This is a genomic window from Pseudomonas sp. 20-5, assembly GCF_056782835.1.
In genome coordinates this window covers 1-224,834 of the sequence record NZ_CM165584.1, presented here as the reverse complement: position 1 = coordinate 224,834, position 224,834 = coordinate 1, and the positions used below count along the sequence as shown (strand labels likewise).

At 67.3% G+C, this 224,834-nt stretch carries 202 protein-coding genes and 2 pseudogenes (1 of these 204 running past the window's edge); 80 read left to right on the top strand and 124 right to left on the bottom strand.

What is annotated here, in order from left to right; translation table 11 throughout:
- The 6 genes from AC1RB9_RS01020 to AC1RB9_RS00995 all read right to left on the bottom strand — a co-directional run.
- A protein-coding gene (locus AC1RB9_RS01020; RefSeq protein WP_003083975.1) for an NAD(P)(+) transhydrogenase (Re/Si-specific) subunit beta crosses the window boundary here: on the bottom strand, positions 1–30 show its beginning. The gene continues 1,407 nt to the left of window position 1, outside the view; only the first 30 of its 1,437 coding nucleotides appear in the window; its start codon is at positions 28–30; its stop codon lies beyond the left edge, outside the window.
- Positions 30–338 (bottom strand): NAD(P) transhydrogenase subunit alpha part 2, encoded by a 309-nt coding sequence (locus tag AC1RB9_RS01015; protein WP_003083974.1) that lies wholly within the window; start codon positions 336–338, stop codon positions 30–32. Before AC1RB9_RS01015 ends, AC1RB9_RS01020 begins: the two co-directional genes overlap by 1 nt.
- A 75-nt stretch (positions 339–413) precedes the next feature.
- A complete protein-coding gene (locus tag AC1RB9_RS01010) occupies positions 414–1,532 on the bottom strand; it encodes a Re/Si-specific NAD(P)(+) transhydrogenase subunit alpha (RefSeq protein WP_003083972.1) in 1,119 nt (372 codons plus the stop codon).
- A gap of 646 nt (positions 1,533–2,178) precedes the next feature.
- Positions 2,179–3,078 (bottom strand): TauD/TfdA dioxygenase family protein, encoded by a 900-nt coding sequence (locus AC1RB9_RS01005; RefSeq protein WP_003112661.1) that lies wholly within the window; start codon positions 3,076–3,078, stop codon positions 2,179–2,181.
- 67 nt (positions 3,079–3,145) lie between these two features.
- A complete protein-coding gene (locus tag AC1RB9_RS01000) occupies positions 3,146–4,048 on the bottom strand; it encodes a TauD/TfdA dioxygenase family protein (RefSeq protein WP_003118597.1) in 903 nt (300 codons plus the stop codon).
- A 40-nt stretch (positions 4,049–4,088) separates the two neighbouring features.
- Positions 4,089–6,461, bottom strand: a complete 2,373-nt coding sequence (locus tag AC1RB9_RS00995; RefSeq protein ID WP_003162949.1) for a TonB-dependent receptor — start codon at positions 6,459–6,461, stop codon at positions 4,089–4,091.
- A gap of 350 nt (positions 6,462–6,811) precedes the next feature.
- Between AC1RB9_RS00995 and AC1RB9_RS00990 the strand changes: the two genes are divergently transcribed.
- Positions 6,812–7,729, top strand: a complete 918-nt coding sequence (locus AC1RB9_RS00990) for a LysR family transcriptional regulator (RefSeq protein WP_003117232.1) — start codon at positions 6,812–6,814, stop codon at positions 7,727–7,729.
- 23 nt (positions 7,730–7,752) lie between these two features.
- Here the strand turns inward: AC1RB9_RS00990 and AC1RB9_RS00985 are convergent, their stop codons facing one another.
- A complete protein-coding gene (locus tag AC1RB9_RS00985) occupies positions 7,753–8,478 on the bottom strand; it encodes an acid phosphatase (RefSeq protein ID WP_003083962.1) in 726 nt (241 codons plus the stop codon).
- A 247-nt stretch (positions 8,479–8,725) separates the two neighbouring features.
- Between AC1RB9_RS00985 and AC1RB9_RS00980 the strand changes: the two genes are divergently transcribed.
- Positions 8,726–10,084: an OprD family porin gene (locus AC1RB9_RS00980; protein ID WP_003083961.1), complete on the top strand. Its 1,359-nt coding sequence runs from the start codon at positions 8,726–8,728 to the stop codon at positions 10,082–10,084.
- Between the two features lie 37 nt (positions 10,085–10,121).
- Here AC1RB9_RS00980 and AC1RB9_RS00975 read toward each other — a convergent pair whose 3' ends face one another.
- From AC1RB9_RS00975 to AC1RB9_RS00965, 3 genes are all read right to left on the bottom strand, one after another.
- Complete coding sequence (locus AC1RB9_RS00975; RefSeq protein WP_003107192.1) at positions 10,122–11,003, bottom strand: AEC family transporter; 882 nt, start codon at positions 11,001–11,003, stop codon at positions 10,122–10,124.
- Positions 11,000–11,815: a TauD/TfdA family dioxygenase gene (locus AC1RB9_RS00970; protein ID WP_003107194.1), complete on the bottom strand. Its 816-nt coding sequence runs from the start codon at positions 11,813–11,815 to the stop codon at positions 11,000–11,002. The genes AC1RB9_RS00975 and AC1RB9_RS00970 overlap by 4 nt, the downstream gene beginning before the upstream one ends.
- A gap of 417 nt (positions 11,816–12,232) precedes the next feature.
- Entirely contained in the window at positions 12,233–13,294 is a 1,062-nt protein-coding gene (locus tag AC1RB9_RS00965; RefSeq protein WP_003162951.1) for an ABC transporter substrate-binding protein, read from the bottom strand.
- 266 nt (positions 13,295–13,560) lie between these two features.
- Here AC1RB9_RS00965 and AC1RB9_RS00960 point away from each other — a divergent pair, with 266 nt between their 5' ends.
- The 3 genes from AC1RB9_RS00960 (at position 13,561) to atsA (ending at position 17,711) form a co-directional block, all read left to right on the top strand.
- Complete coding sequence (locus AC1RB9_RS00960; RefSeq protein WP_003162952.1) at positions 13,561–15,177, top strand: ABC transporter permease; 1,617 nt, start codon at positions 13,561–13,563, stop codon at positions 15,175–15,177.
- Positions 15,174–16,013, top strand: coding sequence for an ABC transporter ATP-binding protein (locus AC1RB9_RS00955; protein ID WP_003117229.1), 840 nt, complete (start codon positions 15,174–15,176; stop codon positions 16,011–16,013). Before AC1RB9_RS00960 ends, AC1RB9_RS00955 begins: the two co-directional genes overlap by 4 nt.
- 87 nt (positions 16,014–16,100) lie before the next feature.
- The gene (atsA, locus tag AC1RB9_RS00950) at positions 16,101–17,711 is read left to right on the top strand and encodes an arylsulfatase AtsA (protein WP_003162953.1); all 1,611 of its coding nucleotides are present in this window, start codon (positions 16,101–16,103) and stop codon (positions 17,709–17,711) included.
- Positions 17,712–17,810: 99 nt separating this feature from the next.
- Here the strand turns inward: atsA and AC1RB9_RS00945 are convergent, their stop codons facing one another.
- On the bottom strand, positions 17,811–18,563 hold the full coding sequence (locus AC1RB9_RS00945; protein ID WP_003106691.1) for a 3-oxoacyl-ACP reductase family protein: 753 nt from the start codon (positions 18,561–18,563) through the stop codon (positions 17,811–17,813).
- 116 nt (positions 18,564–18,679) lie between these two features.
- Between AC1RB9_RS00945 and AC1RB9_RS00940 the strand changes: the two genes are divergently transcribed.
- The 13 genes from AC1RB9_RS00940 (at position 18,680) to siaD (ending at position 32,667) form a co-directional block, all read left to right on the top strand.
- A complete protein-coding gene (locus AC1RB9_RS00940; RefSeq protein WP_003083951.1) occupies positions 18,680–19,612 on the top strand; it encodes a LysR family transcriptional regulator in 933 nt (310 codons plus the stop codon).
- 178 nt (positions 19,613–19,790) lie between these two features.
- The gene (cttP, locus tag AC1RB9_RS00935) at positions 19,791–20,975 is read left to right on the top strand and encodes a trichloroethylene chemotactic transducer CttP (protein WP_404936268.1); all 1,185 of its coding nucleotides are present in this window, start codon (positions 19,791–19,793) and stop codon (positions 20,973–20,975) included.
- A 197-nt stretch (positions 20,976–21,172) separates the two neighbouring features.
- Complete coding sequence (locus tag AC1RB9_RS00930; protein ID WP_003083943.1) at positions 21,173–21,538, top strand: response regulator; 366 nt, start codon at positions 21,173–21,175, stop codon at positions 21,536–21,538.
- A 27-nt stretch (positions 21,539–21,565) separates the two neighbouring features.
- Entirely contained in the window at positions 21,566–23,485 is a 1,920-nt protein-coding gene (locus AC1RB9_RS00925) for a chemotaxis protein CheA (RefSeq protein WP_003162954.1), read from the top strand.
- Positions 23,472–23,957 (top strand): chemotaxis protein CheW, encoded by a 486-nt coding sequence (locus AC1RB9_RS00920; protein ID WP_003083938.1) that lies wholly within the window; start codon positions 23,472–23,474, stop codon positions 23,955–23,957. Before AC1RB9_RS00925 ends, AC1RB9_RS00920 begins: the two co-directional genes overlap by 14 nt.
- Positions 23,958–23,992: 35 nt before the next feature.
- Positions 23,993–26,032 carry an aerotaxis transducer Aer2 gene (gene aer2, locus AC1RB9_RS00915; protein ID WP_003112650.1) on the top strand — a complete coding sequence of 680 codons (2,040 nt, stop codon included), beginning with the start codon at positions 23,993–23,995 and terminating at the stop codon, positions 26,030–26,032.
- Between the two features lie 69 nt (positions 26,033–26,101).
- Entirely contained in the window at positions 26,102–26,944 is an 843-nt protein-coding gene (locus AC1RB9_RS00910; RefSeq protein WP_003102222.1) for a CheR family methyltransferase, read from the top strand.
- Between the two features lie 5 nt (positions 26,945–26,949).
- On the top strand, positions 26,950–27,552 hold the full coding sequence (cheD, locus tag AC1RB9_RS00905; RefSeq protein ID WP_003102220.1) for a chemoreceptor glutamine deamidase CheD: 603 nt from the start codon (positions 26,950–26,952) through the stop codon (positions 27,550–27,552).
- A 19-nt stretch (positions 27,553–27,571) separates the two neighbouring features.
- Positions 27,572–28,621 carry a protein-glutamate methylesterase/protein-glutamine glutaminase gene (locus tag AC1RB9_RS00900; RefSeq protein ID WP_003083922.1) on the top strand — a complete coding sequence of 350 codons (1,050 nt, stop codon included), beginning with the start codon at positions 27,572–27,574 and terminating at the stop codon, positions 28,619–28,621.
- Between the two features lie 262 nt (positions 28,622–28,883).
- Positions 28,884–30,875, top strand: a complete 1,992-nt coding sequence (gene siaA / locus AC1RB9_RS00895; RefSeq protein WP_003083920.1) for a biofilm regulation protein phosphatase SiaA — start codon at positions 28,884–28,886, stop codon at positions 30,873–30,875.
- A gap of 8 nt (positions 30,876–30,883) precedes the next feature.
- Positions 30,884–31,426, top strand: a complete 543-nt coding sequence (gene siaB / locus AC1RB9_RS00890; RefSeq protein ID WP_003083916.1) for a biofilm formation regulator kinase SiaB — start codon at positions 30,884–30,886, stop codon at positions 31,424–31,426.
- Between the two features lie 26 nt (positions 31,427–31,452).
- Positions 31,453–31,833: a biofilm formation regulator SiaD modulator protein SiaC gene (gene siaC, locus AC1RB9_RS00885; protein ID WP_003083913.1), complete on the top strand. Its 381-nt coding sequence runs from the start codon at positions 31,453–31,455 to the stop codon at positions 31,831–31,833.
- Between the two features lie 6 nt (positions 31,834–31,839).
- Positions 31,840–32,667 (top strand): biofilm formation regulator diguanylate cyclase SiaD, encoded by an 828-nt coding sequence (gene siaD / locus AC1RB9_RS00880; protein WP_003162955.1) that lies wholly within the window; start codon positions 31,840–31,842, stop codon positions 32,665–32,667.
- Between the two features lie 6 nt (positions 32,668–32,673).
- Here siaD and AC1RB9_RS00875 read toward each other — a convergent pair whose 3' ends face one another.
- The 4 genes from AC1RB9_RS00875 to AC1RB9_RS00860 all read right to left on the bottom strand — a co-directional run bounded on the left by AC1RB9_RS00875 (position 32,674) and on the right by AC1RB9_RS00860 (position 36,512).
- Positions 32,674–33,264 carry an IMPACT family protein gene (locus AC1RB9_RS00875; protein ID WP_003117224.1) on the bottom strand — a complete coding sequence of 197 codons (591 nt, stop codon included), beginning with the start codon at positions 33,262–33,264 and terminating at the stop codon, positions 32,674–32,676.
- 5 nt (positions 33,265–33,269) lie between these two features.
- Positions 33,270–33,935 (bottom strand): TetR/AcrR family transcriptional regulator, encoded by a 666-nt coding sequence (locus AC1RB9_RS00870; RefSeq protein ID WP_003117223.1) that lies wholly within the window; start codon positions 33,933–33,935, stop codon positions 33,270–33,272.
- Positions 33,936–34,027: 92 nt separating this feature from the next.
- Positions 34,028–35,434, bottom strand: coding sequence for a uracil-xanthine permease family protein (locus AC1RB9_RS00865; protein ID WP_003162957.1), 1,407 nt, complete (start codon positions 35,432–35,434; stop codon positions 34,028–34,030).
- A gap of 241 nt (positions 35,435–35,675) precedes the next feature.
- A complete protein-coding gene (locus AC1RB9_RS00860; protein ID WP_003083898.1) occupies positions 35,676–36,512 on the bottom strand; it encodes an outer membrane protein OmpK in 837 nt (278 codons plus the stop codon).
- A gap of 68 nt (positions 36,513–36,580) precedes the next feature.
- Between AC1RB9_RS00860 and AC1RB9_RS00855 the strand changes: the two genes are divergently transcribed.
- Positions 36,581–36,838, top strand: a complete 258-nt coding sequence (locus AC1RB9_RS00855; protein WP_109233049.1) for a hypothetical protein — start codon at positions 36,581–36,583, stop codon at positions 36,836–36,838.
- Between the two features lie 345 nt (positions 36,839–37,183).
- On the opposite strand, the gene AC1RB9_RS00850 is transcribed toward AC1RB9_RS00855, so the two are convergent.
- Positions 37,184–38,800 carry a gamma-glutamyltransferase family protein gene (locus AC1RB9_RS00850; RefSeq protein ID WP_003162958.1) on the bottom strand — a complete coding sequence of 539 codons (1,617 nt, stop codon included), beginning with the start codon at positions 38,798–38,800 and terminating at the stop codon, positions 37,184–37,186.
- Between the two features lie 77 nt (positions 38,801–38,877).
- On the opposite strand from AC1RB9_RS00850, the gene AC1RB9_RS00845 reads away from it, so the two are divergent.
- Positions 38,878–39,675 (top strand): AraC family transcriptional regulator, encoded by a 798-nt coding sequence (locus tag AC1RB9_RS00845; RefSeq protein ID WP_003083886.1) that lies wholly within the window; start codon positions 38,878–38,880, stop codon positions 39,673–39,675.
- Positions 39,676–39,703: 28 nt separating this feature from the next.
- On the opposite strand, the gene AC1RB9_RS00840 is transcribed toward AC1RB9_RS00845, so the two are convergent.
- The 16 genes from AC1RB9_RS00840 to AC1RB9_RS00765 all read right to left on the bottom strand — a co-directional run bounded on the left by AC1RB9_RS00840 (position 39,704) and on the right by AC1RB9_RS00765 (position 59,650).
- Positions 39,704–41,038, bottom strand: a complete 1,335-nt coding sequence (locus tag AC1RB9_RS00840) for an OprD family porin (protein ID WP_003102204.1) — start codon at positions 41,036–41,038, stop codon at positions 39,704–39,706.
- A 587-nt stretch (positions 41,039–41,625) separates the two neighbouring features.
- Entirely contained in the window at positions 41,626–41,811 is a 186-nt protein-coding gene (locus AC1RB9_RS00835; RefSeq protein WP_003083879.1) for a hypothetical protein, read from the bottom strand.
- Between the two features lie 115 nt (positions 41,812–41,926).
- Positions 41,927–42,865, bottom strand: coding sequence for a LysR family transcriptional regulator (locus AC1RB9_RS00830; RefSeq protein ID WP_003121631.1), 939 nt, complete (start codon positions 42,863–42,865; stop codon positions 41,927–41,929).
- Positions 42,866–43,063: 198 nt separating this feature from the next.
- Positions 43,064–46,111, bottom strand: a complete 3,048-nt coding sequence (gene triC, locus AC1RB9_RS00825) for a triclosan efflux RND transporter permease subunit TriC (RefSeq protein ID WP_316122882.1) — start codon at positions 46,109–46,111, stop codon at positions 43,064–43,066.
- Positions 46,108–47,178, bottom strand: coding sequence for a triclosan efflux RND transporter adaptor protein TriB (gene triB, locus AC1RB9_RS00820; protein ID WP_003083872.1), 1,071 nt, complete (start codon positions 47,176–47,178; stop codon positions 46,108–46,110). Before triB ends, triC begins: the two co-directional genes overlap by 4 nt.
- A complete protein-coding gene (gene triA / locus AC1RB9_RS00815; protein ID WP_003118583.1) occupies positions 47,175–48,326 on the bottom strand; it encodes a triclosan efflux RND transporter adaptor protein TriA in 1,152 nt (383 codons plus the stop codon). Before triA ends, triB begins: the two co-directional genes overlap by 4 nt.
- Before the next feature lie 152 nt (positions 48,327–48,478).
- Complete coding sequence (locus AC1RB9_RS00810; RefSeq protein ID WP_003083866.1) at positions 48,479–49,318, bottom strand: IclR family transcriptional regulator domain-containing protein; 840 nt, start codon at positions 49,316–49,318, stop codon at positions 48,479–48,481.
- 215 nt (positions 49,319–49,533) lie between these two features.
- A complete protein-coding gene (gene pcaG / locus AC1RB9_RS00805; protein ID WP_003162960.1) occupies positions 49,534–50,139 on the bottom strand; it encodes a protocatechuate 3,4-dioxygenase subunit alpha in 606 nt (201 codons plus the stop codon).
- Between the two features lie 10 nt (positions 50,140–50,149).
- Complete coding sequence (gene pcaH, locus AC1RB9_RS00800) at positions 50,150–50,869, bottom strand: protocatechuate 3,4-dioxygenase subunit beta (protein WP_003102187.1); 720 nt, start codon at positions 50,867–50,869, stop codon at positions 50,150–50,152.
- 134 nt (positions 50,870–51,003) lie between these two features.
- On the bottom strand, positions 51,004–51,921 hold the full coding sequence (gene pcaQ, locus AC1RB9_RS00795; protein ID WP_003162961.1) for a pca operon transcription factor PcaQ: 918 nt from the start codon (positions 51,919–51,921) through the stop codon (positions 51,004–51,006).
- Between the two features lie 272 nt (positions 51,922–52,193).
- Positions 52,194–54,581, bottom strand: a complete 2,388-nt coding sequence (locus AC1RB9_RS00790; protein WP_003162962.1) for a TonB-dependent siderophore receptor — start codon at positions 54,579–54,581, stop codon at positions 52,194–52,196.
- 147 nt (positions 54,582–54,728) lie between these two features.
- Positions 54,729–55,724: a FecR family protein gene (locus AC1RB9_RS00785; protein WP_023085740.1), complete on the bottom strand. Its 996-nt coding sequence runs from the start codon at positions 55,722–55,724 to the stop codon at positions 54,729–54,731.
- Positions 55,721–56,266, bottom strand: a complete 546-nt coding sequence (locus AC1RB9_RS00780) for an RNA polymerase sigma factor (RefSeq protein ID WP_003112642.1) — start codon at positions 56,264–56,266, stop codon at positions 55,721–55,723. The genes AC1RB9_RS00785 and AC1RB9_RS00780 overlap by 4 nt, the downstream gene beginning before the upstream one ends.
- A 196-nt stretch (positions 56,267–56,462) precedes the next feature.
- Positions 56,463–57,413, bottom strand: coding sequence for an adenosine deaminase (locus tag AC1RB9_RS00775; RefSeq protein ID WP_003112641.1), 951 nt, complete (start codon positions 57,411–57,413; stop codon positions 56,463–56,465).
- 104 nt (positions 57,414–57,517) lie between these two features.
- Positions 57,518–58,480, bottom strand: coding sequence for an isopenicillin N synthase family dioxygenase (locus AC1RB9_RS00770; protein WP_003112640.1), 963 nt, complete (start codon positions 58,478–58,480; stop codon positions 57,518–57,520).
- Positions 58,481–58,552: 72 nt separating this feature from the next.
- Positions 58,553–59,650 (bottom strand): BMP family ABC transporter substrate-binding protein, encoded by a 1,098-nt coding sequence (locus tag AC1RB9_RS00765; protein WP_003118576.1) that lies wholly within the window; start codon positions 59,648–59,650, stop codon positions 58,553–58,555.
- A 238-nt stretch (positions 59,651–59,888) separates the two neighbouring features.
- Between AC1RB9_RS00765 and AC1RB9_RS00760 the strand changes: the two genes are divergently transcribed.
- Both AC1RB9_RS00760 and AC1RB9_RS00755 read left to right on the top strand, forming a co-directional pair.
- Complete coding sequence (locus AC1RB9_RS00760; RefSeq protein ID WP_003162250.1) at positions 59,889–60,404, top strand: nucleoside 2-deoxyribosyltransferase; 516 nt, start codon at positions 59,889–59,891, stop codon at positions 60,402–60,404.
- A gap of 121 nt (positions 60,405–60,525) precedes the next feature.
- Positions 60,526–61,152: a nucleoside 2-deoxyribosyltransferase gene (locus AC1RB9_RS00755; protein ID WP_003162251.1), complete on the top strand. Its 627-nt coding sequence runs from the start codon at positions 60,526–60,528 to the stop codon at positions 61,150–61,152.
- A gap of 27 nt (positions 61,153–61,179) precedes the next feature.
- On the opposite strand, the gene AC1RB9_RS00750 is transcribed toward AC1RB9_RS00755, so the two are convergent.
- Positions 61,180–62,232, bottom strand: a complete 1,053-nt coding sequence (locus AC1RB9_RS00750) for a nucleoside hydrolase (RefSeq protein ID WP_003106723.1) — start codon at positions 62,230–62,232, stop codon at positions 61,180–61,182.
- A gap of 107 nt (positions 62,233–62,339) precedes the next feature.
- A complete protein-coding gene (locus AC1RB9_RS00745; RefSeq protein WP_003106724.1) occupies positions 62,340–63,689 on the bottom strand; it encodes an 8-oxoguanine deaminase in 1,350 nt (449 codons plus the stop codon).
- Between the two features lie 457 nt (positions 63,690–64,146).
- On the opposite strand from AC1RB9_RS00745, the gene ppk2 reads away from it, so the two are divergent.
- The gene (gene ppk2 / locus AC1RB9_RS00740) at positions 64,147–65,043 is read left to right on the top strand and encodes a polyphosphate kinase 2 (RefSeq protein WP_003121626.1); all 897 of its coding nucleotides are present in this window, start codon (positions 64,147–64,149) and stop codon (positions 65,041–65,043) included.
- A gap of 79 nt (positions 65,044–65,122) precedes the next feature.
- On the opposite strand, the gene ahpF is transcribed toward ppk2, so the two are convergent.
- From ahpF to AC1RB9_RS00715, 5 genes are all read right to left on the bottom strand, one after another.
- Positions 65,123–66,688: an alkyl hydroperoxide reductase subunit F gene (gene ahpF / locus AC1RB9_RS00735; RefSeq protein ID WP_003107146.1), complete on the bottom strand. Its 1,566-nt coding sequence runs from the start codon at positions 66,686–66,688 to the stop codon at positions 65,123–65,125.
- 144 nt (positions 66,689–66,832) lie between these two features.
- Positions 66,833–67,396 carry an alkyl hydroperoxide reductase subunit C gene (ahpC, locus tag AC1RB9_RS00730; protein ID WP_003083828.1) on the bottom strand — a complete coding sequence of 188 codons (564 nt, stop codon included), beginning with the start codon at positions 67,394–67,396 and terminating at the stop codon, positions 66,833–66,835.
- A gap of 164 nt (positions 67,397–67,560) precedes the next feature.
- A complete protein-coding gene (locus AC1RB9_RS00725) occupies positions 67,561–68,487 on the bottom strand; it encodes an ABC transporter permease (protein WP_003083821.1) in 927 nt (308 codons plus the stop codon).
- Positions 68,488–68,509: 22 nt separating this feature from the next.
- Entirely contained in the window at positions 68,510–69,607 is a 1,098-nt protein-coding gene (locus AC1RB9_RS00720; RefSeq protein WP_003112631.1) for an ABC transporter permease, read from the bottom strand.
- A complete protein-coding gene (locus AC1RB9_RS00715) occupies positions 69,607–71,178 on the bottom strand; it encodes an ABC transporter ATP-binding protein (RefSeq protein ID WP_023085742.1) in 1,572 nt (523 codons plus the stop codon). The genes AC1RB9_RS00720 and AC1RB9_RS00715 overlap by 1 nt, the downstream gene beginning before the upstream one ends.
- A gap of 1,110 nt (positions 71,179–72,288) precedes the next feature.
- Here AC1RB9_RS00715 and guaD point away from each other — a divergent pair.
- Positions 72,289–73,659 carry a guanine deaminase gene (gene guaD / locus AC1RB9_RS00710; RefSeq protein ID WP_003142418.1) on the top strand — a complete coding sequence of 457 codons (1,371 nt, stop codon included), beginning with the start codon at positions 72,289–72,291 and terminating at the stop codon, positions 73,657–73,659.
- 112 nt (positions 73,660–73,771) lie between these two features.
- Here the strand turns inward: guaD and bauR are convergent, their stop codons facing one another.
- Positions 73,772–74,689 (bottom strand): HTH-type transcriptional activator BauR, encoded by a 918-nt coding sequence (gene bauR, locus AC1RB9_RS00705; RefSeq protein ID WP_003083805.1) that lies wholly within the window; start codon positions 74,687–74,689, stop codon positions 73,772–73,774.
- A gap of 134 nt (positions 74,690–74,823) precedes the next feature.
- Between bauR and bauA the strand changes: the two genes are divergently transcribed.
- From bauA to gabP, 4 genes are all read left to right on the top strand, one after another.
- Positions 74,824–76,170 carry a beta-alanine--pyruvate aminotransferase gene (gene bauA, locus AC1RB9_RS00700; RefSeq protein ID WP_003162762.1) on the top strand — a complete coding sequence of 449 codons (1,347 nt, stop codon included), beginning with the start codon at positions 74,824–74,826 and terminating at the stop codon, positions 76,168–76,170.
- Complete coding sequence (gene bauB, locus AC1RB9_RS00695; RefSeq protein ID WP_003083790.1) at positions 76,170–76,457, top strand: beta-alanine degradation protein BauB; 288 nt, start codon at positions 76,170–76,172, stop codon at positions 76,455–76,457. Before bauA ends, bauB begins: the two co-directional genes overlap by 1 nt.
- 83 nt (positions 76,458–76,540) lie before the next feature.
- Entirely contained in the window at positions 76,541–78,034 is a 1,494-nt protein-coding gene (locus tag AC1RB9_RS00690) for a CoA-acylating methylmalonate-semialdehyde dehydrogenase (RefSeq protein WP_003101230.1), read from the top strand.
- A 168-nt stretch (positions 78,035–78,202) separates the two neighbouring features.
- The gene (gabP, locus tag AC1RB9_RS00685; RefSeq protein ID WP_003083784.1) at positions 78,203–79,630 is read left to right on the top strand and encodes a GABA permease; all 1,428 of its coding nucleotides are present in this window, start codon (positions 78,203–78,205) and stop codon (positions 79,628–79,630) included.
- Between the two features lie 81 nt (positions 79,631–79,711).
- Here the strand turns inward: gabP and AC1RB9_RS00680 are convergent, their stop codons facing one another.
- A complete protein-coding gene (locus AC1RB9_RS00680; protein WP_003101229.1) occupies positions 79,712–80,053 on the bottom strand; it encodes a zinc ribbon domain-containing protein YjdM in 342 nt (113 codons plus the stop codon).
- A gap of 72 nt (positions 80,054–80,125) precedes the next feature.
- Positions 80,126–80,626, bottom strand: coding sequence for an LEA/WHy family protein (locus tag AC1RB9_RS00675; RefSeq protein WP_003162763.1), 501 nt, complete (start codon positions 80,624–80,626; stop codon positions 80,126–80,128).
- A gap of 100 nt (positions 80,627–80,726) precedes the next feature.
- Here AC1RB9_RS00675 and AC1RB9_RS00670 point away from each other — a divergent pair, with 100 nt between their 5' ends.
- The 4 genes from AC1RB9_RS00670 (at position 80,727) to AC1RB9_RS00655 (ending at position 83,235) form a co-directional block, all read left to right on the top strand.
- Positions 80,727–81,347: a hypothetical protein gene (locus tag AC1RB9_RS00670; protein ID WP_003101226.1), complete on the top strand. Its 621-nt coding sequence runs from the start codon at positions 80,727–80,729 to the stop codon at positions 81,345–81,347.
- Between the two features lie 174 nt (positions 81,348–81,521).
- Positions 81,522–81,749, top strand: coding sequence for a CopG family ribbon-helix-helix protein (locus AC1RB9_RS00665; RefSeq protein ID WP_003083775.1), 228 nt, complete (start codon positions 81,522–81,524; stop codon positions 81,747–81,749).
- On the top strand, positions 81,746–82,027 hold the full coding sequence (gene parE, locus AC1RB9_RS00660) for a type II toxin-antitoxin system toxin ParE (RefSeq protein WP_003083773.1): 282 nt from the start codon (positions 81,746–81,748) through the stop codon (positions 82,025–82,027). Before AC1RB9_RS00665 ends, parE begins: the two co-directional genes overlap by 4 nt.
- A 299-nt stretch (positions 82,028–82,326) precedes the next feature.
- Complete coding sequence (locus AC1RB9_RS00655) at positions 82,327–83,235, top strand: LysR family transcriptional regulator (protein ID WP_003083769.1); 909 nt, start codon at positions 82,327–82,329, stop codon at positions 83,233–83,235.
- A 31-nt stretch (positions 83,236–83,266) separates the two neighbouring features.
- Here the strand turns inward: AC1RB9_RS00655 and AC1RB9_RS00650 are convergent, their stop codons facing one another.
- The 7 genes from AC1RB9_RS00650 to AC1RB9_RS00620 all read right to left on the bottom strand — a co-directional run bounded on the left by AC1RB9_RS00650 (position 83,267) and on the right by AC1RB9_RS00620 (position 89,076).
- Complete coding sequence (locus tag AC1RB9_RS00650) at positions 83,267–83,677, bottom strand: aegerolysin family protein (protein WP_003110659.1); 411 nt, start codon at positions 83,675–83,677, stop codon at positions 83,267–83,269.
- Between the two features lie 179 nt (positions 83,678–83,856).
- On the bottom strand, positions 83,857–84,591 hold the full coding sequence (locus tag AC1RB9_RS00645) for a GntR family transcriptional regulator (RefSeq protein ID WP_003117208.1): 735 nt from the start codon (positions 84,589–84,591) through the stop codon (positions 83,857–83,859).
- Between the two features lie 100 nt (positions 84,592–84,691).
- Entirely contained in the window at positions 84,692–85,378 is a 687-nt protein-coding gene (locus AC1RB9_RS00640) for a FadR/GntR family transcriptional regulator (RefSeq protein WP_003083762.1), read from the bottom strand.
- A 48-nt stretch (positions 85,379–85,426) separates the two neighbouring features.
- Entirely contained in the window at positions 85,427–86,776 is a 1,350-nt protein-coding gene (locus AC1RB9_RS00635; protein ID WP_003142411.1) for a C4-dicarboxylate transporter DctA, read from the bottom strand.
- A 229-nt stretch (positions 86,777–87,005) separates the two neighbouring features.
- A complete protein-coding gene (locus AC1RB9_RS00630) occupies positions 87,006–87,593 on the bottom strand; it encodes a 2-hydroxychromene-2-carboxylate isomerase (protein WP_003119512.1) in 588 nt (195 codons plus the stop codon).
- Positions 87,594–87,617: 24 nt separating this feature from the next.
- On the bottom strand, positions 87,618–88,346 hold the full coding sequence (locus AC1RB9_RS00625) for an SDR family oxidoreductase (RefSeq protein WP_003083755.1): 729 nt from the start codon (positions 88,344–88,346) through the stop codon (positions 87,618–87,620).
- A gap of 256 nt (positions 88,347–88,602) precedes the next feature.
- Positions 88,603–89,076 (bottom strand): winged helix-turn-helix transcriptional regulator, encoded by a 474-nt coding sequence (locus AC1RB9_RS00620; protein ID WP_003083753.1) that lies wholly within the window; start codon positions 89,074–89,076, stop codon positions 88,603–88,605.
- Positions 89,077–89,207: 131 nt separating this feature from the next.
- On the opposite strand from AC1RB9_RS00620, the gene AC1RB9_RS00615 reads away from it, so the two are divergent.
- Entirely contained in the window at positions 89,208–89,660 is a 453-nt protein-coding gene (locus AC1RB9_RS00615; RefSeq protein ID WP_003083750.1) for a GNAT family N-acetyltransferase, read from the top strand.
- A 34-nt stretch (positions 89,661–89,694) separates the two neighbouring features.
- On the opposite strand, the gene senC is transcribed toward AC1RB9_RS00615, so the two are convergent.
- From senC to AC1RB9_RS00590, 5 genes are all read right to left on the bottom strand, one after another.
- On the bottom strand, positions 89,695–90,330 hold the full coding sequence (senC, locus tag AC1RB9_RS00610; protein WP_003083748.1) for a cytochrome c oxidase copper chaperone SenC: 636 nt from the start codon (positions 90,328–90,330) through the stop codon (positions 89,695–89,697).
- Positions 90,331–90,355: 25 nt separating this feature from the next.
- Positions 90,356–91,270 (bottom strand): heme o synthase, encoded by a 915-nt coding sequence (cyoE, locus tag AC1RB9_RS00605; protein WP_003083746.1) that lies wholly within the window; start codon positions 91,268–91,270, stop codon positions 90,356–90,358.
- A 25-nt stretch (positions 91,271–91,295) separates the two neighbouring features.
- Positions 91,296–92,369 (bottom strand): COX15/CtaA family protein, encoded by a 1,074-nt coding sequence (locus tag AC1RB9_RS00600; protein WP_003121617.1) that lies wholly within the window; start codon positions 92,367–92,369, stop codon positions 91,296–91,298.
- A 64-nt stretch (positions 92,370–92,433) separates the two neighbouring features.
- Positions 92,434–93,012, bottom strand: coding sequence for a hypothetical protein (locus tag AC1RB9_RS00595; RefSeq protein ID WP_003142395.1), 579 nt, complete (start codon positions 93,010–93,012; stop codon positions 92,434–92,436).
- Positions 92,987–93,781, bottom strand: coding sequence for an SURF1 family protein (locus tag AC1RB9_RS00590; RefSeq protein WP_003142392.1), 795 nt, complete (start codon positions 93,779–93,781; stop codon positions 92,987–92,989). The genes AC1RB9_RS00595 and AC1RB9_RS00590 overlap by 26 nt, the downstream gene beginning before the upstream one ends.
- A 15-nt stretch (positions 93,782–93,796) precedes the next feature.
- Here AC1RB9_RS00590 and AC1RB9_RS00585 point away from each other — a divergent pair, with 15 nt between their 5' ends.
- Positions 93,797–94,006, top strand: a complete 210-nt coding sequence (locus AC1RB9_RS00585) for a twin transmembrane helix small protein (RefSeq protein WP_003101213.1) — start codon at positions 93,797–93,799, stop codon at positions 94,004–94,006.
- Between the two features lie 15 nt (positions 94,007–94,021).
- Here AC1RB9_RS00585 and AC1RB9_RS00580 read toward each other — a convergent pair whose 3' ends face one another.
- From AC1RB9_RS00580 to coxB, 4 genes are read right to left on the bottom strand one after another with little or no spacing between them, the layout of a single operon-like run.
- Positions 94,022–94,909, bottom strand: a complete 888-nt coding sequence (locus AC1RB9_RS00580) for a cytochrome c oxidase subunit 3 (RefSeq protein ID WP_003115030.1) — start codon at positions 94,907–94,909, stop codon at positions 94,022–94,024.
- Between the two features lie 10 nt (positions 94,910–94,919).
- Entirely contained in the window at positions 94,920–95,474 is a 555-nt protein-coding gene (locus tag AC1RB9_RS00575) for a cytochrome c oxidase assembly protein (RefSeq protein WP_003083725.1), read from the bottom strand.
- A gap of 10 nt (positions 95,475–95,484) precedes the next feature.
- Positions 95,485–97,077 (bottom strand): cytochrome c oxidase subunit I, encoded by a 1,593-nt coding sequence (ctaD, locus tag AC1RB9_RS00570; protein WP_003083723.1) that lies wholly within the window; start codon positions 97,075–97,077, stop codon positions 95,485–95,487.
- A gap of 9 nt (positions 97,078–97,086) precedes the next feature.
- Complete coding sequence (gene coxB, locus AC1RB9_RS00565; protein WP_003101203.1) at positions 97,087–98,211, bottom strand: cytochrome c oxidase subunit II; 1,125 nt, start codon at positions 98,209–98,211, stop codon at positions 97,087–97,089.
- Positions 98,212–98,582: 371 nt separating this feature from the next.
- Here coxB and AC1RB9_RS00560 point away from each other — a divergent pair, with 371 nt between their 5' ends.
- Positions 98,583–99,221 carry a hypothetical protein gene (locus tag AC1RB9_RS00560; protein ID WP_003083705.1) on the top strand — a complete coding sequence of 213 codons (639 nt, stop codon included), beginning with the start codon at positions 98,583–98,585 and terminating at the stop codon, positions 99,219–99,221.
- Here AC1RB9_RS00560 and AC1RB9_RS00555 read toward each other — a convergent pair.
- From AC1RB9_RS00555 to vgrG1b, 9 genes are all read right to left on the bottom strand, one after another.
- A complete protein-coding gene (locus tag AC1RB9_RS00555) occupies positions 99,208–100,779 on the bottom strand; it encodes a SulP family inorganic anion transporter (RefSeq protein ID WP_003142385.1) in 1,572 nt (523 codons plus the stop codon). The two genes, AC1RB9_RS00560 and AC1RB9_RS00555, sit on opposite strands and share 14 nt — an antisense overlap.
- A gap of 210 nt (positions 100,780–100,989) precedes the next feature.
- Positions 100,990–101,718, bottom strand: a complete 729-nt coding sequence (locus AC1RB9_RS00550) for a carbonic anhydrase (protein WP_003083701.1) — start codon at positions 101,716–101,718, stop codon at positions 100,990–100,992.
- Positions 101,719–102,093: 375 nt separating this feature from the next.
- On the bottom strand, positions 102,094–103,326 hold the full coding sequence (locus tag AC1RB9_RS00545) for a TIGR02270 family protein (RefSeq protein ID WP_003142384.1): 1,233 nt from the start codon (positions 103,324–103,326) through the stop codon (positions 102,094–102,096).
- 6 nt (positions 103,327–103,332) lie between these two features.
- Positions 103,333–104,247 carry a WD40/YVTN/BNR-like repeat-containing protein gene (locus tag AC1RB9_RS00540; protein WP_003110650.1) on the bottom strand — a complete coding sequence of 305 codons (915 nt, stop codon included), beginning with the start codon at positions 104,245–104,247 and terminating at the stop codon, positions 103,333–103,335.
- Between the two features lie 10 nt (positions 104,248–104,257).
- The gene (locus AC1RB9_RS00535) at positions 104,258–105,205 is read right to left on the bottom strand and encodes a DUF4150 domain-containing protein (RefSeq protein WP_003123791.1); all 948 of its coding nucleotides are present in this window, start codon (positions 105,203–105,205) and stop codon (positions 104,258–104,260) included.
- The gene (locus tag AC1RB9_RS00530; protein ID WP_003110648.1) at positions 105,206–106,243 is read right to left on the bottom strand and encodes a 3-oxoacyl-ACP synthase; all 1,038 of its coding nucleotides are present in this window, start codon (positions 106,241–106,243) and stop codon (positions 105,206–105,208) included.
- Positions 106,240–107,352 (bottom strand): DUF2169 family type VI secretion system accessory protein, encoded by a 1,113-nt coding sequence (locus tag AC1RB9_RS00525; RefSeq protein WP_003162766.1) that lies wholly within the window; start codon positions 107,350–107,352, stop codon positions 106,240–106,242. Before AC1RB9_RS00525 ends, AC1RB9_RS00530 begins: the two co-directional genes overlap by 4 nt.
- A gap of 16 nt (positions 107,353–107,368) precedes the next feature.
- Positions 107,369–107,818, bottom strand: a complete 450-nt coding sequence (locus tag AC1RB9_RS00520) for a DUF6484 domain-containing protein (RefSeq protein WP_003101196.1) — start codon at positions 107,816–107,818, stop codon at positions 107,369–107,371.
- Positions 107,819–107,845: 27 nt separating this feature from the next.
- On the bottom strand, positions 107,846–110,071 hold the full coding sequence (vgrG1b, locus tag AC1RB9_RS00515) for a type VI secretion system spike protein VgrG1b (protein ID WP_003162767.1): 2,226 nt from the start codon (positions 110,069–110,071) through the stop codon (positions 107,846–107,848).
- A 253-nt stretch (positions 110,072–110,324) separates the two neighbouring features.
- Here vgrG1b and eagT6 point away from each other — a divergent pair, with 253 nt between their 5' ends.
- The 3 genes from eagT6 to AC1RB9_RS00500 are packed head-to-tail and all read left to right on the top strand — an operon-like array spanning position 110,325 to position 112,348.
- Positions 110,325–110,759, top strand: coding sequence for a type VI secretion system effector EagT6 (gene eagT6, locus AC1RB9_RS00510; RefSeq protein WP_003083692.1), 435 nt, complete (start codon positions 110,325–110,327; stop codon positions 110,757–110,759).
- 15 nt (positions 110,760–110,774) lie between these two features.
- On the top strand, positions 110,775–112,067 hold the full coding sequence (gene tse6 / locus AC1RB9_RS00505; protein ID WP_003104959.1) for an NAD(P)+ glycohydrolase Tse6: 1,293 nt from the start codon (positions 110,775–110,777) through the stop codon (positions 112,065–112,067).
- Positions 112,064–112,348, top strand: a complete 285-nt coding sequence (locus AC1RB9_RS00500; protein WP_003104961.1) for an immunity protein Tsi6 family protein — start codon at positions 112,064–112,066, stop codon at positions 112,346–112,348. The genes tse6 and AC1RB9_RS00500 overlap by 4 nt, the downstream gene beginning before the upstream one ends.
- A gap of 114 nt (positions 112,349–112,462) precedes the next feature.
- On the opposite strand, the gene vgrG1a is transcribed toward AC1RB9_RS00500, so the two are convergent.
- The 10 genes from vgrG1a to tssA all read right to left on the bottom strand — a co-directional run bounded on the left by vgrG1a (position 112,463) and on the right by tssA (position 125,246).
- Positions 112,463–114,394, bottom strand: a complete 1,932-nt coding sequence (gene vgrG1a, locus AC1RB9_RS00495; protein ID WP_003142374.1) for a type VI secretion system spike protein VgrG1a — start codon at positions 114,392–114,394, stop codon at positions 112,463–112,465.
- A gap of 46 nt (positions 114,395–114,440) precedes the next feature.
- Complete coding sequence (gene tssH, locus AC1RB9_RS00490; protein WP_003162768.1) at positions 114,441–117,149, bottom strand: type VI secretion system ATPase TssH; 2,709 nt, start codon at positions 117,147–117,149, stop codon at positions 114,441–114,443.
- On the bottom strand, positions 117,142–118,188 hold the full coding sequence (tssG, locus tag AC1RB9_RS00485; protein WP_003104969.1) for a type VI secretion system baseplate subunit TssG: 1,047 nt from the start codon (positions 118,186–118,188) through the stop codon (positions 117,142–117,144). The genes tssH and tssG overlap by 8 nt, the downstream gene beginning before the upstream one ends.
- On the bottom strand, positions 118,152–120,011 hold the full coding sequence (gene tssF, locus AC1RB9_RS00480) for a type VI secretion system baseplate subunit TssF (protein WP_003162769.1): 1,860 nt from the start codon (positions 120,009–120,011) through the stop codon (positions 118,152–118,154). The genes tssG and tssF overlap by 37 nt, the downstream gene beginning before the upstream one ends.
- Complete coding sequence (gene tssE, locus AC1RB9_RS00475) at positions 120,008–120,517, bottom strand: type VI secretion system baseplate subunit TssE (protein ID WP_003104971.1); 510 nt, start codon at positions 120,515–120,517, stop codon at positions 120,008–120,010. The genes tssF and tssE overlap by 4 nt, the downstream gene beginning before the upstream one ends.
- A gap of 1 nt (position 120,518) precedes the next feature.
- The gene (gene tagJ, locus AC1RB9_RS00470; RefSeq protein ID WP_003119488.1) at positions 120,519–121,364 is read right to left on the bottom strand and encodes a type VI secretion system accessory protein TagJ; all 846 of its coding nucleotides are present in this window, start codon (positions 121,362–121,364) and stop codon (positions 120,519–120,521) included.
- Positions 121,365–121,531: 167 nt separating this feature from the next.
- On the bottom strand, positions 121,532–122,020 hold the full coding sequence (hcp, locus tag AC1RB9_RS00465) for a type VI secretion system receptor/chaperone Hcp (RefSeq protein WP_003083670.1): 489 nt from the start codon (positions 122,018–122,020) through the stop codon (positions 121,532–121,534).
- Between the two features lie 75 nt (positions 122,021–122,095).
- Positions 122,096–123,592, bottom strand: a complete 1,497-nt coding sequence (gene tssC, locus AC1RB9_RS00460; protein WP_003104973.1) for a type VI secretion system contractile sheath large subunit — start codon at positions 123,590–123,592, stop codon at positions 122,096–122,098.
- Between the two features lie 12 nt (positions 123,593–123,604).
- Positions 123,605–124,123, bottom strand: coding sequence for a type VI secretion system contractile sheath small subunit (tssB, locus tag AC1RB9_RS00455; protein ID WP_003083666.1), 519 nt, complete (start codon positions 124,121–124,123; stop codon positions 123,605–123,607).
- An 88-nt stretch (positions 124,124–124,211) separates the two neighbouring features.
- Positions 124,212–125,246, bottom strand: a complete 1,035-nt coding sequence (gene tssA / locus AC1RB9_RS00450; protein ID WP_003104975.1) for a type VI secretion system protein TssA — start codon at positions 125,244–125,246, stop codon at positions 124,212–124,214.
- Positions 125,247–125,613: 367 nt separating this feature from the next.
- Here tssA and tagH point away from each other — a divergent pair, with 367 nt between their 5' ends.
- The 12 genes from tagH (at position 125,614) to tagQ (ending at position 142,993) form a co-directional block, all read left to right on the top strand.
- A complete protein-coding gene (gene tagH, locus AC1RB9_RS00445; RefSeq protein WP_181852662.1) occupies positions 125,614–127,125 on the top strand; it encodes a type VI secretion system-associated FHA domain protein TagH in 1,512 nt (503 codons plus the stop codon).
- Positions 127,126–127,169: 44 nt separating this feature from the next.
- Positions 127,170–127,634, top strand: a complete 465-nt coding sequence (tssJ, locus tag AC1RB9_RS00440) for a type VI secretion system lipoprotein TssJ (protein ID WP_003083660.1) — start codon at positions 127,170–127,172, stop codon at positions 127,632–127,634.
- Between the two features lie 15 nt (positions 127,635–127,649).
- Positions 127,650–128,984 carry a type VI secretion system baseplate subunit TssK gene (gene tssK, locus AC1RB9_RS00435; RefSeq protein WP_003115052.1) on the top strand — a complete coding sequence of 445 codons (1,335 nt, stop codon included), beginning with the start codon at positions 127,650–127,652 and terminating at the stop codon, positions 128,982–128,984.
- 6 nt (positions 128,985–128,990) lie between these two features.
- On the top strand, positions 128,991–130,340 hold the full coding sequence (locus tag AC1RB9_RS00430; protein WP_003115051.1) for a DotU family type VI secretion system protein: 1,350 nt from the start codon (positions 128,991–128,993) through the stop codon (positions 130,338–130,340).
- The gene (gene tssM, locus AC1RB9_RS00425) at positions 130,337–133,870 is read left to right on the top strand and encodes a type VI secretion system membrane subunit TssM (protein ID WP_003161853.1); all 3,534 of its coding nucleotides are present in this window, start codon (positions 130,337–130,339) and stop codon (positions 133,868–133,870) included. Before AC1RB9_RS00430 ends, tssM begins: the two co-directional genes overlap by 4 nt.
- Positions 133,867–134,547 (top strand): type VI secretion system-associated protein TagF, encoded by a 681-nt coding sequence (tagF, locus tag AC1RB9_RS00420; RefSeq protein ID WP_003083642.1) that lies wholly within the window; start codon positions 133,867–133,869, stop codon positions 134,545–134,547. The genes tssM and tagF overlap by 4 nt, the downstream gene beginning before the upstream one ends.
- Before the next feature lie 9 nt (positions 134,548–134,556).
- Complete coding sequence (pppA, locus tag AC1RB9_RS00415; RefSeq protein WP_003106965.1) at positions 134,557–135,285, top strand: serine/threonine phosphatase PppA; 729 nt, start codon at positions 134,557–134,559, stop codon at positions 135,283–135,285.
- Positions 135,286–135,292: 7 nt separating this feature from the next.
- Complete coding sequence (gene ppkA, locus AC1RB9_RS00410) at positions 135,293–138,397, top strand: serine/threonine protein kinase PpkA (RefSeq protein WP_033943335.1); 3,105 nt, start codon at positions 135,293–135,295, stop codon at positions 138,395–138,397.
- Entirely contained in the window at positions 138,394–139,113 is a 720-nt protein-coding gene (gene tagT, locus AC1RB9_RS00405; protein WP_003114657.1) for a type IV secretion associated ABC transporter ATP-binding protein TagT, read from the top strand. Before ppkA ends, tagT begins: the two co-directional genes overlap by 4 nt.
- Entirely contained in the window at positions 139,113–140,312 is a 1,200-nt protein-coding gene (tagS, locus tag AC1RB9_RS00400) for a type IV secretion associated ABC transporter permease TagS (RefSeq protein ID WP_003083634.1), read from the top strand. Before tagT ends, tagS begins: the two co-directional genes overlap by 1 nt.
- Positions 140,305–142,017, top strand: a complete 1,713-nt coding sequence (tagR, locus tag AC1RB9_RS00395; RefSeq protein WP_003106615.1) for a type VI secretion system-associated regulator TagR — start codon at positions 140,305–140,307, stop codon at positions 142,015–142,017. Before tagS ends, tagR begins: the two co-directional genes overlap by 8 nt.
- Before the next feature lie 61 nt (positions 142,018–142,078).
- Entirely contained in the window at positions 142,079–142,993 is a 915-nt protein-coding gene (tagQ, locus tag AC1RB9_RS00390) for a type VI secretion system-associated lipoprotein TagQ (RefSeq protein WP_003106614.1), read from the top strand.
- A 229-nt stretch (positions 142,994–143,222) separates the two neighbouring features.
- Here tagQ and AC1RB9_RS00385 read toward each other — a convergent pair whose 3' ends face one another.
- From AC1RB9_RS00385 to prlC, 3 genes are all read right to left on the bottom strand, one after another.
- Positions 143,223–144,281, bottom strand: coding sequence for a PA0069 family radical SAM protein (locus AC1RB9_RS00385; protein WP_003118567.1), 1,059 nt, complete (start codon positions 144,279–144,281; stop codon positions 143,223–143,225).
- An 88-nt stretch (positions 144,282–144,369) separates the two neighbouring features.
- A complete protein-coding gene (locus tag AC1RB9_RS00380; RefSeq protein ID WP_003162872.1) occupies positions 144,370–144,645 on the bottom strand; it encodes a YheV family putative zinc ribbon protein in 276 nt (91 codons plus the stop codon).
- Complete coding sequence (prlC, locus tag AC1RB9_RS00375; protein ID WP_003083621.1) at positions 144,642–146,687, bottom strand: oligopeptidase A; 2,046 nt, start codon at positions 146,685–146,687, stop codon at positions 144,642–144,644. The genes AC1RB9_RS00380 and prlC overlap by 4 nt, the downstream gene beginning before the upstream one ends.
- Positions 146,688–146,764: 77 nt before the next feature.
- On the opposite strand from prlC, the gene AC1RB9_RS00370 reads away from it, so the two are divergent.
- From AC1RB9_RS00370 to AC1RB9_RS00360, 3 genes are read left to right on the top strand one after another with little or no spacing between them, the layout of a single operon-like run.
- Entirely contained in the window at positions 146,765–147,307 is a 543-nt protein-coding gene (locus AC1RB9_RS00370; protein WP_003106612.1) for a gamma carbonic anhydrase family protein, read from the top strand.
- Positions 147,300–147,965 (top strand): HAD family hydrolase, encoded by a 666-nt coding sequence (locus AC1RB9_RS00365; protein WP_003106611.1) that lies wholly within the window; start codon positions 147,300–147,302, stop codon positions 147,963–147,965. The genes AC1RB9_RS00370 and AC1RB9_RS00365 overlap by 8 nt, the downstream gene beginning before the upstream one ends.
- A gap of 32 nt (positions 147,966–147,997) precedes the next feature.
- On the top strand, positions 147,998–148,981 hold the full coding sequence (locus tag AC1RB9_RS00360; RefSeq protein WP_003114660.1) for a hypothetical protein: 984 nt from the start codon (positions 147,998–148,000) through the stop codon (positions 148,979–148,981).
- 7 nt (positions 148,982–148,988) lie between these two features.
- Here AC1RB9_RS00360 and AC1RB9_RS00355 read toward each other — a convergent pair whose 3' ends face one another.
- Positions 148,989–150,116, bottom strand: a complete 1,128-nt coding sequence (locus AC1RB9_RS00355) for an aminopeptidase (RefSeq protein WP_003118564.1) — start codon at positions 150,114–150,116, stop codon at positions 148,989–148,991.
- Between the two features lie 91 nt (positions 150,117–150,207).
- Here AC1RB9_RS00355 and AC1RB9_RS00350 point away from each other — a divergent pair, with 91 nt between their 5' ends.
- Entirely contained in the window at positions 150,208–150,624 is a 417-nt protein-coding gene (locus AC1RB9_RS00350; RefSeq protein WP_003083614.1) for a PA0061/PA0062 family lipoprotein, read from the top strand.
- A gap of 56 nt (positions 150,625–150,680) precedes the next feature.
- A complete protein-coding gene (locus AC1RB9_RS00345; protein ID WP_003083612.1) occupies positions 150,681–151,118 on the top strand; it encodes a PA0061/PA0062 family lipoprotein in 438 nt (145 codons plus the stop codon).
- Positions 151,119–151,129: 11 nt separating this feature from the next.
- On the opposite strand, the gene AC1RB9_RS00340 is transcribed toward AC1RB9_RS00345, so the two are convergent.
- From AC1RB9_RS00340 to AC1RB9_RS00325, 4 genes are all read right to left on the bottom strand, one after another.
- A complete protein-coding gene (locus AC1RB9_RS00340) occupies positions 151,130–151,363 on the bottom strand; it encodes a DUF1161 domain-containing protein (protein ID WP_003083610.1) in 234 nt (77 codons plus the stop codon).
- 110 nt (positions 151,364–151,473) lie between these two features.
- Complete coding sequence (locus AC1RB9_RS00335) at positions 151,474–151,929, bottom strand: OsmC family protein (protein WP_003118563.1); 456 nt, start codon at positions 151,927–151,929, stop codon at positions 151,474–151,476.
- A gap of 83 nt (positions 151,930–152,012) precedes the next feature.
- Entirely contained in the window at positions 152,013–152,717 is a 705-nt protein-coding gene (gene dsbM, locus AC1RB9_RS00330; protein WP_003162080.1) for a disulfide reductase DsbM, read from the bottom strand.
- Between the two features lie 62 nt (positions 152,718–152,779).
- Positions 152,780–153,667, bottom strand: a complete 888-nt coding sequence (locus tag AC1RB9_RS00325; RefSeq protein ID WP_003083599.1) for an MBL fold metallo-hydrolase — start codon at positions 153,665–153,667, stop codon at positions 152,780–152,782.
- 107 nt (positions 153,668–153,774) lie between these two features.
- Here AC1RB9_RS00325 and osaR point away from each other — a divergent pair, with 107 nt between their 5' ends.
- The 3 genes from osaR (at position 153,775) to AC1RB9_RS00310 (ending at position 155,854) form a co-directional block, all read left to right on the top strand.
- A complete protein-coding gene (gene osaR, locus AC1RB9_RS00320; RefSeq protein WP_003128174.1) occupies positions 153,775–154,695 on the top strand; it encodes an oxidative stress response transcriptional regulator OsaR in 921 nt (306 codons plus the stop codon).
- Positions 154,696–154,760: 65 nt separating this feature from the next.
- Positions 154,761–155,267, top strand: a complete 507-nt coding sequence (locus tag AC1RB9_RS00315) for a DUF1993 domain-containing protein (protein WP_003162079.1) — start codon at positions 154,761–154,763, stop codon at positions 155,265–155,267.
- A gap of 38 nt (positions 155,268–155,305) precedes the next feature.
- Positions 155,306–155,854, top strand: a complete 549-nt coding sequence (locus AC1RB9_RS00310) for an RNA 2'-phosphotransferase (protein WP_003162078.1) — start codon at positions 155,306–155,308, stop codon at positions 155,852–155,854.
- A gap of 16 nt (positions 155,855–155,870) precedes the next feature.
- On the opposite strand, the gene AC1RB9_RS00305 is transcribed toward AC1RB9_RS00310, so the two are convergent.
- Entirely contained in the window at positions 155,871–156,341 is a 471-nt protein-coding gene (locus AC1RB9_RS00305; RefSeq protein WP_003458494.1) for a type II toxin-antitoxin system death-on-curing family toxin, read from the bottom strand.
- Positions 156,342–156,343: 2 nt separating this feature from the next.
- Positions 156,344–156,514 (bottom strand): hypothetical protein, encoded by a 171-nt coding sequence (locus tag AC1RB9_RS00300; protein ID WP_003111525.1) that lies wholly within the window; start codon positions 156,512–156,514, stop codon positions 156,344–156,346.
- A 266-nt stretch (positions 156,515–156,780) separates the two neighbouring features.
- Between AC1RB9_RS00300 and AC1RB9_RS00295 the strand changes: the two genes are divergently transcribed.
- Positions 156,781–157,209: a cupin domain-containing protein gene (locus AC1RB9_RS00295; RefSeq protein WP_003083588.1), complete on the top strand. Its 429-nt coding sequence runs from the start codon at positions 156,781–156,783 to the stop codon at positions 157,207–157,209.
- A 52-nt stretch (positions 157,210–157,261) separates the two neighbouring features.
- On the opposite strand, the gene asnB is transcribed toward AC1RB9_RS00295, so the two are convergent.
- From asnB to AC1RB9_RS00280, 3 genes are all read right to left on the bottom strand, one after another.
- Entirely contained in the window at positions 157,262–159,094 is a 1,833-nt protein-coding gene (asnB, locus tag AC1RB9_RS00290) for an asparagine synthase (glutamine-hydrolyzing) (RefSeq protein WP_003111526.1), read from the bottom strand.
- A 625-nt stretch (positions 159,095–159,719) separates the two neighbouring features.
- Positions 159,720–159,857, bottom strand: coding sequence for a PA0050 family protein (locus AC1RB9_RS00285; RefSeq protein WP_003083584.1), 138 nt, complete (start codon positions 159,855–159,857; stop codon positions 159,720–159,722).
- A gap of 61 nt (positions 159,858–159,918) precedes the next feature.
- Positions 159,919–160,059, bottom strand: coding sequence for a PA0050 family protein (locus tag AC1RB9_RS00280; protein ID WP_003083582.1), 141 nt, complete (start codon positions 160,057–160,059; stop codon positions 159,919–159,921).
- Between the two features lie 609 nt (positions 160,060–160,668).
- On the opposite strand from AC1RB9_RS00280, the gene AC1RB9_RS00275 reads away from it, so the two are divergent.
- Both AC1RB9_RS00275 and AC1RB9_RS00270 read left to right on the top strand, forming a co-directional pair.
- Positions 160,669–162,330 (top strand): hypothetical protein, encoded by a 1,662-nt coding sequence (locus tag AC1RB9_RS00275; RefSeq protein ID WP_003458490.1) that lies wholly within the window; start codon positions 160,669–160,671, stop codon positions 162,328–162,330.
- A 281-nt stretch (positions 162,331–162,611) separates the two neighbouring features.
- Positions 162,612–162,995 carry a helix-turn-helix domain-containing protein gene (locus tag AC1RB9_RS00270; RefSeq protein WP_003118492.1) on the top strand — a complete coding sequence of 128 codons (384 nt, stop codon included), beginning with the start codon at positions 162,612–162,614 and terminating at the stop codon, positions 162,993–162,995.
- Positions 162,996–163,009: 14 nt separating this feature from the next.
- On the opposite strand, the gene AC1RB9_RS00265 is transcribed toward AC1RB9_RS00270, so the two are convergent.
- The 4 genes from AC1RB9_RS00265 to exoT form a co-directional block, all read right to left on the bottom strand.
- Positions 163,010–163,675 carry a DUF799 domain-containing protein gene (locus AC1RB9_RS00265; RefSeq protein WP_003083573.1) on the bottom strand — a complete coding sequence of 222 codons (666 nt, stop codon included), beginning with the start codon at positions 163,673–163,675 and terminating at the stop codon, positions 163,010–163,012.
- Entirely contained in the window at positions 163,672–164,025 is a 354-nt protein-coding gene (locus AC1RB9_RS00260) for a DUF4810 domain-containing protein (RefSeq protein ID WP_003083569.1), read from the bottom strand. Before AC1RB9_RS00260 ends, AC1RB9_RS00265 begins: the two co-directional genes overlap by 4 nt.
- 30 nt (positions 164,026–164,055) lie before the next feature.
- The gene (locus tag AC1RB9_RS00255) at positions 164,056–164,742 is read right to left on the bottom strand and encodes a CsgG/HfaB family protein (protein WP_003111706.1); all 687 of its coding nucleotides are present in this window, start codon (positions 164,740–164,742) and stop codon (positions 164,056–164,058) included.
- 495 nt (positions 164,743–165,237) lie between these two features.
- The gene (exoT, locus tag AC1RB9_RS00250) at positions 165,238–166,611 is read right to left on the bottom strand and encodes a T3SS effector bifunctional cytotoxin exoenzyme T (protein WP_003162612.1); all 1,374 of its coding nucleotides are present in this window, start codon (positions 166,609–166,611) and stop codon (positions 165,238–165,240) included.
- A gap of 191 nt (positions 166,612–166,802) precedes the next feature.
- Here exoT and AC1RB9_RS00245 point away from each other — a divergent pair, with 191 nt between their 5' ends.
- Positions 166,803–168,185: an MgtC/SapB family protein gene (locus AC1RB9_RS00245; RefSeq protein ID WP_079274759.1), complete on the top strand. Its 1,383-nt coding sequence runs from the start codon at positions 166,803–166,805 to the stop codon at positions 168,183–168,185.
- Positions 168,186–168,455: 270 nt separating this feature from the next.
- On the opposite strand, the gene AC1RB9_RS00240 is transcribed toward AC1RB9_RS00245, so the two are convergent.
- The 11 genes and pseudogenes from AC1RB9_RS00240 to trpI all read right to left on the bottom strand — a co-directional run bounded on the left by AC1RB9_RS00240 (position 168,456) and on the right by trpI (position 186,080).
- Positions 168,456–168,851 carry a hypothetical protein gene (locus AC1RB9_RS00240; RefSeq protein WP_003114584.1) on the bottom strand — a complete coding sequence of 132 codons (396 nt, stop codon included), beginning with the start codon at positions 168,849–168,851 and terminating at the stop codon, positions 168,456–168,458.
- 179 nt (positions 168,852–169,030) lie between these two features.
- Positions 169,031–169,228, bottom strand: a pseudogene (locus AC1RB9_RS00235) (transposase); the annotation flags it as partial.
- Between the two features lie 77 nt (positions 169,229–169,305).
- The gene (locus tag AC1RB9_RS00230) at positions 169,306–169,695 is read right to left on the bottom strand and encodes a hypothetical protein (RefSeq protein WP_003458482.1); all 390 of its coding nucleotides are present in this window, start codon (positions 169,693–169,695) and stop codon (positions 169,306–169,308) included.
- Positions 169,696–169,952: 257 nt separating this feature from the next.
- Positions 169,953–170,654 carry a transposase gene (locus AC1RB9_RS00225; protein WP_003115819.1) on the bottom strand — a complete coding sequence of 234 codons (702 nt, stop codon included), beginning with the start codon at positions 170,652–170,654 and terminating at the stop codon, positions 169,953–169,955.
- Positions 170,655–170,698: 44 nt separating this feature from the next.
- Positions 170,699–171,400 (bottom strand): transposase, encoded by a 702-nt coding sequence (locus AC1RB9_RS00220; RefSeq protein WP_003458478.1) that lies wholly within the window; start codon positions 171,398–171,400, stop codon positions 170,699–170,701.
- 208 nt (positions 171,401–171,608) lie between these two features.
- A complete protein-coding gene (locus AC1RB9_RS00215) occupies positions 171,609–171,854 on the bottom strand; it encodes a hypothetical protein (RefSeq protein ID WP_124033869.1) in 246 nt (81 codons plus the stop codon).
- The gene (tpsA2, locus tag AC1RB9_RS00210) at positions 171,851–182,368 is read right to left on the bottom strand and encodes a two-partner secretion system putative hemagglutinin TpsA2 (protein WP_464714092.1); all 10,518 of its coding nucleotides are present in this window, start codon (positions 182,366–182,368) and stop codon (positions 171,851–171,853) included. The genes AC1RB9_RS00215 and tpsA2 overlap by 4 nt, the downstream gene beginning before the upstream one ends.
- 112 nt (positions 182,369–182,480) lie before the next feature.
- Entirely contained in the window at positions 182,481–184,169 is a 1,689-nt protein-coding gene (tpsB2, locus tag AC1RB9_RS00205) for a two-partner secretion system transporter TpsB2 (protein ID WP_023104719.1), read from the bottom strand.
- Positions 184,170–184,465: 296 nt separating this feature from the next.
- Positions 184,466–184,693, bottom strand: coding sequence for a DUF1161 domain-containing protein (locus AC1RB9_RS00200; RefSeq protein ID WP_003097347.1), 228 nt, complete (start codon positions 184,691–184,693; stop codon positions 184,466–184,468).
- A gap of 183 nt (positions 184,694–184,876) precedes the next feature.
- On the bottom strand, positions 184,877–185,092 hold the full coding sequence (locus tag AC1RB9_RS00195) for a dodecin (RefSeq protein WP_003097345.1): 216 nt from the start codon (positions 185,090–185,092) through the stop codon (positions 184,877–184,879).
- Between the two features lie 100 nt (positions 185,093–185,192).
- Positions 185,193–186,080, bottom strand: coding sequence for a trpBA operon transcriptional activator TrpI (gene trpI / locus AC1RB9_RS00190; protein ID WP_003114633.1), 888 nt, complete (start codon positions 186,078–186,080; stop codon positions 185,193–185,195).
- 104 nt (positions 186,081–186,184) lie between these two features.
- On the opposite strand from trpI, the gene trpB reads away from it, so the two are divergent.
- From trpB to AC1RB9_RS00170, 4 genes are all read left to right on the top strand, one after another.
- The gene (gene trpB / locus AC1RB9_RS00185) at positions 186,185–187,393 is read left to right on the top strand and encodes a tryptophan synthase subunit beta (RefSeq protein WP_003097340.1); all 1,209 of its coding nucleotides are present in this window, start codon (positions 186,185–186,187) and stop codon (positions 187,391–187,393) included.
- Positions 187,390–188,196 carry a tryptophan synthase subunit alpha gene (gene trpA / locus AC1RB9_RS00180; RefSeq protein WP_003097337.1) on the top strand — a complete coding sequence of 269 codons (807 nt, stop codon included), beginning with the start codon at positions 187,390–187,392 and terminating at the stop codon, positions 188,194–188,196. Before trpB ends, trpA begins: the two co-directional genes overlap by 4 nt.
- Before the next feature lie 185 nt (positions 188,197–188,381).
- Complete coding sequence (locus AC1RB9_RS00175; protein WP_003111192.1) at positions 188,382–189,005, top strand: response regulator transcription factor; 624 nt, start codon at positions 188,382–188,384, stop codon at positions 189,003–189,005.
- Positions 189,006–189,012: 7 nt separating this feature from the next.
- Positions 189,013–189,378: an Hpt domain-containing protein gene (locus tag AC1RB9_RS00170; RefSeq protein ID WP_003097330.1), complete on the top strand. Its 366-nt coding sequence runs from the start codon at positions 189,013–189,015 to the stop codon at positions 189,376–189,378.
- Here the strand turns inward: AC1RB9_RS00170 and AC1RB9_RS00165 are convergent.
- Positions 189,357–189,734, bottom strand: a complete 378-nt coding sequence (locus tag AC1RB9_RS00165) for a DOPA 4,5-dioxygenase family protein (RefSeq protein ID WP_003114635.1) — start codon at positions 189,732–189,734, stop codon at positions 189,357–189,359. The genes AC1RB9_RS00170 and AC1RB9_RS00165 overlap by 22 nt on opposite strands.
- Positions 189,735–189,744: 10 nt before the next feature.
- Entirely contained in the window at positions 189,745–190,659 is a 915-nt protein-coding gene (locus tag AC1RB9_RS00160; RefSeq protein ID WP_004351933.1) for a choline sulfate utilization transcriptional regulator, read from the bottom strand.
- A gap of 112 nt (positions 190,660–190,771) precedes the next feature.
- Between AC1RB9_RS00160 and betC the strand changes: the two genes are divergently transcribed.
- The 3 genes from betC to AC1RB9_RS00145 are packed head-to-tail and all read left to right on the top strand — an operon-like array spanning position 190,772 to position 194,781.
- The gene (gene betC / locus AC1RB9_RS00155) at positions 190,772–192,283 is read left to right on the top strand and encodes a choline-sulfatase (RefSeq protein ID WP_003161593.1); all 1,512 of its coding nucleotides are present in this window, start codon (positions 190,772–190,774) and stop codon (positions 192,281–192,283) included.
- 16 nt (positions 192,284–192,299) lie between these two features.
- Positions 192,300–193,223 carry a choline ABC transporter substrate-binding protein gene (locus tag AC1RB9_RS00150; protein ID WP_003097322.1) on the top strand — a complete coding sequence of 308 codons (924 nt, stop codon included), beginning with the start codon at positions 192,300–192,302 and terminating at the stop codon, positions 193,221–193,223.
- 4 nt (positions 193,224–193,227) lie between these two features.
- Positions 193,228–194,781 carry a SulP family inorganic anion transporter gene (locus tag AC1RB9_RS00145; RefSeq protein ID WP_003458427.1) on the top strand — a complete coding sequence of 518 codons (1,554 nt, stop codon included), beginning with the start codon at positions 193,228–193,230 and terminating at the stop codon, positions 194,779–194,781.
- Positions 194,782–194,784: 3 nt separating this feature from the next.
- Here the strand turns inward: AC1RB9_RS00145 and AC1RB9_RS00140 are convergent, their stop codons facing one another.
- From AC1RB9_RS00140 to hemF, 5 genes are all read right to left on the bottom strand, one after another.
- Positions 194,785–195,387, bottom strand: coding sequence for a hypothetical protein (locus AC1RB9_RS00140; RefSeq protein ID WP_003458422.1), 603 nt, complete (start codon positions 195,385–195,387; stop codon positions 194,785–194,787).
- A complete protein-coding gene (locus AC1RB9_RS00135; protein WP_003458420.1) occupies positions 195,384–196,670 on the bottom strand; it encodes a peptidylprolyl isomerase in 1,287 nt (428 codons plus the stop codon). The genes AC1RB9_RS00140 and AC1RB9_RS00135 overlap by 4 nt, the downstream gene beginning before the upstream one ends.
- Positions 196,651–197,637, bottom strand: coding sequence for a phospholipase C/P1 nuclease family protein (locus AC1RB9_RS00130; protein WP_003458417.1), 987 nt, complete (start codon positions 197,635–197,637; stop codon positions 196,651–196,653). Before AC1RB9_RS00130 ends, AC1RB9_RS00135 begins: the two co-directional genes overlap by 20 nt.
- A 110-nt stretch (positions 197,638–197,747) precedes the next feature.
- Entirely contained in the window at positions 197,748–198,572 is an 825-nt protein-coding gene (gene aroE / locus AC1RB9_RS00125; protein ID WP_003111201.1) for a shikimate dehydrogenase, read from the bottom strand.
- A gap of 57 nt (positions 198,573–198,629) precedes the next feature.
- Positions 198,630–199,547: an oxygen-dependent coproporphyrinogen oxidase gene (hemF, locus tag AC1RB9_RS00120; protein ID WP_003097311.1), complete on the bottom strand. Its 918-nt coding sequence runs from the start codon at positions 199,545–199,547 to the stop codon at positions 198,630–198,632.
- 190 nt (positions 199,548–199,737) lie between these two features.
- Here hemF and AC1RB9_RS00115 point away from each other — a divergent pair, with 190 nt between their 5' ends.
- Positions 199,738–200,715, top strand: a complete 978-nt coding sequence (locus AC1RB9_RS00115; RefSeq protein WP_003111202.1) for an NADPH:quinone reductase — start codon at positions 199,738–199,740, stop codon at positions 200,713–200,715.
- 9 nt (positions 200,716–200,724) lie between these two features.
- On the opposite strand, the gene tsaC is transcribed toward AC1RB9_RS00115, so the two are convergent.
- The 3 genes from tsaC to AC1RB9_RS00100 all read right to left on the bottom strand — a co-directional run bounded on the left by tsaC (position 200,725) and on the right by AC1RB9_RS00100 (position 203,571).
- Positions 200,725–201,282: an L-threonylcarbamoyladenylate synthase type 1 TsaC gene (gene tsaC, locus AC1RB9_RS00110; RefSeq protein WP_003097300.1), complete on the bottom strand. Its 558-nt coding sequence runs from the start codon at positions 201,280–201,282 to the stop codon at positions 200,725–200,727.
- 40 nt (positions 201,283–201,322) lie between these two features.
- Positions 201,323–202,411 carry a DNA-processing protein DprA gene (gene dprA, locus AC1RB9_RS00105; RefSeq protein WP_003458411.1) on the bottom strand — a complete coding sequence of 363 codons (1,089 nt, stop codon included), beginning with the start codon at positions 202,409–202,411 and terminating at the stop codon, positions 201,323–201,325.
- 134 nt (positions 202,412–202,545) lie between these two features.
- Complete coding sequence (locus AC1RB9_RS00100) at positions 202,546–203,571, bottom strand: LysM peptidoglycan-binding domain-containing protein (protein ID WP_003097294.1); 1,026 nt, start codon at positions 203,569–203,571, stop codon at positions 202,546–202,548.
- A gap of 138 nt (positions 203,572–203,709) precedes the next feature.
- Here AC1RB9_RS00100 and def point away from each other — a divergent pair, with 138 nt between their 5' ends.
- The 6 genes from def (at position 203,710) to AC1RB9_RS00070 (ending at position 208,948) form a co-directional block, all read left to right on the top strand.
- On the top strand, positions 203,710–204,216 hold the full coding sequence (gene def, locus AC1RB9_RS00095; RefSeq protein ID WP_003107059.1) for a peptide deformylase: 507 nt from the start codon (positions 203,710–203,712) through the stop codon (positions 204,214–204,216).
- 54 nt (positions 204,217–204,270) lie between these two features.
- Positions 204,271–205,215: a methionyl-tRNA formyltransferase gene (fmt, locus tag AC1RB9_RS00090; protein ID WP_003123763.1), complete on the top strand. Its 945-nt coding sequence runs from the start codon at positions 204,271–204,273 to the stop codon at positions 205,213–205,215.
- Positions 205,212–206,516, top strand: a complete 1,305-nt coding sequence (rsmB, locus tag AC1RB9_RS00085) for a 16S rRNA (cytosine(967)-C(5))-methyltransferase RsmB (RefSeq protein WP_003458403.1) — start codon at positions 205,212–205,214, stop codon at positions 206,514–206,516. Before fmt ends, rsmB begins: the two co-directional genes overlap by 4 nt.
- 27 nt (positions 206,517–206,543) lie before the next feature.
- Positions 206,544–207,917 (top strand): Trk system potassium transporter TrkA, encoded by a 1,374-nt coding sequence (gene trkA, locus AC1RB9_RS00080; RefSeq protein WP_003107053.1) that lies wholly within the window; start codon positions 206,544–206,546, stop codon positions 207,915–207,917.
- 148 nt (positions 207,918–208,065) lie between these two features.
- Positions 208,066–208,383, top strand: a complete 318-nt coding sequence (locus tag AC1RB9_RS00075) for a tetratricopeptide repeat protein (RefSeq protein WP_003120685.1) — start codon at positions 208,066–208,068, stop codon at positions 208,381–208,383.
- 292 nt (positions 208,384–208,675) lie between these two features.
- Positions 208,676–208,948, top strand: a complete 273-nt coding sequence (locus AC1RB9_RS00070; protein WP_003114644.1) for a hypothetical protein — start codon at positions 208,676–208,678, stop codon at positions 208,946–208,948.
- Between the two features lie 61 nt (positions 208,949–209,009).
- Here AC1RB9_RS00070 and AC1RB9_RS00065 read toward each other — a convergent pair whose 3' ends face one another.
- The 4 genes from AC1RB9_RS00065 to AC1RB9_RS00050 all read right to left on the bottom strand — a co-directional run bounded on the left by AC1RB9_RS00065 (position 209,010) and on the right by AC1RB9_RS00050 (position 211,743).
- Complete coding sequence (locus AC1RB9_RS00065) at positions 209,010–209,663, bottom strand: 7-cyano-7-deazaguanine/7-aminomethyl-7-deazaguanine transporter (protein ID WP_003097286.1); 654 nt, start codon at positions 209,661–209,663, stop codon at positions 209,010–209,012.
- A 146-nt stretch (positions 209,664–209,809) separates the two neighbouring features.
- Complete coding sequence (locus AC1RB9_RS00060) at positions 209,810–210,076, bottom strand: PilZ domain-containing protein (protein ID WP_003100272.1); 267 nt, start codon at positions 210,074–210,076, stop codon at positions 209,810–209,812.
- Positions 210,077–210,160: 84 nt separating this feature from the next.
- Complete coding sequence (locus tag AC1RB9_RS00055; RefSeq protein WP_003097282.1) at positions 210,161–211,048, bottom strand: lysophospholipid acyltransferase; 888 nt, start codon at positions 211,046–211,048, stop codon at positions 210,161–210,163.
- A 143-nt stretch (positions 211,049–211,191) separates the two neighbouring features.
- Entirely contained in the window at positions 211,192–211,743 is a 552-nt protein-coding gene (locus tag AC1RB9_RS00050) for a DNA-3-methyladenine glycosylase I (protein ID WP_003097280.1), read from the bottom strand.
- Between the two features lie 104 nt (positions 211,744–211,847).
- Between AC1RB9_RS00050 and glyQ the strand changes: the two genes are divergently transcribed.
- Both glyQ and glyS read left to right on the top strand, forming a co-directional pair.
- Entirely contained in the window at positions 211,848–212,795 is a 948-nt protein-coding gene (gene glyQ / locus AC1RB9_RS00045; protein ID WP_003097276.1) for a glycine--tRNA ligase subunit alpha, read from the top strand.
- On the top strand, positions 212,795–214,849 hold the full coding sequence (gene glyS, locus AC1RB9_RS00040) for a glycine--tRNA ligase subunit beta (protein WP_003458401.1): 2,055 nt from the start codon (positions 212,795–212,797) through the stop codon (positions 214,847–214,849). Before glyQ ends, glyS begins: the two co-directional genes overlap by 1 nt.
- 56 nt (positions 214,850–214,905) lie before the next feature.
- Here glyS and AC1RB9_RS00035 read toward each other — a convergent pair whose 3' ends face one another.
- Positions 214,906–216,612, bottom strand: a complete 1,707-nt coding sequence (locus tag AC1RB9_RS00035; protein WP_003111371.1) for a di-heme-cytochrome C peroxidase — start codon at positions 216,610–216,612, stop codon at positions 214,906–214,908.
- Between the two features lie 331 nt (positions 216,613–216,943).
- Here AC1RB9_RS00035 and gmhB point away from each other — a divergent pair, with 331 nt between their 5' ends.
- A complete protein-coding gene (gmhB, locus tag AC1RB9_RS00030) occupies positions 216,944–217,480 on the top strand; it encodes a D-glycero-beta-D-manno-heptose 1,7-bisphosphate 7-phosphatase (RefSeq protein WP_003120688.1) in 537 nt (178 codons plus the stop codon).
- 11 nt (positions 217,481–217,491) lie between these two features.
- Positions 217,492–218,265, top strand: a complete 774-nt coding sequence (locus tag AC1RB9_RS00025; protein WP_003100265.1) for a lysophospholipid acyltransferase family protein — start codon at positions 217,492–217,494, stop codon at positions 218,263–218,265.
- A gap of 323 nt (positions 218,266–218,588) precedes the next feature.
- Here AC1RB9_RS00025 and gyrB read toward each other — a convergent pair whose 3' ends face one another.
- From gyrB to dnaA, 4 genes and pseudogenes are all read right to left on the bottom strand, one after another.
- Complete coding sequence (gene gyrB / locus AC1RB9_RS00020) at positions 218,589–221,009, bottom strand: DNA topoisomerase (ATP-hydrolyzing) subunit B (RefSeq protein ID WP_003097268.1); 2,421 nt, start codon at positions 221,007–221,009, stop codon at positions 218,589–218,591.
- 3 nt (positions 221,010–221,012) lie between these two features.
- Positions 221,013–222,115 (bottom strand): annotated as a pseudogene (gene recF / locus AC1RB9_RS00015) (DNA replication/repair protein RecF).
- A gap of 9 nt (positions 222,116–222,124) precedes the next feature.
- Positions 222,125–223,228 (bottom strand): DNA polymerase III subunit beta, encoded by a 1,104-nt coding sequence (dnaN, locus tag AC1RB9_RS00010; RefSeq protein WP_003097262.1) that lies wholly within the window; start codon positions 223,226–223,228, stop codon positions 222,125–222,127.
- A 28-nt stretch (positions 223,229–223,256) separates the two neighbouring features.
- Complete coding sequence (gene dnaA / locus AC1RB9_RS00005) at positions 223,257–224,801, bottom strand: chromosomal replication initiator protein DnaA (RefSeq protein ID WP_003109151.1); 1,545 nt, start codon at positions 224,799–224,801, stop codon at positions 223,257–223,259.
- Positions 224,802–224,834 lie beyond the last annotated feature (33 nt).

Here is a 224,834-nt window from a genome sequence, read left to right as displayed (position 1 = left end):
GTACAGGAGGGTGACCAGGTTCATGCTCATCAGTGGCCCCCCGCCTTCGGCGCTTTCTTCTTGAACATTTCCAGCATGCGCCGGGTGACCAGGAAGCCACCGAACACATTGACCGCGGCCAGGGCCACGGCGAGGGTGCCCATGGCCTTGCCCAGCGGGGTCACGGTCAGGGCGGCGGCGAGCATGGCGCCGACGATGACGATCGCGGAAATCGCGTTGGTCACCGCCATCAGCGGGGTGTGCAAGGCAGGGGTGACGTTCCATACCACGTGGTAGCCGACGTACACGGCCAGCACGAAGATGATCAGGTTGTAGATCCCGTCAGAAATGATATCCATCGTTTTCACCGGTCTTCAGGGCGCAGGCGCGAGGCGTGCGCATTTATCGTTATCGAAGCTTCCCGACGCAGCGGCTCAGCCGTTCTTGCGCACCGCCTGGCCGTCGCGGCACATCAGGCAGGCGGCGACGATGTCGTCCTCGAGGTTCACGCTGAAGCCTTCGGCGTTCAGGGTGAGCTTGAGGAAATCGAGGATGTTGCGCGCGTACAGCGCCGAGGCGTCCGCCGGTACCAGCGCGGCCAGGTTGCTGTGGCCGACGATGGTCACGCCGTGCCGGACCACGACCTGGTCGGCCTCGGTCAGCGGGCAGTTGCCGCCCTGGGCGGCGGCCAGGTCGATGACCACCGAGCCCGGCTTCATCTCCGCCACGGTCGCCTCGTGCAGCAGCGTCGGCGCCTTGCGGCCGGGGATCAGCGCGGTGGTGATGACGATGTCCGACTGCTTGGCGCGCTCGTGCACGGCCTTGGCCTGGCGCTCCATCCACGAGGCCGGCATCGGCCGCGCGTAGCCGCCGACGCCTTCGGCGCACTCGCGCTCTTCGTCGGTCTCGTAGGGCACGTCGACGAACTTGGCGCCGAGCGACTCGATCTGCTCCTTCACCGCCGGACGCACGTCGGAAGCCTCGATCACCGCGCCCAGGCGCTTGGCCGTGGCGATCGCCTGCAGGCCGGCGACGCCGGCGCCGAGGATCAGCACGCGGGCGGCCTTCACGGTGCCGGCGGCGGTCATCAGCATCGGCATGAAGCGCGGGTAGTGGTTGGCGGCGAGCATCACCGCCTTGTAGCCGGCGATGTTGGCCTGCGAGGAGAGCACGTCCAGGCTCTGCGCCCGCGAGGTACGCGGCGCGGCCTCGAGGGCGAAGGCGGTGATGCCGCGCTCGGCCATGCGGGCGATGTTCTCGTTGTCGAAGGGGTTGAGCATGCCGACCAGCACGGCACCGCTTTTCATCTGGGCCAGCTCGGCGGCGCTGGGCGCGACCACCTTCAGCACCAGGTCGGCGCCGAAGGCCTCGGCGGCGCTGCCGATCGTCGCGCCGGCGGCTTCATAGGCACTGTCCGGCTGGCTGGCGTTGACGCCGGCGCCGCTCTGGACGATCACCTGGTGGCCTTGGCCGATCAGCTTCTTGACGGTTTCCGGGGTGGCGGAAACCCGCGTCTCACCGGCATGGGTCTCGAGGGGGACACCGATCTGCACTCACGAATCTCCTGCGTGATTGTCGAGTAGTCCGGGGCACTGCGGATGGCGCACCGGCTGCGGAGGTCTAGCTCACATACCGCGATTCGCGAACGAACCTTGGCGCGGCATTGTGCAATCGAGCCGAAAAGCCTTCAACAAGTTCTGAAGGCATACGACAGAGAAACTACAAGTCATAAACCGACCAACAATTCCCGCCCATCACCGCCGGGCGCGTCCTGACTGGCGTGCAGCCTATCCGGGGAAGCCCGCGCGAGAATATGACATCCCTGCCGTGAATGACCGGCTATCAGGTCAAGCCGCTACGGCTTCGACGGGAAAATATCCTGCCAGCGCCGCGGAATGGCGGGGTAATTAATGTTTTTAATACGCTGTATCAGCAATCCCTGATGCCTGGCCAAAGTAGCAAAGCAAAACTTTGACTACAAAGTCAGGATCGCCTTTCCATGGGCGCTGCAGGCCAGCTCGTTAGACCAAAGGCGAATTGCCCTATGGGCAGGATAGACGCGAAGAAATGGCAGAACTGCGACAGCATGTCGCAGTTCTGCTAGCTATTCGCCGGAACGGAAGGGGCTCGCCAGAGCGGCGCGCAGCGACCTACGCCGGTCGGCAACGGAGGAGCCGGCGCACGCTGGGGGATGCCGGCTCAGAACGGACGGCTGCCCGCCAGGCTGATGCGCTTCAGGCGCCGCCGCTCGCTGGCCGGGAAGGCGTTGCGCGCATGCAGCACGGCCTGGTTGTCCCACCAGACGATGTCGCCCACCGACCAGGCGTGGCTGTAGCTCAGTTCCGGGCGCGCCAGATGTTCGCGCAGGCGACCGATCAGCGCCTGGCCCCGCGCGGGGTCGTAGCCGGGAATCTCCACCTCGGTGTGGGCGCTGAGGAACAGTACGCGCCGGCCGCTTTCCGGGTGGGTGCGTACCAGCGGGTGCTCGCTGCCCTGGATCGGTTCGATGTCCGGCGTGCGGTAGGTGGCGAAACCGCCGCCGTAGCCGCCCTCGCGCAGGCGGATGAAGGGGTTGTAGTTGATCAGGCGCAGGCCATCGATCTCGCGCCGGGTCGCCTCGTCGAGGCTCTCGTAGGCGCGCGCCAGGTTGGTGAAGCGCGTCTCGCCGCCACTGGACGGCACCTCCAGTGCGTAGAGGAACGAGCCGGAGGACGGCACCGGCGTCCATTGGTGGTCGATGTGTGCCGGCAGGGCGAAGTTGCCCAGTTCGCCGTCGCCGGTGTTGGCCACCTTGACGATGTCCGGCACCTTGCCGTCGCCACCCGAGGACAGCACCGGGATGTCCGCCGGCGGCTGGAACACCGAGCCGAACAGGGTGGCGAAGCGCAAGTACTGCTCATCGTCGAGGTGCTGCTGGCGGAACACCAGGATGTGGTGCTCGCGCAGCGCCTGCTTGAGCGCCAGGACCTGCTCCGGCGCCAGCGGCCGGCGCGCGTCGAGGCCACGGACTTCGGCGCCCAGCGGCGCCTCCAGGGGGGTGATGCGGAATGCCTCGGCGACCTCGGGTTCGGGTTGCCGGGCGGTGGCGGATTGGCTCATGTAAGGGGGCCTCGCGGGTTCGTTCTGCCTGTGGTCGCCCTCCCCGGCGAGGAGAGGGCCGGGTCCGTCATGCCTTCCGGATCGTCCGGCTGCGTTGCCCGTCGATGCCTACCGGCACGTCGCCGCCGAGGGTCACCCGGCGCACCACGCGCGGCTGGTCGCCGTAGTCGTCGATCGCGTAGTGCTGGGTCGCGCGGTTGTCCCAGATCGCCACGTCGCCGGCCTGCCAGCGCCAGCGCACGGTGTTCTCCAGGCGCGTGACGTGCCCCTGCAGCACCGCGAAGAGATGCGCCGAGTCATGCTGCGAAAGACCCTTCAGGCGTTTCACGAAGTGGCCGAGGAGCAGCGTCCGCTCGCCGCTTTGCGGATGCACGCGGACCACCGGGTGCTCGGTCTCGTAGACGGTCGAGGTGAACACCTTGCGGTAGTTCTCCAACTGCTCCACCGAGGCGCTGGGCTTGACCCCGGCGTAGTCGTACTCGTTGCTGTGCACCGCCCAGAGCCGGTCGGCCAGCTCGCGCAGCTCCGCCGGCAGGTCGGCGTAGGCGCTCGCCGTGTTGGCCCAGACGGTGTCGCCGCCGGACTCCGGGGCCACCACGCTGCGCAGGATCGAGGCCTTCGGGTAGGCCTCGACGAAGGTCACGTCGGTATGCCAGGAGTTGGCCCGGCGGCCTTCGGCGCCATCCAGCTCGAGGAGGAAGCGGGTGCCTTCGCGGGACGGCACGGTGGGGTGGGCGACCGGTTCGCCGAGCAAGTGGGCGAAGGCCTCCTGGGTCTGGTCGTCGAGATGGCTCTGGTCCCGGAAGAAGATCACCTTGTGGCGTACCAGGGCGGCCTGGATCGCCTCGACGGTGGCGGCGTCCAGTTCGCCGGACAGGGTCACGCCGCGAATCTCCGCGCCGATCCGTCCGGCGACCGGCCGGACGTCGAGCCGTACCGGCGTGGCGAGGGCTTGTGCTGCATTGCTCATGTCATGTTCCTCATGCGTGGGGTACTGCGTGGGTGAAGGCTCAGAAGTCGTAGCGCAGCGATACGCCGAGCGTGCGCGGCTGCCCCACCGATGCGGTGTAGGAGCCGTTGATGCTGGCGAAGGCGCTCAGGTAGTAGTCCTTGTCGAAGGCGTTCTTCAGCCATACCGAGGTGTCCAGTTGGCCGTCGCCGAGATCGCTGCGCAGACCGGCGGCGAGGTTCACCAGGGCGTAGCCGTCGATCTTCGAAAGGTCGGAGTTGTCCAGCGTGCCCTCGGCGGCGGAGCGGTAGGCGTAGCTGGCGCTGACGTAGGGTTGGAAGCGGTCGTCGAGGCGCCACTGGTATTCGCCATTGAGATTGGCGATCCATTTCGAGGCGCCGACCACGCGCTGCCCGGTGAGGTCGCAACTGCTCGGCGCGCCGGGCCGGGTGCTGACTTCCGCAGGGCACGGGGCATCCTTGAACGACAGGTAGGTGACGTCGTTATAGGAGCCGTTGAAGTTCAGGGTCAGGCCGCGCAACGGCAGCGCGGTGGCCTCGAACTCCAGACCACGCGAGCGCACGCTGCCGGCGTTGGCCAGCACCTGCACCAACTGGGTCGAGCCCGGCGCCTGGTACAGGGTGGTGGCCTGGTAGCCGTGGATGCCGGTCCAGAACAGGTTGGCGTTGAGCAGCAGGCGCCGGTCGAAGAGCGTGCTCTTCAGGCCCAGCTCGGCGTCGTTGGCGCGCTCCGGTCCGACCAGCAGCGAATCGGCGCCGGCGCTCGGTGCGCTGCCCACCGCCAGGTTGACCCCGCCGGACTTCTCGCCGTGGGACAGGCTGGCGTAGCCGAGCAGGTCGTCGCTGAACTGGTAGCTGAGGCTGAGCAACGCCGAAGGGGCGAAGTTGTACTGGCTGAGATCGCCGGAATCGTAGGCGCCGAGCTGGCCGTTGCGCACCGCCGCGCCGACCCCGCCGACCGCCGCGCCGCCCAGCGGAGCGAAGCGCTCGACCTTGGCGTTCTTCTCCTCGTAGGTACCGCGCAGGCCGGCGGTGAAGTCCAGGCGTTCGGTGAGGTGCCAGGTGCCCTGGGCGAACAGCGCGAAGCTGTCGGTCTCGATCTTGCCGTTGGCCTTCGAGTAGGTGTCGTTCAGCGCGCCGAGATTGGCGCCGAGCAGGTACAGGTCGGCCAACGGTCCGTAGGAGGTGAAGGTCTTGTTGCCGAGGTTCTGCCTGAACGCGTAGGCGCCCACCACGTAGTCGAAGGCACCGCCGGTGGGCGAGGCCAGGCGGATCTCCTGGGAGAACTGCCGGTCGTGCACTTCCACCCCGGTGTCGTTGATCGCCGAGACGTTCAGTTGCTCGTCGTTGGCCGGGGTGAAGTGCCAGTAGCGGTAGGCGCTGATGGAGGTCAGGCGGTAGCCGCCGGCGAGGTTCCAGTTGGCCTCCAGCGAGCTGCCGCCCTGGTGCACGCTGACGTGCTGGCGGCCGTTGATGTTGACCTTCCTGCGCTGCGGATCGCGCAACGGCGAAGCGCCGACCAGCGCGGCGCGCTGCCAGAAACGCTCGGCGCCGCCGTAGACCACCATGCTGCCGTTGCTCGAATCCTCCTCGTTGTAGTCGGCGATCCAGCGCAGGCTGAAGTCCTCGTTCGGCTCGAACAGCAATTGCCCGCGCGCGCCCTGGCGCTCGCCGCCGTTGAGATAGTTGTCGTCGTGGATGTTCTTGATGTAGCCGTCGTCGCGGGTGCGATAGGCCGAGAGGCGTCCGGCGAGGGTTTCGCCGAGCGGCCCGGAAACCGTGCCGCGGCCCTGGAAGTAGCCATCCTGCCCGCCGGAGACCTCGACGGTGCGCTCGGTAGTGAAGGTCGGCGCGCGGGTGCTGATGTTCAGCACCCCGGCGGTGGTGTTCTTGCCGAACAGAGTGCCCTGCGGACCGCGCAGCAGCTCCAGTTGCTCGATGTCCAGCAGGTCGAACACGGCCATTCCCGGGCGCCCCAGGTAGACGTTGTCGAGGTAGATCCCGGCGCTGCCTTCCAGGCCGTCGCTGGCGGGGTTGTTGCCGATGCCGCGCACGGCGACGCTCGACTGCCGCGCATGGATGTAGGCGACATTGACGCTGGGCAGCACCTGCTGCAGGTCCTGCACCCGGGAGATGCGCTGGGCCTCGAGAGTCTCGCCGCCGAGCACGGTGATCGGCGTCGGTACCTTCTGCGAATCCTCCTCGCGGCGACGCGCGGTGACGGTAACCTTGCCCAGGGCCGTATCGGCCTTGGCCGGTGCGCTGCCGGCCAGCGGCGGCGCCTCCTCGGCGGGCGCGGGAGCATCGGCGGCACTGGCCGGCAACGCACCGCCGAGGGCGAGCAGCAGGGCCAGGGCGTAGTCGGAGCCGCCGGGCGGCGTTCGGCGGAGCGGCAAGCGGTAGTGATACTTCATCGTGAATGTCCTCAGTTCCGGCACAGCCGGACGCAGGCAGCAGGCGGCCATGCCGCGCAAGGCAGCGATCTGGCGAAAGGTTCGAAGGGGGGGCGGCGGACGGCTCAGCCCCGGGCGACTGTCAGGGACGACAGCCGCCGGCGACGCGGAAGGGCATTCGGAACGGCGGAGGTGGCGCGGCAAAGGCACGGTGGACCATGTTCAGCTCCTGGGGTCTATCTATGCTTATTACTAAATCGCATATTTTTCTAATTTGTTCTTTGTTGACGGAATAAGAGCTTGCATTTAAAACCAGCACATCCCGAACGGCAAATGCCTTTGTCCAATATTTCCAATGCCGGTAAAGCATCATGGATCTGCGCCAACTGCGTTACTTCATTGCCCTCGCCGAACACCGCAGTTTCGTCCGCGCGGCGGACGCCATGGGCATCACCCAGCCGGCCTTCAGCCGCAGCATCCAGGGCCTGGAGCAGGAGCTTGGCTGCCAGTTGGTGGACCGTGGCAGCAAGGACCTGCGCCCGACGCCGGAAGGCCAGGTGGTGCTGCAACACGCGCTGAGCCTGGTGCAGGGGTCGGCCAACCTGATCCACGAGATCGCCCAGTTGAACAAGCTGGATGCCGGCGAGCTGCGCTTCGGCAGCGGGCCGGCGCCGGCCCAGCAACTGGTGCCGGACGCGGTGGCCGACTTCATCAACCGCCACCCGCGGGTGCAGATCAGCCTGGACGTGGACAACTGGGAAAAGCTCAGCCGCTCCCTGCTCCGCGAAGAGATCGAATTCTTCGTCGCCGACATCCGCGACTTCGAGGCCGACCCGAACTTCCAGACGCGCCCGCTGACCCCGCGCCGCGGCCAGTTCTTCTGCCGTCCGCAACATCCGCTGCTGGGCAAGGACAGCCTGTCCACCAACGACCTGTTCAACTACCCGCTGGCCTCGACCCTGATTCCCCCGGGCATCCGCAAGCTGCTGGCGAACCTCAGCGGCAAGATCGACTTCGCCGCCAACATCCGCTGCGAGAACATGCACGCGCTGATCCGCATCGTCCGCCAGACCGACGCCATCGGCATCGCCAGCGACGAGACCCTGCGCCCCTACCTGCAGCGCGGCGAACTGCAACCGCTACAGTGGCGCAACCTGCCGCAGAACCTGGATAGCCTCAGCGCCCGCTGCGGCATCATCAGCCGCAGCGGCTACCGGCTTTCGGCAGCGGCCAAGGCGATGATCGAGACGCTGGTGGAACTGGACCAGGCGCAACACGCGGCGGCCTGAGCCGCCGCGCGGTTTCCCTTCCTCTACTGGAGTTTCGGCAACCCCAGCGCGCCGCGCAGCTCCTCGCGCACCGCGGCAAAGTCGGCGGCCACCGCCGGATCGGCCAGCAGGCTCGCCACCAGCGCCGCGGCGGCGGTCTGCCCGCCTTCCAGGTCGCTGGGGAAGTGCACGCCGGCCAGCACCCGGCTCTGCGCATGCTCCTCGGCGCGAGCGAAGAACGCATCGTGATGCTCCGGCACCAGCATGCTCAGCAGCGAGGCCTTGAAGTAGCTGTCCATGGTGTGGCCGCTGGGATAGGACTCCCCCTCCGGCGGCGGCAGCACCGGCTTCACCTTCGGTGTCACTTCGTAGGGACGCGGGCGGGCGAAGTGCTTCTTCGCCGGCATCAGCACCTCGACCAGGTTTTCCTGGGCGCGGTTGAAGAAGCTCCGGGTCAGCGGCAGGCGTTCCTTGTCGAACGAGGCGCCCAGCAGGTCGCCGGCGAAGGGGAAGACGTTGTCCTCCCACTGGTCGTGGGCGCGTACCCGGCGTACCTGTTCGGGCGTGCGCAGGCGTTGCGCCTCCAGCACCGCGCCGAGATCGGCGACGGCCGCAGCCGAGTCCGCCGCCGGCGGCGGCGGAAGGTAGTCGGCCAGGCGCGGTGGGTGGGCCAGCGGATAGGGCGCGGCGGCGGTCTCCCCGAGACAAGACAGCGGTGCGAGCAGCGAAAGGCAGAGCAAGAGCGAAGGGCATAGGGTCTTGTTGTTCATGAAGCGTATTCCCTGAGGCGAGGTTGCATCGGGAGCCTAGGCTCCCGCCCACGGCCGTTGCGGATGACGGCCGACGCCACACTCTCCGTCGGTGACTTCCGAAATGCTTGACCCGGCCTGCCGTTGCACATGCCTGCCCCTGCCAATGGCAGGCCCCGGCAAAAGCCGAGGCAGGGAAACACAAGCGGCCTGCGGAGCGACTTCCGAGACTGCGCCCACCTGGCACTCAGGTGGGAGAAAACAATAAATGCAAAATCTCAGACGTGCTGTATTCGCCGGCCTGGTCGCCGGCACGCTTTCCGAAGGGGCGGCCGCGACGGCCGGGGATGGGGGCTTCGTCGAGGACAGCGAACTGCAGTTCCTCGCCCGCACCTACTACTTCAACCGCGACTACCGCGACAGCCCGAACAACGCCGGGCGCAACCGCTTCAAGCCCAGGAGCGAGCGCAACGGCTACCGCGAGGAAACCACCCAGGGCCTGCGCCTCCAGTTCGCCTCCGGCTACACGCCGGGCAGCCTCGGCTTCGGCCTCGACGCCCATGCCATGCTCGGCCTGCAACTGGACAGCGGCGGCGGCCGCACCGGCACCGGCAACCTGCCGGTCGGCGCCGACGGCCATCCCGACCATCGCTACGGCAAGGTCGGCGGCGCCCTCAGGCTACGCCACGGCGAAACCCGCCTGAAGTACGGCCAGACCACCACCAGCGCGCCGGTGTTCGCCGCCAGCAGCAACCGCACGCTGGCCGGCATGGCCTACGGCCTGCTGCTGGAGGATCGCTCGTTCGACGGGCTGCTGCTCGAGGGCGGGCGCTTCACCGCCGCCTCCGGCCCCGGCGAATCCAAGGTCCGTGGCGACATCAGCACCGTCTACGGACGCCTCGGCGCCTATCCGGTGCGCCTCGACGCGGTCGGCTTCCTCGGCGGTCAATGGCAGGCCACGGAGCGGCTGCAACTGTCGCTCTACGCCTCGCGCTTCGACGACATCTGGCAGCAGGCCTATTTCGGCGCCAGCCATCGCCAGCCGCTGGGCGGGGAGCGCGCGCTGCGGGTCGACCTCGACGCCTACCGCACCCGCGACAGCGGCCAGAGCCGCTTCGGCCGCATCGACACCCTGGCCAGCTCCCTGGCCCTGGGCTACGAACAGGGACCGCAGCGCATCACCCTGGCCTACCAGCGTGTCCATGGCGAGCAGCCGTTCGACTACATGGCCTTCGGCGACGGGCGCTCCAGCGCGTCCATGGTACTGGCCAACTCGGTGGGCTACTCCGACTTCAACGGACCGGGCGAGCGTTCCTGGCAATTACGCTATGACCTGGACCTCGGCGCGCTCGGCCTGCCTGGGCTCAGCCTGCACGCGCTGCATGCCCGCGGCCGTGCCGGGGCCAGCGCCAGCAGTGCCGCCGAGAGCATCTACGCCGGACTCTACGGGCGTGACGGGCGGCACCGGGAAAGCGACCTCGGCTTCGCCTATCGGGTCAAGGCGGGCCCCCTCGCCGGCCTCGCGCTGCGCGCCTCGCAGGCCTGGCACCGGGGCAACGCGAGCTATCTCGACGGCGACATCGACGAAACCCGGCTGGTCGTCGATTACTCCCGCTCGATCTGGTGACGCCCCGGGCCGCCCCGCGGGGCGGCCCGGATCGTCTTCACGCGCGCGGCAGCAACTGGATGAACAAAGGCGTGGAGAGCAGCACCAGCAGCGTGGTGATCAGCACCATGCCTGCCACTTCGTTCACCGGTCCGTCGTAACGCTTGGCCAACAGGTAGGTGAGCACCGCGGTCGGCATCCCGCACTGGATGGCGAAGGTGCCCGCCGCCACCGCCTCCATGCCCAGGCCGGCAGCGATCCCATAGCCGACCGCGAAACCGCCCCAGACCCGCACCAGAGACAGCAGCAACGGCCGCCAGGTCTCGTGCAGGCGCAGACCGGCCAGCGACAGGCCGAGCATCACCAGCATCAGCGGCACGGTAATCCCACCCAGCAGGCGGGTCACATCGCGCAACGGCGGCGGCAGGCTCCAGCCCAGGGCGATCAGGCCCAGCGCCACGGCCAGGGCATAGATCATCGGGTTGCGCAGGATGCTCGCCGGGGTGATATCGCCCGAGGCGAACCAGACGCCGAGCGTCGCGTGGCCCACCTGGATCAGGGTGGAGAACGCCACCGCATACACCAGCGCCTCCTCGCCGAAGGCCAGGTAGGCGATGGGGATGCCCATGTTCCCGGAGTTCGGCAGCATGATCGACGGCAGGTAGCGCCGCACCGGCATCCGCAGCAGGCGCAGGGCGACCAGGCCCAGCAGGGCGAACGCCAGCACCGCCAGCGCGGTGGCGAGGAACACCCCGGCCACCATGCCAATGGACAGGCCGGGGCGGTCCAGCGACGACAGCAGCAGGCAGGGAAAGCCGACGTTGGCCACCAGGAACACCAGCGCGCGGGTATCCACCGGCCCGGCGGAACGGCTCCAGGCGAAACCGATCCCGGTGCAGATCAGGATCGGCAGCACCACCGCGACGAACTGTGCGATCACAACCCCACCTTGAAGCCCAGTTCCAGCTCCGCCCGCAGGCGGCCGTGGCCGTCGAAGTTGAGCCGGCGCATCTCGCGCAGTTCGTTGGCGCAGAAGGCAGTGCGCCCGTGCAACACCGCGGTGTTGTCGAGCACCAGGATTTCCCCCGGCTCGAGCTTGATCCGCAGTTGGCAGGCCGGATCCTCGAGCGCCGCCACCAGTTCGGCGAAGGCCTCCACCGCCACAGGGTGCTCGACCACCTCGGCCGCCCCGTCGTTCTGCCGGAACTTGATGCCCAGCGCCTCGCCGTTCAGGCGGAACACCGGCTGGGTGCTGCTCTGGTGCTTGCGCACGATGGTCAGGGCGTCGCCGCGCAGCAGGCCGAGATGCTTGGTCGGCATGCGCCGGCGCAGGCGCTCGAAGGCCAGTCCGGCGCTGGCCAGCAGGGTCTCCCCGCCCTCCCGGGCGTTGCGCACGCATTGCAGGCTGCACAATTGCTCCGGGGTGTCGAGAAAAGCGCCGTCGGTGTGCAGCTTGTGCTCCAGCGGCGTGGAGCCGAGGTAGCCGCTGACATACCGCGCATTGCTGATTGGCACGATGCCGTCGGCGTCGGCGCGCGGGTGGGGGGCGGCGCGGCCGAACAACTCCTTGAGCGCGAGAAGTTCCTGCCTGTCTTCGCCCTGTTCGCTGCGCAACAGCAGGAAACCAAACTCGTTGAGGGTCCGGATGATCGCCGATTGTTCCTGGCGGGATAACTTCACCAGCGTTCTCACCGAAACTTTCACGCGTTCGAGATCGAGTGTCGCATCGAACAATTTGCTATCGAGATTCATATGACCGCTCTCCTCCGGAAGAAAATCAGGAATGCCGCCGACGCGCAGGGCGAGGCCCGGCGCTGGCGCCGCGCTGTCGTAGTGATGGGCAGGCTAGATGCGGGACGCGGCGGTTCGCCGCGAGATACTTGGAGTTGTTTCCGGGGAGGGTCGGGAGAATTGTCGGAAGGGAAAACTGGAAGAATTGGCAGTGCCGATTTTGTATCTGAATATATGGGGCGATTAACGAACGAAATGATCGCGGAATAACCTGCGGATTACCCGCGTGAAACTTTCATGACGCGATATACGCAGAATCCCCGACCAACGGCTGGATACTTCGCTCGATCCAGTCATTGGTTGGGTCGGTGCAAGAATCTCGAAACATATTACAAATTGCTACGAAACGGCGCCGCCTCGGCCGTCCCCGGCTCGGCGTCACTCCGCCGCCTGCGCCACGGCCTTGGCCTTTGCCAGCTTGCCGGCCGCCTCCAGCAGTTCCGGCGCGGCCCACTGCTCGGCGCTGAATTCGCGACGGATCAGGCCGAAACGCTTGGCCGCCTGGATCGAAGCATCCAGCCGGCCAAGGAAATCGGCGTCCAGGCGCGGCGACAGGGCGTCGCCCAGCTTGCGGCCACGGTACTCGCTCTGCAGGATCACCACCGGGTAGCTGGCCTGCTTCGACACCAGTTCGATGTAGGCGTCGCGGTTCTCCTCGCGGGCCAGCCAGTCCTGGGCCTGCAACTGCACCTTGAGCAGCCGCTCGGTGATGTCCGGATGGGCATCGACGAAGGCTCCGGAGCCGACCAGCAGCGCCTGCAGGGTGCCGGCGCCGTTCAGGTCGCGGGTGCTCAGCGGAATTTCCGCGAGCCCGCGGTCGCGCAGGGCGAACAGTCCGGCCAGGCCCCAGGTGGCATCGATCTGCCTGGCTGCGAGGGCGGACAGGGCGGCGCTGAAATCGAGGTTGATCACCTTCAGGTCCTTCTCGCTGAGACCGACGCTGGCCAGGGCATTGTCGAACGACAACTGGCTGGCGGTGCCACGGAAGATGCCAACGCGCTTGCCCTTGAGATCCTCCAGGGTCTTGATCCCGGAGCCCGGCTGCACGCCGAGATAGTGGTTGACCCCTCGCGCGGTAGCGGCCAGCAGGCGGCTGTCCAGGCCTCCGGACTTGCCGATGATCGCCGCCAGGTCGCCGAGGTAGGCGAAGTCCACCTGGCCGTTGGCGAACGCTTCGTTGACCACCGGGCCGGCGCCCTTGAAGAAGCTCCATTTCACCGCGATGCCGTCGTTGGCGAACTCCTTCTCCAGCAACTGGCGGGTGTAGAGCACGTCGACCACGCCGCCGCCCGAGTGCGAACTGCCGGCGCTGACGTCCGGCACCGCGATGCGGATTTCCTTCGGCGGAGCGGCGCTCGCCAGCGGCACGTAGGCACCGAGCAGGCCGGCGAGCACAGGCGCGGCGAACAGACCGAGCAGGGAAGACCTAAGCGCTTTCATGGGGCGGCTCCTTGGAACGGGAAGAGAGGGATTCCCGCCGGGAGCGGGTGTGCGGCTAGCTATGCACAGCGGCGCCTCGAAAATAAATAATAAAAATTCATTTTTTTATAACCAAAAGCAGTATGACAGGCCGCACGGGCCTCTCCGCGTCATATGCAGCCAGAGCATGGAAAATATTCTCCAAATGCATTTGCCGCTGCCTGGTGCCTTTCTTTAAATGGCCCTTCTTAGCGAAAAAATGCATTGATTTGGCGATTTATATTCCCATGAAGAATATCGATAAAACCCTTTCGCCCGCCTGGAGCCGGCCCCTGCCGCGCCTGGCGCCGCCGCCCTCCGCGGCTTTCGCCCGGCGCCTGGGGGACGGCCTGCTGCCCTGGTTGCTGCCGCTCGGGCTGGCGCTGCTGTGGTGGGTCGCCAGCCATCGCCACTGGATGTCGGCCCAGGTGCTGCCAACTCCCGAGCTGGTCTGGCAGAGCGCCCGCGAGTTGCTCGCCGGCGAACTCTGGAGCGAATTGGCGATCAGCCTGCGGCGCCTGGCCTGGGGCCTGCTCGCCGGGGTCGCCAGCGGCGCCGCGCTAGGCGCCTGGCTAGGCTTCAGTCCGCGTGCCGAGCGCCTGGTCTTCCCCACCTTCAGCGCCCTCGCGCAAATCCCCACGCTGGCCTGGATCCCGCTGTTCATGCTGTTCTTCGGCATCGGCGAACTGCTCAAGCTGGTGGTGCTGGTGAAAGCGGTCGTGGTGCCGGTGACCATCCATACCCTGGTCGGCGTGCGCGACGCCCAGCCCAAGCTGCGCGAAGCCGCCGCAGTACTGCGCCTGCCGCCACGCCTGCTGGTCTGGCGGCTGATCCTGCCGGCGGCGCTGCCGGCCTTCCTCACCGGGCTGCGCCTGGCCCTGGCGCAGGGCTGGACCTCGCTGCTGGCGGTCGAGTTGCTGGCTTCCAGCGAGGGTATCGGCTACCTGATGGTGCAGGGCCGGCAACTGTTCATGCTCGACATCGTGTTCGTCTGCATCCTCATCATCGGCCTGGTCGGGGTGGGCATGGACCGCGCCATCCAGTGGCTCGACCACCGCCTGCTGCACTGGCCGCAAGCCGCCACCGGCGAATTCCGCCGGCGCCCGCCGGGACGCGGCTGGCAGCGCCTGCAGGTCTGGCTGCCGCCGCTGGCGCTGCTGCTCCTGTGGCAGTCGGCGAGCAGCGCCGAATGGGTCGATCCGGCGATCCTCGCCAGCCCTCTGGAAGTGGCGCGGGCGACCTGGAGCGGAGCGCTCGACGGCAGCCTGCCGGGCGCCCTGTTCGACAGCCTGAAGCGCACGCTCGGCGGCCTCCTGCTGGGCGGCGGCCTGGGTTTCCTCGGCGGCCTGCTGCTCGGCCTGTGGCGCCCGGCGGAACGCTTCTTCGGCCCCACTTTCGCGGCACTGCGGCAGGTGGCGATCTTCGCCTGGGTGCCGCTGCTCACCGCCTGGTTCGGCCTGGGCGAACCGGCCAAGCTGACGTTCGTCGCAATCGCCGCCTTCTTCCCGCTGCTGCTGGCCACCCAGCGCGGCATTGCCAGCCTGCCGCCGAGCCTCGGCGAGGCGGCCCGGGTGCTGCGCCTGGGTCCCTGGCGAAGGCTGCTCCGGCTGGTCCTGCCGGGTGCCGCCCCGTCGGTGTTCGCCGGCCTGCGCCTGGCGCTGATCTACGCCTGGCTGGGAACCATCGGCGCCGAGTACTTCATGCCCTCCGACGGCGGCATCGGCAGCCTGATGATCGGCGCCCAGCAACTGTTCCGCATGGACCTGATCGGCGCCGGCATGCTCCTGGTCGGCCTCACCGGCGCCCTGCTCAATGCCCTCGGCCAACGCATCGAAGCGCGCGCCACGCGCTGGAGACACGCATGAACGCATTCACCGCGCCCGCCACGGGCACCCCGCTGGTCAGCTTCCGCCAGGTGCGCAAGCACTTCGCCGTGGACGGCCGGCGACTGGAAGCGATCCAGCAGTTCGACCTGGAGATCGGCGAGGGCGAGTTCATCGCCATCGTCGGCGCCAGTGGCTGCGGCAAGTCGACCCTGCTGCGCCTGCTGATCGGCCTGGACCGCGACTACGACGGCGAGATCCGCGTCGACGGCCGGCCAATCGCCGGCATCGGCGGCGAACGCGGCATCGTGTTCCAGGAGCACCGCCTGTTCCCCTGGCTGACGGTGCAGCAGAACGTCGCCCTCGGCCTGGTCAACGAAGCCCTTGGCGAAACCGACAAGGCGGCGCGGATCGACGAATACATCCGCCTGGTCGGCCTGCACGGCTTCGAGCGTGCCTACCCGCACCAGTTGTCCGGCGGCATGGCCCAGCGCGTGGCGATCGCCCGTGGCCTGGTGGCCAGCCCGCGCCTGCTGCTGCTCGACGAGCCGTTCAGCGCCCTCGACGCACTGACCCGCCAGCAGTTGCAGGAAGAGTTGCTGGCGATCCGCCGGCGCACCCGTATCACCACCCTGCTGGTCACCCACGACGTCGAGGAGGCGCTCTACCTGGCCGACCGGGTGGTGGTGATGGAGCCGCGTCCGGGGCGGATCAGGCGGGTGGTCGAGGTGGGCCTGGCGCATCCGCGCGAGCGCGGTGGCTTCGACTTCCTGCGCCAGCGCGAAGCGCTGCTGCACGAACTGACCGCCGACGGCGAGTACGTCGCGCCGCCGCCGCGACGGGTGGAAAACCTGCCCTTCGAATTCCTCGCTTGCTGAAAAGCCCCTTGCCCTGGCCCTTTCCCCCTGCGGGAAGGGCGGGGGCGAGGGCCCCACCTTCTCCTCCCATCCAGACGAGACCCGCGCATGAGCAAACGCCCCAACTTCCTGGTGATCGTCGCCGACGACCTGGGCTTCTCCGATATCGGCGCCTTCGGCGGCGAGATCGCCACGCCGAACCTCGACGCCCTGGCCATCGCCGGCCTGCGCCTGACCGACTTCCACACCGCCTCGACCTGCTCGCCGACCCGCTCGATGCTGCTCACCGGCACCGACCACCACATCGCCGGGATCGGCACCATGGCCGAGGCGCTGACCCCGGAACTGGAAGGCAAGCCGGGTTACGAAGGGCATCTCAACGAGCGCGTGGTGGCGCTGCCGGAGCTGCTCCGCGAGGCCGGCTACCAGACCCTCATGGCCGGCAAGTGGCACCTCGGTCTGAAGCCGGAACAGACGCCCCATGCGCGTGGTTTCGAGCGTTCCTTCTCGCTGCTGCCGGGCGCCGCCAACCACTACGGCTTCGAGCCTCCCTACGACGAAAGCACTCCGCGCATTCTCAAGGGCACGCCGGCGCTCTACGTGGAAGACGAGCGCTACCTCGACACGCTGCCGGAGGGTTTCTATTCCTCCGATGCCTTCGGCGACAAGCTGCTGCACTACCTCAAGGAGCGCGACCAGAGCCGGCCGTTCTTCGCCTACCTGCCGTTCTCCGCGCCGCACTGGCCACTGCAGGCGCCGCAGGAGATCGTCGAGAAGTACCGCGGCCGCTATGACGCCGGCCCAGAGGCGCTGCGCCAGGAACGCCTGGCCCGGCTCAAGGAGCTGGGCCTGGTGGAGGCAGACGTCGAAGCCCATCCGGTGCTCGCCCTGAGCCGCGAGTGGGAGGCCCTGGAGGATGAGGAACGGGCGAAGTCGGCGCGGGCGATGGAGGTCTACGCGGCGATGGTCGAGCGCATGGACTGGAACATCGGCAGGGTCGTGGACTACCTGCGTCGGCAGGGCGAGCTGGACAACACCTTCGTCCTGTTCATGTCCGACAACGGCGCCGAAGGCGCCCTGCTGGAGGCCTTTCCGAAATTCGGCCCGGATTTGCTGGGCTTTCTCGACCGGCACTACGACAACAGCCTGGAGAACATCGGCCGCGCCAATTCCTACGTCTGGTATGGCCCGCGCTGGGCCCAGGCGGCCACCGCGCCGTCGCGCCTGTACAAGGCGTTCACCACCCAGGGCGGCATTCGCGTGCCAGCGCTGGTGCGCTACCCGCGGCTAAGCCGGCAGGGTGCGATCAGCCATGCCTTCGCCACGGTGATGGACGTCACCCCGACCCTCCTCGACCTCGCCGGTGTCCGCCACCCAGGCAAGCGCTGGCGCGGCCGCGAGATCGCCGAGCCGCGCGGCAGGTCTTGGCTGGGTTGGCTTTCCGGCGAGACCGAGGCGGCCCACGACGAGAACACCGTGACCGGCTGGGAGCTGTTCGGCATGCGTGCGATCCGCCAGGGCGACTGGAAGGCGGTGTACCTGCCGGCCCCGGTGGGCCCGGCCACCTGGCAGCTCTACGACCTGGCCCGCGACCCGGGCGAGATCCACGACCTCGCTGACAGCCAGCCGGGCAAGCTGGCGGAGCTGATCGAGCATTGGAAGCGATACGTCAGCGAGACCGGTGTCGTAGAGGGGGCTTCGCCTTTCCTGGTGCGATAAGCGGAACCTCTCCCCTCGCCCTCTCCCTTCAGGAGGGAACGTCTGGCCAGAAGGTCGGGGAGAGGGGCTACTTCGCCGGGTGGAACGAGGCGACCCGGGTCAGGCCGAGAAACCGCCATCGATGGTCAGGCTGGCCCCGGTGATGTAGGCCGCTTCCGGCCCGGCCAGGTAGGCGACGAAGCTGGCGATTTCCTCGCTGCGGGCGTAGCGCGGCAGCGCCATCAGGCCCTTGAGGGCCTCGGCGAAGTCGCCGTCGTCCGGGTTCATGTCGGTATCCACCGGACCCGGCTGCACGTTGTTCACCGTGATCCCGCGCGGGCCGAGGTCGCGGGCCAGGCCCTTGGTCAGGCCGACCAGCGCCGACTTGCTCATCGCGTAGGTGGCGCCGCCGGCGAACGGCATGCGTTCGGCATTGGTGCTGCCGATGCTGATCACCCGCCCGCCGTCGCCCATGTGCTTGACCGCCGCCTGGGTGGCGACGAAGACGCTGCGCACGTTGATCGCCAGGGTCCGCTCGAAGTCGGCCAGCGGCAGCTCTTCCACCGAACCGAGGGCGAGGACGGCGGCGTTGTTGACCAGGATGTCGATGCGTCCGAAGCGAGCCGCCGCTTCGTCGACGGCGGCGACGAGCGCGGCCGCGTCGGCGCTATCGGCATGCAGGGCCAGGATGCTGGCTCCGGCGCCTTCGAGTTCGGCCGCCAGGGCCCGGGACTTGTCCGCCGAGCTGACGTAGGTGAAGGCGACGCTGGCGCCTTCGGCGGCCAGCCGGCGAACGATGGCGGCGCCGATGCCGCGGGAACCGCCCTGGACGAAGGCGACTTTGCCGGCGAGGGATGCAGAGGATACGGACATGGAAATCTCCATCGGAGTGGATAGACAGGCCCCGAGTTTCCGTCGTCCATTGCAGACCTGGTAGCGGGTAATCGCTATATTCAGCCGATACCAATGGTTTATGCGGGCCCTTTCCCATGGAAACCCTCAGCAACATCCAGTGCTTCGTCCGCAGCGCCGAGGCCGGTAGCTTCGCCGAGGCCGCCAGGCGCCTGGGCCTGACGCCGGCCGGGGTGGGCAAGAACGTCGCCCGCCTGGAAAGCAACCTCGGCGTGCGCCTGTTCCAGCGCAGCACCCGGCGCCTGACCCTGACCGAAGCCGGGGAGCGTTTCCTGCAAGAGGTCGGCGGCAGCCTGGAGGGCATCCAGACCGCTCTCGCCAACGTCTCCAGCGTCGGCAACCAACCCAGCGGCACGTTGAAGGTCAGCATGGGGCTGGCCTTCGGCCGCGACTACATCCTGCCGCTGCTCGGCGAGTTCCTCGAACGCTATCCCGACATCGTGCCCGACTGGCATTTCGACAATCGCCAGGTCGACCTCATCGGCGAAGGCTTCGACGCCGCCATCGGCGGCGGTTTCGAACTGCCTCCCGGGGTGGTGGCGCGCAACCTGACGCCGGGCCACCTGATCCTCCTCGCCTCGCCCGCCTACCTCCGCGACAAGCCGCCAATCCGCCATCCAGGCGACCTGGGCGGCTTCGACGGGATCCGCATCCGCTCGCCGCAGACCGGCCGCGTGCGCTCCTGGCCGCTGCGCCGGCGCAACGGCGAGGAGGCGCCGATCGAGCTGCGCGAACGCATGACCATGAGCGACCCGGAAGCCACCTGCGAGGTCGCCGCCATGGGCCTGGGCATCACCCTGGTATGCATGCAGCACGCCTATGCCTACCTGGAGTCCGGCGCCCTGGTGCGGGTCCTGCCGGACTGGTACGTCGACGCCGGCAACACCAGCCTCTACTACGCGGCGAACAAGCTGCTACCGGCCAAGACCCGGGTCTTCGTCGACTTCGTCGTCGACTACTTCCGCCGCCAGGACCTGGCCCGGCGCTTCTCCGCCTTCCCAACCGGCTAGCGCCAGCCATCCGTCGCCTCGGCAAACGGGAAAAGGCCCTGGCACCGGCCTCGCCGGAAAAACGGCAGTTTGACATTACCGATTGGGACTCTAGTTTTAGAAAACGCCGCCGACGAGCTTGGAAGGTGTCTTCCGCACGGTCCCGGGACCACCTGGAAGCCCTGCTCCGATCCGGCACATGGAGTGCAGCATGCGCGAGTCCCTCGGTGTTTCGTTACCATCCCGGCCCCTGCTACTGAAGCTGGGCCTGCTTTCCCTACCCTGGGCGTTGTGCGCCGGGCTGCATGCCGTCGGCCTCGGCGTCTGGCTGGCCCTGGCGCTCGGTTGGTTCGCCAGCCTGGCCATGCTCTTCCTCCTCCTGCGCGACCCTCGGCAAGCGGTAGCGAATGCCAGCCCGCAGGCGGATGCCGCTTCGCCGGCCTGGAGCGCGGCGCAACGGGCGCTCGCCGACGAAACCGCGCAACTGGACGGCCACGCCCGGCAGATCGATGAACTGCTGCATTCGGCGATCCGCCAGCTCAGCGACAGCTTCCACGGCCTCGCCGAACGCATCGATACCCAGCGCGGCCTGTCCCATTCACTGATCGAGCGCTACGACGGGCGCGGCCAGGTCGACGAAGGCATCAACTTCCAGGACTTCGTCAGGACCACCCAGCAGACCCTCAGCCTGTTCGTCGAGGCTACCCTGGAAACCAGCCGGACCTCGCAGCAACTGGTGGAACGCATGGACCAGGTGCGCCTGAAGATCACCGAGATCCTGCAGTCGACCCAGGACATGGACGCCATCGCCAAGCAGACCAACCTGCTCGCCCTCAACGCCGCCATCGAGGCCGCCCGAGCCGGCGAGAGCGGCCGCGGCTTCGCCGTGGTCGCCGATGAAGTGCGCGCGCTGTCGACCCGCTCCACGGAGTTTTCCGCCGCCATCCGCAAGCACGTCGACGTGGTCCACCACGAGATCCAGGACGCCGAGAGCGCGATCTCGCAACTGGCCGACAAGGACATGTCCTTCGCCCTCGATTCCAAGCAGAAGATCCAGGGCATGCTCGATGACCTGGAGGCGATGAACCGGCACACCCTGAAGGTCATCCACGAACTGGACCGGCTCTCGCTGGAAGTCGGCCAGGGCGTCGACGCGGCGGTCACCGCCCTGCAATTCCAGGACATGGGCAGCCAGTTGCTCGGCCAGATGCGCAAGCACCATGCGCGTCTTGGCGCCTTCGCCCTCGGCCTCGGCGCGCTGGAGGCGCGGCCGCGCCAGGAATGGCCCGAACGGGTCGCACGGGAGGTCGAGGAACTGCGCCGGCCCTTGCCCAGCCCGGTGAGCCAGAACAGCGTCAACGTGGGCGAAGTGGAATTGTTCTGAGGGGTATCGATAGCCAATCCGTCTAACCGGATAACTATCCGACGAGAAACCGGCGCCAATAATTGAAATCCACCGGACATTGTCTTTACTGGAACTAGCAAAGGGCCATCAGAGCCCTCCGTCACAGCCACCTGGCACACACCACCTTCGCCGCCGAGCTTGGCGCTGCGGTAGGGACACCGTGAGGACGCAAGACCATGGGCAAACCGATTCTGATCGTCGACGACTCGGCGTCTATCCGCCAGATGCTGAGCTTCACCCTGAAGTCCGCCGGCTACGAGGTGGACGAGGCCGCGGACGGCAAGGAAGGCCTCGGCAAGGCCCAGAGCAAGAGCTACAGCCTGGTGTTCACCGACCAGAACATGCCGAACATGGACGGCCTGTCGCTGATCCGCAGCCTGCGTAACCTGGCCGGCTACCGCAGCGTGCCGATCCTCATGCTGACCACCGAATCGAGCGACGCGATGAAGCAGCAGGGACGCAGCGCCGGCGCCACCGGCTGGCTGGTGAAGCCGTTCGACCCGCCGAAACTGCTCGAAGTGACGCGCAAGGTCCTGCCCTGATTCCCGTTCCCCCGCGGGGGAGGTCCCATGCCCCAGGATATGAGCCAGTTTCTCCAGGTGTTCTTCGAGGAAACCGAGGAACACCTGGCCACCCTCGAACTCCTCCTGATCGGTCTCGACCTGGACCGGCCGGACAGCGAGACGCTGCACGGCATCTTCCGCGCCGCGCATTCGATCAAGGGTTCCAGCGGAATGTTCGGTTTCGACGACATCACCGCCGTCACCCACGAACTGGAGACCCTGCTCGACCGCATCCGCTGCGGCCAGATGCACCTGCGGCCGGACATGATCAGTTCCTTCCTCGAAGCCCGCGACGTGTTGCAGCGCCTGCTCGACGCCCATCGCAGCGGCAGTCCCGACCCCGGGGTGCCGTTACTGGAGACGGTCGAGCGGCTGCGCGGCTGGCTGCGGGTGCCGGAGCAGGAAGCGGCGGAGGAAGGCTTCGGCCTGTTCGACGACGCGCCCGCCAGGGAAACCGCGGACGACGATGCCTTCGGCTTCTTCGACGAAGGCCCGGGCGCTCCGGAACGAGCGGCCGCGCCGGAAGCGTTCGGGCTCTTCGACGAGGCGCCCGGCGCACCGGCCGCGAGCGAAGCGTTCGGCCTCTTCGATGAGGCACCGGGTTCCCCACCGGCGGAGGAACGCGCCTTCGGCCTGTTCGACGGCGCCCCCGGCAGCCCCGCCGCGCCCAGTGCGCCCGCGCAAGCCGTCGCCGCGCCGGCCAGGGGCGCAGTCGCGCCCGTGCGTGGCGACGGCGAGTCCGGCTCGATCCGGGTCAGCGTGGAAAAGATCGACAGCCTGATCAACCTGGTCGGCGAACTGGTGATCACCCAGGCCATGCTCGGCCAGCTCGGCGAGCAGCTCGACCCGAGCCGCCACGAGCGCCTGCAGCACGCCCTGGCCCAGCTCGAACACAACACCCGCGACCTGCAGGAGTCGGTGATGTCGATCCGCATGCTGCCGATCAACTTCATCTTCAGCCGCTTCCCCAGGCTGGTGCGCGACACCGCCACGCGCCTGGGCAAGCAGGTCGAGCTGCACCTGCACGGCGAGCACACCGAACTGGACAAGAGCGTGATCGAGAAACTCAGCGATCCGCTCACCCACATCGTCCGCAACAGCATCGACCACGGCATCGAAACGCCCGCCGAACGCCTCGCCGCCGGCAAGCCGGCGAGCGGCACGGTGAAGCTCGCCGCCAGCCACCAGGGCGGCAGCGTGGTGGTGGAGGTTTCCGACGACGGTCGCGGCCTGTCGCGTCCGCGTATCCTCGCCAAGGCCCGCGAGCGCAACCTGCCGGTGCATGACGGGATGAGCGACGCCGAGGTCTGGCAACTGGTGTTCATGCCCGGCTTCTCCACCGCCGAGGCGGTCACCGAGCTGTCCGGACGCGGCGTCGGCATGGACGTGGTGAAGCGCAACATCGGTGCCATGGGCGGGCGCATCGACATCGACTCGGCGCCCGGCATGGGCACTCGCATCGGCATCCGCCTGCCGCTGACCCTGGCGATCCTCGACGGCCTGATCGTCGCCGTCGAAGCGGTCAACTACGTGATTCCGCTGACCTACATCGTCGAGTCGCTGCAGGCGCGCAGCGACGACGTGCGCGGCCTCGGCGGCGAAGACAACGCGATGATCCGCGTACGCGGCGAGTACCTGCCGCTGTTCAGCCTGCACGAGCTGTTGCGCATCGGCGGCGAAGCGCCGGCGCCGGAGCAGGGCATCGTGGTGATCCTCGAGTCCGAGGGGCGCAGCTTCGCCCTGCAGGTGGACGAACTGGTCGGCCAGCAGCAGGTGGTGATCAAGAGCCTGGAACAGAATTTCCGCCGCGTGGAGGGTATCGCCGGCGCCACCATCATGGGCGACGGCAGCGTCGCCCTGATTCTCGACGTCGATGCGCTGCCACGCCTGGCGGCGCGGGAGGACACCGCCGATGAACGGCACTGAGGCAAGCCAGGCGAACGGCCCGGCGCAGGAATACCTGACCTTCACCCTGGGCCGCGAGGAGTACGCCATCGACATCCTCCGCGTGCAGGAGATCCGCGGCTACGACCAGGTCACCGCGATCGCCAACGCGCCGCCCTTCATCAAGGGCGTGATCAACCTGCGCGGGGCGATCGTGCCGATCGTCGACCTGCGCATCAAGTTCCACCTCGCCGAGGTCACCTACGACCCGTTCACCGTGGTGATCATCCTCAACATCGGCCGGCGCATCGTCGGCGTGGTGGTGGACTCGGTATCCGACGTGATCGCACTGGGCGGCGACGCGATCAGGCCGCCGCCGGAGTTCGGCGCCAGCTTCGACACCGAATACCTGCTCGGCCTGGCCACCGCGGGCGAGCGCATGTTGATCCTGGTGGACATCGAGAGACTGATGACCAGCCGCGAAATGGCGCTGGTCGACGAAGCCGCGGCCTGAGCGGCGCCAACGAGGGATAGGCAGGGGATATCGAAATGGGTCTGTTCAATGCACATGCGGTGGCGCAGCAACGCGCCGACCGGATCGCCACGCTCCTCCAGTCGTTCGCCGACGGCCAGCTCGACACCGCCGTCGGCGAGGCCCCGGCGCCCGGCTACGAGCGTCTCTACGACAGCCTGCGGGCGCTGCAGCGGCAACTGCGCGAACAACGCGCCGAACTCCAGCAGGTGGAAAGCCTGGAGGCGGGGCTGGCGGAGATGAGCCGCCAGCACGAAGCCGGCTGGATCGACCAGACGATTCCCGCCGAACGCCTGGAAGGTCGCGCGGCGCGCATCGCCAAGGGCGTCAACGAACTGGTGGCCGCGCACATCGCGGTGAAGATGAAGGTGGTCAGCGTGGTCACCGCCTACGGCCAGGGCAACTTCGAGCCGCTGATGGACCGCCTGCCGGGCAAGAAGGCGCAGATCACCGAAGCCATCGACGGCGTTCGCGAACGCCTGCGCGGGGCCGCCGAGGCGACCTCGGCGCAACTGGCCACGGCGGCCTACAACGCGCGGATCAAGAGCGCGCTGGACAACGTCTCGGCCAACGTGATGATCGCCGACAACGATCTCAACATCATCTACATGAACCGCACCGTCAGCGAGATGCTCGGTCGCGCCGAAGCGGATATCCGCAAGCAACTGCCGAACTTCGACGCCGGCCGCCTGATGGGCGCCAACATCGACGTGTTCCACAAGAATCCGGCGCACCAGCGGCACCTGCTGGCCAACCTCACCGGCGTGCACAAGGCCGAGCTCAACCTCGGCGGCCGGCGCTTCTCCCTCGACGTGGTGCCAGTGTTCAACGACGCCAACGAACGCCTCGGCTCCGCCGTGCAATGGACCGACCGCACCGAGGAACACCGCGCCGAGCAGGAAGTCTCGCAACTGGTGCAGGCGGCGGCCGCCGGCGACTTCAGCAAGCGCGTCGAGGAGGCCGGCAAGGAAGGCTTCTTCCTCAGGCTGGCGAAGGACCTGAACAGCCTGGTGGATACCGCCGACCGCGGCTTGCGCGACGTCTCGCGGATGCTCGGGGCGCTGGCCCAGGGCGACCTCACCCAGCGCATCGAGGCCGACTACCAGGGCACCTTCGGCCAGCTCAAGGATTTCTCCAACGACACCGCACAAAGCCTGTCGCGGATGCTCGGGCAGATTCGCGAGGCCGCCGACACCATCAACACCGCCGCCAGCGAGATCGCCAGCGGCAACGCCGAACTGTCGGCGCGCACCGAGCAGCAGGCGTCGAGCCTGGAGGAAACCGCCTCGAGCATGGAAGAACTGACCAGCACGGTGAAGCTCAACGCCGAGAATGCCCGCCAGGCCAACTCGCTGGCGGCCAATGCCTCGGAAGTGGCGACCCAGGGCGGCACCGTGGTGCAGAAGGTGGTCAGCACCATGTCCTCGATCAACGAGTCGGCGCGCAAGATCGCCGACATCATCGGGGTGATCGACGGCATCGCCTTCCAGACCAACATCCTCGCCCTCAACGCCGCGGTCGAGGCAGCCCGCGCCGGCGAGCAGGGCCGCGGCTTCGCGGTGGTCGCCGGGGAAGTGCGCACCCTCGCCCAGCGCTCCGCCGCCGCGGCCAAGGAGATCAAGACGCTGATCTCCGACTCGGTGGACAAGGTGGAGAACGGCAACACCCTGGTGGCCCAGGCCGGACAGACCATGAGCGACATCGTGGTGGCGATCCGCCGGGTCACCGACATCATGTCGGAGATCGCCGCCGCCTCCGCCGAGCAGAGCACCGGCATCGAAGAGGTGAACAGCGCGGTCTCGCAGATGGACGACATGACCCAGCAGAACGCCGCGCTGGTGGAGGAAGCCGCGGCCGCGGCCGAGGCCATGCAGGAGCAGGCGGGCCTGCTCAACCAGTCGGTGGCGGTGTTCAGGCTGGACACTCCGCCGAGCGTGGTCCAGCTCGCCAGCGCGCGGCCGTCCGCGCCACGCCCCAGCGCGCCGGCGCCGCTGGCCCGCAGCGGCATGGCGCGGGCCAGCAAGGCGCGCAAGGAAGACGGCTGGGAAGAGTTCTGAGACCACGCCGCGCCTCCGCCAGGCGGAGGGCGGCAAGCCCTTAGGGTCGACCAGGGAAACCCGACGCCAATGCCCACCTCCACGCCTTCGCCGGTGTTCGGCAACCAGGAGTTCCACTACACCCGCGAGGACTTCCAGCAAGTACGCGAGCGGCTCTACCGGCTGACCGGCATCAGCCTGGCCGAGAGCAAGGCGCAACTGGTCTATAGCCGCCTCTCGCGGCGCCTGCGCCTGTTGCGGCTCGGCAGCTTCGCCGAATATTTCACCCACCTCGACCGCGAGCCGGGCGAGCAGCAGTTGTTCGTCAACGCGCTGACCACCAACCTCACCGCATTCTTTCGCGAACGCCACCACTTCCCCCTGCTCGCCGACCTCGCCCGCCGCCAGTTGCAGCGGCATCGCCCGCTGCGCATCTGGTCGGCGGCGGCGAGTACCGGCGAGGAACCCTATTCGATCGCCATCACCCTGGTGGAGGCGCTGGGCAGCTTCGATCCGCCGGTGAAGATCGTCGCCTCGGACATCGATACCGGGGTGCTCGACTGCGCCCGCCAGGGCGTCTATCCGCTGGAGCGCCTGGAGCAGATGCCGGCGCCGCTGAAGAAACGCTTCTTCCTCCGCGGCACCGGGCCCAACGCCGGCAAGGCGCGGGTGGTGGAGGAACTGCGGCAACTGGTGGAGTTCCGCCAGATCAACCTGCTGGAGGCAGACTGGTCGATCGCCGGGGAACTCGACGCGATCTTCTGCCGCAACGTGATGATCTACTTCGACAAGCCGACCCAGACCCGCCTGCTGGAACGCATGGTGGCCCTGCTGCGGCCGGAGGGCCTGTTCTTCGCCGGGCATTCGGAGAACTTCGTCCACGCCAGCCACCTGGTGCGCTCCGTCGGCCAGACCGTCTACAGCCCGGCCTGATCGCGATGAATCTCCAGGCCCGGGAAGGCGCGCCGCTGAACCGCTACTACGATCCGTACTTCGCCTGCGATGCGGTGAAGCTGTTGCCCGGCGAATACTTCGCCAGCGGCGAAGACCTGGTGATCGTCACCGTGCTCGGCTCCTGCGTCTCGGTGTGCCTGCGCGACCCGCTCAACGGCATCGCCGGGATGAACCACTTCATGCTCCCCGAGCGCGGCCTCGGCGGCGACCCGGCCTCGCCGTCGGCGCGCTACGGCAGCCACGCCATGGAACTGCTGATCAACCGCATGCTGGCCCTCGGCGCCAGCCGCGAGCGCCTGCAGGCCAAGGTCTTCGGCGGCGGCTCGGTACTGCGCCAGATCAGCGCCGCCATCGGCCAGCGCAACGTCGAGTTCACCCTCGACTACCTGGCCACCGAGCGTATCCCGCTGCTCGCCAGCGACGTGCTGGAGGCCTTCCCGCGCAAGATCTACTTCTTCCCGCGCAATGGCCGGGTCCTGGTGAAGTCCCTGGTGGAGCTGAAGAACGACACCGTGCTGCAGCGTGAACGCGACTACCGCCGCCGTATCGACCGCAACGCGGACGGCGGCCCCATCGACCTGTTCTGACTCTCCGGGAGAGCCCGCCATGCCCATCAGTGTCCTGGTCGTCGACGATTCCGCCCTGATCCGCAGCCTGCTCAAGGAGATCATCCAGGCCGACCCGGAGCTGCGCCTGGTCGGCTGCGCGCCGGACGCCTTCGTCGCCCGCGACCTGATCAAGCAGCACGCGCCGGACGTGATCAGCCTCGACGTGGAAATGCCGCGAATGGACGGCCTGACCTTCCTCGACAAGCTGATGAAGGCGCGGCCGACCCCGGTGCTGATGATCTCCTCGCTCACCGAGCGCGGTTCCGAAGCCACCCTGCGCGCGCTGGAACTGGGCGCGGTGGACTTCATCGCCAAGCCCCGGCTGGGCATCGCCGAAGGCATGCAGGCCTATGCCGAGGAAATCCGCGCCAAGCTCAAGACCGTCGCCCGCGCCCGCCTGCGCCGCCGTGCGGCGGACGCGCCGGCGCCGCCGGAAAGCGCGGCGCCGCTGCTCAGCACCGAGAAGATCATCGCCCTCGGCGCCTCCACCGGCGGCACCGAGGCGCTCAAGGAAGTGCTGCTCGGCCTGCCGGCGCACAGTCCCGGGGTGGTCATCACCCAGCACATGCCTCCCGGCTTCACCCGCAGCTTCGCCGAGCGCCTGGATCGCCTGACCCGGCTCAGCGTCAGCGAAGCGCGCGACGGCGACCGCATACTGCCCGGCCACGCCCTGGTCGCGCCGGGCGACCACCACATGGAGGTGCAGCGCTCCGGCGCCAACTACGTGGTGCGTTTGAACCGCCAGGCGCAGGTCAACGGCCACCGCCCGGCAGTGGACGTGATGTTCGAGTCGCTGGCTCGCTGCGCCGGGCGCAACCTGCTCGCCGGCCTGCTCACCGGCATGGGCAAGGACGGCGCGCGCGGGCTCCTGGCGATCCGCCAGGCCGGCGGCTACACCCTGGCCCAGGACGAGGCTACCTGCGTGGTCTACGGCATGCCCCGCGAAGCGGTGGAACTGGGCGCCGCGGAAGACGTGCTGCCGCTCGAACGGATCGCCGCCGCGCTGCTCCAGCAAGCCGCCCGGCGCGGCAGCGGCAACCGCCTCTGAGCGGGATCCTGGCCGGCCCGCTGCGCTTTTTCGCCGCCCCCCGCAACCTCCCCCGCCGAGACCCCGCCGACGACAGGCCCGAACCACGGGCCTTTGCCTGCTCGCCATCATTGTGACGTCAAATTAATGGCGAAATAAAACCAAATTACGTTGCCTGAAATAATGCACATCTGCACAATTGGCCCTTTCGCCAAAAGTTCGACACACGCTTTCGATCCATGATTTCGGCCGCGGGCCGGGCGAGAAACTGATAGGGATAGCCATGGCGGCGAACTGGGGGTTGCGCGGCAAATCGGTGGTGGCGCTGTTGCTGGCCTGTGCCCTGGCACTGGTCCCGGCGGTGCTGCTGGGCTGGCGCGCGATGGACGACATCCGTACGCACTTCGGCCTGGCCTACGCGAAGAACTTCACCCTGCTGCACCGGCAGAAGATCCTCGCCCCGGTCTCCCGCGAACTGGCGTTGTCGCGCCGTTTCGCCGAATCGGTGGTGACCCGCGACTGGCTGCTGAAGGAAGACGACCCGGCGCGCCGCGCGCTGTTCTTCCGCGAGGCCGAGGGCTACCGCGGCGACTTCCGCGACCACGCCTACTTCATCATCGCCAGCGGCTCCCAGCACTACTACTTCAACGACGGCAGCCAACCCTACAGCGAACGGCCGCGCTACACCCTGGAGGCCGGCGACCCGGAAGACGCCTGGTACTTCAATACCCTGCGCAACAGCGCCGCCTACAACATCAACGTCAATGTCGACAGCAAGCTGAACCTGACCAAGGTCTGGTTCAACCTGGTGATCCGCGACCAGGGCCGGCCCATCGGCCTGGCCGGCAGCGGCCTGGACCTGAGCGGCTTCCTCGACGACTTCATCATCGCCCGCGAGCCGGGCGTGACGCCGATGATCGTCGGCGACGACGGCGCCATCCAGGCCCACCCGGACCGCCGCCTGATCGCCTACAGCTCCGCCGCCGGCGGCGCCAGTGAACGCCACCGGGTGTTCGACCTGCTCGACCAGCCGGAACAGCGCGATGCCCTGCGCGAGGCCATGCGCCTGGCCCGCGCCAAGGCCGGCTCGGTGCACTGCCTGTGGGCCGGCCTCGACGGCCGCCAGCAACTCTTCGCCGTGGCCTACATTCCCCAGCTGCGCTGGTACGTGCTCACCGCCGTCGACCTGCACGCTGCCCAGGTCCTCGACAACCGCTGGCTATGGCCGCTGGCGGGCACGTTCCTGCTGTTGCTGGTGGCCCTGCTGCTGGGCTTCGCCTATGCCGTCGAGCGCCTGCTGTTGCGCCCCCTGCGCAGCCTCAAGCGCTCGGCCAAGGCGATCGCCGCCGGACGCTACGACACGCCGCTGCCGCTGGCGCGCCAGGACGAGATCGGCTCGCTGTCGAAGGCCTTCGCCAGCATGGCCGACCAGGTCCGCCGGCACACCGCCGAGCTGGAAGACAAGGTCCAGGAGCGCACCCAGGCGCTGGAGGAAGCCAACCGCGAGATGGCCGCCGCGCAGAAGAAGATCGGCGACAGCCTCGACTACGCCAGCCTGATCCAGCGCGCGATCCTCCCCGACCGCCAGCTCAGCGCCACCCTCGGCGAGCATCACTTCATCCTGTGGAAACCGCGCGACGTGGTCGGCGGCGACTTCTACGTGTACCGCGAGCAGGCCGACGGCTACCTGATCGGCGTGGTCGACTGCGCCGGTCACGGCGTGCCCGGCGCGCTGATGACCATGCTCGCCCGCGCCGCCATCGACCACGCCATCGAGGCGGTGGGCAGCCGCGACCCGGCGGCGATCCTCGGCGAGACCGACCAGGCGATGCGCAGCATGCTCAGCCAGGAGCAGATCCCCCAGGCGCTGGCCACCAACATGGATGCCGGGCTGGTCTGGGTCGACCGCCGGCGCCGCCAGCTGGCCTTCGCCGGGGCGAAGATCTCGCTGTACGCCAGCGACGGCGAGGAGGTCCAGGAACTCAAGGGCGCGCGCCGGGCGATCGGCGACAAGCGCCGTGGCGACTACCGCAACATCGAGGTACCGCTGGCGCCGGGCTGGACCTTCTACCTGAGCACCGACGGTTTCCTCGACCAGGCCGGCGGCGAACACGGCTTCGGCTTCGGCAGCCGGCGCTTCGCCGACATGCTCCGCGACCACGCGCGGCAGCCGCTCCCCGAGCAGGCCGAGGCCTTCGTGGCGACGCTCGCCGAGTACCAGGGCGAGCACCCGCAACGCGACGACATCACCATCCTGTCCTTCCGATTCGACTAGGGGCACCCATGGAAACGCTAGACCTGCTGGCCATGCGTGAAAGCTACACCCGCCAACGCATCCTGCTCTGCTTCAACGGACCGATCTCGCGCAGCCTGATCGAGGAGATAGGCCACGCGCTGCGCAACTACCTGCACGCCGAACAGGCCAAGCCGAGCGAAGCGATGGACGTCTTCGCGGTGTACATCGAGATGACCCAGAACATCCGCCACTACGCCAATCTCAAGGGCTACGGCGAACACGAGGCGGCGGCCACGGTAGCCATCGCCCGCAACGAGGACGGCCACTACGTGGTGTCCGCCGGCAACCTGGTGGAGCGCGACGACGGCCAGAGCCTGGTGCGCAGCATCCAGGCCATCGCCAACCTCGACAAGGCCGCCCTCAAGGCCGCCTACAAGGAGCAGCTACGCCGCCCGCGCGACAGCGGCTGCGCCAGCGGAGCCGGTCTCGGCCTGCTGGACATCGCCCGCAAGTCCAGCGAACCACTGGCCGCATCGCTGAAGGAACAGCCCGACGGGCGCGCCTTCTTCAGCCTGCGCGCCGTGATCTGACCCCGTGTTTTAGGAAGAACACCATCATGAGTGACCTGCACATACCCGGCACCCAGTCCACGCCCGCCATCCAGGGCGACTGGCAGGCCGGACGCCTGTCCATGCAAGGCGATTCCTACCCGGAAAACTCCTATGAACTGTTCGGCCAGGTGATCGACTGGGTCGAGCGCTTCCTCGCCGACGGGCAGCGGCCGCTGGAACTGGACCTGCGCCTGCTGTACCTGAACACCAGTTCGATCAAGGCCATGATGGACATCCTCGACCTGCTCGAAGAGGCCCACCAGGGCGGTCGCCCGGTCAGCCTGCGCTGGCACTACGACCGGCGCAACGAACGGGTCGCCGAGCTGGCCGAGGAGTTCCGCGAGGATTGCAGCTTCCCCTTCGCAATCCAGGCCCACGACGAGTAGCCGACGATGAGCCGCGAACGCGAACTGGACGCCTGGATCGACGGCCTGCTGGCCGATCCGCAGTTCCACGGGCATCCGCTGCACCAGGCGCTGGCCCGCCTGCGCCAGCAATCGCTGGAGCAACTGGTGCGGCTGGAGCGCATCGCCCGGATCTCCGACGGTTTCCAGTCGATGGCGCGGGAGCAGAACCTGTCGCTGTCCGAGCGCTACCACAAGCAGCTGCGGCGCCTGGAAAAGGTGGCGCGGATCTCCGACCGCTACCAGCAGATGATGCGCGACCTCAACCTGGCGCTGAAGGAAGCCTCGATCCGCGACCCGCTGACCGGCCTGCCCAACCGACGCATGCTGCTGGAGCGCCTCAGGGAGGAGAACGAACGCTCCCAGCGCCACGGCCAGAGCTACGTGCTGGCAATGCTCGATGTGGACTTCTTCAAGCAGGTCAACGATACCTGGGGCCACGACAGCGGTGACCGGGTGCTGGTGGAAATCGCCCGGGCCATGGAGTCCGAGCTACGCGAATACGACCTCTGCGGCCGCTGGGGCGGCGAGGAATTCCTCCTGCTGCTGCCGCAGACCCGCCTGCAGGACGCCGGCCCGGTACTCGAGCGGGTGCGCGACAGCGTACGGACCCTGGCGGTACGCGTCGGCACCGAGGCGCTGAGCGTCACCGCCAGCGTCGGCGTTACCGAACACCGCATCGGCGAAACCTATTCGCAGACCGTCAATCGCGCCGACGCCGCACTGCTCGACGCCAAGCGCAGCGGCCGCGACAAATGCGTGTTCGCCCCGCTCCCGCCGCTTCCTGCCCCTTCCCGCCCGGCTCCAGCGCGCTGAGCCTCCTCAGGCGTCCAGCCGCTGCAGCCGCACCTGGCCTCGGCTGAGGTCCACCAGCAGCGCCTGAAGCGCCTCGAAGCGCGCCACCGGCAACTCCAGGGTCAGGACGACGCCGTCGGCGCCGTAGTCTTCGGCCGCCACGCTGGCGCCCAGCGCCAGGCTGCGCGCCTTGAGCAGCGCGTGGTCGGCGAAGGCACAGGCGAAGCGCACCCGACAGCGCTCGACCAGCTCGCTGCGCGGCGCCTGCTGCAGGCACTTGGCCGCGCCGCCGCCATAGGCGCGGGCGAGGCCGCCGGTGCCGAGCTTGATGCCACCGAACCAGCGGCTGACCAGCACCGCCACGCAGTCCATGTCCTGTCCCTCGATGGCCGCCAGGATCGGCCGCCCGGCGCTGCCGCCGGGTTCGCCGTCGTCGCTGAAGCGGTACTGCGCGCCGCACTTCCAGGCCCAGCAGTTGTGTCCGGCGGAAGCGTCGCGGTGGGCGGCGATGAACGCCTGCGCCTCGTCCTCGTCGGCCACCGGCGCGGCGATGGTGTGGAAGCGGCTCTTGCGGATTTCCTCGCGGTATTCGGCGAGGCCTTGCAGGGTGCTCGGCATCGCGTTCAGGCCGCCGGCGGGATCAGTCCGCAGCCCTTGAGGATGATCCGCACCAGGTTGTCGGCGGCGGCGGCGAAGTCCTGCCTGGACATGCGCTTGCGGCCGGTGACCAGGCCGATCTGGCTGGCGAAGTCGGCGTAGTGCTGGGTGCTGCCCCAGAGCAGGAAGATCAGGTGCACGGGATCCACCGGGTCCATCCGGCCGGCGGCGATCCAGGCCTCGAATACCGCGGCGCGGCCGCGGAACCAGCTGCGGTAGTCCTGGTTGAAATGCGCGGTGAGGCACTCGCCGCCGCTGATGATCTCCATGGCGAAGATCCGCGAGGCCAGCGGGTAGCGGCGGGAGAACTCCATCTTGGCGCGGATGTAGCGGGCCAGCGCCTCGGCCGGATCGTCGTCGACGCCGAGGGTGTTGAAGGTACTGTCCCAGAGTTCGAGGATGTTGCTCAGCACCGCCGTGTAGAGGCCCAGCTTGTTGCCGAAGTAGTAGTGCAGGTTGGCCTTGGGCAGGCCGACGTTCTGCGCGATGGTGTTCATGCTGGTGCCCTTGAAGCCGTGGCGGGCGAACTCCTCCTCGGCCGCGGCGAGGATCGCCTCCTCGTTCTTCTGGCGGATGCGCCCGGCCGGCTTGTCGCGGGCGGCCGGGTCGTGGGCGGGCACTGTCAGGGTCATGCGCAGGTTTCCATCGGCGTGATCCCCGCGTTGATACCCCAGCCCGGCCGCGGGACACAAGCCAGGCGCGGAAAAATTTGCAAACGCCCGTATCAACCCAGCGGCTTGCGCCAGCGCGCCAGGGCGCCGCCCTTCGCGCTGGCCTGCGCCGCTTCGGCAACGCGCTCCTCGGGCAGCAGCAGGTTGAGCAGGATGGCGGTGATGCCGCCGCTGGTGATCGCCGAGTCGAACAGGGTCTTCACCACCGCCGGCATCTGGTCGAGCAGGGTCGGCTGCGCGGCCACGCCGAGGCCGACGCCGAACGAGGCGGCGATGATCAGCACGCTGCGGCGGTCCATCGGGGTCTGGCCGAGAATGCGGATGCCGGCGGCGGCGACGCTGCCGAACATCACCAGGGTGGCGCCACCGAGCACCGGCTTGGGGATCTGCTGGAGGATCGCGCCGACCCAGGGGAACAGGCCGAGCGCCAGCAACACGCCGCCGATATAGATCCCGACGTGCCGGCTGGCCACCCCGGTGAGCTGGATCACCCCGTTGTTCTGCGCGAAGGTGGTGTTCGGGAAGGCGCTGAAGGTGGCTGCCAGCAGGCAACTGACGCCGTCGCCGAGCACCCCGCCGCGCAACCGCTGCAGGTACGCCGGTCCCTCCAGGGGCTGCCGCGAGAGCATGCAGTTGGCGGTCAGATCGCCGACCGTCTCGATGCTGCTGATCAGGTAGATCAGCGCCACCGGCAGGAAGGCCATCCAGTCGAAGGCGAAGCCGAAGCGGAACGGCTGCGGCAGGCTGACCAGCGGCAGCTCGGGCAACGCCCGCGGAACGAACAGGCCGGTCGCCCAGGCCGCCAGGGTACCCAGCGCCAGGCCGATGACGATGGCGGCCAGGCGCAGCCAGGGCAGGCGCGAGCGGTTCAGCAGGACGATGCTCAGCAGCACCAGCGCGCCCAGCGCGAGATTGGCCGGTGCGCCGAAGTCCGTGGCCCCGGCTCCGCCGCCGAGGTCGGTGATGCCGACCTTGATCAGGCTGACGCCGATCAGGGTGATGACGATGCCGGTGACCAGCGGCGTGATCACCCGGCGAAGATGGCCGAGGAAACGACTGAGGACGATCTGCACGAAGGCGCCGAAGAAGCACACGCCGAAGATCATCGCGAGGATCTCCTCGGGACCGCCGCCGCGCTGCTTCACCAGCATCCCGGCGGCCAGCACGGCGCCGAGGAAGGCGAAGCTGGTGCCTTGCAGGCAGATCATCCCGGCGCCGATGCCGAACGGCCGGCGCGCCTGGATCAGGGTGCCGGCGCCGGAAACCATCAGCGCCATGCTGATCAGGTACGGCAGGTGCTCGCCGAGGCCGAGCAGCGAGCCGATCACCAGCGGCGGAGTGACGATACCGACGAAGCTGGCCAGCACGTGCTGTAGCGCGGCAAGGAAGGCGGGAAGCGGGCGCGGCCGGTCGTCGAGGCCGTAGATGAGGTCGTTGGGGCGCTGGTCTTCGCTATGCATCGGGCCGTCTCAAGTGGCGCTCCTCGGACAGGAGGAGGATGCACGGCTTCTGCAAAAAGCTGTCCAGGTGATCAGCTTATTCCTGCCGCTCAGGCTGCAAGGCGCGCCCGGCGTGGGTCGAGCGGACAACGGGAGGCAAACGCAAGGATCACGGAGCCGACCGTCGCGCACCGTGCCGATGCACGGCGCGCAATGACGGGGCGCGCTGGCGGGGCCCGGCCGGCAGCCCCGCGCGACGGACTCAGAAGTGGTACTTGACCAGGAAGCTGGCGGTGTTCTGGTCGGTGGTGAAGTACTGCGAGTCCTTCACGCCGTACTTGTCGGACCAGTAGTCGTACTCCAGGCCCACGTACAGGTGCTTCGCCTCGTAGCCGAGGGCCTTGCCCAGGTCGTACTTGACCTGTGGGTTGAAGTGCAGGTTGGCGTGGTAGTCGCTCTGGTTGCGGCGGCTGGTGCTGGCGCTCTTGTTGTTGATCACCCAGTCCATGTAGCCGTCGATGAGGATGTCGGAGTTACCCACCGGAATGGTGTAGGACCACACCGGGGTGATCTGCCAGGCGCCGGCGCGCACGCGGTTGCCGTCGGGCTTGCGGTAGTAGAAGTTGAGCTGGAAGTAGTCGAAGCCGGGGATCGCCAGGTCGAAGCCCGGGCCGAGCAGGTAGGCCTCGGTGTCGCCTTCGCCGAACTCGTAAGTGCCGGCCAGCAGCACGTCCTTCACCGGGCCGAAGGAGAGGTCCGCTCCGGTGAGCTTGCCGAAGCTCAGGCGCGGAGTGATCTCGCCGTAGTAGGTGTTCTTGCCGTTGCTGGCGTCTTCCTTGCCGTTGTAGTTGATCTGGTCGAAGAAGATGAACAGGTCGCCCCAGGTCCAGCCGCTGGCATGTTCCAGGGTGAAGGTCTGCTGGATCGGCGGGTTGATCTTGAAGTTCTTGCCGTAGAGGTAGGTCAGGCTCTCGTTGTGCCAGAGCAGCGGCCCCGAGTCGGTCTCGTGGGTCGGCGTCATGTCATGGTCTTCGGCGACAGCCTGGCCTGCGGCCAGCAGCCCCCCGGCTAGCATCACGGTGGCGAGTGTGCGGCTCATTGAAACGCTCCTGGAGTGAATAGCTTTTTTTCTAGTGGGCGAACCTGTCCGAGCGGTCAGGCCTCGCCATGGATAGCAAGAACGAAGCCAAGACGGCGCGGGCGCTTCGCCGGGTTTCCAACGGCGAAGGTAACGCCTGTTTTTTCAGTGTTCTGGACAAAGGCGGCGAAATGCCTCCAACCTCTCTACGACGGCAAAAACCTGACCCCAAGGACAGTTTCTGCCTTGCGCTGGTGCGTGGTCGGGAGGGGCGTGCTCGACTTTGGGATGGCAGCGCGAAGAAAACTGGATACACAAAAGCGTTTTGTGACAAAAAGAATCAGTAGGATTTTGTACACAAAACACTGCGTGGTATTTCTACACATCACCGCCCCGGCGTTCGGGCGAGAAGCGGCGCGGATGATGCCAGAGACGGCGGGCGGAATTCATCCCCGAATGGGGTTTTTCGTCGGGTTTCAGGACGCCCGGACGTAAATTCGCCAGGGCCTGGGAGACTCCGGTGGCATGACATCCAGAAGGCGCTCTCGATGTTGCGTAGCGGAGCGCGCTCGAGTACGGGTCGCCTGGCAGCCTATGCCTGCCGGGTCTTCTTGCTTCGTCATCCGCAGGGCGGATACGCCTTGGGCATTATCCGCCGGACAGGTCTCCCCGCCTCACCCACATGGGTCCCCTCACCACACCGCGATCTGCGAATCGGTGCGCGGCTCGGTGCCGCCACAGAGCACGCCGCTGGCCGGGTCGCGCAGGACGATCTGGCCGCGCCCGTAGCTGGTCGAGTCGTAGGCGATCTCCACCTGGTGCCCACGCTGCGCCAGCTCCGCCGCCAGCGCGCGCGGCGCGGCATGTTCGATGCCGACGCGCAGCCCGCCCAGCCACTGCCAGCGCGGCGCGTCGAGGGCAGCCTGGGGGTTGAGGCCGAAGTCCACCAGGTTCATCACCATCTGCACGTGGCCCTGCGGCTGCATATAGGCGCCCATCACGCCGAACGGGCCGAGCGGCACGCCGTCCTTGCTGAGGAAACCGGGAATGATGGTGTGGAAGGTCTGCTTGCCCGGCTCCAGGCAATTCACGTGGTCCGGATCGAGGCTGAACTCGGCGCCGCGGTTCTGCAAGGCGATGCCGGTGCCGGGCACCACCACGCCGGAGCCGAAGCCGTGGTAGTTGCTCTGGATGAACGAGACCAGGTTGCCCTCCTCGTCGCCACAGGCCAGGTACACCGTGCCGCCCGGCCTCGGCTGGCCGGGGCTGGGATCGAGCGCGCGCTCGCCGATCAGCGCACGGCGGCTGGCGGCGTAGTCCTCGTGCAGCAGTTCCTCGACCGAGACCCGCATCGACTGCGGCTGGCTGATGTAGTGCAGCCCGTCGACGTACGCCAGCTTCATCGCCTCCAGTTGGCGATGCCAGGTCCGCGCGCAGTCGCGCTCGCTGAATTCGAAGCCCTTGAGGATGTTCAGGGTCATCAGGGCGATCAGGCCCTGGCCGCTCGGCGGAATCTCCCAGACGTCATAGCCACGGTAGTTCAGCGAGATCGGTTCGACCCACTTCGCCTGGTAGCCGGCCAGGTCCTCCGCGCGCAGGTAGCCGCCGCTGCGCTCGGCGTGGCCGACGATGGCCCTGGCCAGCTCGCCGCGATAGAAGCTTTCGCACTGGCTGCGCGCCAGCTCGTCCAGGGTGTCGGCCTGGCCCGGCTGGCGGAACACCTCGCCGGCGCGCGGCGCCCGGCCGTCGATGAGGAACTCGTCGAACCAGGCCCGCAGCTCGGGCCGCTGCGGCAACGCCGCGCGGAACTTGTCCAGGCCGCTCTGCCACAGGCGGGCGATCACCGGCGAGACCGGAAAGCCATCGCGAGCCAGCTCGATCGCCGGCCGCAGCAGTTGTTCGAACGGCAATTTGCCGAAGCGCCGCGACAGTTCGCCCCAGGCCGCCGGACAGCCCGGCACGGTGACCGGCGTCCAGCCGTACAGCGGCATCCGCTCGTGGCCGGCGGCGCGCACCCGCTCGCGATCGAGCAGGCCCGGCGCGCGCCCGCTGGCGTCCAGGCCGTGCAGGCGTCCGCGGGTCCAGACCAGGGCGAAGGCATCGCCGCCAATCCCGCAGCCGGTCGGCTCGACCACCGTCAGCGCGGCGGCGGTGGCGATCGCCGCGTCGATGGCATTGCCGCCACGGCGCAATATCTCCAGCCCGACCTGCGCCGCCTGCGGCTGCGAGGTGGCGACCATGCCGCGGCGGGCATGGACCGGCGAACGTTGCGAGGCGTAGGGAAGCGCGTGGGCGGAGAAGTCGAGCATCGGCGTGGGCTCCGGGAAACTTGAGGCGGCAGGTTAGCCCTGCCAGACTCTGCCGACTAGCGACACGACGCCAAGTCATGACGATGAACGGACAGCCTGCGGAACTGCACCGCCCGATTCCCACCCTCGCCCGCCTGCCACGGCCGGTCTACGCGCGCGCCGAAAGCCTGCGCGCCGGCTCCTGGACCTCGCGCCACCGGCACGCCTGGGTACAGCTTTCCTACGCCATCAGCGGCGTGCTCGGCGTACATACCGCCGAGGGCAGCTTCTTCGCCCCGCCGCAGCGGGCGATCTGGATTCCGGCGCAGCTGGAACACGAGGTGGTCACCTCCACCCGCGCCGAGATGCGCAGCCTGTACATCCGTGGCGACGCCTGCGCCTGGGCGCCGACGCGTTGCCGGGTGCTGGAGGTGACGCCGCTGGCGCGCGAGCTGATCAAGAGTTTCTGCGAGTTGCCGGTGGACTACCCGGAGGGCGACAGCGCCGAATCGCGGCTGGTGCAGGTGCTGCTGGACCAGTTGCGGCTGCTGCCGGAGGTCGCCTTCTCCCTGCCGATGCCGCGCGAGCCGCGCCTGCTGCGGCTGTGCCAGGCACTGATCGACGAACCGACCCAGAGCCTGACCATGGGCGACTGGGCGCAGCGCCTGGGCACCTCGGAAAAGACCCTGTCGCGCCTGTTCCAGCGCGAGACCGGGATGAACTACCGGCTCTGGCGCCAACGCCAGCGCCTGCTCGCCTCGCTCAACGCGCTGGAGGCCGGCGACAGCGTCACCGGCGCCGCCCTGGACAGCGGCTACGACTCGACCTCGGCCTATATCGCCGCCTTCAAGGGACTCTTCGGCTTCACTCCCGGCGAACTGTTCCGCCAGCGCTGAGCCCGGCGAAGGGCCCAGCGCGCGGGGCTCAGAAGACGTCGATGGGATAGTCGACGATCACCCGGTATTCGTCGATGTCGTTGTCCACCGCGCTGTAGCCGCCGGTGCCGCGGTGGGTGGCCCAGCGCAGGCGTAGCGAGAGGTCCTTGGCCGGACCGCCCTGGACCACGTACTGCAGGTCGAGGTCGCGTTCCCAGTGCTTGGCGTTCTTGCCGTCGGCGCTGTACCAGCCGCCGTAGCCGGGGCTGTCCGGATCGACCCGGGTCAGGTCCAGCTTGCCGCGCGAGTACGAGGCCGAGGCGCTCAGGCCGGGTAGGCCGAGGGCGACGAAGTCGTAGTCGTATTGCAGCTTCCAGGACTTCTCGTTGGGACCGTTGAAGTCGGAATACTGCTGCGAGTTGTCGAGGAAGATGCTGTCGCCCTGGTTGATGTAGTCGAACGGCGTATTGCCGTTGACCTTCTGCAGCACCGCGGTGACGGTGTGCTGCCTGTAGCCGACCGCGAAATGCAGGCTGTAGGTGTTGTTGTCGATCCGGCCGAGCAACGAGTCGCCGCTGTCGACGGTCTTGTAGTAGTGCGCGCCGGGGTTCAGCGACCAGTTGTCGTCGATCTCGTAGGTGTAGTCGACGTCGGCGTAGTACTGCTTCCAGACGTTCTGCAGTTCGGCGGCGTACAGGCTGCTGGTGAAGCCCTCGATGCCGCCCCAGGTGCCGCCCAGCCAGCTGAGATGATGGCTGTCGCGGTCGCCCGGCAGTTCGCCGTAGTACGAGCCGAGGCGACGGTGGCCACTCTGGTTGTAGTACTTGGTGAAACTGACCTGGCCAGCCGTGAGGGTCAGGTCCTCGAAACTGTTGTTGGTCAGGCTCACACCGCGGAAGGTCTGCGGCAGCATGCGCGACTCGCCGCCGGCGACCACCGGGTTGCTGAGGAACTGGTCGCCCAGCTTCAGCTCGGTGTCGAAGGCGCGGATCTTCAGCGCCGCCCCGCCACTGGAGAACTCATCGGGCGCCTTGCCGGATTCGTAGCCTTCCTTGCTCGGCGCGGTGATCGGCAGGATGCTGGTGCCGCCGGTACCGCCGCCGCCGTCGAGCTTCAGCCCGAGCATGCCGTAGGCGTCGACGCCGAAGCCGACCACGCCGGGCGTGTAGCCGGACTGAAAGGTGGCGATGAAGCCTTGCGCCCATTCCTTGCTGTCGTGCCCGGAAGCGTGCCGGCGGTCATGGTTGAAGTAGTAGTTGCGGGTCAGCAATTGGAGGCTGGAGCCTTCGATGAAGCCTTCTTTGGCTTCCCCCTCATCGGCCCAGGCGGCGGACGCGGTGCACAGCGCCAGCGCCATCGGCGTCAAGGCGAACAGATTCCTCATTGCGGTTGCTCCTTCTTACAGCGTGGTGAAATCCGGCAAGGCCGGAAAGCGTGTTGTGGTGTCGTTCCCGGCGACGCTTCTGCTGGCGTCGCGCGGGCGATCGCTCCCATGGGGCGCCCAGCCGGGCGCAACCCGAAAAAAAAGGCCGCTGGTATCAGCGGCCTTGAGAAGACGTCGAATAGGAGCAATCAAAGTTCGGCGTCGGGAAGTCTTGCCAGTGTATTTCCGGACACTGGAAACCGGCTGGAACGCAGTCGGACTCTTCTATTGAAAGTCTCTTCGACTCATCGGGCTTTAGGCTTTCCACGTCCCGCTCTTGCATGGCGAGATCGATGAAGACAGAACGAATATCGTCGACAGCCAGCGACAATTATCCATTGAGCTGGCGCGATTATATTTTTTTGCCACTATCGGAAAAACCCGATATCCAACGAAAGTCTTTTACATATTCTGCAAGAATTGTCCGAACGGTCAGGAAGGCAAAAAAAAACGCCGCATATCATATGCGGCGCAAGGACAGGGTACCCAGGCTCACGCTTCCCGAGTACCCGGGGGAAGCCATGGCGCGGCTGGCGCCATGCGCTAGATCAGGAGTCGCTGCGGGCCCCGGCCTGCGCGGCGGAGGCGGAAAGTTCCTGCTGGTGCTCGATGGCCTGCTGGTTGGCGTCGACCATGCGGTTGGTCATCAGCGAAGACTCTTCGGCGAAACCGGCCTGGGAAAATGCGAGGGAAAACAAACTGAGTATGGCGGCAGCAAGGATCTGACGATTCATGGCGGGTCTCCGATGACACCCTGTTCACTTGGGACAGGCGCCATATTAGTTAACCGCCATGCTCGGAAAAATAGCCAAACAGACGAGAGAGTATTACCTCAATAACAACAATCCTTCACTGTGCCCAGTAACTTGAACTTTGCATGGTAGTTTCGTCGCGGGCGAATGCCTGGGGAAGTTCCTGTTGCAACAGATCGACCCAGGTGCGGATCTTCGCGTCCAGGTAACGCCGCGAGGGATACAGCGCATAGATGGTCCGCTGGTGCATGGCATGGCCGGGCAACACCCGTAGCAGCTCGCCGTTGCGCAGCGCCGCGGCCGCCACGTAGCTGGGCAGCAGGGCGATGCCGAGGTCGGCCTTGGCCGCCTGGGCCATGACCTCGGCGACATTGACCATGAAGGTGTTCTGCGGGCTGACGGTGCGCTCGCCCTGCTCGTCGGCGAAAATCCAGCCCTCCGGGTAGGCCGGGTCCTGCAGGCGCAGGCAGACGTGGCGCTCCAGGTCGTCCACCGAGCGTGGCACGCCGTGCTGCTGCAGGTAGCCGGGACTGGCGCAGAGCACGCTGTGGATGCTGCCCAGGCGCTGGGCGACGAACTCCGAGTCGGGCAACTGGCGCTCGCCGGTGATCAGCACATCCTGGCCTTCCTCGAGCATGTCCGGGTTGCGCTGGGACAGGGTCAGCTCGATCACCACGTCGGGGAACAGTGCGCCGTAGCGGGCGATCATCGGCACCAGGTGATGCTGGCCCATGCCCATCAGCGACTGCACGCGCAAGCGGCCGCAGGGGCGGATGTGCGCGCCGGCGGCTTCGGCCTCGGCGACCTCGATGTCCTCGAGGATCCCGCGGCACCGCTCCAGGTAGCGCTCGCCGGCCTCGGTCAGGGCCAGGCGCCGGGTGGTGCGGTGCAGCAGGCGCGTCTGCAGGTGCGCCTCCAGGTCGGAGATCAGCCGCGATACCTGCGCGGTGGACAGGTCCAGGGCCTGGGCGGCGGAAGTGAAGCTGCCGCTGTCCACCACCCTGGCGAACACGCGCATGCCTTGCAATGTGTCCACTATTACCTCGGTTGCAAAACAGATTCGTAAATTGGTCGGATTTTCCCTGACGCCGGGCTGCCTATACTGGCCGCCGTCGCCGTAGCAACGCCGGGCATACCCTGCCCGGCGTCGGGGCGGATGGCCCACCCGCCGTCCGCTCTCCTTCCCCCCGCACAGACTCTGCTACGGCGGCGCCCCCTTCCCCTTACGCCGCGCTCAGCGTCCCGGTTCCGGAATCCGGTACCAGGCGACGTACAGCGCCGGCAGGAAGATCAGCGTGAGCAACGTGGCGGCGACGATGCCGCCGATCATCGCATAGGCCATCGGCCCCCAGAACACTTCGCGGGCGATGGGGATCATCCCCAGGCTGGCCGCCGCCGCCGTCAGCAGGATCGGCCGGGTGCGGTGGTGGGTGGCTTCCAGCACGGCTTCCCAGGGCGTCTTGCCGTCTTTCTCGAAGGCATCGATCTGGGTCACCAGGATCACCGAGTTGCGGATGATGATGCCGATCAGCGCGAGAATCCCGAGGATCGCCACGAAGCCCATCGGCGTGCCGGTCGGCAGCAACGCCGCGACCACCCCGATCAGCCCCAGCGGCGCGACGCTGGCCACCAGGAACAGCGTCTGCACGCTCTGCAACTGGATCATCAGGAAGGTCGCCATGAGGAACAGCATCAGCGGCACCACCTTGGCGATCGGGCCCTCGGCCTTGCCGCTCTCCTCCACCGTGCCGCCCACTTCGATCCGGTAGTTCGCCGGCAGGCCGTCGGCGAAGCGCTTGACCTCCGGCGCCAGCCGGGCGACCAGGTCGGTGGGCTGGATCTCGCCGCGCAGCGACGCCTTCACCGTGATCGTCGGCTTGCGGTCGCGGCGCCACACCAGCGGCTGCTCCAGCTCGTAGCTGACCTTGGCGAACGCCTTGAGCGGGATCGAGGTGCCGCTGGGCGTGACGATCTGCAGGCTCTCCAGGGTCTCCAGCGAGCCGCGCTCGCTATCCTCGGCGCGGCCGATGACGTTCACCAGGTAGATGTCGTCGCGCACCTGGGTCACCGCGCTGCCGGTCACCACGCTGTTCATGATCTGCGCCACGTCCTCGGAGGAAAGCCCGAGCTGGCGCGCCTTGTCCTGGGCGATGTCGATCTTGAGCATCTTCCCGGGCTCGTTCCAGTCGTAGACGATATCGCCGATGTTCGGGTTGCCGTCGAGCACGCCGGCCAGGCCCATGGCGTACTCGCGGACCTTGTCGATCTGCGGTCCGCTGACCCGGTACTGGATCGGCCGTCCCACCGGCGGCCCCATCTCCAGCGGCTGCACGTAGGTGCTGATGCCGACGTAGTCCTTGCGCAAGCGATCGCGCAGGCGTGCGGCGACGCGCTCGCGGGCCTCCAGGTCCTTGGTGACGATCACCAGCTGGCCATAGAAGTTGTTCTGCAACTGCTGGTCCAGCGGCAGGTAGAAGCGGATCGCGCCTTCGCCGACGTAGGCGCTCCAGTGGTCGATGTCCTCGTCGTCCTTCAGCGTCGCTTCCAGGCGGTCCATCACCGCCCTGGTCTCGTGGATGCTGCTGTTCTGCGGCAGGTTGAGGTCGACCAGCAGTTCCGGACGGTCGGAAGACGGGAAGAACTGGTGCTGGACGAACTTCATCAGGAACAGCGACACGCCGAACAGCAGCGCGGTGAGGAAGATGGTCGTCCAGCGCCGGCGCATCGCCAGGTGCAGCAGGCTGTCGAAACGCTCGGCGATGCGGCCCTTCTTCTGCTCCGACTTGTGCTTGAGAGTCTTCGGCAGGATGTGCACGGCGATCACCGGGGCGAACAGCACCGCGACGATCCACGACAGCAGCAGGGCCACGGCGATCACTGCGAACAGGGTGAAGGTGTACTCGCCGGCGGAGCTGGCGTTGAGCCCGATGGGTACGAAGCCGGCCACCGTCACCAGGGTCCCGGTGAGCATCGGGAAGGCCGTCGAGGTGTAGGCGTAGGTCGCCGAGTCGTGTAGCGAGTCGCCCAGTTCGAGGCGCGTGATCATCATCTCCACGGTGATCATGGCATCGTCCACCAGCAGGCCGAGGGCGATGATCAGCGCGCCGAGGGAAACCCGCTGCATGGTGATGTCGGTGTATTCCATGAACACGAAGACCATCGCCAGCACCAGCGGGATCGAGCAGGCCACCACCAGCCCGGCGCGCAGGCCGAGGCTGACGAAGCTGACGATGAGGACGATCACCACCGCCTCGAACAGCGCCCGGGTGAAACCGCCGACCGCCTTCTTCACCACCTGGGCCTGGTTCGACACCTGGTGCACGCCGACGCCAACCGGCAGTTCGCCGGTGATCTCCTGCATGCGCGCATTGAGCGCCTCGCCGAACTCGAGGATATTGCCGCCCTCCTTCATCGCCACCGCCAGGCCGATGGCCGGCTCGCCCTTGTAGCGGAACAGCGAGGTCGGCGGGTCGACGAAATCGCGGCTGATGCTGGCCAGGTCGGACAGCCGGTAGAAACGATCGTTGACCCGCAGGTTGACCGCCTGCAGGTCCTTTTCCGAACGGAAGTTGCCGGAGGTGCGCACCGAGATGCGCTCGGGGCCGGCCTCGACCACGCCGGACGGGGTCACCGCGTTCTGCGCCTGCAGGCTCTGCACGACCTGGCGCTGGTCGAGACCGAGGGCGGCCAGCTTGCGGGTAGAGAAGTTGAGGTAGATGACCTCGTTCTGCGCACCGATCATCTGCACCTTGCCCAGGTCTTTCACCGAGCGGATGTCCAGGCGCACCTTCTCCACGTAGTCGCGCAGCTGGCGGAAGTCCAGGCCATCGGCGGTGAAGGCGTAGACGCTGCCGAACACGTCGCCGAACTCGTCGTTGAAACCCGGTCCCTGGATGCCCTGGGGGAATTCGCCCTGGATGTCGGATATCTTCTTGCGCACCTGGTACCAGATATCCGGGATGTCGCCGGCCTTGGTGGTGTCCTTGAGGTAGACGAAGACCGTCGATTCGCCGGGTCGCGTGTAGCTCTTCACGTAATCCAGCGAGTCCAGCTCCTCGAGCTTCTTCTCGATGCGGTCGGTGACCTGCTCCAGGGTGTCGTCCACCGTGGCGCCCGGCCAGCGGGTCTGGATGACCATGGTCTTGATGGCGAACGAGGGATCCTCCTCGCGCCCCAGGTTGAGGTAGGAGAACACGCCCATCACCAGCGATACCGCCATCAGGTACCAGACCAGGGACTGGTGGCGCAGGGCCCAGTCCGACAGGTTGAAACCGCCCTTCATCGCGCATCCTCGTCGAGTTTGATCTTCTGGCCGGGCTTGAGGCTGTTGACTCCGGCGCGGACCACCCGGTCGCCGTCGGCCAGGCCCTGTCCGATCACCACCTGGCGTTCGTCGCGGCTGAGCACCTGTACCTCGCGCAGGGCCACGCTGGACTGTTTCCCATCGACGACCCAGACCTGGGTCTTGCCGTCGCGCTCCAGCAGCACGCTGGCCGGCAGCACGCTGCGCACGCTACCGGCGCTGCTCAGCTGGACCTGGATGGTCGAACCGAGGCGAAACGCCTCCGGCGTCTGCGCCAGGCTCAGGCGCACGCGACGGGTGCGGGTCGAGGCGTCGGCCTGCGGACCCAGCTCGCGGATGCTGCCGGTGGTCCTGGCCTGCGGGTCGAGCTGGGCGCTGACCAGGAAGCGCGCGTCGGCCGGCAGGCTCTCGGCGACCTCGGTGGGCAGGTCGAAGACTGCCTCGCGCACTTCGGGCCGGGCCAGGGTGACCACCGCCTGGCCGGCGCTGACCACTTGCCCGGCCTCGGCGTGCCAGGTGGTGATGACGCCGTCGAAATCGGTCACCAGGCGCGTGTAGGAAAGCTGGTCCCTGGCCTGCTGCACCGCCGCTTTGGCCTGGTCGAAGCTGGCCTGGCTGGTCTTCAGGCGGGTCCGCGCATCGTCCAGGCGCGCCTGGGCGGTGACGCTGCGGGCGAACAGTTCTTCCTGGCGCCGGGCATTGGCCTGGGCGTCGATCAACTGTGCCTCGGCGCTGGCCAGGTCGCCCTGGCTGGCGCGCAACTGGTTCTGCTGGTCGGTGGGGTCGAGGGTCGCCAGCAGCGCGCCCTTGCCGACGAAGTCACCGACGTCGAACAGGCGCGAGGCGATCCGTCCGTTGGTGCGGAAGCCGAGCACGCTCTCGTAGCGCGCCTGGATGCTCCCGGCGAAGCGACCGAGGTCGTCGTTCTTCAGGGTCTTCACGGTCACCGTCAGCACCGGCCGCGGCGGTGCCGGCGGCGGCTCGTCGCCGCAGCCGGAGAGGAGCAGGGCGAAGCCGAACAGGCCGGCGAGGGAAAACGGCTTCATGGCTGGCCTCCGCCCACGGCGTCGCGGCTGGCGGTGCTCTGGGTCGGCTGCGGCGGCTGGGCCACCTCGACCACCTGGCCCGGATGGAGCAGTTGACCGCCCACCGTGACCACCGTCTGGCCCGCCTCCAGGCCACCGTCGATGACCACCTTCTCGCTGGCGTAGCGTGCCACCCGCACCGGTTGCAGACGCGCCTTGCCTTGCTGGTCGAGCAACCAGACCGCCGGCTGCTCGCCGACCTTGGACAGCGCCGACCAGGGCAGCACCACGCTGTGCTCGGCCGGCGCGGCGACGCTGGCGTTGACCACGCTGCCGAGGCTCATTTCCGCCGGCACCGAGTCTAGGCCGACCTTGACCTTCAGCGTACCGCTGCGCTCGTCCACCGTCGGGGTGATCTCGCGGACCTTGCCGCTGGCGGTGACTTCCGGCTTGCCGAGCAGGCTGACGGTGATCCGCTGGCCGTCGACATCGTGGCTGAACAACGACTCGTAGACGTTGAACACCGCGTCGCGCTCGCCGTCGCGGGCCAGAGTGAAGATCGGCACGGTGGCCTGCACCACCTGGCCGACCTCGGCCTGGCGGGCAGTGATGACCCCGGCGTCGGAGGCACGCAGCTCGGTATAGGAAAGCAGGTCGCGGGCGTTGGCCAACTGCGCCTGGGCGGCCTTCAGCGAACTCTGCGCGCTGCGCACCGAGGCCAGCGCCTGGTCGTACTCGCTCTGGCTGGTGTAGCCCTTGGGCAGCAGCGCCTTCTGCCGCTGGTAGTTGAGGTCGGCGAGCTTCGACTGCGCCTGCTGCGCGGCGACCGCCGCCTGGGCGTTCTCCACGTTGCTGCGCTGGTCCTGCGGGTCGAGCCGCGCCAGCACCTGGCCAGCCGCGACGTGGTCGCCGACATCGACCAGGCGCTCGACGATCTTGCCGCCGACACGGAACGACTGGTCGGCCTGTACCCGTGCCTGGATGTCGCCGGTGATCGAGGTGGCCGAGGCGAACTCGGCCATCTTCACCGTCTGCGCCAGCACACGGACGTGTTCCTCGGCGGGCGGCTCGGCGCCGCAACCGACAAGCAGGCCGGCGCACAGGATGGCGGGCAGCGCCATCCGCGACCAGCGACCTTTGGAATGAAAAGCGCCTCTGGCGTCTGACATGCCTTCCCCTTCGCGATCCATACAGATACCGGCCGATCCGGCCGGAAACTCCCAGAATTGGCAGGGATTCTAGCCGCGTCCCCAAGGATTGCGACTATCAGATGGAAGCGGGGGTTCCTTTTCCAAACTTGTGGAGGGGATCGCCTCCGGCGTCAGGTGAACAGGCGCGCGCTCAGCTCGCGGCTGGCCTCCAGCAGCAACGGCAGGAAACGGCTTTCCAGTTCGGCGCGGGAGACCCGCCCGGCATGGGTGCCGACGTTCAGCGCGGCGAGCACATGGCCGGCGGAGTCGCGTACCGGCACCGCCAGCGAGCGCAGGCCGACTTCCAGCTCCTGGTCGACGATGCACCAGCCCTGGCGACGAATCTCCACCAGGCACGGCAGCAGGGTCTCGGGGGTATACAGGGTACGGCTGGTCTTGGCCTGCATCTCCACTCCGCCGAAGTAGGCGTGCAGCGCGTCGTCGTCCAGCGCGGCGAGGAGGATGCGGCCCATCGAGGTGCAATAGGCGGGCAGCCGGCTGCCGACGTTGAGGTCCACCGAAATCAGCCGCTGGGGAGTGGCCGAACGGGCGATGTAGAGCACGTCGTCGCCCTCCAGGGTGGCCATCGAACAGGCTTCGTGGAGCTGTTCGCTGAGGCGGTCGAGGATCGGCTGCGCAGTGATCGCCAGCGGCGTCGACGACAGGTAGGCGTGGCCGAGGGTGAGCACCTTCGGCAACAGCGAGTAGGTGCGCCCGTCGGTGGTGGCGTAGCCAAGCTGCATCAGCGTGTGCAGGCAGCGACGCACGGCGGCGCGGGGTATCTCGGTGCGGTGGCTGATCTGGGCGATGGTCAGGTGCCGCTTGCGCTCCTGGAACGCATGGATCACCGCCAGGCCACGGGCCAGCGAGGTCATGAAGTTGGGATCGCCGGTGAAGGCCTCGATGCGCTTGGCTGGCGAAAGGACGGTCGGCGGCGCCAGGGTGGCGGGGTGTTCCGGGAGTTCGCTCATGGACGTTCGGGCTCGGGTCACGGAAAGGCTCGCCGATTATCGGACACTCGTTCGATCATCGCAATTGACCGGAGCGCCTCCGACTGTAGTACTGTCGGGGCTACCCATCGCCCTCCGGGAGTAATGTCAGGTACCCATCGGCGGGTTCTGGGTACGCCCTTGCCGCTCCGGCAAGGGCGCCCTTCCTTCCCGCGCGTCCCGCGCGATCGATGCGCCTAGAAGTCGAAGAACACCGTCTCGTTGTCGCCCTGGATGCGGATGTCGAAACGGTAGGCGAGCTGTCCGTCCACTTCGCAGCGCCGCGCGAGCAGGGTGTCGCGACGCGGCGCCTGCTCGATCAGGTTGAGCACCGGACAGGCGGCGTTGGCCTCGGCCTCGTCATCGAAGTACAGCCGGGTCTGCAAGTGGATGTTGATGCCGCGGGCGAACAGCAAGACGTTGATGTGCGGCGCCATCGGCACGCCCTGGGCGTTACGCACCACCCCCGGCTTGACCGTGTGCAGGGTCCACTCGCCGGCATCGAAGGTGGTGGCGGTGCGGCCGAAGCTGTTGAACGGTCGCTCCGGATCGTAGCGCTCCTGGTAGCGGCCTTCGCTGTCGGCCTGCCAGAACTCCAGGAACGAGTCGCGCACCAGGTGGCCGTTGCCGTCGTAGACGTGGCCGAGCAGGAGGATGTGCTGGCCCGGCGCGTCTTCGCGGGCCATGCGGTTCCAGATCTCCAGGTCACGGGTCGGGTTGCCGGCGGCGGCCAGCGCCAGGCCGATGTGGACATAGGGACCGGCGGTCTGGGAAGGGGTTTCCCGCAGCAGTTCGTGGCTCATGGTCGGCTCCTCAGGCGTTCTCGAAGAAGGTCTTGCGCTGCCCGCGCAGGACGATGTCGAAGCGGTAGGCCAGGCAATCCATCGGGTTGGCCATGCTCATGTCGAGCCGGCCGATCAGGCTCTGCGCCGCCTCCGGGTCGGCAAGAGTGCGGATGATCGGGCACTTGGGGATCAGTGGGTCGCCCTCGAAGTACATCTGGGTGACCAGCCGCGCGGCGATCGCCGGGCCGCTGACGGACACGTGGATGTGCGCCGGACGCCAGTCGTTGGGGCCGTTGCGCCAGGGATAGGGCCCGGGCTTGATGGTGCGGAAGTAATAGTGGCCCTCGCTGTCGGTGAGGGTCCGGCCGACGCCGCCGAAGTTCGGGTCGAGCGGCGCCAGGTAGCGGTCGTTCTTGTGCCGGTAGCGCCCGCCGGCGTTGGCCTGCCACATCTCCACCAGGGTGTGCGGGACCGGCTTGCCGTACTGGTCGAAGACCCGGCCGAACATGATGATGCGCTCGCCCTGGGGCAGGCCGCCGTGGTCGAAGTTGAGCAGCAGGTCGTTGTCGTGGCGGCCGAGCCTGAGGTGGGAGAAGTCCGGCCCGCTGGTTTCCGAGAGCGATTGCGGGATGCTCACCAGTGCCTGGCTCGGCGAGCGCGGCACGGAGGTCTTGTAGTCGGGGGTCAGGGCTTTGGGGTGCCAGTTTCGGTCACGGATGACGAAACGACGGCTTTCGGCGTCGTGCATGTCGGGCTCCTGTTATTCGCGTTATCGGTCGCCAGGCTTGTGGATTCAGGCATGGAAAACGAAGTCTTGCGCAGGAGGCGGGACGGGGACAGTGAATTATCCGGCCCTATACATAACCATTTGGTTATGCTTTATCAGTGCAACTCGGCGGCCACCTCGCGCAACACCGCGCTGAACCATTGCGCCCCCAGCGGCAACGGCAAGGCCGCGTTGTGGCACAGCCCGACCGAACCGCCCGGTTCGCGGATACCCAGGTCCAGCTCGGCCAGCTCGCCGTTGCCGACGTCCAGGCGCACGGCATCGCGCGGCGCCACCCAGATCGCCTCGCTGCGCAACACATAGCTGCGGCTGAGGGTCGGCGAGAGGGTTTCCAGGCGCTGTCCGGCGAGCGGGATGCCCCATTGCACGAACAGGCTGTCGGCGTGGCGGCGGATGGTGGTGCCGGCCAGCGGCAGCACCAGTGGGAATTCGGCCAGCCGCTGCAGGTCGCCGAGGGGCGCGGCGAGCAAGGGGTGGCCGGGACGCACCACCAGCATCATCGACTCGCTGTACAGGTGCTCGAAGGTCAGGCCCTGGATGTCCGGGCTATCGGTCATCCGCCCGACCACCAGGTCCAGCTCGCCGACCTTCAGTTGCGCCAGCAGGTAGGCGCTGGGGCCGGTGGCGACGCTGACCACCAGCGTACCGTGGCGCCGGTGCAGGCGCCGGATCACCTCGGGCACCACCAGGCTCTCCACCGTCGACAGCACGCCGACCCGCACCGTCTCGACCTGCGCCTCGTGACCGCGCAGGGTGTTCACTCCGTCGCGCAGGGCCTGCACGCAGGGGCCGGCATAGCGCAGGAAGGTCACGCCCGCCTCGGTCAGCTCGGCGCCGGCCTTGCTCCGTTCGAACAGGCGCGCGCCGAGGATTTCCTCCAGTTCCTTGAGGGTCTTGGAGATCGCCGGCTGCGACACCGCCACGGCGTCCGCCGCCTTGGCGAAGCTGCGCTGGCGGGCGACTTCGAGGAAGCAGGCGAGGTGGCGGAACTTGATGCGGTTGTCGAGGTTCATGGGGTGGCCGTGGCGGCGAGTGGTGCGGGCATGGTACCCAACGGGCAGGTTGGGGACGAGGTGGAGTGCGATGAGATCGCGCCCTGGCGCTGCTCCGCGTCCCTCTCCCTGAAGGGAGAAGGCACTGGATGGAGCATCGTCGAACGGAACGATTCACCGATCCTGCGCCGGGCAGCACCGCGGCAGCCCTTCTCCCTGCTTGGCCAGAGGGCGGGAGAGGCCTCCCATCGTCCAGGAGGACGCCAGGAACCCCGCCAGGAACGAGCGCCGACTCAGAACTCCACCGTCGTCGACAGCTGGAACTGCCGAGGCTCGCCCATCGCCACGTACAGGCGATTGGCACTGGACGGGTAGTAGGTGCGGTCAAACAGGTTCTTCACGTTGAGCTGGAACTTCACACCGTGTCCGCCGAAGCGGGTGTCGTAGCTGGCAAAGGCATCGGCCACGGTGTAAGACGGCAGGTCGAAGGAATTGGCCGGGTCGCCCGGGCGCTTGCCGACGTAGCGCGCGCCGCCGCCCAGGCGCAGGCGGTCGCCGCCGAAGAGCTGGCCGAGTTCGTAGACCGCCGACAGCGACGCGGTGTTGCGCGCCACGTTCTGCAGGCGCTTGCCCTCCAGGGTCGGGTCCTCGGTGACTTCCGCGGCGAGCCAGGCGTAGCTGCCGATCAGGCTCCAGCGTTCGCTGAGCTGGCCGGTGAGGTCCAGCTCCAGGCCGCGCGAGCGGACCCGGCCGGCGGCGCGCACGCTGCTGTTGCCGGCACCGTCGAGTTCGTTGACCAGCACGTTCTTCTTGCGGATGTCGAACAGCGCCAGGGTGCCGCTGAGACGCCCCGGCACATCCAGCTTGGCGCCCAGCTCCCAGGAGGTCGCCTCCTCCGGCAGGATCGCCGAATCGATGGTCTCGCCGGTGCTCAGCGGGGCGATGGTCGAGTTCGGCTTGAACGAGCGCGTGTAGCTGCCGTACAGCGAAACCTCGTCGCTCAGGCGGTAGACCAGGCCGCCGCGCGGCACCCATTTCTGCCCGTTGATATCGGTGTTGGCGTTGAACGGCCGGCCGCGCCCGGCGAGCTGGTCGTAGATCTGGTAGCGCGCGCCGCCGACCAGGATCCAGCGTTCGTCCAGGTGGATCGAGTCCTGGAAGTACAGCGAGTCGCTGCGCAGCTTGTCGGTCTGGTCGCTGTCGCCGGCGACCACCCGGGTCGACGGCACCACCTGGCCATAGACCGGGTCGAGGTAGTCGAAGCGGCTGGTCTTGCTGTCGCGCAGCAGGTCGGCGCGGAAGATCTTGCGCTTCTCGTGGTCCATGCCGAATTGCAGGTCATGTTGCATCCCGGCCAGTTGCAGCGTTCCGCTCAGGCCGAGGGTGGCGAAGCTGTCGCTGCTGACCGCGCCGTGGGTGCCGTCCATGCGCCGGGTCAGGGTGCCGTCGGCATTCACGGCCATCACCCGGGCCTGGTTGTCGTCGTAGGTCTCGCGACTGTAGCCGTAGCCGAAGTGGGCCTTCCAGGTGTCGTCGAGCTGCCGTTCGAGATCCAGGCGGGTCAGCTCGGAACGGCCCTCGGTGATGTTGAAGGGCTCGTCCAGGCGCCGGCTGCGCGGGATGTCCAGCGGGCGGTTGGTACGCGGATCGATGGCCGTGCCACGGTCGAACGGCGTGGTGAACTCGCGGTGCTCGTAGCTCAGGTTGACCGTCGTGTCCTCGCCGTACCAGGCCAGCGAGGGCGCCACCAGCGTCTCGCGACTCTTGCCGAAGTCGCGCCAGTAATCCTCGTCCTCATGATCGAGGATCATCCGGTAGGCCAGTCCGCTGTCGCCCAGCGGGCCGGTGGAGTCGAGCTGGCCGCCGCTGCCGTTGCGCCCGTGGGCGTAGGCCGAGCCACGCAGGGTCAGGGCGTTGGCTTGTTGCAGTTGTGGCTTCTTGCTCACCACGTTGACCACCCCGCCCGGGTCCTGGATGCCATAGAGCAGGGATGCTGGCCCCTTCAGCACCTCGACGTGGTCGGCGGTGGCGGTGAAATTGCGGCCCTGCACCGAGGGCATGCCGTCGCGCATGATCGAGCCGTCGCGGTTGTCGCCGAAGCCGCGCTTCATCACCGCGTCCTGGGTACCGCCGAGGGTGTTGGCCTGGGTGATGCCGCTGATGTTGCCCAGCGCGTCGTCAAGGTTGCGCGGGCGCTGGTCCTGCAGCGCCTGTGCCGGGACCACGCTGATCGCCTGGGGGATTTCCAGTAGCGGCGCATCGCCGCGGCTGATCGAGGCGTTGGCCGCCGGCCGGTAGCCCTGCGCCGGGGCGGCGGCGGAGACCGTCGTGGCATCGAGGACGAGCGCGCCGCTGGCGGGGATCGGTTCCAGGGTCAGGGTGCGCTCGTCGATCCGCCGCGCGCGCAGGCCGCTGCCCTGCAGCAGGCGTTGCAGCGCCTCCTCCGCGTCCAGCGAACCGTGCAATGCCGGAGCGGTCGCCTGCGGCGGCAGCTCGGCGGTGTAGAGCAGCGTCTGCCCGCTGGCCCGGCTGAACGCGTTGAGCGCCTGGGCCAGCGGCGCGGCAGCCTGGCTGAAGCGGTAGCGAACCGCCTCGGCGGCCTGCACGGTGGCGGCGAGACAGCCGAGGCTGAGGAACAGGGCGGGGAGAGTACGCAGGGCGAAGCGCGGGAACGGGGTCATGGGTTGCTCGTGTCGGTCGCTTTTCTAATGCGAATCAATCGCGGTCATGAGCACTACACGAAGCGGCGCCGGATTTACCTCACCCCGCAGGGCAAAAAAATTCTTCGCCGGGAAAGATTCCTGCGGCCAAACGGACCGGGGCCACCGTCAGCGAATCACCACCAGGCGTCCGAACAGGATCTGCTGGCGATAGCCGAGCACCGCCTGCAGCGACTTCAGCGCGGCTTCGGGATCATCGCTGCGGAAGCTGCCGCTGACCGGCTGGCGACCGAGCGCGTCGTCGAGCAGGAGAATGCGTCCGGGGTAGTAGCGAGCGAGTTCGTCGAGCACTTCCGCCAGCGGCCGCCGGTAGAAGCTCAGCCAACCCTGGCGCCAGGCCAGCGCGGCGGCGGCGTCGATGGCCACGGGCCGGCCCAGCTTGCCGTCGGCGAAGCCGACCTGCTGGCCGGCGCCCAGCACTTCCTCGGCGGCGCCCGCACCGGTGCCGGCGCTCACCGCGACCCGCCCTTGCAACACGGTGACGCGGGTCGCCCCGGCGCCGCGACGGACCTCGAACTCGGTGCCCAGCACCCGCGCCCGGCCTTCGCCGGCCTCGACCACGAATGGCAGCGTGTCGCGCTTCACCCGCAACGCCGCGGCGCCGCGCAGCAGTTCGACCCGCCGCTGGCCGCCGTCGATACGCACGCGCACCGCGCTGCCGGCGTCCAGGCTCAGGTAGGAGCCATCGGCCAGCTTCCATTCGGCGACCTGTCCCGGCGCGGCGACATAGTCGGCACGCCAGTCCTGCAGCCAGTCGCCGGGCTGCCACCAGCCGCCCAGCCAGAGCATCGCCAGCAGGCAGGCGACGCTGGCCAGCGGGTAGGCCCAGCGCCGCGGGTTGCGCGACGCTCGGCGCGGCCGCAGGTAGGCTTCCAGGGCATCGGCCTCTTCGATGGCCAGGCGGCTCGCCGGTATTTCCGTCAGGCGCCAGAGCGCCTCGGCGCGGGCATAGGCCTCGGCATGCGCCGGCCGCTGCGCCAGCCAGTCCTCGAAGGCCCGCCGGGTCGCCGCATCCGGCGTACCGCGCAGGCGCACCAGCCAGGCCTGTGCGGTCTGCTCGAGGACGGGCTCGTAGGGCGCGGCGTCGCTATCGGGTCGGGTCATGGCTGGGCGCTCCTTGCCTGCTCGCCGGCCGGGCCGGCCAGGCTCGCCTTGCAGGCGTCGAGGGCGCGCATCATATGTTTTTCCACGGCGCTTTGGGAAAGCTGCATGGCCTGGGCGATCTCCGCGTAGGTGCGGCCGTGGATGCGATTGAGCAGGAAAATCCGCCGGGTGCGCTCGGGCAGGCCGCGCAAGGCGGCCTCGACCCGGCGCCACTGGTCGCCGGCCTCGAGCGCCTGCTCGGGACCGACCGGCTCGCCCTGGCGCTGCTCCGGCAGCCAGTCGTCCAGTTGCCGTTGCCGCGATCCTTCGCCACGCAAGTGGTCGATGGCCAGGTTGCGCGCGCTGCGCAGGAGGTAGCTGCCAAGCTCCTCCACCGGGGCGGCCGGGCGCCGCCAGAAGCGCAGGAACAGCTCCTGGACCAGGTCGGCGGCGGTCGCTCGGCAGCCGACCCAGCGGCTGACCAGGCTTTCCATGCGCTGGCGCTGGGCCAGGAAGGCCTTGAGCAGATCCGCGCGGCGCGCCGCCTCGCCGTCTGCCGGCAAGGCATCCGGGCGCGGGCCGGGAGGTAGGTCGCGGTCGGGCATCGGTGAGGACGGCTGCACGAAAGCCGGCGCCGGGGCGGCGCCATGGGAATGCTGAGCAGGCCCGCAAATGATAATGCTTATCATCAATACCGAGAAGCCGGCGACGACGAAACGCCTTGCGGGTCGCGCGCCGGGCTACCCGGCACGCCGCCCCTCACTTCACCAGGCGCGCATCCAGGCTGTTCTGCGCCAGGCGCCTGGCCTGCTCCTCGGTCATTCCCAGGCTCTGCTGCAAGGCATGGAAGTTCTCGGTGACATAGCCGCCGAAGTAGGCCGGGTCATCGGAGTTCACCGTCACCTTCACGCCGCGTTCGAGCATGTCGAGGATGGTGTGCTGGCTCATGTCGTCGAACACGCAGAGCTTGGTGTTGGACAGCGGGCAGACGGTCAGCGGGATCTGTTCGTCGATCAGCCGCCGCATCAGCCGCTCGTCCTCGAAGGCGCGTACGCCGTGGTCGATGCGCTCGACCTTGAGCAGGTCGAGGGCTTCCCATATGTACTCGGGCGGCCCCTCCTCGCCGGCATGGGCGACGGTGAGGAAGCCTTCGCTGCGGGCCCGGTCGAAGACCCGCTGGAACTTGCTCGGCGGATGCCCTACTTCCGAGCTGTCGAGGCCGACGGCGATGAAGGCGTCGCGGAACGGCAGCGCCTGGTCGAGGGTTTTCTGCGCCTGTTCCTCGCTGAGGTGGCGGAGGAAGCTGAGGATCAGCCCATGGCGGATGCCCAGCAGCTTCTCGCCGTCCCGTAGCGCGGCGCGGATGCCGGCGAGCACCACCTCGAAGGGAATGCCGCGATCGGTGTGGGTCTGCGGGTCGAAGAACGGCTCGACGTGGACGACGTTCTGCGCCTTGCACTTCTGCAGGTAGGCCCAGGTCAGGTCGTAGAAGTCCTGCTCGGTGCGCAGCACGTCGGCACCGGCGTAGTAGAGGTCGAGGAATTCCTGCAGGTTGTTGAAGGCGTAGGCCTTGCGCAGGGTCTCGACGTCGTTCCAGGGCAGGGCGATGCGGTTGCGCTCGGCGAGGGCGAACAGCAGCTCCGGCTCCAGGGTACCTTCCAGGTGCAGGTGCAGTTCGGCCTTGGGCAAGGCGTTGAGCCATTCGTACATGGGGTGGGTTCTCGATCAGGCTGGTCTTGGCCGGCAAGTTTAACCTGTCCCGGGAGTCAGGCCCGCGGCAAACCCACGAGCCGCTCCCGCGCGCGACGGGCGGCTCAGGCCGTTTCGCCGCGCCGATAGGCATAGGTCTGCGCGAAGCGCGAGGTCAGCCAATCGCCACAGGTGGTCGGCGGATACTTCGGCGGGTTGTCCGCGTCGAAGCAGCCCGGCAGGCAGCGGATCTCGGTGTCCATGTGCGGTTCGGCGAAGAACGGCATGGAGTAGCGGTGCACCCCGCGCGGGCTGATCACCCGGTGCGGGGTCGAGCGGTAACGGTCGTTGCTCCAGCGCGCCATCATGTCGCCGATGTTGACCACGAAGGTGCCGTCGATGGGCGGCGCGTCGATCCATTCGCCCTGGCGGTTCTGCACTTGCAGGCCACCGGCGGCGTCCTGGTAGAGCAGGGTCACGCAGCCGTAGTCGGTGTGCGCGCCGGCGCCGGGCTGGTCGGCGCTCTGCCGGGCCGAGGCCGGCGGATAGTGGATCAGGCGGAACACGCTGACCGGCTGCTCGAAGCGGCGATCGAAGAAGTCCTCCTCGATCCCCAGGGCGATGGCCAGGGCGCGCAGCACGGTACGGGCCAGCGCCAGCATGTCGGCATAGTGTCCTTCCAGCAGGGCCTCCCAGCCGGGCAGGTCGGGGTGTCGGTTGGGCCCGTAGAAGGATTTGCCGGCGCGCACGTCGGGATGCTCCGCCGGCAGGTGCAGGGCCATGTCGAAGGTCTCCTTGAAGTCGCTGGGCAACGCCGGGTCGAGCTGCTCGGTGGCGATCGCGCCATAGCCGCGATGATTGCGGCTACGGGTGATATCGATCTTCAGCTTCTCTTCGACGGGCAGCGCGAAGAACTCCCGCGCCGCCGCCAGCAGGGCTTCGAAGCGCGCGGCCGGCAACGGGTGTCCGGCGATGTAGAAGAAGCCCCACTCGCGGCAGGCCTGGTCGATCCGCCGCGCCACGTCGTTCCAGGCGCCACGGTCGGCGCCGTAGAGCGGGGCGATGTCGATGATGGGTAGACGGTCCAATCGCGCTCTCCTCGATGGGTCCTGTACGGAAAGTGCCTGCGCTCGGCGACTTTTTCCATACAAGGCCAGGGCTCACTTCGGCAGGTCGGCCTTGATGCCTTCCACGTAATAGTTCATCGACGCCAGGTCGGCATTGGTCGCGCTGACGCCGGCGGCGAAACGCTCCTTGCCGGACTGGTCGCGGATCGGCCCGGTGAAGGGGTGGAAGGCTCCGCTGCGGATCGACTCGATCAGCCTGCCCGCCTCTTCCCGCACCGGCGCCGGCAGCACCTCCTGGTTCAGCGGCAGGACCACCGTACTCTCGGCCAGGCCACCCCAGAAGTCCTCGGATTTCCAGGTGCCGTCCATCACCGCCTGGGCCGAGCGGATATAGTGCGGGCCCCAGTCGTTGACGATCGAGGTGAGCACGGTCTTCGGACCGAAGTGCTGCATGTCCGAGGCGTAGCCCACGGCGTACACCCCGCGACGCTCGGCGGCCTGGATCGGCGCCGGGCTATCGGTGTGCTGGAACACCACGTCGACGCCCTGGTCGATCAGCGCGTTGGCCGCGTCGGCCTCCTTGCCCGGATCGAACCAGGTGCTCACCCACATCACCTTGAGTTCGGCCTGCGGGTCGTATTTGTCCAGCGCCAGCTGGATCGCGTTGATGTCGCGGATCACCTCGGGAATCGGAAACGAGGCGATGTAGCCGATCTTGTGGCTGCGGGTCATCTTCGCCGCGAGGAAGCCGCCGACGTAGCGTCCCTCGTAGGAGCGCGACAGGTAGGTGCCGAGGTTCCTGTCGCGCTTGTAGCCGGTGGCGTGCTCGAAGGTCACCTTGGGAAACTGCCGGGCCACCTTGGCGGTAGGGTTCATGTAGCCGAAGGAGGTGGTGAAGACCAGGCCGTAGCCGTCTTTCGCCAGGTTGCGGATGACCCGCTCGGCGTCGGCGCCCTCGGCGACGTTCTCGACGAAGCTGGTCTTCACCTTGTCGCCGAAGTGCTCCACCAGTTCGCGGCGGCCCAGTTCGTGCTGGTAGGTCCAGCCGTGGTCGCCGACCGGGCCGACATAGACGAAGCCGATCTTCAGTGGTTCGGCGGCCTCGGCGGCGAGAGCGCAGGCGCCGAGGCCGAGGACGGCGGCAAGGCGGCGCAGGACGGACATGCGGGATTGCGTGCGACGGTGTTTCATGGATGGGCGTGCTCCGGTGAGTGCAGGGTTGGCCATCGGGCGTGGCTTCGCGTTCAGCCCGCCCGCCGATGCAATTACCTGACCACCCGGACAACTCCGCTCAAGCTCGCGCTTCTGCGCGCCGCGTCATGCCGGCGCGGCTGCAGGACGGTGCAGCGCGCCATCGCTTGGTGCATGCCGGCGCCGCCACGATGGCGCTACCATGGGCGCTGGCTTTCCGTAACAAGGCACGCACGCGATGACCGCGATCTACCTGGCCGGGCCGGACGTCTTCCGCCCCGACGCCGAAGCCCATGGCGAAACCCTCAAGGCGCTCTGCGCCGAGTTCGGCTTCGTCGGCCTCTACCCGCTCGACCACGCCCTGCCCGCCGACATCCGCGAGCCAGCCGCACAGGCCGCCTGGATCTACCGCGCCAATGTCGGCCTGATCGAGCGCGCCGACTGCGTGCTGGCCAACCTCGAACCGTTCCGCGGCAGCGAGCCGGACAGCGGCACCGCCTTCGAAGTGGGTTACGCCCTGGCCCTGGGCAAGCCGGTATATGCCTACCTCAGCGATGCCGGCGCCTACACCGAGCGCCTCGCCCGGCTGGCCCCGGAATGGCTCGGCGAGCACCCCGGCGAGGACCGCGACGGTTGGCAACTGGAGGGTTTCGGCCTGCCATTGAACCTGATGCTGGCGGTGCCTTCGCGGCTGGTCGCCGGCGGCCCGCGCGAGGCTCTGCGACGCCTCGCCGAGGAACTCGAGCGCGCCTGACATCGCGGGAAGGCCGTCGCCTAGCTGCTGGCAGATAGCCGCCGCCCGGCCCGTCGCTTGCCGGCCATAATCCTGGACAACAACGGCCCCATCCGGGAGGCCGGCCTGCAAGAGGCATCCGATGAACCGATCCAAGGGTTCCAGCAGCCGTCGTACCTTCCTGCGCCTGGCAGCCCTGCTGCTGCCCGCCGGCGCCCTGCTCGGCAGCCTGCCGGGTGTACGCGCCGCGGCCAGGCCGCGGAAACTCTATCTGGCCGGTCCCGATGTGTTCCGCGCCGACGCCGTCGCCCACGGCGAAGCACTCAAGGCACTGTGCGCACGCTACGGTTTCGAGGGCCTCTACCCGCTGGACAACGCGCTGCCGAAACAGCTCGCCGAGCCGCGCGAACAGGCGGCCTGGATCTACCGCGCCAACATCGGCCTGATCGAACGCGCCGACGCGGTGCTGGCCAACCTGAACTTCTTCCGCGGCGCCGAGCCGGACAGCGGCACCGCCTTCGAGGTCGGCTACGCCACCGCTCTCGGCAAGCCGGTCTATGGCTACGTCGACGACGCCGGCAGCTACGCCGAGCGGATCCGCCGGCACGCCCCGGAGCTGGTCGGCGAGGATCCGACCCGCGACCGCGACGGCATGGCCCTGGAAGAGTTCGGCCTGCCGCTCAACCTGATGCTGGCGGTGCCCGGCAGGATCGTCGTCGGCGACGCCGAGCAGGCCCTGCGCCAACTCGCCAGCCGGCGCCACGGCTGACCCGGCGCCGGCCGTACGACGAGAGACTCAGGGCAGGCGGGCGATACGCTCGGTGAGCAGGTCGAAGAACCCCTGGGCGTCGCCCTCGTTGATCCACTCGACGTTGGCCGGCTGCTTGAGGCCGCCGTACCAGTCGGCCACGGTCTGGCCGAAGGTGATGCCCTCGCGGCTGTCGACCTGCACGTTGATCCGCTTGCCCTTGAACAGCGAGGGCTTGAGCAGGTAGGCGACCACCGTGGCGTCGTGCACCGGGCCGCCCTTCAGGCCGTAGTACTTGATGTCGTACTGGACGTAGGCGTCGAGGATGTCGGCGACGGTCTTGCCGGCCTGGTTGCCGAGGTTGCGCAGCTTGGCGATGCGCTCGGGGCTGGTGAGGATCTTGTGGGTCACGTCGAGCGGCAGCATGGTGATCGGCGCCCCGCTCTTGAGCACGATTTCCGCCGCGTGGGGGTCGGCGAAGATATTGAATTCGGCGGCCGGGGTGATGTTGCCGCCGTTGAAGTGGGCGCCGCCCATGATCACGATCTCGCGGATGCCCTTGACGATGTCCGGGGCCTGGGTCAGGGCCAGCGCGAGGTTGGTCTCCGGGCCGAGCATGGCCAGGGTCACGCTCTTCTCCGGCGCCGCACGCAAGGTGCGGATCAGGTAGTCCACGGCGTTACCTTCGGCCAGCGGCTGCTTCGGCTCATGCACCTCGACGCCGCTGATGCCTTCGCTGCCGTGCACGTCGGCGGCGTAGATCGGCGTGCGCAGCAGCGGTCGCGGAGCGCCGGCGTAGACCGGGATATCCGGGCGCTTGCCCCACTCGCGGGCCAGCCGGGCGTTACGCGCGGTCTTTTCCAGCGGCACGTTGCCGGCGACGGTGGTCAGCGCCTGGATCTTCAGCTCCTTCGGCGAGGCCATGGCGAACAGCAGGGCGATCACATCGTCGGCGCCCGGATCGGTGTCGATGATCAGCGTCCGCGGCGATGGCGGCGCCACCGTTTCGGCAGCGGACAGAGGAAGGCTGGCGGGCATCAGCAGGGCGAGTCCTAGCAGAAGGCTGCAAAAGCGATTGCATGGGCGGGCGGCGCGTGACATGGGGCGGCTCCTGGTGGGGAATGCCACAGTCTAGCCAGTTGCGGGCCACGCGCCGACCTATGCGAACCGACAGAGGAAGCCTGGCGCCTCCTCTGTCGGCGCCCGCCTCACCCGGCGATCAGGGCGCTCGCCGCCTCGCGGTGGCGGGCGATCAGGGCGGCCAGGTCGAGCCCTTCCACGGCACCGTCGACCACTCGCCAGGCGCCGCCGACCATTACCCGGTCGGCACGGTCGGCAGCGCACAGCAGCAGCGCCGAGAGCGGGTCGTGGCTACCCGAGAAGCGCAGCTCGTCGAGCTTGAACAAGGCCAGGTCGGCCTGCTTGCCGGGGGCCAGCTCGCCGATGTCGCTGCGCCCGAGCAGGCGTGCCGAGCCACGGGTTGCCCAGCCCAGGGCGAGTTCCGGGGTGATCCGCTCGGCGCCGTAGCGCAGGCGTTGCAGGTACAGGGCCTGGCGCGCCTCGAGGATCATATTCGAGGCGTCGTTGGAAGCCGAGCCATCGACTCCCAGGCCGATCGGCGCGCCGGCCGCCTCCAGCTCCACGGTCGGGCAGATGCCCGAGGCCAGGCGCATGTTCGAACTCGGGCAATGGCAGATACCGGTGCCCGCCTCGCCGAGCCGGCGGATCTCCTCGGCGTTGAAGTGGATGCCGTGGGCCAGCCAGGTGCGCGGGCCGAGCCAGCCGACGCTATCCAGGTAGTCCACGGTGCGCAGGCCGAAGCGCTGCAGGCAGAAGTCTTCCTCGTCGAGGGTCTCCGCCAAGTGGGTGTGCAGGCGTACGTCGTGGCGCGCCGCCACTTCGGCGCTGGCGCGCATGATCTCCGGAGTCACCGAGAACGGCGAGCAGGGCGCCAGGGCGATCTGCACCCGGGCACCGTCTCCGCGCTGGTGGTAGCGGGCGATCAGTCGCTCACTGTCGGCGAGGATGGTCTCGGCTTCCTGCACCGTCTGCTGCGGCGGCAAGCCGCCGTCCTTCTCGCCGAGGCTCATCGAGCCGCGGGTGAGCATGGCGCGCATGCCCAGTTCCTCGACCACCCCGGCCTGCACGTCGATGGCCTGTTCGAGGCCGCCGGGAAACAGGTAGTGGTGGTCGGCGGCAGTGGTACAGCCGGACAACAGCAGCTCGGCCAGCGCCACCTTGGTGGCCAGTGCGAGTTTCTCCGGGGTCAGCCGCGCCCAGACCGGGTAGAGGGTCTTCAGCCAGGGGAACAGCGGCTGGTTGACCACCGGCGCCCAGGCGCGGGTGAGGGTCTGGTAGAAGTGGTGATGGGTGTTGACCAACCCCGGCAACACCACGTGCCGGCTGGCGTCGAACTGGCTGGCGCAGGGCTGCGCGGGCTGTTGGCCGGCGCCGAGCAGCTCGACGATGCGGCCGTCTTCGACGACCAGGCCGCCGGCGGCGTCGAGACCGTTGGCGGTGAAGATGGCGAGGGGATTGCGAATCCAGGTGCGGGACATGTGCGGACCTTCGTCGGATCGGCGGGCCGGCGCGAACGCTGCCGGCCCTCGGTTGATGAGAGCCAGCTCAGTGTTCACCCTGTCTGCTGATCCAGGTCCGCGGGGCGACGACGGGACGCCACGCGCGTGGCGATATCCTACAAGGGATTTCTGGAGAGGTGTAAGGCTTTCCTCCCGGTGGCGGCCGGGCGCGGTTTGATGGGGGTCAACGGACGCCTCCCGGCAGGGGCATAGAGTGGGGGACTGCATAGCTGAAAACGTAGAACGGAAGGAGTCCCGCATGAGCGAAGAACCCACTGTCAGTCCCCCCTCCCCCGAGCAACCCGCCGCGCAGCCGGCCAAGCCGGCCCGGCCAGCCGCCCGCCGCGCCCCGCGCAAGCCGGCGACCCGCCGCCCGCGAGTGGCCAGCCCGGCGCAGAAGGCCCGCGAGGAGATCCAGGCAATCAGCCAGAAGCCGGTGGCCCTGCAGGTCGCCAGTGCGCCCCACGGCAGCAGCGAGGACAGCACCTCGGCGAGCCTGCCGGCGAACTATCCCTATCACACGCGGATGCGCCGCAACGAGTACGAGAAGGCCAAGCACGACCTGCAGATCGAACTGCTCAAGGTGCAGAGCTGGGTGAAGGAGACCGGCCAGCGCGTGGTGGTCCTGTTCGAAGGCCGCGACGCCGCCGGCAAGGGCGGCACCATCAAGCGCTTCATGGAACACCTGAACCCGCGCGGCGCGCGGATCGTAGCCTTGGAGAAACCGTCCTCCCAGGAGCAGGGCCAGTGGTATTTCCAGCGCTACATCCAACATCTGCCCACCGCCGGCGAGATGGTCTTCTTCGACCGCTCCTGGTACAACCGCGCCGGCGTCGAGCGGGTCATGGGCTTCTGTTCGCCGCTGCAATACCTGGAGTTCATGCGCCAGGCGCCGGAGCTGGAGCGCATGCTCACCAACAGCGGCATCCTGCTGTTCAAGTACTGGTTCTCGGTGAGCCGCGAGGAACAACTGCGGCGCTTCATCTCGCGCCGCGACGATCCGCTCAAGCACTGGAAGCTGTCGCCCATCGACATCAAGTCTCTGGACAAGTGGGACGACTACACCGCCGCCAAGCAGGCGATGTTCTTCCATACCGACACCGCCGACGCGCCGTGGACGGTCATCAAGTCCGACGACAAGAAGCGCGCACGACTCAACTGCATCCGCCACTTCCTGCACTCGCTGGACTACCCGGACAAGGACCGGCGCATCGCCCATGAGCCGGACCCGTTGCTGGTGGGGCCGGCCTCGCGGGTGATCGAGGAGGACGAGAAGGTCTACGCCGAGGCGGCCGCCGCGCCGGGCCACGCGAACCTGGATATCCCGGCCTGAGGCGGGCGGTCGCGCCAACGAAAACGCCCGGGGCGCTTTCGCGCTCCGGGCGTCCCTGGTTCGACGGTCGCTGGCCGGGTCACTCCGGCGCGGAGGTCCGGATCAGGTGGTCGAAGGCGCTCAGCGAAGCCTTGGCGCCCTCGCCCACGGCGATCACGATCTGCTTGTACGGCACCGTGGTCACGTCGCCGGCGGCGAAGATGCCGGGCAGCGAGGTCTCGCCACGGGCGTCGACGATGATCTCGCCACGCGGCGACAGCTCGACGCTGCCCTTGAGCCACTCGGTGTTGGGCAGCAGGCCGATCTGCACGAAGATGCCTTCCAGCTCGATCGACTTGAACTCCTCGGAGTTGCGGTCCTTGTACACCAGGCCGGTGACCTTCTGGCCGTCGCCCTTCACTTCGCTGGTCAGGGCGCTGGTGATCACCTCGACGTTCGGCAGGCTGTAGAGCTTGCGTTGCAGCACGGCATCGGCGCGCAACTTGCTGTCGAATTCCAGCAGGGTCACATGGGCGACGATGCCGGCCAGGTCGATGGCCGCCTCGACGCCAGAGTTGCCGCCGCCGATCACCGCCACGCGCTTGCCCTTGAACAGCGGGCCGTCGCAGTGCGGGCAGAAGCACACGCCCTTGGCCTTGTATTCCTGCTCGCCGGGCACGCCCATTTCGCGCCAGCGAGCGCCGGTGGCGAGGATCAGGGTCTTGGCCTTGAGGCTGCCGCCGCTCTCGAACTGCACCTCGTGCAACTCGCCGGCGTTCTTCGCCGGAACCAGCTTGCTGGCGCGCTGCAGGTTCATGATGTCGACCTCGTAGTGACGCACGTGCTCTTCAAGCGCCCGCGCCAGCTTCGGCCCTTCGGTCTCCTGCACCGAGATGAAGTTCTCGATGGCCATGGTGTCCAGCACCTGGCCGCCGAAGCGCTCGGCGGCGACGCCGGTGCGAATGCCCTTGCGCGCGGCGTAGATCGCCGCCGCGGCGCCGGCCGGGCCACCGCCGACCACCAGCACGTCGAAGGCGTCGCGGGCGGTCAGCTTCTCGGCGTCGCGGGCGGCGGCGCCGGTGTCGATCTTGGCGAGGATCTCTTCCACGCCCATGCGGCCCTGGCCGAAGACTTCGCCGTTGAGGTAGATGCTCGGCACCGACATGATCTGGCGCGCCTCGACCTCATCCTGGAACAGCGCGCCGTCGATGGCGACGTGACGGATGTTCGGGTTGAGCACGGCCATCAGGTTCAGCGCCTGGACCACGTCCGGGCAGTTCTGGCAGGACAGCGAGAAGTAGGTTTCGAACTCGAAGGTGCCCTCGATGCCCTTGACCTGCTCGATCACGTCCGCGTCGAGCTTGGAGGGGTGGCCGCCTACCTGCAGCAGGGCCAGCACCAGCGAGGTGAATTCGTGGCCCATGGGGATACCGGCGAAGCGCAGGCCGATGTCCGCACCGGGGCGGTTCAGCGAGAACGACGGTTTGCGCGCATCGCTGCCGTCGGTCTTCAGGGTGATCTTGTCGGTCAGGCCGACGATGTCTTGCAGCAGGCCCAGCAGCTCGCGGGATTTGTCGCTGTCATCGAGGGACGCGACGATCTCGAACGGCTGGCTGACCTTTTCCAGGTAGGCCTTCAACTGGGTTTTAAGATTGGCGTCCAACATGGTTCAGCTCCTCGAAATTCGGGCAAACGTATCCCCGGCGGATGGGACATCCGCCCTGCACGGCGCGTTGGCTGGGTGAAGGGCGGACGATCCGCGAGGGATCGTCCGCCGGAGAGGCTGGCGGCGAATGCCGCCGGCGCGGTCTTAGATCTTGCCGACCAGGTCCAGGGACGGAGCGAGGGTCTTCTCGCCTTCCTTCCACTTGGCCGGGCAGACTTCGCCCGGGTGGGCGGCGGTGTACTGGGCGGCCTTCAGCTTGCGCACGGTCTCGCCGACGTCACGGGCGATCTCGTTGGAGTGGATCTCGACGGTCTTGATCACGCCTTCCGGGTTGATCACGAAGGTACCGCGCAGGGCCAGGCCTTCTTCCGGGATGTGCACGCCGAAGGCGTTGGTCAACTGGTGGGTCGGGTCGCCGATCAGCGGGAACTGGGCCTTGCCGACTGCCGGGGAGGTTTCGTGCCAGACCTTGTGCGAGAAGTGGGTGTCGGTGGTCACGATGTAGACCTCGGCACCGGCTTTCTGGAACTCGCCGTAGTTGTTGGCGGCGTCTTCGATCTCGGTCGGGCAGTTGAAGGTGAAGGCAGCCGGCATGAAGATCAGGACCGACCACTTGCCCTTCAGGGATTCCTCGGTCACCTCGATGAACTTGCCGTTGTGGAAAGCGTTGACCTTGAACGGTTGGACTTGAGTGTTGATCAGGGACATCAGTCGTTCCTCTCTCAGTTGAATGGGGTGTTTCAAATCGACTGGGAGAATCTTAACGGGGTTCGGCAAAAATGCCCCATTGATTTAGGCCATCAGTGAAATTATCTAAATCTATCGAAGAATATATAAATAGTTAAAACAACTAATCGAAGAACCTGCCCTCGTCAGTGCCCGGCCTTCCACGGCTGGCCCAGGGAAACCGGGGCATACAGCCGGGTGCGCAGGGCATCGCGGGAGAGCAGGACCAGCACCAGGATGGTCGCCGCATAGGGCAGCATCGCCAGCAGGTTGGCCGGAATCGACAGCCCGATCCCCTGGGCCACCAGGTGCAGGATGCTGGCCAGGCCGAACAACCAGGCACCGAGCAGCACGCGGAACACCCGCCAACTGGCGAAGACCACCAGCGCCAGGGCGATCCAGCCGCGTCCGGCGGTCATGTTCTCCGCCCACATCGGCGTGTAGGCCAGCGACAGGTAGGCACCGGCCAGGCCGGCCATGGCGCCGCCGAAGAGCACCGCCAGGGTGCGCACGCGCAGCACCGGCAGGCCCATCGCGCTGGCCGCGTCGGGGTTCTCGCCGACCGCCTGGAGAACCAGCCCGGCGCGGCTGCGCAGGAGCATCCAGGCGACCGCGGCGAACAGCGCCAGGCTCAGGTAGACCAGCGCGTCCTGGGCGAACAGCATGCGCCCGAGCAGCGGCAACTCGCCCAGCACCGGCAGCGCCAGCGGGGCGAACCCTTGCAGCGGCTTGCCGACCCAGGCGGCGCCGACGAACGACGACAGGCCGACGCCGAAGATGGTCAGCGCCAGGCCGCAGGCCACCTGGTTGGCGTTCAGGTACAGGGCGACCCCGGCGAACAGCGCCGCCAGCAGCATGCCGGCGAGCACCGCGAGGAGCACGCCGAGCCACAGGCTGCCGCTGGAGAAGGCGACCATGAAGCCGATCACCGCGCCGAACAGCATCATCCCCTCCTGGCCCAGGTTGAGCACCCCGCTTCTCTCGCAGACCAGTTCGCCCAGGGCCACCAGCAGCAGCGGAGTACCGGTGCGGACCATGGCGAACAGCAGGTTGTCGAGCAGATCGATATCCATCGTGGTTCCTCGGCGGTTCGGCTCAGGCCAGGGCGTCGCGCAGCGCCGGGCGCTTGCGCCAGCGTCCGTGCAAACGTGGGCGGTAGAGGATCAGCACGTCGCAGGCGAGGAGGAAGAACAGCATCATCCCCTGGAACAGCCCGGACAGCGCCAATGGCAGGTTGAGGCTCATCTGCGCGGCCTCGCCGCCGAGGTAGAGCAACGCCATCAGCAGGCTGGCGCAGAGGATGCCGAACGGATTGAGACGGCCAAGGAAGGCCACGGTGATCGCCGCATAGCCGTAGCCCGGCGAGACCTGCGGCACCAGTTGGCCGATCGGCCCGGCGACCTCGCAGACGCCGGCCAGGCCTGCCAGCGCGCCGGAGAACAGCAGCACGAACCAGACCAGGCGCTTCTCGCGGAAACCGACGAAACCGGCGGCGCGGCGGTCGAGGCCGAGCACGCGGACCTGGAAACCGAGGAAGCTGCGCTGCGCCAGCACCCAGACCGCCGCCAGCGCCAGCAGGCCGAACAATGCGCCAAGGTGCACCCGGCTGTCCTCGAACAGCGCCGGCAGGCGGCTGGCCTCGCCGAACAGCGCCGACTGCGGGAAGTTGAAGCCATCCGGGTCTTTCAACGGCCCGTGCACGCCGTACAGCAGCAGGTTCAGCGCGATGTAGTTGAGCATGATGGTGGTCAGGATCTCGTTGGCGTTGAAGCGCGTTCGCAGCCAGGCGGCGAACCCGGCCCAGAGCGCCCCGGCAGCGGTGCCGGCGAGCAGCACCCAGGCCAGCGCCCAGCGGCTCTGCCAGTCGAGCAACTGGATCGCCACCGCGCTGCCGGCCAGGGCGCCGACCAGCAACTGGCCCTCCGCGCCGATGTTCCACACGCGCGCCTGGTAGGCCAGTGCCAGGCCGAGGGCACAGAGCAGGATCGGCATGGCCTTGACCAGCAGCTCGCCGAGCCCATAGAGGTCGCTGAGCGGCTGTACCAGCACGGTATGCAGGGTCTGCCAGGGATCGTGGCCGAGACAGGCGAACAGCAGCGCGCCGCAGACCAGGGTCAGCAACCCCGCCAGCAGCGGAGAGGCCAGCAGCATCCAGCGCGACTGCCGGCCGCGCGGTTCCAGGGACAACAGCATCACAGGCTCCCTTGGGCAACGGCGCCGGCGACCGCCGCCGGCGCCTCGAATTGACCGGCCATCCAGCCGCCGACCTGCTGCGGCGAAGCGCTCGCGGTGGCGACCGCCGGGCACAGCCGACCCGAACACAGCGCGGCGATGCGGTCGCTGAGCAGGAACAGCTCGTCGAGGTCCTCGGAGACCACCAGGATCGCCGTACCGGCATCGCGCAAGGCGATCAGCGCGCGGTGGATCAGCGCCGCCGCGCCGACGTCCACGCCCCAGGTGGGATGCGCCGCCACCAGCAGGCGCGGGGCCTGGAGGATCTCGCGGCCGAGAATGAACTTCTGCAGGTTGCCGCCGGAAAGGCTGCGTGCCGGCGCCCCGGCACCCGGGGCCTTCACGGCGAAACGGCGGATGATCTCCTCGGCCAGCGCCAGCACCTTGCGCCGCCGGACCAACCCGCGCTTCACCAGTCCCTGCTGGAAGGCGGTGAGCAGCGCATTGTCCGCCAGGCTCATCTCCGGCACCGCGCCGTGCCCCAGCCGCTCGGCGGGCACGAAGGCCTGGCCGGCGCGGCGCCGCGCATCCGGCGCCAGGTGCGCGCCGGCGCAGCCGCCGAGGCGGATGCGCTCGGCCTGGGCGCGCGGCAGGCGCACTTCGCCGCTGAGCAGGGCAAGCAACTCGTCCTGGCCGTTGCCGGCGACCCCGGCGATACCGAGGATCTCGCCGCTGCGCACCTCCAGGTCGAGGCCAGCGAAGGACACGCCGAAGGGGTCCGGGTTGCGCCAGTGCAGGTCGCGCACCTGGAGGAAAGGCGCGCCGCCGGTGACCTTCGGATACTCCGCCGCCAGGCCCTCGGCGTCGCCCACCATCAGCCGCGCCAGCTCGAGATCGGAACATTGCGCCGGCACGCACTGTCCGGCCACCCGTCCGCCGCGCAGCACCGTGGCGCGCTGGCAGAGCGCACGGACCTCGGCCAGCTTGTGGCTGATGAAGAGGACACTGCAGCCCTCCTCCGCAAGACGGCGCAGGGTGACGAAGAGATCCTCGGCCTCGCGCGGGGTCAGCACCGAGGTCGGCTCGTCGAGGATCAGCAGGCGGATGTCCTGCATCAGGCAGCGCACGATCTCCACCCGCTGGCGCTCGCCGATGGACAGCCCATGGACCAGCCGGCGAGGCTCCAGCGGCATGCCGTAGCGCTGCGACACCTCGCGAATACGCGCCTCCAACCGGCGCGGGCTGCCCGCCTCGGCGCCGAGGGCGAGCGCGATGTTCTCCGCCACGCTGAGCGTCTCGAACAGGGAGAAATGCTGGAACACCATGCCGATCCCCAGCGCCCGGGCGCGAGCCGGGTCGCGTACCTGCACCGGCTCGCCCTGCCAGCGGATCTCGCCGGCATCGGGACGGGTCACGCCGTAGATGATCTTCATCAGCGTGCTCTTGCCGGCGCCGTTCTCACCGAGCAGGGCGTGGATCTCGCCGGCGTCGATGCACAGGTCGATGCGGTCGTTGGCCAGGCAACCCGGATAACGCTTGCTGATCCCGCGCAGTTCGAGGCGCGGCGGCGCGAAGGAGGAAGGTGCGGACATGGCGGACCCGATCGGTTGCTCGACGATGCGGCGGCCGGTGCAAATACCTGGCCAGGAGGTCAGGAAAGCCCTGGAACGCGGCTTGCACCGGGAGCCACGGGCCAGGCTGCCGCGCCGAGCGGCACCAAGCCGGGGCACGCCTGAGACGCCGCGGCACATTTGCGGGCAACCCTGCGGCGCACCCGCGTGAGCATTTGTCGCAAAACAGTCATCACCACCTTGCTCACAGAGTTATCCACAGCGTGTCGGGAGCCCATCCGGGACCTTGGGAAGCCTCCCGCGCCGATCGTCCCGGCGATTTTCGCAACATTGGCGATGGACAGAAAACAGCCAACCCGGCAGGCCATGGGCGCGACCTGGCAAGGCATTTTTTCCAACACTTTGCCAACAGCTTTATCCACAAGATATCGACAGCCGTTCGGAGGAGCACGGCAGGACGATCTCTCCCGGCCAAGCCACGGGTCGGCCGAATCCCTGGGGCAGCCCCGGCGGCCCGCTTCCGGCACAGTTTGCCAACAGCTTTTCCACAGGAAACCCGCGGAACGGGAATGCCCGTGAAAATGTCTCCAGGACGTCCCCTTTAGACGCCATGATGCCCATGAATACTGGGTTTTCCGGCTTTCCAGGAAAGTCCGCGGCGATCGACGGAAGCATGCTCGGCGGCGCCATGGGTGGATCCGCTGTCCACAGTTTCGCGATGCACCGTCGTGGCGCATTCCACAGCACCTTTTCCCTGGCTCTTTCGCCAACCGGGAGAAATCCTGCGGCTCCGTCCAATGCCTTTCCCCCGACCGCCGAAGGCATTTTTTCAACGGGGAATGCGAACAGCTTTTCCACAGACAAACCCACAGAAGCGCCAGTTGCCGACCGGGCATTTCGCAAGGCGGATTCAAGGTGCCGGAACGCTTTCCGCGGATCGCCTGCCGGAAGCCAGATGGGCACATCCCGCAATGGCTCGTGCAATCTTTCCGCACACGCGCTACACACAGACTTATCCACAGCATGCGCACAGTGCATAATGGCGGAAGCGAGATCACGCGCCAAAGACGGGATATTTCCGTCGATTTCCCGGACTAAAGAGGCGAAAGCGCCATTCCGGCAGCAGAGGAGATGAACGATGCAGTACCTGCTGGCAACTTCGTCCCCCCACTTATCCTGCACTCCGACCACGGCGGGAGCGCGATGAGCAGTTCGGCCCATCGCGGGCGGATCCTGCATTTCCTCGGCGACCCGGCGAAACTCGGCGACAAGGCCTGGGAGTATTTCGAGGACGGCCTGCTGTGGATCGAACACGGCCACGTGCGCGCGCTCGATCACGCAACCTACCTGCTGCCGCAACTGCCCGCCGACCTGCCGCTGGAGGAGCATCCGCAGCGCCTGCTGCTGCCCGGCTTCGTCGATTGCCATGTGCATTACCCGCAACTCGGAGTGATCGCCTCCTACGGCACCCAACTGCTGGACTGGCTGGAAACCCACACCTTTCCCGCCGAGCAGCGCTTTGCCGATGCCGGCTACGCCGCCGCCCAGGCCGAGCTGTTCCTCGACGAACTGCTGCGCCACGGCACCACTACCGCGCTGGTGTTCGGCACGGTCCATGCGGTATCCGCCGAGGCATTCTTCCAGGCCGCGCAGAAGCGCCGCCTGCGGATGATCGCCGGCAAGGTGCTGATGGACCGCAACGCGCCGCCGGCGCTGTGCGATACCGCGGCCAGTGGCTACGCCGAGAGCCGCGCGCTGATCGAGCGCTGGCACGGCAACGGGCGCCTGCAATACGCGGTCACCCCGCGCTTCGCGCCGACCTCCTCGCCCGAGCAACTGGCCGCGGCGGCGCGCCTGCTGGACGAGTATCCCGGCGTCTACCTGCACACCCATCTTTCGGAGAACCTCAAGGAAGTCGCCTGGGTCGGCGAGCTGTTTCCCCAGGCGCAGGACTACCTGGACGTCTATCATCGCGCCGGCCTGGTCGGCGAACGCAGCGTGTTCGCCCATGGCATCCATCTCTCCGAACGCGAATGCCGCTGCCTGGCGCACAAGAACGCGGCGCTGGCGCACTGTCCCAGTTCCAACCTGTTCATCGGCTCCGGCCTGTTCGACCTTGGCCGCGCCCAGCAATACGGCATCCGCGTCGGCATCGGTAGCGACGTCGGCGGCGGCACCAGCCTGTCGCTGCTGGCCAACCTCGCCGACGCCTACAAGATCCAGCAATTGCGCGGCACCAGCCTCGATCCGTTCCAGGCGCTCTACCTGGCCACCCTCGGCGGCGCCAGGGCGCTCGACCTGGACGGCCTGGTCGGTAACTTCCTGCCCGGCCGCGAAGCCGACTTCGTCGCCCTCGACCTGGCCGCCACGCCGATGATCGCCCAGCGCATGGAGCATGCGCGCGGCCTGGCCGATACCCTGTTCGTGCTGAACACCCTGGGCGACGACCGCGCGGTGGCGGAGACCTGGGTGATGGGGGAGCGGCGCCATGTGAAGGGGTGAGAGTCTCTTTCCCGCGTTGGCTCGGCCCGTCGCTGCATGCCACCTCCTCGCGCCGTAGAGAAAAGACGCCGTTCGGCGGGCGGCCGAAGCTCGCGTTACTCCATCCGCGCCCTCACGACACCGCCACCGCCTCCAGGAAGCGCTCCAGCACCAGGTTCGGCCGGCGTCCCTTGCGGGTCACGATGGTCAGCGCGATGGCATAGTGGAAACGCTCCGGCAGCAGGGGCCGCAGCATCCCGGCGGCGACCCAGTCGGCAGCGTAGTGCGACGGCAGGTAGCCGATGAAGTTGCCGGTCAGGATCAGGAATGCCATGCCCTCGCGGTCCGAGGCGCTGGCGCTGTTGTTCAGCTCCTGGTGGCGCGCCTGGGCTTCGGCGGGCAGGCGGTAGCTGGGCGCCACGGCGTCCGCGGCGAGCACCTCGTCCACCGCGATATCGCCGTCGGCGCGCTCGAACAGTGCGTGGCCGCGGCTGCAATAGAGCTGCGCGTGCTCGTCATACAGCGGCAGGTACTCGAGCCCCGACAGCGGACTGATCAACGGCACCACGCCGACATGCAGGTGGCCGTCGAGCACGCCCAGTTCGATCTCGTTGGGGGTGGTCATGCCGATGTTGATCCGCACCTGCGGTCCCTGCCCCTTGAGCGCGCTGAGAGCGTGGGTGATGCGCATCTGCGGCAGGGTCACCAGGTTGTTGATGATGCCGATGTTGAGTTCGCCGCGCAGGTGCTGGTGCAGGTCGTTGACCTCGGCGCGGAACCCCTCCAGCGCCGCCAGCAGGGTCTGGGTCGCGCGATAGACCTCGCGGCCCTCGTCGGTCAGGGCGAAGCCGGCGCGGCCGCGCTGGCACAGGCGCATGCCCAGGCGCTTCTCCAGGTCGCCCATGTGCAGGCTGATCGCCGAGCGGCTGAGGCCGAGGGTGCTCTCGGCGGCGGAGAAACTGCCGCACTCGACGATGGTCTTGAAGATGCGCAGCAGGCGGATATCGAAATCGCTGACCTGGCCGAGCGACGGGTTGCGGGATTTGGCCATTATTGTTTTACCCAGTCGAAACTAAACGTGAGAAGAATAAGCTTTATCTAACCTTTCGTCAGGGCCAAGCTTGATCCAACGCTCCGCCGCCGCGTGCGCGGAACCTTCCAACAAGAAAGCCCGAGGATCGAACGATGAACCAGCCGCTCAACGTGGCCCCGCCGGTTTCCAGCGAACTCAACCTGCGCGCCCACTGGATGCCCTTCTCCGCCAACCGCAACTTCCAGAAGGACCCGCGGATCATCGTCGCCGCCGAAGGCAGCTGGCTGACCGACGACAAGGGCCGCAAGGTCTACGACAGCCTGTCCGGCCTGTGGACCTGCGGCGCCGGCCACTCGCGCAAGGAAATCCAGGAGGCGGTGGCTCGCCAGCTCGGTACCCTCGACTACTCGCCGGGCTTCCAGTACGGCCATCCGCTGTCCTTCCAGTTGGCCGAGAAGATCGCCGGGTTGCTGCCAGGCGAACTGAACCACGTGTTCTTCACCGGTTCCGGCTCCGAGTGCGCCGACACCTCGATCAAGATGGCCCGCGCCTACTGGCGCCTGAAAGGCCAGCCGCAGAAGACCAAGCTGATCGGCCGCGCCCGCGGCTACCACGGGGTCAACGTCGCCGGCACCAGCCTCGGCGGGATCGGCGGCAACCGCAAGATGTTCGGCCAGCTGATGGACGTCGACCACCTGCCGCACACCCTGCAACCGGGCATGGCGTTCACCCGCGGGATGGCCCAGACCGGCGGCGTCGAGCTGGCCAACGAGCTGCTCAAGCTGATCGAGCTGCACGACGCCTCGAACATCGCCGCGGTGATCGTCGAGCCGATGTCCGGCTCCGCCGGCGTACTGGTACCGCCGGTCGGCTACCTGCAGCGCCTGCGCGAGATCTGCGACCAGCACAACATCCTGCTGATCTTCGACGAGGTGATCACCGCCTTCGGCCGCCTGGGCACCTACAGCGGCGCCGAGTACTTCGGCGTCACCCCGGACCTGATGAACGTCGCCAAGCAGGTCACCAACGGCGCCGTGCCGATGGGCGCGGTGATCGCCAGCAGCGAGATCTACGACACCTTCATGAACCAGGCGCTGCCCGAGCACGCAGTGGAGTTCAGCCACGGCTACACCTACTCCGCGCACCCGGTCGCCTGCGCCGCCGGCCTCGCCGCGCTGGACATCCTGGCCAGGGACAACCTGGTGCAGCAGTCCGCCGAACTGGCGCCGCACTTCGAGAAGAGCCTGCACGGCCTGCAAGGCGCGAAGAACGTCATCGACATCCGCAACTGCGGCCTGGCCGGCGCGATCCAGATCGCCCCGCGCGACGGCGATCCGACCGTGCGTCCGTTCGAGGCCGGCATGAAGCTCTGGCAACAGGGTTTCTACGTGCGCTTCGGCGGCGATACCCTGCAATTCGGCCCGACCTTCAACGCCAGGCCGGAAGAGCTGGACCGCCTATTCGACGCGGTCGGCGAAGCGCTCAACGGCATCGCCTGATGAGCGGCCGCCCGCAAGCCGTACCCACCGTGCAGGTGGACAACGCCGAGGTGATCGTGACCGAATGGCGCTTCGCCCCCGGCGCGGAAACCGGGCGCCACCGCCACGGCCACGACTATGTGGTGGTACCGCTGACCGACGGCACGCTGCTGCTGGAAACCCCCGAGGGCGACCGCCACGCGCCGCTGGTCGCCGGACAGGCCTACTTCCGCAAGGCCGGCGTCGAGCACAACGTGATCAACGCCAGCGCACACGAAGTGGTCTTCGTCGAGACCGAGATCAAGTAATCCGCACCCGCTCCCCAGGGAGCGGGTAAAGGGAAAGGGCCACGGCCCTTTCGTCACCCCTAGCGAAGAGAGAACAAGACAAGATGGGCACCCTCCACCACCTGATCAACGGCGAAATGGTCGCCGACAACGGCCGCAGCGCCGACGTCTTCAACCCCTCCACCGGCGAAGCCATCCACAAGGTCCCGCTGGCCGACGGCAAGACCCTGCAGAAAGCCATCGATGCCGCCAGGGCCGCTTTCCCGGCCTGGCGCAACACCCCGCCGGCCAAGCGTGCACAGGTGCTGTACCGCTTCAAGCAACTGCTGGAGCAGAACGAGGCGCGGATTTCCAAGCTGATCAGCGAAGAGCACGGCAAGACCCTGGAAGACGCCGCCGGCGAACTCAAGCGCGGCATCGAGAACGTCGAGTACGCCTGCGCCGCCCCGGAAATCCTCAAGGGCGAGTACAGCCGCAACGTCGGCCCGAACATCGACGCCTGGAGCGACTTCCAGCCGATCGGCGTGGTCGCCGGGATCACCCCGTTCAACTTCCCGGCGATGGTGCCGCTGTGGATGTACCCGCTGGCCATCGCCTGCGGCAACACCTTCATCCTCAAGCCCTCCGAGCGCGACCCCAGCTCCACCCTGCTGATCGCCGAGCTGTTCCACGAAGCCGGCCTGCCGAAGGGCGTGCTGAACGTGGTGCACGGCGACAAGGAAGCCGTGGACGGCCTGCTCCAGGCGCCGGAAGTGAAGGCCATCAGCTTCGTCGGCTCGACCCCCATCGCCGAATACATCTATGCCGAGGGCACCAAGCGCGGCAAGCGCGTGCAGGCCCTGGGCGGCGCGAAGAACCATGCGGTGCTGATGCCCGACGCCGACCTCGACAACGCCGTCAGCGCGCTGATGGGTGCCGCCTACGGCTCCTGCGGCGAGCGCTGCATGGCGATCTCGGTGGCGGTATGCGTCGGCGACCAGGTGGCCGACGCGCTGATCGCCAAGCTGGTTCCGCAGATCAAGGCGCTGAAGATCGGCGCCGGCACTTCCTGCGGCCTCGACATGGGCCCGCTGGTCACTGCCGCCGCGCAGGCCAAGGTCACCGGCTACATCGACAGCGGCGTGGCCCAGGGCGCGGAGCTGGTGGTGGACGGCCGTGGCTACCAGGTCGCCGGCCACGAGAACGGCTTCTTCCTCGGCGGCAGCCTGTTCGACCGGGTGACCCCGGAAATGACCATCTACAAGGAAGAGATCTTCGGCCCGGTGCTGTGCGTGGTTCGCGTCAACAGCCTGGAAGAGGCCATGCAGTTGATCAACGACCACGAATACGGCAACGGCACCTGCATCTTCACCCGCGACGGCGAGGCCGCACGCCTGTTCTGCGACGAGATCGAGGTCGGCATGGTCGGCGTCAACGTCCCGCTGCCGGTGCCGGTGGCCTACCACAGCTTCGGCGGCTGGAAGCGCTCGCTGTTCGGCGACCTCCACGCCTACGGCCCGGACGGCGTGCGCTTCTACACCCGGCGCAAGGCCATCACCCAGCGCTGGCCGCAGCGGGCCAGCCACGAGGCCTCGCAATTCGCCTTCCCCAGCCTCTGAAGGCTGACGACGACAGGCATGGTCGGTAACGACCATGCCTTTTTTCTTTTTCCGCAATCAGGAGTCCGCAACGTTCCACCGCCGTGAAACCTCACCCACGGCCGCACCCATGGCGTCGCCCACAAGGCGGCCCAGACCTTGCCCAAGAACAATTAAAGGGTCTCAACGATGTCCAAAGTCGTACTGGCTTCACAACTGCCGAACAAGCGCAACGCCTCGCTCGCGCCCGGCCTGAAACAACGCCACGTCACCATGCTGTCGATCGCCGGGGTGATCGGCGCCGGCCTGTTCGTCGGCTCCGGCCATGCCATCGCCGCCGCCGGCCCGGCCGCCCTGCTCGCCTACCTGATCGCCGGCACCCTGGTGGTGCTGGTCATGCGCATGCTCGGCGAAATGGCGGTCGCCTCCCCCGATACCGGTTCCTTCTCCACCTACGCCGACCGCTCCATCGGCCGCTGGGCCGGTTTCACCATCGGCTGGCTCTACTGGTGGTTCTGGGTGCTGGTGATCCCCCTCGAAGCGATCGCCGCCGCGGCCATCCTCAACGCCTGGTTCCCGGCCATCGACACCTGGATCTTCGCCCTCGCGGTGACCTTCCTGCTCACCGTCACCAACCTCTTCAGCGTGGCCCGCTACGGCGAGTTCGAGTTCTGGTTCGCGCTGCTCAAGGTGATCGCCATCATCGCCTTCATCGTGCTCGGCGCGGTGGCCATCGTCGGCGGCCTGCCGGAACGCGAGGTCAGCGGCCTGTCCAGCCTGATGGCGAGCCACGGCGGCTTCGTGCCGAACGGCTACGGCGCGGTGCTCGGCGCCCTGCTGACGACCATGTTCAGCTTCATGGGCACCGAGATCGTCACCATCGCCGCCGCCGAGTCCAAGGACCCGGCGAAGCAGATCACCCGCGCCACCAACTCGGTGATCTGGCGGATCGGCCTGTTCTACCTGGTGTCGATCTTCATCGTGATCTCCATCGTGCCGTGGAACGACCCGCTGCTGATCCAGGTCGGCTCCTACCAGCGCGCCCTGGAGCTGCTGGACATCCCGCACGCCAAGCTGATCGTCGACCTGGTGGTACTGGTCGCCGTGGCCAGTTGCCTGAACTCGGCGATCTACACCTCGTCGCGGATGGTCTTCTCCCTGGCCAAGCGCGGCGACGCCCCGAGCGTGCTCAAGCTGACCAACACCGCCCACGTACCACGCCCGGCGGTGCTGGCCAGCACCGCGGTGGGCTTCCTCACCACCATCGTCAACTACTTCGCACCGGAGAAGGTCTTCACCTTCCTCCTCGCCAGCTCCGGCGCCGTGGCGCTACTGGTGTACCTGGTGATCGCCGTGGCCCAGTTGCGCATGCGCAAGCAATTGCAGGCCAGCGGCCAGCCCATCGAGTTCCGCATGTGGCTATATCCCTGGCTGACCTGGGCGGTGATCCTGTTCATCGTCGCCGCACTGAGCATCATGCTGATCATGCCGGAGCACCGTCACGAGGTGTTCGCCACCGCTCTGCTGACGATCTTCACCGTCTGCCTCGGGCTGCTCAACGCGCGACGCAAGCCGCGCCTCGGCGAGGACTACGCCGGGAAGACGGCGCGGGTCTGAGCCCACCACCGGGGGAAGAACCCAGACAGCCCTCCAAAGAAAAGCCCGGCCAATGGCCGGGCTTCTTCAGGCAAGGTCGTCTCAGACCTTCCTGACGAATTCCGATTTCAGCTTCATCGCGCCAATGCCGTCGATCTTGCAATCGATGTCGTGGTCGCCGTCCACCAGGCGGATGTTCTTCACCTTGGTGCCGACCTTCACCACCAGCGAGGAGCCTTTCACTTTCAGGTCCTTGATCACGGTGATGGTATCGCCGTCCTGGAGAACGTTGCCCACCGAATCCTTGATCACCTTGCCATCATCGGACGCCGTAGCGGCCTCGTTCGGCGACCATTCATGGGCGCACTCCGGGCAGACCAGCAGCGCACCATCCTCGTAGGTGTATTCGGAGTTGCATTGGGGACAGGGCGGCAGCGTGCTCACGGCATTCTCTCTTCAGCAGGGGGACGAAAACCGCAGATTATATAGGGTTTCTCGCTCCCCTGCCGAACCGCCTCAGAGCCCCTTGGTCTTCGGCGCGCCGAGGGCCGGCCCGGAGAAGTCGAGGGTGCCCTTTTCGCTGAAGCGCACGGTGCCGAACAGGCCTCCGGCGAGCTTGCCCTTCACCACGTAGGGCATGCCCCGGGTCGGCGCGTTGTTGCTCAGGCCCCAGGCCTGGCGGAAGGCGGAAAAGGCGGAGACGGTCAGCGGCACGCTCACCACCCGCTCGCCGAAGCGCGGCACCTCGCCGGTCTGGTCGCTGACGCCGCTGGCCAGGGGCTGGCCGTTGACGTCGAGGTCGAGGGCGATGCCGTTGTATTCGATCGGCTCGTCGTTGGGGTTCTGTACCCGCAGCTTGACCATGAAGCGCATCTCCATGCCTTGCCCCGGCAGGGGTTCCAGGCCGACCAGGTCGATACGCAACGGATCGCGCTGGCCGAAGGTGCTGCAGGCGCTCAACAGGACGCCCAGGCACAGGGCCGGCAGCAGGCGGCCGAGGTTCGCAGGCAGGCGCATGGGTTCTCCTCCTTGGGTCGAATGTGCGCCCATGGTGCCACAGCCGCTAGAATTCGCCGCGCAGCCGATCCGGCTGCGCCAATGGACAAAGGACATGCCCATGCCTACACGCGTTCTGCGCGGCCTCGTCGCCGCCCTCCCACTGTTCCTCGCCGCCTGCTCGGACTCCGCTCCGTCCAGCGAGGAGATCGCCCGCCTGCTCGCCGAGCGCGGCTTCGACAAACCCGCCTGCGCCAGCTCCACCCTGTTCAAGACCTTCCCGGTGACGCTCTCCGACAGCTTCTCCGGCCCCGGCCCGGCGAAAGGCAACGCCGCGGTCTACGACGCGCTGGTCGGCGTCGGCCTGCTGCGCCGCGACGGCGATTCCTACGACCTCACGCCCGCCGGCCGCGAGGACTACAAGCCCGAGTCGAAGGCCTTCTGCTACAGCAGCGGCTTCGACGTCAGCGTCCGTTCGGTGGACCCCGCCAAGCCCGACGACTACGGCCCGGCCGTGGAAAAGGGCTGGTTGGTCACCGTCGAGGTCAAGCCACGCGAAGTGAAGGACTGGGCGAAGAACCCCGAGGTGCTCAAGCAGGCCAGCCTGACCACCCTGCAACAGATCACCCAACCGCAGGTCGGCCAGGTCTCGCTGGTCAAGCCACGCGGCGAGGAAGGCTACAAGCTCGTCAACACCCGCTTCTCGCCCAGGCAGGGCTTCCACTTCAACCAGGCCTGGTAATCCCGCGCCCCCTTCCGCCCGCCCCGCTCGGGGCGGGCTCCTCATTCAACCCACTGATCGATAAAGGTTTTTTCGTCGGACGAAACAGCCTGGCGATTGCTCGCCCGAGGGCTTTCGTATACATTTGTTTTCACTGTAAACACCGTATACAACGAAAACGAAGCTGATCAGAAAATGAGCACCGTAGTCTCGTTCCGCGCCGATGACGCCCTGGTCGCGGCCCTCGACGAACTGGCCCGCGCCACCCACCGCGACCGCCCGTATCACCTGCGGCAGGCGCTCGCGCAGTACCTGGAAAGGCAGCAGTGGCAGGTCGCTGCCATCGATGAAGGCTTGGCCGATGCCAATGCCGGTCGCCTGCTGGAACACACCGAGATCGAGAAGCGCTGGGGGCTGCAATGAGCCTGAAGTGGACCCGCAAGGCGGCCGCCGACCTGGACGCCATCTACGACCATTACGTCGTGCTGATCGGCCCGGAAAAAGCCCTGAAAGCCGTCCAGGACATCGTCGAGCAGGTGAAACCGCTGCAGCAGGTAGCCAACCAGGGGGCAGGGCGGCCCAGCGAGGTGCCAGGCGTACGCACCCTGACCCTGGAGCGCTGGCCGTTCAGCGCCCCTTTTCGGGTAAAAGGCAAGGAAATCCAGATTTTGCGCATCGACAGGGTCGAAATTACCCCCTAAAAGTGGTCACACGGTTACAAGATGTTTCAAAACGAATATTTACCTTGACTTGTACGTAGTTATTTATTTCGGACAAAACATCCATAACTCACAAGAAATGGACATTTTTCGACCAGACAAATGAGAGCGACCAACTTGCGACCACTGCAACCTGATTAGTTCTTTAACTGACTTATGCTTCGCTCCCATATGCATCCGTATTTTTCCGAAACCCGACGACCTCGCCCGCTGGGCATGCTTTCTCGCGCTTTTTCCGGTGATTTTTCCCCAGGAGCAGTCTCCCGCAAGGAGGAACCGGCATGGATTCGCTGAAAGGCATGGCGATCTTCGCCACTGTGGTGGACAAGGGCTCGATGGCAGCCGCGGCCCAGAGCCTGGGCATGACCCCTTCGGCAGTCAGCCAGCAGATCCGCAAGCTGGAGAGCCGCGCCCAGGTCACTTTGCTGCATCGCACCACCCGCCGGCTGACCCTGACCGAGGCCGGCGAGGCGTTCTATCGCAGTTGCGCGCAGATGCTGGCGATCGCCGAGGAAGCCGAGCGGCGGCTTGGCGAATGGCGCGATGCGCCGGTGGGTGAGTTGCGCCTGGCGGCGCCGGTGGGGTTCTCCGGCACGCTGATCACCCAGGCGCTGAAACCGTTGCTGGAGAACCACCGCCAGTTGCGCCTGCAGCTGTTCTTCCAGGACGAGCGCATCGATCTGGTCGCCGAGCGCATCGACCTGGCGATACGCGTCGGCAATCTCGCCGACTCCAGCCTGGTGGCGCGCCACCTCGGCGATTGGAGCAGCGTGCTCTGCGCGGCGCCGGCCTATTTGCGCCAACGGGCGCCGATCAACCGTCCGGAGCAGTTGACCGAGGTCGACTGGATTTCCCTGAACACCTCGAACCACCTCAACCACCTGACGCTCAGCGGGCCGGGCGGGGAAGTCTGCAAACTGCGCCTGGAGCCACGGGTGGCCGCCAACGGGATGCTCGCGGTGCGTCAGTTCACCCTCGACGGACTCGGCGTGTCCTACCAGCCGCTGCCGGAGGTGCGCGACGCGCTGAACGACGGGCGCCTGCAACAGCTATTGCCGGAGTGGAGGATTCCCGGGCTCGGCATCTATGCGGTGACGCCACGGCGCGAGGCCCAGCCGGCCAAGGTGAAGGTCGCCATCGAGGCGCTGCGGCGAGCGTTCGCCACGGACGGGGATGAGCGCTGGAGCTGACCGACGGACTGCCGGCCAGCTCCAGGTACCGTCAGGAGAAGCGGCCGAGGGTCAGGGTGACCTCGCCGATGTCCGTGCCCGTAGCGTTGCCGCCGCTGGTGATGCCAGCATAGTCCGCCGATGCCGGTGTGAAGCCCCAGGTGTTGGTGGCGCCGGATTTCCACGGGTCATCCCAGCTGAAGGTGCCCATCTTGGTGTTGCCGTCGTAGCAGTCGAAGCTGCCCTGGGTGCCGGACGAAGCGTTCTCCCGTCCGCAGGAGGCGATCCATTGCGGGCTGCCGGCCTGCACGTTCATGCTGCTGACTTCCTCGGTGGAAATCTCGTCGTCCTTGTTGGTGTAGCGGTAGAACTTGCCCCATTGCAAGGTGGCGTTGCGGATGCCCACCGTGCCGATGGATTTGGATACCACGACCTTCACTGCGATCCATTCTGCGTATGCCATGTCGATCTCCGTTAACCATGCGTTCACAGCTTCCTGTAGGACGTCACGGACAGGACCGGGCGCTCACAACGGACCCTTGGCTACTTCGACCAGCACGGCGCCATCCCTGACCCGCTTCACTATAGGCTGGCCACCAGCCACCACCGCCTGCCAGATCTGGTAGGCGGCGGCCGGGGAGGTCAGGCCCTCCGGCGCTTTTCCCCGCGAGGGGCCTTCATGCCGAATGCCTCGCGCAGGTCGGTGGTGGGTGGAGGCAGGAAGCGCATGCGGGCGAACAGGCCTCGCAGGTAAGCGTCCATCAGCGCAGCCGCCGCCGCGCTGTCGCCGTCCTCCAGGGCATCGAGCAGGGCGCGCTGCGCGGCGCAGGCCTCGGCGGTATAGACCGCCCCCTTGTTCAGCGCGATGTCCAGCGAGGCGCGTGCCACCAGGCCACGGACGAAACCCTGCAGCAAGGGATTCTCGGTCAGTTCGGCCAGGCGCAGGTGGAAGCGCCCGGCGAGACGGATCAGCCCGGCGCTGTCGCGGGCCGCGAGGCAAGCCTGCTCCTCGTCGACCAGCGCCCGTAGCTCGGCAAGGGCGGCGGGATCCAGCCCCGCGGGCAGTTGCCGCACCACTTCGCTTTCCACCAGCAGGCGCGCGTCCAGCACCTGCCGCGCCTGGCGCTCGTCCGGGCGGGCGACGCTGGCGACCTCCTTCGGCGGCATCACCACCGCGCCGTCCTCGGCGAGACGGGTGAGGGCACGCTGGATGGTACCGTTGCTGACCCGGAAGATCTGCCCGAGGGTTTCCTTGCTCAGCTTGGCGGCCGGCGCCAGGCGCTTTTCCAGGATTGCCGTGTAGATGCTTTCGTAGACGAAATGGCTGGTGGGGCGCAGCGCGGCGCCCTGCTGGGTACGTGCTTCGAATCCGACCATGTTCACACCTGTCGAGTCGTGCTTGTGGGCCTTCGCAGGCGGCGGACGAAAGCCGTCCGGGCGCCGCGACGGTCCCGGGTTGGAACCCTGGCGCGGGCGATCAGACCTGCGGCAAGCGCAGGTCGATGTTCAGGCGCGCGCCTTCGTTGAGGATGTGCTGGCGCATCGCCTGGCTCGCCCGCTCGCTGTCGTGCTGGCGGATCGCACGGAGGATGGCGTCGTGTTCCTGGAGGATCTCCTCGGCGTATTCCGGCTGGCGGCGCACCAGGTTGTCGCTGCGTTCCAGGGCGCTGCCGATCTGTTCGGAAACGCTGAGGAAGATCGGGTTCGAGGTGAGCTTCACCAGGCGCCGGTGGAAGGCCGTGTAGGCCTCAACCAGAGCCTGCGGGTCGCCATCCTCGACCGCTTCGCGCAGGTCCAGCAGCAACAGCCGCAGTTCGCTGATCTCCGCCGCCCCGGCGCTCTGCGCGACGATGCCGACGATGAACGGCTCCAGCGCATAGCGCAGTTGCAGGACGTCTTCCATGGTCGCCTCGCCGGGCGCCGCGACCTCGCGCAGCGGTTCGCTGCGTTCGAGGACCATCACGCCCTTGCCCGGCAGCGAACGGACCACGCCCAGGGTCTCCAGGACCATGATCGCCTCGCGCAGGCTCGGCCGGCTGATTTCCATCTGCTCAGCCAGCTCGCGCTGGCCGGGCAACATCTGGCCGGCGACCCAGCGACCCTGCTCGATGGTGTCGAGCAGGCGCTGGGCAACCGCGTTGACCAGCTTGGACGAAGAAAACATGTCGCCTCCCTTTACTTGCCAATCGGACGTGCAACGCGCCTCGGCGCGTCAGCCATGCAGCTTGCCTTCCCCGGCCACCGCACTGCGCTTGAGCGGCTCGCCGTCGGCCTTGGCTGGCGCCTCCAGGCGCCCGTCGAGTATGGCCTGCGCGCGCGGCATATCGATGTCGTTTTCCCAGCGGGCGATGGTCACGGTGGCCACGCAGTTGCCGATCAGGTTGGTCAGCGCGCGGCCGATGCCCATGAACCAGTCCACCGAAAGCACCAGCACCAGGCCGGCCACCGGGATCGCCGGCACCGCGGTGAGGGTGGCGGCGAGGATCACCAGGGCCGAGCCGGGAATGCCGTGGGCGCCCTTGGAGGTGACCAGCGAAACCAGCAGGATGGTGATCAGGTCGGTCATCGCCAGCGGCGTGCCGGTGACGTGGGCGATGAACACCACCGCCAGGGTCAGGTAGATCGAGAATCCGTCGAGGTTGAACGAGTAGCCGGTGGGAATCACCAGTCCTACCGTGGAGCTACGGATGCCCATGTGCTCGAGCTTGCGCATCACCTGCGGCAGCACCGCGTCGGAGGAGGCGGTGCCCATCACGATCAGCAGCTCTTCGCGGAAGTAGCGCAGGAACGGCAGCATGCGCACCCCGGAGAGACGCAGGACGCTGCCGAGCACCGCCATGACGAAGACCAGGCAGGTGGCGTAGAACACCAGCACCAGCGCGCCCAGGTGGCTGAGCGAGTCGACGCCGTAGCGGGCGGTGGTGAAGGCCACCGCGCCGAACACGCCGAGCGGTGCCAGGCGCACGATCATGCCCATGATGCGGAACACGATGTGGCTGAATTCGTTGATCAGGCGGGCCACGCCGCTGGCCTGCTCGCCGACCAGGTTCAGGGCGCTGCCGAACAGCACGGAGAACAGCAGGACCTGGAGGATGTCGTTCTCGGCGAAGGCGCTGAACACAGAGGTCGGGATCAGGCCCATGAGGAATGCCACGGGGCCATGGATTTCCTGGGTGCGCCCGGTATACAGGGCGACGTCGCCGGCGGGCAGTTCGTTGAGATGGATGTTGGCGCCGCTGCCCAGGCCCAGGCTGTAGGCGACCACCAGGCCGAGGACCAGGGCGATGGTGGTGAGGATTTCGAAGTAGATCACCGACTTCAGGCCGATGCGGCCGACCTTCTTCAGGTCGCCGGCGCCGGAGATGCCGTTGACCACCACGCAGAAGACGATCAGTGCGATGAGCATCTTGATCAGCTTGATGAAGCCATCGCCCAGCGGCTTCATCTGCACGGCCAGGTCGGGAATGCCGACCCCGCAGATCACGCCTATCACCAGGCCAATCACGACTTGCAGGAATATCGAGCGGGAACAGCGCTTGATGAACATCGCAGGAGTCTCCATTCGGCGCTTCCATCGGGCCTCGCGGAGGCGGGCGATGAACGCATTTTTATTGTGGTATTACCGGTCTGACCAGTTCAGCCTATACGCAAAGAAGTCAGCCTGACAAGCCGCTATCGGCGGGCGCGACGAATGGCCAGGAACCACGGCACGCGCGGGCCGCAGCCGGGAGGAGGGCGCTCGGATGGCGCAAGGCGGCGGGCCAGAGCGGCTCGCCGCGGGGAAGGGGAGGTCAGCCGGCGAGGGCCTCGGCGACGAAATCGAGGCGATCCTGGCCGAAGAACAACTGGTCGCCGACGAAGAAGCTGGGCGCGCCGAAGACGCCGCGCCGCACCGCCTCTTCGGTGGTCGCCTTGAGCCCCTCCTTGACCTGCTCGTCGCCAACCAGGCGGAGGAACTCATCCGGATCGAACCCAGCCTCCGCCAGCACCTGGGCGACCACCTCGGGCTTGCCGAGGTTCTGCTGTCGTACCCACAACGCTTCGAACACCGCTTTCAGGTAGGGCTGGAACCCTTCGCCGCCGAGATAGCCCTGGGCGCCGCGCATCAGCGTCAGGGTGTTGATCGGGAAGGCCGGGTTGAAGGCCAGCGGCACGCCGTAGCGTTTCGCATAGCGCGCCAGGTCGTGGAGGGTGTAGCGCCCCTTGGCCGGCACCTCGATCGGCGAATGGTTGCCGGTGGCCTTGAACACGCCGCCCAGCAGCATCGGCCGCCAGGCGATGCTCGCGCCATGGGCGGCGGCGATGCGCGGCAGTTGGGTCCAGGCGAGGTAGGTGGTGGGACTGCCGAAGTCGAAGAAGAACTCGATTTGCTTGCTCATGCGTGGCTCTTTCCGTGGCGGGGATCAGAAGGTTTCCATCCAGGGGCGCAGGTCCAGTTCGTGCACCCAGCAGTCGCGCGGCTGGCAGTGGATCTGCCAGTAGGTCTCGGCGATGTGCTCGGGATCGAGGATGCCGTCCTGCTCCTTGCGCTTGTACAGCTCGGGCAGGGTTTCGCGGATGAAGTCGGTGTCGATGGCGCCGTCGATGATCGGGTGGGCGACGTGGATGCCCTTCGGCCCCAGCTCGCGCGCCATGCTCTGGGCCAGGGCACGCAGGGCGAACTTGGCGCCGGAGAACGCGGCGAAATGCGCGCGGCCGCGCAACGAGGCGGTGGCGCCAGTGAAGATGATCGTTCCGCGCTGCCGCGGCAGCATCACCCGCGCCGCCTCGCGGCCGGTGAGGAAGCCGCCGAAGGCGGCCATCTCCCAGACCTTGCGATAGACCCGTTCGGTGGTTTCGGTGATCGGGAACCAGACGTTGGCGCCGACGTTGAAGATCACCGCCTCCAGCGCACCGACCTCACCCTCGATGCGGGCGAAGAGGTCGATCACCTGCTGCTCCTGGCGTGCGTCGCAGCCGCAGGCCAGGGCCTCGCCGCCTTGGTCGCGGATGGCCTGCACCAGCGGCTCCAGCTTCTCCGCGTTGCGCCGGGCGACGCACGCCACGTAGCCCTCGCGGGCGAACCGCCGGGCGATGGCGCCACCGGTGGCGTCGCCGGCGCCCATTACCAGAACCGCTTTGCGCTGGGTCATTGCAGAGGCCTCTCTTGTTAGTTCTTTTTTAGAACCCAATAGAGACGATAGTTAGTTCTTAAAAGGAACTTGTCAACTGGCAAGGGCTCGAGTGATATCCGCGCACCAATTACTCTGCCTGTCCCGGCCTGCCCGGCACGTCCTCTCCCTGAAGAGAGGGGACCGGTCGGCGGAGCCTGGTACGACAGCGTCCTTCCTGCCGTAACGCCATCGGCGTTTATCCGCCGATTCGCGTCGGCGGCCAGGCCTGGAACGCTCAGCCGCGCCGCAGCAGGCGCCCCTTCCAGAACAGCCCCTCGCGTACCGTCACGTCCCGCGCGTGCAGCGGCTCACCGCATTCGGAACAGACCAGCACGCCATGCATGTGCTGGCCGCAATGCTTGTGCACATGCTCCAGCGGCGGCCCCTCGACGCCGGCGAGGTGGCGGTCGCCCCAGTTCACCAGGGAAAGGATGGCCGGGTACAGTTCCATCCCTTTCTCGGTAAGCCGGTATTCCTCGCGCAGCGGCCTTTCCTGGTAGGGCACCTTGGCCAGTATCTCCGCTTCGACAAGGCGCTTGAGGCGGTCGGCGAGGACGTGACGGGTCACGCCGAGGCTGCGCTCGAAGTCGTCGAAACGGCGCACGCCGAGAAAGCAGTCGCGCAATACCAGCAGGGTCCAGCGATCGCCGAGGATCGCCAGCACCCGCGCCAGCGAACAGGGTTGTTCGCTCAGTTCTTCCCAACGCATGAGACACCTCCAGCCGTTCGGCAAAGGATAGTCGCGTGGGTTCTGAAACGAAACCGACCGGCCACGCCTTTCCAGCGGCCCGCCGCCCATGGCATAACCGCGTTCCTGTCTCCTGTCCCGGAATCCCGACCATGTCGCTCGACTGGACCTGCAAGCACCACGCCGACCTCACCCTGAAGGAACTCTACGCGCTGCTGCAATTGCGCACCGAGGTCTTCGTGGTGGAACAGAAATGCCCCTACCAGGAAGTCGACGGCCTCGACCTGGTCGGCGATACCCATCACCTGATGGCCTGGCGCGACGGCCAGTTGCTCGCCTACCTGCGCCTGCTGGACCCGGTTCGCCACGAGGGCCAGGTGGTGATCGGCCGAGTGGTCAGTTCCTCGGCCGCGCGCGGCCAGGGGCTCGGTCACCAGTTGATGGAACGCGCGCTGCAGGCGGCGGAGCGCCTCTGGCTGGACACCCCGGTGTACCTCTCGGCCCAGGCCCACCTGCAGGCCTACTACGGCCGCTATGGCTTCGTCGCGGTCACCGAGGTCTACCTGGAAGACGACATCCCGCACATCGGCATGCGCCGGGCCTGAGGCCCGGAGCGGACGGTGGGGGGAGGGAAGGGAATCAGGCCTGCGGCTTGAGCACGCCGGGCAGTTGGGCTTCCAGCTTGGCGTTGTTCAGCGGCGCGCGGATGAAGCCGTGCTGCTCGCCGTCCGGACCGATGATCACCAGGTTGCCGCTGTGGTCGACGGTGTAGTTGGGCTTGCTGGTGTCGGCGGGGATGTAGGGGATGCTCATGGCGTTGGCCAGCTTCTGGATGTTCTCCGGAGTGCCGGTGAGCCCCTGGAAGCCGGCGTTGAAGTAGCCCAGGTATTGCTTGATCTGCTGCGGCGTGTCGCGGTTCGGATCGACGCTGACGAATACCACCTGCAGGTCGTCGCGCACCTCCTGCGGCAGCTTGCCCTGCAATTCGCGGAGCTGGGCGAGGGTGGTCGGGCAGACATCGGGGCAGAAGGTGTAGCCGAAGAACAGCAGGTGCCAGCGACCCTTGAGACTGGCAGTGCTGACCGCCTGGCCGTCCTGGTTGGTGAACTCCAGCGCCGGCACCTTGCGCGTCTGCGGCAGGATCACGATGCCGGCGTCGAGCAGCACGGTGGGATCGGCCTGGCGCTGGGCGGTGAGCACCTTGTGCACGGTGAGGCCGAGGACCAGGGCGACCAGGGCGACGAGGACGAGGACGGTCTTGTTGACTCGAGTCATGGGTGGGCAAGGCTCTAGAGTGGGATCAGAGAAGCAGCTTCAGCGGCAGATAGTGGTCCACCAGCAGCGCCATGAACAGCAGGAACAGGTAGACGATAGAGTACTTGAAGGTCTTTATCGCCGCATGTGGCCGGCTGTCACAGTAGAGCGCCCAGGCCCAGTCGAGGAAGCGCGCGCCCAGGGCCAGGGCGCAGAGCAGGTAGACCAGCCCACTCATGTGGATGACGAACGGCATCAGGCTCACCGCGAACAGCACCAGGGTATAGAGCAGGATGTGCAGCTTGGTGTAGCGCTCGCCGTGGGTCACCGGCAGCATCGGGATGTCGGCCTTGGCGTATTCGTCCTTGCGGTGGATGCATAGCGCCCAGAAGTGCGGTGGGGTCCAGGCGAAGATGATCAGTACCAGCAACAGCGGCTCGGCGCTCAGGTGGCCGGTGATGGCGACCCAGCCGAGCAGCGGCGGCGCCGCCCCGGCGAGCCCGCCGATGACGATGTTCTGCGGCGTGGCGCGCTTCAGGAAGCCGGTGTAGAGCGCCGCGTAGCCGAGCAGCGAGGCGAGGGTCAGCCAGGCCGTCAGCGGGTTGGTGAAGGCCAGCAGCACGGCCATCCCGGCCAGCGCCAGGAGCAGCGCGAAGCCCAGCGCCATGCTCGGCGACACTCGACCCTCGGCCAGCGGCCGCTTGTGGGTCCGCGCCATGATCGAGTCGATGCGCCGGTCCACCACATGGTTGACCGCCGCCGCCGCGCCGGCACAAAGGCCGATGCCGAGGTTGCCGAAGATCAGCACCTGCCAGGGCACGAAGCCATCCAGCGGCGCCTTGGTGGCGAGCAGCATGCCGATCAGCGAGGTGATCAGCATCAGCACCACGACCTTGGGCTTGGTCAGTTCGAGGAAGTCGCGCCAGGTCGGCTGGCTGTGGCGATCGATGACGGTGGCCATATCCTTACCTCCATCCTTCTGTCTGTCAGGCGGCCTTCAGCCGAGAACCTTGCGCCGGCGGCAGCGTGCGGCGCACGCGCTGCGGCGACGGTGCCGGCGCGCGGACGCTGGCCGGCGCGCGCAGGCGATAGTTGACCAACACCAGGCTGAGCAGCAGCAGGGCGCCACCGCCGTTGTGCGCCACCGCCACCGGCAGCGGCAGGTGCAGCAGCACGTTGCTGATGCCCAGGCCGATCTGCAGCGACAGGCCGAGCAGCATCAGCGCAGTCGGCCAGACCAGGCCGCTGCGCTGCAGGCGCCAGGCGAGCAGCAGGAGGACCAGGGTCACGCACAGCGCGCCGATCCGGTGGGTCATGTGGATCGCCGTGCGCGCGTCGCTGTCGAGCTGGCCGCCGAGGTAGTTGGGGCCGATGTGCTGGGTCAGGTGGAAGCCGTTGGCGAAGTCCATCCGCGGCCACCACTCGCCATGGCAGGTGGGCAGGTCGATGCAGGCCACCGCCGCATAGTTGCTGCTGACCCAGCCGCCGAGGGTGATCTGGCCGATCACCAGGAGCAGGGCCAGCCCCGCCAGTCCGCGGGTCGCCGCCGGGTAGCGCCGCGCCGCGAAGCGTCCGGAGAGGCGCAGGGCGAGGAGAAAGAGCAGCGCCAGGGTGGTGAAGCCGCCGAGCAGATGGGCGGTGACCACCTGCGGCCAGAGCTTGAGGGTCACCGTCCACATGCCGAAGGCGGCCTGCGCGATCACCACCGCGAGCAGCAGCAGCGGCAGCTTCAGCGGTTGGCCGTCGCGCCCGCGGCGGACCAGCGCATGCAACGCCAGGCCAAGGATGAGCAGGCCGAGGGCGCCGGCGAAATAGCGGTGGATCATCTCGTTCCAGCCCTTCTGTGCCTCCACCGGGGCGTCGGGGAAGTGCAGTTCGGCGTGGGCCAGTTGCGCCTCGCTCAGCGGCACGTGGACGAAGCCGTAGCAGCCTGGCCAGTCCGGACAGCCGAGGCCGGCGTGGGTCAGCCGGGTATAGGCGCCGAGCAGGACCACCACGGCGGCCAGCAGGGTCGCCAGCACGGCGACGGTGAAACCGGGTTTGCGGGTTGCGCCTGTCATTCGCGGGCCCCTTTTTCTTGTCGTTCTGTCCTCATCGGGCCGGGAACCGCGCCGGCCACGCCGATCAACCGATATGCGAGAGCTTGAGCAGCAGTTGCACGTCCTTCAGCAGCTTCTTGCCGTTGGCCTTGGCGTCGTAGCGCAGCACCAGGTTGCCGTGCGGGTCGACCACCCACAGCAGCGGCCGCTCGCCGCCGCCGGCCTTGTCGTACAGGACAGGGTCCAGGCCGTAGCGCTGCAGGCGCGGGTAGTCCTGCCTCACCAGGTTGGCGAAGTCCGCCGGCAGCTCGCCACTGGCGGCCAGGGCGTGGCCGGCGCGCGAGGCTTCGCGGCCGAGGGCGATGTTGACCTGGCGGGCCAGGTAGACCAGTTGCTGGCAGTCCTCGCCGCAAGTGCCCGGCGCGGTCACCAGCAGTTGCCACTGCTCGCCCTGGCTGCGTCCCTGCACGCCGAGGTCGGCGGGAGTCTGGCCGTTGCCGATCAGCGCGCCGCTGTAGCTGCGCCCCTGCGGTACCCAGAAATTCCATTTGTACATGGCGCTGGCGAGCAGCATCGGCCCCACCACCAGGCCGATGATCGCCAGCAGTTGCAGGCGGCCACGGGCGCGGCGCGGACGTTCAGGCATCTGAATCGCGAGACTCATGGTTTTTCTCCCGTGCGCGGCGCACACCGAGGTAGAGGTAGAGGGCGAGCAGGGCCGTCGCCAGGGCGAACCACTGCACGGCGTAGCCGGTGTGCCGCTCCGGCGGCATCGAGACCAGGGGCCAATCGGTGTCGAAGCTGGCGTCGCCCGCTTCCAGGCGGATTTCCCAGGGCAGCCCGGCGCGACCGAAGGCCTGCCACAGCGCCGGGATGTCGAGCTGGGTCACCAGGCGCGGCCAGCCGCCGGCCGGCGCGTCGGCCAGGTGCAGGCCGCCGGGTGGCGGCAGGTAGGTCCAGGCGTCGAGCAGGAGGACGCGGTCGGGGGTTTCCAGCGTCGGCGGCGAGCGTCGGTCAGTCCATGCGACCCAGCCGCGGTTGACCAGCAGCCAAAGGCCGCTGGCCTGGTCGTAGAAGGGTTGCAGCACCTCGACCCCGGCCTGTCCGTTGCGCAGCCGGTTATCCAGCAGCAGCGTATGCCGCTGGTCGAAGCGGCCGTGCAGGCGCACGCGGACGTACGCCGGGTCGCGCAGTCCCTCTAGCTGCCCGGGCGACACCGGCTCGGCGCCGCGCCGGGCCTCGTAGCTGGCCAGCAGGGCGCGCTTCTCGTCGGCCCGCTGCAACTGCCAGGTGCCCAGCCAGAGCAGCACCGGCAGCAGGCCGAGGACCACCAGGGTCGGCAGCAGGCCGGGGCGGAACGCGCCACGCATGCTGCGTCTGTCATTGCGTCCGGCCTCCCCGAGGCGCTGGCTATACTGCATGAATCCCCCCATCGCCGGAGTCCCACCATGTTGAAAGTGGCGATCGTCCTGCTACTGCTGGCTACCCTGGTGAGCCTGTTCAGCGGCCTGTTCTTCCTGGTCAAGGACCAGGGCCATGGTTCCCGCGTGGTCAATTCGCTGACCGTCCGCGTGGTGCTCGCCGCGGCGACCCTGGTGCTGGTCGCCTGGGGCTTCTACAGCGGCGAGCTGAACAGCCACGCGCCCTGGCATTTCTGATTCCCCCGGTGGCGGTCAGATCACGTAGACGAAGATGAACAGGCCGATCCAGACCACGTCGACGAAGTGCCAGTACCAACTGGCGGCCTCGAAGCCGAAGTGGTGCTCGGCATCGAAGTGACCGCGCAGGATGCGGATCAGCATGATGCCGAGGATCAGCGCGCCGAGGGTCACGTGGGCGCCGTGGAAGCCGGTGAGCATGAAGAAGGTCGAGCCGTAGATGCCGGCGCCGAGGGTCAGGCCCAGCTCGTTGTAGGCGTGCACGTACTCCTCGGCCTGCAGGATCAGGAAGGCGATCCCCAGCAGCACGGTCAGCGCCAGCCAGGCCTTGAGCGGGCCGCGCTTGTTCTTCTTCAGGGCGTGGTGGGCGAAGGTCACGGTGAAGCTGGAGGTGACCAGCAGGATGGTGTTGATCAGCGGCAGCTTCCACGGCTCGATCACCGCGCTCGGCGGCGGGAACAGCTTCGGGTCCGGGGTCTGCAGCAGCGGCCAGCTGTACTGGAAGTTCGGCCAGAGCATGTGCGCCACGCCCTTGGCACCCTCGCCGCCGAGCCAGGGACCGGCGAAGTGGCGGACGTAGAACAGCGCGCCGAAGAAGGCGGCGAAGAACATCACCTCGGAGAAGATGAACCAGCTCATGCCCCAGCGGAACGAGCGGTCCATCTGTGCGCTGTAGAGTCCGGCGCGGCTCTCGCGGATGACGTTGCCGAACCAGCCGAACAGCATGTAGGCGATGATCAGCCCGCCGACGAAGAAGATCCACGGGCCATGGGACTCCTTGTGGCCGGCGGTGAGGTCGTTGAACCAGGTACCCAGGCCGAACACCGTCACCAGCAGGCCGATGCTGGCGATGATCGGCCACTTGCTCTGGGCGGGGACGTAATAGTGTTCGTGGCTTGCCATGTTGTTCTCCTTATCGTCCCGCAACCGGTACGGGCGGCTTCCGCGCAGTGATATCGAAGAGGGTGTAGGCCAGCGTCACGTGCCGCACATCCTTGGGCAGATCGCGGTCGACGATGAAGCGCACCGGCATCTCGATGCTCTCGCCGGGTTGCAGCACCTGCTGGGTGAAACAGAAGCATTCGGTCTTGTGGAAGTAGGCGGCGGCCTCGGCCGGGGCGATGCTCGGGATGGCCTGCGCAGTCATCGGCTTGTCGCTCGGGTTGCGCGCGTAGAACACCATCTGGTTCACCGCGCCGGGATGCACCACCAACTGGTCGCCGGCGGAGCGGAACTCCCAGACCATGTCGATATTGTTCGAGGTCATGAACTGCACCTTCACCTCGCGCCCGACATCCACCTGCTGTTCGCCGCTGTAGGCGCTGCCGGCGGTCTTGCCGTTGATCCCCAGGGCGCGGCACATCACGTCGTAGAGCGGCACCAGGGCGAAGCCGAAGGCGAACATCAGCACGGTCACCAGCAGCAGGCGGCCGACCAGGCGGCGGGTATCGACCTTGGCATCGCTCATGGCGCGCTCCTCACTTGACCTCGGGCGGGGTGCTGAAGGTGTGGTAGGGCGCCGGCGAAGGGATGCTCCACTCCAGGCCCTCGGCGCCGTCCCAGGGCTTGGCAGGGGCCGGCTTGCCGCCGCGGATGCACTTGATGACGATGAACAGGAACAGCAGCTGGGTGGTGCCGAACATGAAGGCGCCGATCGACGAAACCATGTTGAAGTCGGCGAACTGCAGGTTGTAGTCGGGGATCCGTCGCGGCATGCCGGCGAGGCCGACGAAGTGCATCGGGAAGAACGCCAGGTTCATGCCGATGAAGCTCATCCAGAAGTGCAGCTTGCCGAGGGTCTCGTCGTACATGTGGCCGGTCCACTTCGGCAGCCAGTAGTAGGCCGAGGCGAAGATGCCGAAGATCGCGCCGGGCACCAGCACGTAGTGGAAGTGGGCGACCACGAAGTAGGTGTCGTGGTACTGGAAGTCCGCCGGGGCGATCGCCAGCATCAGTCCGGAGAAGCCGCCGATGGTGAACAGGATGACGAAGGCCACGGCGAACAGCATCGGCGTCTCGAAGGTCAGCGAACCCTCCCACATGGTGGTCACCCAGTTGAACACCTTCACCCCGGTGGGCACCGCGATCAGCATGGTGGCGTACATGAAGAACAGCTCGCCGGTGACCGGGATGCCGACCACGAACATGTGGTGCGCCCAGACCACGAAGGAGAGGAAGGCGATGCTGGCGGTGGCGTAGACCATCGAGGTGTAGCCGAACAGCGGCTTGCGCGCGAAGGTCGGGATGATCGCACTGACCGCACCGAAGGCAGGCAGGATCATGATGTACACCTCGGGGTGGCCGAAGAACCAGAACACGTGCTGGAACAGCACCGGGTCGCCGCCGCCGGCGGCGCTGAAGAAGCTGGTGCCGAAGTGGATGTCCATCAGCATCATGGTCACCACGCCGGCCAGCACCGGCATCACCGCGATCAACAGGAACGCGGTGATCAGCCAGGTCCAGACGAACAGCGGCATCTTCATCAGGGTCATGCCCGGGGCGCGCAGGTTGAGGATGGTGGCGATCACGTTGATCGCGCCCATGATCGAGCTGATCCCGGCCAGGTGGATGGCGAAGATGAAGAAGGTCACGCTGTGCGGGGCGAAGGTGGTCGACAGCGGCGCATAGAAGGTCCAGCCGAAGTTGGGGCCGCCGCCGGGCATGAACAGGGTGCTGACCAGCAGGCCGAAGGCCGCCGGCAGCAGCCAGAAGCTGAAGTTGTTCATCCGCGGCAGGGCCATGTCCGGCGCGCCGATCATCAGCGGGATCATCCAGTTGGCCAGGCCGACGAAGGCCGGCATCACCGCGCCGAAGACCATGATCAGGCCGTGCATGGTGGTCATCTGGTTGAAGAACGCCGGCTCGACGATCTGCAGGCCGGGCTGGAACAGCTCAGCGCGGATCACCATGGCCATCGAGCCGCCGAGCAGGAACATCATGAAGCTGAACCACAGGTAGAGGGTGCCGATGTCCTTGTGGTTGGTCGTCAGCACCCAGCGCATCAGGCCCTTGGCCGGTCCGTGGTGGTGGTCGCCGGCATGGTGGTCGGGCGTATCGATCACAGCACTCATGGCGGTCTCCTATTGTTGTTTCTGCTTGTAGGCGACGACGTCTTTCGGGGTGACCATGTCGCCATCGTCGTTGCCCCAGGCGTTGCGCTCGTAGGTGATCACCGCGGCCAGGTCGACCTCGTTGAGCTGCTTGCCGAAGGCCGCCATGGCGGTGCCGGGCACGCCGTTGAAGACCACTTCCAGGTGGTGCTCCTTGGGCCCGGTGACGATCTTCGAGCCCTTCAGCGCCGGGAACATCGGCGGCATGCCCTGGCCTTCGGCCTGGTGGCAGGCGGCGCAGATGGTGTGGTAGACCTTGTCGCCGCGCGCAACCAACTCTTCCTTGGTCCACTCCTTGCTGGTCAGTTCCTTGACCTTCGCCGCCTCTTCCTTGCGCTTGGCCAGCCACTGGTCGAACTCGGCCTTGGGCTTGACGTCGACCACGATCGGCATGAAGCCGTGGTCCTTGCCGCACAGCTCGGCGCACTGGCCGCGGTAGATGCCGGGCTCGTCGACCTTGGTCCAGGCCTCGTTGACGAAGCCGGGGATGGCGTCGCGCTTGACCGCGAAGGCCGGCACCCACCAGGAATGGATCACGTCGCTGGAGGTGATCAGGAAGCGCACCTTGGTGCCCACCGGCAGCACCAGCGGCTCGTCCACCTCCAGCAGGTAATGCTCGTCCTTCGCCTGCCGGTTGTGGATCTGGTCCTGCGGGGTGGCCAGGTTGCTGAAGTACTCGACGTCCTGGCCCAGGTACTTGTACTGCCACTTCCACTGGTAGCCGGTGACCTGCACGTCCAGCTCCGGCTCGGAAGTGTCGTAGATGTGGATCAGGGTGCGGGTGGCGGGCACCGCCATCACCACCAGGATCACGAACGGCACCACCGTCCAGAGGATTTCCACCGTGGTGCTCTCGTGGAAATGCGCCGGCTGCTGGCCGGTGGAGCGGCGGTGGACGATCATCGACCAGAACATCGCGCCGAAGACCAGCACGCCGATCACCACGCAGATCCAGAAGATGGTCATGTGCAGGTCGAAGACGGACCGGCTCACCTCGGTAGCGCCCGGGGCCATGTTGACCGTCCAGGCGGCATTCGCCTGGCTGATCGCCGAGAGCAAAAGGAAGCCCATCCAGACTCGTGGATGTCGCAGCATTCGGGTTCCCCTTATCGTTGTTTTTATCCCGCCGGCAGACGCCAACGGCCAAGGGGTGGACCGCCAAGACAACGAACTTTGACCGTCGCACCTCGGCACACAGCAAGGCAGGCCGGGTTCATCAGGTTCAGCATTCGAGTGGGAGTATAGACAGCGGCTGCGACATAACAACGCAGCGTAAAAATGTCGCTGGAAAGTGCCGATTCTTCTCTAAAAGCCGCGAGCGGCGTGGCTTTGCAGGCGAATGGTGGCCGCCTGATATATCATCCTCGCATAACCACGAAGCGATTATGACAATCGCGTCTTAGCCGGCGCGCGCCGCCGGCTATGTTTCTCCTCTTCTTCACCATCCCCGTTGTATGGGAGACCCCATGAACACCGCTGCCCTCCGTGAACTCATCCAGCAGGCGCACCTCAGCGAAGCCCGCCACGGTCACCTGGCTGATCTGATAGCCAGCCGCCTGCCCCGCCTGCATCGCACCATCCAGCCGCAAGGCGAGAACACGGAAGACATACTCACCCGCTTCGTCCACGCCTACGTCGAACAGGTACCGGACCTGCTCGACGCCGCCAACAGCGTGGCCCGCGAAGCCGGCATCGAGGAACGGATCAAGCCGGTGCTGAAGGTCGCCGAGCAGTTCTTCCTCACCCCGCCGGCGTTGCTCGCCGGCCACGACGGCCTCGACGCCCTGCTCGATGAGGCCTACCTGGCGCACCGCCTGGTGGAAGAAGTGAACGACCGCTACATCGCCCACTTCGGCCAGGCGCTGATCCCGCTGGACACCACCGTGGCCAACCTGGTGGCCCACCAGTTGATCGGCGAGCCGTTCGCCAACCGGCTGGACGAAGCCGTCCACCATGCGGTGGAGAACATGCTCGACGCCACCACCTTCGACGCCGACTCGGCCCGCGCCTACCGCGAGAACCTGAAGAACCCGCGGGTGGTCGCCGCCTGGCAGCAGTGGCCGTGCCTGTCGAAGCAGCTCGGGGTGGAACTCAGCCTGGGCTGACCGCCCCGCCATTGCGCGCGCCGCCCAACCCGACGCTGCCGCGCAGGCGCCCTTCCAGGCGACGCTTCAAGGCGCGCGGTTCGATCACCAGGCGCGAGCCCTGCACCGGTGCCATCCGCCCCCAGTCCTCGAGCAGCTCCATGCAGGCATGGTCGACATAGCTGAGGTTATCCATCGGTACGTGCAGGGTGGTCCCCGGCTTGACCTCGTCGAGCACCCGCGACAGCGCCGGCACCTTGAGGAAAGTCGCGGCGCCGCTCAGGCGCAGCTCGGCTTCATGCTCGCCGGTGTAGCGCAGGGCGATCTTCAGCCGCGCCGCCTTCAGCACCAGCTTCAGCAGGGTCAGGGCGAAGCCCACCAGCACGCCGGTCAGCAGGTCGGTGAAGACGATGGCCAGGGCGGTGGCCGTGTACACCAGCATCGGCATCCGGCCGTAGCGAGAGAGGTTGCCGAGGGCCTTGAAATCGACCAGCTTGACCCCGGTATAGACCAGCACCCCCGCCAGGCTCGCCACCGGAATCTGCCGCAGCAGGCTGCCGAGCAGGAGGACGAAGGCGAGCAACCAGAGGCCGTGGAAGATCGCCGAGGCGCGGGTTCGCGCACCGGCATTGACGTTGGCCGAGCTGCGTACGATCACCCCGGTCATCGGCAGCGCGCCGAGCAGGCCGCAGAGCATGTTGCCGACCCCCTGGGCGGACAACTCGCGATCCATGTCCGAGCGCGGGCCGTCGTGCAGGCGATCCACCGCCGCCGCCGAGAGCAGGGTCTCCGCACTGGCGATGAAGGCCACCACCACCGCCGCCAGCAGCAGGGAGGGATCGGCCAGGGCCAGCAGGTCGGCCGGGCGTAGCCAGTCGATGGCCTCGCCGAGGTTGGCCGGTACCTCGACCCGCCGCACGTCCAGCGCCAGCCAAAGGCTGGCCAGGGTCGCCAGGCTCACGCCGAGCAGCGCGCCGGGTAGGAAGCGCAGGCGTTGCGGACGCAGCTTGTCCCAGCCCCACATCACCGCGATGGTGCCCAGCCCGAGCAGCGCCGCGTCGAGGCCGCTGTCCATGCCCAGCGAGCCGAGCGCGGCGAACGCCGCCTGGGGGAATGCCAGCAGGTTGTCGAGGCCGGACGCCTTGGGCGCCAGGTCGAGCATCACGTGCAATTGCGAAAGGACGATGAGGATGCCGATGCCGGCGAGCATCCCGTATACCACCGCCGGCGAGGTGACCCGGAACCAGCAGCCCAGGCGCAGCCGCCCGGCGAGCAGCTGGATGGCGCCGGCGAGCAGCAGGATCGGCCCGAGCATGGCCACCCCGTAGGTACGCACCAGTTCGAAGACCAGCACCGCGAGGCCGGCCGCCGGGCCGCTAACCTGTAGCGGCGAGCCGGCCAGGAAGCCGACCACCAGGCCACCGACGATGCCGGTGAGCAGGCCCTTGGCCGGCGGCATCCCGGAGGCGATGGCGATGCCCATGCACAGCGGCAGGGCGACGAGGAACACCACCACGGAGGCCATCAGGTCCCGCGGCAACGTGTCCCGGAGGGACGGAAACACCTTTGAAACATGCATGGCACAGTTCTCCTGCGAATTTTTTCCACGACGAGGGAGCGACGCCAGGACCAGGCCCGGCGCCGGTTGTGTGTGCGCAGTGTGTTTTTTCTTGTAATAGCGACCCGTTCAGCCCCGGAACGGGGCTTCCCAGAGGTCGTCCATGGCAGGAACGGCGAAAGGTGACGCGAAAACGCTGTTGTTATCCGGCGGCCCGCACGGCCGCCGCTATCACGAGTTCAGGTAGCGCGGCGCGGGCGTGGCCATCGGCACCGGATGCTCGCCGTCGAGGGGCAGGAAGCGACCCTGCTTGGCGTCGTAGGCGCGGATCTGCGCACTCTCGATGTCGTACACCCAGCCGTGGATGAACAGTTGCCCGCTGGCCAGGCGCGAGGCCACCGAGGGGTGGGTGCGCAGGTGATCGAGCTGGGCCACCACGTTCTCTTCGGTGAGCACTCCGAGGGTGTCGTGGCTGGCGCCGCAGTCGCAGTTGTCCGCCACCACCGTGCGTGCCACCTCGGCGTGCCGCAGCCAGGCCTTGACCGTCGGCATGCGTTCCAGGGTCTGCGGATCGAGCACGGCGCGCATCGCCCCGCAGTCGGAGTGGCCGCAGACGATGATGTGGTGCACGCCCAGCGCCAGCACGGCGTATTCGATGGCGGTGGAGACGCCACCGTTCATCTGCCCGTAGGGCGGCACCACGTTGCCGACGTTGCGGGTGACGAACAGGTCGCCGGGGGAACTCTGGGTGATCAGCTCGGGAACGATGCGCGAATCCGCGCAGGTGATGAACATCGCCCGCGGCCGCTGGCTATTGGCGAGCTTCTTGAACAGCGCCTGCTGCTCGGGAAAGACCTCCCGGCGGAAATGCTGGAATCCATCGACAATCCTTTTCAATGCGTCGTCAGCGCTTTCCTGCTCTGGAGAATCGGACTTAACGCCCCGCATACGGTCTGGCATGGTTCGGAACCTCGATGAATGGATCGATTGAATTTTCCCACGTCTGCCGACGCTTTCCCCATAGGAAAAAGGCACAACAAACGCAGAGCGACCTATGTGACCGACCGGTCACTTCTGGTGCTCAACGCTAATGCCCGAAGCTTAACCATAAATTAAAAAATCCCTCTATCTCGCACGTTGTCAGCTTTTTTCACGATATTTCCAGAGGATGTCGACAGGCTATCATGGCAAACGAGTGGCATTTCCATTCGTCCCGCATAAGTGGTGAAAGGTTTCAGTCAACCGGTTGGCTACGTGCAGGGAAATTCGTCGAATGGGAAAATCCGGCGCACCGCGCCAGCGGCCATGACCTGGCCGCCCGGCGCCAGCCAGCTATCAGAACAGGTCCAGTTGGCGGCGCACCGGCGCACCGGTGGGGAACAGCGGCAGGTTCGGCACGAAGCGCGCCAGCAGGCACGCCGCAGCCATTCGCTGGCGTTGCTGGCCGTCACGCAGGACCTGGCGGCAGCGCGCCTCGCCCAGCGGTTCGCCGAGCAGGTAGGCGCGCCCGGCGACGAAACGCGCGCCGTGGTCACGCCACCAGGCGGAGACTCGCTCCGCCTCCGGCCAGCTATGGTTCTCGTCGTCGTCGAGGGCGACGTTGTCGTCGTCGGGATCGTCGTTGGGGCCAGGGTCGTAGTCGGGCAAGGCCTCCAGCTCCAGGTCGAGCAGCGCCAGGTCGGCGCCGGTGATCAGGCTGAAGGCCTCGCCGGCGACCCGCGCCAGACTCTCGTCGCGCATCTGCTGGATCAGCCAGGGCACCGCCACCGGATCGCCGAACAGGCCGGTGGCCTGGATGCCGATCCGCCGCGTGTCCGCCGCCTGCATCAGTTGGCGAATCCAGGCCATGCTGGTGTCGCGCGGCTGCCAGGCGAGCAGCACCATGGTCGCCGGCAGCTGGAACGGGCCGGGCTGCCCGGCGAACGCACGCAATGGCCCCAACGCCTCCTCGTCGCCCATCTGCGCGGTGGCCCAGTTGGCCCAGAAGCGCAGGCTCGGGTCATCGTGGGCGCGATAGGCGCGAATATTCGCCATCAGGTCGCGCCGACGCAGCTCGCCGGCGGTGCGCGCGGCGCGCGCCAGCACCGCCGGGTCGGCGTGGCCAAGGGCGGACAGCAGCGCCGGCCCCGGGTCATGCCGGTGCATGCCGCAGGCGGCCAGGCCAATGGCGCGGAACAGCGGCTCGGGCGAGGCCAGCAGGCGCTCCACCCAGGGCCGCGCCTGGTCCCAGTCGAGCCAGCCGAGGGCTGCGGCGAAGAATCGCGCGCCCTCGGGAAAACGCCGTAGGTGCTCGCACAACTGGGCCAGGGCTGTACCGTTCGTGCCACGAAACACCAGTATCGCAGCGACGAAAACCTCTCCCTCGGCGTTTGTGTCCAGCGCCTTCAGCACCAGGTCCAGGCTCCTCAGTCCACCTATCTGCAACGCATCCAGATGCGCCTCAATCCGATTGTCGAGATCCAGCAGGTGCGCCAGGTCGTAGTGGGGAGCACGCACGGCATGGTCGCGCAGCCCCGCCAGAAAGCCGGCCTCCTCGACGTGCTGGTCGATGACAGCGGCGACATTCATCGTCGATCAGTTCTCCGGGCAGACATGACGCTGCCAGGTGCCGCCGTCGTAGCTGAGCACGCATTCATCGCCCACCACCCACATCACCTCGGGTTTGGCATCGATGGCGTAGTAAGCCTTCTTACCCTGCACTGGCACCTTGGTCTCACTCAGGCGCGTACCGTCGTACTCGAGCAACTGGTCGGTCGCGGTCACATAGAGCTTGCCGGCGAACTCCACCATATTCTCCAGTACCTCCGAGCACAGGTCGCGGTCGCCGATATCGGTCCAGCCGACCTGTGCACTGCCGCGTAGCAGGATGCCGCCGGAACCGCCTATGTAGACAGTGCCATCGGCGGCGCAGTGCACGCAGTAGAGCGGCAGGTTGGTGGGCGCCGCCGATGCCTGCCAGCCCTTGCCGTCCCAATGCCAGATGGCGCCGGCATCGCCGACGGCATACACATCGTCGCGCGAAAACCCGTCTATACCGTTCAGGCAAGCGGTAACCTCGTCCCCCAGGGGGACATAAAGCCCCTGGTCGATACGCTGCCAAACGCCCTTGTTCTGCCGCAGCACCTGGTTCTGGGTGCCGCAGGCATAGAGCTCACCGTCCACCTCGCAGAGATCCATCAGGTAGACGTTGTCGATGTCCAGCGTGGCATCCGTGCTGGACTGCCCGGACGGGTGTTCACGCAACAGGCCGGCGCGTCCCAGGAAGCAGTAGTCACCTTTCTGCTGCCCGCGCCGCGGACTCCTCTGCAGGGCGCTGTAGACGACTTCGGGGATATCGTAGACGTGGAACCAGTCGTCCTGGTCGATCATCATCACCCGGGTCACGCTGGGTTCCGCGCCCTCCAGGTAGAGGTGCCCGGCGAGCAGCGCCTCTTGAGGCCCGATCGCAATGACGTTGGTGAAATAGAGGGCGGTCTCGCTCTTTGCCATGGTTCAGTTCCTATGGACGTCCCGCAGGTGCCGGCGCGGAACGCGCGGGTGGTATGACTTTTCCCGCCGCGCCCGAGGCGCGGAGGTTCGTGGCGGTGGTGCAGCCCGGCCCCTTCTTGGGCTTGGCCTTGTAGTACTGGTCGAGCTGGAAGGCGACGCACTCCTTTTCTTTTTTCGTCAGCTCGCGCGGCGGGCTCAACGCTCCCCCTGCCGAAGCAGCCGCGGTGTTGCGCGCGGTTTCGTACTTGAACGGCTTGCCTTTGTCGAAGTGGTCCAGTTCGACCGGATCGAACTTCGCGTGACAACGCTTGTGCGAGCCCTGGTGCTGGTTGCCGCGCGACACACAGATCACCGGGGCCTTGGAGTGGCTGTAGCCGGCCTTGCCGCGCATACAGCGACCAGGAATCAGGTGGTGGCCGGTCTGTGCGCCCCCGCCCGCGGTGCTAGGGCACGCCTTGCTGTAGGGCTGCAGGCGCAGGTGCTCCATGCCGGCACACTTGCCGCCCGGCTTGAAGGCCGCCTTCATCTTCGAGGTGTGCGGCCAGGTCGCGGTATTGCCGGGAGAGGGGTTGTGGTTGTGGGTGGTCAGGTCGAGATGGCGGACGACGTTCAGGCCTTCGATCTTCACGTCCATCGACCATGAAGTGAAATAGACCTTGCCGGTATTGGTACTGGTGATGATGCCTTTCTTCGGCGCACGCCCAGCCTCGTCGCCGTAGCTCTTCTTGAAGTGGCTCTTGTTCTTGAGCATCACTTCCTTGCGGGTGATCCTTACGGTCCGGCTACCTCGGGTGGTGTCCTTCGACATGCCGGTATTAGGGTAGGGGACCGGCACGCCCAACGGCGTCGGTGGTGCCTGAGGCGGCGTGAAGCAGACGTCGGGGAACGACGCTATCGATTTCCCCGAGGCCGACTTGCAGGAGAGCTCGCGGCCGTTGGCATAGACCTCGTTGGCCATCTAGTTCGCCCTCACTCGCTGGTAGCCAAGCACCACCGCGGCCCGTTCGCCAGCATCGTTGCCCGAATGACAGAGTACCTGCGGGCCGTGTGCATACCCCTTGCGTGAGGCGGCAAGGGCGATGCACAGCAGCGCGGGGCCTGTCATCGCTCCGCACTCGCCGATGCAATCCGCAGGGCTCCAGAGTTCGACGCGCTCCTTGCGCACCCGCAGGGTTCGACTCAAGGCCAGCGCGGCCTCCTTGAAGTAATACTGCTCGCCGGGGAGGTCTGCCAGGCGATAGTCGACAAGTTCGTAACCGAACCCGCAGTCCGCGAACGCCGCTTTCACCGCCTGGGTGAGGCCATCCGCCCGCAGCGGCAGGCCCTCGCTTTCGACGGTAGCCTTCTCCACCCCGAACCCCAGCCCCAGGCACAGCAATTGCGGTTCCTCGCTGGCGCACGCGGCCGTCACCAGTACCGCCGCCGCGCCTTCGCCGGGGATGAAGCCATCCTGGCAGTGGCTGCCCAGCAGCCGGTCGCGTTCCTGGTAGGCCGCCAGCGTCGCCGCGGTCAGGTAGGAATCGACTCCGGCGATCAGCACCTTCGAACACCCCTGTTCGATGAGCTTGCGCGCGTTGAGGAGCGCCACCGCGGCGCTCACCCGACCGCGCGGGATGACACAGGAACGTTCATGGAAGCGGTAACCCAGGCGCTCTTCGATGGCCTGTAGCAAAGGCTGCTCCAACCCCGCCAGTCGTCCGGGCCGGTCGACTTCGGCAACGCCAAGCAGCAACGGCATTTCGCGAATGTCCTCGGCGGGCAACCCGGCCACACATTCGGCGATGGCCATGGCAGCCATCCCCACCAATTGCGCGTAGCCGGAGGACGGCTCGGGCAGCATCACCGGAGCGCCGACCAACCATTCGCCGCCCTGGTCGATGAAACGCGTCTCCTGGAAGTTGTCCAGGGCGCAGCGGATCGCCGCGCAGCTGGCCGGCGCGCTGAGGCCGACCGCGCTGACCATGCCGGAGGCGACGATGCTCAGGGCCTGGCTCATGCCTCGTCCTCCTCGGCCTGGCGGCTGCGTGCCAACGCGGCAAGCGAGGGGTAGTAGTCCTTGCCCAGCTCGCGGGCGCGCCACCAGGCGGCGGACTTGCTGCCGACCAGCACCTGGGCGATCTCGAACAGGTTGCGCTTCAACGGCCGGCGAATGCGCCAGGTGACTTCCACGCGACGGGCGTCGCAGTCCACCAGCAGGGTATCGATCCGTGCTTGCGCGGTTTCGTGGCCACCCTTTTTCAGGAAGAAGGTCACCGGGACCTCCCTGCGCGGCACGCGGAAGGCCGCGCGCTCCTCGCCGGTGAGGTTGAGCAGCAGGACCTCCTCGCCGCCGCGCAGATGGTCGGTCCACTGGTCGGCCGGCGCGGACTGGAAGTAGCGCTCGTCGAAGTCGGCGGGCAGGAACGGGAAGCGCTCGGCCAGCCAGGCGTCGTCGTAGCGGCCGGCGAAGCCGACCCGGGCCTGCCAGTGGCGGCCGAGCGGGCCGAGCGCCATCGGCGTGAAGCGGCCGTGGGGGCTGTCCACCGGCTCGCCGAGCTTTTCCGTGGCCGGCATCGGCGTGCCGACGATCTCGGCGGTGTCGGCGCTGCGCGGAAACCAGCCACATCCGGCCGGATTGGCCATGTAGCAATCCATGAAACCGGGGTTGTCCGGCGAGGCATGGCTGCCGCCGAAGGCACTGGCGTAGGAAATGTCCTGGCGCTGGAACGGCTGCGCGACGCCCGCGCCGGCACCGAGCAATCCCGGTTCCCACTGGCGCGGCCCATGCACCGTCAGCGCCTTGCTCACCCGGCCGACGCGGATGCCCGCGGTCAACTGCTGTACCGGCCGCCCGCCGGGCGCCTGGGCGCTGCCCAGCACCAGCACATCGCAGAACGGCTTGAAGGGAACGAACTCGCACTCCCGGCGCGGCGCGGAAAACCCCGGCTCGCCATAGAATTCATCGACCATCAGCAGCGTCTGCTGCTCGTCCAGCAGGCGCGCCTCGCGACCGTCCAGCGGCAGGTCGAAACTGCCCTTGGCGATCACCACCAGCGACTCCCGGCCTTCGGCGTCGAGCCCCTGGTTGTAGGCGGCGGCCAGCGGGGTGGCGTTCAACAGTTCCATGTCGGGCCCGCCGCGCTCAGTTGATCTGCACCGAACCGCCCTTGATCCGGTTGACCCCGGTGGAGCGGCTGGAAAGATAGGCGCCACGGATGATCACCTTGCCGGCGCGGGTCAGGGTGATGCTGGCCTTGCCACAACGCAGGACGATCTCGCGTTCGGCACTGAACTCCAGGCGCTCGCCGTCCAGTTGCGCCAGCGCTTCCTGCGGCAGGCGCTGGATGCGGCCGATCAGCAGCGGCTGGCGCGGATCGCCGGCGACGAACATCAGCGCTACCTGGGCGCCGATGTCGGCGCGACTGAGCTGGGTGGTGGTGGCCGCCGCCAGGCCGTGCTCGCTCGGGCAACCGGGATAGGCGACCACCGGAGCGGCGGCGTCCGGCACGTCGAGGAGGACGCCGATGACCACGCCGTCCAGGCGCGCGGGAAGGGCCGTCGTGGCCCCAGGTAGATGGATCTCGACACTCATGCGCTGACTCCCTGGCTCTGCGCCGCTTCAGTTCTGGAGGATCTTGCGTCCCTTCACCACCACGTTCCTGTCGGCCTTGACGTTGATCGCCCCGGATCCGTCGATGGTGATGTTCTTGCCGCTGATGACGATGCTGCCGTCCTTCTTCATGCGGATGCTGGCGGCACCGGTGACCAGGGTGATCGAGTCGCCGGCGTTGAGCGTGAAGCTCTTGCCCACGTCCAGGCTATCGTCCTTGCCCACCGAGGTATCGCGGCCCTGGCCGACGCTGCGCGACTCGTTCTTGCCGATGCTGGTGCTCTGGTTGCCGCCTATGTCGATGGTCTCGTTGGCGCCCACCGACTCGCTGCGGTCGGCGCCGATGCTGATCGTCTCGTTGTTGCCCACCGACTCGCTACGGTTCGCGCCGATGCTGATGGTCTCGTCGTTGCCGACGTCCTCGGTGCGATTGGCACCGATGCTGATCCTCTCGTTGCTGCCGACCTTCTCGGTGCGGTCAACGCCGATGCTGATGGTCTCGTTGCTGCCGACGTCCTCGGTGCGGTTCGCGCCGATACTGATCTTCTCGTTGTTGCCGACCTTCTCGGTGCGGTCGACGCCGATGGTTATGGTCTCGTTGTTGTCCACGGTCTCGGTGCGATCGTGCTTCACGTGCACGGTCTCGTCGTGGTCGATGGTCTTGGTCCGGTCGTGGCCGACCCAGTGGGTCTCGTCGTTCTCGACCTCGATGTCCTGGTTCTTCTCGGCATGGATGAACAACTGCTCGGCGCCCTTCTTGTCCTCCATGCGGATCTCGTTGAAGTTGGCCGGCGTGCCGCCCTTGCTCGAACGGCTCTTGGTGCCGCTCTGGGTAGCGTTCGCCGGCAGCTCGTAGGGCACCGTCTGCTCGGCGTTGTAGACCCGCCCGGTGATGATCGGCCGGTCCGGGTCGCCTTCGAGGAAGCTGACGATCACTTCCTGGCCGATCCGCGGGATCTGGATCGAGCCCCAGTTCTTCCCCGCCCAGGCCTGGGAGACGCGCATCCAGCAGGAGCTGTTCTCGTTGGACTGGTCGTGGCGGTCCCAGTGGAAATGCACCTTGACCCGGCCGTACTGGTCGGTCCAGATCTCCTCGCCCTTGGGCCCGACCACCACCGCAGTCTGCGGGCCACGGACGATCGGCAGCGGAGTGGTCGGCAAGGGGCGGTAGGCCTGGCCGGCATCGATGCAGTCCAGCTCGCTCTCGAACTGCGCGCCGACCCCGCCGCCGCCGGTCTCGTAGAGTTCCTGGACCACCCGGTACTCGGCGCCGACCACCAGGTACTCGCGGTTCTGGTCCTCGCGCGGGTAGCCGCTGAGCTTGAACAGGTGGCCCGAACCCAGGCCGCGGGCGCGGCCGCGCAGGCGCACCCGTTCGTAGCGCGCCTGCAAGGCTTCGATACGGGTCCGCGCGTACTGCTCGCCGTCCTGGCTCTGCACGTATTCGCCGGGGTAGTCGTACAGCGGGTAGTCGGCCGCCGCGTGCGAGCGGGCGATGTTCGAACGCACCTCCAGGCGCGCGCCGGGACGCTGGAAGTCGTAGTCGTTGAGGCTCAGTGAGCCGGACTGCACCTCGCGCGCCATGTGCCAGTCGTAGAAATGGTCGCGCTCGCGCTGTTCCAGGGTCGGCGGGTAGTAGGGCACGCTGGCGTAGTTCGGCGGGCTCTGGTGCGCGCCGTAGGCGTCGGAGAGCACCAGGATGTGGCGGCTCTGCTCGTGGCGGAACCAGTAGTAGATGCCTTCCTGCTCCATCAGCCGGCTGACGAAGTCGAAACTGGTCTCGCGGTACTGCACGCAGTATTCCCACTCGCGGTAGGAGCGGCTCAGGGCGTCCTCGAAGTCGGAGAAGCCGAGGTCGCGGAACACCTGCTTGATGATGTCCGGGACCTTCTGGTTCTGGAAGATGCGGCAGTCGGAGGTGCGCGTCAGCAGCCACAGCCAGGGGCGCAGGGTGACCTGGTAGCTGGCGAACTGGCCGTTGCCGGATCCCTGGCTGCAAGCGGCGACGATGCCGTGGAAATGCCGCCGGCTGCCGTCGTGCAGTTCCAGCGCCAGGCTGGCCGGCTTGCCCAGCAGCCCGTCGAGTGGCAGGTCGGGGTTTTCCGAGATCAGTTCCAGCTCGTAGGCGAACGGCCGGCCGAGCTCTTCGCGACCCTCCATTCGCTGCAATTGCAGGACCTCCGCGCCGAGCGGACTGTCGACCCGGACCAGGCGGGTCTGTTGCGCAAGTGCCATGAAATCATCCTTGATCCACGTCCATCACTGGCGCCGTTGGAGCGGCGCCACCCAAGCAGCATAGGCGCGGATGCGGTGGAAAGGGGAGATGCGTGACACAGATTCCGACGAGCGCCCCGACCGACGGCGAACAGGCAGAAGGCCATCACGAAAGGCCGCTTCGGGCCAGGAAAGCCTTGATTCGCGAGCAACATTCCGTAAAGCTTTTGTCCAGCAATGACTCACTCAGAATCCTAGGGAAGGGGTTAACACAGTGACGCTCTATCGCCTCCACGAAGCCGATCTCGAGATTCCCGATGCCTGGCAGGACCAGAGCATCAACATCTTCAAGCTCCCCGCCAGCGGCCCCGCCCGCGAAGCCAGTTTCGTCATCAGCCGCGACGCCAGCCAGGGCGACGCGCCGTTCGCCGACTATGTCGCCCGCCAACTGGAGAATGCCGAGAAGCAATTGCCCGGCTTCAAGCTGCACAAGCGCTGGGACATCAACATTCACGGCCACGCCGCCGTGCTCCTCGACTACCAGTGGCAGCGCGAGGGCCGCGACCTGATGCTGCGCCAGGTATTCATCGAGCGCCGCCCGGCGGTGCTGATCACCACCCTGACCACCACCCCGGCTGACCTGCCGCACCACGAGCCGGCCTGGAAGCAGGCGATGCAGACCCTGGTCCCGCGCCCGACCCCTAGCTGACCCGAGTACCGACGCATGGATGCGCAAGCCGCCGCCCGACTGGGCGATGAGATAGCCCACGGTTTCGGTGTCGCCGCGATGGTCGCCGGAGCCGTGGCCGGAGCCCTGATCGGCGCCGCCGTGGTCGCCGCCACCGCCGCCACCGGCGGCCTGGCCGCGGTGATCCTGGCCGGCTCGATCGCCGCCGGCGGGCTGTCGATGTTCCAGATCGTCAAGGGCCTGACCACCATCTTCGAGCTACCCGAGCCGACCACCGGGGTGCTCATACGCGGCAGCTTCAACGTCTACGTGAACAGTCGCAACGCGATGCGCGCCGGCGACGACGTCTCCGCCACCTGCAGCGGCCTGCCGCTGAACCATCCGCTGTGGCCGTTCCCGGTGCTGATCGCCGAAGGCAGCGCCACCGTGTACATCAACGGCAAGCCGGCGGCACGCCTGCAGAGCAAGATGGTCTGCGGCGCGCACATCAAGACCGGCAGCCAGGACACCTTCATCGGCGGCCCCACCGAGCGGGTGGCCTTCGTCCTCGACCTGGAGGAATGGCTGCACACCGGCCTCGAGGCGCTGGGCCTGGCGGCCCTTGCCGGCGGCCTGCTGCTGGCGGCGATGGCCGGGGTCGCGGCGCTGGCCGGCTTCGTCGCCATCGGCGGGCTGATGATGGGCGGCATGGCCCTGCTCGGCGACCTCGGCGACCGCCTCGGTCCCGGCTACCGCGACCTGTTCCAGGGCGTGGCGGGGATGGCATTGCTGGGCTTCGGGCCGAAACTCGCCGGTCGTCGTCCGGCAGCGGTGACCTCCGAAACCGCGCAACGACGCGCCTACCTGAACAATAAGTTCGGTCGTTCCGGCAACCTCGACCACGACATCAACTACCGCGGGAATCGTGAAACCGCCGCCAAGTTCTTCAAGTCGAAGGACATCGATCCTGCCGATGCCGAGTCGTACATGAACGGCCTGGACTTCAACCATCCGGTCCGTGTGGAAACCCTCGCGCCCGGCAAGAACCTGTGGCAGTACCAGTCCCCCGGAGCGCCGCAGGGCAACTGGTATACACTCAGCCCGCGCGTGCAGCCCACGGAGCTGGGAATCAACCCCATGGGCACCAACCGGGCGGCGAACACCATCGAACCCAAGGTCCTCAACTCCTACAGGACGACCCAGAAGGTCGAGGTCCTGCGCAGCACCGCTGCGCCGACCGATGACTTCTGGTCGGTAAAGGGACAGTCATATCCCGCCAAAGGCGGCGCGCAACAACTGTTCTCCAACGAGAAAGGCTCCTTCGGTCTGCTTCCCCGGGAGGGATCATGACACCCATCGAATACATCGACCGCGCTCTGGCGCTGGTCGTCGACCGGCTGGCCCGCTATCCGGGATACGAGGTCCTGCTGTCCGCGGAAAAGCAATTGCAGTACATCAGGTCCGTCCTGCTCGACCGCAGCCTGGATCGTTCCGCACTGCACCGGTTGACCCTCGGCAGCATCGCCGTGAAGGAATTCGACGAAACCGACCCGGAACTCTCCAGGGCCCTCAAGGACGCCTATTACGTCGGTATACGCACTGGCCGCGGCCTGAAGGTCGATCTGCCCTGAGCGCAACACCATCGGTCTTGAGCGACCGCCGCTTCTGCCTGGCGAGGACATGCGCGAATCGTCAAGGCTCCCGCGGCGTCCCGCCCAAGGGCGGGCAGCCAGGATGCCGCCGCCTCAGCCCTTCGCCGGCGGCGGAAACATCGCCTGTACCTGGCCGTCGATGGTGCCCTGCACGCCCTTGCCCTTGGCGTCGACCTCGCTGGCGCCGCCGGAATTGAGGTCGAGGCGGCCGCCGGTGTCGATGTTGCCGTTGCCGCTGGCGTAGAGGTTGAAGGCGCTGCCGGAGATATTGATGGTGCCGTCGGCGTTGAACTCCACCACGCTCTTGCCGCAGACCAGGCGGATCTGCGCGCCGGCCTCGATCAGGTAGGTGCCGGTGACGCTGTCGCTCTTCGCCCCGCCCACCAACAGGGTGTCGTTGAGCTTCACCGCGCGGGTGCGGTTGTTGCCGATGCGCGCCAGCTCGTCGTGGCCGATGCTCTTGTTGCGGTCGTGGCCGACCGACAGCGAGGCATCGTTCTCGACCAGGTTGTCCTGGTTGCGCTCGGCGTGGATGTATAACTGCTCGGCGCCCTTCTTGTCCTCCATGCGGATCTCGTTGAAGTTGGCCGGCGTGCCGCCCTTGCTCGAACGGCTCTTCATCCCGCTCTGGGTGGCGTTCGCCGGCAGCTCGTAGGGCACCGTCTGCTCGGCGTTGTAGACCCGCCCGGTGATGATCGGCCGGTCCGGATCGCCTTCGAGGAAGCTGACGATCACTTCCTGGCCGATCCGCGGGATCTGCATCGAACCCCAGTTCTTCCCGGCCCAGGCCTGGGACACGCGAATCCAGCAGGAGCTGTTCTCGTTCGACTGGTCGTGGCGATCCCAGTGGAAGTGCACCTTGACCCGGCCGTACTGGTCGGTCCAGATCTCCTCGCCCTTGGGTCCGACCACCACCGCGGTCTGCGGACCCCGCACCACCGGTACCGGAGTCTGCGGCAGGAGACGGAACGACTGGCTGGCGTCGATGCAGTCCAGCTCGCTCTCGAACTGCGAGCCGGCGCCGCCGCTGCCGGTTTCGTAGAGTTCCTGGACCACCCGGTATTCGGCGCCGACCACCAGGTACTCGCGGTTCTGGTCATCGCGCGGATAGCCGCTCAGGCGGAACAGGTGCCCGGCGCCGATCCCGCGCACCACGCCGCGCAGGCGCACGCGCTCGTGCTGCGCCTGGATCGCCTCGATGCGGTTGCGCGCGTACTGCTCGCCGTCCTGGCTCTGCACGTATTCGCCGGGATAGTCGTACAGCGGGTAGTCGGCCGCCGCGTGCGGCCGGGCGATGTTCGAACGCACCTCCAGGCGCGCGCCGGGGCGCTGGAAGTCGTAGTCGTTGAGGGTCAGCGAACCGGGCTGGACCTCGCGTGCCATCTGCCAGTCGAAGAAGTGGTCGCGCTCGCGATGGCCGAGGGTCGGCGGGTAGTACGGCACGCTGGCGTAGCCACCCGGGCTGCGATGCGCGCCGTAGGCGTCGGAGAGCACCAGGATGTGGCGCTTCTGCTCATGGCGGAACCAGTAGTAGATGCCTTCCTGTTCCATCAGCCGGCTGATGAAGTCGAAGCTGGTCTCGCGGTACTGCACGCAGTATTCCCACTCGCGGTAGGGGCGCGTGAGGGCATCCTCGAAATCGGAAAAGCCGAGGTCGCGGAACACCTGCTTGATGATCTCCGGCACGCTCTGGTTCTGGAAGATGCGGCAGTCCGAGGTGCGCGTCAGCAGCCACGGCCAGGGCCGCAGGGTGGCCTGGTAGCCGGCGAACTGGCCGTGCCCGGCCACCTGGCTACAGCGCGCGACGATGCCGTGAAAGAAGCGCCGGCTGCCGCCGGGCAGCTCCAGCGACAGGCTCATCGGCTTGCCGAGCAACTGCTCCAGCGGCAGGTTGGGATTTTCCGATACCAGGTGCAGCTCGTAGGCGAACAGCCGTCCCAGTTCCTCGCGTCCCTCCATGCGCTGCAACAGCAGCACGTCCGGCCCCAGCGGGCAATCCACCTGGACCAGGCGGGTCAGTTGCATCAATCCCATCGACGGTTCCTTCTACTGCTCTGCGTGTCGCCGGTTGTCACTCGGCCTCGGCGAAGTCGTAGTGGAACTGGTTGTCGCGGCTACTGATACGTACCCCGGCCAACGGCTTGCCTTCGAGCATGCGGGTGAGGAACTCGCGGCTCATGTCCGGCAACAGCGTGTTGGTGAGGATCGCGTCGATCATCCGGCCGCCGCTCTCGGTCTCGGTGCAGCGCGAGACGATCAGGTCGACGACGCCCTCGTCGAACTCGAACGGCACCTTGTGGGTCGCCTCCACGCGCTTCTTGATCCGCCCCAGTTGCAGGCGCGAAATGGCCTTGAGCATGTCGTCGCTGAGCGGGTAGTAGGGGATGGTCACCAGGCGGCCGAGCAGCGCCGGCGGGAAGATCTTCAGCAGCGGTTCGCGCAGCGACTTGGCGATGGCTTCCGGCTCGGGCATCAGTTCCGGATCGGCGCAGAGGCTGGCGATCATCTCGGTGCCGGCGTTGGTGGTGAGCAGGATCAGGGTGTTCTTGAAGTCGATCACCCGGCCTTCGCCGTCCTCCATCACGCCCTTGTCGAAGACCTGGAAGAAGATCTCGTGGACATCCGGGTGGGCCTTCTCCACTTCATCCAGCAGCACCACGCTGTAGGGCTTGCGACGCACCGCCTCGGTCAGCACGCCACCCTCGCCGTAGCCGATGTAGCCGGGCGGGGCGCCCTTGAGGGTGGAGACGGTGTGGGCTTCCTGGAACTCGCTCATGTTGATGGTGATGACATTCTGCTCGCCGCCGTACATGGCCTCGGCCAAGGCCAGCGCGGTCTCGGTCTTGCCCACCCCGGAGGTGCCGGCGAGCATGAACACGCCGATCGGCTTGCTCGGGTTGTCGAGGCCGGCGCGGGAAGTCTGGATGCGCTTGGCGATCATCTCCAGCGCGTGGTCCTGGCCGATGATGCGCTTCTTCAGGTGCTGGTCGAGGTTGAGCACGGTGTCGATCTCGTTGCGCGCCATGCGGCCGACCGGGATGCCGGTCCAGTCGGCGACCACCGAGGCCACCGCCTGGTAGTCCACGGTCGGCAGGATCAGCGGCTCTTCGCCCTGCAACGCGCTCAGTTGCGCCTGCAGCTCCGCCAGCCGCGCATGCAGCGCCTGGCGCTGTTCCTCGTCGAGACGCGCCTCGCCTTCGCCCAGCGGCACGCCGCCGGCGTCCACCGCTTCGGCGGCGGCACGCAGACGGGCGCGGGTCTCCAGCAGTTCGTCGACCAGGCGTTTTTCCTCGGCCCAGCGCTGCTCCAGGGCGGACAGGCGCTCGCGCTCCTCGGCCAGCAGGGTCTCGGCGTTGCGCTGGCGTTCGGCGGTGGCGACGCCGATGGCGCTCTCGCGGCGGATGATCGCCAGCTCGGTCTCCAGCGCCTCGATGCGCCGGCGGCTATCGTCGACCTCGGCCGGCACCGCGTGCAGGCTGATGGCGGTGCGCGCGCAGGCGGTATCCAGCAGGCTCACCGACTTGTCCGGCAGCTGGCGCGCCGGGATGTAGCGGTGCGACAGCCGGACCGCCGCCTCCAGCGCCTCGTCGAGGATCTGCACCTGGTGGTGCTTCTCCATGGTCGACGCGACGCCGCGCATCATCAGGATGGCCTTGTGCTCGGACGGCTCGTCCACCTGCACCACCTGGAAACGCCGGGTCAGCGCCGGGTCCTTCTCGATGTGCTTCTTGTACTCGGCCCAGGTGGTCGCCGCCACGGTGCGCAGGGTGCCGCGCGCCAGGGCCGGCTTGAGCAGGTTGGCGGCGTCGCCGGTGCCGGCCGCGCCACCGGCGCCGACCAGGGTGTGGGCTTCGTCGATGAACAGGATGATCGGCTTCTCGGAACTCTGCACGTCTTCGATCACCTGGCGCAGGCGCTGCTCGAACTCGCCCTTCATGCTCGCCCCGGCCTGCAGCAGGCCGACGTCGAGGGCGCGCAGTTCGACGTCCTTCAGCGCCGGCGGGACGTCGCCGGCGACGATGCGCAGGGCGAAGCCTTCCACCACCGCGGTCTTGCCGACGCCGGCCTCGCCGGTGAGGATCGGGTTGTTCTGCCGGCGGCGCATGAGGATGTCCACCAACTGGCGGATCTCCTCGTCACGCCCGACGATGGGGTCGAGCTTGCCGCTACGGGCCTGCTCGGTGAGGTCCACGGTAAAGCGCTTGAGCGCCTCCTGCTTGCCCATCGCGCTCGGCGCCAGGGCGCCGCTGGCCTCGCCCGGGGCGGCGCCGGCGTTGAAGCCGTCGCTGGCCGACAGGCCGTTCTCCGGCGAGGCGCCGACGTACTCGTCGAAGCGCTCGGTGAGCGCCTCGACCTTGAGCTTGGCGAATTCCGCCGACAGCCCGGTGAGGGCATGGCGCAGGCTCGGCGTCTTGAGGATGCCGATCACCAGGTAGCCGGTGCGCACCTGGCTCTCGCCGAACATCAGGCTGCCGTAGACCCAGCCGCGCTCCACCGCTTCCTCGACATGGGAGGACAGGTCGGTGATCGAGGTCGAGCCGCGCGGCAGGCGGTCGAGGGCCTCGGTCAGGTCCTTGGCCAGGCGCGCCGGGTCGATCCCGGACTGGCGGACGATCTGGTGCAGGTCCGAGTCCGGCAACTGGAGGATCTGGTGGAACCAGTGCACCAGCTCGACATAGGGATTGCCGCGCAGCTTGCAGAATACCGTGGCGGCCTCGATGGCCTTGTAGGCCAGGCTGTTCAGCTTGCCGAACAGCGCAACGCGACTGATCTCACTCATGTTCCTTCTCCTTGTGCTCGTGCGGCCGCGCAGTGGCGTACTGGCGGGCCAGCAGTAGATCCCTGGCGTCCTGGCCGGGATCGCCCAGCCAGGTGTTGAAACCGAGCCGCCCGCCGCCCTGCAGGCCCAGCGGGGGTACTTCGTGGCGTTGCAGGACCAGGTTGACGTCCCAGTCCAGCTCCTCGCCCAGGTATTCGGCGACCCAGGCGGCCAGCTCGACGAAGTGGTCGCCGTCGGGCAGGAAGCGCTGGTATTGATCGAGGTCCAGCGGCCCCAGGCGCAGGCGGAACTTGTGCTGGCGGTCCCAGACGTGGGTGCCCAGGCAGACGTCCATGCCCAGGCTCGTCGAGTCGACGCCGAGGCGGCTGCGCTCGGGCAGCTCCAGCCATTGGCCGACGTATTCCTCGACCGCCACCGGGACCTCGAAATACTCCGCGAGGATCACCCGCAGGCCGTCCGGGTAGCGGGTCTGCGCGGCGAGGTGGCCGGTGTAGTAGTAGCGTGCGGTATCCGCCAGCGGCTCGCGCCCCCGCAGGCTCGGCATGCCGCGCCCGGAGAGCGCGGCGAGGCGCGCCGACCAGTAGTCGTCGTCGATCCGGTCGTGGCTGATCTCCGGCCGCGCCTCCGCCCAGGCCCGGTAGAACAGGGTCAGCAGGCGGTGGTGGAAGACGTCCATGAAGCGCTTGAAGGTCGCGTCGTTGACGTTGCGCTGGCGTTCCCGGGCGTATTCGGTGAGGTGCAGCGGCAGCGGCCCGTTGGGGCCGGTGAGGCCGAAGAAGAACTGGTCCAGGCGCGGCACCGCAGCGGTGCCGGCCTGGCTCACCGAGGCCAGGGTCGAGGGCGCGAAGGTGCAGTCGGGCTTCTGCCCGAGACGCAGCGGGTCGTCCGCCAGCCGCACCGAATGACCGAGGCGCGGCAGTTGCGGCGACTCGCACTCGATGCGCCGCAGCGCCTGGAAGAAGTCATAGTCCCAGGGCGCCGCCGCCATCCCGGCGAGCAGGTTCAGAGGTTCGGACGGCTGCCCGGCTTCGCCTGCCATCTCATCACCTCGCCCCGTTCGCCGGTGCGCAGCACCGTCTCGGTAAAGCTGTTGATCGACACGTAGCGTGCCAGGAAGCGCTCGAACACAGCGCCGAGAAGGAACACCCCGGTGCCGCGGAACGCGTTCTCGTCGAAGTCCAGGGTGATCTCCAGGCCACGGCCGAAGACGATCGGCCCGGGCATCGGCAGGCGCCGCGTGCAAGGCTTGCTGCTGACCTCGCGCAGGCCCTCGATCTGCAGTTGCAGCGCCGGATCGCCGCTGTCGCCGTAGAGCCGCAGCAGCTCGCGCAGGGCGGCGGCGCCCTGGCCGCGCTCGGCCAGCGACAGGTAGTTCAGCGACAGCTGGCTGATCAGCCGCCAGGCGCTGGCATCGTGGGCACGGCTGGCGCGCGGCCGGCTCGGTCCGGCGAGGCAGCGCACCTGCATGACCGGCGCGCTGTCCTCCAGGGTGAAGTCGCTCTTGTGCGCGCCGATCGGCATGAACAGCGGCAGGTCGCGGTTGGTGCACAGCGCGGCGATGCCGAGCTGGCGCAGGTCGTGGCGATAGGGCGCCTGGTCGGCGTCGACCAGGGCGACGAAGGTCTCGCTGCCGACGTAGGTCGAGCGCGGGCCCTTGCGCCGCTGCTTGCTGGACAGCACGCGCGGTTCGCGGCGCACGCTGAAGTAGGCCTGCTCGCGGCCGTAGCGCGCCGGGTCGCGCACCGCGTAGAACGGTTGGAAGGGTTGCTCCGGACCGCTGCCGTGGCCGCTCACCTGTTGCAGCGAATGCACCTCGAAATCCAGCGGACGGGTGCGGTCGACGATCACGTGATGCTCGTTGACCCGGTCGGACAGGTGGATGCGGTCGCAGCGGCGCGGGAACAGGTTGATCGCCGGGGTGCAGAACGGCACCAGTTGCTCCGCGTCCACCGTGCCCTCCAGGCGCTGGTCGTGCTTGCCGAACAGCACGACCAGTTCCAGCTCCTCGCCGTGGCATCGACGCAGGGCGCGGTTCAGGCCGGAGAACTCGACGAACAGGAAGCGCGCCGGCAGGGCGAAGTATTCCTGCAGCAGGCGGTAGCCCTGGAACGCCCGCGGCACCACCGGCAGCAGCGCGTCCTCGTCGTCGAAGCCGCGCGCACGCAGGCTGCTCGTCGGCAGGCGTTCGACCCAGGCATTGTCCGGGGCGCGGACGAACACCGCGCAGGCGTTGCCGAGCAATTGTTCGTAGAGGCGGTAGGGTTGTTCGTCGGCGCCGTGCAGGTAGAGCGGCAGGGCGTCCAGCGACAGGCTGTCGAACGGGATGCCGGCGCCGCTGCGCAGGCGGATGCGCAGGCCGGCCTTGGCCCGCGGCTCGCTGGCGGCGAGGCGGCCGAGCACCGCGGCGGGATTGCCGAAGTAGTCGGCCTGGGCCACTTCCAGCGGCCACAGGGTCACCGGGTGGGCGGTGCGGTATTCGCAGGCGGTCTGGTCATCGGGGCCGAGCTGGCCGCGCAGGGAGGCCCCGCGCTCGACGCTGAAGCCGCTGCTCAGGGCGCCTTCGTTGGGGTCCGGGCGCAACTGCACCACGGTCATCGACGGGGTCGGCGCCAGGTAGTGCGGGTAGGCGATTTCCAACAGGTTGTGGGTGAAGGTCGGGTACTCCGCGTCGAGCTTCAGCTGGACCCGCGCGGTGAGATAGGCGAAGCCTTCCAGAAGGCGCTCGACGTAGGGGTCGGCGCACTCGAAGCCGGACAGCGACAGGCGCCCGGCGATCTTCGGGAATTCCTCGGCGAACTCCGCGGCGCTTTCGCGGATGTGTTGCAATTCCTGGTTGTAGTACTCGAGCAGGCGCGGGTTCATGTACGCCTCCGCTCGCCCTGGGCGACGCGCACGTGGCCGGTCTCCAGGTCCAGGTTGGTGGTCAGCAGCAGGCGCAGCGGCGCCGGTTCGGCCCAGAGGTCGCCCTCGATCTCGAAGCTCAGGGCGTTGTGGTCCATCTCGCCAGGCAGCAGTTGCGCGCGCACCCGCAACGAAGAACGGATGATGCGCGGCTCGAAGGTGGCGATGGTCTCGGTGAGCAGCGCCTCGATGGCATGCACGTCGACGCTCGACGCGGTGTGCCCGGCCAGCGCCGGCAGCCCGTAGTTGAGCACCGAGTTGCCGGCCGGCATCCGTGCGGCGGGGCCGTGGTCGAACAGCGAAGTGGTGTTGAACAGCCACGCCAGGTCGCGCAGCACCGAGGCCTTCAGCTGGTTCAGGGTCAGCACCCGGCGCTCCGCGGCTTCCTTGAGGTTGCCCGGCTCGTCGTCGGTGAGGCGGTCGAGCAGCGACGGCTGCAGGCGCTCCTGGAGGGTCAGTTCGGCCATGTCAGGCGTCCGTCGGCTCGAAGTCCAGTTCACGCAGGTCGAACAGCGCGGTCTCGCCGGCATCGGTGACGAACAGCCGCTGGCCGACCGGCAGGCCGCTGTCCAGCCATTCGGTCTTGCGCCCCAGGCGCGCGGCGTCGTCGCCGTGCTCGACGGTTTCCGCGTAGCGCGCCGGCAGCAGCGCGACGGTGGCGCCACCGTTGGCCAGGGTCAGTTCGGCCGGCAGCCAGACCAGGTCGCGCAGGTCGCTCGGCGCCTCGACCTTGAGGCTGCGCAGGTTGCTCATCGGCAACCAGGCATAGCGACCGTTGACGATTACCTCGAGCACCGGGCCGAGGCGCGTGTCGGCATCCGCCAGCCAGGCGAACGGCGCTTCGCCGATCCGCCCGGGCACCGCCGGCGCGGCGTCGAAGGCCTGCTCGCGCAGGGCCTGGGCGGCCTCGCCATGGCCTTCGGCGTCCAGGCTCAGGGCCTGCAACAGCGGCGCGATCCATTCCGCCGGCTGGCCGAGGATCACCGGCGTCAGGCGCCCGGCGAACACCTCGCGGCGCAGCGCCTCGCAGTCGATGGCGGTGGAGTAGGTCTGTACCATCGGCAGCGCCGAGGCATCCAGTTCGCCGACCACCTTGAGCTGGTTCTGCGCCCGCGCCCACTGGCCCATCACGGCCAGCAGCTGGAACAGGAAGATCCGCAGGGTAGCGTTCGACGGCTGGCTGCGCACCTGTTCCTGCAAGGCTTTCAAGGCATCGTCCAGGCGCCCGGCGCGCAACAGTTCTTCGGCGATCATCGCGATACTTCCCTGTAGCCGGGAGCCCAGGCGCCCGGATGCGAATGAAGGGTCGGCCATGGCGCCCGGCGGACGCGACGGACGACCCGGTGGAATTCAGTACCTCCGGCAGGAGGTCGGGCGGACGAGGTCCGCGGCGCGCCGCGCGCGCCTTCGGCACCCGGCATGGCGAGCGCTCGCACCGGCCACGGCATGGCCTGGCCACGCCATGACCGGCAGCCGGCTCATCAGGCCTGCACGTTCTGGCGGATGTTCCAGCCGTACTTGACCGGACCGCCGTCCTTCGCGCCATCCGCCTTCTGCGGCTGGTAGTCGACCTGGACCTGGGCGAAGTTCAGGGTCACGTTCTCGGTCAGGCGATCCTCGCCACCGCTGCCGCCGGTGCTCACCGAGGACACCAGGACTTCCTTCAGGGTGATGATCAGGTACTCGACCTGGTTCTCGCCGCCGGCCTTGCGGATGGTCAGCTTCGCCTGCGGATAGTGCTTGCCGCTGGAGCAGGCCATCATCAGGTTGGGCGTGGACTTGTCGATGTACTTGGTGAACGACAGGTCCTGCACGTTGACCTTGCCGGCGCCGCCGCCACCGCCCATGTGCATCGACCCGGACTGGGACATGCCCCAGCTCCATGCCAGCACGTCGATTTCCTCGGCGTGAGTCTTGTCCTTGGACTCACCCTTGACGTCGCCGATCTTGATGAACATATCAACAGCCATCTTTCCTCCCGTGTGGCTCGCGCCACTACGCTATGCAAGCGCCCGCCACCATGGCAGGCGCTGTCGTTGAATGCCTCAGGCCTCTTTGGCCGAAGGCAGCTTGGATACCAGGCGTAGCGATACCGTCAGTCCCTCGAGCTGGTAGTGCGGGCGAAGGAAGAACTTCGAGTTGTAGTAACCCGGATTGCCTTCGACTTCCTCCACCACCACTTCGGCCGCCGCCAGCGGGTGCTGGGCCTTGGTGGTCTCGGTGGAGTGGGCCGGGTCGCCGTCGACGTAGTTGAGGATCCAGTCCTGCAGCCAGCGCTGCATCTCGTCCTTCTCCTTGAAGGAACCGATCTTGTCGCGAACGATGCACTTCAGGTAATGGGCGAAGCGGCAGGTGGCGAACAGGTAGGGCAGGCGCGCCGCCAGGTTGGCGTTGGCGGTGGCGTCCGGATCGTCGTACTCGGCGGGTTTCTGCAGCGACTGCGCGCCGATGAAGGCGGCGAAGTCGGTGTTCTTCTTGTGCAGCAGCGGCATGAAGCCGTTCTTCGCCAGCTCCGCCTCGCGGCGGTCGGAAATGGCGATCTCGGTCGGGCACTTCATGTCCACGCCGCCGTCGTCGGTGGGGAAGGTGTGCGCCGGCAGGCCCTGCACCTCGCCGCCGGACTCGACGCCGCGGATCCGCGAGCACCAGCCGTAGAGCTTGAAGGAGCGGTTGATGTTGACCGCCATCGCGTAGGCCGAGTTGGCCCAGGCGTACTTGCTGCTGTCGGCGCCGTCGGTTTCTTCCTCGAAGGCGAACTCTTCCACCGGATCGGTCTTCGCCCCGTAGGGCAGGCGCGCCAGGAAGCGCGGCATGGTCAGGCCGATGTAGCGGGAGTCCTCGGACTCGCGCAGCGAACGCCAACCGGCGTATTCCGGGGTGGTGAAGATCTTGGTCAGGTCGCGCGGGTTGGACAGCTCCTGCCAGGAACCCATGCCCATCACCGTCGGCGAGGCGGCGGAAATGAACGGCGCGTGCATGGCGGCGGAGATCTTCGCCATCTCGCCGAGCAGCTCGACGTCCGGCGGCGACTGGTCGAAGTAGTAGTCGCCGACCAGGCAGCCATAGGGCTCGCCGCCGAACTGGCCGTATTCCTCTTCGTAGAGCTTCTTGAAGATCGGGCTCTGGTCCCAGGTGGTGCCCTTGAATTTCTTCAGGGTCTTGTGCAGCTCCGGCTTGGAGATGTTCAGCACGCGGATCTTCAGTTGCTCGTCGGTCTCGGTGTTGTTGACCAGGTAGTGCAGGCCGCGCCAGGCGCTTTCCAGTTGCTGGAAGTCGGCGTGGTGCATGATCAGGTTGACCTGCGCGGTGAGCTTGGCGTCGATCGCCGCGATGATCGACTCGATCGACTTGATCGCGTCGTTGGAGATCAGGCTGGTCTGCTCCAGGGCATGCTCGGCGAGGGTCCGCACGGCGGTCTCCACCGCTTCGCGGGCGCGCTCGGTCTTGGGCTTGAACTCCTGCAGCAGCAGGCTGGCGAACTCACTGGTCTGCTCGGTGGTGGTCTGGCCCTGGGCCAGGTTCTCGGTGCTCAATTCGGCCATGCTGGAATCCTCTTACGCCTGCGGCTCGTCGTCTTTGGGCTTCGGCGCGCTGGCCAGGGCCTGAAGCAGGGCCGGGTCCTTGATCGCCTTCATGATCATTTCCTCGGCGCCGGTCTTGCCGTCCATGTAGGTCAGCAGGTTGGCCAGCTGGGTACGCGCCTCGAGCAGCTTGTTCAGCGAATCGACCTTGCGCGCCACCGCGGCGGGGCTGAAGTCGTCCATGCTCTCGAAGGTGATGTCCAGGCTCAGGTTGCCTTCGCCGGTCAGCACGTTCGGTACGTTGAAGGCCACCCGCGGCTTCATCGCCTTCAGCCGGGCATCGAAGTTGTCCACGTCGATCTCCAGGAACTTGCGGTCGGCGACCGCCGCCTGGGGTTCGGCGGGCTTGCCGGCGAGGTCGGCCATGACGCCCATGACGAAGGGCAGCTGGACCTTCTTCTCGGCACCGTACAACTCCACGTCGTACTCGATCTGCACGCGTGGCGCCCGGTTCCTGGCGATGAACTTCTGACTGCTGGTAGTGCTTCCCATCTTGTTTCTCCCTCGCGCGACGGCGGTTGTTAGCGCCGTCGGAATCGCCCCGGCGGCTTGCAGCGTTGGCCCGGACGGCCGCTAGGCGTTACTCGCTTTCCGGGCCTCGCAGGGTTTCGAACTGGGAAATCCCATCGGGGATGAGATTCCTCACGATTTCGGCGAAGTCGGCCGTCACCAGTGTCTTGGCGCGCTTGAGCAGCACCGGCACCGGGCTCGACGGCTCGTGGCGAACGTAATACTCGAGCAGGCGGTCGAGCTGGCGCAGGACGTCTTCGCGGTTGGCGATCTCGCCGCTGGCTCGCGGTGCCGGCGCGGCGACGGCTGCGACAGGCGCGGCGCCCCCCTGCTCGTCGGCGGCCGCTTCGGCACCCGGCGCCAAGGGCTCGCCGGCGCCCTGCGGGCCGTACAGGTCGAACACCTGGAGGGCCTGGCGCAGCAGTTGACGAAGGGGACCGAGGTCGAGTCCCTGGGCCGAGCCGACCCGTTCGGCGACGCCGCTCTCGATGGCCAGGGCATGTTCCTGGGCGCCTTCCAGGGCGCGCCGGGTGGCGGCCAGCGCATCGGCGTCGGCATCGGCGAAGGCGCCGGCGATCTGCTCGGGACTCAGGGTCTCGCTGGCGAAGCGTTGCAGCCCGGCGGCGTTCAGCGCGGCGCGCAGGTTGACCGGGCCGAACGCCCGCGAGCGCACCAGCGGGATCGCCCAGACCAGTTGCAGCAGCGGTTCGGCGACCAGGCCGGTGAGGGCGTTGATACGGAAGGTGGGGTCGTTGTCGTCATCGGCGTCGAGCAGCGGATAGACGCCGTCCCAGTACTGGCCGAGCAGCTCGCGGACCAGCAGCAGGCCGTCGGCGAGCCCGTCCAGGCCGTCGAGGGCGACGTTGCTCTGCAGCAGCAGGTTGGCTACCCGCAGGTCCTTGCTACGGCCGAACAGTTCGCTGGCCAGCGCGCGTACGCGCGGCCACTCCGGCGGTTCGGCGGGCAGCACGGCATCGCCCATCTGGCGCTCGGGTTGGCCCTGGGCGATGCGTTCGAGTTCGAGGAACGCGGCGTCGTACTCCAGATCGTCGCCACAGGGCGAGTCCGGGGATACGGCAGCCAGCAAAACGGGTACATCCAGCACGGTGACGATCTCCCTATCATCGAAGCCGCTGCGCGGCCCTCACCTTCGCTTGTAAGATCCACTCCGTCGGATCTTGTAGGAGCCATTGATGAATATCGGATGACTCGAAAGGTTGGCAAAATTCTTGTGGCATGCCGCAAGGCTTGTCAAGGAAGGCACAACGCCACTAGTTGCATGACACCGCAGATCGGACAAATCTTTAAAAGACGTAGGATTAGTCTTTTATAATCCGGTACCACCCGATGTGTCTTCCCGAGGCGACGAAACGCCGGAAAGCCGTCGGGCCAGCCTGGATGCGAACCGAAATCCCTCGGGCACGGGGGTGAGCGCCTGGAAGAGCCGGGCGCTGGCAATGCAAGGAGTAGCAATGCCGCTGCGATTGACCATCACCAGCTACCACAAGCTGACCCCCGGTCAGTGTTCGGAAAAGGTACTGGACCAGGGACAGCTGACCATCGGTCGGGGCCCGGACAACGACTGGGTCCTGCCGGACCCGGAGCGCCTGGTCTCCAGCCGCCACTGCACCATCCTCAACCGCGACGGGGTGTACTACCTCACCGACACCAGCACCAACGGCGTGCTGCTGGTCAATGCCGGGCACCGCCTGCGCCGCGGCAACAGCGAGCCGCTGCAGGACGGCGAGACCGTCCGCCTCGGCGAATACGACATCCTCGTCCAGCTCGGCCATGACATCGCCCTGCCCGGCAGCGGCAATCCGCAGACCGATCCGTTCACCAGCTTCGACGCCCTGATGAGCCGGCAGGCCGCCGGATCGGCGCCTGCCTTCGCCGAACCGGCGCCCACCCCGCACCCCGCGGTGACGGCGCATTTCCAGGGCGGCTCGCCGCTGGACACCAAGCCCGACCTGTTCGACTTCCTCACCCCGCCGCCGCCCGGCGCGGCGCCGCGTCCGGACCATGTACCGGCCGAACAGCACGACTTCCGCCCGCCGGAACCGGTGATCCCGCCGCCCCCCGCGACCACCCCGGCGCCACCGCCCGCTGGCGGCGCACCGCTGATTCCGGCCGACTGGGACCCGTTCGCCGAACTGCTCGGCAACACGCCCGCGCCAAGCGCCACGCCCGTCGCCCAGCCGCTGCCGACGGCCGAACCGACGCCGCTGGCGATGCCCTTCGCCGACCCAGGGACCACCCAACAGCCACAGCCACAGCCACAGCCACAGCCACAGCCACAGCCACAGCCACAGCCACAGCCACAGCCACAGCCACAGCCACAGCCAGCGAGCGTGGCGGCGCCGACGCCGCCGGCAAGCGCCGCCGCGTCGGCCGGCGGCGACCTGCTGCAAGCGTTCCTGCGCGGCGCCGGCATGACCCAGTTGAAGGTCGACCCGGCCGGCGCCGAAGCGCAGATGGAAGCCATCGGCCGCAGCTATCGCGGCCTGGTGGAAGGACTGGTGGACGTGCTGCGCGCGCGGGCCAGCCTGAAGGGCGAGTTCCGCATGGCGCAGACCATGATCCAGCCGGTGCAGAACAACCCGCTGAAGTTCGCGCCGAACGTCGACGAAGCCATGCTGCTCCTGCTGCGCCGCGACAACCAGGCGTTCATGGCGCCGGATCGCGCGGTGGCCGACAGCTTCGAAGACCTCAAGGCGCACCAGCTGGCGGTGATGGCCGGCGTGCAGGCCGCCATCCGCCACCTGCTGGCGCGCTTCGAACCGGCCGCGCTGGAAGCCCGCTTCGGCAAGCCGGCCGGGCTTTCCGGCCTGCTGCCGGGGGCCCGCCAGGCACAGAACTGGGACAGTTTCACCGAGCTGTACGCGAAGATCCTGCGCGAGGCGGAGGACGACTTCCAGGAGCTTTTCGGCCGCGAATTCAGCCGCGCCTACGAGGAACACAGCGCTCGACTACGGCGTTCCTGACGCCAACGAACACCAGGAGAAACAACGTCAATGAGGACGACACCATGCAGAAACTGATCGTCGCGCTGTTCGGGCTGCTGCTCGCCGCCTGTTCGTCCAGCCCGCCGGAAACCCCGCCGACCCGGGTGGTGATCTGGCTCCACGCCGCACCGAACCTCAACCCGTCCGCCGCCGGCCAGGCGGCGCCGCTGCGCCTGCGGCTGTACGAGCTGAAGAAAGACACCGCGTTCGGCCGCGCCGACTACTTCGCCCTCACCGACAACGCCCAGTCGACCCTCGGTGGCGACCTGGTGGAGCAGGACGAGTTCCTCCTGCGTCCGGGCGAGGAACGGCGCATCGAACGCACGCTCGACGAGCAGACCCGCCAGCTCGGTTTCGTCGCCGCCTACCGCGACCTCGACCGCGCCACCTGGCGCCAGGTCCTCGACGTGCCGGGGCAACGCACCAGCCATCTCGACATCACGCTCGGCGCGCAGGCCATCGGCATCGTCGCGCGTCCCGCGCCCTGAACCTTCGGAGTCCCTATGTCCTGGAATAACCGCGTGGTGTGGTCCGAAGGCATGTTCCTGCGGCCACAGCATTTCCAGCAGCACGACCGCTACCTGGAAACCCTGGTGGATGGCCGCTGCCGCTCGCTCCTGGCGGGCGGCTGGGGCTTTTCCGAGCTGAAGCTGGACGATGCCCTGCTGACCCAGGGCAAGCTGGCCATCGTCAGCGCCCGCGGCGTGCTGCCGGATGGTACGCCGTTCAACATCCCCGCCGACGATCCGGCGCCGGCGCCGCTGAATGTCGAGGAAAGCCTGCGCGATGGCATCGTCTACCTCGGCCTGCCGCTGAAGCGGGTCGGCACCCGCGACACGGTAGAGGAGGGCGAGGCCCTCGGCGGCGCCCGCTACGTCAGCCAGGTGCAGGAAGTGCGCGACGACAATGCCGCCTTCGAGAGCCGCGCCCCGGTGGCCCTGGGCAGCCAGGCGTTCCGCCTGCTGACCGAGCGCGACGGCCTCGGCGAATACGCCGCGGTGGGCGTCGCGCGGGTCCGCGAGAAGCGCGCGGACCAGGCCCTGAGCCTGGACGAGGACTACCTGCCGCCGGTGCTCGACATTGCCGCCGCGCCGCCCCTGGCGTCCTTCGCCAAGGAGCTGCTGGGCCTGCTCCACCAGCGCGGCGAAGCCCTCGCCGGGCGGGTGGTGGCATCCAGCGCCGGGGGCGCCTCGGAAATCGCCGACTTCCTGCTGCTGCAACTGGTCAACCGCGCCGAGGCCCTCACCGGTCACCTGTCCCGCGTGCGCCCGCTGCACCCGCAGGAGCTGTACCGCGAACTGGTGGCCCTGGCCGGCGAGTTCTGTACCTTCACCGCCAGCCAGCGGCGTCCCGAGGAGTACCCGGTGTACAACCACGACGACCTGGCCGCCAGCTTCGCCCCGGTGATGCTCGCCCTGCGCCAGGCGCTGGCGACGGTGATCGACGCCAAGGCGATCGCCATCCCGATCGTCGAGAAGGCCTACGGCGTGCACGTCGCGATGCTCAGCGACCGCAGCCTGATCGACAACGCCAGCTTCGTCCTGGTGGTGCGCGCCGACGTCCCCGGCGAGAGCCTGCGCGGGCACTTCCCGCAGCAGGCCAAGGTCGGCTCGGTGGAGCACATCCGCGACCTGGTCAACCTGCAACTGCCGGGTATCGGCCTGCTGCCGATGCCGGTGGCGCCGCGGCAGATCCCCTACCACGCCGGCTCCACCTATTTCGAACTGGACCGCGGCAGCGCGCATTGGAAGCAGCTGACGCACTCCGGCGGCTTCGCCTTCCACATCGCCGGCCAGTTCCCCGGGCTGAACCTGGCCTTCTGGGCCATTCGAGGATAAGCAACGATGCCTCCCATCGACGATCCCTTCGGCACCCCGGCCGGCGGCGGCAACGGAAGCCCGCCCGACGACCGCACCATGATCATGCCGCGTCCCGGCGGCCGCGCCCCGGAACCGGCCGGCGGCCCCCGCGGCGGCGATCCCTACACGCCGCCGCCGATGGCCAGCCTGGCGCCGCTGAGCGGCCGCGGCGACGGCCTCAACCCGCTGGAGCAGGCCGCCGGCCCACTGCTGGCGATGCTCACCCGCCTGCGCAACACCATCGCCCATCCGGCGCCGGCCAGCCTGCGCGCGCAACTGCTCGGCTACCTGCGCCAGTTCGAGGAGAAGGCACGCCAGGCCGGCGTGGCGCCGGACGAAGTGATGCTGGCGCGCTACGTGCTCTGCACCGCCCTCGACGAAGCGGTGCTCAGCACGCCGTGGGGCAGCACCAGCGACTGGGGCAAGCAGAGCCTGCTGATCACCCTGCACAACGAGGCCTGGGGCGGCGAGAAGGTCTTCCAGTTGCTCGAACACTGCCTGCAGAACCCGCACCAGCGCCTGCACCTGCTGGAGCTGCTGTACCTGTGCACCAGCCTCGGCTTCGAAGGCCGCTACCGGGTCATGCACGACGGCCGCAGCCAACTGGAGGCGCTGCGCGAGCGCACCGCGGCGGTGATCCGCAGCACCCGCGGCGAGTACGAGCACGAACTGTCGCCGCACTGGCGCGGCCTCAGCGTGATGCGCGACCGCCTTTCGCAATACCTGCCGCCGTGGGTCGGTATCGCCATCGGCCTGGCCTTGCTGCTGGCCTTGCTGTTCGGCCTGCGGATGAAGCTGGCCGCCGACGCCGAGCCGGTGTTCAAGCGCATCCACGCCATCGGCGAGATCCCGGTGCAGGCCATCGACCGCCCGGCGGTGCAGCCGCGGGTGATCGAGCGGCCACGCCTGGCGCGCTTCCTCGCCGACGACATCAAGGCCCAGCGGGTGGCGGTGGAGGACGCCGTCGACCGCTCGGTGGTGACCATCCGCGGCGACGAGCTGTTCGCCAGCGCCAGCGCCAGCGTGCGCGACGAGTTCCAGCCGCTGCTGCTGCGCATCGCCGACGCCCTGCGCAAGGTCAAGGGCCAGGTGCTGGTCACCGGCCATAGCGACAACCGGCCGATCGCCACGCTGCGCTACCCGTCCAACTGGAAACTGTCCCAGGCCCGCGCCCAGGAGGTCGCCGACCTGCTCGGCGCGACCACCGGCGACGCCGGCCGCTTCACCGCCGAAGGGCGCAGCGACACCGAGCCGGTGGCGACCAATGCCAGCGCCGAAGGCCGCGCACGCAACCGCCGGGTGGAAATCACCGTATTCGCGGAGGGCGCGCAATGAAAGGCTTCCTCAACTTCTTCGCGCGCTGGGTGGTGCCGGTGCTCGGCCTGCTCGCCCTGAGCCTGATCATCTGGTTCCTCGGCCCGCTGCTGCGCCTGGGCAACTACGAACCGTTGGCCTCGGCGACCAGCCGCTGGGTGCTGATCGTCCTGCTGTTCCTGGTCTGGATCGGCTTCCGCGTGCTGCGCATCGTGCAGGCCCGGCGCAACGCGGCGAAGGTCATGCAGAGTCTCGCCGAGGTCAGCGCGCCGGACGCCGCCAGCGTCGCCACCGCCGAAGAGCTGGCGACCCTCAAGCAACGCATGGACGAGGCCCTGGCCCTGCTCAAGCGGGCCAAGTTGGGCGGCAGCGAGCGGCGCAACCTGTACGAGTTGCCCTGGTACGTGATCATCGGCCCGCCCGGTTCGGGCAAGACCACCGCGCTGATGAATTCCGGCCTCGACTTCCCGCTCGCCGCGCAGATGGGCGCCGGGGCGATCCGCGGGGTCGGCGGCACGCGCAACTGCGACTGGTGGTTCACCGACGAAGCGGTGCTGCTGGACACCGCCGGCCGCTATACCACCCAGGACAGCCACGCCCAGGTGGACAAGGCCGCCTGGCTGGGCTTCCTCGACCTGCTCAAGACCCAGCGCAAGCGCCGCCCCATCGATGGCGCGTTCATCGCCATCAGCCTTTCCGACCTGCTGCTGGGCAGCGACGCCGAGCGCGCCGCCCATGCCCAGGCGATCCGCGCACGCATCCAGGAGCTGTACCAGCAGCTCGGGGTGCGCTTCCCGATCTACGTGATGCTGACCAAGTTCGACCTGGTGCCGGGCTTCATGGAGTTCTTCGACAGCCTGAACCGCGAGGAACGCGCGCAGGTCTGGGGGATGACCTTCGCCCTCGACGACGGCAAGAGCGCGGAAGGCCCGCTGGCGGTGTTCGACAGCGAATTCGCCCTGCTCGAACAGCGTCTCACCGCGCGCCTGGTGGAACGCCTGCAGCAGGAGCGCGACCCGGCGCGGCGCGACCTGGTCTACGGCTTCCCGCAGCAATTCGCCGCCCTGCGCGAATGCCTCGGCGAGTTCCTCAACGGCGTGTTCAAGCCCAACCCCTACGAGGAACGCCCGCTGTTGCGCGGCCTGTACTTCACCAGCGGAACCCAGGAAGGCAGTCCGATCGACCGCCTGATCGGCAGCATGGCGCAGTCGATGAACCTCGACCGCCAGCACCTGGCGCGGCAGACCGGAACCGGGCGCAGCTACTTCATCGAGCGGCTGTTCCGCGAAGTGGCGTTCGGCGAACGCGGCCTGGTCGGCACCAACCCGAAGGTCGAGCGCCGCCGCAAGTGGCTGACCATCGGCGCGCTGAGCGCCACCGCGCTGGTGGTGCTGGCGGTGACGGCGGTATGGATCGCCAGCTACCGCGCCAACCAGAGCTACATCGCCGCGGTCGACCAGCGCGTCGACCCGCTGGCGCGCGGCATCGAGTCGCTGAGCCCGGCCCAGCGCGACGTCCTGGCCGTACTGCCACAGCTCAACGCGGTGCAGAATCTCGCCGGCGACGCGCCGAGCTGGGCCGAAGGCTACGGGCTGTACCAGGGCGACATGCTCGGCGAGGAGTCCGCCAGCGTCTACCGCAAGCTGCTGATCGCGGTGTTCGCCCCGCGCCTGGTGACCCGCATCGAGGAACAGTTGCGCTCCGGCGGCAGCAGCGATTTCCTCTACGAGGGCCTGAAGGCCTACCTGATGCTCGGCAGCCCGGACCATTACGACGCCGACTTCATCAAGGCCTGGATCAGCCTCGACTGGGAACGCAACCTGCCGCGCGACCTCTCGCCGGAACAGCGCCAGGCGCTGCACGCGCACCTCGACGCATTGCTCGAACGACGGCCGCCGTCGGCGCGCCTGGACCAGGACCTGGTCGAGGACCTGCGCCGCCAGTTGCAGCAACTGCCGGTGGCGCAGCGGGTCTACGACCGGGTCAAGCGGCAGAAGCTGCCCAAGGACGTGCCCGACTTCCGCATCAGCGACGCCGCCGGCCGCGACGCGCCGCTGGTGTTCGCGCGCAAGAGCGGCAAGCCGCTCACCGACCCGCTCAGCGGCTTCTTCACCTACCGCGGCTATCGCGAGGTGTTCCTCACCGCCAGCCTCAGCCAGGCCGGCACCATCGCCGAGGAACAGTGGGTGCTCGGGCGCGACCTGAACGATGCCGGCGACGCCGCCAACCTGGCCCTCGACGTGCGTCGCCTGTACTTCCAGGACTACCTGCGGCAGTGGGACGACCTGCTCGCCGACCTTACCGTAGTGCCGATCACCAATGTCACCCAGGCCGCCGACGTGCTGCGCATTCTCTCCGGACCGACCTCGCCGTTCCGCAAGCTGCTCGAGGCGGTGGCCCGCGAGACCGACCTGCAGAAGGGCGACCGGCTGGTCGCCGCGCAAGTGAAGAAGGCCGCCGACGGCACCGTGGACAAGCTCAAGCAGCGCCTCGGCTCGCTGGTCGGCCAGGAGGAGGAGCAAGGCGCCCGCGAACAGCCGCAGCAGGCCGACAGCGACCCGATCAGCGCCCACTTCGCCGAACTCAACAGCCTGGTCAGCAAGGGCGAGGGCGGCAACGAACCGGCGCCGATCGACAGCCTGCTGGAGGACATGAACGCGCTCTACGTACAGGTCAGCGCCATGGCCGGAGCCAGCGGCGACTCGCTGCTCGGCGACGCCAAGAACCAGGTGGCCGCCGCCGCCTCGCGCGTTGCCCTCAGCGCCGAGCGCCAGCCGCCGGTGGTCCAGGGACTGGTGAAGAACGTGGTCAACTCCACCACCAGCAGCATGATGGGCAGCGTGCGCAACCAGCTCAACGCGGCCTGGATCAGCGACGTGGTCAGCGTCTACCGGCAGTCCCTGGCCGGGCGCTACCCGATCGCCGCCGGCAGCTCGCGCGACGCCACCCTGGAAGACTTCGGCCACTTCTTCGGTGCCGGTGGGGTGATGGACAGCTACTTCCGCCAGTACCTGCAACCCTACGTCGACACCTCCGCCAGCACCTGGCGCTGGCAGCCCGGCGCGGCGCAGAAGCTCGGCATCAACCCCGGCGTGCTGCACACCTTCCAGCGCGCGGCAGCGATCCGCGACGCCTTCTTCCGCTCCGGCGGCATGCAGCCGGCGGTGCGCTTCGAACTCAAGCCGGTGACCATGGACGCGGCGATCAGCCAGTTCATCCTCGACCTCGACGGCCAGCAGCTGACCTACGACCACGGCCCCAGCCGCCCGGTGGCGATGCAGTGGCCGAGCGCCAACGGCCTCGGCGTGGTCCGCCTGACGGTGACGCCGCCGCCCAGCAGCGGCCGTTCCGGCCTGACCCTGGAGGGCCCCTGGGCCTGGTTCCGCCTGCTCGACCAGTCGGACCTGGAACGCGGCAACTCGCCGGACCGCTTCACCCTGCGGCTGCGCATCGACGGCTCCAGCATCGCCTGCGAGCTGCGCGCCAGCAGCGCCTTCAACCCCTTCAAGAGCCGGGTCGTGTCCGGCTTCAGCCTCCCGGAGCGCCTTTGAACAGCGTCGGTTTCTACGGCAAGCTGGCCGGCCGCGGCGATTTCGTCAGCCGCGGCCTGCCGAACACCTTCGTCGAACCCTGGGACGCCTGGCTGGCCAGCGGCATGCGCGCCAGCCAGGACGAACTCGGCGCGGCCTGGCTCGACGCCTACCTGACCAGCCCGCTGTGGCGCTTCGCCATCGCCCCCGGCCTGCTCGGCGGCGAAGCGGTGGCCGGGGTGGTGATGCCGAGCATCGACCGGGTCGGTCGCTATTTCCCGCTGACCGTCGCCTGCCTGCTGCCGGCGAACGCCGACCTCGGCGGGCTGGTCGGCGGCGACGACGGCTGGTTCGAGCAGGTCGAGAGCCTGCTGCTCTCCACCCTCGAACCGGAGGCCGAGGTCGAGGCCTTCGAGCAGGCGGTGGCGCAGCTCCCGGCCCCTCCCTGCGGACCGCGCATCGAACAATCGCTGATCAGCGGCAACCTGCTGCGCAGCGAAGCGGTGACCCCGGCGCAGCGCCTCGCCGCGCTGGCCCAGCATGCCTGCGACGGCGCCAGCCACTGGTGGGGACGCGGCTCGGCACGGATCTCCGCCGGCCTGATGCGCTACCAGGGCCTGCCGCCGGCGCCGGCGTTCGGACGATTCCTCACCGGAGAGGGCGAGGTGATCCCGCTCTTTCCCGGCATACCCGGTTAAGGACAACTGATGGTGCCCAACTCAGTCAGCTACTACAGGTCGGCCAGCTACAGCCACGTCGGCATGGTCCGCAAGGTCAACGAAGACGCCAGTCTCGACGCCCCCGAGGCGGGACTCTGGGTGGTCGCCGACGGCATGGGCGGCCACGCCGCCGGCGACTTCGTCAGCAGCCTGATCGTCGATACCCTGCGGCGCATCCCGGCGGCCTCCTCGCTACCGGCCTATGTCGGCGCGTTGCGCACCGGCCTCGCCCAGGTCAACGAGCGGGTTCGCCAGGAGGCCGGCCTGCGTGGCGTCAGCGTGATGGGCAGCACCCTGGTACTGCTCGCCGCGCGCGGCAACCAGGCGAGCTGCCTGTGGGCCGGCGACAGCCGCCTGTACCGCCTGCGCGGCGGCGTGCTGGAAGCCATCTCGCGGGACCACAGCTACGTCCAGGAGCTGCTCGACAACGCATTGATCAGCGAGGAAGAGGCGCGCCACCATCCGCGCGCCAACGTGGTCACCCGCGCGGTCGGCGTGCACGAGCAACTGGAACTGTCGGAAGCCGCGCTGCACGTGCTGCCCGGCGACAGCTTCCTGCTCTGCAGCGACGGCCTCAACAAGACCGCCGACGACAGCGAACTGCGCGACGTGCTCAGCCACAGCGATCCCTATGCGGTGGTCCGCAGCCTGGTCCACCTGGGCCTGACCCGCGGCGCCCCGGACAACATCACGGCCCTGGTGGTCAGGGCCTTCTGAGACGGACATGGACATAGAACTTCCGGGATTCGACATCGAACGCGAGCTGGGCGAAGGCGCCATGGCCACGGTCTACCTGGCCACCCAGCGCTCGCTGCAGCGCAAGGTGGCGCTGAAGGTGATGGCCGCGGCGCTGGCCGCCGACCCGAGCTTCGCCGAACGCTTCCTGCGCGAAGGTCGGACCCTGGCGCGGCTGTCGCACCCGAACACGGTGACCATCCACGACATCGGCAACGTCGGCAGTTGCTACTACATGGCCATGGAATACCTGCCCAACGGCACGCTCAAGGAGCGCATCCAGCAGGGCCTCGATCCCGAGCTGGGCCTGGTCTACGTACGGCAGGTGGCCGCCGCGCTCGGCTACGCGCACTCCCAGGGCCTGGTGCATCGAGACGTGAAGCCGGCCAATATCCTGTTCCGCGCCGACGGCACCGCGGTGCTCTCGGACTTCGGCATCGCCAAGTCGATCGAGGACAATACCCAGTTCACCCAGGTCGGCTTCGCCGTCGGCACCCCCAGCTACATGAGCCCGGAGCAGGCCCGCGGGCAGGAGATCGACGGCCGCGCCGACCTCTACGCGCTGGGCGTGGTGCTCTACGAGATCCTCACCGGCAAGCTGCCCTACAACGGCAAGGATTCGCTCTCCACCGCCCTGGCCCACCTCACCGAGCCGCTGCCGGAACTGCCGATCGAACAGGGCCGCTACCAGGACATCCTGCGCCAGTTGCTGGCCAAGGACCCGGCCGAGCGCTTCCCAACCGCCGGCGCGCTGATCGCCGCCCTCGACCGCCTGGCGCCGAGCGCCCTGGAAGCCACCCAGATCCGTCCGCTGGCGACGCCGCAGGGCTCGCCGCGAGCGAGCAACCCGCCGCCGGCCGAACCCGCGCCCATGCCGCCCGCCGACCTCGGCGGCCTGCAACCGGTATCGATCCAGTTGCCGCCGGTCACGCCCAGCGCCGGCGGCGCCACGCCGCCCCCGCCTCCGCCATCGCAAGCGGCGAAACCGCCATCGCCCCCGCCGCCTCCGCTGCCACCGGCAAAGCCGCGTGCCGGCGGCAGCCGCACGCCGCTGATCGCCGCCGCCGCGGCCGCGGCCGCCGTGCTCCTGGCGATCGGCGGCGGCGCCTGGTGGCTGCTGGGCTCGGGCGACGCGCCGAGCGCTGCCGATCCAGCGCCGCTGGGACAGACGCCGGCGGACAAGCCGCAGCAGCAGACCCCGGTGGCCGATGCCGAACAGGACGGCGGCGAGCGTCCGCTGCTGATGCCAGGCAAGAAGACCCTGTTCCAGCGCGTCCTGACCAAACCCGGCGCGGCCATCTCCGCCGAGGCTGGCGGCCCGCCCCGGGCCGGCGCGGTGCCGGCCTTCTCGGTGCTCTACGTGTACGCCCGCAAGCAGGTCGGCGGCAGCCCCTGGCTGCGCGTCGGCGCCTCCAGCAACGGCGAGGGCGACGGCTGGCTGCCGGCCAGCGCGGTGAGCGACTGGAAGCAGAGCCTGGTGCTGAAGTTCACCGAACGCTCCGGCCGCGCGCCGGTGATGTTCCTCAACAGCGCCGAGCAGGTCGAGCGCCTGCTCGGCGATACCCGCGCAGCGCGCGACACCCTGACCCAGGCGGTGGACCACAAGGGCGATCCGCAGGTGGTCGCGGTCGAGCCCAACGACCGGGCGATCCCCCAGGACCAGTTCTACCTGCTGCCGATCTTCGACTCGAAGGAAAGCTTCGACGCCGACGGCCAGCCGGCGCAGTTGCTGGAGGTCGCCTCGATCGACCCCGGCGGCAGCGCCGCGGCACCCCAGGCGCCGGGCCAGGCCGGGCAGGGCGGCGCCAGCGGCGCGGCGAGCGACACCTTCCGCACCGGCATCGTCCTGGTGGTGGACACCTCGGTGTCGATGCAGCCCTACATCGACCGCGTGCGCGAGGTGATCGACGGCCTGCAGCGGCAGATCGGCGAGCGCGGCGACCTGGACAAGGTCAGCTTCGGCCTGGTCGGTTTCCGCAACAACACCGACAAGACCCCCGGCCTGGAATACGTCAGCAAGACCCTGGTGCCGCTGCAACCGGGCAACGACGCGCAGCGCTTCGCCGAGTTGAGTAGCCAGGTGCGCGCCACCGACGTCTCCAGCCACTCGTTCAACGAAGACGCCTTCGCCGGGATCATGCAGGCGGTCGACGAAATGGACTGGTCGCCCTACGCCGGGCGCGTGGTGCTGCTGGTCACCGACGCCGGCGCGCTGCGCAAGAACGACCCGCTCGGGCGCACCCAGATGAACGAGGCCGAGGTCCGCCAGGCGGCGCTGCGCAAGGGCGTGAAGATCTATGCCCTGCACCTGCGCACCCCGGCCGGGAAGAACAACCACGGCTACGCCGAGCAGCAGTACCGCAGCCTCACCGCCGACGCCAACCCGAAGATCGCCGACCTCTACATCCCGGTGGCCGGCGGCGAGGTGAACGCCTTCGGCAACACGGTGAAGGAGATCGGCACGGTGTTCGCCGACCTGGTCCACGACGCCGGCAACCGCAAGCCGCAGGCGCCGCGCTTCGACGCCGCGCCAAGCGTGGCGAGCAAGTCGGCGGCCATCGGCTACGCCATGCAGATGGAATTCCTCGGTCGCCGCGACCCGGTGCGCGCGCCGCAGGTCGTCACCGCCTGGACCGCCGACCGTGACCTGACCAACCCGGCGCTGCCGGCGTTCCAGGTCTGCGTGCTGCTGAGCAAGCTGCAACTCAACGAACTGCAACAGTCGCTGAAACTGATCGTCGACGCGGCCAAGCGTACCCAGACCTCGCCCAAGGACTTCTTCCAGGAAATCGCCAGCGCCAGCGCCTACATGAGCCGCGACCCGGCGCAACTGGTGAAGGGCAGCAACCTGGCACAGAGCGGCGTGCTCGGCGAATACCTGGAAGGCCTGCCGTACCGCAGCAAGTCGCTGAACATGACCCAGGACCTCTGGCTGTCGCTGAGCGTCGCCGAACAGCAGGACTTCATCGACGAACTGGAGTCGAAGATCCGCCTCTACGAAACCTTCCACAACGACGTCGCCAACTGGGTCCGGTTCGGCGACGCCGACGCCGGCGACGCGCTGTACCGCGTGCCGCTGTCGACGCTGCCATGATCCTGCGCCTGCACGAGGTCGCCCGCAGCCACGGTGCCGGTCGCCAGCGCTACCGCCTGCGGGTGCCGGCGCTGGAATTGCGCGCGGGTCGCCAGCTGGCCATCGTCGGCCCCAGCGGCTGCGGCAAGAGCACCCTGCTCGACCTGCTGGCGCTGGCCCTGGCGCCGGACCCGGGCGGGCGCTTCGAATTCCTCGCCGGGGAACGCCCGCAGGACATCGCCGCGCTCTGGCGCGACGGCCGCCAGGACCGCTTGGCGGCGCTGCGCCGGCAGCACTGCGGCTACGTGCTGCAAAGCGGCGGGTTGCTCGAGTTCCTCGATGTGCGGCGCAACATCGGCCTGCCCTGCGCGTTGCTCGGCGCCCCGTCCGCCGAGCGCGTGCAGGCGCTGGCCGAGCGGCTGGAAATCGGCGACCAGCTGGACAAGAAACCGGCGGCGCTGTCGGTCGGCCAGCGCCAGCGGGTCGCCATCGCCCGCGCCCTGGCGCATGCGCCGCGCCTGTTGCTGGCCGACGAGCCGACCGCGGCGCTCGACCCGCTGAACGCCGAACGGGTGATGCGCCTGCTGGTGGAGCAGGCCCGCGAGCGCGGCGCCTGCACCGTGGTCGCCACCCACGACGAGCGCCTGGCTCGCGCCGCCGGCCTGGAAGTCCTGGCCATCCGCTGGCAACGCGAGGCCGACGACAGCGTCGGCGCCTGCCTCGAGGAAGTTGGCTGATGCGCGCCGGCCTGCTGCTCTCGCTGGCCTGGGCCGACTACCGCGGCGAGGCGCGCCTGTCGCTCTGCGCGATCTTCGCCCTGGCGGCGGTGATCACCCCGCTGCTGGTGCTGTTCGGCCTCAAGTACGGCCTGGTCAGCACCCTCACCGAGCGGCTGGAGCGCGCGCCTTCTGTGCGCGAGATCATTCCGGTCGGCGGCGCCCGCTACCGTGCCGAGGACATCGCCGCCCTGGCCGCACGCGCGGACGTCGCCTTCGCCGTGCCGCGCACCCGGCAGATCGCCGCCACCGCCGACCTCAGCGGCGGCGGCGAGACCGCCCTGAGCGTCGAGATGATTCCCAGCGCCGCCGGCGACCCGCTGCTGGCCGGCCTGCCGCAACCCGACCGGCCGACCCGCGTGGTGCTCAGCCACGGCGCCGCGGAAAAACTCGGCGCCCAGCCTGGCGAGCGCATCGTCGCGCGCATCGGCCGGCGCATGGATGGCCAGGCACAGAGCCAGCGCCTGGAGCTGGAAGTGCTCGCGGTGCTGCCGCAGGAGCGTTTCGCCCGCGACGCGCTGTTCGCCCCGCTGGCCCTGCTGGAAGCCGCCGAGGACTATCGCGACGGTCGCGCGGTGGCCGCCTACGGCTGGCCGGGGAAGGCCGGCGAGACCCCGCGCGCACGCATCTACCCGGGCTTCCGCCTGTACGCCCGAGACCTCGATGCGGTGGAAGGGCTGCGCCGGCACTTCGTCGCGAGTGGCGTGGAAGTCGCCACCCAGGCCGAGGCCATCGCCCAGGTGCGCAGCCTCAGCCGCAACCTCGGCCTGGTGTTCTGGATCGTCGCCGCGCTGGCCATCGGCGGTGCCTTCGCCGCCATCGCCGCCAGCAGCCTGGCCGCCGTCGAACGCAAGCGCCGCGCCCTGGCGGTGCTGCGTCTGCTGGGCTTCCCGACCGCCGCGCTGGTCGGCTTCGTCATGCTCCTGGCGCTGTTCAGCGCCGTCTTCGGCCTGTTCCTCGCCGGGCTGCTGTACGCCGCCACGGCCGGCGCGCTGAACCACCTGTTCGACAACCAGAGCGGCGAGTTCGTCTGCCGCCTGCTGCCCAGCCACTACCTGACGGCGCTGCTCGCCACGCTGCTGTGCAGCGTCCTGGCCGCCGCCAGCGGCGGCTGGCGCGCGGCGCGGATCGAAGCCGCAGAGGGATTACGCGATGTTTGAGAAAGCCATTCTTCCGCTCGCCCTCGGCGCCTGCCTGGCATTTGCCGCGCCGGCCTGGGCCGAAGGCGACTCGCCGGACAATCCCAAGCCGCTGGCCGACGACGTCGCCCTGCCGCTGCCGTGTGGCGGCGAGATGGTCTTCCGGCATGTCTACGTACTCGCCGAAGGCGCCCTCGACGATCGCGAGGTCAACCTCGGCTACGCCTTCAACGAAGGCGAGGCGGGCTACCAGCAGTCGTTCATCTCCGGCTACCGGCGCGACTACGTGAACGGCCAGTTCAGCCTCGCCGACCTGGCACCGGCCTGGCAGCAGAAGCTCTCCGCCAGCCTGCCGAAGCCTGCCGCCGGCACCCCGCTGAAGCCGATGCTGTACTTCATCGGCAAGTACGAGGTGACCGCCCGCCAGTACGCCGCGGTGATGAGCCAGGCGGCCGCGCTCTCCGGCCAGGGCGAGGCGCCGGCCTGCGACGTGCCGGACGGGATGGCCGCGCGGCTGCCCAAGGTCAACCTCTCGCGCTTCGACGCCGAACGCTTCGGCGCGGTGTACAGCGCCTGGCTGCTGAAGAACCACCCGGAACTGCTGCCGGTCAGCGGCCGCGGCAAGAATCCCGAGGACGGCGGCATCGGCTTCGTCCGCCTGCCCACCGAGGTCGAGTGGGAGTTCGCCGCGCGCGGCGGCCAGGCGGTCAGCCGCCAGGAACTGGAAGGCCGGCTGTTCCCGCGCAAGGTCGAGGGCAGCGACCAGGAAGGCCCGCTGGGCGACTGGGCGGTGTACAACCAGGTCGCCGGCGGCACCGGGCAGGCCGCGCGACTGTTGCCGGTAGGGATGAAGCGGCCGAACCCGCTGGGCCTGTTCGACGTGATCGGCAATGCCGCGGAGATGGTCCAGGAGTCCTTCCAACTGGTCCACGCCGGTCGCCGGCAGGGCACATATGGCGGTTTCGTGGTGAAGGGCGGGAACTATCTCGAAGGCGAGATGACTCTATTCACCGGGATGCGCCGCGAATACCCGCTGTTCGCCGCCGACGGCAGCGAACAGCGCAACGAGACCACCGGTTTCCGTGTCGCCATCGGCGCGCTGTCCGCGCCACGCTCGCGCTATCCCGAGCTGTTCGCCCAATGGCAGAAGGAAGGCCGACTAGCGGCATTGACCGATGCCATCGATGACGCTCAAGATCCCACCAAGCAATTGGACGGAATCATTGCCGCCACCCGCGACCCGCAGATGCAGGCGCAGTTGGCCCAGATAAACGAGGAACTCAAGCGTAACGTTTCGTTGATCGCCCGGCAGCGCGAAGAGGCCGCCGGAAACCTGATACAGTCGGCGGCACTGGTCGCCGAGACGATCAACAACTACAACATACGCCTGACCAACCTCAAGAAGGACAGGGAGAAAGCCGTGGCAGCCAGGGATCAGGCGACCGCCCAGCTCTATGCCGGCGCCATCGCCAACGGGCGCAGCGCCCTCGATGGCGCATTGGCCATCTACATCGACAACCTCGCCACCGGCACCCGTTACACCGACGCGGTGATCCAGGCGCAGTTCCAGCGCATCCAGGAAGAACTCAATCGCAACCCGGTTCTGGGCAAGAGCCTGGTCAAGCGCGCGACCCTGTTCGTCAAACACGTCGGAGATTATCGCCAGCAGCACCGGGCCGAGCCGGAGGCGGTATTGAAGGAATTGCTCGCGTCCAGCGGGCGTTGAAGGAGTTCCGTCCGGCCCCTCTCGGCAGCCGGGCGGTTCATCAAACCAGGAGTGAGATGCAATGAGCCAACCCAGCGAAAACCGTTTGATCACCTCGGCGCGCTACGCGCTCTGCCTGTTGACCGCCAGCGGCGTGCTGCTCAGCGGCTGCGCCAGCAGCGGCGTCGGCTCGGTCGCCCAGACCACCCGCGCGGAATACTACCCGTCCTGCTACGAGCCGGTGTCGCACCTGCGCAGCACCGATAACGCAGTGCGCAATTCGGCCATCACCGGCGCCATTACCGGCGGCCTCCTGGGCGGCCTGGCCGGCGGCCTGGCCAGCGACGAGAACCGCGGCCGCAATGCCGCCCTCGCTGCCGCAGGCGGCGCCCTGGCCGGCGGCGCGGCGGGCTACTACATGGAGAAGCAGAAGCAGATCAGCGATGACCGCGCGCGCATCGGCTCCTACGGTACCGACGTCGACCGCAGCACCGTCGAGATCAACCGTAGCGTGGCCTACGCCAAGTCGGCGCAAAGCTGCTACCAGAGCCAGTTCAAGGCTCTGCTCGACGGTCGCAAGAACAAGTCGATCAACGAAGCCGAAGGGCGCAAGCGCCTGGCCGAGATCGTCAGCGGCCTGCAGGAGACCAACGCCTTGCTGGTCGCCGCCAACGGCCGTGCCGGCGAGAACATCAGCAACTACACCCAGGCCTACGAGAAAGACCTGCAGCAGGTCGGCGTACCGCGCGCCGAGGTGACCAAGGTCGCCGAGGCCGAGAACCGCGCCAGCACTACGAAAGGCGGCAGCAAGCCCAAGACCGGCAGCAATCCCAAGGTGCCGAAGGAAGCGGTCGCCACCGAGCAGACCATCCGCAAGGCCCAGGACGCGCAAAGCGAAGGCAACAAGGTGGCCTCCCAGGGCCAGGGCATGATCCGGGAAGTCTGCAACAGCCCGGACATGGGCGACTGGGCGCCGCCGAGCTGCGCCAAGGCCTGATCGGCCTCGTTACCGGCACGAACGCGACGGCGACCTTCGGGTCGCCGTTTCGTTGAGGGGGCTGGCGCGCTGACCCGACCGGCCTGAAGGTCGAGCGTTCGCCGGGACGGCTGCTTCCGACGTTTCCGGCTTCCCGGCGGCAGCGGTTCTTCCCGCAGGGCGGATACCGCCACCGGCACGCTCCGCCGCTACTCCGCCCTATACGAAATGCTGCACCGCGGGGAAAACGCTAGAACAACGCCATCTGCGCCCCCGGCACGGCGAACCGGCTGCAATCCAGCCCGAAGCCCTCGCGGCGGTCCAGCCCGAGGCGCTTCATCGCCACCGCGAAACGCTGCGCCAGCAGGTCGGCGAACGGTCCCTGGCCACGAAAGCGGTGGCCGAAGCGGCTGTCGTAGACCTCGCCGCCACGGCATTGGCGGACCAGGCTCATCACATGCTCGGCGCGTTGCGGGTAGTGCGCCGCCAGCCATTCCTCGAACAGCGGGGCGACTTCGCGCGGCAGGCGCAGGAGCATGTACGCGGCGCTGCGCGCGCCGGCGTCCCGCGCCGCCTGGAGCAGGCGCTCCAGCTCCATGTCGTTGACCATCGGGATCATCGGCGAGCAGAGCACGCCCACCGGGATGCCGTTGCCGCTGAGCGTGCGGATCGCCCGCAGTCGCGCCGAGGGCGCCGCCGCGCGCGGTTCGAGAATGCGCTTCAGCTCGTCGTCGAGGGTGGTCAGGCTGATCATCACCGCCACCAGGTTCTGCTCGGCCAGTTCGCGCAGCAGGTCGAGGTCGCGAAGGATCAGCGAGCCCTTGGTGACGATGGTCAGCGGGTGACGGAAGCGCAGCAGCACCTCCAGCACCTGGCGGGTCAGGCGGCGTTCGCGCTCCAGCGGCTGGTAGGGGTCGGTATTGGCGCCCAGGTTGATCGGCGCGCAGCGATAGCCGGGCTTGCTCAGTTCCTGCTCCAGCGCGCTGGCGACGTTGCTCTTGGCGATCAGCCGGGTCTCGAAATCGATCCCCGGCGAGAGGTCCCAATAGGCATGGCTGGGCCGCGCATAGCAGTAGATGCAGCCATGCTCGCAACCACGGTAGGGATTGATCGAACGATCGAAAGGGAGGTCCGGCGACTGGTTGCGGGAGATCACCGTGCGGGCGATCTCCTCGCGCACCTCGGTGAGCTGGATCGGCGGCACGTCCTGCTCCCAGCCATCGTCGAAGGCCTCGCTGTGGGTCGGGGCGAAGCGGTTGAGGGGGTTGCTGGCGGTACCGCGACCGCGCGGGGGCAGGGGAGCGCTCATGAGGGGAACCCGGCGAAATACTGTATATGGATACAGTATCGCACCGGGCCCCGGCCCACAGCCATCGCCGCCGGTCGGCGGCGAGCGGTCAGGCGTCGGGCTTCTTCTTCAGCTTGGGATTGGGGAAGAACTGCACCGACTGCACCTTCGGGTTGGCCGGCTTCGGCGCGTTCTGGTTGACCCGCGTACCCAGCTCCTTTGGGATCGACTGGCCCTGGGCGTTGAGCGTGTCGGCGTAGCCGCAGGCCACGCATTCGCGGTGCGGCACGCCGTCCTCTTCCCACATCTGGATCTTGTCCTGTTCGCTGCACGCCGGGCAGACCGCCCCGGCGATGAAGCGCTTCCTGGTGGTCGCCGGGCTCATGCAGCCTCCCCGACCAGCCCGGAGTGACGCAGCAGGGCGTCGATGGACGGCTCGCGACCGCGGAAATCGACGAACAACAGCATCGGCTCGCGGGAGCCGCCGCGGGCCAGGATCGCCTCGCGGAAGGCACGCCCGGTATCGGGGTTGAACACGCCTTCTTCCTCGAAACGCGAGAAGGCATCGGCGGACAGCACCTCGGCCCACTTGTAGCTGTAGTAACCGGCCGCGTAGCCGCCGGCGAAGATGTGCGCGAAGCTGTTGGCGAAGCGGTTGTACGCCGGCGGACGCATCACCGCCACTTCGTCGCGGATGCCCTCGAGCACCTGCAGCACGCTGCGGCCGTCGCCGTGGGTGGCGTGCAGCTCGAAGTCGAAGAGGGAGAACTCCAGCTGGCGGACCATCATCATCCCGGACTGGAAGTTCTTCGCCGCCAGCATCTTCTCCAGCAGGTCCTGCGGCAGCGCCTCGCCGGTCTCGTAGTGGGCGGAGATCAGCGCCAGGCCTTCCGGTTCCCAGCACCAGTTCTCCATGAACTGGCTGGGCAGCTCGACGGCGTCCCAGGCCACCCCGTTGATCCCGGAGGCGGCGGCATGCTCGACGCGGGTCAGCAGGTGGTGCAGGCCATGGCCGAACTCGTGGAACAGGGTAGTGACCTCGTCGTGGGTCAGCAGCGCCGGCTTGCCGTTCACCGCCGGGGTGAAGTTGCACACCAGGTAGGCCACCGGGTCGATCAGCCGGCCCTGGGCGTCGCGCCGGCGGTCGCGGGCGCCGTCCATCCAGGCACCGCCGCGCTTGTTGGCGCGGGCATAGAGGTCGAAGTAGAAGCGGCCGACGTGCTCGCCGTTCTCGAGGATCTCGAACAGGCGTACGTCGGCGTGCCAGCGTTCGAAATCGTGCAGTTCGCGGATCTGGATGCCGTAGAGGCGCTCGACGATGGCGAACAGGCCGGAAAGCACCTTGTCCACCGGGAAGTAGGCACGCAGCGCCTCCTGGGACACGCTGTAGCGCGCCTCGCGGAGTTTCTCGGCGTAGTAGCCGGCGTCCCAGCTCTGCAATTCGGTGCAGCCCTGCTCGGCGGCGTAGGCGCGCAGCTGCTCCAGGTCGCGGGCGGCGAACGGCTTGCTGCGCACCGCCAGGTCGCGGAGGAAGCTGAGCACCTGGTCGCTGGACTCGGCCATCTTGGTCGCCAGCGACAGCTCGGCGTAGTTGGCGAAGCCGAGCAGGCCGGCCAGCTCCTGGCGCAGGTCGAGGATCTCTTCCATCACCGGACCGTTGTCGTTCTGCCCGGCGTTCGGGCCCTGGTCGGAGGCGCGGGTGCAATAGGCGGCGTATACCTCTTCGCGCAGGGCGCGGTCATCGGCATAGGTCATCACCGCGTAGTAGCTGGGGAACTCCAGGCTGATCAGCCAGCCGTCCAGGCCCTTGGCCTCGGCGGCCTGCTTCATCTGGGCCTTGGCCGAATCGGTCAGGCCGGCCAGCGCGGCTTCGTCGGTGACATGCTTGGTCCAGGCCTGGGTGGCGTCGAGCAGCTGGTTGGAGAAACGGCTACCCAGCTCGGACAGGCGCGACTGCACCTCGGCATAGCGCTTCTGCTTGTCCGCCGGCAAGTCGATGCCGGACAGGCGGAAGTCGCGCAGGGCGTGTTCGAGGATGGTTTTCTGGGCCACGTCGAAGCCGGCCGCCTCGGGGCTCTTCGCCAGCGCCTCGTAGGCCTCGAACAGGGCGCGGTTCTGCCCCAGCTCGGTGGAGTAGGCCGACAGCTCCGGCAGACAGGCCTCGTAGGCCTCGCGCAGCTCGGCGCTGTTGCACACCGCGTTGAGGTGGCTGACCGGACTCCAGGCGGCGCCCAGACGGTCGTTGAGTTCGTCCATCGCCAGCACCAGGCCCTTCCAGGTCGGCTGCTCGCGCTGGGTTTCCAGCAGGCGGGCGATGGCGGCGCGGTTATCGGCGAGGATCCGCTCGATGGCCGGCTTCACGTGTTCCGGGCGAATGGAGGAGAAAGGCGGCAGGTCGTAGGCCTGCAGAAGGGGATTCGCGCTCACGTTGGCAACCTTGGCTAAGGAAATACCCGACCATCTTAAATACAATCGGCGGCATCCGCAGCCTGAGGAAAACTATCGTGACCATTCGTTCCTACCAGGGCAAAACGCCACTGCTCGGCGAGCGGGTCTTCGTCGATCCCTCGGCCGTGCTCGTCGGCGACATCGAGATCGGCGCCGACAGCTCGGTCTGGCCGCTGGTGGTGATCCGCGGCGACATGCACCGCATCCGCATCGGCCAGCGCAGCAGCATCCAGGACGGCAGCGTGCTGCACATCACCCACGCCGGCCCCTTCAACCCGGACGGTTTTCCGCTGAGCATCGGCGACGAAGTGACCGTCGGGCACAAGGTCCTGCTGCACGGTTGCAGCATCGGCAACCGGGTGCTGGTGGGGATGGGCTCGATCGTCATGGACGGCGCGGTGATCGAGGACCAAGTGATCCTCGGCGCCGGCAGCCTGGTGCCGCCGGGCAAGGTGCTGGAGAGCGGCTTCCTCTACGTCGGCAGCCCGGCGAAGAAGGCCCGTCCGCTGAGCGACAAGGAGCGCGGCTTCTTCACCTACACCGCCGGCAACTACGTGAAGCTCAAGGACCTGCACATCGCCGAGGACTACCATGCGTGACGCCACGCTGCGCTACCCGAACATCCTCTTCGATCTCGACGGCACCCTCACCGACCCACGCGAGGGCATCACCCGCTCGGTGCAGTTCGCCCTCGCCCGCCTGGGCATCGACGAGCCGGACCTGGCGCGCCTGGAACACTTCATCGGCCCCCCGCTGTTGCAGTGCTTCATGCAGACCTACGGCTTCGACGAAGCGCGCGCCTGGGAGGCGGTGAACCACTACCGCGAGCGCTTCAGGGTCACCGGTCTCTACGAGAACCGCGTGTTCGACGGCATTCCCGAGCTGCTCGAAGCCCTGGTCGGACGCGGCCACACGCTCTACGTCGCGACCAGCAAGCCCGGCGTGTTCGCCCGCGAGATCGCCCGCCACTTCGCCTTCGACCGTCACTTCAAGGCGATCTACGGCAGCGAGCTGGACGGCACGCGCACGCACAAGGACGAACTGATCCGCCATCTGCTCGACAGCGAAGGCCTGGCAGCGGAGCATTGCCTGATGATCGGCGACCGCATGCACGACCTGCTCGGCGCCAGCCGCAACGGTGTCGCCTGCATCGGCGTCGGCTACGGCTTCGGCAGCGAAGACGAACTGCGCGCGCACCAGCCGACCCATTACTGCGCCGACCTCGCCGCCCTGCGGCAGGTATTGGAATCCCACTGACCCATGCTCCGTTTCAGACAAGGACGCCTGACATGACCGACAATCCCTTCGCCACCCCCACCGCCCCGGTGCAGCCGCCGGCCAGAGAGGTGCCCGCCACCACCCAGCCCTATGCGTTCATCGCGGTGCTGGCGCTGGTCACCTGCCTGTCCTTCGCCGTAAGCCTGGGCATCCAGTGGTACAACGACATCGGCGAGATCCGCCAGCGTTTCTCCGAGCACCTGCAACTGATGGCGCCGCACTGGTTCACCGGCCTGGTGTTCTACGCGGCGGCCAACCTGCTGGTGCTGCATGCCTACCGCGAGAAGCGGCAGCTCGTCGAGTTCCGCCCGCTGGCGCTGCTGCTGATCGGCTACGGTCTGCTCAACCTGGTCTGCGGCATGCTCGCCGGGATCGGCCTGGCACCGCTGACGCTGCCGTTCTACCAGTGGGTGACGGCGCAATCCAGCTACGGCGTCTGGCTGATGGCGTTCAACGAAGCGATGAGCTGGGTCTACCTGCTCCTGGGCAGCCTGCTGCCGTTGGGGCTGGTGCTGCTCGGCAGCCGGGTGAACTCGCCGCGCCTGGCCGAAGGGGAAGAAGCCCGCGTCGCTGCCTGGCAGGTCGCCCTGGGCGCCGCGCTGTGTTTCGCCACGCTGTGTTTCAAGCTGATGCAGTTCCTTCCCTACGCCCTGCTGCGCTACGACGAGCCTTGGCTATACGGCCTGTACCTGAGCGGCGTGGCGTTGCCCGCGGCGCTGCTCTTCGGCGCCGTCTGCACGCGCCTGCCGGCGCGCCTGCAACGCTTCGCCGCCGGCCGCGCGCTGCTGCTCGCGGTGGTCGCGATGCTGCTCTGGAGCGTCGCGCTGCTGGCGGTCGGCGGGGGGCTGGCGCTGCTGATGATCCTCGGCCTGGCGCCCGCTGGCATCGGCTATACGCTGCTGGTGGCGCTGCTCGGCGTCGGCCTGTTGGCGCTGCTCTGGCCGATCGGCCGGCTGGCCACGCGCTGGTGCTACGCCGACCAGCTCGCCGCCTGAGCAGGCGTCAGGGCGCTGCGGCGGCCAGCCGCTGCAACGCCGCCTGGCGCTCCGCCAGGGGGAGCTGGCCAAGGGCACGGACCCGCGCATAGAACGCCGGCCAGTTGCCGCCGACCTGGCGGAACAGCACGGCGAACGCCGCCACCCATTGGTCGTAGAGGCCGAAGGGAAGCAGCTTGGCATTGTTGAACGGCGCGTCGATCCAGGCCTTGAACGGCGACTCGCCACCCCATTCGCGCTGGCTCAGCGCCGCGTACTCGCGGCGCAGGCGCTGGAATTCGGCAGCCTTGCCGGCACGCTTGGCGGCATCGTCCAACGGCCCGGCATAAAGTGCTTCGAGGCGCGCACGACTGGCCAGGACCAGCGCGGTGAACTGCTCGCGGCGCTTCTCCTCGCGGCCGTCCGCCGGCGGCAGTCCACGATACTCGCGCCACTGGCGGGTACCTTCCTGTTCGACGAAGGTGGCGAAGGATTCGTTGAAGGCGGTGTCGTCGCGCAGGTAGAACTTCTGGTGCGCCAGTTCGTGGAAGATCAAGGTCGCCAGCCGTTCGTCGTCCCAGCGCAGCATGCTGCTGAGGATCGGATCGTCGAACCAGCCGAGGGTCGAGTAGGCCTGCACCCCGCCGACGTAGACGTCGTCGCCGAGCGCCCGCTGGCGCGCCGCCTCGGCGCGCGCGGCGGCCTCGCTGTAGTAGCCGCGGTAGGCCACGCAGCCGGCGATGGGGAAGCAATGGGTGACCGGCTGCAGCGACAGCTCCGGGGTGGCGAACACGTTCCATACCACGTAGGGCCGGCCGATATCGGCGTACAGGCGATAGCTGCGGTTGTCCGGCAGGCCGAGGCGTTCGCTGGCGAATTGCCGGGCCTTTTCCGCCTTCGCCAGGCGTTCGCGCAAGCGCGCGTCGCGCTGCGGGTCGGCGATCACCGCGGCGGCCGGCTCGCGGGCGCGCAGCAGGGCGAACTGGCCGCTGGCCAGTTGCCCGTAGTAGGAGACGGTCGAGCAACCGCTCAGCGCCAACAGCGCCAGGCAGGGAACCCAACGGGGCAGTCGAAGGTCAGCAAGCGGATGGCGAAGGCGGCGTGGCATGGGCGGAACATAGCACAGCACGCGGACCGCCCGCCGCCCTACCAGCACCGGTCCGCGATCCGGCGAGGCGGAGGAACGCAAGGCGTTTTTCCAAGGCGCGACGGATGGCGGCCGGGTTAAAGGAGCTTCGGAGTCTTCTATGCGTACGCTGCTGCTTGCCGGTGGCCTGCTCGTCCTGAGCGGCTGCTCACTGCTGATGCCCACCCCCGACCCGAACCGCGCCTGGGTCGACCTCGATACCCAGCCCGACGCCGATCTCGCCGCCGTGGAAGTCGACGACAAGAGCTGGGACCGCACGCGCTACTTCGAGGTCGATCCCGGCACCCGCGAACTCACGGTGCGCTACCAGTTCACCGTCGACCCGACCAACATCGGCCCCGTGGACAGCCCGCTCTGGCGCGATTGCCAGCTCAACCTCAAGTTCAAGGACTTCAGCGCCGGCCAGCGCTACCGCCTGGAGGCCGGGCACATCGGCTTCCGTCCCTGGGCGAAGCTCTACGACCAGGACAACAGGGAACTGGCGCGCGGCCGCGAGGGACGCTGCGCGAAGGTCTGAACGGCGCAAGGCGAGGGCGCTATGCTAGGAGCTGAACGCCCTCCGGAGCCCGCCCCATGCGTCCACTCACCCGTCTCGTCCCGCTCGCGCTGCTGCTCCTCGCCGGCTGCGCCGGACCGCTGCCGCAGCCGGACCCGCAGATGGCCTGGGTCGAGCTGCGCAGCGCGCCGGCCAACACCCTGCTGGCCGAGCGCCTGGACGGCGAGCGGTTGAGCGACGGGCGCTACTTCCAGGTCACTCCGGGACGCCATGTGCTGGAGGTGCGCTTCCAGTACGAACTCTATGGCGGTTCCGGCGGCGGGGGCGGCGGCTTCGGCGAGCCGGTGCAGATCAACTGCTACCAGCAGGTGGTCTATGACGGCTTCGAGGCGGGCCGGCGCTATCGCCTGGAGGTGCGCCCGCAATTGCGCAGGGCGCTGGCGCTACTGAGCGACGAGCGTGGCGAGGTGGTCGCCCGTTCGAACTTCCAGACCAGCCGCTGCCCGCCGTACTGAAACGCAGCGGCTCAGTCGTCGTTCTTCTGGTAGATGATCTTCTTGGTGCCGTTCTCGCAACTGCCGACCACCATGTTCGGGTCGCTGACTTCGTCGTTGCGCACGATCTCCAGGGTGTAGGAGGTCACCCCGGCCGACTGGATCTTGGTCTCGATCTCCGCCTTGAGTTCCTCGCACGGCTTCGGCGCGGCCAGCGCCGTGGCGCTGAACAGCAAGGCGGCAATCCCCAGCCCGATGGTTTTCATGACCCGTCACTCCTCGTCGATGCCTGGCAGCCGAGTGCTGCGCAGCGCATCCTGCCGCATTCGACTGCGGCAGGCCAGGGCCAGTTCGCCGGGCTGGGGAAGCGTTCCGCTCAGCCGTCGAGGCTGGCGTCCAGGCTGATCTTCGCGTTGAGCACCTTGGATACCGGGCAACCGGCCTTGGCCTTGTTGGCGATCTGCTCGAAGGTCTGCGCGTCCGCCCCCGGCACGCGCGCCCTGAGCACCAGGTGCACGGCAGTGATGGCGAAACCGTCGGACTGCTTGTCGAGGGTGACCTCGGCGCGGGTCTCGATACGTTCGGCGGTCAGGCCGGCCTCGCCGAGCATCATCGACAGGGCCATGCTGAAGCAGCCGGCGTGGGCCGCGCCGATCAGCTCTTCCGGGTTGGTTCCCGGTGCGCCCTCGAAGCGGGTATTGAAGCCATAGGGGTTGTCCTTGAGCGCGCCGCTTTCAGTGGAAAGGGTGCCCTTGCCGTCTTTCAGGCCGCCTTGCCAGACCGCCGATGCCGTCTTCTTCATGTCGACTCCTCCGGAGCTGTGGATGGACATCCGCTCGCGTCGGCGAGCGGGCATGTCTACATGGGAGGACGACGCAGCCGGACAAGTTCAGTCCGCTTGCGCGGCGGCGGGATTCAGGCGCAACCGTCGATGCGGCAGAGCGGCACCGCGGCCCCGCCCACGGCACCGCTGCCGCCGGCAAGGCGCAGCTGCGTTTCGAGGAAAGCCCGCCAGTCGTCCGGCTGGCCGAGGTAGCGCCCGGTGTCGAGCACCTGCAGGCGGCCGTCGCGCTCCAGGGCGAAGGTCGGGAAGCCAGCGGCGCCGAGACGGTTCATCAGCCGCCGACTGTCGGCGAAGTGCGCGCGCAGCGGCTCGCCGGAGCAGGCGTCGAACGCCTCGGCGAAGCCCTCGCCAAGCCCCAGTTCGGCACCCAGCTCGAGCAGCACCGGACGCTCGGCGATACGCCGGCCCTCGACGTAGTGGGCACGCTGGATCCGCGCCAGCATCGCCGCGCCGAGGCCGTCGAGCGCTTCGGCGGCAAGCACGGCGGCGGTCGGCGGGGCCGAGTCGAATACCGCGCTGGTGTCGCGCAGCAGGCCGTCGAAGTAGTCCTTGCCGAACGGCTGGCCGGTCAGTTGGGCGATCCGCAGGTCATGGGGCATCACGTAGTGGCGCAGACCGGCGCCGACCGGCTGGCGGTTGGCATCGGTCATCATGCCGCCGCCATGCAGGCGTACGTCCAGACCCGTCACCTCGCGGGCGGCGGCGAGCAGCGGCGAGGCGCCGTAGCACCAGCCGCAGAGCGGATCGTAGAGGTAATGCAGGGTGAGGTCGTTCATCTCGGTCTCCACGAGACGCCCCGCAGGGGACGCCTCGATCAGCGGCTATCGGCGGGCGCGGCTCAGGGCCACTGCATCTCGCCCTTGAGCACCTTGGCGCTCAGCTCCAGGCCTTCCTCGCCCGGCAGGTTCGGGTAGCGGCGCTTCATCGCCTCGACCAGCGCGGCGGAATCCCTGGCCTTGGGCAGTTCGGCTTCCAGGGCCTTCAGGTAGTCACGGGTGAAGCGCACGCCGTCCAGGCCCTTCGGCTCCTCGCCGGTGAAATGGCCGGGCACCACGCGCCGCGGTTGCAGCGCCTCGATCCGGTCGAGCATCGCCACCCAGGCCTGGCGCGAGGCCTGGGTCTGGGTATCGGCGGTCCAGACGTGCGAACCGGATTCCACCAGCACGCCACCAACCACCGTCTTCAGCGACGGAATCCACAGCACCGTGCGGTCCGGGCTCGGCCCCTTCAGGTCGACCACCTTCAGGGCATGGCCTTCCAGCTTCAACTGGTCGCCCTTCAGCGGCTCCGGTACCACCAGCGACGTCGGCGCGTTGTCCTTGAGGATCGGCCCCCAGTAGGCCAGCTTGGCGTCCTTGGTCGCCTGGATGTGTGCGACGGTCTGCGCCGTCGCGAGGATCTTCGCCTCGGGGAAGGCGGCCTTCAGCACGTCGAGGCCGAAGTAGAAGTCCGGGTCGCCGTGGCTGATGTAGATAGTGCTGAGGGTCTTGCCGCTGGCCTGGATACGCTTGACCAGTTGCTCGGCGTCGGCGCGGGAGAACTGCGCGTCGATCAGCATCGCCTCGCGCTGGCCCACCAGCAGTTCCGAGGACACGGCGAAGATCGCCTTCTCGCCGGGGTTGTAGACCTCCAGCCGCAGCGGTTCGGCGCTGGCGGCGAAGACGCCGGCGGCACCCAGCAGGGCGGCGGCGGCGAACAGGGAACGAAGCAATCCATGGCGCGACATGAGCGGTTCTCCAGGCAGTGGGATCAGAGGCTTGCCATGTTAGTTGCTTGAAAGCGCGCAAAAAGCCCCGCAATAATCACAGCTTTGTTGCATGGATCGAGCGAATCATGGACCGCCTGACCGCCACCCGCGTCTTCGTCGAGGTCATCGACAGCGGCAGCCAGACCGCCGCCGCCGAGCGTCTGGACATGTCCCGGGCGATGGTCTCGCGCTACCTCGCCGAGTTGGAGGAGTGGGTCGGCGCACGCCTGCTGCACCGCAGCACCCGCCGCCTGAGCCTGACCGACGCCGGCGCGGAGCTGTTGCCGCAGTGCCGCGAGATGCTCGCCGTGGCCGACGCCATGCAGGCCACCGGCCAGACCCGCCGCGACAGCCCGCGCGGCACTCTGCGCATCACCAGCAGCCTGTCCTTCGCCCAGGCCTGGCTGACCCGTGCCGCCGCCGCCTTCGTCGAGCGCTACCCGGGCACCGCCATCGACCTGCAGGTCAACAGCCAGGTGGTCAACCTGGTGGAGGAGCGCATCGACCTGGCCCTGCGCATCGCCAACCAGCTCGACCCCAACCTGATCGCCCGCCGCCTCGGCGAATGCCGCTCGGTGATCTGCGCCGCGCCGGACTACCTGCGCGGCCACGGCACCCCGCGGCGCCCGGAGGACCTGGCGCTGCACAACTGCCTGACCTACTCCTACTTCGGCCGCAGTCTCTGGCAGTTCGAGCGCGACGGCGAGCCGACCAGCGTGCCGGTGGGTGGCAGTCTCAGCGCCAACGAATCCACCGTGCTGCTGGAGGCCGCCGCCGCCGGTGCCGGGATCAGCCAGCAGCCGCTGTACTCGGCAGCCCCGCTGATCCGTAGCGGACGCCTGGTGGCGCTGCTGCCGGAGTGGTCGCCGCAGGTGCTCGGCATCCACGCGGTGTACGCCTCGCGCCGGCAGATGCCGCCGGCGCTGCGGGCGCTGCTGGACTTCCTGGTCGAACGGATGGCGGCCGATCCGCACTGGGACGAGGCGGGCCCCCTGGCGCTGGCGTGAAAGCCGGGTAGACTGCTGGACGCGCCGCCTTCGACGCACCTTTATCCCCTGTCTGGAGCACGTCCATGTCCCTGTCGATCTACCAGGCTTCGATCCCGACCTTCCTGCGCACCCTCGGCAACCTCTCGGCGATCCTGAAGAAAGCCGCCGCCCACGCCGAAGCGAAGAACATCGATCCGCGCATCTTCATCGACGCCCGGCTGGCGCCGGACATGTTCCCCCTGGCGCGCCAGGTGCAGATCGCCAGCGACGCCGCCAAGGGCGCCGGCGCGCGGCTGGCCGGGCTGGAAGTGCCGAGCTACGCGGATACGGAAATCACCTTCGACGAACTCCAGGCACGCATCGCCCGCACCGTCGAGTTCCTCGAGGGCATCCGCGAGGAACAACTGGACGGCGCCGAAGAGCGCAACGTGACCCTCAAGGTGCGCGGCCAGGAGATCAGCTTCAACGGCCGCGACTTCCTCTTCGGCTTCGCCCTGCCCAACTTCTTCTTCCACGTCACCACCGCCTACGCCATCCTCCGCCACAACGGCGTCGAACTGGGCAAGATGGACTTCCTCGGCGGCGCCTGAGGTTCCCGCGCCGGGATGGCACGCACAAGGACCATGGAATGGATCGGAAAACCCTCGACGACACCAGCAAGTTCCTCAGCTATGTCCTTCGCCACCAGCCCGAGGCCATCGGCCTGACGCTGGACGGCGAAGGCTGGGCCGACATCGACGCCCTGATCGCCGGCGCGGCGCGGGACGGCCGCGCCCTCGACCGCATGCTGCTCGGCGCGGTGGTCGAGAACAACGACAAGAAGCGCTTCGCCCTCTCCGCCGATGGCCAGCGCATCCGCGCCGTGCAAGGCCACTCGCATGCCGCGGTGGCCATCGCCTACGCCCCCGCGGTCCCGCCCGCAGTGCTCTACCACGGCACCGCCAGCCGCTTCCTCGACTCCATCCGCGAGCGCGGCCTGGTTCCCGGCAGCCGCCACCACGTCCATCTCTCCGCCCGCCGCACCACCGCCCTGGAAGTCGGCCGCCGCTACGGCAGCCCGGTTCTGCTGGAAATTGACGCGCGCGACATGCACCTGGCCGGGCACCTATTCCACCAGGCGGAGAACGGCGTCTGGCTGACCGAGCGGGTACCCGTGCGGTTCATCCGCGAGGCTTGAGAAGGCGTTCTACGGACTAACCAATGCCCAAGCGGGCGATCATTCGCTCGAAAGCGTCGCTGTCCGGCAGGTTGTAAGCGTCGAATGGTCTGTGCCAGTAGAACATCCAGTCTTCCAGGTCCTGAACGCTCGCTTCACGAGTCACGAGGGCGACCATGATGTCGACGAAGTCCTGAGCGGGCCCCGTCAGCTCTATGCCATTGAGCAGGAGGAAAACCGTAGCGGCCGCCGCCGCCGTGCGTTTGTTGCCATTGGCAAAGCAGTGGTTCATTGCCAAGCTTTCCGCAAAGACCGCAGCCAGCGTGATGATATCGTCGGTTCGAGCATAGTAACGATGGTTGGCTGGCCGTTGCTGTGCGGACTCCAACTCGTTCGGTTTGAGGACGCCTATCGGCTCGTCCGGAGTCTGGGCCAGGATGAGCAACTCATTGAGGCGAACGAGATCTGCAACGGAGAGATAGCGTATCCCTTGCTGGTCTTGCGACATGCTTAAACCTTGGCCAGCTCTTCGAAGGTTTTTTCGTAGCGTTCGAAGGCCAGGGCAAAGGCGTTCTCGACCTGCTTCTGATGTTCTCCCAAGGCCGGGCGCGCGCGCACGACCTCATCGCGAGGACGGGGAGGAATGACGAGTTTCTTCGATTTGCGCAGCGATCGCGACATATGTACCTCCAAGGATCCACTTCCCGGACCTGCCTGCCCCGGGCAGGGGACGAATATTCAGTGTTCAAGCATATACCAGTGCAGGCAGGGAACAGATGTCCTCTCGAAACCGGAAGCACTGGCAAGGCGCACCGCAACATGGCCTAGCAGTCTGCAGACCAGCCTCGAACGTTGATGGCCCGCTGCCGCCTAGCAGAAGCGGCAGTGGAGCAGGCGGTGAAAGCCGGCTTGACTGAGGAAAAACACCGACAAGCGCAGGACGCCCGATGGACCTTCGCCCCAGCCACGTGCATGTGTTCCCACCCAGCCGCGACCTCCCGGCCGCAACCAGTCCGCACCGCGAAACCCTGCTGCGCAGCGGCTGCGCCTGGAACGGCTCGCTCTACCTCGGCTATCCCCTTGGCCAGCCGCAGCTCACCGTGCAGCGCCTGAGCCTGGCCGCCCACGAACGCCTGGACTGGCAGGTCCATCCGATGCCCAGCGCGCTTTACGTGCTCAAGGGCGAACTGCGCCTGGAGACCCGCGACGGAGCCCAGAGCACGCGGGTGCTGGAAGGCGAGGCGGCGGGTTGCCTGATGAACATCATCCATCGCCTGATAGCCGGGGCCGAACCGGTGGAAGCCCTGCTGTTCCATGCCGGCGTGGAAGGCATGCCGGTGGGGCTCGGCGAACGCGGCGAAATGCCCGACGCCTGAAGACGCCGGCGGGCCGGACAGCAGCCCGAACCCGCCACGCCCCGCGTCACGCTCAGGCGGAGAGCCCGTACAACCTGAGCCAGCCTTCCAGCGCCAGCGCGGTCTCCAGGTTGTGGCGGCTCACCTGGGTGTTGAAGTACCCCTCCGGATGCTCCAGTTCGGCGGCCAGGAACTCTCGCGAAACGATGCCGAACACCGGGTTCGCCGCGTCCTCCAGCAGACGCCGCACGCTCCCGCGCAGGAAACGCTCGTAGCCGAGGTTGGCAGAAGTCGGATAAGGGCTCTTGCGGCGCTTGAGCACGGCTTCCGGGACATAGTCGGCGCAGGCCCGCTTGAGCAGCCACTTCTCCTCGCCGTCCCGGCTCTTGATCGACCAGGGCACGTTGTAGACGTACTCCACCAGCTCATGGTCGGTGTAGGGCACCCGCACCTCCAGGCCGTTGCACATGCTCAGGCGATCCTTGCGTTCGAGCAGCAGCACCATCCAGCGCTTCAGATGCAGATGGCTGAACTCGCGCATCCGCCGCTCCTCCGGGCTGTCGCCGGCCAGGTGTTCGACCTGGCGCAGCCCATCGTCGTAGCTGGCCTGCTGGTACTGGAGGAGATCGCAGCGGCGGTTGAAACCGGCGTCGATGAAGCCGGCCGGCAGGCGCACCCTGGAGGCCCAGGGGAAGCGCGCCGCAGCCACCGCCTGCGGATCGCGGAACCAGCCGTAGCCACCGAACAGCTCGTCGGCGCCTTCACCGGAGATGGCCACCGTGGAATGCCGGCGGATCTCGCCGAACATCAGGTGCAGCGAGGTATCCATGTCGCCGAAGGTGAAAGGTACGTCCTTGGCCCGGAATACCTCTTCGCGCGCTCGTTCGCAGACCAGTTCGGCATTGTCGATGAGCACGGTGCGATGACGGCTGCCGATGTACTGCGCGGCCAGCAGGGCGAACGGCTGGTCCTGGTCGGGACGCAGGTCGTCGCTGCGGAACTGCTCGGCCTGGCCGACGAAGTCCACCGAGAATGAATTGATGTCGCCGCCGTGCTCCGCCTTCGCGATGCGCTGGGCGATGCCGGTCAGGGCGGTCGAATCGAGCCCACCCGATAGCAGCGAACACACCGGAACGTCGGCGTGCAATTGCGACCCCAGGGCGCGGGTGACCAGTTCGCGGGTGCGCTGCACGGTGCTCTGCAGGTCGTCGGCATGCTCCTGGCGGCGTACCTCCCAATAGCGGCGCAACTTCGCCTGGGAATTGGGACGCCAGGACAGCAGGTGGCCGGGCAGCAGTTCCTGGACCTCGCGGAACGGCGTCTGCGAAGTGCCCCGGGACAGCGTCAGGAGGTCGACCAGGCCGACCGCGTCGAGCCTGGCGGCGAATTCCGGATGCGCCAGGATGGACTTGATCTCCGAGCCGAACAGCAGTCCCTCGCGGTGCCGCGCGTAATACAGCGGCTTGATGCCCAGGCGGTCGCGCACCAGCAGCAGGTGGCCGTCGCGGCCATCGAAGACGGCGAAGGCGAACATCCCGGTCAGGTACTCGCAACAACGCTCGCCCCATTGCAGATAGGCGTGCAGGACCACCTCGGTATCGCTGCGGGTGCGGAACTCATGTCCGGCCCGGCGCAACCGCTCGCGCAGGGCATCGTGGTTGTACACCTCGCCGGTGTAGACGAGGGTGACCTCCTGGCCGGTGGGAAAGCGATAGGACATCGGCTGCACGCCGCCGCTGAGGTCGATGACCGCCAGCCGCCGGTGACCCAGCAGGGCGTTGCGGTGCTTCCAGATGCCCTCGGCATCCGGCCCGCGCAAGGCGAGCGTATCGGTCATGGCGAAGATCGCCGGAAATTCGTCGTCGAGCTTGCGCGTGTAATCCACCCAACCCGCGAGACCGCACATAGGGAAACTCCTCTAATTGATGTTTATCGGGAAACTCATCCAGAGAACATGCTGAAAACATCCGTGCGGCCGGACAGATTTCCGGCGTACGAATGCTTCGCCCAAGGCGGTCGATGTATAAACTTTTCGAGGACCTGAAGATAAGCAGTTTCGGCAGGCCTGCGCCCAAGGAAGGCCAATGATAGAACAGGAAAAAACGTGGCCGAGTTAATTAATATCTATCTAAATCTGGTAGCTGTTTTTAAAAAAACAAAGGAAAAACAATAATCTACAAAATTAATGAAATATCCTGAAACATCATTACGCGGCTCTACAACCAGATATTACAGGGTCGTTCACGGCTATTTCCAAAGACTTAGAAGGCTAATCCAATTAAACTTATAATTGCTTTACGGCAATCATATGAATAGCCAACTAAGCAAATGACTACAACAAACTCAGATCGTACAACTATTGAATATAAGAGTTGTCCATCGACGCTGATTTCGTGGCAACGTTCGACGCGACGATGGACGAGCGGGAAAAGTAGGGCGGCGCGGGGAATGGAGAATTAAAGAAGGCAACTTCGAGCGAGCGATACATCCGGAAGCGGGCCCGCTGCACCGGGCCCGCCAGACGACCTACCTCAAGGGCATTCGCAGGTCGACGGACCGAACACCGGCCCGCTGCACGGGTCCTCGGACGGGCCGAAAACCGGGCACGCGGCCTGGGCGGTAAGAGAGAAGCCACAGAGCAGGAACACAGCCAACAGTACTTTCTTCATTTGCAACCTCCTGGTTGGTAATCGAACGCTCCCTGTCCCTGGTCGAGGGTACAGTCGGTCATCACGGGCACTCGCAGACGGTCGGTCCCAGCACCGGGCCCGCGCAGGGATCTTCCCCCGGCCCGAGCACCGCGCAGTCCGCCTGCGCCGTCAGCGAGAACATCCACAGCAGCAGAGAAGCCGCCAGCATCTTCCTTTTCATCTGACCTCCTTGGTCGAAACAGCGATCAACGATCCGTGTCCTTCTCCGAAAACAAGGGCATTTGCCTGCAGAAGGACCGAACGCCCGTCCGCTCGCGGCGCACCGCAAGACTCGCCGGCGAGCCGCCGGACCCCGGAGAGCAAAGACCAGCCCGAGCGAACGCGCCAGTGCGGTGGATTGCCGCAGCGCCAGCGAAAGTACCGGGGCAGGGGGCTTCGGCACCGGTTCGCCATCAACTTTTCCTATCCCCGGCGGCCACATAAATTCGTTGGACGCACCGCGCCGGCGCCTCCAAGAATGCCGCACGGGTGCGAAGTCCGGCCGTGCACCCACCGACGCCCCACAACAGCAAGAACAACGATCGGTGCATCCATGGCAAAGGACCTGACTTTCCCAGACGCCTCCGCGTCGTCCCGCAACCCTCCCTCCGCGCGCCTCCGTCTACCGGCGACACGCGCCCCCTAGCACCGCCCTCGCGTCCGCCACCGCAGCAACCCGCGACGCACCTTGCGTCGGTCCCGGCCCCCGCCGCCGGCGGGCGCCGCTCGCCCGCGCTCCGCCCGCCGCACCGATCGACCCATGAACCGAACAAGAACAGGAGTCCACCCGATGCGCTACGCCCGTCACGCAAGCCGATACTCCCTCTTCACCCTGGCCGTCTCGGCAGCCCTGCTGCCCGGCGCCGGCTGGGCCGCCAACGGCGACCTCGCCGGCGCCCGCACGCCGCCCAGCGTCGCCTGCTCCTGGAACCGCGAGGCAGCGTTGTCCTACGAGGAGCGCCGGCTCGACACGCCGCTGCCGTTCAGCGGCGCCAACGTCGTCACCCATGACCAGACGCCGCTGGCCGAGCGCATCGTCAAGGGCGCCGGCTTCGACGGCTTCGAACCGGCCTTCGCCAAGCGCCTGTGCGCCGCCGACGGCCGCACCCCGGTCACCAGCTACGCCAAGGCACTGAAGCTGGTCACCGAAGAGGGCCGCGCGCTGTGGCGCGCCGCCGTCGACCGGGCCCAGGGTCGCCGCGCCATTCCCGCCGGCGCGCTGCCGGCCAGCGATGACCGCATGCTCTACTGGACGCGCCTCTACATGACCCGCACCCTGCGCCAGTGGGCGCCATCCTTCCACCTCGGCAAGGCCCAGGCCCAGGCGCTGCAATGGCGCTTCGAACGCGCCTCGCGCGGACAGCTGGACATCGACCTGCCGCGCCGCTACGCCGCCGACGGCTCGCGCTACCGGCGGATGATCATCAGCGGCTTCGACGTCTTCACCCTGGGCACTCCCGGGACGGCGAACACCGGCCTGCGCAACGGCAACCCCTCGGGCGCCACCGCCCTTGCGCTGGACGGCCGCGAGTTCAGGCTGGCCGACGGCAGCCTGCTGCGTATCGAGGCCTACCTGTTGCCGGTCAGCTACGACCCGTTCAACCGCGGCATGCAGGAAGACACCCTGGGCCCCTGGTTCCGCCCAGGCCCGCGCCGGGTCGACGCCTCCATCACCATCAGCCAGGGCGGCGCCAACCAGTTCTGGCTGGAGGCCTGGAACGGCCGCTTCCACGGCTCCTCCGCCGGCAACGACGGCATCGTCTACTGCCCCGCCGACAGCGCTTTGCCCAACTACGTGCTTCCCCTGGGCAGCGTGACCAATCCCGGCACCGCGCCGATTTCCCTGCGGGGCTCCGGCTGCAATATCAACCCGCCGCGCCGCTGGCTCGGCTACGACAGCGCCAGCCGCTGGCGGCAGAACCTGCCGGCACAGTTCTCCAAGGCCTCGCTGCCGGTCCGCCAGTTGCTCGCCGCCGATACCTGGCGCGGCATCGAGCGGCCGCCGGGCGCTACCAGCCAGGCCGCGGAAGGCTTCGACGTCACCTGGCACACCAACTACGACTTCTTCCCCGATTGCGCCAACCCGCGCACCGAAAACGTGCCGACCAACGGGGTGATGAACGCCATGCCCGATCCCTCCCTGGTGCTCCCGCCGAACCGACGGATCTGCGCGCGCAACGGCGGTGGCGGCGACTACCTGTCCAACGAGAGCGCCTACCGCAACACGGTGCTGCGCGACGCGTTCCGCCTGGAGATTCCCGCCGGGCACATCCATGTCCCGGTGATGAACAACTACTACACCGGCGTACCGGCGAGCGGCGGCGGCGCGCGCAACGACAACGCCATCAGCGACGCCCGCTACGAGGCCTACCGCAGCGCCATCGTGGCGCAGACCCGGGCGCTGCTGGTGGGCGTCGGCAACGCCCTGGCGCAGGGGGCGCAAGCGGACTAGTCCTCGCCAGGCGCAAGGCCCTCGCGTCCTATCGCTTCGCCGCGGAGCCAAACTGCCGCCGACGCAGGCCAACGGGACGGTAGCCCGTCGCTTCAGCCTCTACTGAATCGAAAAAGGCGGCACGCGGGGAAACCTCGGACTCACGACCCGGAGCTTTCCCAGGCCCGCGCCGGAACGGTAGGGCAGAGTCGAAGAGTGCGAACGCCGATGATGGAGACAACCGCCATCGCCCGCATCACCGGGGCGGTGGCAAGGATTTCCCCTGACTTGGAGAGTTTTCCATGAGCTTCGCGCAGAATCTCCTACGCCTACGCCAGCAGAACGCCCTGACCCAACGGCAGATGGCCGAGCGACTGGGCGTCACCGTGAGCCAGTTGCGGCACTTCGAAACCAAGGGCGGGCACCCGTCGCTGGTGGTGCTGCAAACCATCGCCGGACGTTTCGCGGTGCCCCTCGACTGGCTGGTCTGCGAGCGCAGCGAGCGGCAGGCGCTACCGGAAGACCTGCGCCTGCAGTTCGAGGCCATCGGCCGCCTGCGGCTGGACGAGCGGCGCGCCATCCGGGCGTTGCTCGACGACCTGATCCGCCAGTACATGGCCAAGCGCAACGCAGCGGCCAAGCCCCTCCCGGCGGCTTGCACCGAGGCCACGGAGACGTCCCCGTAGCCCCGGCGCACGGCTCAGTCGCTGCCGTACCTCGGCGAGCGCGGGCCGTACAACAGTCCGCCCGGCTGGCCGGCCGAGAGCAGGCGCGCGCTGGTCATCCCGGCGATCGGATAACCGGCGTCCTCCACCGAACTGTTGATGATCTGCTTGACCGCCGCGGTGATCAGCATGCCCACCAGGCCGCCGTTGTTGCCGCCGTTGCCTTCCTCGCTGGAGGCGGTCGCCGAGCCGGTCCACAGGGTGGTGCCGGATCGCAGGTCGACCAGCTTGGCGCTGGCGGTGACGATGGTCGCGCTGCTGATCACCATGTAGCGCGTGCCGTAGTCGCTCACCGTGACGTACAGCGCCGCGTCGGCGCCATAGATCTCGCGCAGCTTGGCCGGGGACACCTGGTGCACGTCGCCGGCGCTGGTCAGGCCGTTCTGGCGGAAGGTCTCGTCGGCCAGCGCCACCGGCACCACGTAGTAGCCGGCCTCGGCCAGCGGGAAGGTGACCTGCGAGAGCATGCTGTAGGTCGCCTTCACGTCGGGCGACTCGTTCAGCGGCGGCAGGACCAGGATCGAGCGCGGCTTGGCCTGCTTGAACGCCGAGTAGTCGACGCTCTTGGTCGGCGCGCAGCCGCCGAGCAGGGCCAGCAGGGTGAAACCGGCCACCAGGCCGGACAGTCGGGCGAGTTTCAACGGGCACCTCCACGGGCGTTGTTCAGGAGGAAGTCCATGTAGGTCGCCGACTCGGGAAACAGCGCCTTCTCGGTCTCGAACTCGCGGACCATCTGGTCGTCCTTGCCGATGCTGGAATAGAGCAGCCCCAGCTGGGCGTGGTAGCCCGGCGGCACCGCGCCGTTCTTCGCCCGGATCTTCTCGAGGTCGGCTTCCAGCGCCTGCGCCTGGGCCTCCTTGGATTCACCCTTGAAGTATTCGTGGACCTGGGCCTGGTAGCCCTCCCACTGGTACAGCGTCTTCGGTCCGCTGCACCCGGCCAGCGCCATGCTCCCCAGCAGCGCCGCCGTCCATGTGATCGTCTTGCTCATGTGTGCCGTGATTCCCTGGTTTCTGGTGGATTATTGGTTCTGTGGCTTCCAGGCCCCGCTATCGACCGCGTTGACCAACTTGTTCACCGCCTCGCGCATGGCCAGGTCGAGAACCTTGCCGTTGAGGGTCGAGTCGTAGCTGGCGGTGCCGCCGAAGCCGATCACCTCGCGGTTGGACAGGGCGTACTCGCCAGCGCCCTGGGTCGAATAGACGACCTCCGAGGTAGAGATGTTGACGATGTTCAGCGCCACCTTGGCGTAGGCGATCTGCGACTTGCCGCGGCCGAGGATGCCAAACAGCTGGCGGTCGCCGACTTCCTTGCGGCCGAACTCGGTGACGTCGCCGGTCACCACGTAGTCGGCACCCTTCAGGCGCTGGGCCTGGCCCTTGATCGCCGCTTCCTGCTGGATCTCGCTCATGTTGTCGCGGTCCAGCACGTTGAAGCGATTGGTCTGCTGCAGGTGGGTGATGAGAATGGTCTTGGCCTGGCCGCCGAGGCGGTCGACGCCATCGGAAAAGATCCCGCGCATGTAGCTGGAGCGGTTGTCGAACTTGCCTACCGCAATCGGCGAACGCACGCCGCTGTAGGGTCGGTTGACGCTCTCGACCTGCTGTACCGGCAACGCGGTGGAGGTCTCGGTGGCGCAGCCCGCCAGGCCGGCCAGGGTGGCGACGGCGAGGAGCGGCAGTAGTGCTTTCTTGGCGCTGTGACTCATGGGGTTCTCCTGGAAAAAAACGCTATCGACGCGGAGCGGCTTCTAGCCGCCCCGTGTGCGGAAAAGAGGGCGTAGTGAAAATCGAGGAAGGCCAGGCGGCACGGCGGCGCGCCAAGGCAAGGGGCGAAATGGGGTGGCCACGATTTCTTTCCTTGAAATACGAATGCGTCGATCAACCGGCGCTCCCGGCCGGCCTTGGAAATCCGAAACAATCGTGCGGGAAGCGATGCACGAACCGTATGAGCCATCAATAGGCCATCTCGGTGGGCGGCAAAGTTACCACAGTTATTCCGTTCGTTTCGTTATGCAGGAAGCATACTCGGAGAATTCTGACTGCGTCTCGTTCGCAGGATCGAGGTGGGACGCCGGGCACCGGTGTCCGCCACCCACCGGTGGCAGCCAGGCAGGTATCCTTGCCGCCCATTGCGCCCGACGCTGTACGGCGCAAATGAAAACGGACACCCCTTGGGAGTGTCCGTCTCTGCCGTCGACCGGTCAGGCCAGGTCGAGGCCGCGCATTCTCAGGCGCAGGTCCTGTTCCTGGGGCTTGCCTGAACGATCCGTCCCGGTTGCCAGGTCCAGGGCATCGAGCAGTCCCTCGCCGTGGCCGCTCCGTTCCCCCAGCGTGGCCTCTTCGAGCACCCGACGGGTCACACCCTGCCCATCCTTGGCGCTGAGAAGCACGCGCATGTCGGTCCCCTTGTCGTAGAGGATCTCCTGCTCATCGCCCTCGATCGATATCTCGCTGACATCGATCCCGGATCTGCCGAACAGGGTGGTTATCGTGCCCTGGCCCGCGAAGCTCCTGGCAACGCCGGGGTCCCGGGAGGTGGAGAGATAGCCGGCGTCGTGGCCGACCTGGCCCTCTTTCACCGCCTCGAAGGCATCCCTGCCCTGGGTGCCGCGGAAGGTCTTCACGACCTGTTCAGCCAGTCCGCTCTTTTCGAACGCGGCAGACATGCCCCGGTCGATCAACGCCTGGCCCGCATCCAGCTCCCGTCCCTGACGCAGGGAACGATTCAGGTGCTGGTACTCGCCGTTGGTATAGAGACCGAGCGCCATCACCTCGGCATCGCTGTACGGCCCGTCCGGGTGTTCGCCGAGGTACTGCTCCGCCTCCAGCCCGAAGTGCTCCACCAGGCCATCCGCCAGCGCCTTGTCGACAGGCTCGCCCTTTACCTCGCTCTCTACCGCGTGGCGCAACAGGGCGACCTTGTCCATTACCGCATGCAGTTGGACGGCGATTTCGCGCAGTTGCTCCGGGCTTGCGCTGAGTACATGCTGGCTGGCGGCACCGCCCGCGGTCCCCCACTGTTGCAGCGCGATCCCCCCAACGCTCTGTTCGAGCAGGCGGGCAGCCTGGGTACGGGAAGCCTCGATCCGGCTGCCATCGCGAATCCCGACCAGGGCGGTGGCCAGCGAGCGCAGAGCGCCGTCGCCGCTGGCCAGGCGCGTGTGATCCTTCGCCAGTCTCTCCGCTGTCAAAGTCGCCAGCTCGCTCGCCTTGCCAAGTCCGCCCAAGGTCAGGGGCAGTGCCTTTTGCAGCATCATCTGCTTGATCTCGGCGGCAGAGAGACTGGCGGCAGGCGGCGCGTCCTGACGGGAGAGCGGCGCCTGGGTGGCGGCGTGGGCACGGCTCCCCAGCAGTTTGCCCAGCCACTCGATGATCGCCACGAAGGGACGCGCGAGGGCAGCCCCCAGGCGGGAGAGCAGGCCCTCGCCCTTCGGTGCTTCCTGGCGCTGGGCCAGTTGTTGCGCCTCCCGGGGAGTGGCCACCTGGCGGGCCTCGACCTGTCCCAGGCGCCCGGCCACGGCCTGGCTCAACTCAGCCACGAAAGACGGGTTCTGCTGAGATGATTGAATATGCATGATGATTGACGTCTCCTGATGTTTCCCCGCCAGTCTAGGAACGAGGCGCCCCTCCGCCTATCAGGATTGGCCGTGGTTTTTTTACTGTTGGCGGCCGTCGGAGCACGCGGAAAGAGAACCGTCAGCGGCCGAAAAACAGCGGACTTTCCCTACGCCAGCTCCCGTGCGCCTACACCGGGGCGGAGAACCCGATGGGATATTGGCGGCAGCGCCGGCCTCATGGCGGACGGCGTACCACCGCGCAGGCACCTCGGGGTCGTCTGCTGCTATGGTGCGCACAGGCACGTCGCCATCCTCTCTCCCGGCGAATGGAATCGAGCATGACGCTTTCCCTGGATCTGTTGTTGAGCCTGTGCACGGCCCTGGCCATCGGCCTTCTGATCGGCGCCGAGCGCGGCTGGCAGGAGCGCGACCACGAAGATGCGCGGCAGATCGCCGGAATCCGCACCTTCAGCCTGGCCGGCCTGCTCGGCGGCTTCGCCACCCTGCTCGCTGGCGAACTGGGCAGCGCAGTCTGGGTAGCCTTGCTGCTGGCCCTCGCGGCGCTGGCCGTGGCCGGCTACGTGAGCGATGTCAGGCGTGGCGGCGACCAGGGCATGACCACCGAGATCGCCCTGCTGATGACCTTCCTCCTCGGCAGCCTCGCCCTCACCGAACAGCGCCTGCTGGCTGCCGCCGGCGGCATCGTGCTGACCCTGCTGCTGAGCCTCAAGGACAAGCTCCACGCCCTGCTGAAGCGCCTGACCGCCGAGGAGCTATCGGGCACCCTCAAGCTGCTGTTCATTTCCGTGGTCCTGCTGCCGGTGCTGCCCAACCAGGGCTATGGTCCCTGGGCGTTCTTCAATCCCTACCTGACCTGGTGGATGGTGGTGCTGATCGCCGCCCTCGGTTTCTCCGCCTACCTGGCCATCCGCCTGATCGGCTCGCGCAAGGGCCTGTTGCTGACCGCGGTGCTCGGCGGCCTGGTGTCCTCCACGGTGATGACCCTGACCCTGGCGCGCCTGCGCGAGCGCATGCCCGACGCCCTGTTGGCGTGCGCCCTGCTGGCGACCTCGGCGCTGATGTTCCCGCGCATCCTCGTCGAGATCGGCGCGATCCACCCGGCCTTGCTGAAGGAACTGGCCCTGCCATTCGCCGCCACCACCCTCGTCTACCTTGGCGGCACGCTGTTCCACGCCCTGCGCGGCGGCCGCGCCAGCCAGGAGGCGCCCGACGAGCCAGGCCTGCGCAACCCCTTCGAACTGCTCCCGGCCCTGCGCTTCGCCGCCCTGCTGAGCGCGATCCTGCTGTTGGTGGAGGTCGGCCGGCGGCTGTTCGGCGATGCCGGCATCTACGCGGTCGCGCTGCTCTCCGGCCTCGCCGACGTCGACGCGATCACCCTGTCCCTGGCCCGCGCGGCGCAGGGCGAACTCGATCCAGGCGTGGCCAGCCGCGGCATCGCCCTTGCCGCCCTGAGCAACAGCCTGGTCAAGGCCGGCCTGATCGTGCTGGTGGGCGGCAAGCGGCTGGCCCTGCAAACGCTACCCTTCAGCCTGGCGGGGCTGCTGGTAGGAGCGCTGCTGATCCTGCTGTGAGGCGCCGGGGAAACCTCGGAGCGCCGCTGGACGAACGCGACGACAACCGCCTGGCGCCCCGCATCAACCTGCGCGGCTACTGGCTGCAACGGCCGGGTTTCAAGGCCAAGGACCGGACCAGGACCCGGGTGAGGCAGGGCGGCCTGGCGATCACGGCGGAGCGAGGGGAGGGGACTCCTCCGCGCTGGACTGAGGCGTCTCTGCGACGTCGGAGACAAGGCGGTGGCTGGCTGAGCCAATCGCCCTTTGCGGCGTGAAGGGCGCCCGGAACTAGCGGCACTCACCCCGCGCGGTCGCATCGACCACCCTGCCCGAGGCGTCGGCAAAGAACTCGTAGATGCAGGTGTAATAGCCGCTCTGGTTGGCCGTGCCGGTCTTCTGGTTCAGGACCGAGCTGTTGGGCGTATTGCCATGGCCCTGCTCGTAGTAGGTGTAGTCGTAGTCGTGGCTATAGTTCTCGTACTCCTTCCACACGTACTTCTGCCTGGCGGCATCCCCCGTCACACGTTCCGGCTCGCCGAAGCGCTTGATCACATCCTGGATCGGCAAGCCGATCCAGGACTGCGCATCGCTACGCGCGCGACTGCCATAGGCCTCCATGACGCACCCCGACACGCTGATCACAAGGGCCGCCAGGGCGGTGAGTCTCAGAGCCAGTACCGGCATATGTGCTTCTCCTTCCATGGCGGCCTGCCTACGCGGCATCCCGCTCCCTTTGCGCGGGTCGGTGTGCTGCGAATGGTAGGGGGCCGGGGCCCGCCCGTTCAACGGGAGACGGCGGTTTCCGGTGTACTAGTACATTGGGGCGCTGTGGAACGGGGCAGTAGAAAGGAGGGCCGGCAAGCCGCCAGGAGCAGATGGATATGGGTGGTCATTCGGCAAAATGCATGGAGCTTGTTATCGAAGGCATCCTCGAGGTTTTGAGGATCGGAGAGGTAGCGTTGGTAGTCCTCGTCCTCGGCGAATACCACTTGCCGATTGTGTCCCCGCTGGACCACGTGAAGCGGATAATTCGGTAAAACCACTCGCCCTTGCCTAGGCATCGCGGAGCCTCCTTACAGCGTCTGCGCTGGAGCCTCCTTGCTTAGAAAATTAGAGTAGGGAAAATAAATCTGTCACTTTATTTTCTGATTAACATTCTTGATTGAGCCCGCAGTTTGATCGGCTCCACCTGTCGCTTTTGCACCAACTCGTCTACCTTGAACGGGTCAAACAATATATTTTTCCCTAAAGCCCTCGCCTTAAGCATTATATCCACCATCGATTCAACTGTTTCGGAAATTAGCGGATTTATGCTTGCAACAGAACATAGCTCACCTACAAGAGAGTCAATCTGCGCCCCAGAGAACATATCGTAATCATCGAAGCTTAAGCTGGAAAGAATTGGATATTGCTCGACATCCAGACGAAAGAAAAAATTTGCCACATCCAAAGGAATCTCAACTTTATCAAGACAACCGTCTCGCCCGATGGAGGCTAAATATCTATCCCATATCATCAAATAATACATGATTAGAAAGTCTTCCCAGGAAATGTGTTTACCAAATTACCCTTTGAATCGGTAATCACCGTCATGAAATTAGTAGGCTGCCCCCCAGCTTTGGCATCAATTCCAATAGGCCGACCCATATCAACTGTTCGTATAAAATTACCAGAAGTTGGTGATTGGTACGCAGGCGTCTTGACAACCTGTGGACTCTGCAGAACAACCTTCAATTCATTCTTAAATGTTAAATGAAAAAAGGGGACTGAAAAAAGGGGACAGATTTATTTTTCCTGCTCTAATCTCGGCCGCCCTTGCCCACGCCGCTCTATTCTCACCCCGGCTACCCGCTCGATCTCGTCCACGAACCGTTGATTGCCCGTCAGTTGTCCACGCTGAACCGCCTCGCGAATCAGCCTCAATTCCTCGGCCGGTATCGCCTCTTTCATGAACGTTACGTATCGCCGATATCGCTCTTCGGCCGTCTGACCTAGCTCAATGAAGCAGGGATCCATATCCAACCAGTTTGGCTCCTTCAACCAATCCGCCCGCAGCCCATAACTTGACCAGGGATAGGCCGCCACATCGTCCACCATCCGCGCCCGAACAGGGTTCAGTTCGATGTACCGGCAACACGCCAGCAGGTAGGCATCGCTCTGTACGACACTCGATTTATAGCGACTTTCCCACAACGTTCCGGAACGGCCCTCCAAGCGATTCCGATATCGTGTCGTGCGCGCCGCCAGCGTTTTCATCAGTTGCGCCAAGCCAGACAGCGAATCACCAGGCGCCAAGAGCAGATGGACATGGTTGGTCATCAGGCAAAATGCGTAGACCTTGATACCAAAGGCATCCTTGAGGTCCCGTAGATCGGAGAGGTAACGCTGGTAGTCCTCGTCCTCGGCGAATACCACTTGCCGATTGTGTCCCCGCTGGACCACGTGAAGCGGATAATTCGGTAAAACCACTCGCCCTTGCCTAGGCATCGCGGAGCCTCCTTACGGCGTCTACGAGAAAAAAGGGGACAGATTTATTTTCCCTGCTCTAATCTCGGCCGCCCTTGCCCACGCCGCTCTATTCTCACCCCGGCTACCCGCTCGATCTCGTCCACGAACCGTTGATTGCCCGTCAGTTGTCCACGCTGAACCGCCTCGCGAATCAGCTTCAATTCCTCGGCCGGTATCGCCTCTTTCATGAACGTTACGTATCGCCGATATCGCTCTTCGGCCGTCTGACCTAGCTCAATGAAGCAGGGATCCATATCCAACCAGCTTGGCTCCTTCAACCAATCCGCCCGCAGCCCATAACTTGACCAGGGATAGGCCGCCACATCGTCCACCATCCGCGCCCGAACAGGGTTCAGCTCGATGTACCGGCAACACGCCAGCAGGTAGGCATCGCTCTGTACGACACTCGATTTATAGCGACTTTCCCACAACGTTCCGGAGCGGCCCTCCAAGCGATTCCGATATCGTGTCGTGCGCGCCGCCAGCGTTTTCATCAGTTGCGCCAAGCCAGACAGCGAATCACCAGGCGCCAAGAGCAGATGGACATGGTTGGTCATCAGGCAAAATGCGTAGACCTTGATACCAAAGGCATCCTTGAGGTCCCGTAGATCGGAGAGGTAACGCTGGTAGTCCTCGTCCTCGGCGAATACCACTTGCCGATTGTGTTCCCGCTGGACCACGTAAAGCGGATAGTTCAGTAAAACCACTCGCCTCTGCCTAGGCATCGCGGAGCCTCCTTACGGCGTCTGCGCTGGAGCCTCCCTGCTTAGAAAATTAGAGTAGGGAAAATAAATCTGTCCCCTTTATGCTGTTTATGGTCCCCTGTTTTAAACTACTCGCCCTTAATTAAGCATCACGGATGCCTCCTTTGCTCAAAAAACTAGAGTCAGAAAAATAAATCATCCCATTATAGCCACTCTCTTTATTTAAGCATTACAGTGAATCTTCATTCTCTAAAGCTTGGGGCAAAAAAGCTTCCGCTCTACCATATATTTCATAGAATTCTTCAGAGCTTAGGGATAAATTATCAGCTCTAGAATAAAAAACAAACTCAATCTTTCTTTCTTGATTCACTGATATCTCCATAAAAGGCTCTCTCTCCCCCTCCCTATATACACAAAGATATGGATAATCACTATTAATATCTCCAACTTTTTCAAAAACCAAATTTAGCTTCATTTTTGCACCCCTCTAAATCCAATAAATTTACCATCCCCACCCCAACTAGCAGCCCGACCGTCTGGTAATGTATAAGTTATCCAGCCTCCCGGATATCTTCCCCCGGCGCCACTACTCTTCACTCCACTCTGGAGTATTTCATTTATTGCCTTTCCAGCAAGCTCATTAATCTGAGAGTCTGTCCGGTACATCTTCCGTAGTTCCTGTGTTGAACTGAATCCAAAGTACTCAGGATGCTTAGTAACGGCCCTGCCAGCATTTGTAATTGACTGCCCACCTTTATAAGGTTCTTGAGATGAAGCTAAAAGTCGAGCAGTCTCATTTGAAGGTGTTTTTATTGGATGCGTATAAGGCATCCCCGCCTCAGCATCCGCCAACGCCCCAATGGTAGGCAGATTAGCCTTTCCTGGGGCCACCTCTCCTTTGGGCAACTCTCCCGCCTTCAGCGCATTCATGAGCGCCTTGGCCGATACCTTGCCAGCGGCACCGCCCATTGCCGGAACGCCGATTCCGAACGGATTGAACCCCGTCTGGTCCAGGTATGCACCGACTTCCTTCTGCCACTGTGGATTGCCGTTCCACCAGAGGTTGGCGGTCTGCTCCAGGTGCAACTGACCAGCCGTCGTCCAGTCGACGACGTTTCGGCCCATCAGGAAACCGTAGGCTATATCGCTGTCACTTCCTCCCGGATTAGCTGTTTCCTGCCGGGCCACCAGCTCGTTGAGAGCCGTAGACCCCGCATCGATCTCCGCACGAATCTCCGCGCAATTACCCGCAGCCACGCAGCCATTCAACCTCCGCCGGTTCTCGTCGCTACGCGCCTTGAACTCTTCCTCTACCTGACGGCAATTTCCCTGGGACTTGCATTTCTGCAAGGCGTTATCCAGATCGGCCACATCCTGATGGTTGAGGAAGTTGTATTGCGTCGAGTTCTTCGCTACCCAAGCAGCGCTTTCCAGAGCTTTGCCTGTCACATCAGGATCGCGTACCGCCGCAGCCAGAACACCAACCAATTGCGACCCCATAGTGACCATGGCTTCACGGTTCTCAGGGCTCAAGCTCTTGAAGGCCTGGTCTAGCTTGGCCACCAGCGCTTCATTGGCGCCAGCCGCCGCGGCGCCCGTGGCGAAATCGCCACCGCTGACCTGCGCCGCCAGGCCACCCATCAGGGCGTGCATGGTCACCATCGAAGGATCGCCTGGCTTCAGGCTGTATTCCTGGCCGATATCGCCGACGAAGTTGAAACCTGCCGCCGCGAAACTGTTGTAGAGCGCGCTCTTCAGCGCCTCGTTCAGGCTCCCGCCCTGGCCCAAGGCCTGGCTCAGTACAGTGGATGTAGCGTTCTGCATCGCCTGATTGGCAGCGAAGCGACCAACACCAGATAGGCTGCTGAGGTCTACCGTGACCTTTCCAGTAAGCGGATCAGTCTTGGTCTGAAGAATCCCGTCGAAGTACTCAGCCGTCAGCCCCCCGGTCAGGCTCGCAATAGCAATCTGCTTCAGACTGTCACTACTGAAGCTGTCTTTCAGCACCTTCCCGAGATCGCCCTTGTTGTTGATCAGGCTGACCGCTGCCGTGCCCGACAGGCTTCCTGCCGCACCAACTCCTGCGCCCATGGCGAAGCTACTGGCACCCACTCCTGCACCACTGAGCGCTCCCGCTGCCGCCATGCCACCGATGGCTGCCGCCGCGATGGCGACAGCGATCTGCGTCGCCGGCCCCATGCCCGAGTTACTGTACTTCCAGCTATCGTGCACCTCCTGCACCATGCGCCAGTCCACATCCCCGCGCTGCTCGGCCTCCTTCAGCCACGCCAGTTGCGGATCCGCCTGCACCATCGCGTCGATGGTCTGGCTCACGGTCTTCTGGTCGATATGCTTGAGGTCGATCTTCAGCCCTTCCACGGCCTTGATCGCCAGATTCCCCTGGGCCACGATCTGGCTCTGGCGCACGGTTTCGTCGGTCTGGCCCTTGCCCTTCGACGACTGCCACGCCAGGTCGCCCTTGCTCTTCTCATGGCTCTCCTGGTGCAGGTCCTTCACCGCGTCGAAGGTCACCGCGCCGCCGCTGACGATGGCCAGGTCGTTGCCCGATTCCAGCTTCGCGCCCTGGTAGGTCTGGTCGCCGCCGCTGAGCAGGGTGAGGTCGCCGCCGCTGCTGATCTGGCTGCCCACCGCCTTGACGTCGGTGACTTCGTCGCGCCGGGTTTCCTTGCGGCCGAAGTCGCCTTTCTTCTTCTTGTCGTACAGGTAGTAGTTGCTGTCGTTGGCGGCCAGCAGTTCCAGCTTGTCGCCGGCCACCAGGTAGGCCTCGTCGCCGGCGCTGGCCTGGCTCGCGATCAGGCGCAGGTCCTGTCCGGCATTGATCGCCAGGTCGCCGCCGGCGTCCACGCGGGTGCCTTGCTGGGCAACCTTGTCTTCCTGGTAGGTGACCTTCCTGGTCTTGCTGTAGGCATGCTCCTCGTTCGCCGCCGCCGCCAGGGTCACGTCGCGCCCGGCGGAGAGGGCGATGTCGCGGCGCGCTTCGAGGGCGCTGGCCACTGCGCTGAGGTCGCGCCCGGCGCTGACGTTCAGGTCCCGCCCGGCACTGACTTCGGCGCCGAGCTGGGTCACGCTCTGTAGCCGCGACGTGTTCCAGCGGGTCTGGCCCTGGCGGTCCTCGACGGCGGCGACGGTGACGTCGCGTCCGGCGTCGAGGCTGAGGTCGCCGCGGCTCTGCAGCACCCCGCCGAGGTTGGCGATGTCGCGTCCGGCCTGGACGTTCAGGCTGTTCGCCGCCTCCACCCGCGCGGCGCTGTCGGCGAAGCTGCGCTCCCAGGTGCGGCCGTCGAGCGCGCTGTCGTAGCGGGTCACGCTGCGTTCGTTGATCACGTCGCCGGTCAGCGCGGTGAGGCTCACGTCACGCCCGGCGATGACCCCGCCCTGGCGGTTGCGGATCGAGTCGCCGGCGAGCAGGTCGAGGCGCTTGCCGGCCTCGATCAGGCCGCTGTTGTCGAGGTTGTCGGCCGTCGCCGAGAGGTCGTTCCGCGCGCGCAGGGTACCGACGTTATGCAGGTCGCCGCCGCTCACCAGCTTCACGTCGCGGCCCTGGATCAGCGCACCGTTGGGTGCCAGCCGACCCTCCGCCTGGGCCAGGTAGACCACTGGCGCGAGGACCTTCTCGCCGTTCACCTCGACCTCTTCCAACCACACGATGTCGTGGGTCAGCGCCGCCATCTGCTCCGCGCTCAAACCCACGCCCAGTTGCAGCTGGAGCTTGTCCTTGTAAGCGATGGCGTTGTCCATCAGGTAGCGGAACAGCGCCTCGTCGCTGCTCAGCCCGTCGATGTAGCGCTGGCCGGTGCGCGCCACCACCGCGTCGCGGATCAGCCGCTGCTCGTAGAGACCGTCGCCGAGACGCTTCTTGCTATCGTCCGGGTTCATGCCCAGGCCGCTGAGCAGGTAGTCCGAGTTGAGGAACTGCTTCAGTTCGGTGAGCGCCGGGTTGGTCTCGATCAGGTACTTGTGGCTGGCGCTCGGCGTGGCGTTGCCGGGCACGCCCTGGACCCGGGCGACGCCCGGCAGGCTACCGCCGAGCGTGCTGCCGCCCTGACCCTGGACGTTGGCCGCGCCAGCCAGGCCGTCGACTCGCACGCCCTGGCCCTGCCAGGTACCGGCGACGTTGCCGGCGCCCTGCTGGCCGACCGAGACGCCGCTGCCGCCCTGGGTGCGGTCGGCGCCGGCACCGAGCGCGGCGCTGCCATTGCCGTCCTCGGCGAAGCGCGAGCTGAGACGGAACAGGCCGTTGTCGCCCTGGGGCAGGCTGAAGCCGGGCAGGGTGACCGGGTTGACCTGGCGCCGCGCCAGGTCGGGCGGCAGTTGCGAGGTCAGCGGCACGACCACCGAAACCCCGCTGCCGCCCACCGCGCTGTCGCCCACCTGGCGGCCGCTGCCGACGAAGGTGTAGCCGGGGCGGGTGACGCCGTTGTCGATGCGCGTGCTGGCATTGACCGTGACGTCGCCGGCGGCCTGGATCACCGCTGCGTAGGACTGGTCGCCACTGCTGATCGGGGTCGGCCCCTTGCTCGGGAATTCGTACTCGAAGGACCAGTCGCTGAGGATCGCGTTGAGCGCGGCGGGGATCTCGCCCGCGCGCGCCGGGTCGAAATTGGCGCTCTGGTACCAGTAGAGGTTGGTGAAGTTGCGCGACTTCTGATCGATGCCGCCGATATCGCCGCCGCGAGCGGTACGCAGCACGCGGATGGTTTCCAGCTCGCCGGTTTCCAGGCCCTGGTTGTCGAGGACTTCGAGGTTGGCGGTGAGGTTGCCGCCGCTGCCGATCAGGCTGGAAAGGTTGTTCAGGGTGCCGCCGTCGATGGCGAAGTCGCCTCCGGCCAGCAGTTGCCCCATGGCGCTGCTGGCGGTGACCTCGGTCTTGTCGCGCTGGGTGATGGTCCAGATGGCGTTGCGCTTGCCGCTGCAGTCGCCCGCGTTGACGCCTTCGATGCAGGCGGTCTGCTCCATCTTCGCGGTGTACAGGCCCGACTTGCTTTCCAGCACGGCGCGACGGTTCTCGATCAGGCTGGCACGCAGGCTGAAGTCCTTGCCGCTCTCGATCACCCCGGAAAGGTTGCGCAGGCTGGCGGCACGGTTGCCGGCATCGTCGCGGGCGATATCCAGCCTGCCGAGGCTGTACACATCCCCGTAGAGGTTGGTGATGTCGCCGGCGCGCAGGGTCATGTCGGCGCCACTGAACAGCAACCCGCGCTCGTTGAGCAGGGCGGGCGCGTTCAATCGCAGGTTGCCGCCGCCGCCCAGGGTGCCGTAGTTGTTCAGGCTCGCGGCGCTGGCCACGAGGTCGCCGGCGGCGGTGATCCGCCCACGGTTGACCAGCAGGTTGCCGGCGCCGAGCGTGACATTGGCGCCGCCGGCGAGGCTGGCGGCGTTGCCGAGGTCGAGGCTGGCGGCGTTCAGGGCGAAGTCGCCGAGGCTGGTGGCGCGGCCGTTGCCACGGTAGCCGCCGCTCAGCTCGAGTCGCAAGCTGCCGTCGCTGGCCAGCAGGCCGTCGTTGCTCCAGTCGCCGCCGCGGCCAGTGAAGGACTGCACCGCCAGCAGCTTGCCCTCGGCCGTCTGGCGGAAGGTGCCGATGTCCAGGTTCAGGCGTCCGGCTTGCAGCACGCTGCTGTTGGTCCATTCGCTGGCGCGGATGTCCAGCAGGCCATTGGTGGTCAGTTCGCCGCCGGCGCGGATCACCTGCCCGGAATCCAGGCCGAAGGTGCCGTTGCCGGTGTGGAGGATGCGCCCGCCGGCGTTGGCCAGGCTGCCCAGTTGCAGGTCGAGGTCCTGGTTGGCGCTTTCCAGCACGCCGTAGGCGTTGTTCAGGCCGCCAGCGACCAGCCGCGTGCTGCCGCTGCGGCCGAGGGCGCGCAGGCTGCCGCCGCTGTTGTCGATCGCGGCGGCGCGCAGGTGCAGCTCGCTTTCGCTTTCCAACTGGCCGAAGCGGTTGGCCAGCGCGCCGGCCAGGCTGAAGTCGATGCGCCCGGCGCCGACCTTGCCGCCCTGACCCGCCGCCGCGCCCTGGTTGAGGAAGCGCTGGCCGTCGAGGCTGAGCAGGCCGCTGGCGTAGAGGCCGCCGCCCTGGTTGTCGAAGTCGGCGGTGACGATGCGGTTGTCGCCGCCCAGCGCCGAGAGATGGCCCTGCTGGTTGCGCACGCCTTGCCCGGCGCGGATTTCCAGCGACTGCGCCTGGGTGACGCCGGCGCTGTTGTCGAACAGCCCGGTGACCAGCTTCAGCCAACCCTTGGCGCTGTTGAGCACGCCGCCGGCGCCGTTGTCGAGGCTGCCGCTCTGCAGGTCGAGGTTACCGGCCCGGCTGTCCAGGCGGCCGCCCTGGTTGTCCAGCGCGCCGCCGATACGCAGCCGGTTGTCGCCCTGGGCCTGGAGCGTGCCCTGGCGGTTGTCCAGGCTGCCGGCCTGCACCTCGAGGGCGCCGGCCTGGCTGAAGATCAGGCCGTCCTGCTGGTTGCGCAGGGCGCCGCCGCCCAGGCGCAGGCTCATGCCGGCCTGGCTGGCGAGGGTGCCGGAGGCGCTGTTGTCGAGGCTACCGGCGCTGATCTCCAGCAGCCCCTGGCTGACCAGCTTGCCGCCGCGGTTGTCGACGCTGGCGCTGCGCAGCAGCAGGTCGCCGCCGCTGGCCAGGCGCGCCGCGCCGGCGTTGACCAGGGCGCCGCCGAGGATGGCGTCGAGCCGGCCCTGGCTGATCAACTGGCCGTCGCTGTTATCCAGGCTGGCGCCCTTGAGCAGCAGGCTGCCGCCGTTGATCCGGCCGCCGGCGTTGTTCAGCAGCGTATCGTCGCGCTCGAAGCTCAGCGCGCGCTGCGCCGAGACCAGGCCGCCCTGGCCGTTGTCCAGCTTCCCGGCGATGCTCAGGGTCACGTCGCTTTCGCCGGAGACGATGCCCTGGGCGTTATCCAGGCTGGCGGCGTCGATCCGTTGCGCGCCCTTGCTGACCAGGGCGCCCTGGCCGTGGTTGTCCAGCGCGCCGCCGAGGCTGATGGCCAGCTCGCCGTCCTTGCTCGAAAGGGTGCCGCCGGCGCTGTTGTCCAGGCTCCCGCCTGTCACCGTCAGGCCCTGCCATCCGGAGAGCAGGCCGGCGCCGGCGTTGCCCAGCGCGTCGGCGTCCAGGCGCAGTTTCCCGGCGCTGATGATGCGCCCCTGCTGGCCGTTGTCGATGCGCCTGGCCAGCAGCTCGAAGCCCTGCTGGCTGGAAATCTCGCCGCCCTGGCGGTTGTCGAGGACGTTCAGCCGCTCGATGCTCAGCGGGCCGCGGGCACTGATCAGGCCGCCCTGGTTATCCAGGTCGCCACCCCGCAGGTCGAGACTGACGCCGCGCTCGCCGACCAGCCGGCCCTGGCGTTGCACCAGGCGCTCGACCGTCAGGCGCAGGTCGCCCCGGGCGGAGATTTCGCCGCCGTCGGCGGAATCGACGCGCCCTGCCGTCAGTTCCAGTTCGCCGTCGCTGGTGAGCAGGCCGCCACGGTTGTCCAGGTTGGCGGCGCTCAGGCGCAGCGACTGCTTGCCACTGAGGGCGCCGCCACGGTTGTCGAGGTCGGCGCTGCTGACGTCCAGCACGCCCTGGCTGATCAGTTGGCCACCCTCGGCGTTGTCCAGCGCGCCAGTGACGACGGTCAGGCCGGCGTCGCCAGAGAGCAGGCCCTTGCCGCTGTTGTCCAGCGAGGCGCTGGCGAGCGTCAGGCGGGCGCCGGAGACGGTGCCTTCGGCGTGGTTGTCCAGCGCGCCGTCGACGCGCAGGTCGATGCCGGCGCGGCTGGCCAGGGTGCCCTTGGCGCTGTTGTCCAGGCGAGCGGCCGCGATGTCCAGGCCGGCGGTGCCGGAGATCACCCCGCCCAGGCTGTTGTCCAGGGCCTGGGCGATGCGCAGGGTCAGGCTGGCGGCGCCGATCAGGCGCCCGCCACGGTTGTCCAGGCTGGCGGCGGCGAGGGTGAAGGCGCGGTCGCTGGAGATTTCCCCGCCGGCGCCGTTGTCCACCGCGCCGAGCTGGCGCAGCAGCAGCGCGCCGGGCGTGGCGATCAGGCCGCCGTCGCGGTTGACCAGCGTGCCGCCATTGAGGTCGAGGGTGACGCCGGTTTCGCTGACCAGGACGCCGCCTCCGCGCTGGTCGAGGCCTTTCAGGTTGGCGTCGAGCAGGCCCTTGGCGCTGACCCGGCCCTGCTGGCCGTTGTCCAGCCGGGCGGCCACCAGGGTGATGCCGGCGTTGCTGCCGATGCCGCCGTTGCGGCTGTTGTCCAGCACGCCGGTGCGGATATCCACCGCGCCCTTGGCGCTGATCACGCCGGAACGGCTGTTGTCGAGGCTGGCGCCCTTCAGCGTCACGCCGGCATCGCTGAGCAGCCTGCCGCCCTGGTTGTCCAGCGCGGCCTGGCTGGTCAGCGCCAGCGCACCGGCGCTGGAGAAGGTCCCGCCACGGTTGTCCAGGCGCGCGGCGCGCGCCGTCAGGCTGCCTTCGCTGACCAGCGCGCCGCCCTGGTTGTCCAGCACGCCGCCGAGGCTCAGGCTCAGGCTGTTCTGGCTGTCGAGCCGCCCGCCGTCGCCGTTGAACAGTTCGCTGCCGTCCAGGCTCAGGCCGTCGCGCCCGGCCAGCACCCCCTTGGCCTGGTTCAGCAGGCGCTGCACGGTGAGGCGCAGGCCGCTGTCGCCGATGACCTTGCCGCCGCGGTTGTCCAGTTGCTCGCGGGCGTTCACGGCGACCTTCGAGGTGCTGGAAATCTCGCCGGCGCGGTTGTCGACCTGCCGCGCCTCGATAGCGATGCCGCCATTCGCGGCGATCAGCCCGGACTGGCTGTTGTCGAGCGTGTCGGCGCGAAGGTCCAGGCTCCCCTGGCTGACCAGTTCGCCGCCTTGCTGGAGCAGCGTACCGACCGCCGCCTCCAGCACGCCTCTGGCGGCGATACGCCCTCCGGCGTTGCCGACGGCGTTCGCTGCGAGGTCCAGGCGGCCATCGCTGAGCAGCTTGCCACCCTGGTCGTTGCGCAGGCTGGCGACCTCCACGCGCACGCCAGCCTTGCCGCTGGCGCTGCCGCCGTCGCGGTTGTCGAAGGCGCCTCCCGTGGCGCTCAGGCCGGCGTCGGCCACCAGCACGCCGCCACGGTTGTCCAGGCTGGCGCCGTGGACGTTCAACTCGCTGCGGCTCGACAGCAGGCCGCCAGCGCGGTTGTCCAGTTGCCCCACCGTCACGCGCTGCGCGCCCTGGCTGAGCAGGTTGCCTTCATCGCGGTTGTCCAGCAGGCCGCCGAGGCTGACCTCCAGGCCGCCCCGGCTGCTCAGCGTGCCCTTGCCGCTGTTGTCCAGGCTGCGCGCCCGCAGGTCGAGGCGGTTGGCTGCGGAGAACAAGCCGAGGCGGTTGTCGATGGCACCGCTGGCGACCACCAGCAGGTCGTCGCCGATCAGCTTGCCGCCGCGATTGTCGAGGCTACCGACGCGAGCCTCGACGCGCTTGCCGGAGACTTCGCCGTCCCCCCGGTTGACCAGCGCCTGGGCGCTGACGCGGGTGGACTGCTGGCTGCCGAGCAGGCCTTGCTGGCCGTTGTCGAGCGTCGCCGCGCCGACCTCCAGATCGTTCAGGCCGATCACCTGGCCGCCACGGTTGTCGAGATCGCCACGGGTCTTGACCACGGCGCGGTCCCGGCTCTGCAACAGGCCGTCCTGGCGGTTGTCCAGGCTGCTCGCCTCGACCCGCAGTTCGCCCTCGGCGAGCAGCTTGCCGCCACGGTTGTCCAGGTGTCCGCCGTCGACCCGGACGGTCGCCCCCTTCAGGCTGCCGCCCTGGTTGTCCAGCGCCTGGCTCGCCTTCGCTTCCAGCGCGCGGCTGGCCACCAGGCTGCCGGCGTTGCGCAGGGTGCCGCTGCGCAGCTCGAGGTCGCCGCGGGCGTTGCGCCGCTCGTCTGGCTCGACGCCGGCTTCGATCACCCCGGCGTTGTCGATATGCGCCGCCTCCAGCACGATGCGTTCGCGCGCCGCCAGGCTCTGCCGGTTGACCAGTTCCTCCGCGCTGCGGATCTCGGCGCTGCCGCCGGCGTAGGTCTTGCCATTCAGCTCCACGGCCTGGGCCGCGATCTTCAGGTCGCCCTGGCTGGAGGCCTGGGCCAGGCTCAGCTTGCCGCTGGCGTCGATGCGGATGTCGCCGCCGCTGGCGGCCATGTCGCCGGCCAGCCGCACCCCCACGCCCTGCTCGGTGCCGACCAGGCGGATCGCCCCGGCGTACATCCCGCCCAGCGCCGAGCTGTCGATCGCCAGCTGCGGCTTCTCGCTGCCATCGGCGGCGCGCGGCGTGGCCTGCAGGCTGTCGGCCTGGACGTCGTTGCGGCCGGTGACGATGTTGAGGTTCTTCGCGTAGAGCTTGGCGTTGAGCTTGGCGCTGCGGGTGATCAGGTCGAACTGTTCGAGGTTGCCGACGTTCAGTTCAGCGCCTTCGACGACGATGTCGCCGCCGTCCACCTGGAAGCGCTCCAGGCGCTGGCCGTCCATGATCGGCTTGCCGGTGGTGAGGGTCGCGCGCGGCGTGTTGATGAAGCCGCAGCCCTGGCAGGTGATGCCGTGCGGGTTGGCGACGATCACCCGCGCCGACTGCCCGGCCACCTCGGTGTAGCCGGCCAGGGTGCTGCGGTTGCCGCCGGTGACCTGGTTGAGGATCACCTGCGCCGCCTGGCCCTTGAGGTTGGGGTTGCCGAGGATGATCCCGCCGAGCTGGGTACCCTGGGTCTTGCCGGTGGCGTTGTTGAGGATCAGCCCGTTGGCGCCGACGTTGTAGTCGCGGAAATGGTTGTTCGACAGCCCGGCGCCGTTGGGCGTGGCGATATTGACGATGGGCACGCCGTTGCCCGCCTGGCCCAGGCCGGTGTTGCCGCCGGCGGCCTTGTCCAGCGCCAGCCCCGCCGCCGCGGCGACGATCGGGTTGAGGAACAGGATGCCGGCCAGGGACAGGGCGATGCACTGGTTCAGCGGGCTGCGGATGTCCATATCGTTACTCCTTGGCGGGTAGGGGCCCGGCGAGGTTAAGCAAGGTTTTCCAAGGAAAGGGCCTCGATGCAGGTAGGCGCTTTCCTAAAGCGTTCAGGAGGTCGCCGCGTCTTCAGAAGAACGCGTCGACCCGGAAATAGATCGGGTGCTCGCGCCGCTCGATGGCGCTGGGCCGCTCCAGCGAGCGGGCGAAGCCGACGCTGGCGGCGAAATAGCGGCCGCGGGCATCCAGTTCGATGGCGTTGCCGCTCATGCGCCCGCTGGCGCCGTCGTTGTAGCGGTCGTGGCGGATCACGCCGACGTCGTAGGCGAAGGCCACGCCGTATTCCTGCAGCCAGGGCCGCAGCGGCGCCCATTCCACCGCGCGCCGCCAGCGCAACTGGTTGCGCCAGTAGCCGCCGCTGTCGCCGGTCAGGGTCTGGTCCTTGAAGCCGCGCACCGAGCTGTTGCCGCCGAGGCTGATGCGCTGCGGGCTGAACAGCACGTCCTCGCTCCTTTGCCCGGTGGCCAGGCTGTCGAAGCTGAAGCGCTCGCCCCATAGCTGGAACGGCTGCAGGTAGCTGAGGGTCAGGCTGTACTTGTCGTAGCGCGCATGCGGATCGCCCGCCTGCGGGTGGCCGCGACCCTGCGCGCCAAGGGCGCCGATGCCCTGCTGCCAGCCGAGGTCGAGGTTGACGAAGCCGCTGCCGATCCGCCGGCCGTGGTTGAAGCCGAGCTGGGTCTCGGTGATCCGCGTGCTCTGGTCTTCCAGGCGGGTGTCTTCGACATAGTTGTTGGTGCGCTGGTGGCTGAGCCCCAGGCTCATGGCGGTCTTGCTCACACCGTCGCGGTGCAGCACGCGTTCGGCGCGGAACTGGTGGCTGCGGCTGTCGCCATCGAGCTTGAAGGGGAAGCCGCTGGCCTCGTTGCGCGTGCGGTAGTCGCTCTGGCTGTAGCCGTAGGTGAAGGTCCACCAGCCCCAGGGCAGGCTGTAGAACAGGCTCTGGCTGTCGGAATGGCGCCAGCGGTCGGTCACCGCGTCGCGGTTGGCGCGCAGGTTGAGCTGGTCGGCCAGGCCCAGCGGGCTGTCCCAGTCCAGGCCCAGGCCCATCTGCTGCTCGCCGGTACTGACGTCGCCGTCATTGTTGCGCGTGGCGGAGACCCGCCAGGGCTTGTCGCGCTCGCCCTTGAGACGCACCCGGCTGCCGCCGACCTCGCTGCCGGGCACCAGCTCCAGTTGCGCCTGGCGCGACGGCAGGCGGCTCAACTGGTCGACCAGTTGCTCCAGTTCGCGCAGGTCGAGCAACTCGCCGGTCCTGCCCGGAAAGCTCATCGCCAGTTCGCGCGGGCTGGCCAGCGCGGAGCTGTCCAGGCCCTCCAGGCGGCCTTCGACGACGATGATGCGCAGGGTCCCGGAGGCCAGGTCCTGCTGTGGCAGGTAGGCGCGGGTGGTGACGTAGCCGCGATCCAGGTAATGGTCGGTGACGGCCTTGAGCAGCGCATTGAGCTGGCCGACGCCCAGGCAGCGCCCCTGGTAGGGCGCCAGCAGTTGGCGACGCGCGCTTTCGCCGAGGTGCCCGGCGCCCTCCAGCTCGATGCGGCGGATCTCGAAGCAGCGCTCGTCGTCGCCGGAGGCATCCGCAGCGGCGGGCGCTCCCTTGCCGGGCAGTTGCTGGAGTTCCTCCAGGCGCTTGCGCTGTTCGTCCAGCAGGCGCTGCTGGCGGTCGCGGATCAGGTCGCGGTCGCCGGGGGAGGTGAAGGGGGCGGCGCTGGCCATGAGCGGCAGGCACAGGAAGATAAAGGCCAGGCGATGGAGAGCCACGATTTCATTCCTTGAAATACAGAAAGGCGCGATGTTGGCCCAGCGGCTACAGCGGGTAAGCAGGAATATTCCGAAATCCGTCTTCCATGAGTCGGACAATCCGGAAGTAAGGCACAAGGCCATCTGGGCGTGCCGAAAAACCTAACACAGACTTTGGGATTAATCCGTTAGATGGCACGCCTTCTCGACGAACTGCAACAAGACCCATCGTTGGCAGGGTACTCATCGCGGCAAAAAGAAAGGGCCGGCTCCCATGGGAAAGCCGGCCCCGGATACTGCTCGTCGCAGGCGCTGCATCAGCCGCGCTGGTAGACGATTTCCTTGGTGCCGCCGTCGCAGGTGCCGACTACCTTCTTGTCGGTGACGCTGCCCTTGTCGACGATTTCCAGGGTGTAGGCAGGAACGCCGTTGGCCTTGATCTTCGCATCGATCTCGGCTTTCAGTTCCTCACAGGGCTTGGCGGCGAATGCGCTGCCCGCCACGGCAAACAGGCCGACTGCCAACATCAACTTCTTCATGAACACATTCCCTCGTTGCATGGATGAAGACCCGAACGGGTCAGGCTTGCCAAATGCGGCAAGGTTGAGACGAGCGCGCCGCCCATGGAGGCACGCCGCCCTCATAGCCTGTGCATGATCCGGCGAAGCGGAAAGACACGGCGGCCTTTCCAGGGCGCAGGCGATCGTGGACAGGTTTCCAGGGTGCCATCAGCTATTGGCGATACGGAACCCTACTTTCAGGGTCACCTGGTAATGGCCGACGGCGCCGTTCTCGATGTGCCCGCGGGTATCCACCACCTCGAACCATTCCAGATGCTGGATGCTCTTCGCCGCTTCGGCGAGGGCGTTGTTGATGGCGTCCTCGATGCTGGTCTTGGACGAGCCGACCAGTTCGATCTTCTTGTAGGTGTGGTGATTGGACATGAACTCTCTCCCCGGACGATGCCTGGTTCTTCGCGCCCGACGGGCGCCTCTGTTCAATGGACACTAGCCGAGCCGGAAAAGTGCAGCAAATCGCCAGCGCTCAGCCTGCCAACTGCTCCCGCAACCATTGCGCCAGGCGCCCGGCACGCGGATCGTGGAGGCGTGCCGGTACCCACAGGGCCAGGCGCGCATCGGTCTCGATGAAGCCCCAGGGCGCCGCCAGGCGGCCCGCGGCGAGATCGTCGCGGACCAGCGGCTCCGGGGCGATGGCCACGCCGAGGCCCGCCACCGCCGCTTCCAGCAGGTAGTAGAGATGCTCGAACCCCTGGCCATAGCGCAGCGCCTCCGCCGCCAGCCCCTGGCTCGCGGCCCAGGCCGGCCAGGCCTGGGGTCGCGAGGCGGTATGCAGCAGCGGCTCCTGCAACAGCCGCGCGGCGGGCGCCTGGGCCAGGCCGGTTTCCTGCGCCAGGCGCGGGCTGACCACCGGGCCCATGCGCTCGGGCGCCAGTTCGAAGACCTGCATGTCCGCCGGCCAGGGCGGCTCGGCGAACCAGAGCATGGCGTCCAGGCCGGGACGACGCGGATCGAACTCGCCCTCGCTGGTGGACAGTTGCAGGCGCAGGTCGGGGAGGGCACGGTTGAGCTGGTCCAGCCGCGGGATGAACCAGCGCGCCAGCAGGCTGCCGGGTACGCCGAGGACGAACGGGGCCTCGGCGGTCTGCCGGCGCAGCTCGGCACAGACGCCACGCAGTCGCTCGAACGCATCGCCGCAGGCGTCACGCAGGCGAACGCCGGAATCGGTGAGTTTTACGCCGCGTCCATCCTTGCCGAACAGGGCCACCCCGAGATCGTCCTCGAGCAACCGCACCTGCCGGCTCACGGCGCCATGGGTAACGTGCAGTTCCTCAGCCGCCAGGCTGATGCTGTGCAACCGGGCAGCGGCTTCGAAAGCGCGCAGGGCATTCAGGGAAGGGAGGTCGCGGCTCATGGCTATTCGTGAGTTTTCCTGACAGGTTTGAGCAATCTTATCGGTTTCTTTTACCCGGCGGGGGGGATTAGATTCTGCCCATACGTCATTTCCTGGAGCCCTCCATGACTTCCTATCGCAACGGCCCCGACGCCAAGGGCCTGTTCGGTCGCTTCGGCGGCCAGTACGTCGCCGAGACCCTGATGCCGCTGATCCTCGACCTCGCCCGCGAGTACGAGAAGGCCAAGGACGACCCGGCGTTCCAGGAGGAACTGGCCTACTTCCAGCGCGACTACGTCGGTCGGCCGAGCCCGCTGTACTTCGCCGAGCGCCTGACCGAGCACTGCGGCGGGGCGAAGATCTACCTCAAGCGCGAGGAGCTGAACCATACCGGCGCGCACAAGATCAACAACTGCATCGGCCAGATCCTCCTGGCCCGGCGCATGGGCAAGAAACGCATCATCGCCGAGACCGGCGCCGGCATGCACGGCGTGGCCACCGCCACTGTCGCCGCGCGTTTCGGCCTGCAGTGCGTGATCTACATGGGCACCACCGACATCGACCGGCAGCAGGCCAACGTCTTCCGCATGAAGCTGCTGGGCGCCGAGGTGATCCCGGTGACCGCCGGCACCGGTACCCTGAAGGACGCCATGAACGAGGCGCTGCGCGATTGGGTGACCAACGTCGACAGCACCTTCTACCTGATCGGCACGGTCGCCGGCCCGCATCCGTACCCGGCGATGGTCCGCGACTTCCAGGCGGTGATCGGCAAGGAAACCCGCGAGCAACTGGCCGAGAAGGAAGGGCGCCTGCCCGATTCGCTGGTCGCCTGCATCGGCGGCGGCTCCAACGCCATGGGCCTGTTCCACCCGTTCCTCGACGACGCCGGGGTGCAGATCGTCGGCGTGGAAGCCGCCGGCCACGGCATCGACACCGGCAAGCACGCGGCCAGCCTGAACGGCGGGGTTCCCGGCGTGCTGCACGGCAACCGCACCTTCCTGCTGCAGGACGCGGATGGCCAGATCATCGACGCACACTCCATCTCCGCCGGCCTCGACTATCCCGGCATCGGCCCGGAACACGCCTGGCTGCACGACACCGGCCGCGTCGAGTACACCTCGATCACCGACGACGAAGCCCTGGAGGCCTTCCACACCTGCTGCCGCCTCGAAGGCATCATCCCGGCACTGGAAAGCTCCCATGCCCTGGCCGAGGTCTTCAAGCGTGCGCCCAGCCTGCCCAAGGAGCACATCATGGTGGTGAACCTGTCCGGTCGCGGCGACAAGGACATGCAGACCGTCATGCACCACATGCAACAGGAGTCGAAAGCATGAGCCGCCTGCAGACCCGCTTCGCCCAGCTCAAGCAGGAAAACCGCGCCGCCCTGGTGACCTTCGTCACCGCCGGCGACCCGGACTACGCGTCTTCCCTGGAAATCCTCAAAGGCCTGCCGGCGGCCGGAGCCGACGTGATCGAACTGGGCATGCCGTTCACCGATCCGATGGCGGACGGCCCGGCCATCCAGTTGGCCAACATCCGCGCCCTGGACGGCGGCCAGACCCTGGCCAGGACGTTGCAGATGGTCCGCGAATTCCGCAGCGGCGACAGCGAGACGCCCCTGGTGCTGATGGGCTACTTCAACCCGATCCACCACTACGGCGTCGAACGCTTCATCGCCGAGGCGAAGGAGGTGGGAGTGGACGGCCTGATCGTGGTCGACCTGCCGCCGGAGCACAACGAAGACCTCTGCCACCCGGCCCAGGCCGCCGGCCTCGACTTCATCCGCCTGACCACCCCGACCACCGGCGACCAGCGCCTGCCAACGGTGCTAGAAGGCAGTTCCGGGTTCGTCTACTACGTGTCGGTGGCCGGCGTCACCGGCGCCAACGCGGCGACCCTGGAACACGTCGAGGAAGCGGTGGCGCGCCTGCGCCGGCATACCGACCTGCCGATCGGTATCGGCTTCGGCATCCGCAGCGCCGAACACGCCGCCGCGGTCGCGCGGTTGGCCGACGGCGTGGTGGTCGGCTCGGCGCTGATCGACCGGATCGCCAAGGCCCGCGACAATGCCCAGGCGGTCAAGGATGTCCTCGCCCTGTGCGGCGAGCTGGCCGAAGGCGTGCGCAACGCACGCTGACAGACCCTGACAGCGGCATTCGCCAGGCGCAGGCAACCCGCTGCGCCTGGCCTTGCGTTGCACGCTGCCAGAACCGTGAGGAAAAATTCACGGTCACTTTCAGAAACGTCTTATTGTCCGCCGACTCTGCCGAAGCCTTGAATAGCGCCTCACCCAAATAGCCAACGCATTCAAAGAAGGTTCGCATGAGTAAGGTGCTGATCGTCGATGATCATCCCGCTATCCGCCTGGCCGTGCGCTTGCTGTTCGAGCGCGACGGTTTCACCATCGTCGGCGAGGCCGACAACGGTGCCGAAGCCCTGCAGGTAGCCCGCAAGAAGTCTCCCGACCTGGCCATCCTGGACATCGGCATCCCCAAGATCGACGGTCTCGAAGTGATAGCCCGCCTGAAGTCCCTGAAGCTGGACACCAAGGTCCTGGTCCTGACCCGGCAGAATCCGGCGCAGTTCGCCCCGCGCTGCCTGCAGGCCGGCGCCATGGGCTTCGTCAGCAAAAGGGAAAACCTCTCCGAGCTGCTGCTCGCCGCCAAGGCCGTGCTGGCCGGCTACATCCACTTCCCCACCGGGGCGTTGCGCAGCATCAACCAGCAGAGCCGCGACAACGAGGCCCGCATGCTGGAAAGCCTTTCCGACCGCGAGATGACCGTGCTGCAGTACCTGGCCAACGGCAATACCAACAAGGCCATCGCCCAGCAGCTGTTCCTCAGCGAGAAAACCGTGAGCACCTACAAGTCACGCATCATGCTGAAACTCAACGCCCATTCCCTGGCCGGCCTGATCGATTTCGCCCGCCGCCACGAGCTGATCTGAGGATCCCATGCGAACGTTCGACCTGACCGCCGCCCTGGGCGACCGCGCCAACCAACCGGAGATCAGCCGCCTGCTCGTCGCGCAGCTGATGACCAGCAACAACGAAGACACCCGCAAGCTGCGGCGCGCCCAGGAGCGCGAGCAGACCCAGGAACTCAACGAGCTGGCGCACCGCCTGGCGGGCATGGCCTCGCTGATCCACGCCCACGCCGTGGAACGCGCCTGCCACCAACTGGAGATCGCCTGCGGCGAAAGCTCCGTGCGCAAGCTCGCCGATGCCGTCGACGACCTGGTGACGGCACTGGGCGAGCTGCAATGCGAACTGCACGACTGGATGACGATGACCGCGCCTCAAGGCACGGCGAAGTCATAGCGTTGCGGGCCTTCGTCCAGGATCGACAGGTCCAGCGGGCGAATGGCTCCCATCCAGATGGCTCGGTCGCGATGGTCGAGCAGATCGTTGCCGGTGACCGGGTGGATGAACACCACCAGGTCCTGCCGATGGATAGCCAGCCAGGGCACCAGCTCGCCGAACACCTCGGGAGCGAACGCCAGCTGGCAGCTCCAGTCCGGATGCGGCCCTACCGGCCGCTCATGGACCCGCCCCATCTTCAGCGGAAAGCGCCGCGCCGCCTCTTCGCAAAGGGCGCGGGCTCGCTCGATGCTCTGCGCATCGAAATAGACGTGAGCATGGAAGCCCTGGATGCGGGGGGTGGAATACTCGTTCATCGTCACCTCTTCAAGCGCCGCCGGCCTGCAACTCGGCCTGTAGCCAGTCGACGAAACCGTCGACCAGCCGCTGGCGCCGCTTGCGCTCCGGCAATACCGCATAGTACCCGTATCGCGACAGGCAGCTCTCGCCAATGGGCCGGCAAAGCAGCCCCTGTTCGAGCAGGCCGTCGACCAGGTGGCGCCAGCCGATGGCCACGCCCTGGCCGGCGATGGCCGCCTGGATCAGCAAGGTGTAGTTGTCGAAGCTGAGCACCGCCGGAATCGGCTGCCGATCGATGGCCAACGCTTCGAACAACGCCGGCCAGTCGAACCAGCGGGCGTGCTGCGCCGGCTTCAGATGCAGCATCGGCAGGCGCGCCAGGTGCGCCTTGGCCAGCGGCAACTGCAATCCCTCGACCAGCCGCGGGCTACAGACCGGGAACACCTCCTCGCGAAACAGCCGGTGCGCTTCGCCGTGCTTGGAACGACCGTCGCCGAACAGGATCGCCACGTCGATATCGCCGCGCTGGCCGGCCAGGCCGCGCTCGCTGGTCACCAGGCTCACGTCCAGGTGCGGATGGGCCTGGTGGAAGCGCGGAAGGCGCGGCATCAGCCAGTAGGCAGCGAAGGCGTAGTCGGTGGCCACCTGGAGCACCTCGTGGCGCTGGCGCGCGCCCAGCGCGGCGATGCCGGCATCGATCGTCTCGAGGCCGGCGGCCACGTGGCGGAGCAGGAGCTGGCCGGCGTCGGTGAGCACGATGCCTCGATGAAGGCGCTGGAACAGAGGGGTCGCCAGCTCTTTCTCCAGGCGTTTGATCTGCTGGCTGACCGCAGGCTGGGTGGTCCCCAGTTCCTCGGCGGCAGCGGTGAAGCTGAGCTGGCGGGCGGCGGACTCGAATACCCGGAGCAGGTCGAGGGACAGCGGCATGAGGCGTTCTCCCATAAGCCAGGCTTATCCAACGCATCCAGCCCCATGCGGTTTACCAGGGATTTCGATGCACTGATGATCGACGCAGCACTATCGCATAACCCAATCGCATGGGATAAGCCGCCCGATGAAGACCTCGCCGAACATCCTGTTCATCATGGCCGACCAGATGGCCGCGCCGCTGCTGCCGCTTCACGATCCGCGCTCGGTGCTGCGCATGCCTCACCTCTCGAGCCTCGCCGAACGGGCCGTGGTGTTCGACTCGGCGTACTGCAACAGCCCGCTCTGCGCGCCGTCGCGCTTCACCCTGGTCAGCGGTCGCTTGCCTACCCGCATCGGCGCCTGGGACAACGCCGCCGACTTCGCCGCCGATACCCCCACCTACGCCCACTACCTGCGCAACCTCGGCTATCGCACGGCGCTGTCGGGCAAGATGCACTTCTGCGGTCCCGACCAGTTGCACGGCTACGAGGAACGCCTGACCAGCGACATCTATCCGGCGGACTATGGCTGGGCGGTGAACTGGGACGAGCCGGAGGTGCGCCCGAGCTGGTACCACAACATGTCCTCGGTTTTGCAGGCCGGTCCCTGCGTGCGCACCAACCAGCTGGACTTCGACGAGGAGGTGGTGTTCAAGGCCCGCCAGTACCTCTACGACCATGTTCGCCAGCACGCCGGCCAGCCATTCTGCCTGACCGTGTCGATGACCCATCCGCACGACCCCTACAGCATCCCGGCGAGCTACTGGAATCTCTACCGCGACGAGGACATCCCGCTGCCGCGCCAGCGCTTCGCCCAGGAGGAGCAGGACCCTCATTCGCAACGCCTGCTGAAGGTCATCGACCTGTGGGACAAGCCGTTGCCCGAGGAGCGCATCCGCGCCGCCCGGCGTGCCTACTTCGGCGCCTGCAGCTACGTCGACGCGCAGATCGGTGCGCTGCTGGCGACCCTGGAGGAATGCGGGCTGGCCGACGACACCATCGTGGTGTTCTCCGGCGACCATGGCGACATGCTCGGCGAGCGCGGCCTCTGGTACAAGATGCACTGGTTCGAGATGGCCGCGCGCGTGCCGCTGCTGGTCCATGCGCCGGCGCGCTTCGCGCCGCGCCGCATCGGCGCTTCGGTATCCACCGTGGACCTGCTGCCGACCCTGGTGGAACTGGCCGGCGGCCAGGTCGATCCACGCCTGCCGCTGGAAGGCCGCTCGCTGCTGCCGCACCTGCGCGACGGCAGCGGGCATGACGAGGTGATCGGCGAATACACCGCCGAGGGCACCCTCAGCCCGCTGATGATGATCCGCCGCGGCGACTACAAGTTCATCTACTCCGAGCAGGACCCCTGCCTGCTCTACGACCTGCGCAACGATCCGCAGGAACGCGAGAACCTCGCCGCCAGTCCGGCCCACCGCGGAACGTTCGAGGCGTTCCTCGACGAGGCCCGGCGACGCTGGGACATCCCCGCGATCACCCGCGCCGTACTCGACAGCCAGCGCCGCCGACGCCTGGTGGCCGCCGCGCTGGCGCGAGGACGGCTGGCCAGCTGGGACCACCAGCCGTGGGTCGATGCCAGCCAGCAGTACATGCGCAACCATATCGACCTGGACGATCTCGAGCGCCGCGCGCGCTTCCCGCAACCCTGAGCACGAGGGCACCTCCATGAACCGGCTTCCCACCTGCCTGCTGGCCGCAACCCTGTTCCTGGGCAGCGCCTCGCTATACGCCGAAGACCCCGCCTGTGCCCGCGTCAGGCTGGCCGATCCAGGCTGGAGCGATATCGCGGTGACCAACGCCACCGCCGCGTTTCTCCTGGAAAGCCTCGGCTACCAGGTGAAGATCGATACCCTGTCGGTGCCGATCATCTATGGCGGCCTGCGCGACGGCCAGGTGGACGCCTTCCTCGGCGGCTGGATGCCCGCGCACCAGGACTATCACGACAAGTTCGTCGCCAGCGGCCAGGTCGAACGCCTCGCTCGCAACCTCGATGGCACCCGCTTCACCCTGGCGGTGCCGCGCTACGTCTGGGACGCCGGCGTACACCGCTTCGAAGACCTCGCCGCGCAAGGGCAACGCTTCAACCGCAAGCTGTACGGGATCGGCTCCGGCGCGCCGGCCAATCAGTCGATCCAGAAGATGATCGACGCCAACCAGTTCGGCCTCGGCGACTGGAAGCTGGTGGAGTCCAGCGAGCAGGCGATGCTCGCCGAACTCGGCCGGGCCGAGAAGCGCCAGCGCTGGCTGGTGTTCCTCGGCTGGACGCCGCACCCGATGAACATCCGCCATGACCTGCGCTACCTGGAAGGCGGCGAGCAGTACTTCGGCGACCGCGGCCAGGTCTACACCCTGGCACGCAAGGGCTACGCCGCGCAGTGCCCGAACCCGGCGCGGCTGCTGGCCAACCTGCGCTTCGACCTGGACATGGAGAACCGCCTGATGAGCGACGCGCTGGAAGGCACGGCGACTCCGGCCTCGGCGACCCGCGCCTGGCTCAAGGCCAACCCGCGGGTGCTCGAGGCCTGGCTGCAAGGGGTGACCAGCCGCGACGGCGGCGACGCCCTGGCCGCGGTTCGCGGCCAGCCATAGCGCCATGTGGACGCGCTTGCTGCCGTTCCTCGCCTGGCTACCGGGGCTGCACCGGGGCATGCTCGGGCGCGAGGCTTGGGTCGGCCTGAATGGCGCAATCCTGGCACTGCCGCAATCGATGGCCTATGCGCTGATCGCCGGCCTGCCAGCGGAGTACGGCCTGTACGCGGCGATGCTGCCAGTGGCGATCGCCTGCCTGTGGGGCTCGTCGCGCTACCTGGTGAGCGGTCCCACCGCGGCGATCTCGGTGCTGCTGTTCAGTTCGGTGGCCCCGCTGGCGCCGCTGGGCAGCCCGCAATACGTCCAGGCCGTGCTGCTGCTGACCTTTCTCGCCGGCGCCTTCCAGTGGCTGCTCGGCGTCCTGCGCGTCGGGTCGCTGGTCAATTTCGTCTCGCATTCGGTGATGCTCGGCTTCACCCTTGGCGCGGCGCTGCTGATCGTCCTCGGCCAACTGCCCTATCTTCTCGGCCTGGCCGCGAGCGGGGAGGGCGCAGCGCCGGGAAACGGCTGGCGGCTGCTGGCGCGGTTCGCCGAGTTCGATGGCCCATCGCTGCTGGTGGGCGGCTTCAGCTTCGCGCTCAGCCTGCTGGTCAGGCGCCTGCGACCGCGCTGGCCGGCCCTGCTGCTTGGCTTGCTGGGCGGTGCCACGCTGGTCTGGGCGCTACCCGGGACCTTCGCCTCGGTAGCCCATGTGCAGGCCTTATCGAGCGCACTGCCGGGCTGGAATCCGCTGGTCTTCGATTCCCGATCGATCCTCGACCTGCTACCTGCGGCGGTGGCCTGCGGCATGCTCGGGCTGGTCACCAGCCTATCGATCGCCCGCGCCCTGGCCGCGCGCCAGGGAGACGCGTTCGATGCCAACCTGGAGGTCCGCGCCCAGGGCCTGTCGAACCTGCTCGGGCCTTGGCTGTCGGCGAGCCTGTCGGCGGGCTCCTTCACCCGCTCCGGGCTGAATCTGGAAGCCGGTGCGCGCTCCCCGCTGGCGGGTGCGTTTTCGGCGCTCTGGGTGGCACTGCTGGCCGTGCTCGGTGCGCGCCTGATCGAGCATGTACCGTTGCCGGCGATGGCCGCAGGCATCCTGCTGATCGCCTGGGGCCTGATCGACCGCCCGGCGCTCCGCGCGCTCTACCGCAGCGGCCGCGCCGAATGCCTGGTGGCCGGCCTAACCGCCCTGGCCACGCTGCTGTTGCCGCTGCAGAACGCCATCTACGCGGGAGTGCTGGCGTCGCTGGTCTTCTACCTGCGGCGCACCTCGACACCACGCGTACTGCGCCAGCGCAACGACGAGGAAGAAGTGCTGCGCATCGAAGGCTCGATCTTCTTCGGCGCCTGCGACTACCTGCAACGCCTCATGCGCCAATGCGACAGGCCACGGCTGGTGCTGGACGCCCGCCAGGTGAACTTCATCGACTTCGCCGGCGCAGTGCTGTTGCAGCAGGAAGCCCGCCGCCTGCACGCCGAGGGCCGCCGCCTGGTATTGCGCCACGCCCGCCCGCAGGTCCGCGAAGCGCTGGGCCGGCAGGCCGACGAAGGCTGCCGCCTGCACTACGAAGGCTGACGCTCAGGGCGCCGCCGGCGATGTCGGTGCGCTGTCGCCGGGCAGCAGTTGCGGCGATTCCCGCTGCAGCTTGTCGCGCATCATCTCCAACTGTCCAAGGGCGGCGCGAGCCTCGTCGATTTCCTCGGCGCTGCGCTCGCCACCCTGTTCGGCCGCCTCGATCCGCGCGCGGATTTCCGGTATCTGCTGTACGCCGCTGGTGTAGGCCTGTACCAGTTCGCGGGTCTGTCGTTCCTCGAAGGCCTGGTACTGCTTCGGATCGGCCAGCTCCTGCGCCGTCGCGCCCTGGCGTGGTTGCAGGCCGCCGAGCGGCGGGCTGCGCGGGTCGCCCTCGTCGCGCAGCATCTGCATGAACTGGATCGCCTGCTCGCGATCCAGTTCCGCCACCGGCGGCTCCGCCTCGTACGCCGGTGCTGCCGCTTGCGATCGCACCGGCGCCGGCGGCGGCGGACGGTCGTCGACCGCGGGCAGTGCCGCAAGCGTCCTGGCTGGCGACGGAGAAGACGAGGAAGCGGCCATATCGGCAGGCGCCAGCAACACGCCGGCGCAGGCCAGGGCGATCGCCAGCCCGCTGCAGCCGAGGGCAACGCCGAGCCAGCGCTTCACAGGCCTTCCACCCTGGCGCCGGCCAGCAGGTTGCGCAGGCGCGTCTCGAACTGCGCTGCCAGTTGCTCGCGCGCCACCGCCTGGTTCACCTCGAAGCGCACGCTGCGGTCGTCGAGGGGCAACTGGCGATCCTCGCGGCTACGCACCCGGACGATCTCGAACGCGCCGTCGATGCGCATCGGCTGGGAAACCGTATCGGCCTTCTGGATCAGCGCAGTCTTGCGCAGCAGGTCGAGCCGGCCGTCCTGGGGCCGTATCAGGCCTAGGTCGCCGGGCGGGTCGCGGTCCCTGTCATCGGCCAGGGAATAGCGGCGTACCGCCTCGTCGAAGGCCAGGCCGCCGCGCAACTCGGCGTAGACCTTGTCCGCGCTCGCCTGGTCGGCCAGGCGGATATGCGCCGCCTGCACCTGCGCGACGTTGCGGTAACGCTCCAGGTTGCGCCGATAGTAGGCCTCGGCGTCCTTGTCGCTGACCTTGCCGGCGAGTTCCCGCAGCGCCTCGGACTCATGGTGGAAATCACTGTAGAGGCCGATCTGGTGCAGATAGCGATGGCGCACCAGCTTGTCCCGCACCAGGGTCCTCACGCCCTGCCGCTCTGCCGGGCCGAAGCCGTCCCGGGCCAGGCGGTACCAGAGGTAGTCGCGGCGGATGCGGGTCTGGACCTGGCGCGCCAGGTAGGCGAGGTTGCCCTGTTGCAATTCGACCTGGCCCTGGACGTTGTCGCCTTCGTACAGCGATAGCAGGTCGAGGACCTGTGCCGGCTGGCCGGGAAACTGCCAGCCGATCAGCTCGACCCCGGCCGCCTCGCGGCGCTGCGTCTCGTCCAGCAGCAGGCTGTTTTCCACCAGGCCGCGGCTCCTCGGCGCCAGCACCTCGCGCAAACGCTCCGCGCTCAGGGCCCGGGGCTGGCGCAGGTATGGCCCGAGGTCCTCGCGGTAGCGCCTGCCGTATACCTGTTCGAGCAGGTTGCCGGCCTCGATCTCCACGCTGGCGTCGAGATCGGCGCGGCTCTGCGCGGTGAGCTGGTCTTCCACCGCGCGTGCCAGCAGGCGGTTTTCCACCAGGCCACGGCGCAACTGCTGCGGGTCGGTGTTGAACTTGACCCGCGACAAGGCCTGCTCGAGCAGGTCGACGCTTTTCCCCGGCAGCACCTCGCCGTCGATCCGCAGATCCTGCGGCGCCTTGGCGGGGACGCCATGGGCGCTCCACGCCAGCAGCCCGAAGGCGACCCCGCACAGTGCGCGACGCCAGCCCCGGGCGCGGTCAGAGAGCAGTCTGTGCATCGAAGCTGTTGGCGCCCTTGGTCAGTACGGTGACGGTCAGGGCGATGGACTCGGGAATCAGCTCCTTCGCCACCCGCAGGCGCGTCTCGTAGCTGGTGTCGTAGAGCGGCTCGGGACGCTCGTAGGCGACCTGGCCGGTCTGGGTGAGCAGGTCGCGGATGCTCTTGCTCGGATCGTAGCGCCCCACCAGGTTGGCCACCGCCGCCGGGTCGTTGAGCTTCTCGCTGGCGTAGTGGTCGTCGACCCAGCCTTCCCAGCTGGAATGGCCGTTGGCCGAGGTGATCCACACATGGTGCGGCTGGGCCACGTCGCCGGTGGCATGCAGGGCATAGCCGATGGTCTGCAGCGAAGGCGCGGCGCGGAACTGCTCGAACCAGTAGGTGGCGAGGTTATCGATCGGCTGGAAGGCGGCGGTCTGGAAGTCGCCGTAGTGCTCCTGCCAGTCCGAGCGGGTGCCCTGGCGGTAGTGCGCCTCGGTGGTGTCGAAGTCCTCGCGCTTCAGCTCGCGGTTGTAGAGGTAGACCATGGCGTACCAGTCGACGTCGGCGATGCCGCCGTCGACCTTGTGGTAGCGGTAGTCGTAGCCGCCGTGGGGGTTGCCATGGGAGTCGCCGTCCCGGGCCAGGTTGAGGAAGTGCCAGTACGAGGTGTAGTTGACGATGCCCGAAGCCGCGCCCCACAGCGGCGCGTGTTCGTAGCCGACCCACCAGCCACCGAGACGGGTGTCCTTGAAGTCGTCCACGTCGAAGGCCGCCTGGCCGAGGATCTCCCCGGCCTGCGCCTCGCTGCCGGCGGCGCTCACGTAGAACCGGTAGGCCTGGCGCATCTCCTCGGTGGCGTAGGAGGAGTTCATGAAGGCCAGGGCATCCTTGACGATGTTCTTGTGGGTCGGTTGCGACCAGGCGTTGGCCTGGCTGGCGATGGCGCAGATGCAGAGACCGGCGGCCAGGCGGGCGAAGGTTTTCATCGGCAGCGCTCGAGAGTGAGTGAAGCCTGAAGTCTTAACCCGGTTTTGTGATTCCTACATGTCAGATGGAAGCCAATTTGAGACGTACGTCTCAAATGCCGCCTGACAACTCAGACAGTTGCCAACTGTCGGCGCAGCGTCTCCAACACTGGCGCCGAGGCAGGACGCACGCCGCGCCAGAGGAAGAATGCCTCGGCGGCCTGCTCCACCAGCATGCCCAGGCCATCCAGGGTACGCGCCGCACCGCGTTCGGCGGCCCAGCGGTTGAAGGCAGTCGGTTCCTTGGCATACATCATGTCGTAGCAGACGGTACGGCCGGGCTCGATCACGCTCTGCGCCAGCGGCGGCACGTCGCCGGCAAGACTGGCCGAGGTGCCGTTGACGATCAGGTCGAAAGGCCCTTCGACCTCGGCGAAACCGCAGCCGTGCACCGCGCCGAGGTCGGCGAACCGCTCGGCCAGGTCCACGGCCTTCCGCGCCGTGCGGTTGGCGATCAGCAACTCCGCCGGGCACTCGCCGAGGAAGGGTTCGAGCACCCCACGCACCGCACCGCCGGCGCCGAGCAGGAGAACCCGCTTGCCGCGCAGCTCGACCCCGGCGTTCGCCGTCAGGTCCCGCAGCAGGCCGGCGCCGTCGGTGTTGTCGCCGCGCAGGCGACCGTCGGCGAGGCGGATCAGGGTGTTCACCGCCCCGGCCCGGGTGGCCCGCTCGCTCAACTCGTCCACCAGACGATAGGCCTCTTCCTTGAACGGCACGGTGACATTGGCGCCCTTGCCCTGCTCGAAGAAGCGCCGGGCGAACCCGGGGAAGTCGTCCAGCGGCGCCAGTTGCGCGTCATAGACCAGCGCCTCGCCGGTCTGCTCGGCGAACAGGCGGTGGATCAGCGGCGACTTGCTGTGGCCGATGGGGTTGCCGAATACGCAATAGCGGTCCATGGGTCGTTCCTTTGCCGGAGTGGGACGGGACGAGCGGACTCGTCCCCTGCGGGCGGGTCAGGGCTGGCCGGCGAGCCAATCGCGGTCGGCGAGGAAATACTCGGTCAGGCGCGCTTCCTCGCTGCCCGGCTCGGGTTTCCAGTCATAGCCCCAGCGCACCTGCGGCGGCAACGACATCAGGATCGATTCGGTACGGCCGCCGGACTGCAGGCCGAACAGGGTGCCACGATCGAAGACCAGGTTGAACTCCACATAGCGACCGCGACGATAGGCCTGGAACTCTCGCTGCCGTTCATCGAACGGCGTGTGCTTGCGGCGCTGGACGATCGGCAGGTAGGCGTCGATATAGGCATCGCCGATGGCGCGGATGAAGGCGAAGCAGGTGTCGAAGTCCCACTGGTTGAGGTCGTCGAAGAACAGGCCGCCGATGCCGCGCGGCTCGTTGCGGTGCTTGAGGTGGAAGTAGCGGTCGCACCATTCCTTGTAGCGCGGGTAGACGTCCGCGCCGAACGGCGCGCAGGCGTCGCGAGCGACCCGGTGCCAATGCACGCAGTCTTCCTCGTGGGCGTAGTAGGGGGTCAGATCGAAGCCGCCGCCGAACCACCAGACCGGCTCCTCGCCTTCCTTCTCGGCGCAGAAGAAACGCACGTTGGCATGGGACGTCGGCACGTGGGGGTTTTCCGGATGGATCACCAGCGACACGCCGAGCGCCTGGAAACCGCGCCCGGCCAGTTCCGGCCGATGGGCGCTGGCCGAGGGCGGCAGGCTATCGCCGAAGACGTGGGAAAAATTCACCCCGCCCTTCTCGATCAATGCGCCGTCGCCGATTACCCGCGTCCGTCCGCCGCCACCGGCCGGACGCTCCCAGGCGTCCTCGGCGAAGCGGGCCTTGCCGTCCTCCGCCTCGAGGGCGGCGCAGATGCGGTCTTGCAGGTCGAGCAGGTAGGTTTTGACAGCGGCGATACGGTCGGTCACGGAGTTCACCTTGGAGCGGGGAGGCCGCGCGGGGCGCGGGCTGGCGACGAAACGAGGGCGCAAGCATACCACCCTGGATGGGTAGCCGGCGCTTGACGGCCGTCAAGGGGAAGGCTTGGATGAAGGCCTTTACCCAGGGTCGCCCACCCGGCGCGACCGTCCGAAACCCTGACGAAGCAGGAGTTCCAGCATGGCCAAGCGCATCCAGTTCGCTGCCTACGGCGGCCCCGAAGTCCTCGAATACCGCGACTACCAACCCGCCGAGCCGGGCCCCCGGGAAGTCCGCGTGCGCAATCGCGCCATTGGCCTGAACTTCATCGACACCTACTACCGCAGCGGCCTCTATCCGGCCCCCGGCTTACCCTCGGGACTGGGTAGCGAAGGTGCCGGCGAGGTCGAGGCGGTGGGCAGCGAAGTGACCCGTTTCAAGGTCGGCGACCGCGTCGCCTACGCCACCGGCCCGCTGGGCGCCTACAGCGAACTGCATGTGCTGGCGGAGGAGAAGCTGGTCCACCTGCCCGACGGCATCGACTTCGAACAGGCCGCCGCGGTGATGCTCAAGGGGCTCACCACCCAATACCTGCTGCGCCAGACCTACGAACTGCGGGGCGGCGAAACCATTCTCTTCCATGCCGCCGCGGGCGGCGTGGGCCTGTTCGCCTGCCAATGGGCCAAGGCCCTTGGAGTGCAGCTGATCGGCACCGTCAGCTCGCCGGAAAAGGCGCGCCTGGCCAGGCAGCACGGTGCCTGGGAGACCATCGACTATAGCCATGAGAACGTGGCGCGGCGGGTGCTCGAACTGACCGACGGGAAGAAGTGCCCGGTGGTCTACGACTCGGTGGGCAAGGATACCTGGGAAACCTCGCTGGACTGCGTGGCGCCGCGCGGCTTGCTGGTCAGCTTCGGCAACGCCTCGGGGCCGGTGACCGGGGTCAACCTGGGCATCCTCTCGCAGAAGGGTTCGCTGTACGTGACCCGGCCGACCCTGGGCAGCTACGCCGATACCCCGGAAAAACTCCAGGCGATGGCCGACGAGCTGTTCGGCCTGATCGAGCGCGGCGACATCCGCATCGAGATCAACCAGCGCTTCGCCCTGGCCGAAGCAGCCAGGGCGCATACCGAACTGGCCGCACGGCGAACCACCGGCTCGACCGTACTGTTGCCCTGAAGCGCGTACTCAGGCCGGGCGGATGACCTGTCCGGTCACCAGGTCGCGGATCAGGCTGGGGTTGCGGCGCCCGCCAAGGGCGCCGCCGAGGATAGCGTCCAGCTCGTCGTGGAAGTATTGCTCCACCCGCAGCCGCGTGCGCGCCGCCGGGCGCCCGGCCGGATTGGCCGAGGTGGAGATCAGCGGACCGGTGAGATGGCACAGTTCCTGTACCAGGGGATGGTCGGTGACCCGCACGGCGACGCTGTCGTGGACGCCGGTGACCCACTCCGGCAGGCGCTCCTGGTGCGGCACCAGCCAGGTGTTCGGCCCCGGCCAGGTACCGGCCAGGCGGTCCAGCCAGACGTCCGGCAGGTCTTCGAGAAGGAAGTCGAGCTGGTGGATGTTCGCCGCCACCACGATCAGGCCCTTTTCCACCGGCCGCGCCTTCAGCGCCAGCAGGCGATACACCGCATCCTCGTTCCACGGGTCGCAGCCGAGCCCCCATACCGCCTCGGTGGGATAGGCGATCACGCCGCCCTCGCGGACGACCCGGGCGGCGCATTGCGCACGAAAGCTGCTGATCATCGACTCACTCCAGCGGACAGGGTGCGCGAAGTGTACGGTTTCAGCCGGAGCGATGCACCCAGGTGCCGGCCTCGCAGGCGACCCGGCCGTCGAGTTCCAGTTCGCTGAGCGTCGCCAGCACATCGGGCAGCGTCATGCCGCTGGCGGCGGCCAGGCCTTCGCTGGTGTAGGGCGCGGCGCGCAGCAGCGCCAGCAAAGGGTGGGGCAGGGGCTGCGCCGGCGCTTCCGCTGGCTCCGCCTGCGCCCAGCCGCGCAGTGCTTCGAGCACGTGCCCGACGCTTTCCACCAGCAGCGCGCCATCGCGAATCAGTTGGTGGCAGCCACGTGCGCCGGGATGGTGGATGGAACCCGGAATGGCGTACACATCGCGCCCCTGTTCCGCCGCCAGCCGCGCGGTGATCAGCGAGCCGCTGGCGGGACTTGCCTCGACCACCAGCACACCCAGCGAGAGTCCGCTGATGATGCGGTTGCGCCGGGGAAAGTTTGCCGGCAGCGGCGGGCTGTCCAGCGGCAGCTCCGAAACCAGCGCGCCGCCACCCTCGACGATGCGCCGCGCCAGCGCTTCGTGGCGCCGCGGATAGAGCCTGCGCAGGCCGGTGCCGAGGACTGCCACGGTCGCGCCGCCAGCCTCCAGCGCGCCCTCGTGGGCGGCGCCATCGATGCCCAGGGCCAGCCCGCTGGTGATGGCGAAGCCGCCCTGCGCCAGGCTGCGCGCAAAGCTCCGGGCGGTGCCCAGCCCGGCGGGGCTGGCGCGGCGGCTGCCGACCATCGCCAGTTGGGGCCGTTCCAGAGTCTCCGGAGCGCCTTCGACGTACAGCAGCGGCGGGGCATCGGCGACTTCGGCGAGCAGTGCCGGGTATCCCGGGTCGTCCCACATCAGCAGGTGCCTGCGCGGACCTTCCAGCCAGCGCAGGGCTTCACCCGCCGCTTCCCGCACCGCCGGGCTGCGCCGCGCGGCGGCGGCCTCGGCAGGCACTCCCAGGGTGCGCCAGGCGCTGGCTGGCGCGGCAAGCGCGGAAGAGGCCGAACCGAAGGCCTCGATCAAGCGCAGGAAGCGCATGGGTCCCAGTTCGGGCAGGCCATGCAGGCGCAGCCGTGCTTCCAGTTCGGCTGGAGAATGGTTCTTCATCGCGACTCATCCATAGCAGGCAGGTCCATCGCTGACAGGAAGAGGGGAAGGGTCCGGCTTCCATCCTGGAAACCGTCGTATGAAATTTCCTTCTCCCAGAAACGCGAAACCCCCGCCGAGGCGGGGGTTTCGAGTCAGGGATTCTGCACCCTGTCGGTTACCGAGAGCGGCCTGCTGGCCATCAGAACCAGGGCGTAGCTCAGCTTCTTGTAGGTACGGAACACCATCAGCAGGCCGGCGCGTTCGTCGGGAATCTTCACCGACTCACCGGTAACGCGGTCGCGCACCGTCTCGCCGACCTTGTAGATCGCCAGCACGTTGCCCTCGGCCAGCCCGTCGCGCTGGCCACGGTTCAGGGTGACCACGTCGAACTGGCCGATCTGGGTCACGCCGCGCGGTACGTCGATGATTTCGCCCTTCACCTCGCGGCTCGGCTCGCCGGGCATGAAGGTGGAATTCACCGCACGCTCCTCGGTGGGGAACAGGCGGTCGCCGAGGCGCACTTCCTGGGTGGTGCGGGTCAGCGCCAGGGTCGCGACGTCGCCTTCGGTGGCCACCACCTCGCCGCCGCCGATGTCGTCGGCGTTGATGCCGAGGACTTCCTTGGTCTTCGGATCGATGTAGACCTTGCCCTGGCGGAAGATGCCATAGGCCGGCTGGCCGTCGGCGAACTTGCCGCGAGCGTAGATGCGGTCGCCGGTGCCGCTGACGATCCGCTCGGCGTTGCCGGCGACGATGTACGGCGCACTGGTGAAGGTCTTCTCGTCATCGACGATGCGGTTGGCCAGCAGGAAGCTGTTGATCTTGTCCAGCGGGATGGTCGGGATGGCCTCGGCGATCGGCGTGCTGCGGATCTTCGGCGACAGCTTGATGGTCCCGCGCGATTCGCCACGGTTCAGCACCAGGCGCGGCTGGCCATCGACGTAGACCAGGCTGAGGGTGTCGCCGGGGTAGATCAGGTGGGGATTCTGGATCTGCGGGTTGGCGTGCCAGAGTTCCGGCCACTTCCATGGCTGGCGGAGGAATTTCCCCGAGATGTCCCACAGGGTATCGCCCCTGACCACCGTGTAGCGGTCCGGATGCCCTTCCCTGAGGTCGACCTGGGCCTGCGCCAGACCGCTCGCGGCAAGGAGCAGAAGGGCGACTAGTGATTTCCTCATGCAGTGAATCCCTTTATCATGTCGACATACGCGAAACGCCCGAAGCCCGCGAGAATCGCGGTCTGAAGCCGTTTTCAAGCTGCGCGCCATCTTAGCAGCGGATTTTCAATCGATTCCACAAGTGCATCACAAACGCATATGGCCATCCTGAACATTCTCGAATTCCCCGATCCGCGCCTGCGGACCATCGCCAAACCGGTGGAGGTGGTCGACGACGCGGTGCGCCAGCTGATCGACGACATGTTCGAAACCATGTACGAAGCCCCGGGCATCGGCCTCGCCGCGACCCAGGTGAACGTGCACAAGCGCATCGTGGTCATGGACCTCAGCGAAGACAAGTCCGAGCCGAGGGTATTCATCAACCCCGAGTTCGAACCGCTGACCGAGGATATGGACCAGTACCAGGAAGGCTGCCTGTCGGTACCCGGCTTCTACGAGAACGTGGACCGACCGCAGAAGGTCCGGATCAAGGCCCTCGACCGCGATGGCAACCCCTTCGAGGAAGTCGCCGAAGGCCTGCTGGCGGTATGCATCCAGCACGAATGCGACCACCTCAACGGCAAGCTGTTCGTCGACTACCTGTCCACCCTCAAGCGCGACCGCATCCGCAAGAAGCTGGAAAAGCAGCATCGACAGCAGGCGTGACCCCATCCCCCAAAGGCTTGCCCCGGCAAGCCTTTTTCTTTTAGCGAGCCCCGCATGAGCCAAGCATTGCGCATCGTCTTCGCCGGAACCCCGGAATTCGCCGCCGAGCATCTCAAGGCCCTGCTCGACACCCCACATCGGATCGTCGCCGTCTACACCCAGCCTGACCGGCCGGCCGGCCGCGGGCAGAAACTGATGCCCAGCGCGGTGAAGAGCCTGGCCCTGGAGCATGGCCTGCCGGTCATGCAGCCGCAGAGCCTGCGTAATGCCGAGGCCCAGGCGGAGCTGGCGGCCCTGCGCGCGGACCTGATGGTGGTGGTCGCCTATGGCCTGATCCTGCCCCAGGCGGTACTCGATATCCCGCGCCTGGGCTGCATCAACAGCCACGCCTCGCTGCTGCCGCGCTGGCGCGGCGCCGCGCCGATCCAGCGCGCGGTGGAAGCCGGCGACGCGGAGAGCGGCGTCACCGTGATGCAGATGGAAGCAGGGCTCGACACCGGCCCGATGCTGCTCAAGGTGAGCACGCCGATTTCCGCCGCGGACACCGGCGGCAGCCTGCACGATCGGCTCGCCGCGCTCGGCCCGAAAGCGGTGGTCGAAGCCATCGCCGGCCTGGCCGCCGGCACCCTGCATGGCGAGATCCAGGACGACGCCCTGGCCACCTACGCGCACAAGCTGAACAAGGACGAGGCACGCCTCGACTGGAGCCGTCCGGCCGTCGAACTGGAGCGCCAGGTCCGCGCCTTCACCCCCTGGCCGGTCTGCCACACCAGCCTCGCCGATGCTCCGCTGAAAGTCCTCGGCGCCAGCCTGGGGCAGGGCAGCGGGGCGCCCGGAACCATCCTCGAGGCCAGCCGCGACGGCCTGCTGGTCGCCTGCGGCGAAGGCGCCCTGCGCCTGACCCGCCTGCAATTGCCTGGCGGCAAGCCACTGGCCTTCGCCGACCTCTACAACAGCCGCCGCGAGCAATTCGCCGCCGGCCAGGTGCTCGGCCAATGAACCCGCGTCTCGCCGCCTGCCAGGCGCTGGCCGCGGTGCTCGCCGGACGCGCCTCGCTGTCTGGCGCGTTGCCGCCGCAACTGGACAAGGTCGCCCCGCGCGATCGCGGCCTGACCCAGGAGCTGGCCTTCGGCGCGGCGCGCTGGCAACCGCGCCTGCAGGCTCTGGCCGCGCGCCTGTTGCAGAAGCCGTTCAAGGCCGCCGACACCGATATCCACGCCCTGCTGCTGATCGGCCTCTACCAGTTGCTCTACACGCGGATTCCGCCGCACGCCGCGATCGGCGAGACCGTCGGCTGCGCCGACAAGCTGAAGAAGGGCTGGGCCAAGGGCGTGCTCAACGCCGTGCTGCGCCGCGCGCAGCGCGAAGGCGAGACGCTGCTGGCCGAGGTCGACCGCGATCCCTCAGCGCGCCTGGGACATCCGCGCTGGCTGCTGAAAGCGCTCAAGCAGGCCTGGCCGGAGCAGCTCGACGCGCTCTGCGCAGCGAACAACGCACACCCGCCGATGACCTTGCGGGTCAATCGGCGCCGCGGCGAGCGCGATGCCTACCTGGCCGAACTCGCCGAAGCCGGAATCGAGGCCCGCGCCTGCGACTACAGCCGCGACGGCATCCAGCTCGCCGCGCCGCGCGACGTGCGCGAACTACCGGGCTTCGCGGAGGGCCGCGTCAGCGTCCAGGACGAAGCCGCGCAACTGGCCGCCGAGCTGCTCGAAAGCGCGCCCGGCCAGCGTGTCCTCGACGCCTGCTGTGCGCCTGGCGGCAAGACCTGCCACCTGCTGGAAACCCAGCCGGAACTGGCCGAAGTGGTCGCCGTCGACCTCGAGGAGAGCCGCCTGGTAAGGGTCCGGGAAAACCTCCAGCGGCTCGGCCTGCAAGCCAGCCTGGTCGCCGCCGACGCCAGGGCCACCGGGGAGTGGTGGGACGGCAAGCCGTTCCAGCGCATCCTCCTCGACGCGCCGTGCTCGGCCACCGGGGTGATCCGCCGCCACCCGGACATCAAGCTGGCGCGCAAGCCGGAAGACATCGCCGCCCTGGCGCACCTGCAGGGTGAATTGCTCGACGCGCTGTGGCCTACCCTGGAAGTCGGTGGCGTACTGCTCTACGCCACCTGTTCGGTGATGCCGGCGGAAAACAGCGACAGCATCGCCGCCTTCCTCGCCCGCACGCCCGGCGCCCGCGAACTGGACCTTCCCGGCCCCTGGGGCATGAAACAGCCCCACGGCCGCCAGTTGCTGCCGCAGGTGGAGGGCCACGATGGCTTCTACTATGCCAAGCTGATCAAGATATCCGCCCGTTGATCGAAACCTGACGAGCCGTTTCCTGCCATGAAAATCATCATCCTCGGTGCCGGCCAGGTCGGCGGCACACTGGCCGAGCACCTGGCCAGCGAAGCCAACGACATCACCGTGGTCGACACCGACGGCGACCGCCTGCGCGACCTCGGCGACCGCCTCGACATCCGCACCGTGCAAGGCAAGGCCTCGTTCCCCACGGTGCTGCGCCAGGCCGGCGCCGACGACGCCGACATGCTGGTGGCGGTGACCAATAGCGACGAGACCAACATGGTCGCCTGCCAGGTCGCCTACACCCTGTTCAACACCCCGACCAAGATCGCCCGCGTCCGCGAGCCGGCCTACCTGACCCGTACCGGGCTGTTCGACAACGAGGCGATCCCGGTGGACGTGCTGATCAGCCCGGAGCAGGTGGTCACCAACTACATCAAGCGCCTGATCGAACACCCCGGCGCGCTGCAAGTCATCGACTTCGCCGAGGGCAAGGCGCAGTTGGTCGGGATCAAGGCCTACTACGGCGGCCCTCTGGTAGGGCAGGAGCTGCGCCAGCTGCGCGAGCACATGCCGAACGTAGATACCCGCGTCGCCGCGATCTACCGCCGCAACCGGCCGATCATTCCCCAGGGCGACACGGTGATCGAGGCCGACGACGAAGTCTTCTTCATCGCCGCCAAGGCCCATATCCGCGCGGTAATGGGCGAGATGCGCAGGCTCGACGACAGCTACAAGCGGATCATCATCGCCGGCGGCGGCAATGTCGGCGAGCGCCTGGCCGAGGCCATCGAGAGCCGCTACCAGGTAAAGATCATCGAGCGCAGCCCGCTGCGCTGCCGGCACCTCTCGGATACCCTGGACAGCACCATCGTGCTCAACGGCAGCGCTTCCGACCGCGACCTGCTGCTGGAGGAAAACATCGGCGAGACCGACGTGTTCCTCGCCCTGACCAACGACGACGAGGCCAACATCATGTCCTCGCTGCTGGCCAAGCGGCTCGGCGCGAGCAAAGTGATGACCCTGATCAACAACCCGGCCTATGTCGACCTGGTGCAAGGCGGCGAGATCGACATCGCCATCAGCCCGCAACTGGCGACCATCGGCACCCTGCTGGCCCACGTTCGCCGCGGCGACATCGAGAGCGTACACTCGCTGCGCCGCGGCGCAGCCGAAGCGATCGAAGTGGTAGCCCATGGCGACGCCAAGTCGAGCAAGGTGATCGGTCGCTCGATCAACGAGATCAAGCTGCCGCCGGGCACCACCATCGGCGCGCTGGTGCGCGACGAGGAAGTGCTGATCGCCCATGGCGACACCCGCATCGAGAGCGGCGACCACGTGCTGCTGTTCCTGGTCGACAAGAAATACATCCGAGACGTCGAGCGACTGTTCCAGGCCGGCCTGACGTTCTTCTGAGGCACGCCCTATCGCGAACGGCGATAGGGCTTCGGCCTACGAACACCAAGGGGCCGCGTGCCTCCTTCGCAACGGCCGAATCCCTCTGTTCCGTGCAAAGCCTGGCCGGAGCCGGGCACAATGGCCGACATCGTTGGAAGAGGGCAGGATGATGATCGAAGGTCTGGAAAAGATGCTGGCCAAAGGCGTGGACAATGCGCTGCTGCGCTTCGGCCTGGGCAAGGGCTACCTGGACGCGGGCGACGCCGAACGCGCGGCGGAACACCTCCAGCGCTGCGTAGAGCAGGACCCGAAGTATTCCGCCGGCTGGAAGCTGCTGGGCAAGGCGCGCCAGGCTGCCGGCGATCTCGCGGGCGCCCGGCAGGCCTGGGAGCAGGGCCTGGCAACTGCCGCGACGCATGGCGACAAGCAGGCCGAAAAGGAAATGACGGTGTTCCTGCGCAAGCTCGACAGGGCGAGAACCTGAGCGTCCGGCCAAGGCTTGCGCAGCGCGTTCTCGCCACCCGCCGGCCGGAGTTCCGGCAGACGGGTCGGGCGTGCTCATCGAGCGCTGGCAGAACGGTTCGAGCACGCCCCGACGACACTTTTACAAAGACCTGTTCCACACATTCGTAGGCAACTTCTGTCAACGATGTAGCCTGCATCCCGAACGCCCAACACCCCATTGAGCGACCACTGCCGGCCCTCTAGCTTCGACTCATCGCTTCGGTCAAAGCCCGAACGCGACACCTGACTTCAACTACTTTTCCGGAGCCAACATGTCGAAGCAAGAGCGTTCAGTCCCGTCCTATGTCGAATACCCATACGAGCAAGCGATTCTCTACGTTCACCGGAACGCCTCCGCCAATGAGATGCTCGAATCCGTACAGGAGCGCCTCAGGGCTCTCCTCGGCCTCCTCCATGCCTTGGAAAGGATCGAAGTGCGGACAGGGCTGGGCGTTCCCATTCAGCGCGTGGCGCACATCCTGGTCACGCTCGGCGGCGATGCCCTGACGCTGCTCACGGCCGCGCACCGGGCTACCACCTCCTGAATGAAGAAGGGCGCAACGGTCACGGCCGTTGCGCCCTTCCTCCAGATTGCCTCGATAAGCCTCAAGCGTTGCTCTGCGGCCGCCCCGGCAGCATCTTCAGGATGCCGTTGAGTAGCATGCCGTAGAGCGGCACGAACAGCAGAAGGCTGATACTCAGCTTCACTCCGTAGTCCACCGTGGCGATTTCCACCCAGTGCTGCGCCATGAACGGATTGTCGCTACGCCAGAACGCCACGAAGAAGAAGGTGAAGGTGTCCAGCAGGTTGCCGAGGATGGTCGAGGCGACTGGCGCGGTCCACCAGTGCCGGGAACGACGGAGGCGGTCGAATACCTGGATGTCGAGGATCTGCCCGAGCACATAGGCGAGGAAGCTTGCCAGGGATATCCGTGCGACGAAGGTGTTGAACTCCAGCAGCGCGGAGAAACCACGGAACGCCGCTTCCTGGAACAACACCGAGACCACGTAGGAGGCGATCAACGCCGGGATCATGACCCGGGCGATGACCAGCCGGGCAGGGCCCTTGCCCAGCAGGCGCACGGTGAGGTCGGTAGCCAGGAAGATGAACGGAAAGCTGAAGGCGCCCCAGGTGGTGTGCCAGCCAAACAGGGTGATCGGCAACTGCACCAGGTAGTTGCTGGCGATGATGATGAAGATGTGGAAGGCGATCAGGCCGGCCAGGGTGCCGCGCCAGGCCGCCGGAGAAGAGGCTGACATGTGCTGTCCTTTTTGCGCGATGGGGTGAGGGAACCCATGCCCGGCACCATGCCGAGCGGCGCGCATTCTAGCCGATAACCGGCAGCGGTTTCGCCCACTCTGTGATCAGTGGCTCATGCCTGGGGTTCCACGTGGAACACCACCGTTCATGCTTCGCTGAGAAAGCGCAGGCCGACGCCTTCCGCATCGACTCGCACGACTTCCATCTGCAGGATCGGCGCGTCGATCGGCAAGTCCTGTACCTGGCCAGTAACGACACTGCCTGTTGGGAGCTGGGTCAGCTCCGGGTGTTTGACATAGACCCCGGTGTCGGACAGGTCGCGTGTCTGCGCCATCAGCTCGCCAAATAGCGGGTGACTGATACGGATTCGGCACTTGAGCGGGGTTCGTGGGTATTGTCGTTGATTATCCATCGAGTCCCTCGGGACCTGCGGAGGAGGCGGCAGAACTGAGCATAGTACCCGGATATGAAAAAGGCGTCTTCCGACGCCCTTTCCTCAGTACCATTTTTTCTCGCCATCCGGGCGGTTCTTGAAGCGTTTCATGCTCCACATGTACTGGCTGGGATAGGCTCGTACATACTTCGCCAACTCGCGGCTCATGGCTGCTACAGACACTTCCAGGTCCTTGTCGTACATGTCCGCCGGAGCCGCTTCGAGGATCACCTTGTAACCGCTACCATCGGGCAGGCGCACCGCATGGAAGAACACTCCACGCGCCTTGCCGCGTGAAAGCAACTGCGGGACGAACTTGCTGATCAAGGCAGTGGTGCCCAGGTAGGGCACGAAGAGCCCAGCGGTACGCGCGGGCTCGGGGTCGGCGGGAATCCCTACGCAACCGCCTTTCTTCACTTCCTTGATGACGCTGAGGATACCCTCCGGAGTGGAAGGTGCGACGCGGTTGCCCAATTGCACGCGTTGCTTCTTCAGCAATTCGTCGACTGCCTTCAGCTTGGGCGGACGATAGAAGATGATCGGCTTGGCGTAGGAGCAATAGAAGTGGTTGAGTACTTCCCAGTTTCCCAGGTGACTGGTAATGCCGACCAGGCCATCGCCGGAAGCCAGCGCTTCCTCCAGCACCTCCATGCCTTCGACCTCGCGGATGTATCTCAGCGACTTTTCAGGCGGCCAGATCCAGGCGCAGGCACTTTCGGTGAGGGTCCGGCCAATATCCATCAGGCTTTGTCCGACCAGCTTTTCCAGTTCGGTTTCAGACAACTCGGGGAAGCACTTGGACAGGTTGATCCGCACTACCTCGCGGGATCGATTCGGCAATTTCCACATCAGCCAGCCTATGCCGGCCCCGACGCCTTGCACGGCACGCCAGGGCAATAACGCGAACAGGCGTAGGGCCCCCACCACCAGGGCACCTTTGAATTTCTCCACGAAACACTCCTCGCTCGACTCGAACGCGCATTGTACGCCAGGAAGAAGGCGAGGGCGGCAGCCAAGGAAGCGGGGCGACCAGCTATGCTGCGCGCCGATGTTCCACGTGGAACATCCGAACGCATCCGTCAGGGAGCGCCCGGCTAGCCGACGAGTTGGGCGTAACGGTCGCAGTCCTGGGTATGGTCCATGACCATGCCGCTGGCCTGCATGAAGGCGTAGCAGATGGTCGGCCCGACGAAGTTGAAGCCGGCCTTGCGCAGCGCCTTGCTCATGGCCTCGGCTTCCGGGGTAATCGCCGGCACCTCGGCGCGACCGGCGAAATGGTTGATCTTCGGCTGGCCGCCGACGAAGGACCAGAGGAACCCAGCCGGGTCGTCCAGCTCCAGCCAGGCCTGGGCGTTCTGCCGCGCAGCGTTGAGCTTGGCCCGATTGCGAATGATGCCGGGGTCGAGCATCAGTTCGTCGATCTCCGCGTCGCTCATCTGTGCCACCCGCTGCACGTCGAAGCCGAACAGCACCTCGCGGTAGCGCTCGCGCTTCTTCAGCACGGTGATCCAGGACAACCCGGCCTGGAAGCCCTCCAGCAGCAGAAGTTCGAACAGCGCGTCGGGATCGCGCTGCGGCACACCCCACTCCTCATCGTGGTAGGCCATGTAGAGGGGATCGTCGTTGCACCAGAAGCAGCGTGGCATAAGGCTTTCCGTGGTTTTCCAGGGATCGGGGGGACGGGCGAGGCGGCGCGGGAATCGGGTATACTTCCGCGTTTTGTATCGAAGCCTCAGCACAGGTGAATTTCGTGAGCCAGACTACGCCCGCCGTGCGCACCTTCCAAGACCTGATTCTCGCCCTGCAGAACTACTGGGCCGAGCAGGGCTGCGTGGTGCTGCAGCCCTACGACATGGAAGTGGGCGCCGGCACCTTCCACACCGCCACCTTCCTCCGCGCCATCGGCCCGGAGACCTGGAACGCCGCCTACGTCCAGCCGAGCCGCCGCCCCACCGACGGTCGCTACGGCGAGAACCCCAACCGCCTGCAGCACTACTACCAGTTTCAGGTGGTCCTGAAGCCGAACCCGGAGAACTTCCAGGAGCTGTACCTCGGCTCGCTGAAAGCCATCGGCATCGACCCGCTGGTCCACGACATCCGCTTCGTCGAGGACAACTGGGAGTCGCCGACCCTCGGCGCCTGGGGCCTGGGTTGGGAAATCTGGCTGAACGGCATGGAAGTCACCCAGTTCACCTACTTCCAGCAGGTCGGCGGCATCGAGTGCTATCCGGTCACCGGCGAGATCACCTACGGCCTGGAGCGCCTGGCCATGTACCTGCAGGGCGTGGACTCGGTCTACGACCTGGTCTGGACCGACGGCCCGTTCGGCAAGGTCACCTATGGCGACGTGTTCCACCAGAACGAGGTGGAGCAATCCACTTTCAACTTCGAGCACGCCAACGTGCCGAAGCTGTTCGAACTGTTCGACTTCTACGAAAGCGAAGCCAACCGCCTGATCGCGCTGGAGCTGCCGTTGCCGACCTACGAGATGGTCCTCAAGGCTTCGCATACCTTCAACCTGCTGGATGCGCGGCGCGCCATCTCGGTCACCGAGCGCCAGCGCTACATCCTTCGCGTGCGTACCCTGGCCCGCGCCGTGGCGCAGAGCTACCTGCAGGCCCGCGCGCGCCTCGGCTTCCCCATGGCCACCCCCGAATTGCGTGACGAAGTACTGGCCAAGCTGAAGGAGGCCGAATGATGAGCGCCAAGGATTTCCTGGTCGAACTGGGCACCGAAGAGCTGCCGCCAAAAGCCCTCAACAGCCTCGGCGAAGCCTTCCTCAGCGGTATCGAGAAGGGCCTCAAGGCTGCCGGTCTGAGCTATGCCGCTGCGCGTTTCTATGCGGCGCCGCGCCGTCTCGCCGTGCTGGTCGAGCAACTCGCCGTGCAGCAGCCCGACCGTACCGTCAACCTAGACGGTCCGCCGCTACAGGCCGCCTTCGACGCCAGCGGTAACCCGTCCCAGGCCGCCCTGGGCTTCGCCAAGAAGTGCGGCGTGGATCTGCAGCAGATCGACAAGAGCGGTCCGAAGCTGCGCTTCAGCCAGACCATCGCCGGCCAACCGGCCGCCGGCCTGCTGCCGGGCATCGTCGAGGCCTCGTTGAACGAACTGCCGATTCCCAAGCGGATGCGCTGGGCAGCTCGCCGCGAGGAGTTCGTGCGTCCGACCCAATGGCTGGTGATGCTGTTCGGCGACGATGTGGTCGAGTGCGAGATCCTCGCCCAGAAAGCCGGGCGCGAATCCCGTGGCCACCGCTTCCACAATCCGGACAATGTGCGTATTTCCAGCCCGGCAGCGTATCTGGAAGACCTGCGCGGCGCTCATGTGCTGGCCGATTTCGCCGAGCGCCGCGAGCTGATCGCCAAGCGCGTGGCCGAACTGGCCGCCGAGCAACAGGGCAGCGCCATCGTGCCGCCGAGCCTGCTCGACGAAGTGACTGCACTGGTCGAGTGGCCGGTGCCGCTGGTCTGCTCCTTCGAGGAGCGCTTCCTCGAGGTCCCGCAGGAAGCCCTGATCACCACCATGCAGGACAACCAGAAATACTTCTGCCTGCTGGACGCCAACGGCAAGCTGCTGCCGCGCTTCATCACCGTCGCCAACGTCGAGAGCAAGGCGCCGGAGAACATCGTCAGCGGTAACGAGAAGGTGGTTCGCCCGCGCCTCACCGACGCCGAGTTCTTCTTCAAGCAGGACAAGAAGCAGCCGCTCGAAAGCTTCAATGAACGCCTGCGCAACGTAGTGTTCCAGGCCCAGCTCGGCACCGTGTTCGAGAAGGCCCAGCGCGTCTCCGGCCTGGCCGCCTACATCGCCGAACGTATAGGCGGCAATGCGCAGAACGCCGCGCGCGCCGGCATCCTGTCCAAGTGTGACCTGGCGACCGAGATGGTCGGCGAGTTCCCCGAAATGCAGGGCATCGCCGGCTACTACTACGCCACCCACGGCGGCGAAGCGGAAGACGTCGCCCTGGCCCTCAACGAGCAGTACATGCCGCGCGGCGCCGGCGCCGAGCTACCCTCGACCCTGACCGGCGCCGCCGTGGCGGTGGCCGACAAGCTCGATACCCTGGTCGGTATCTTCGGCATCGGCATGCTTCCCACCGGCAGCAAGGACCCCTACGCGCTGCGCCGCGCTGCGCTGGGCGTGCTGCGCACCCTCATCGAGAAGCAGCTCGACCTGGACCTGGTAGCCGCGGTCAACGCCGCCGTCGAGCAATACGGCGACAAGGTCAAGGCCGCCGGCCTGGCCGAGCAGGTGCTGGACTTCGTGTTCGACCGCCTGCGCGCGCGCTACGAGGACGAAGGCGTGGACGTGGCCGTGTACCAGTCGGTGCGCGCGCTCAAGCCAAGCTCGCCGCTGGACTTCGACCAGCGCGTACAGGCCGTCCAGGCCTTCCGACAGTTGCCTGAAGCCGAGGCCCTGGCCGCGGCGAACAAACGGGTGTCGAATATTCTCGCCAAGTCCGAGGACGAGGTTCCGCCGAACGTGGATGCCAGCCTGCTGGTGGAAGCCGCCGAGAAGGCCCTGGGCAGCGCCGTGGCGAACGCCGAAAGCGAAGTCGCGCCGCTGGCAGCGGCACGCGACTATCGCGCCGCGCTGGCCCGCCTGGCGGCCTTGCGCGAGCCGGTGGATACGTTCTTCGCCGATGTGATGGTCAATGTCGACGACGCGGCGGTGCGCGCCAACCGCTATGCGCTGCTGGCCAAGCTGCGCGGGTCGTTCCTCGGGGTGGCGGACATCTCGCTGCTCGGCTGAGCCAGTCCCGCCTCGAAGAAAAGGCCCGGCGTCCTCGCGACACCGGGCCTTTTTCACTACAGGACCTTCAGATACTCCAGCAGCGCGCGCTTCTCCTCGGCCGACAGGCTGGTGCCGTACTCATGGCCACAGCGGCTGTTGCCGGAATCACGCTGCTCGCAGCCGGTGGTCTTCAGCACATAGCTGCCGAATTGGGTCTGCTGGGCGGCGAGGCCGACCTTGTCCACGTCGTAGGCCGAGCCCACCGGGAAGGATTCCACCCGCTCCGCGGCCGGCTTCAGCAACTCTTCCAGGGTCGGCACCGAGCCGTTGTGCAGGTACGGCGCCGCTGCCCAGATCCCCTGCAGGACCCGCGACTCGTAGGGGTAGGGGTCGGCCTGGGTACGCACCGGCTTCTGGAAGGCGGTCAGCAGTTGCCGGGTTTCGTCGGTCATCACGCTTTCCGGCTTGACCGCCGCCGCCTTGGCATCGTGCTTCTCACCGAGGATCGGCACGAAGTGCTGCAGGATCGAACCGGCCACCGCTACGGCGAGTACATCGAAGGCTCCGTCGGTCGCCTTCAGCGGCTGGCCGAACGGCATCCGCGCGCCCTCCATCACGCCGGTCTGCACCTGGCCATCGAGGATGGCGTGCTGGCGGCTGTCGCTGCCGACGTCCCTCAGCGGAGTGTCCCAAAGCACCAGGTCCTTGATCCGGATGCCGTGGCACTCCACGCAGCCACCTTCGTCGGTCTTGCGGGCGAAGATCAGCGCGCCTTTCCTGGCCAGGTGCTTGTCCACCGCCCAGGGCCACTTCGGCGGGCCGATCTTCTTGATCAGGTCTTCCAGCTTGCCCAGCCCGTGGAAGTTGGCCGAGTTGATCTTCAGGTAGTCCATGCCCAGCAGGTGGAACTTGCTCTTCTGCGGGTGGAAGGTGGCGAACACCCCGTAGACCTCGCCGACATTGCGCGCCAGGCCGAGCAGGTCGTTGCCGTTGGCGGCGAAGCCGGGCCACTGGGTCTTGTTCTGCCGCGCCGCGTTCCACAGGAACGGATAGCGCACCGGCGCATCGGCCGCCTTGATGTTGTCGGGAATCAGGTAGGGCGGCGCGGTGCCGATATCCAGCCCGGTAAGGCGGTTGAAGATCATCGATACCGCGTCCAGCCGCGCCGGTCCCCAGGTGTCCTTGGGCAGCGCGCGCTCGATCAGCGTGTGATAGGGCTCGTACCATTCCTTCACCGCCGCGAGCAGAGCGTCGCGCGCACCGGGAGGCGGATTGGCCCCGAGGATCTGCTTGGCGAAGGCGTCGAAGGCGGCGTCATCGCTGGTCAGCGGTCCCACGGCCCGATCGAGGTCGGCGAGGAATGCCTGGAAGTCGACGATCGCCGGACCGCCGTCGATCCGATAGGCAGTGCCCTTCACCTCGATCTGCCGGGTATGGCAGGCCGAACAGGTCATGCCGACCATCTGCCGGGCGCCCGTGCCGGCTACGGTGAAGCCCACCGGCAGGCCTTCCGCGGGCGCCTTGGGGTTGGGCAAATAGCCGTAGCGGGCCAGGCTGTCGGCGAGGAAAGGCGTTCCATCCGGCTGTCGCAACGCCTTGAGCCAGGGCAGGGGCATCACCTGCGAGCCCTGGTCGCGGCTGTAGAAGTCCTGGCGGTGGCTTTCGGTCCATTCCTTGCCCTGGTCGAGCATGACCGGAGCGGCCGCCAGGGCGGCGGAAGAAAGAGCCAGGGAAGCGAGGGACAAGCTTGAAAGGTGCAGTGTCTTTTTCAGGCGTTTCACGGTTACCGTCCTTGGGAACGGGCAGACGCCCCGGAACTCCCCGTCGTCATGCCCGCTCCACCTGTGGTGGAAACACGGCCGGTCGGCCGTGCTGGCATGCGATAGGCGCTTACTGCATTACTCCGGTGATCCACCCGCCAAGGGGTTCGCACGTACTCCGAGACACCCACTGCTGCGTGCCAAATGACTCCCTGGCCTGGGATTGCCATTCCATTGCCATTATTGAATCTAGTACAGATTGTCCAGCGTAGGGGGCTCGTCGATCCATCCGCGATGCTCCGGCTGGCTGAGGTAGAATCGATCCTTTCCGTTCATGGCCAACTGCGCATCGATGTCCCGTTCCCTGCTGATTCTCGACCGCGATGGAGTCATCAACCTCGACTCCGACGATTACATCAAGACCCTCGACGAGTGGATCCCCATCCCCAGCTCGATCGAGGCCATCGCCCGCCTGAGCCAGGCCGGCTGGACCGTCGCGGTGGCTACCAACCAGTCCGGCATCGCCCGTGGCTATTACGACCTGGCAGTGCTCGAGGCCATGCATGCGCGCTTGCGCGAACTGGTCGCGGAGCAGGGCGGCGAGGTCGGCCTCATCGTCTATTGTCCGCATGGACCGGACGACGGTTGCGACTGCCGCAAGCCGAAGCCGGGTATGCTGCGGCAGATCGGCGAGCACTACGGGGTCGATCTGTCGGGTATCTGGTTCGTCGGCGACAGCATCGGTGACCTGGAGGCGGCGCGGGCCGTCGATTGTCAGCCGGTATTGGTAAAGACCGGAAAAGGTGTACGTACGCTGGGCAAGCCCTTGCCAGAGGGCACCCTGATATTCGACGATCTGGCGGCAGTCGCCAGCGCATTACTTCAGTAAGGTCAGAATACATGTCGACAGTGCAGGCCATCAGAACCGTCCTCTTTTACCTGCTGCTGTCCGCCAGCGCGTTCGTCTGGGGCACCCTCAGCTTCTTCATCGCGCCGATCCTGCCGTTCCGCGCCCGCTACCGCTTCGTGGTACAGAACTGGTGCCGCTTCGCGATCTGGCTGACCCGCGTGGTCGCCGGCATCCGCTACGAGGTGCGCGGACTGGAGAACATCCCGGAAAAGCCCTGCGTGATCCTCTCCAAGCACCAGAGCACCTGGGAAACCTTCTTCCTCTCCGGCTTCTTCGAGCCACTCAGCCAGGTACTCAAGCGCGAGCTGCTCTACGTGCCGTTCTTCGGCTGGGCCCTGGCCCTGCTCAAGCCCATCGCCATCGACCGCAGCCAGCCCAAGCTGGCCCTCAAGCAACTGGCCAAGCAGGGCGACGAGTGCCTGAAGAAAGGCGCCTGGGTGCTGATCTTCCCGGAAGGCACGCGTATTCCGGTGGGGCAGATGGGCAAGTTCTCCCGCGGCGGCACCGCCCTGGCGGTCAACGCCGGGCTACCGGTACTGCCGATCGCCCACAACGCCGGGCAGTATTGGCCCAAGGCCGGCTGGGCCAAGTACCCGGGCACCATCCAGGTGGTGATCGGCCCGGCCATGCACGCCGAAGGCGAAGGCCCGCGCGCCATCGCCGAGCTAAACCAGCGCGCCGAAGCCTGGGTCAGCGAGACCATGGCCGAGATCAGCCCCATCCAGCAGCGGGTCAGCCATCCGGAGCCGTCGGTGGTCTCGTGAAGGGCCGCAAAGCCCCCTGCAAGGCGCACTGTGCGCCGATTCGATAAAAGAAGCCCCGCCATAGCGGGGCTTCTTGTTTTCACGCGAGGCGCAAAGCAAGGCCGGTTGGCAACGATCGACCGAATTGACCGGCGTCCGCTGCCCACAGGAGCGGTGCAACGCCGCCAGGAGGCCCGGGTCCAGGGTGCCAATGCCGGCGAGCAACCGGGGGCTCGACCACACCTTGGCAAGGCACTCCTGGCGCCCGTATCCAGGCTACCTGGCGCAAAAAGAAAACCCCGGCGCCAGGCCGGGGTTTCTATGAGGGTCGGTCTGCCGACCTGTCACACGTCCAGGTTCGACACCGCCAGCGCGTTGCTTTCGATGAAGTCGCGGCGCGGCTCCACGGCATCGCCCATCAGGGTGTTGAAGATCTGGTCGGCAGCGATGGCGTCCTCGATGGTCACCTTGAGCATGCGCCGGACGTTCGGATCCATGGTGGTTTCCCACAGCTGCTCAGGGTTCATCTCGCCCAACCCCTTGTATCGCTGGATGCTGTGGCGCTTGGTACCTTCGGCCATCAGCCAGTCCAGGCCGTCCTTGAAGGCGCTGATCGGGCGCTTGCGCTCACCCTTCTGCACGTAGGCGCCGTCTTCCAGCAGGCTGTTCAGCTGGTCGCCGAGCAGCGACACCGAGCGGTAGTCATTGCTGGCGAAGAAGTCACGGTTGAAGGTGACGTAGCTGGACAGGCCGTGGGCCACCAGTTCCACCTCGGGCAGCCACAGGTGGCGCTCGCGGTCTTCGCGCAGGCTGGCCTTGTAGGTCAGGCCGGACTTCTCGGCGGCGGTCAGGCGCGCCTGGAACTTCTCCAACCAGCCCTGCATGGCCGACTCGTTAGCCAGGTCGTCCACCGACACGGTAGGCAGGTAGATGAAGTGCTCGGTCAGCTCCTGGGGGTACAGGCGCGACAGGCGCTTGAGGGTGGCGATCACCCCGCGATACTCGTTGACCAGTTTCTCCAGCGCCGCCCCGGACAGGCCCGGAGCGTGCTCGTTGACGTGCAGGCTGGCGTCTTCCAGGGCCGACTGGGTCATGTACTCTTCCATGGCCTGGTCGTCCTTGATGTACTGCTCCTGCTTGCCGCGCTTGACCTTGTACAACGGGGGCTGGGCGATGTAGATGTAGCCACGCTCGATCAGCTCGGGCATCTGGCGGAAGAAGAAGGTCAACAGCAGGGTGCGGATGTGCGAACCGTCGACGTCAGCATCGGTCATGATGATGATGTTGTGGTAGCGCAGCTTGTCGATGTTGTATTCCTCGCGGCCGATGCCACAGCCCAGGGCGGTGATCAGCGTACCGACCTCCTGGGAGGAGAGCATCTTGTCGAAGCGCGCCTTTTCGACGTTGAGGATCTTGCCCTTGAGCGGCAGGATCGCCTGGGTCCGGCGATTGCGGCCCTGCTTGGCGGAACCGCCCGCGGAGTCACCCTCCACGATGTACAGTTCGGAGAGCGCCGGGTCCTTTTCCTGGCAATCGGCCAGTTTGCCGGGCAGGCCGGCGATGTCCAGCGCGCCCTTGCGGCGGGTCATCTCGCGCGCCTTGCGCGCGGCCTCGCGGGCACGGGCGGCGTCGATCATCTTGCCGACCACGGCCTTGGCTTCGTTGGGATTCTCCAGCAGGAAGTCGGCGAAGTACTTGCCCATCTCCTGTTCCACCGCAGTCTTCACCTCGGAGGAGACCAGCTTGTCCTTGGTCTGCGAGCTGAACTTCGGGTCCGGTACCTTCACCGAGATGATCGCGGTGAGGCCTTCGCGGGCATCGTCGCCGGTGGTGGCGATCTTGAACTTCTTCGCCAGGCCTTCGGCCTCGATGTAGTTGTTCAGGTTACGCGTCAGCGCCGAACGGAAACCGGCCAGGTGGGTGCCGCCGTCACGCTGCGGGATGTTGTTGGTGAAGCAGAGCAGGTTCTCGTTGAAGCTGTCGTTCCACTGCAAGGCGACTTCCACACCCACGCCGTCCTCTTCACGCTGGACGTTGAAGTGGAATACCTCGTTCACCGCGGTCTTGTTGGTGTTCAGGTACTCGACGAAGGCCTTCAGACCGCCTTCGTACTTGAACAGCTCCTCCTTGCCGGTACGCTCGTCGCGCAGCAGGATGCCGACGCCGGAGTTGAGGAAGGACAGCTCGCGGATGCGCTTGGCCAGGATGTCCCAACTGAAGTGGATGTTGCTGAAGGTCTCCGGGGACGGCTTGAAGTGAACTTCGGTGCCGGAGCCATCGGTCTCGCCCACTTCGCGCAGTGGGAACTGCGGAACGCCGTGGTGGTAGACCTGTTCCCAGACCTTGTTGTGGCGACGGATGGTCAGGCGTAGTTCATGGGACAGCGCGTTCACCACCGAGACGCCCACACCGTGCAAGCCGCCGGACACCTTGTAGGTGTTGTCGTCGAACTTGCCGCCGGCGTGGAGGACGGTCATGATCACTTCCGCCGCAGAAACCCCTTCTTCCTTGTGGATATCCACCGGAATACCGCGTCCATTGTCGCGGACAGTGATCGACTCATCCGTATGGATGGTGATGCTGATTTCGCTGCAGTAACCGGCCAGCGCTTCGTCGATGGAGTTATCCACCACCTCGAACACCATGTGGTGCAGACCGGTGCCATCGTCGGTGTCGCCGATGTACATGCCGGGGCGCTTGCGTACGGCATCCAGCCCCTTCAGCACCTTGATGCTGGAAGAGTCGTACGTGTTGTTCTCGCTCATGCTTCACTCCCGATGGTCGTGGTCTGAGAGACTTTTCCATGTTCCACGTGGAACATGGATACCGGCGTATCCGTGCGCCAGCCGTCTTTCAATAGTTGCGGGTCCACGCAGGTGATGAATACCTGGCAACCCAAATCTTCAAGCAAGCGGCAAAGAGCCATTCGATGCTGCTCATCCAGTTCCGAGGGCAGGTCGTCCACCAGGTAGACGCACTGTCCGCGCTTGGCGCGATTGATCAGATGGCCTTGGGCGATGCGCAGGGCGCATACCACCAGCTTCTGCTGACCGCGCGAGAGAATCTCCGCGGCGTTATGACCTGCCAACCGTATGCGAAGATCCGCACGCTGCGGTCCCGCCTGGGTGTGGCCCATCTGCTGGTCGCGTAACAGGCTGGAAGCCAGGACCTCCAGGAGGTCCCGGTCCTTGTCCCAGCCTCGGTAGTAGCTAAGGGTCAGGTCATCCAGTGAAACCAATTCGGCGAGGGTTTCCTCGAATACCGGTTTCAACGCCTGGATATAGCTTCTGCGGTAGGCATCGATCTCATCGCTGGCCAGGCTCAATTCCCGGTCCCATGCCGCTTGCGACGCGGGGTCCAGTTTACCATGCCGGAGCCAGGAGTTCCGCTGGCGCAGCGCCTTCTGCAGGCGCTGCCAGACGGGCAGAAACCGAGGTTCCACGTGGAACACTCCCCAATCGAGGAACTGTCGGCGGATCTTCGGCGCTCCCTCGAGCAACCGAAAGCTGTCCGGGTTGATCAGTTGCAGTGGGAGAGTTTCCGCCAATTGAGCCGCACTCCGGGCGTTCTGCCCATCGATGCGGATGGTGAACTCGCCCTGGCGCTCACGGGAAATCCCCAGGTTGCTGGCGATGCCGTTGGCCAACATCACCTGGCCGAATACGGTGCAGGCCGCTTCCTCATACTGGATCACCGGCTGCAAGCGCGCACTGCGGAATGAACGCGCCAGGCCCAGCAGGTGGATGGCTTCGAGCACACTGGTCTTGCCGCTGCCATTATCGCCGTAGAGGATGTTGATGCGAGGGGAGGGGGAGAGGGTCACCGGGTGCAGGTTGCGCACCGCGGTGACCGAAACGCGGGTCAGGGACATTCAGCGTGATTAGAGGCGCATCGGCATGACGACATAGGCAGAATCGTCATTGTCGGCCTCGTGGACCAGGGCGCTGCTGTTGGAATCGGAAAGGATGAAGCGGACCTGCTCGGTACCGATCACACCCAGCACGTCGAGCAGGTAACTGACGTTGAAGCCGATCTCCAGGTTGCCGCCGTTGTACTCGACCTGCACTTCTTCCTCGGCCTCCTCCTGCTCCGGGTTGTTCGCCTGGATTTTCAGCAAACCGTTGGAAAGCTGCAGGCGAATGCCGCGGTACTTTTCGTTGGAGAGGATCGCGGTACGGCTGAAGGCTTCGCGCAGTTGCTGGCGGTCGCCGACCACCAGCTTGTCGCCACCGCGCGGCAGTACGCGTTCGTAGTCCGGGAACTTGCCGTCCACCAGCTTCGAAGTGAAGGTGAATTCGCCAGTGGTGGCACGGATATGGTGCTGGCCCAGGACGATGCCGACTTCGCCGTCCTGCTCGGTGAGCAGACGAGCCAGTTCGAGGATGCCTTTGCGCGGCACGATCACCTGGTGGCGGTCCTGCGACGGGATCTGCGCATCCAGCGAGCACATGGCCAGTCGGTGGCCGTCGGTGGCGACGGAACGCAGGGTACCGCCGTTCACTTCCAGCAGCATGCCGTTGAGGTAGTAACGCACGTCCTGCTGGGCCATGGCGAAGCTGGTGCGGTCGATCAGGCGACGCAGCTTGCTCTGGGCAATGCTGAAGTTCAGCGAGCCGGGACCTTCCTCCACGGTGGGGAAATCGTTGGCCGGCAGGGTGGACAGGGTGAAGCGGCTACGCCCGGCCTTCACCAGAAGTTTCTGCTCTTCGACACGGATGTCGATCAGCACGTCGTTCGGCAGGCTCTTGCAGATGTCCATCAGCTTGCGCGCCGGTACGGTGATCTCGCCGGGTTCGGCGGCATCTTCCAGTACCACGCGACCAACCAGCTCGACTTCGAGGTCGGTGCCGGTCAGCGACAGTTGCTGGCCTTCGACCACCAGCAGGACGTTGGAGAGAACCGGCAATGTCTGGCGGCGTTCCACGACGCCGGCGACCAGTTGCAGCGGTTTCAACAGGGCTTCGCGTTGAATGGTGAAATGCATGGTCTAGTCCCTTGCCTCGTGGGCTGCGTCAGGTTGTCAGGGTACGCAGCAGGTTCTTGTAGTCCTCGCGGATATCCGCGTCGGATTCCCTAAGTTGAGCGATCTTACGACAGGCGTGCAACACCGTGGTGTGATCCCGACCGCCGAAGGCCACGCCGATCTCCGGCAGGCTGTGGTTGGTCAGCTCCTTGGAGAGCGCCATGGCCACCTGGCGCGGGCGCGCCACCGAGCGCGAACGCCGCTTGGACAACAGATCGGATATCTTGATCTTGTAGTACTCGGCGACGGTGCGCTGGATGTTGTCGATGCTGACCAGCTTGTCCTGAAGGGCCAACAGGTCCTTCAGCGACTCGCGAATCAGCTCGATGGTGATCGGCCGGCCCATGAAGTGCGAGTGGGCGATCACCCGCTTCAGCGCACCTTCCAGTTCGCGCACGTTGGAACGGATGCGCTGGGCGATGAAGAAGGCCGCATCGTGCGGCAGCTCGATCTTCGCCTGCTCAGCCTTCTTCATCAGGATCGCCACCCGGGTTTCCAGTTCCGGCGGCTCGACGGCCACCGTCAGGCCCCAGCCGAAGCGGGATTTCAGCCGCTCTTCCAGGCCTTCGATTTCCTTCGGATAGCGGTCGCTGGTGAGGATCACCTGCTGGCCGCCTTCGAGAAGGGCATTGAAGGTGTGGAAGAACTCCTCCTGGGAGCGCTCCTTACGGGCGAAGAACTGGATGTCGTCGATCAACAGTGCGTCCACCGAGCGGTAGAAGCGCTTGAATTCGTTGATGGCGTTGAGCTGCAAGGCCTTCACCATGTCCGCGACGAAACGTTCCGAATGCAGGTAGACCACCTTGGCGTTCGGGTTCTTCTTCAGCAGGTGGTTGCCCACCGCATGCATCAGGTGGGTCTTGCCCAGACCGACGCCACCGTAGAGGAACAGCGGGTTGTAGCCGTGCTTGAGGTTGTCCGCCACCTGCCAGGCGGCGGCGCGGGCCAACTGGTTGGACTTGCCCTCGACGAAGTTCTCGAAGGTGAAGGTACGGTTGAGATAGCTGGTGTGCTTCAGCGCACCTTCGACCTGGACGTTGCGCTCGGTGCGCACCGCAGGCGCTGCTCCGGCCGGCATGGCGGCGGCCAGCGGATCGATGCTGGGTTCTTCCGGCTCGTAGGGATCGCTCGACACGCTGGGAGCCGTCGTCACTGGCGGCAGCTCTTCACGTGGCACTACCACGGGCGCGGCCGATACCGGCTGCACTGGCGCCGGCGGCGGAGCAACCGGAGGCGGGGGAGCCACGTGGGTCTGCGATGGGACGATGGCGGCGCGCGGCGTACGGCTACGCTTGCTGCCTATTAATAAGGAAAGCGCGGGCAACTGACCCTCGCCGCGTTCACCGAGCAGTTCCAGAAGCCGACCGAGGTATTTCTCGTTCACCCAATCGAGGACGAAACGGTTGGGTGCATACACACGCAATTCGTCGCCTTCGGCTTCGACCTGCAAGGGACGGATCCAGGTGTTGAATTGTTGGGACGGCAGCTCATCGCGGAGAAGATCCACGCACTGCTGCCAAAGTTCCACGGACACGGATATCCCCCAAAGATTGGAAAGGCGGCACAA

What these genes read in the sequence shown, in the direction of transcription:
- AC1RB9_RS00145 (WP_003458427.1), top strand. Translation starts at nt 193,228, where the DNA reads ATGTGGACGCGCTTGCTGCCGTTCCTCGCCTGGCTACCGGGGCTGCAC.
- ctaD (WP_003083723.1), bottom strand. Translation starts at nt 97,077, where the DNA reads ATGAGTGCTGTGATCGATACGCCCGACCACCATGCCGGCGACCACCAC.
- atsA (WP_003162953.1), top strand. Translation starts at nt 16,101, where the DNA reads ATGAGCAAACGCCCCAACTTCCTGGTGATCGTCGCCGACGACCTGGGC.
- AC1RB9_RS00430 (WP_003115051.1), top strand. Translation starts at nt 128,991, where the DNA reads ATGCCTCCCATCGACGATCCCTTCGGCACCCCGGCCGGCGGCGGCAAC.
- AC1RB9_RS00025 (WP_003100265.1), top strand. Translation starts at nt 217,492, where the DNA reads ATGTCGACAGTGCAGGCCATCAGAACCGTCCTCTTTTACCTGCTGCTG.
- rsmB (WP_003458403.1), top strand. Translation starts at nt 205,212, where the DNA reads ATGAACCCGCGTCTCGCCGCCTGCCAGGCGCTGGCCGCGGTGCTCGCC.
- AC1RB9_RS00755 (WP_003162251.1), top strand. Translation starts at nt 60,526, where the DNA reads ATGAACCGATCCAAGGGTTCCAGCAGCCGTCGTACCTTCCTGCGCCTG.
- AC1RB9_RS00920 (WP_003083938.1), top strand. Translation starts at nt 23,472, where the DNA reads ATGAACGGCACTGAGGCAAGCCAGGCGAACGGCCCGGCGCAGGAATAC.
- AC1RB9_RS00135 (WP_003458420.1), bottom strand. Translation starts at nt 196,670, where the DNA reads ATGCACAGACTGCTCTCTGACCGCGCCCGGGGCTGGCGTCGCGCACTG.
- AC1RB9_RS00650 (WP_003110659.1), bottom strand. Translation starts at nt 83,677, where the DNA reads ATGGCATACGCAGAATGGATCGCAGTGAAGGTCGTGGTATCCAAATCC.
- AC1RB9_RS00520 (WP_003101196.1), bottom strand. Translation starts at nt 107,818, where the DNA reads ATGAGTGTCGAGATCCATCTACCTGGGGCCACGACGGCCCTTCCCGCG.
- aroE (WP_003111201.1), bottom strand. Translation starts at nt 198,572, where the DNA reads ATGGACCGCTATTGCGTATTCGGCAACCCCATCGGCCACAGCAAGTCG.
- AC1RB9_RS00600 (WP_003121617.1), bottom strand. Translation starts at nt 92,369, where the DNA reads ATGACAGGCGCAACCCGCAAACCCGGTTTCACCGTCGCCGTGCTGGCG.
- AC1RB9_RS00655 (WP_003083769.1), top strand. Translation starts at nt 82,327, where the DNA reads ATGGATTCGCTGAAAGGCATGGCGATCTTCGCCACTGTGGTGGACAAG.
- AC1RB9_RS00260 (WP_003083569.1), bottom strand. Translation starts at nt 164,025, where the DNA reads ATGAGCAAGACGATCACATGGACGGCGGCGCTGCTGGGGAGCATGGCG.
- triC (WP_316122882.1), bottom strand. Translation starts at nt 46,111, where the DNA reads ATGAAGGGCGGTTTCAACCTGTCGGACTGGGCCCTGCGCCACCAGTCC.
- AC1RB9_RS00675 (WP_003162763.1), bottom strand. Translation starts at nt 80,626, where the DNA reads ATGCGCCTGCCTGCGAACCTCGGCCGCCTGCTGCCGGCCCTGTGCCTG.
- AC1RB9_RS00580 (WP_003115030.1), bottom strand. Translation starts at nt 94,909, where the DNA reads ATGGCAAGCCACGAACACTATTACGTCCCCGCCCAGAGCAAGTGGCCG.
- triA (WP_003118583.1), bottom strand. Translation starts at nt 48,326, where the DNA reads ATGTCAGACGCCAGAGGCGCTTTTCATTCCAAAGGTCGCTGGTCGCGG.
- AC1RB9_RS00635 (WP_003142411.1), bottom strand. Translation starts at nt 86,776, where the DNA reads ATGGAGACTCCTGCGATGTTCATCAAGCGCTGTTCCCGCTCGATATTC.
- AC1RB9_RS00810 (WP_003083866.1), bottom strand. Translation starts at nt 49,318, where the DNA reads ATGAGCGAACTCCCGGAACACCCCGCCACCCTGGCGCCGCCGACCGTC.
- tssF (WP_003162769.1), bottom strand. Translation starts at nt 120,011, where the DNA reads ATGAACCCGCGCCTGCTCGAGTACTACAACCAGGAATTGCAACACATC.
- AC1RB9_RS00545 (WP_003142384.1), bottom strand. Translation starts at nt 103,326, where the DNA reads ATGAATGTCGCCGCTGTCATCGACCAGCACGTCGAGGAGGCCGGCTTT.
- tssB (WP_003083666.1), bottom strand. Translation starts at nt 124,123, where the DNA reads ATGGGAAGCACTACCAGCAGTCAGAAGTTCATCGCCAGGAACCGGGCG.
- siaB (WP_003083916.1), top strand. Translation starts at nt 30,884, where the DNA reads ATGGAAACGCTAGACCTGCTGGCCATGCGTGAAAGCTACACCCGCCAA.
- hcp (WP_003083670.1), bottom strand. Translation starts at nt 122,020, where the DNA reads ATGGCTGTTGATATGTTCATCAAGATCGGCGACGTCAAGGGTGAGTCC.
- fmt (WP_003123763.1), top strand. Translation starts at nt 204,271, where the DNA reads ATGAGCCAAGCATTGCGCATCGTCTTCGCCGGAACCCCGGAATTCGCC.
- def (WP_003107059.1), top strand. Translation starts at nt 203,710, where the DNA reads ATGGCCATCCTGAACATTCTCGAATTCCCCGATCCGCGCCTGCGGACC.
- AC1RB9_RS00360 (WP_003114660.1), top strand. Translation starts at nt 147,998, where the DNA reads ATGACCGACAATCCCTTCGCCACCCCCACCGCCCCGGTGCAGCCGCCG.
- AC1RB9_RS00340 (WP_003083610.1), bottom strand. Translation starts at nt 151,363, where the DNA reads ATGAAAACCATCGGGCTGGGGATTGCCGCCTTGCTGTTCAGCGCCACG.
- AC1RB9_RS00555 (WP_003142385.1), bottom strand. Translation starts at nt 100,779, where the DNA reads ATGCATGTTTCAAAGGTGTTTCCGTCCCTCCGGGACACGTTGCCGCGG.
- AC1RB9_RS00765 (WP_003118576.1), bottom strand. Translation starts at nt 59,650, where the DNA reads ATGAAACACCGTCGCACGCAATCCCGCATGTCCGTCCTGCGCCGCCTT.
- AC1RB9_RS00525 (WP_003162766.1), bottom strand. Translation starts at nt 107,352, where the DNA reads ATGGAACTGTTGAACGCCACCCCGCTGGCCGCCGCCTACAACCAGGGG.
- AC1RB9_RS00380 (WP_003162872.1), bottom strand. Translation starts at nt 144,645, where the DNA reads ATGAGCCCGGCGACCACCAGGAAGCGCTTCATCGCCGGGGCGGTCTGC.
- dsbM (WP_003162080.1), bottom strand. Translation starts at nt 152,717, where the DNA reads ATGAACGACCTCACCCTGCATTACCTCTACGATCCGCTCTGCGGCTGG.
- AC1RB9_RS00630 (WP_003119512.1), bottom strand. Translation starts at nt 87,593, where the DNA reads ATGAGCAAGCAAATCGAGTTCTTCTTCGACTTCGGCAGTCCCACCACC.
- AC1RB9_RS00945 (WP_003106691.1), bottom strand. Translation starts at nt 18,563, where the DNA reads ATGTCCGTATCCTCTGCATCCCTCGCCGGCAAAGTCGCCTTCGTCCAG.
- AC1RB9_RS00310 (WP_003162078.1), top strand. Translation starts at nt 155,306, where the DNA reads ATGGATCGGAAAACCCTCGACGACACCAGCAAGTTCCTCAGCTATGTC.
- AC1RB9_RS00615 (WP_003083750.1), top strand. Translation starts at nt 89,208, where the DNA reads ATGTCGCTCGACTGGACCTGCAAGCACCACGCCGACCTCACCCTGAAG.
- tagS (WP_003083634.1), top strand. Translation starts at nt 139,113, where the DNA reads ATGCGCGCCGGCCTGCTGCTCTCGCTGGCCTGGGCCGACTACCGCGGC.
- AC1RB9_RS00715 (WP_023085742.1), bottom strand. Translation starts at nt 71,178, where the DNA reads ATGTCCGCACCTTCCTCCTTCGCGCCGCCGCGCCTCGAACTGCGCGGG.
- ahpF (WP_003107146.1), bottom strand. Translation starts at nt 66,688, where the DNA reads ATGTTGGACGCCAATCTTAAAACCCAGTTGAAGGCCTACCTGGAAAAG.
- AC1RB9_RS00860 (WP_003083898.1), bottom strand. Translation starts at nt 36,512, where the DNA reads ATGAGCCGCACACTCGCCACCGTGATGCTAGCCGGGGGGCTGCTGGCC.
- AC1RB9_RS00175 (WP_003111192.1), top strand. Translation starts at nt 188,382, where the DNA reads ATGAGTAAGGTGCTGATCGTCGATGATCATCCCGCTATCCGCCTGGCC.
- tssJ (WP_003083660.1), top strand. Translation starts at nt 127,170, where the DNA reads ATGCAGAAACTGATCGTCGCGCTGTTCGGGCTGCTGCTCGCCGCCTGT.
- AC1RB9_RS00560 (WP_003083705.1), top strand. Translation starts at nt 98,583, where the DNA reads ATGAACACCGCTGCCCTCCGTGAACTCATCCAGCAGGCGCACCTCAGC.
- trpI (WP_003114633.1), bottom strand. Translation starts at nt 186,080, where the DNA reads ATGAGCCGCGACCTCCCTTCCCTGAATGCCCTGCGCGCTTTCGAAGCC.
- AC1RB9_RS00720 (WP_003112631.1), bottom strand. Translation starts at nt 69,607, where the DNA reads ATGCTGTTGTCCCTGGAACCGCGCGGCCGGCAGTCGCGCTGGATGCTG.
- AC1RB9_RS00865 (WP_003162957.1), bottom strand. Translation starts at nt 35,434, where the DNA reads ATGCATAGCGAAGACCAGCGCCCCAACGACCTCATCTACGGCCTCGAC.
- AC1RB9_RS00640 (WP_003083762.1), bottom strand. Translation starts at nt 85,378, where the DNA reads ATGTTTTCTTCGTCCAAGCTGGTCAACGCGGTTGCCCAGCGCCTGCTC.
- AC1RB9_RS00745 (WP_003106724.1), bottom strand. Translation starts at nt 63,689, where the DNA reads ATGTCCCGCACCTGGATTCGCAATCCCCTCGCCATCTTCACCGCCAAC.
- aer2 (WP_003112650.1), top strand. Translation starts at nt 23,993, where the DNA reads ATGGGTCTGTTCAATGCACATGCGGTGGCGCAGCAACGCGCCGACCGG.
- pppA (WP_003106965.1), top strand. Translation starts at nt 134,557, where the DNA reads ATGGTGCCCAACTCAGTCAGCTACTACAGGTCGGCCAGCTACAGCCAC.
- AC1RB9_RS00965 (WP_003162951.1), bottom strand. Translation starts at nt 13,294, where the DNA reads ATGAAAGCGCTTAGGTCTTCCCTGCTCGGTCTGTTCGCCGCGCCTGTG.
- AC1RB9_RS00960 (WP_003162952.1), top strand. Translation starts at nt 13,561, where the DNA reads ATGAAGAATATCGATAAAACCCTTTCGCCCGCCTGGAGCCGGCCCCTG.
- AC1RB9_RS00620 (WP_003083753.1), bottom strand. Translation starts at nt 89,076, where the DNA reads ATGCGTTGGGAAGAACTGAGCGAACAACCCTGTTCGCTGGCGCGGGTG.
- AC1RB9_RS00670 (WP_003101226.1), top strand. Translation starts at nt 80,727, where the DNA reads ATGCCTACACGCGTTCTGCGCGGCCTCGTCGCCGCCCTCCCACTGTTC.
- siaC (WP_003083913.1), top strand. Translation starts at nt 31,453, where the DNA reads ATGAGTGACCTGCACATACCCGGCACCCAGTCCACGCCCGCCATCCAG.
- vgrG1b (WP_003162767.1), bottom strand. Translation starts at nt 110,071, where the DNA reads ATGGCACTTGCGCAACAGACCCGCCTGGTCCGGGTCGACAGTCCGCTC.
- triB (WP_003083872.1), bottom strand. Translation starts at nt 47,178, where the DNA reads ATGAAGCCGTTTTCCCTCGCCGGCCTGTTCGGCTTCGCCCTGCTCCTC.
- AC1RB9_RS00165 (WP_003114635.1), bottom strand. Translation starts at nt 189,734, where the DNA reads ATGAACGAGTATTCCACCCCCCGCATCCAGGGCTTCCATGCTCACGTC.
- siaA (WP_003083920.1), top strand. Translation starts at nt 28,884, where the DNA reads ATGGCGGCGAACTGGGGGTTGCGCGGCAAATCGGTGGTGGCGCTGTTG.
- guaD (WP_003142418.1), top strand. Translation starts at nt 72,289, where the DNA reads ATGAACGATGCAGTACCTGCTGGCAACTTCGTCCCCCCACTTATCCTG.
- AC1RB9_RS00160 (WP_004351933.1), bottom strand. Translation starts at nt 190,659, where the DNA reads ATGGGAGAACGCCTCATGCCGCTGTCCCTCGACCTGCTCCGGGTATTC.
- AC1RB9_RS00870 (WP_003117223.1), bottom strand. Translation starts at nt 33,935, where the DNA reads ATGACCCTGACAGTGCCCGCCCACGACCCGGCCGCCCGCGACAAGCCG.
- AC1RB9_RS00590 (WP_003142392.1), bottom strand. Translation starts at nt 93,781, where the DNA reads ATGGGGGGATTCATGCAGTATAGCCAGCGCCTCGGGGAGGCCGGACGC.
- gyrB (WP_003097268.1), bottom strand. Translation starts at nt 221,009, where the DNA reads ATGAGCGAGAACAACACGTACGACTCTTCCAGCATCAAGGTGCTGAAG.
- AC1RB9_RS00750 (WP_003106723.1), bottom strand. Translation starts at nt 62,232, where the DNA reads ATGTCACGCGCCGCCCGCCCATGCAATCGCTTTTGCAGCCTTCTGCTA.
- tagJ (WP_003119488.1), bottom strand. Translation starts at nt 121,364, where the DNA reads ATGGCCGACCCTTCATTCGCATCCGGGCGCCTGGGCTCCCGGCTACAG.
- osaR (WP_003128174.1), top strand. Translation starts at nt 153,775, where the DNA reads ATGGACCGCCTGACCGCCACCCGCGTCTTCGTCGAGGTCATCGACAGC.
- tagR (WP_003106615.1), top strand. Translation starts at nt 140,305, where the DNA reads ATGTTTGAGAAAGCCATTCTTCCGCTCGCCCTCGGCGCCTGCCTGGCA.
- AC1RB9_RS01005 (WP_003112661.1), bottom strand. Translation starts at nt 3,078, where the DNA reads ATGAGCCAATCCGCCACCGCCCGGCAACCCGAACCCGAGGTCGCCGAG.
- AC1RB9_RS00115 (WP_003111202.1), top strand. Translation starts at nt 199,738, where the DNA reads ATGGCCAAGCGCATCCAGTTCGCTGCCTACGGCGGCCCCGAAGTCCTC.
- cyoE (WP_003083746.1), bottom strand. Translation starts at nt 91,270, where the DNA reads ATGGCCACCGTCATCGATCGCCACAGCCAGCCGACCTGGCGCGACTTC.
- AC1RB9_RS00280 (WP_003083582.1), bottom strand. Translation starts at nt 160,059, where the DNA reads ATGAAAAGGAAGATGCTGGCGGCTTCTCTGCTGCTGTGGATGTTCTCG.
- AC1RB9_RS00925 (WP_003162954.1), top strand. Translation starts at nt 21,566, where the DNA reads ATGCCCCAGGATATGAGCCAGTTTCTCCAGGTGTTCTTCGAGGAAACC.
- AC1RB9_RS00195 (WP_003097345.1), bottom strand. Translation starts at nt 185,092, where the DNA reads ATGTCCAATCACCACACCTACAAGAAGATCGAACTGGTCGGCTCGTCC.
- gmhB (WP_003120688.1), top strand. Translation starts at nt 216,944, where the DNA reads ATGTCCCGTTCCCTGCTGATTCTCGACCGCGATGGAGTCATCAACCTC.
- trpB (WP_003097340.1), top strand. Translation starts at nt 186,185, where the DNA reads ATGACTTCCTATCGCAACGGCCCCGACGCCAAGGGCCTGTTCGGTCGC.
- tsaC (WP_003097300.1), bottom strand. Translation starts at nt 201,282, where the DNA reads ATGATCAGCAGCTTTCGTGCGCAATGCGCCGCCCGGGTCGTCCGCGAG.
- AC1RB9_RS00840 (WP_003102204.1), bottom strand. Translation starts at nt 41,038, where the DNA reads ATGAGGAATCTGTTCGCCTTGACGCCGATGGCGCTGGCGCTGTGCACC.
- betC (WP_003161593.1), top strand. Translation starts at nt 190,772, where the DNA reads ATGAAGACCTCGCCGAACATCCTGTTCATCATGGCCGACCAGATGGCC.
- vgrG1a (WP_003142374.1), bottom strand. Translation starts at nt 114,394, where the DNA reads ATGCAACTGACCCGCCTGGTCCAGGTGGATTGCCCGCTGGGGCCGGAC.
- AC1RB9_RS00790 (WP_003162962.1), bottom strand. Translation starts at nt 54,581, where the DNA reads ATGACCCCGTTCCCGCGCTTCGCCCTGCGTACTCTCCCCGCCCTGTTC.
- senC (WP_003083748.1), bottom strand. Translation starts at nt 90,330, where the DNA reads ATGACTCGAGTCAACAAGACCGTCCTCGTCCTCGTCGCCCTGGTCGCC.
- AC1RB9_RS00625 (WP_003083755.1), bottom strand. Translation starts at nt 88,346, where the DNA reads ATGACCCAGCGCAAAGCGGTTCTGGTAATGGGCGCCGGCGACGCCACC.
- AC1RB9_RS00225 (WP_003115819.1), bottom strand. Translation starts at nt 170,654, where the DNA reads ATGCCTAGGCAAGGGCGAGTGGTTTTACCGAATTATCCGCTTCACGTG.
- AC1RB9_RS00335 (WP_003118563.1), bottom strand. Translation starts at nt 151,929, where the DNA reads ATGTCCATCCACAGCTCCGGAGGAGTCGACATGAAGAAGACGGCATCG.
- AC1RB9_RS00385 (WP_003118567.1), bottom strand. Translation starts at nt 144,281, where the DNA reads ATGAGCGCTCCCCTGCCCCCGCGCGGTCGCGGTACCGCCAGCAACCCC.
- trkA (WP_003107053.1), top strand. Translation starts at nt 206,544, where the DNA reads ATGAAAATCATCATCCTCGGTGCCGGCCAGGTCGGCGGCACACTGGCC.
- tse6 (WP_003104959.1), top strand. Translation starts at nt 110,775, where the DNA reads ATGGATGCGCAAGCCGCCGCCCGACTGGGCGATGAGATAGCCCACGGT.
- tssK (WP_003115052.1), top strand. Translation starts at nt 127,650, where the DNA reads ATGTCCTGGAATAACCGCGTGGTGTGGTCCGAAGGCATGTTCCTGCGG.
- AC1RB9_RS00060 (WP_003100272.1), bottom strand. Translation starts at nt 210,076, where the DNA reads ATGGATAATCAACGACAATACCCACGAACCCCGCTCAAGTGCCGAATC.
- AC1RB9_RS00530 (WP_003110648.1), bottom strand. Translation starts at nt 106,243, where the DNA reads ATGAGCCAGGCCCTGAGCATCGTCGCCTCCGGCATGGTCAGCGCGGTC.
- AC1RB9_RS00325 (WP_003083599.1), bottom strand. Translation starts at nt 153,667, where the DNA reads ATGTCGCGCCATGGATTGCTTCGTTCCCTGTTCGCCGCCGCCGCCCTG.
- AC1RB9_RS00980 (WP_003083961.1), top strand. Translation starts at nt 8,726, where the DNA reads ATGCAAAATCTCAGACGTGCTGTATTCGCCGGCCTGGTCGCCGGCACG.
- AC1RB9_RS00910 (WP_003102222.1), top strand. Translation starts at nt 26,102, where the DNA reads ATGCCCACCTCCACGCCTTCGCCGGTGTTCGGCAACCAGGAGTTCCAC.
- AC1RB9_RS00585 (WP_003101213.1), top strand. Translation starts at nt 93,797, where the DNA reads ATGTTGAAAGTGGCGATCGTCCTGCTACTGCTGGCTACCCTGGTGAGC.
- pcaH (WP_003102187.1), bottom strand. Translation starts at nt 50,869, where the DNA reads ATGCACGACGCCGAAAGCCGTCGTTTCGTCATCCGTGACCGAAACTGG.
- AC1RB9_RS00240 (WP_003114584.1), bottom strand. Translation starts at nt 168,851, where the DNA reads ATGCCGGTACTGGCTCTGAGACTCACCGCCCTGGCGGCCCTTGTGATC.
- AC1RB9_RS00130 (WP_003458417.1), bottom strand. Translation starts at nt 197,637, where the DNA reads ATGAAAACCTTCGCCCGCCTGGCCGCCGGTCTCTGCATCTGCGCCATC.
- AC1RB9_RS00300 (WP_003111525.1), bottom strand. Translation starts at nt 156,514, where the DNA reads ATGTCGCGATCGCTGCGCAAATCGAAGAAACTCGTCATTCCTCCCCGT.
- AC1RB9_RS00305 (WP_003458494.1), bottom strand. Translation starts at nt 156,341, where the DNA reads ATGTCGCAAGACCAGCAAGGGATACGCTATCTCTCCGTTGCAGATCTC.
- tssM (WP_003161853.1), top strand. Translation starts at nt 130,337, where the DNA reads ATGAAAGGCTTCCTCAACTTCTTCGCGCGCTGGGTGGTGCCGGTGCTC.
- AC1RB9_RS00845 (WP_003083886.1), top strand. Translation starts at nt 38,878, where the DNA reads ATGACGATGAACGGACAGCCTGCGGAACTGCACCGCCCGATTCCCACC.
- AC1RB9_RS00275 (WP_003458490.1), top strand. Translation starts at nt 160,669, where the DNA reads ATGCGCTACGCCCGTCACGCAAGCCGATACTCCCTCTTCACCCTGGCC.
- trpA (WP_003097337.1), top strand. Translation starts at nt 187,390, where the DNA reads ATGAGCCGCCTGCAGACCCGCTTCGCCCAGCTCAAGCAGGAAAACCGC.
- AC1RB9_RS00295 (WP_003083588.1), top strand. Translation starts at nt 156,781, where the DNA reads ATGGACCTTCGCCCCAGCCACGTGCATGTGTTCCCACCCAGCCGCGAC.
- AC1RB9_RS00775 (WP_003112641.1), bottom strand. Translation starts at nt 57,413, where the DNA reads ATGTACGAATGGCTCAACGCCTTGCCCAAGGCCGAACTGCACCTGCAC.
- AC1RB9_RS00665 (WP_003083775.1), top strand. Translation starts at nt 81,522, where the DNA reads ATGAGCACCGTAGTCTCGTTCCGCGCCGATGACGCCCTGGTCGCGGCC.
- AC1RB9_RS00215 (WP_124033869.1), bottom strand. Translation starts at nt 171,854, where the DNA reads ATGAAGCTAAATTTGGTTTTTGAAAAAGTTGGAGATATTAATAGTGAT.
- AC1RB9_RS00100 (WP_003097294.1), bottom strand. Translation starts at nt 203,571, where the DNA reads ATGAGGAAATCACTAGTCGCCCTTCTGCTCCTTGCCGCGAGCGGTCTG.
- bauR (WP_003083805.1), bottom strand. Translation starts at nt 74,689, where the DNA reads ATGGCCAAATCCCGCAACCCGTCGCTCGGCCAGGTCAGCGATTTCGAT.
- ahpC (WP_003083828.1), bottom strand. Translation starts at nt 67,396, where the DNA reads ATGTCCCTGATCAACACTCAAGTCCAACCGTTCAAGGTCAACGCTTTC.
- coxB (WP_003101203.1), bottom strand. Translation starts at nt 98,211, where the DNA reads ATGCTGCGACATCCACGAGTCTGGATGGGCTTCCTTTTGCTCTCGGCG.
- AC1RB9_RS00760 (WP_003162250.1), top strand. Translation starts at nt 59,889, where the DNA reads ATGACCGCGATCTACCTGGCCGGGCCGGACGTCTTCCGCCCCGACGCC.
- AC1RB9_RS00690 (WP_003101230.1), top strand. Translation starts at nt 76,541, where the DNA reads ATGGGCACCCTCCACCACCTGATCAACGGCGAAATGGTCGCCGACAAC.
- glyS (WP_003458401.1), top strand. Translation starts at nt 212,795, where the DNA reads ATGAGCGCCAAGGATTTCCTGGTCGAACTGGGCACCGAAGAGCTGCCG.
- tssC (WP_003104973.1), bottom strand. Translation starts at nt 123,592, where the DNA reads ATGGCCGAATTGAGCACCGAGAACCTGGCCCAGGGCCAGACCACCACC.
- asnB (WP_003111526.1), bottom strand. Translation starts at nt 159,094, where the DNA reads ATGTGCGGTCTCGCGGGTTGGGTGGATTACACGCGCAAGCTCGACGAC.
- dprA (WP_003458411.1), bottom strand. Translation starts at nt 202,411, where the DNA reads ATGAAGAACCATTCTCCAGCCGAACTGGAAGCACGGCTGCGCCTGCAT.
- siaD (WP_003162955.1), top strand. Translation starts at nt 31,840, where the DNA reads ATGAGCCGCGAACGCGAACTGGACGCCTGGATCGACGGCCTGCTGGCC.
- AC1RB9_RS00875 (WP_003117224.1), bottom strand. Translation starts at nt 33,264, where the DNA reads ATGCCGAGCACCCTGCAAGGCCTCGCCGAATACCGCGAGGAAATCCGC.
- AC1RB9_RS00345 (WP_003083612.1), top strand. Translation starts at nt 150,681, where the DNA reads ATGCGTCCACTCACCCGTCTCGTCCCGCTCGCGCTGCTGCTCCTCGCC.
- AC1RB9_RS00245 (WP_079274759.1), top strand. Translation starts at nt 166,803, where the DNA reads ATGGGATATTGGCGGCAGCGCCGGCCTCATGGCGGACGGCGTACCACC.
- AC1RB9_RS00500 (WP_003104961.1), top strand. Translation starts at nt 112,064, where the DNA reads ATGACACCCATCGAATACATCGACCGCGCTCTGGCGCTGGTCGTCGAC.
- AC1RB9_RS00540 (WP_003110650.1), bottom strand. Translation starts at nt 104,247, where the DNA reads ATGGCAAAGAGCGAGACCGCCCTCTATTTCACCAACGTCATTGCGATC.
- AC1RB9_RS00270 (WP_003118492.1), top strand. Translation starts at nt 162,612, where the DNA reads ATGAGCTTCGCGCAGAATCTCCTACGCCTACGCCAGCAGAACGCCCTG.
- AC1RB9_RS00365 (WP_003106611.1), top strand. Translation starts at nt 147,300, where the DNA reads ATGCGTGACGCCACGCTGCGCTACCCGAACATCCTCTTCGATCTCGAC.
- AC1RB9_RS00970 (WP_003107194.1), bottom strand. Translation starts at nt 11,815, where the DNA reads ATGAATCTCGATAGCAAATTGTTCGATGCGACACTCGATCTCGAACGC.
- AC1RB9_RS00955 (WP_003117229.1), top strand. Translation starts at nt 15,174, where the DNA reads ATGAACGCATTCACCGCGCCCGCCACGGGCACCCCGCTGGTCAGCTTC.
- AC1RB9_RS00995 (WP_003162949.1), bottom strand. Translation starts at nt 6,461, where the DNA reads ATGAAGTATCACTACCGCTTGCCGCTCCGCCGAACGCCGCCCGGCGGC.
- AC1RB9_RS00230 (WP_003458482.1), bottom strand. Translation starts at nt 169,695, where the DNA reads ATGTATTATTTGATGATATGGGATAGATATTTAGCCTCCATCGGGCGA.
- AC1RB9_RS00645 (WP_003117208.1), bottom strand. Translation starts at nt 84,591, where the DNA reads ATGGTCGGATTCGAAGCACGTACCCAGCAGGGCGCCGCGCTGCGCCCC.
- AC1RB9_RS00725 (WP_003083821.1), bottom strand. Translation starts at nt 68,487, where the DNA reads ATGGATATCGATCTGCTCGACAACCTGCTGTTCGCCATGGTCCGCACC.
- AC1RB9_RS00170 (WP_003097330.1), top strand. Translation starts at nt 189,013, where the DNA reads ATGCGAACGTTCGACCTGACCGCCGCCCTGGGCGACCGCGCCAACCAA.
- cttP (WP_404936268.1), top strand. Translation starts at nt 19,791, where the DNA reads ATGGAGTGCAGCATGCGCGAGTCCCTCGGTGTTTCGTTACCATCCCGG.
- AC1RB9_RS00070 (WP_003114644.1), top strand. Translation starts at nt 208,676, where the DNA reads ATGTCGAAGCAAGAGCGTTCAGTCCCGTCCTATGTCGAATACCCATAC.
- AC1RB9_RS00315 (WP_003162079.1), top strand. Translation starts at nt 154,761, where the DNA reads ATGTCCCTGTCGATCTACCAGGCTTCGATCCCGACCTTCCTGCGCACC.
- AC1RB9_RS00575 (WP_003083725.1), bottom strand. Translation starts at nt 95,474, where the DNA reads ATGAGCGATGCCAAGGTCGATACCCGCCGCCTGGTCGGCCGCCTGCTG.
- AC1RB9_RS00220 (WP_003458478.1), bottom strand. Translation starts at nt 171,400, where the DNA reads ATGCCTAGGCAGAGGCGAGTGGTTTTACTGAACTATCCGCTTTACGTG.
- exoT (WP_003162612.1), bottom strand. Translation starts at nt 166,611, where the DNA reads ATGCATATTCAATCATCTCAGCAGAACCCGTCTTTCGTGGCTGAGTTG.
- AC1RB9_RS00550 (WP_003083701.1), bottom strand. Translation starts at nt 101,718, where the DNA reads ATGCCAGACCGTATGCGGGGCGTTAAGTCCGATTCTCCAGAGCAGGAA.
- AC1RB9_RS00850 (WP_003162958.1), bottom strand. Translation starts at nt 38,800, where the DNA reads ATGCTCGACTTCTCCGCCCACGCGCTTCCCTACGCCTCGCAACGTTCG.
- AC1RB9_RS00285 (WP_003083584.1), bottom strand. Translation starts at nt 159,857, where the DNA reads ATGAAGAAAGTACTGTTGGCTGTGTTCCTGCTCTGTGGCTTCTCTCTT.
- pcaG (WP_003162960.1), bottom strand. Translation starts at nt 50,139, where the DNA reads ATGAGCCACGAACTGCTGCGGGAAACCCCTTCCCAGACCGCCGGTCCC.
- AC1RB9_RS01015 (WP_003083974.1), bottom strand. Translation starts at nt 338, where the DNA reads ATGGATATCATTTCTGACGGGATCTACAACCTGATCATCTTCGTGCTG.
- bauA (WP_003162762.1), top strand. Translation starts at nt 74,824, where the DNA reads ATGAACCAGCCGCTCAACGTGGCCCCGCCGGTTTCCAGCGAACTCAAC.
- dnaN (WP_003097262.1), bottom strand. Translation starts at nt 223,228, where the DNA reads ATGCATTTCACCATTCAACGCGAAGCCCTGTTGAAACCGCTGCAACTG.
- tssH (WP_003162768.1), bottom strand. Translation starts at nt 117,149, where the DNA reads ATGAGTGAGATCAGTCGCGTTGCGCTGTTCGGCAAGCTGAACAGCCTG.
- AC1RB9_RS00785 (WP_023085740.1), bottom strand. Translation starts at nt 55,724, where the DNA reads ATGACCCGACCCGATAGCGACGCCGCGCCCTACGAGCCCGTCCTCGAG.
- AC1RB9_RS00930 (WP_003083943.1), top strand. Translation starts at nt 21,173, where the DNA reads ATGGGCAAACCGATTCTGATCGTCGACGACTCGGCGTCTATCCGCCAG.
- AC1RB9_RS00535 (WP_003123791.1), bottom strand. Translation starts at nt 105,205, where the DNA reads ATGGCCAACGAGGTCTATGCCAACGGCCGCGAGCTCTCCTGCAAGTCG.
- pcaQ (WP_003162961.1), bottom strand. Translation starts at nt 51,921, where the DNA reads ATGAACCTCGACAACCGCATCAAGTTCCGCCACCTCGCCTGCTTCCTC.
- AC1RB9_RS00990 (WP_003117232.1), top strand. Translation starts at nt 6,812, where the DNA reads ATGGATCTGCGCCAACTGCGTTACTTCATTGCCCTCGCCGAACACCGC.
- ppkA (WP_033943335.1), top strand. Translation starts at nt 135,293, where the DNA reads ATGGACATAGAACTTCCGGGATTCGACATCGAACGCGAGCTGGGCGAA.
- AC1RB9_RS01000 (WP_003118597.1), bottom strand. Translation starts at nt 4,048, where the DNA reads ATGAGCAATGCAGCACAAGCCCTCGCCACGCCGGTACGGCTCGACGTC.
- AC1RB9_RS00350 (WP_003083614.1), top strand. Translation starts at nt 150,208, where the DNA reads ATGCGTACGCTGCTGCTTGCCGGTGGCCTGCTCGTCCTGAGCGGCTGC.
- AC1RB9_RS00985 (WP_003083962.1), bottom strand. Translation starts at nt 8,478, where the DNA reads ATGAACAACAAGACCCTATGCCCTTCGCTCTTGCTCTGCCTTTCGCTG.
- AC1RB9_RS00065 (WP_003097286.1), bottom strand. Translation starts at nt 209,663, where the DNA reads ATGTCAGCCTCTTCTCCGGCGGCCTGGCGCGGCACCCTGGCCGGCCTG.
- AC1RB9_RS00900 (WP_003083922.1), top strand. Translation starts at nt 27,572, where the DNA reads ATGCCCATCAGTGTCCTGGTCGTCGACGATTCCGCCCTGATCCGCAGC.
- cheD (WP_003102220.1), top strand. Translation starts at nt 26,950, where the DNA reads ATGAATCTCCAGGCCCGGGAAGGCGCGCCGCTGAACCGCTACTACGAT.
- AC1RB9_RS00150 (WP_003097322.1), top strand. Translation starts at nt 192,300, where the DNA reads ATGAACCGGCTTCCCACCTGCCTGCTGGCCGCAACCCTGTTCCTGGGC.
- AC1RB9_RS00075 (WP_003120685.1), top strand. Translation starts at nt 208,066, where the DNA reads ATGATGATCGAAGGTCTGGAAAAGATGCTGGCCAAAGGCGTGGACAAT.
- AC1RB9_RS00255 (WP_003111706.1), bottom strand. Translation starts at nt 164,742, where the DNA reads ATGAGTCACAGCGCCAAGAAAGCACTACTGCCGCTCCTCGCCGTCGCC.
- tagQ (WP_003106614.1), top strand. Translation starts at nt 142,079, where the DNA reads ATGAGCCAACCCAGCGAAAACCGTTTGATCACCTCGGCGCGCTACGCG.
- AC1RB9_RS00050 (WP_003097280.1), bottom strand. Translation starts at nt 211,743, where the DNA reads ATGCCACGCTGCTTCTGGTGCAACGACGATCCCCTCTACATGGCCTAC.
- gabP (WP_003083784.1), top strand. Translation starts at nt 78,203, where the DNA reads ATGTCCAAAGTCGTACTGGCTTCACAACTGCCGAACAAGCGCAACGCC.
- AC1RB9_RS00595 (WP_003142395.1), bottom strand. Translation starts at nt 93,012, where the DNA reads ATGAGTCTCGCGATTCAGATGCCTGAACGTCCGCGCCGCGCCCGTGGC.
- tssE (WP_003104971.1), bottom strand. Translation starts at nt 120,517, where the DNA reads ATGGCCGAACTGACCCTCCAGGAGCGCCTGCAGCCGTCGCTGCTCGAC.
- tagH (WP_181852662.1), top strand. Translation starts at nt 125,614, where the DNA reads ATGCCGCTGCGATTGACCATCACCAGCTACCACAAGCTGACCCCCGGT.
- tssG (WP_003104969.1), bottom strand. Translation starts at nt 118,188, where the DNA reads ATGGCAGGCGAAGCCGGGCAGCCGTCCGAACCTCTGAACCTGCTCGCC.
- tagT (WP_003114657.1), top strand. Translation starts at nt 138,394, where the DNA reads ATGATCCTGCGCCTGCACGAGGTCGCCCGCAGCCACGGTGCCGGTCGC.
- parE (WP_003083773.1), top strand. Translation starts at nt 81,746, where the DNA reads ATGAGCCTGAAGTGGACCCGCAAGGCGGCCGCCGACCTGGACGCCATC.
- bauB (WP_003083790.1), top strand. Translation starts at nt 76,170, where the DNA reads ATGAGCGGCCGCCCGCAAGCCGTACCCACCGTGCAGGTGGACAACGCC.
- AC1RB9_RS00940 (WP_003083951.1), top strand. Translation starts at nt 18,680, where the DNA reads ATGGAAACCCTCAGCAACATCCAGTGCTTCGTCCGCAGCGCCGAGGCC.
- AC1RB9_RS00835 (WP_003083879.1), bottom strand. Translation starts at nt 41,811, where the DNA reads ATGAATCGTCAGATCCTTGCTGCCGCCATACTCAGTTTGTTTTCCCTC.
- tpsA2 (WP_464714092.1), bottom strand. Translation starts at nt 182,368, where the DNA reads ATGGACATCCGCAGCCCGCTGAACCAGTGCATCGCCCTGTCCCTGGCC.
- AC1RB9_RS00855 (WP_109233049.1), top strand. Translation starts at nt 36,581, where the DNA reads ATGGATAGCAAGAACGAAGCCAAGACGGCGCGGGCGCTTCGCCGGGTT.